This is a genomic window from Kordiimonas pumila (assembly GCF_015240255.1).
Taxonomy (GTDB): Bacteria; Pseudomonadota; Alphaproteobacteria; order Sphingomonadales; family Kordiimonadaceae; genus Kordiimonas; species Kordiimonas pumila.
The window spans coordinates 1-230,686 of record NZ_CP061205.1 but is presented as its reverse complement, the minus strand read 5'-3'; the positions used below and the strand labels follow the sequence as shown (position 1 = coordinate 230,686).

The following is a 230,686-nucleotide window of genomic DNA, read 5'->3' as shown; positions in this document are numbered from 1 at the left end:
ATATTTGTCTGATGTGGGGAGGGATAAAATACTGCAGCATATCCAGTCGTTGGGAAGCGAGCTTGCAGAGAGATTAATTCGGGAGGGAGCAGAGGTTATAACACCCTCTGCTCATCAGAAGCGGGCTGGAATTATTAGCGCATATTTCCCGGATCACTCCAGTAAAGTCATATACAAAGCCTTGTTAAGCAACAATGTGGCGGCCTCGTTGAGGTCTAGGTTTTTAAGGTTTTCGCCTCACATCTTCAATACAGAGAAAGATATTTTTACGGCAATTGACGTCATTAAGACTGTTTTGGGGCGTGCTTAGGAGAGGTGTTATGAAGCTTCGGGTGTTACATATCTGCTTTTTGCTTTGCTTTGCGGTGGAGGCTCATGCTTCTTCCGACATTGATAAAATGTCAGCAGAGGATCAAGCACATGTCGTATTCTCCGGATACGATGTTCTCATTGAGAATGTCCAGTTGATAGATGGAACCGGCGCAGTTCCGAAGCAAAATGTATCAGTGCTGGTCAGGGATGGCATCATAGAGAAAGTGCAGCCAAGTGCTGAATTATTAACTCCTCGTAATGTTAAAAAAATTGACGGTACGGGGAAGACGTTATTGCCGGGCTTCGTAATGGTGCATGAGCATATGTTTTACCCGGCCCCTAAAATGGGGGAACTTAATGCATACCCCTATTCATTTTCCAGGCTTTATTTGGCCGGTGGCTCAACGACAGTAAGGACGGCGGGCAGTATTGCGCCTTATGGCGATATTAACGTCGCGAAGGCCATCGCCGCGGGAAAACAGCCCGGACCTGATATCGATGTGACAGGCCCCTACCTGGAGGCGTCACCTGTGATTGCCATCAAACAGGCAGAACTTGAAGATGTTGAGAGTATCGAGAGGACTATTGATTACTGGTCCAGTGTGGGTGTTACATCCTTCAAGGTTTATAATAATTTATCTTATGAGCAATTGCAGGCAGCGATCAGAGCCGCCCATAATAGAGGGCTGAAAATAACAGGTCACCTTTGTTCAATTACATATGCTGATGCTGCAAGGCTGGGTATTGACAATATTGAGCATGGTTTTGCGGTGGCGCCAGATTTTGTTGCGAATAAACAGGCGGATACCTGTCCGGCTCCTCAAGAGGTTTTTGGCTCCCTGGCTGCTCTTGACCCTGATGGTGATGAGCTTGGTAAGCTGATAAAACTACTTATTGAAAACAACGTTGCGCTGACCTCTACGCTGCCGGTTTTTGAGGCGAGTACGCCAGGCCGTCCCAAAACGCCCGATCATGCTTTAGATCTTCTGACTCCTGAGCTGCGCCAATCATATGAACGCATCTGGGAAAGGATCCAGAAGAGCCCTTCAGCTTCTGATTCTTTGTCCAGGCTTATGCGGATGGAAAAGAGGTTTGTAGAAATGGGCGGAACATTGCTGGCGGGAACAGACCCGACAGGATATGGGGGGATAATACCCGGCTGGTCAGCAGTTAGGGAGGTTCAGTTATTGATTGAAGCTGGTTTTAGTATTTCAGAAGCAGTGAAAATTTCGACGCTAAATGGCGCTCGCTTTCTGGAGAGGGGGCATTTAATCGGGTCTGTTGAACCGGGCAAGAGGGCCGACTTCATCCTGATCGACGGCAATCCGGTAAATGATCCCCACCAATTGGAAAATATTGACTATGTCTTCAAGGAAGGCATCGGATTCAACGCGAAATCTATTCTTGAGGCGATGAAAGGCAAGATTGGCCTGTACTGACCTGTTTTGAATGTGAAGCAAAAATTTGAAATGAGCACCTTATGAACCGTCGAACTTTTATATCTGGGTTATCTATAGTATCCCTTATGGCTTCAATGCCACAAGTGATGTCTGCACAGGACTGTTCGGATCAAGGTCAGGAACTCACAAAGATTTTTGACGCTCTTTATGCAGATTTGACGCAATTGGATCCAGAGATGGCCAGTGTGCGAGGGGAAGATGCCAATGGGCTGCGGGGCAAATTAAAAGATCGGTCGTTAAAGGGGCGCGACATATTCCGGAAGGTGCTTTTGAAGCATATAGGCGCCTTGAGAAATATTAACCCTCTCCTGCTCTCCGATGATCAAAAGCTTCAGCAAAAGAGAGCCCTGGATTGGCTGACTCATCAGGAAAAAGCCAGAAGAGCATACGACTACGGCGATGAATATTTCTATGCATACCAGGTGACGCAATTTACCGGAGCTTACATCACTGTCCCGGCGCTACTTAATTCTGTTCAGCGTGTTACAAGCGATGGTGATGTTGATCATTATCTGGATCGGTTGCGTTATTTCGGGGATGCTGTCGAGGCTGAAATCGCCAACCAGATCTATTATCAGAAAATAGGAGTAACTGCGCCGCGGTTTATCGTGCAAAAAGTTGTGAGCGGGTTGTCATCTTCGAGTGATCCGGACGCGGCATTTTCTAATCTTGTCAAACCCCTTTTGCAAAAAGCGTCGATGGCGGGCGTGGATCCTCGTGAAGAAGAAGCAAAAAACATCGTTGTTCATAATGTGTTGCCTGCGCTTAGAAAGCAAAAAAAACTTTACGAGAAATTATTGCAGTCTGCGAGGGGGGGGGCTGGGGTCTGGGCATTGCCGGGCGGAGAAGGCTTTTACAGGGATGCTTTATACTACGCGACAACAAGTAACTCCAGTCCTGAAGAAATGCATCTTCTGGGACTTCGTAAGGTCGAGGAAATAAACCGGCGGCTGGATAGATTGCTCAAGGATCAGGGTATGAGTTATGGCACTTGTGCTCAACGCCTTGAAGCGCTTAAGCAGGAACCATCGCAATATTTTTCAGATGATGATCAGGGGCGCGAGGAGCTTTTAGGTTATTTGGAAAAAGATATCGAGCGCACTTCCAGTCAGCTATCAGGGGCATTTTCCAATCTGCCCCCTGTCAAGCTTGATGTCAAACGTATGCCGGCTTTTCTGGAGGGGAAAGGCCCGTCAGCTATGTACATGGCTGCGTCTGCGGATTTGTCACGGCGTGCCGCGATTGTTTTTGACCTGGGCGATATGGCCAAATGGCCAATTTTCAGTCTGAAAACACTATGCAGGCATGAGGGGATGCCAGGTCATCATTTGCAGGCTCTTATTCTCGGCCAGTCAACGTCTCTTCCAAAGGTTCTCTCATTATTTAATTCGCCCTCTTATAGCGAGGGATGGGCTTTATATGCTGAACAGTTGACGCAAGAACTCGGGCTTTATGACGATGATCCAATGTCTGAAATTGGCCTTTGGCAGTCTTTGTTGTTTCGCGCGGCCCGTATCGTTGTGGATACGGGCATTCATTTCAAACGATGGAGCAGGGCCAAGGCAATTGCATATATGCGGGATATAACAGCCTTACCGCTAACCATGATCGAAACCGAAGTGGATAGGTACACCGTGATACCGGGGCAGGCTTGCGCGTATATGATGGGTCAAATTGAATGGCACAGTATCAGAAATGCGCAACAGAAGAAATACGGCGACGCTTTTGAGCTTGCAAAGTTTCATAGTGTTCTAAGCAAAGGAGCCATGCCGATGTCTCTTCTCAGGCAATATATCGATGAAAACTTATAAAAATGAGAGGCTTTGTTTCAATGAGTGCAGTATCGAAAATACAGGAAAGAGAAAGACCAATGATGAGAACTCTAAATGTAATTCTTTTTGCAATATTTTCCCTTGTCAATGCACATGCCGCATTTTCTATCGAGGATGGCAAGCGTGAATACCAGGTCATTCGACAGGGAGATGTCATTGGTTCTATGGTGATTAGCCGCAGCGATAATAATTTATCTTCCCATTATCAATATTCAAATAATGGCCGCGGTCCAGATATTAAGTTTCATGCAAAAGTAGACTCTATGCTTTTCCCGACGACTTTCGAGATCGAAGGGTTGAGTTTATTGCAAACACCAGTCAGGGAGTCAGCGACTTATAAAGATGGTGTTCTGGAGTGGCGAAGCGGGATTGATAGCGGCGAGTCAGCAAAAAGAGCTTTTTATTTTCCCACGCATTCAACGCCGGCACATCTGGAAATGCTTGCCGGAGCTCTTCTTCGGGATGCTGATGCTGGCTTGCCTTTGCTGCCAAATGGTCATGCCTATATCAAAAAGGTGGCATCTGAGAGAGTAAATAATGGCAACGAGCACAAGCTTGTTGATTTGTACTTTCTTTATGGTCTCCAGTTTTCTCCGGTCGTGATGTGGCTCAACAAAGACCAGAGTTTGTTTGCCGTCGATGAGGTTATAGAGCGTGGATGGGAGGAGAACGGCTCTCGTTTGACGAGGGTTAGCGATGAATTGTTAGGCAAGCTCGATCAGGAAATTGCCAAAAAGGGAACAACGATTCCGGAAAGCCCGGTCTTATTGTTTAACGGGCGCCTTGTTGATGTAAGAAAAAAGCAGGTCCGTGCGAACATGAGTGTTTTAATAGACGGAAACCGCATTATTAAGGTTGGGGCAGACTTTGCTATTGAGGTTCCGGAAAAAGCACAGAAAATAAATCTGGGGGGGAGTACCATCCTTCCTGGCTTGTGGGATATGCATGTTCACATTCGGTCGAATACGGATGGCCTGTTAAACATTATCAACGGAATCACAAGTGTTCGTGATATGGGGGGTGATGTCGGGACAGCTCTCGCAAGACGTCATCAATTTTCTACTGGTGATCTGGTCGGCCCGCGGTTGTTTCTGGGGGGGCTCATTGATGGGGTGGCCCCAACAGCTACATCGGGTCTCAGCGTTTCCTCATACAGCGACCTTGACCGTACCATTACGATGTTGGCTGAAAATGGCTATGACCAAATTAAGTTGTACAGCTCTTTTCCAAGCGAACTTGTGCCGCCAGCCGTTGCTCTGGCCAGGAAGTATGGCTTATTAATTGGCGGTCATGTTCCTGTGAACATGAGACAAGATGATGTGGTAAAGCTCGGTTATGATAATATCAGCCACTTCAACTTCTTTATGTTGAATCAGTTTGGGGACAAGGTTCAGTCTAAAACGAATACTCTGGCCAGGATGCTGGTTCCTGCCGGACGCGGGCGTGACCTAGATCCATCATCTTCTGGCGTAAAGCGATCTATCGCGCTTTTAAAGAAGCATAATGTGGCATTGGATCCGACAATGGTTGTACTCGAGGCATTGTTTACGGCCAAGGAAGGAAGAGTGTCACCTGCCTGGCAGCAGTATTATAACAGGCTTCCATTCCGCATAGCTCTTGCTGCAAAGTCTGGCGGCCTAGCTCAAAATGATCTTGAACTGCAACAATATACAGAGTCCTTCGACCTTTCCTTGAAGTTGCTGGGGAAAGCCTACGAAGAAGGCGTCAAGGTTTTGCCTGGCACTGATGTGTTGCCCGGATTTGAATATGTTCGGGAACTTGAGCTGTATAAAGACGCGGGTATTCCAAACCTTGACGTGCTCAGATTAGCCACACTGGGCTCTGCGGAACATATGCAGGCAGATACATATGTAGGTGCCGTCGAGCCGGGTATGCTTGCAGATATCATCATTGTTGATGGCCGTCCGGATGAAGACATCAGTGCTTTGAGGAACATACGGATGGTTGTAAAGGACGGCAAGTTCTTTGACCTGACCGGGTTAAACGAGGCTGTGGGAGTCCTTCCAGCGGACAACGCAGTATATCTGCCGGTGCCCGCAACCGACAAGTACTAATGATACATGAGGTGCGGCCCTGTGGGGGGGGAGTGTGATCGTCATAGGCGGGCAGCTTTAGCTTTGCACGTTATTGCCACGCCGCCCAGATGATGCCGCGTAGTATGTTGAACAAGAGCATTTGTAAAATAACAGAGGTTATTGGCGGCCAAGGTAAGGCCTAGCGGCATGTTACCTTAGGCCTAATGAGCATTCCGGGGAGAGTCCGGAAAGTCAGTTGAATGGAGATAAAAGTGATTAAAAATACGGTATTGATCATCGCAATTTTTTTATCCTTCCTTAGTGGCGGTGTGCAAGCTTCGGAAACGCCTGGGGTTACAGTTATTCACGCGGGTATGGTTCTTGACACACCGGGAGAAAAGCCGACTAAGAAGCAAACAATTATTGTGCGTGACGGGGTGATAGAATCCGTTTGGGAAGGTTATGTCTCGCATACATCAATTGATGAAAATGCCAAATTTATTGACTTGTCGAATTCATTTGTCATGCCGGGCCTTATGGACATGCATGTTCATCTTTCCATGAATTTAACGCTCCCTAAATACCAAAGGGTATTGCCACCGGCAGAGAGTTTAATGGGGGCGATAAGGGGCGCCCGACATCTGCTGCTCTCTGGTTTTACCACTGTCAGAGGTGCCGGTGATCCTGCTGAAGTGATTTTCCCCTTACGGGACGCGATCAATCGTGGTGAGTTTCCAGGACCGCGCATATTCGCTTCGGGTCCAATTATTTCCCGGGAAGGGGGGCATGGTTACGGAGGGTGCGATGGCGTGGAATCATGCCGGAAAACTACGCGAAAACGAATTTCAGACGGTGCTGACTGGATAAAAATAGCAACAAGTGGAAGCGCCAGTGATGAAACCGGTAGTGCTGACTCTGCTTCGGACATGTTTTATGACGAAGTACGATCTGTGGTGGAGACGGGCCAAAAGCTGAAAACGGATGTACTGGTGCATGCGACCTCGACTGAGGGCATCAATATTGCACTTCAGGCCGGGGCACGATCCATAGATCATTCAAGTTACGCCGATAAGACTTCATTTGCTCTTTTTAGAAAGAAGGGTGCATATATGGTTCCGACGACATATGTCGTTGATTTCCTGGAGAATAACCCGACTATCCGAGAAGGGCTTGGCGATGAGCAGTATGAACGCCTGAGCAGCGTTATGAGGGATATTCGGAAGTTGCCCGGTCTGGCCTGGAAGGCGGGGGTAAAGCTTGCCATAGGCACAGATGCAGGACATGAGCTATCTGCCCGGCACTATAGAGAGTTTGTACTTTATGTCGAGTCAGGCGTCCCTGCCGGCGAAGCCATCAAAGCGGGTACCGTCAATGCCGCCGAATTGCTTCGCCAGGAGAATTCTCTCGGCTACCTTCGTCCTGGCTATATCGCTGACATCATAGCTATTGATGGGAATCCTCTCGAAGATATCACGCAATTGAAGCATGTCAGTTTTGTTATGAAAGACGGAAAAGTCTTCAAACTTAACGGTGAAGAAGTTCTGACGGAGGCGGGGTTTTGAAACTGGCTCACCCTGTAAAAGTCAGGTTTGTAGAGCTAACTGGATAAATAAGATCCATCTGGATTTGGTAACGAGTATACGCTAGACGGGAATACTGAAAAATGGAACGTCAAATGAGTATCGATGCGAAAACCTGGCTGGGACCCGGCCTTGTATTTGCGGCGACGAGTGTGGGCACATCACACTTGGTACAGTCTACACGTGCCGGCGCATTATACGGGTTTTCGATCATACTTATTGTAGTTCTGACTTGTGCGGTTAAGTACTTAACTTTCAAGTTCGCTTCAGACTACACATCTATCACCGGGAAAACTATTTTACATGCCTACAGAGCCCAGGGGCGGCACGTTGTATACTTGTTTTTATTGATAACAGTATGCTCCATGGTATTTGCCGTTCCTGCTCTGGCTCTGGTTTGTGCCGGACTTTTTCGTGTTGTCTTTGGTCTCTCCGTTCCGGACGTTGTTGTTGGTTTATTCCTGATAATGGTTTCTGCCGTGACGCTCGCAATTGGCCGTTATGGCGCCCTGGAAAAGGTTACGACAGTACTCGTTCTGGTTATGGCGTTAAGCACGGTAGTGGCGACTTTATTACTGCTTCCTGATATCCAATGGAATGAAGCAGGCGTATCATTATCTCAAGAATATGGGTTGAAGGATTTTGCTTTTATTGCTGCGTTGATTGGCTGGATGCCGGCCCCGCTGGATGTTTCTGTCTGGCATTCACAATGGGCGATTTCAAAACGTTGTGAGCACAATAACCAAACCGATTTTCGAAAGAGCAGGCTGGACTTTCAAATAGGATATTGGGGCACGACTTTACTTGCAGTTTGCTTTGTGATGATCGGCGCTTCACTTATGCATAAACAATCCATTATTATCGAGGATGGTGCTGTTGGTTTTGCCGCGCAATTGATTTCCCTGTTCGGTCTGGCGCTTGGCGATCATTTTAGCTCCGTAATTGGTCTGGCGGCAATAGCCGTGATGTTTTCCAGTCTGATCTCGGTGATGGATGCTTTTCCGAGAACTTTTATAAATATCTGCCATCACCTTGCAACACCTCTCCATGAGGACAAGGGTCACCAGTTTCTGGTAAGCGGCAGAGCATACCTGGCGGTATTGATTTTTGTGGTTGTGGAGGCCGGTGTGGTTTATCTAGTCGGCCCTCAGTCAATGACCGGGCTGGTTGATATTGCGGCGACAACGGCTTTTGTTACGGCTCCTGTTATTGCCTTTTTTAACTACAAAGCAATTACCGGCATTGTTTTGCCATTAAACGCCCGGCTTTCGTCCGTGACATGTGCTCTTGGGAAAATATGTATCTTTATCATGGCAATGTTTGCCGGAATTTACATGGTTTTCAGGTATTTATAGTCTGATCACGTTCCGGTCAGGGATTGAATTTATGACTGGCATCAGTTTGTGAAAAAGTTTTTCAATAACTTCATGTGAAATGTGCCAACTGACCCCAGAAGTGTTTTTTTTAACGCGGATTAGGAACATTAATCCACCGCATTCGGACTATACTGGACTCTGGTAAAATGTAGACATATTGGCATATCGCGATATGGGAGGTCATAATGAAACGGGAAAGAGCAAGCCATCTATATAAATCGATTACAGGCGGGATTTGTTATTTGATCTTTAATTTTCTCATCAACTCAAATGTTGCCGCTCATGAGCCGGCGCCCGTATTAACACATCACCAGATTTCCATTGGAAAACAAAAGCTGAAATATTCAGCTGAAGTGGGCAGATTACCTATCCGTGACGATGCAACCGGGGAAGCTCATGCCTACATGTTTTATACAGCCTACCGACTTAAAACAGACTCAGAGACCCCACGACCCCTGCTGTTCCTCTGGGGAGGGGGCCCAGGCGGTTGGTCTTTGAACATGAATTTTGAATTCGCAGGACCTGTTCGTAGCAAAACCATTTACGGTCCGGGCGGAGGGGAACTGGTGCCGAATGAAGACACTTTGCTCTCGGTGGCAGACTTGGTGTTTGTTGATCAAATCGGAACCGGGTACAGCCGTGCTACTAAAACTGAATATATAGAAGAGTTTCAGAGTACCATTAATGACACAAGATCGTTTGCGGAGTTTATAAGGTTATGGAGGGTTCGACATCGTCTGGAAGAGACCCGGATATTTATCGGAGGCATTAGCTGGGGGGCGCCGCGTGCCGCAACAGTCAGTTATTCCCTGCTTGAAAAGGGGCTTCCATTAGCTGGTGCGGTCTTGATTACAGGGGAAACAAGCTTGAACTCGAGGTCAAAATACATCTCGGATATTGAGTTTGAAGCCTTACGGGTCATCGGAATGTCAGAGGTGGCATTTTTTCACTCCAAAACGGACACCAAAGCAGATCACGGCCTTCGGGAAATCAAACGCGCTGCTCGTGAATGGGTGTATAAAATCTATATTCCGGCACTTGAAAATATTTCCAGTCTAACTTTGTCGGAAAAACAAAATATTGCCGCGCAACTGGCCGGTTTTACCGGTATATCCCAGGAAAAAATTAACTTGCAGACCCTTGTTATTCTGCCGAGCGAGTTCCGTAAATACTTGTTGGATGATGGTAAGGTTTTGTATGGCTCTGATACAAGGCGAACCGAGCGTTATAAAACCACATATGTCAATGCCGCATTAAACAGCATTAAAAGCGACTTGGGGTATATTTCAGACTTGAACTACCGTCAAATCGGCGAACGCTTGATAGGTTATTATACGGGTGAACAGCCTAAAAGCCCAATGCAGTTTCCCTGGGATTATGCAACGTCGCCGGTTCCAAAAGAGGAAGCAGACCGCTTAATTGCTAACGCTATTGCAAGAGGGGCTGGCCCTCCGACTATAGGAACGCCTCTGTCTGGGACTGAGGAGGCTATTGGCCTCAATCCGGACTTGAAAGTGTTGGTGGTTATTGCAAGATTTGACGGGGAGTCCACATGTGAATCCAATCTCGCTCTGCAAGATAAATTACCCGGCACTTTGTCGAAAGCCATGACCATCAAGTGCTATAATGCCGGTCACTCGCCGTGGCGTACTCCGAGTGTGCGGAAGGAAGTGTCAGATGATGTGAAGAAAATGCTTTTGGAGGCGACCGGCGTTATCAAAAAGTGAATATTATCAAGTGTCCATTTGCTGTTAAACATAATTGAAAAATAATGGGATGTTATAACTACAGTGAGCATGCTCACTGTAGTTGACGGGACGCCTAATCTTGATCTAAATTTATGTTGCTCTTGTCAATTGACGATATCCGTGGTTGCGGTAGGATTTGAACAAAAACCTCAAAAGGAGCACAAAGGGAGCAACAAAAACGCAAATAAGGCGTAAAGAAAGAGAAAATAAGCGTAAGAGGTGCTCTGACGCGATCAGAGCGTAGGTGATGGGGGAAGCCCGTTGCGTGACAAGTGCGACAATGGAGAGCCATGAGCTAGTGGGAGGCTTGTATGCCTTTCTAAGTATCAAATGTAGAGCTCTATTCTTACTTGTAATAGTTCAGACTTGATCTGACAGTTACCGACTTTGAGCTGGTCGTTGTCAGGTTGTTTAAACTTTCTTGGTATCTCCTTGTATTATAATGATGAATAAAGTCAGCGATTTTGGATTTAAGCTCACCGGGCAGGTAATAGTTCTCCAAAAGGATGCGGTTCTTGAGTGACTGATGCCATCTCTCAATCTTACCTTGTGTCTGCGGATGGAATGGCGCACCACGTGTATGTTCAATCCGATGTTCTTCCAACCATTCAGCAAAGCCTGTTGATACATAGGATGGACCATTATCTGATAGAAGGCGTGGCCGATGACTGATATCAGCTTTATCAAGCCCTGTTCTTTCAAGCGCCAGCGCAAGCGTGTCCTCGGCATCTTTGCTGGTCATTGTACTACATAGCTTCCATGCCACCACATAACGGCTATGGTGACGTCGTTATCACTTCCGTCCGCTTCGCGACCATCGAGGATGGTTGAAAGATAAAACCAGCCCCAGCCAATAACTTTGAGATACGTGAAATCCGTCTGCCACAGCTCATGCACCCGTGTTGTCTTGGTGTGGAACTGATCAGCGGCCTTCATCACCATAAAAGCTGGACTGGTTATCAAGCCCTCAGCCTTGAGAATGCGATAAACACTGGATTCAGAGATAAAGTCCTGTCGTTCTTCCGTATAACGAACAGCAACTTCACGGGGTGAGAGGTCAGGTTCATCAAGGGCTAGTTCCAGCACCTGATGGCGTGTTCTATCAGATATCCTATTCCAAACCGATCGTGGACAGGGCTTCTTATCCTCCAGCCCATCAAAACCATTGTCCAGATAGCGATCATACCAATTATACCATGTGGAATGGGGAATGCCGATATGCTCAAGCGTGCGTTTCAAGGGTAAGTGCGATCGTTCAACAGTGCGAATGATTTCCATCTTTTCTGAGGCCGTATATCTCATATATCGTCCTCCCCATCCGCGATGACACTTTTTTTAAGCAGTCGGTTCTCAAGCATCTGCTCTGCAAGCGCTTCCTTCAGTTTCTGGCTCTCCTTTCGTAACGTCTTCACTTCATGGCTATTAGCTTCCCGTTCTGTATCCCCGGCCAAACGCTTCTTACCGGTTTCCATAAAGTCTTTCGACCAGCGGTAATGGAATTGGGCCTGAAATTGACGTAAACGTCTGCTTCGCGAACATGCCCCCTGTCTGTCCTGATTTCTTGTATTCTGAATGGGAACTTTTGGATAATGTGATTAACGAAGTCGATCGCACTCTTTTGCGTGTGACGCGTATAGACCTTCAAGGCTCGAACACGCGTTGCATCATCAATGGCTGTATATTGGTACCGCTTGATCTTGCTGCCACCTCTCCCTTTGAATACCAGAAACTTAACATCCATCTGAATGTGGTGGCCCGACACCCGTTTCTGATATCGTTTGGTATGGACCTTCCTGTGCCCCACATTGTTCGGTAATCGATTGACACCGTGTCGCTTTAGCACACGAGATATGGTTGCATCCGAGACTTTTAGCTGATGATAGCGCGCCATATACCACATGATCCTCAAGGGACCGAGATGATACTTTTTGCGGAGATAAAGGATTTTCTCAACGATTTCATCGGGTGTCTTGTTGGGGTGAGAGTTCGCAATTGGCTTCCGGTTAATCAGCGCCTTTTCCCCTTGCTCCAGATACCGCTTTCTTCATCGATAGTATGTTGATTTTGGTATCCCAAAATAGCGATATGCCTTTGCGGCAATGCCTACATCTTGAGCCCGTTCTATGACACGGAGCTTGCGGCGTATTTCTTTTTCATCTGCATTCATGATCCATCCTCCATGCAAATCAATTTACACGAGGTGTCCCACGAGCTCCTACATTCCTACAGGATAAGCATTAAATAATAGGGTTTGTGACACATAAGTGTGCAGAAAATGGTCATAATACTAACAAAAAAGAACATTATTGTGCAAAAAGATCACCTACAATCTTGAAGGTAAGGCCTTTTAAATACTAAGTTTTTACAATTTTTTATCCAAATAAATAGTACTCACCCCCGCTCCTTTTCTATACTCCGAAGGCAGAGGCCACAGGTTCGAATCCTGTCGGGTGCGCCATTATCTTACTGAAAAATATAGACTTTTCAATAAGTATCTCTACGGAACTTTCCATTTTCTGAAAAAATAGCGCACTGGAAGCGCAAAAAGATGAAAACCTCATCTAGTTTACATCTCTAAAAAGATGTTTAAGGTTGTGCTTACATGAATATGGCATGGGGGTCTGTATGTTTCATGTTTGCGCTAGGCTATCTGTCGTTTTATTTAGTTTTCTAGTTTCCTCTCAAATTTGGGTAACGTCCACGAGCTATGCGCAGGAATACGGTGCTGCAAGAGATGTCGCGTATCCGTATTATGAGCGACCGAACCAGATTCCGGTACAGGCGTTCGCAATCGACCCAGCACTGTCAAATGCAAAATTGTCCCCCGATGGCACTCACATGATTGTTTTAGAGAGTAGCGGAGGACGTTCGTTTGTCGCTGTTAAAGCAATTGAACCGGAAGAGGATGAGCCTCACCCAAGGTTCTTGCATAGTGATGGTGATTTGGAAGCAGTGCACTGGCTCAGCAATGACCATATTCTGGTGCAGTCTCGCCGGTGGCGGTACGATAGGAAAAAAGGTGGTGTACCGAATCTTGTGCTTCGCGTTTTTCCGAGAAATAAGGCCCACACATCTTTTGTGAAAACCTTTGATGTCTATGAACCTGAAGCGATGGTTCGCGATGTTATCTTGCACACGCTACCGGAAGAAAAACACAAAATTCTTGTGGCACTGAGTGAGGATGGCAAATCTTATCCCGGTGTTTACAAGTTAGATATTAATGACGGCGCTCTGGAGTTGGTTGAGAAAGAACATGAGCATATCTCACGCTGGATGACTGATGCAGATGGTAATCTGCGGCTTGGTTTTGGGGCCCATAAAGAAAAAATAGTCATGATAGTAAAACCAACGGCTTTTTCTGACTGGGTTGATTATGGCGACAACGCCTCTTTTAAAGAGGGTAGCTTTCTCCCCATCATGTTTGAAGGTGACGGCGCGAACCTCATCGTTAGTTCAGCAATCGCGAATGGGCGCTTTGCTGTTTACCGGTTTGATCTCTCACTTGGTAAAATGACGGACAAGATTTTCGAGCACCCCACAGTTGATATTTGGGATCTTGAAGTATCTGCGGATAATAAAAAACTTCTAGCGGTTACTTATTGGGAAGATCGCCTGAAACGGCACTTTTTAGACGCGGAGTACGAGAAAACATTATCTGCCATAGAAGCAGCTCTTCCCAAGAGAAACAATCAGGTTTTAAGCCAAACATTAGATGGCCGATATTGGATGCTTAAGTCATCCAGTGATAAATACCCTGGCGTTGTATATTTATTTGATGCCCTTACCAAAGAGTTGGAAGCCATTGAGGAAATCAATGAGCACTTAAACCCTAAACTCCTCTCACCCGTTAGCATGCTAAGATATTATGCAAGGGATGGTCTCGAAATTCCTGCGCTTGTCACCAACCCGATTACGCAAGCTGACCATGAAGCTGCCCCCTTGATAGTTCTTCCGCATGGTGGTCCTCATACGCAAGATCAGTGGGGCTACCACAGGCTGGCGCAGTTTTTAGCAAGTCGGGGCTACCGTGTATTGCAACCAAACTATCGTGGCTCAACAGGTTTTTCATTTGAACACCAAATTCTTGGCGTGGGCGAGTGGGGGGATGGCACGCTGAATGACCTTATTGACGGTGTGGACCATATGGTTTCAGAAGGACTGGCGGACCCAAATAGTGTATGTATCATTGGAACAGATGATTTTAGTGGATACACAGCTCTTCTGGCGCCTTTAAAATATCCCAAAACTTTCACCTGCGGAGTTTCCTTTTCTCCGATTCCTAAACTTGATACTTACCTCAAGATATCACGCTTTCTGTATGGTCGTGGTGCTGAGCGGGTGATCAAAGGCGATAAAAGCAGGGGTGACGTTTATGATATTTCGCCTATGGAATATGCAAAAAAAGCCACTCGACCCATTATGATATTCTATGGCCTCCGCGATCCATTTATCTCTGGCAAGGAGATACTCGAGTTCGATAAGCGAATGAAAAAGTCAGGCGCTCCTTTTGAGCTGTTGAGCCATCCTAGAGAAGGACGGGGTATCCGTAGACAAGAAGTGCGCGCAGCAGTTTACCAAAAGCTAGAAGCGTTTCTTGCAACCCATATGGGAAAACCAGACCAGTCAGCATTTCGGCTTGATAGAAGGGCAGTTGAGGACGTTGAAACAAATGTTGCACTTGTAGAGAAGAGAGCATCGGTTTTAACGAAACATGAGGTGATGGAGCGTTGCCTACCGACACGGTTTGTGCCGCTTTATATACTTGATAAAAAAAGAGCACCAGAGAAAGCTGTATACTGTGAAGCCTTGCTGACGGAGTATAAAGGTGAACTCTCTAGCGAGCAGATAACGGATATTTCCTTAGTGCTGGCACGGCTATATTTTGTTGATAAACAGTCTGATCGGTTTATTGAATATTTACAGCAGGTGGCCAAACAAGTGGAAGCAAATAAGAATGGAAGTCGGTTTTCCATTCATAATAGAACAGTCAAGATGCTTCAGGTTATCAAGCTTATGCATGAAAATGACTTCGCGGGGGCTCTTGAAGCGGTCAAAGATATTAGCTCCAATGACCCAAATTATTTTTGGTCGAGGGCTGTAGAGCTATACATAGCGAATGAGCACAGAGATTTACCATCCTATATTGAGGCACGTAAACAGCACTTCAGATATGGTTACGCAAATCCGCGGCATTATGATGATTATTCGAAGCTCTTGATAGAAAAGGGTGAATATGAAGAAGCGCGTCGAGCGATTTTTAACTTTCTGTCTGACCATGAAGATAGAATGATCGCCGGTAAGTTGTTGGTTGATCTTGCCGCTGTAGAACTTCTGGAAGGCCGTTATGAGGAAGCTATGAGTTTGCTAGACGCTATTAAGAGCAACTCTGCGACCAAAGAAATTGACCTGCCTGCGCTCTATCCGACTATTTTCACATCTAAATTCACCGGTAAGTTAATAGGGATCGATACAGAGCAGTTAGATAGTCTGTATGCCCTCTATTACTTTGAAAAGGATCAAGTTCCAGAAGCTCTAAAGTATAAGGTTGTGATACAGAATGACTGCCTGAGAACTTACTGTGAAAAGCTAAACCTATATATCGCCAAGCATAATGAGGATGAGCAGGCTATCAGTGAATGGGAGTATCTACTTGGTAGGAACCGCGCCAATTACCCTACTCAGTATTCTAAGCGTGATTGGCTCGATGGGCTTGTGCTCTTGTTACCGACAATACCCCTCGACGCGTTTGAAATGTCTGTTCAGCTTGAACCTGTAAAAATTATCCCTCGCGATAATGATGTCTATAGCTTCTATTTTGATAATAGTGCAGCCTTTGATGATGACACATATTGGTCAAAGGCGATGGAAGCTGCCGCAAAATTGGCGAGTGAGAAACAGGCGCATTCATTTGTGGTGGTCGATTCCTACCATGCGGGCGTGTTGCAGCGGTATAACGAGACATATTCCTATTTGGGGAATAAAGACCGCCGAGTGGATATAAAGCTAAGTTTTATGCTCGTCGATGAGCTACCTCCCTTCAGGCAGCTGGTAATGCACTGATCAGCCAATCGTTTCTTGAAGAAGATCGAGAGATTTGCGCAGAAAGATCTCTCGGTGCTCCTGCTGTAAGAGAAAGTGTGATCCGCCTTTAAGCCAGATCAGTTCGTGTGGTTTCGTATACTTCTTCAAAGCAGTTGACATGAGAGCGCTATGGATCGGGGCAACGCGGATATCTGATGAACCATGTAGTATCAAAAGCGGCATCGATACTTCTTTGCCTTGTCTGCTAGGAGACTGGGCATAAAGGTCTTTACGTTTCTTGCTACCGACAGTTCGGTACATGAGGGTTTTGCGCTCTCCCTTGCTGGAAGCAACTGTGTTTATCCAGAACTCAAGGTCTGAAACGGGCGCAAAAGATACAGCACACTTGAAGGTGTCACTGTTCTTGAAGGCAGCGACAAGCGCGGCGTAGCCACCGTAGGAGCCACCAACAATGCAAAAGCGGTCTTTGTCAGCATAGCCTTCATCGACGAGCCAGTCGGCAGCATCAACAAGGTCATTTTGCATGGCAAGTCCCCATTCCCCGTATCCGCGAGCTTCGAACGTATCGCCGTATCCGCTTGACCCACGGTAGTTTGGCTGCAAGACGCCGTATCCACGATTGGCGAAAAAGTGTGCCCAGTTATCATAGAGCATCATGTCTCTGACCCATGGGCCGCCATGAGGCATGATAATGAAAGGCAGATTGTCTTTTTTGCCGGATGGCAAAGTTAAATAAGCCGGTATTTCCAGTCCGTCCCGGCTGAAAAACTTTACGGCAGTCATGCTGTTAGGGTCAGGCGTTATATCTGAGGTAGTTTTGGTTTCGATCAGGGAGAGTGCGTTAGAAGATTTATCATAGATATATAGCTGTGCAGGCTTAGTGGCGGATAGCGTTTGAACAAGCCAAATATTGCCTGTGTCATCAATGTCAGAGATGATGATGTCTGCACCGTTCAATAAACTTTGTAGATGTTCATAATCTGCTTGAAAGGCCTCATTTAAAAACTCAATAGTTGGCTTATGGTCCACATAAGTTGCGCCGAGGATGGTCTCACCGTCATTGGTGAGAAGAAGTGTGCCGGCGTCCAAAAAAGGATGTTCAAACATTTTTTTGTTGATGACCGTGCGGTCCATATCAAACCGGTAAATCACGCTTCTGCCTTTTCCAAGGGATGAACGCAAGTACAGGTTTTTTCCCTTATCATCAAAGCCAAGAACACCAAATCGGCCTTCTTTAAAGAGTGGGTGGTCGCTTAAGGTGTTCCATTTTCCTGTGTCAGCTTGTTTGACCTTAATTTCCATCCCGTCATCGCCCCAGCCGCTAGCAAGACGAAGGTTGCCACTTCGGTCAACGACCCAACTGGTGAATGGCTCTGTAGGGGCGGCCAGTTCTTGTGTTGCTCCAGTGTGAACGTTGATTTTATAAACGCCCGGGTATTCACCGCCGTCAGGCGCAAACGCCATGATGAAGTGCTCTGGATCATCCGGCAGGGCATGTAAAAAATCATCTGAGTTGTTCGCAAGAACCACAGATAGTGGATATTCCAAAATCAGGACCATCTTACCAGTCGTAATATCGCTTATATAAATTTGCCTGGTTAGGCCGCTCACGCGGCTTTTGGTCTTCTTTGTGGATGTGACGTTCAGAATTGGTGCCGTCTCTGGAATCCGGGTGATGCTTGTTATGATCTGTGTGTTATCCAGCCAGGCATGCCAGTTAAAGAGACCAGAGGGAAATTGGTAAGTTTGGATGGTGTCAGTCTCAGCCACGCCACGTTTATGGACGTTAAGCTGGAAGGAAGCACCGTCCATTTTCCAGATTGAGTAATGGCTCCCATCTGGTGATAAGCTGGCACCAAGATATTGGTCTGCCTGACTGAAATAGCGAATAGCTTCTTTATCAGTCAGCTCTGAAGCTCTGATAAAGCTACCAGAAAAGAGTGAAGCTGTAAGTGCAATCGCCAGAAAAGCGCGAAACGAATAAGCCACCAATGTTAACCCCCAAATTACACACATTTGAAGTTACTGGTTATTCGTGTGAGCGCAAGCCTGAACTGTGTGTAGCAGAGCAAAGATTTTGAGTAATTTTCGATCACTCTGGTTAATTCAGGATTTTAAGAGGGGTATCTACTATCGTTAATAAAAGTATTGATGCCTGAGCCCGAAAGTTAGGGTCTTTAGCCTTTTTAAGTATGGAAACTGCTCGTGGCCAACTGCCCATTTGCCCTATATTGCTGATTACATCTATCAATTGTTGGGGGTTTTGTGACATCAGTGCTTGTTCTGATAATTCTTCTAAAATCTCCATAGCGGCTGCCTTGTCACCACTCTGGTGTATGGTGGACGCTAGTTTTAGACGCAGCTTATGCTGCTCATTCTCTTGTGCTGATTTTAATTGATTTGTCAGTAATTCTATTTGCTCTGAATAGGGAGAAATCAGGAATTGTAGTTTCTGTAATTGTGTTCTCGCAAGTTGCTTCTTATGTCTTTTTATCTGTTCATTCAGCAATTTTACGACACTGACCGGAACTGTATATGAGTGATTATTTTGCACGATGTTTAATAGATTTAACCATGCCAAGTGTTGCTCATCAGTATTTATAGTAAGCTTGAGTAGTTCCGTGAAATTATCCCAATCTTGATCGTGTAAAGCCATAACACTGGCTCCACCTGCGATAGCGCTTTTATATTTATTACTAAAGCGTTGTTCAGCAAGGGCCTGGACACTACTAATGCCACCAGTACCAAAGGCACAAAACCCTAAAGCGCGTATTAAATGGTGTTCATGGAATTCATCTGGTTTGGAACCGTATTTTTCGGCTAGCTTTGCAGTTTTTGGAGCTGTTTCACACCATGCTTTCCCATCTGTGTCGCCACCATGCCCAAGCCACCCACCATAAAAGGCTTGGGCTCGCGCTCTTCGCAAAGGGTCCATTATCCATTTAAATAAATTAGGTGCTATTTCTTTGATGTTTGATGGGTTTTCGTAAGCATATTTTTCAAAGAAGATTGGCAGTTTACTTTTTGATCTGTTTTTTGGATCACTAAGGGCTACAATTTTGTAGGCTATATCGGTTGGTGCATGAAGTAGCGCATCCTTTGTATAAATGTTTGAGTTTACATTTACCCATTTAGACTTTTCGTAGCCCTCAATCATTTTAAAATACAGAGCATATTCACGCAGTCTTAGAGCCTCTCTAGCTACATATTCCAATTCATAACCACTGGGAGCTTGGTAGTTTGGCAATTCATCAAACCAAATCTTTTTAAGAAGGCTTACCGCTTGATCCTTTTCCCCTCTGTCGTAGAAAGCTGTTACTTGAGGCAACAAACTTCTATAGGAGCTTCTTTTGGTTTGTACTCCATCTTGGATGGGCCAAGGTAAAGTATGGATTAGTGATAAGGCCCCTTCAGCTTTTTCATCTTCGCCAAATCTACGATATGTCTCTGCTATCTCTTCCAACACACCAGAAGCTGCGTCCAGATATGTGGGAAGAAACACTTCCATGTTTCCATAAATAGTCTTGGCCACGTCATCAAAACATGGGCCAGGGGTACGGCGAGGAGGAAAAACTTTAAACCCAGCCGTCAATTGCTGGTGTTTTTTGGCCGCAGAAACATGGTCTAAAGTATCTTTGTTTTTTGGGTTCAATAAGAACTTAGTGACTTCGACTGCTTTCGTACATTGTTCGGCAGCCATGTAACTATAAAGCATCGATTTTGTCAGAGCGTCATTATCCTGCCAGTCAGGAATATCAGTGAGGGATTCCTCCAAAACAGCAGTGATCAAGTCAACAGGCTGACCTTGCACATGGTCTTTTTCATTGCAGCCAAATAAAAGGGCAAAACTTAAGCTGGTGAGCCATTTAAGGTGTTTTTTGAGTAACATAAATCCCTACTACTTCTTGCCTTCCATCTGTGCTCTAGAGAGCGCTTTATATATTGCTTCTAAGCCTTCAACTTTTTTGTACATCTCTTGTGCTTCACGCTCTAGGTCAAGGTATGCTTGGCTTCTGGCTTCAGGATCATAAGCGCTTGGGTTTGCTGCAATTAAGGCTTTCTTCTGTCTAGCAAATTCCATCAACTCATTAATGGCAGCATGGTATGCCAGCTTAGCCTCTTTTACCTCAGGACTCTCCGGGTAATGAGATCTACTAGGAGGGGTTATTTTCTCAACAGTGAATGTATTTACAGTATTACCATTAATGGTGGTGAATTTGTTTTTTCCTTCAGGCCAGATCTCATTTCTATATGCGATCAGTACATTTTTACGTTTACTACCAGCAGTTTTTCTATCAGCCATCAGGCGAGGCGGGGTCACTTTAATGTCTGATGGCAGGGTATAGCCTCTTCCGTCATTGAAGGGTAAGTCTGTGTCAATGCGGAAAGTCCCAAACGTGTTAGCCGCTTGGTATCCAATGTTTGAAAAGCCATAATGGAAATAGTGTCCACGATTTATGCAATCAATGACTTTATCCGGCGTAAGGCCACTGTTTTTAGTTTCTTTATGTAAGTTTGTTTCTACCCCTACAATAGTCGAGATGACAGTGTTTACCTTACGAGCGCGAATTAGCACACATTTCCCATCTAAACTTACAGGGCGTATTTCATCTTGCTGGTATTTAGATGGGAAAAAGGGCGCATATTTCTCCCTAAAAGGGGCAGTATCAAATTCGGAAATATCGCCTAACCCAATGATCATTAGGTCCGCCACTTCAGCTATTCCAGCTTCTAGTAAATTGCCGGAAAAAGTAACTGCACTGAGATAAGTATGATTAAAAGCAATAAGATCATTATTATGGTTCAATGTACCAGTATAATAGCTCTGAGTAATATTGTTGTTTCTTGATATGAGCCGATCTTGGCCTTTTTTGAACGCCCAGCGATCATATTCTCGCGTAGTTTCATTAGGCCCTTTAATGCGTGTATCACCAAGGGTTGTTCCTCTGTAGTCTCGACCTTCAGCTTGATCGTCAACAGCCTGTATTGCCGAAGGGGTTTCACTTTTGAACTCTGTTTGCGCAATCGCCTTTAGAAGCTCTAGCCTAGTGGCCCCAATATACTGTCCATTCGTTAAAAGTGTTGAGAAGGGGGGCTGGTATTCTTTTGCCATAGCAATGTGAGGGCTACCGAGAGCATTAACAGCAAACTGTTTCCGCCCATATTTAGCTACGTTCGAGTACCCGAAGTGATAATAGTGGCCACGGTTAATGCATGATCCTATTGAACTCTGCTTGCGTCCAGTTAAGTGGTTAAGGTTATCCCTGAGAGCTATAATGAGAGTACGAATGATCGTGTTATCGCTACGTGTTCGTATTACACGGCATGTATTATCAGATGTTGTAAAACTGTCTTGCTCTTGGCTTTCTCGGACCTCTGTAAAGCTTCTATATTTTTGTTTAAATTCAGGTGTCTCTGAATTTGCTATATCGAAAACTCCAACCACTAGAATGTCAGCGTCTGTTTGGGGAGCATCCATAATGATTTGTTGAGGAAATAATTCTTTGCCCAAGTCATCTACGATAGTTGTCAAAAAGCGTTCATTAGAGCTGATATTGCCAGCAAATGCTAAACGTTGCCGCCCGCCATACTGATCATAAGGGCTTCTTTGCGCCAGCCCTGAAAACGTTGCTTGATCTTGCGAAAAAAGGAACTTGTCTAGGTGTTTGACTTTATTCACTGTGCTTTGAGGTGCGCCTATCTCTTCTAATGCCTTATCAAGGGCTGGTGTCTCTTGCGCATGAAGTTGAAAGCAAAAAAGAAAACTAAACGTGATCGCATAAACAATATGTCGCATTGATCCTCCCCACTTGGATCGTTTGTAATTGTTTGGTGTACTTTACCAACCTACATATGATTAAATTTAAGAACCATAATCAATTCAGAACATGGGCTACTCTAATAAATATTTCAAAGTATAGAAAGGCTTATGCGTTTATATAGTTTGCGTATGCTGGAAAGACTTTTTAGAGTGTTTTGAATGTGTTAATATTGGGGGAGGCAAGCCGTTATGGCCGAGCCACAGTTAGAGCTTTTAAAGAAGAAGCGCTTTTTACCGTTATTTGTGACCCAGTTCTTGGGTGCTTTTAATGATAATCTTTTCAAAAACTCATTAATTCTTCTTTTCACCTATGTGGTCGCTGCCGAGATGCAGGTAGAGCCTGAACTGCTGGGCACAGTTGCTGCAGGCCTCTTTATTTTGCCTTTCTTTCTGTTTTCTGCACTTGCCGGGCAACTGGCGGATAAGATGGAAAAGTCGGGCCTCATACGTCGTATCAAGATGTTAGAGGTAGCCTTGATGGTGCTCGCAGCTATCGGCTTTCTGTTTTCAAATACCTATATGTTACTCGCGGTTTTGTTCCTTATGGGGGCCCAGTCCACATTCTTTGGACCACTGAAGTATGGGATATTGCCTGACCACTTGAAGGAAGAAGAACTCATTGGTGGTAACGCCCTCATTGAAATGGGCACATTCCTGTCCATTCTCATCGGAACCATCATGGGGTTGGTGGTTCAAGCCCCAGGGGGTAAGGAAATAGTCTCGGTACTTTTAATCCTTGTGGCTGTGGGCGGGTATGTGGCGGCTCGAAAAATTCCTGCAGCGTCTGCTGGTATGCCGGACTTGAAGATAAACTGGAACTTTATCAGTGAAACAGTTGCTATCGTTGGTCAGGTGAAAAAGCGAGAAGTTCTATATCATGCTATTCTCGGTATCAGTTGGTTCTGGTTTGTGGGTGCTACGTTCCTCACACTGTTCCCGGCGTATGCGCAGAAAACCATCGGGGCAGAAGAAGCTCTAGTTACTTTGTTTCTTGCACTTTTCTCGATTGGTATCGCGGTCGGGTCGCTTGTTTGTAACCGCCTCTTGAAAGGCATGGTGTCAGCTCGTTTTGTCCCCATTGCAGCCGTGGTGATGGCAATTTTCTGTATCGATATGTATTTTGCGAGCAATCGCCTTGCGCCAGAGGGTGGAGGCCTCCTTACCGTGGCTGAGTTTCTTGCGATGCCGGCAAGCTGGCGTATTCTAGTTGATATGCTGGGGGCGGCTATTGCAGGTGGTATTTATATTGTCCCGCTTTATGCTATTTTGCAGGCTCGCAGCCCCAAGCCAATCAGGGCACGGGTGATAGCTGCAAACAATATTCTCAACGCTTTATTTATGGTCGCGTCTGCTGTTATCACAGCAGTATTGACGGGCATTGGTTTTTCTATTCCAGCTATGTTTCTTGTTGTTGGCATATTCAGCACATTTGTAGCTGTTTATATCGTACAGCTATTACCGCAAGACCTTGTGCAGTCGATTGTGCGAACCCTTTTAAAAACCTTTTACCGTGTTGAGGTGAAAGGGTTGGAGAACTATCAAAAAGTTTCTAACAAGACGGTCATTATCGCGAACCATACCAGCTTTCTGGACGGGCTTTTGCTGGGAGCATTTATCCCGCATCAGCTTACTTTTGCAATCAATACCCACATTGCCCAAAAATGGTGGGTTCGCCCGGCTTTCATTCTCTTTGATCTGTTAACACTTGATCCCACAAACCCGATGGCGACCAAGTCACTGGTGAAAGAGGTCAAGAAGGGTCGCCGTATTGTTATCTTTCCTGAGGGACGGTTAACGGTTACAGGCGCGTTGATGAAAGTGTACGAAGGGCCGGGAACGATTGCGCATTTGGCGCACGCTCCTATACTCCCTATTCGTATTGAGGGTGCTCAGTTCACCCCTTTTTCAAGGCTTAAGGGTGTGCTGCGCTTGCGCTGGTTCCCTAAGATCACTCTCAATATTCAGCCACCAGTTCGGTTTGAGGCACCAGAGGGCTTGTCTGCTCGTGGCAGGCGGCAGTGGCTTGCTGAAGCCCTTTATAACCAGATGTCAAACCTGATGTTTACAACGAGCAACACGGACCGCACGCTCTTTGAAAGCTTGATCGACGCGCGCAGTGTACACGGCGGTAAGCAAGTTGTTCTTGAGGATATTGAACGTAATCCGGTCAATTACAAAAAGCTTATTCTTGGTTCTTTTGCGCTAGGGCGAAGATTAAAGAAGAACACTAAACCGCGTGAAATTGTTGGCCTCTTTTTGCCAAACAGTGTTGGTGCCGTTGTGACCTTTTTTGCATTGCAAGCCTATGGTCGTGTACCTGCCATGCTGAATTATTCAACGGGTGTCAAAAATATTAAGGCAGCTTGTACGGCGGCAGAAATTAAAACCATTCTAACGTCAAAGCGTTTCATTGAAGCGGGTGGAATGGAAGATATAGCTGCGGTGCTATCAGATAAATACAGGCTGGTGTATCTGGAAGACATTAAGGAAAAGGTGGGGCTTGGCGATAAGCTGTTTGCCCTAATTGCGCGTTTATCGCCTGAGTTTTGGCACCACCGTATGAGCCAAGGTACTAAACCAGACGAAGCTGGGGTGGTGTTATTTACGTCAGGCTCTGAAGGTATGCCGAAAGGCGTGGTCTTGAGCCATAAGAACATCCAGTCAAACCGTTTGCAGCTTTCCGCCATAGTTGACTTCACACCCTCTGACACGGTCTTTAACGCTTTGCCGATTTTTCATTCATTCGGTCTGACAGGTGGTTTGCTTTTGCCTGTTCTCTCTGGCTTGAAGGTATTTTTGTATCCGTCCCCGCTTCATTACCGAATAGTGCCAGAGCTGGTTTATGAAACAAATTCCACTATTATGTTCGGGACAGATACATTCCTCTCTGGTTACGCCCGCTTTGCCCATGCCTATGACTTCTATTCCATGCGCTATGTGTTCGCGGGGGCAGAAAAGCTAAAACCGGAAACCCGCCGCCTGTATGCAAATAAATTTGGTGTACGTATTTTCGAAGGGTACGGAGCCACTGAAACATCGCCCGTGCTCGCAGTGAACACACCAATGCATATAAAGCAGGATACTGTTGGGCGGCTGCTGCCGGGAATCCAGTACAAGCTTGAGCCGGTACCGGGCATTGAGGAGGGCGGCAAATTGGTTGTAACCGGCCCTAACATTATGATGGGTTATCTGCGAGTTGATAAGCCAGGTGTTTTAGAGAAGCCTGAGGGTGGCTGGTACGACACAGGTGATATTGTCGAGATTGACACAGAGGGCTTTGTTGCCATCAAAGGGCGTGCCAAGCGCTTTGCTAAAGTCGCCGGTGAAATGGTGTCCCTAACCGCTGTTGAGGGTGTTGTTTCTGACCTTTGGCCTGATGAAGCCCATGCTGTAGTGGCTGTATCTGATGTCAAGAAGGGTGAGCAGCTTGTGTTGCTAACCACGCGAAAGGGAGCAGAAGGCAGTGAAGTATCCGCCAAATTGCAAGCCGAGGGCATGTCAGGGCTTATGCTACCAAAATATATCAAGGTGGTGGACGAAATCCCTGTCCTCGGAACTGGCAAAACCGATTATGTAACAGCCCAGCTTCTTGCCGATGAATACGCGAGTTAGTACTAATGCTTGGTGTATATTGCGGTTACCACGTAAACGGCAGCGTCCTGTATTTATGTCCCGTTGAATACGCTAGCCGCCTATTAAAGCTTCGTCAGTCCAGAGTTGTGTACCGCCCATTGTTGGGGCTAGTATATTTGGTCGTTGACCTCGACCTGTACCCGTAACTGTCAGTAATGTTACTGCAATTAATGTTAGGAATATGAATGTAAGGTTATGCGAGGCTTGTTCATGAGTGCTTTAAACCTTTTAAGAAAGTCAAAATCATATAGTCGGCCATAGCTTTTGCGTCTTTGCTGCCCATGGCTTCCAAGCTTTTTTCCATACCCAAAACAGCAATGCCGTGCACGCCGCACCACAGTGTATGGGCTGCATACTCCGCTTTTTCTTGTGCGTCAGCTTGGCCTACAAAGAGAGGCATCAGGGCGCGCTCAACAACAGAGAAAGGCATCGCAACTTTTTCCAGATACCAGTTTGGCAGGGCCTTACCGTCCGCGCTGACACGCTCCAGAATAGACCCCCAAGTGTTCGGGTTCTCTGTCAGGAACTGGAAATAGGCACCACTTAAGGCAAGGAAGTCTTCTGTGACATCTTTTCCCTGCACAGTATCTTTAATAACGGCGTAAAGCGCATCAAGCGTGCGGGCTTTAACGTGCAAGCTCAAATCATCCAAATTATCAAACAGGTTATATATGGTGCCGACAGAATAACCGATTTCCTTTGATACGCGCCGTGCAGTAAGAGATGTAATCCCTTCTTTTTCAACGATTTTTTCTGCAGCATTCAGTGCCATTTCAAACAGTTCGTCGCGGCTATGGTCAGATCTGCGGCCCATTGGAAACTCCATAAAATTAAACAGTGTTCATTTTTATATTGAACAATGTTCACAAATGCAATAATAACAATTGAACATCGTTCATTTATTGATTCGCAGGAGGAAAAAATGGAACGAGAACAAGAGCCATGTGGCTCAACTAATGGCACACAAATGCCAGAACGAATGGAAGGGGACCTGTCATCCAAGTGGATGATGTGGATCGGCGGTATTGCTCTCGCCTTTGGCGGGGCCTTTATGGTTAAGTATTCTATTGATTCAGGCCTTTTACATCCGGTTATCCGGGTCTCGATAGGGGCTGTATTCGGACTTGTACTTTTAGCGTTCGGGGAATGGGTGCGCCGCAAACAACAGGTTGTGAGCTGGCTCAAGGACCGGCCTAATTATATTCCCGGTGCAGTTGCAGCGGGCGGACTGTTTACACTCTTTGCCTCGGTTTATAGTGCTTATGCCCTTTATGAGCTATTATCCTCAACCCTTACATTTGCGATATTGGCGCTAGTATCGCTTGGTGCATCGTGGCTTGCACGGATGCATGGCAGATATTTTGCCTATATTGGTCTGGTTGCGGGTATGGCAGTGCCCCTTATGGTGTCTGCTAATGTACCAAGTGCATGGGGACTGTTTCCATATTTGCTTGCTATCATCGCAGCTAGTCTCTGGGGTGCTCGTCAGCACCGCTGGACAGATATTACGGTTGCGTCGCTTGTCATCGCTAGTGGCTGGGTTGTGAGTTGGATTGCCACAAACTGGCATGCAGGCGACATTTTGCCGGTAGGGCTTTTTGTTTTGGCTCTCGGTGGTATCAACCAGTGGATGCTTCGTGGTGCAAGCTCAGAACGGACGACGGACAGTTCAGTGTTAGGACTGTTTCCAAGTCATCCGATCAGCATATTGTCAGATTGTATCATGGCTCTTTGTGCCATTCTGCTTGTTGGTATGGTGCGTCTGGAGCATTATAGTCTTGAAGCATTGTTGCTGGCGGGTTCTGGTCTTGTTGGCCTTTTATATGCCGCTGTTCCTGTTAGGACGCGCTCTGAAGAATGTGCCGAATATGATACAGGATTTGTGATCGGCCTCCTCGGTAGCCTGTTTTTGCTCGCAACGTGGCATTTGCCGTCACTCGCTAACCTCACAGATTTTATGGGGCAAACAGCATCGAATACCTTTGCGCATTTACCTATTAAAGCGCCCGGCTTTGAAGTGTTTCTCATTGTGTCAGTCGGGCTTGCTGGACTGGTTGGTATTGTTGCATACAGTCGCCTCGGGGTACTTTTCCGTAAAGGTTTGTGGGCTTCTATTGGGGCAGGGTATCCGATAATCATTTTGCTCATCGATTATTGGCGGATGGACGGCCACAGTAATAATGTGCCGTTTGCGGCTATCTCTTTTGTTATGGCAGTTCTCTTTGCTATTGCAGCAGAGCAGTGCAACCGAAAAGCAACATCTGAATGGAGAGTGCCGCTGGCCGTCTATGCGGCTGGTGCGGCTGGTGCCCTGTCACTCACGCTTGCTATTCTCCTTGAGGATGCTTGGTTAAGCTTTGCCCTTGCAACTGAAGTGTTAGCCTTGGGCTTTATTTGGAAGAAAACCGAGGTTAAGGGTCTGCGCACGTTGGCGATTGGCCTTGCTGCTATTGTTCTGGTACGTCTCTTCTTCAATTCGGCAATCTTTGGGTACGGCGATCCGGGTGCCATGCCTGTCATTAACTGGCTTTGGTATGGCTACGGCCTGACAGCTGTGATGTTTGCCTATGCGGCCAAACTGTTTGGTGATAATCAAAATGAGGACAGCCTGGTATCTGTTCTGAAAGCCGGAAGCGCTTTGCTGCTCATTGCCTTCACCACGCTTGAAATCAGGGTTCTGGTGTCAGACGGAAATCATCTGTTAGGCGATCCAACATCGCTGGAAGCAGCCCTTCAAACCATCAACTGGACAGCCGCAGGCGTTATTCTCTACTGGCAGGAGCAGAATGATAACACCGGTGTTCTCAGCATCGTTCGTAAGCTGATGACAGTGGTAAGCGTTATTGGGCTGATTGTTGCTGGTGGGTTGTTCAACAATATCTTCTTCCGTGAACTGAATGTTGGCGAATGGCCGATTGTTAACCTACAGCTGCTGCAGTTTTTTGTGCCTGCTGCTCTTTATGCTGCCAAAGTCTGGTTGGCCAACAAGGTAGGTGAGAAAGACAGTATGGTTCTTTACGGTCTTGTTAGCCTCCTTGCCAGCTTTGAATGGGTTACGCTGGAAGTGCGTCACATCTTCTACCCAAGTGGTGGCACAGGCCCCGCGAGCGATTGGGAGTGCTACGCCTATTCAGCTGCGTGGCTCTTATATGCTGTTACACTCATGATTGTTGGTATGCGCTTTGATGTTCGTAAACTCCGGATGGTTGGAGTTGGCTTGCTGGCTGTCGTTGTGGTGAAAGTCTTTGTGTTTGACATGAGCCACCTTGAAGGTATCGCGCGCGCGCTTTCTTTCATGGGGTTAGGTGTCGTACTTATCGCAACAGGCTATTTGTACCAATATTTTCGGCACATTCAACTGGGACGAATCATCGAAACTAATGAAGCTAAATCATCTGATAAACCGAAACAATAAGTCACTTCACATTTGGTTTAAATAAACACTGGCACCGCTGTTCTAGCAGCGGTGCTTAAAATTGAACGAAGACACAATTGCAACCATGCTGAAAAAGATGAAAAAGCAGGGCATTAAAATTGGTGTTGGTACAGACCTGATCGTTGACTGGATCAACTATATGCCACATGCCTATATCGACGAACTCAAAAGCCTTGTTGAAATTGGCTGTACAAACAGTGAGTCCCTTGTTGCCGCAACCAAAACCAGTGCAGAAATTCTGCGGATGGATGACCGGCTTGGCACCATTCAAACAGGTAAGCTCGCTGATATAATTGTGCTTGATGGCAACCCAGTAAAAAATCTAGATGACCTTGGCAAAGTTGATGCGGTGATCATTAATGGCCGCACTGTTATGCATGCAGGTCAGTTTGTTCTGCCTATACACGAACCTGTAGACCCACCCAAAAAACAAATCGGTGCAGCAAAAGTTCAGTCATATTAAATATGAAAAACTTCTCATCAATCGCAACTGTTCCCAAAGGGTTGTGATTGATGAACCTTTCGGGGGGCATGTGTTACACACCTCTGTGCCTCCCGAATTTTAGCCTTCATGAATAGCCTTTAGCGGTACCTGCCGATTACCTCTGTTCTGCGAAAGGCACTGGTGGAGTGTAATATGGAAGTGATACTAGCGAGTTGGCATCACTTTTTACCGTGTTTTTCACACAGGCTATGATCAGCTAGTACATGAATAATCTGGCAGTTAGCGACAGTGCCACCTTCACAGTGGCTAACAATGCGCTTTAATTCTGATTGTAGTGCTTGGAGTGAAGTGATTTTGCGCTCTACTTTTTTAAGGTGGTTGCGCGCGATATGGTCTACAGCATCACATGGTTGGTCTGGCTGATCTGCAAGGGCCAAAATGGCCTTGATATCATCGAGAGTGAAACCCATATCTCTGCTGTGACGGATAAAGTTCAACCGCTCAAGGTCATTGCGGTCATACATACGCCTGCCGTTTTCAGCGCGCTGGGCCAAAGGCATTAAGCCAATATCTTCATAATAGCGAACGGTTTGCACCTTGCAGTCAGTTTGCCTTGCAAGGTCGCCTATCATAAATTTTTCAAGCATGTTTTTTCCTCTTGCTCCTACAGTTACTATAGCATGTATGCCTGTATTCATGAATACAGATCAGAAAGGTATAACAATGTCTCATGGATGCTGCGGTGATGATGTGAAGTTTGATGGTGCCTCGCAGGCATACAAACGCGTGTTGCTGGTGGTGATTGCTGTTAATTTCGCCATGTTCTTGGTGGAAGTATCAGGAGGCCTTGCATCTGGCTCAATGGCGCTGCTTGCAGATTCGCTCGATTTTCTGGCAGACAGCGCCACCTATACAATTTCCCTTGTTGTTATTGGAATGTCGCTTGCTGTCAGGGCAAAGGCCGGTCTTTTTAAGGGCATTTCGTTGCTAGCTATTGCTGCATGGGTGCTGGGTAGCACTGTGTACCGTATGCTGGGTGACGCTGTCCCTGAACCCATAACGATGGGGACGATTGGCTTTGCAGCTTTTGCTGCCAATGTATTTTGTGCGCTTCTATTGATGCGCTTTAAGGACGGTGACGCGAACGTGCGCTCTGTTTGGCTGTGCAGCCGGAACGACGCGATTGGTAATGTGGCGGTCATATTGGCGGCATCTGGCATTTGGGTGACTGAGAGCATGTGGCCTGACCTGATTGTGGCGGGCGGTATGGCTGCTCTATTTTGCCAGTCTGCGATATTAATCATTCGGCAGGCCCGCACGGAGTTGCAGCAAGACCATGAAACGCATCAGCACTAATTTGCATGTGTTAGTAGGGTTACATTCGCATATGGGTGTGACACAAGGATTACTTGCTAAAATGGTGGTGGATAACACGCCCGATGATATGCGCGAAACGGCCTTTGGTTTCTTTAATTTTTCACAAGGGTTAGCGTTTTTGATAGCGAATATTATTGCTGGATATATGTGGGACCGGCATGGATCCGCCGTGACATTTTATATTGGTATATTCTTTAGCTTCATTGCGTGTGCGGCTGTTGTTGGTATGGCGTATCACACTAAAATGCAGCGCTCATAAAGTTTTCGCAGATTTATAAAAGGATTTTGGGTCTCTTGTGGCCCGCCACTATAAAAAATTAGATAATCAAGTGAACAGGTACATTCTGCAAGTATTTCATATGGTTATGGTATGAATCTTGTTAGTGGTAGAGAATATTATTAAGTACTATATAAATATATAATTAAGTTCCAGCTAAATTGTTTCGCCTCTTTGATTGTGTGAGTTTGAGGGAGGGAAAACAAGGAGGAACGCACCATGAGTATGCCATTAAAATCTAAAAAGGCGCGGCATGGCCTGATAATACACCATAAAAATTTACTCACACTCTCTACAGCTGGTTTTGTGCTTGGCGCTATGCTGCCACAGTTTGCACCGGCGCAGGCAGATGATGTCTCAGACATTGAGATTGAAGAAGTTGTGGTAACAGCAACCCGCAGGTCTGCATCAATTAACAAGATACCCATGAGCCTTGATGCTTATTCAGAATCTGAAATGGAAGCAAAGGGTATTAAGTCGATCGATGATGTGGCCAATTTTACGCCGGGGGTTTATTTTGCACCGGCAAATGATCTGGTAAGTGGCATTTCTATTCGCGGTGTTTCTTCAGGTGTAGGTGCTTCCACAACCGGTATCTACATTGATGAAACACCCATTCAGGTGCGCGCTGGTACAGGTGTCGTAACCCAGACAGCATACCCACAGATATTTGATCTGGAGCGGGTTGAAGTTCTGCGTGGCCCGCAAGGTACACTTTTTGGCACAGGTTCAATGGGCGGCACTATTCGCTTTATTACACCAGAGCCTGACTTAAACGAATATTCCGGTCAGGTAAAAAGCGAAATCAGCACAACTGAAGGCGGTGAGATGAGCTACGAGGCAGGTGCTGCGGTAGGTGGCCCGATTATCGAGGAAAAGCTTGGGTTCCGCGCAAGCATGCTTTACAGAAAATCTGGTGGTTACATAGATCGTGCACCGTTTACTGGTACAGATGTTACAGAAGAAGACATTAATGGTGAGGAAACACTTGTTTTCCGCGGCGCGTTGAAGCTTGCCGTTACCGACAACCTGACAATTACACCGTCTATCCTCTATCAAGATAGAAGCTCTGACGGTACAAATTATTTTTGGAGTGACCTCTCGGATACGGATTCTGCAAATTTTGTGACTGGCCACACGCAGGCTGAACCAACGGACGATAAATATGCGTTGAGCGCGCTTAAAATTGAATGGGATTTGGGCGGCGCAGAGCTGATCGCCAATACCTCTTATTTTGACCGGACTCTTGATCGTTCGTCAGACTATTCAAACTTTAACTGGGCAGCGCTCGTTGGTGACCCAACGCCGAGGGACCCGGTAAGTGATTACCGTGTGGCATCTTTAGCGGGCGTTGAGCAAAAAGACTTCACACAGGAACTGCGCCTGCAATCAACAAATGAAGACAGCAGGTTTCAGTGGGTTATTGGCGCTGTGTATCAGAGATCAAAGCTCTATACATACCAGGATGTTGTAGACCCTCTTTTGCCTGAACTTACAGAGCAAGTGTATGGCTGTTCAATCGAGGCGGCCGATTGTTTTGGTGACGGCCTGATCGACGGCGTTTACAGTGTTATCATCGACCAAACAGCGATCGACAAGCAGGCTGCAATATTTGGTGAGCTGGAATATGCGTTCCTTGATAACCTGAAGATGACAGTTGGTTTGCGGTATGCGCATACAAAGCTGGATTTCCAGCGTGAAGTGAGCGGTCCACTGCTTTGTAAAACCTGTAATGGGTTGCCTGAACCGCTTTATGGTTCCCCCCCGACAGAAAAGCCATTCACGCCCAAAATCTCCCTTGCGTGGGAGCCATCAGACGGCACTATGCTCTATGCTACTGCAGGTAAAGGTTACCGGGTTGGCGGCGTAAACTTCGCTTCACCAAATCCTGGTACACCGGGCTGCCCAGTTGGTATTGAGGCGCCAGACACATATAAGTCTGATAATCTTTGGAGCTATGAAGTTGGTGGTAACACCCGTCTTGCAGATGGCCGTGTGAAACTGAAAGGTAGTGCCTTCTACATTGATTGGAGCGATGTACAGCAGTATGTAACAAATACAGGCTGTATAACGTCTGCGTATAAAGACAATCTTGGCAGTGTGAAGATTAAAGGGTTTGATTTTGCGATTGCAGTACAGCCTATTGCAGATCTGCTTCTGGAGGCTTCCGGTAGCTATACTGACGCTCAATATGGTGAAACAGCGTACGGTGCACCAGAAGGTGGCACGGGTGCTGCAACTGTTATAGCAAACGATGGCAACTCCCTCGGTATTTCACCGTGGAATCTGCAGCTGTCTGGCCAGTATGATTTTGCCTTGGCTGGCAATAATGCTTATGTGAGGCTTGATTATACATATACATCACGCGATCAGGGCAATACTCCAGACCGGGATCCGATCACAACAAGCTATGATCCGGATAATATCGCTAATCCGGCTATCACTCTGCTAAGTGCTCGTCTGGGCGCCACTATTGGGGCATTCGATGTATCGGTTTATGGTACAAACCTGCTTCAGAACACGCCAGAGATGGGTCGTTTCCATGATGATGTGGGTAATCCGCTCTTTTACGCAACAACTGTTCGTCCGCGGACTATTGGTTTAAGTGCGGCCTATCACTTCTAGGCAGATAGCTTAGGTATTGTACCGCATAGGTAATCGATAAAAACAGCACGCGTGGCAGGTTCTGCCCGCGTGCAAGTGCATCTTTGGAAATTGATTTTGGTATGGCGCGCATCTGTGTGCACAAGTAATTGCTCACCAAGTTGAGGTTCGCAGTTTTAATCCCCGACATATAGCACTGAAGGCTATTTTGACTTTCATTGGTAAGATGATAATGAATTTGAACACGCAGCAACGCCCCCGCACCCTGTATGATAAACATATCGATGCACATACCGTGAGTACACTTGATGATAACGGTCATGTGCTCCTGTATATTGACCGTCAAGTGCTCAATGAATATACCAGTCCCCAAGCTTTTAGTGGCATAAGGGATGCAAAACGCCGTGTGCGGCGCCCAGAAACTGCACTGGCGGTGGTTGATCATGTAAACTCAACCGAGGTTCAGCGTAAAGCTGTGCAACCAGATGAAGGCGGTGCATTACAGGTCAGTTATTTTAAAGAAAACTGCGATGCGTTTGGCATAGAACTCTTTGATATTCTTGATGCCCGTCAGGGAATCGAGCATGTGGTTGCGCCTGAGCAGGGCTTCATCCTGCCAGGCATGGTGGTCGCGGCTGGTGATAGCCATACAACGACATACGGCGCTTTAGGCGCTTTTGGTTTCGGTATTGGAACCTCCCAAATTGAACATCTGCTTGTAACCCAAACCCTTGTTTATAAGCGGCTTAAAACCATGCGCGTTATACTGACAGGCGCTGTTGGGCTTGGTATTACCTCAAAAGATATCATCATGGCTGTTATTGAGCAGATTGGGGCTTCTGGGGCAACTGGCTATGCCATTGAGTTCACTGGGCCTGTTATTGATGCCCTAAGTGTGGAAGCCCGGATGACTATTTGCAATATGGCGGTGGAAGCAGGTGCGCGGGGTGCCTTTATGGCACCTGACGATAAAGTGTTTAAGTATCTTAAAGATAAACCACGTGCTCCGAAAGGTAAGTTGTGGGAGCAGGCCGTGGCGAAATGGCGACACCTTCGGTCTGATGATCGTGCAGTTTTTGACAAAGAAGTTATATTGGATATCGATCATATCCAGCCGATGGTGACATGGGGCACGAGCCCTGATCAGGCGGTTACAATTGGTAGCCGAATTCCTGACCCTGAAACAGAACCAGACCTTTCCAAACGTAAAGGCCTTGAACGAGCACTGGATTATATGGGGCTTGAGGCTGGAAAACCTATAGAAGATATTAGCATTACGCATGCTTTTATCGGGTCTTGCACAAATGCCCGCATTGAGGACCTGCGCGAAGTGGCCTGTGTGGTAAAGGGTCGCAAAATTGCCCCTGGTGTCAGGGGCATGATCGTGCCAGGGTCTTCTCTGGTCCGGGCGCAGGCAGACGCGGAAGGCTTGTCGAAAATTTTTATCGAAGCAGGCTTTGAATGGCGGCAGTCTGGTTGTTCTATGTGTCTTGCTATGAATGATGATATTCTTGCGCCGGGTGACCGCTGCGCATCAAGTACGAATAGAAACTTTGAGGGTCGTCAAGGGGCTGGCGTACGCACGCACCTTATGAGCCCGGCGATGGTTGCTGTGGCGGCCATAAAGGGGCACCTCTTTGATGTACGTAACTTGGGTAAGGAAGTGTAAATGGAAGCATTTCGTGTAATTTCGGGTATCGCTGCCCCTATGCTTGCAGCAAATATAGATACCGATGTGATCATGCCTAAACAGTTCCTGATGGGTATTGATAGGTCTGGTCTTGATCAGGGTGTTTTCTTTGATCAGCGCTTCCTTACGTCTGGCACACCCAACCCAGAATTTGTATTAAACCGCCCGGCATGGCAGGGCGCTAAATTTTTGGTTGTTGGTCCAAACTTTGGTTGTGGCTCAAGCCGTGAACACGCTGTTTGGGGGTTGAAGCAGTTGGGTATCAGGGCGCTGATTGGAACAAGTTTCGCGGGTATCTTTTATGATAACTGCCAACGTAATGGCTTGTTGCTTATTGAATTAGACAATGAACAAATACAGATAATAGAAGCTTTCTCGCAAAAAGGCTCTGGTGAAGAAATCAGCATTGACTTACCCAATCAAAAAATCCTGCTCCCAGAGCAGGTTAGCCTGAGTTTTAACATTGACCCAATACGCAAAAATGCCCTGCTTGAAGGCTTAGACGCCATTGGTAGCACATTGAAAATGGTAAGCTCTATTAATACATTTGAAGAGGGCTATTTAAGAGATAACCCATGGCTTGGTTAATGCCGCTATATTCCCTTTAAAAAAGGCATGGTCTGCGACAGTAATATATCTGGTACTTCTTCAGGGATGTAATGCCCTGATGGTAAGGTGCTGCCCCTTACATCGTCAGCAATTTTTTGCCATTCAGCTAAGGGGTTAAAGCACTGCGCGACAGTACCTTCTTTGCCCCATAAAACCATTAACGGGCAGTTCACTTTATGGCCTTTTTCAAGATCTTGTCGGTCATGCTCAAGGTCAATGCCTGCACTGGCTCTGTAGTCTTCGCAGATACCTGTTGCAGCACCCGGTAAACTGATACAGCGGAGGTATTCGCTAAAGACTGCATCTGTGAAGGGTGACATGCCTGCACTCCGTGTGCCCATCACACTGCGGAGATACCCTTCAGGGTTTGCTTCAATTAATGTTTCAGGGAGTGGTGCGGGGCGTATTAGGAAAAACCAGTGCCAGTAAGCTCGTGCAAATGCCTGATTTGTTTGCTCATACATGGCAAGCGTTGGAGCAATATCAAGCAGAACCATACGTTGGACAACCGCAGGATGGTCAAGCGCGAGCCTGTGTGCCACACGTGCGCCGCGGTCGTGTGCCAGTATTGAAAACTGTTCAAAACCCAGTTTACCCATAAGCTCTATCTGATCTTGAGCCATCGTGCGTTTTGAATAGGCTGTACTATCGCTCGTGATCGCAGGCTTTTCACTATCGCCGTATCCACGCAGGTCTGCGGCGACAACTGTGAAATGTTGAGCAAGCTCATCAGCAATTTTATGCCAGATCATATGTGTTTGCGGGTGACCATGTAAAAGCAAAAGCGCCGGGCCATTGCCGCCAATACGGTAATGAATATTAACATTATTAACGCGGCAGTTTTTGCTTTTGAAATGAGTAAACATAAGTTTTGCACCGAGTTTTGATAAATGCCAGAGCATGAGAGCTTGTTACCATTGGCTGCTATGCTATACTTTCCTTATTGTATAATAAATAACCCAAATGTGGCTCATTAAATTATGAAACGTGAACAATTGCCGCAACCGGAAGACCTGAGAGTTTTTCTGACCGTTTTGCGTAAACAGAGCTTTGTTGCGGCGGCGGCAGAACTTGGACAATCGCCTGCTTATGTAAGCAAGCGTATTAAAATACTTGAAGACACTCTCAAGGCCAAATTATTACATCGTTCTACCCGTCAGGTTACTTTGACCGAAGACGGCGAAAAAATCCAGCATTGGGCCTCTCAGGTTTTGGGTGATTTAAGCGATATGGCGGGGGAGCTCTCTCAAACACGAACGTCACCAAAAGGGCTACTGCGGGTTTGTAGCACATTTGGGTTTGGCCGTATTCATATTGCCCCGGCGCTTTCCTTGCTTTCAAGGCAGTATCCACAGATGGAGTTTCATCTTGAATTATTTGATAGGCCGGTAGACATTATTAGAGATGAATTTGATCTGGAAATCAGGGTAGGGGATGATTTGCCAGATCAGTATATCTCAACCAAGCTTCTTGATAACCGGCGTATTCTTTGTGCTGCACCTCGTTATTTGCAGCGGAAAGGAATACCAGAGTCTTTAGATGACTTGAGAAACCATGACTGCCTTGTCATCAAAGAGCGCAGCAACCCTTTTGGCATTTGGCATATGCAATGTGATGGCAAGCCACAGACGATTAGGGTGGATGGCCCCATGTCATCCAACTTTGGTGAAATTGTTGCTCAGTGGGCACTTGATGGGCATGGCATAATGTTACGGTCCACATGGGAAGTGCAAAAGCACCTAAAAGAGGGTGAGCTGGTTCAGGTGTTACCAAATTGCTTTCAAATGGCATCTATTTGGGGGGTTTACCCTATGCGAAGGTCACATTCAGCAAAGCTAAAAGTGTGCTTGGATTTTCTGGAACAACATTTCAGGGAAATTATGATTTAACGAGGTTTCAGCTTCTTCCTTTATTTACGAAATGTGCATAATATAATCACAAATGGGTCATTGCTACACATATGGGCCTCTGTAATACTTAGAGTAAGCTAAGCAATAGTACATCCTGATTATGGTTGATTAATGGATCGCCTCGCCTGATATGCAGGGGTTTTTGTACTAATGTGCGGCGTGCTTCTGGAGGGAGGAACCCATATGAAAATTACCAGCCTAAGTTCTACACGAGCGCAACTTTATGCTGCCCTGATCGCGTGCATTTTAGGTTTAACGCTATCAAATACGGCGGTAAAGGCAGATACAAGTTACGTGCAAGCTAAAACCGCACAAGGGATTGTAAAAGGGGAACACCTGAAAAGTGGCATTAATGCTTTTCGTGGTATCCGTTATGCGGCACCTCCTGTTGGCGCACTCAGATTCAAGGCACCAGAAGCACCAGAAGCTTGGGCAGGAACATATAATGCACTGGAGTTTCCACCAGCATGCCCACAAACTTTGACAGAAGATGATACGGAAATTAAGTATGACCCTATATCTGAAGACTGCTTGGGACTTAATATCTGGACACCGGGCGTAGACCATAAAAAGCGCCCTGTCATGGTTTGGATTCATGGTGGCGGCTTTGTTGTTGGGGCAACATCAAGCAATTGGTACAATGGACAGCATCTGGCTAATCGCGGTGATGTGGTTGTTGTTAGTATCAATTACCGCATGGGGGCATGGGGTTTTCTGGCTTTGGGGCTTCTGGGTGATGAGCGGTATGCAGAAAGTGCCAATGTAGCGCTGCTTGATCAGATTGCATCCCTCAAGTGGGTAAAAGACAATATCGAAAACTTTGGCGGTGACCCTAATAATGTAACGATTTTTGGTGAATCTGCTGGTGCTGCAAGTGTAGGTGATTTACTTGCAATGCCTCAGAGCGCAGACCTATTCCATAAGGCTATTCTGCAAAGTGGTGGGCCACTGCGTGATGCAGGCAGGACAGAACGCGCAATTAAGCTGACTAAGCGGTTCATGGAACTTGCTGGTGCGAAAACAGCGGATGATCTTCAGGCGCTTTCTATGGAAGATTTGCTGCATGTTCAGGAAAAGCTCTTTTCTGAAGGTGGGGACCTCGGTGTTTTTGGGCATATTGTTGATGGTGTTGTTCTCAAAGAAGCGCCTCACCGTACAATTGCGGCGGGCAAGGGGCACCGTGTGCCGGTGCTGATAGGTACAACGTTTGAAGAAATGCGGTATTTTGCCACTGCTGAAGACTTGGGTATTACCCGTAAGCCAAAAGAACTCCTCTTGAAGCAAATGACAGATATTGCTGGGGATAAGGCCCAGTATATTATTGATGCTTACCGCGCTGAATATCCAGAGTGGGGTGATACTGTTATTCAGATTGCATCTGATGTTGCTCTGCGTTTACCGGCAATTGATCTTGCGGCGGATATGTACAAAATGCAGCCTGTTTACATGTATCTTTTTACATACAGGTCTAATTCTACGCACAAAAGCTATGGTGGGTCCCATGCCATGGAAATCCCGTTTGTATTTGGCGTGATAAATGAACCTAATGTGCAGGTTTTCACGGGGGATGATCCGCGTCGTGCTGAAATTGCTAACAACACCATGGATATATGGGCCTCTTTTGCAAGAAATGGCGATCCAGATACACCTGCGACACCTGACTGGGCCACATATGACACAGAACAGAGGCAAACGATGGAAATTGGCCCGGAGATACGCCTTGTTTCAGATCCTATGTCTGCACAGCGCCGGGCATGGGGGGAAACCCGCGCCTCTGTTGAGCAGTCCTGGAGCTTGATGGGTAATGACTAAAATGTGAGTAACACCTGCAGGCGTAGGTGTTATCCTTTAGTGTGTGTACTGTGTATCATTTGTGCATACTACACCATTAAGCTTTTTGGTGCGCAGTAATGAGGAGGCGGTTATGTATCGTATATATGTGGTTTTTCTTATCTTTTCTGTGTTTATGACAGGCGGGAATGTATATGGTCAGGAACCTTTAACTGCAACAGAAGCTCAAATTACGGCATGGATTGATGCTCATAATGATGAAAGCATTAACCTGCTTGAAGCATCAGTTAATATTAACAGTGGTTCCCTAAATATCTCGGGCGTAAAAGCGGTCGCGGATCAGTTGGAAAAAGAGCTTTCTGCTATTGGCCTTGATACAGAGTGGATTCAACTTCCTGCTGATATGAAACGGGCAGGGCACCTGTTTGCTCGCACAAACGGCACCCGCGGTAAAAAGATAGTATTGATTGGTCATCTGGATACGGTTTTCGAGCCTGATGATGCTTTTCAACACTTTGAACGTAACGGCAACTGGGCCACAGGGCCGGGTATTACTGATATGAAGTCGGGTAATATTATCATCCTTCAGGCCTTGAAGGCCCTGCATGCTGTAGGTGCTTTGAAAGATACGCGGATTGTTGTTGCGTTTAGCGGTGATGAAGAATCCCCTGGCACCCCTGTATCTGTAACTCGAAAAGCGCTGATCGATGCAGGCAAGTGGGCAGATGTTGCTCTGGGTTTTGAGCATGCTATGCGTGATGAAAAAGGTGAATGGGCTACAGTATCACGGCGGGGCTATACGGGCTGGTGTCTGGAGGTTGATGGAAAACAGGGTCATTCATCGCAGATTTTTACTGAAGAAGCTGGTGCGGGTGCCATTTTTGAGACTGCTAGAATCCTGAATGATTTTTACGAAACTGTTCGCGGCGATGCGTATCTTACCTTTAATGCAGGTACCATTGCAGGGGGAACCGAGGTCACTGCTGGCTGTGATGTAGCTGCGGGTAATTTTTACGGCAAACCAAATGTTATTCCAGGGCGCGCCGTTGTGCGCGGTGAAATGCGTACCGTATCGGAAGAGCAGACTATACGTACAAAAGCAGCGATGCAGGCTATTGTGCAACAGCATCTGCCAGTCACAAACGCAACAATAACATTTGATGATGGCTATCCTGCAATGGCTCCAACGGAGAGAAATCTTCATCTTTATGAGAGGCTGTCAGAGATAAATCAGTCTTTGGGGCGCGGCCCAATGCATATTCTTGACCCCTTAAGGCGGGGTGCAGCTGACATCTCATTCGTAGCACCCTATGCAGACTCTTTGGCTGGTATGGGTGGGTACGGCGAAGGGGCACACTCTCCTAAGGAAAGCTTTGATCTATCCTCCCTGCCGGTCGCTACAAAGCGAGCTGCCTTAATGATTTACCAGTTAAGCCGGGCTAATTAAAATAACGAACACTGAGTTTTGCCGCATGTAGGCTGATTGTATCAGGAATAGGTGTTTCTTTGACAAGTATTATATTTAAAAGACAAATGGGTGTTCTGCTTAGTGGTTTGGTCATTTTCTTTATCCTGTTACTAATGCCGCAGCCGGAGGGGATGACAGCCTCGGGGCAAAGCCTTTTGGCGGTGGTGGTTCTAATGGCTATTTGGTGGATGGGCGGTGGTGCTTCCATTACAACAACCGCCTTGTTACCGCTTATTTTATTTCCTGCGCTTGGCATTATGTCCAGTAGCGAGGTGGCGCCCAACTATACAAATCATCTTGTGTTTCTATTTTTGGGTGGCTTTATGATTGCGCTCGCCATGGAGAAATGGAATTTCCATAAGCGCATTGCCATCTGGTGTATTTCTGTTATTGGCACTGACCCACAGCGGATTGTTCTGGGTTTTATGGTGGCTTCTGCCTTTCTTTCCATGTGGATTTCAAACACTGCCACAACAATGATGATGTTGCCGGTTGCGATGGCTGTAGTAAAACAAATAGCTAGTGAAGCCTCGCTGAAGGGTGAGCGCAGTAAAACCACTGAGCAGATAATTCAGCAAAGTTTTGGGCTGGTGATGATGTTGGGCCTCGCTTACTCTGCAAGTATTGGCGGTGTTGGCACCCTTATTGGTACGCCGGCAAATATTGTCTTTGTTGGGTTTTATAAAGGCCTATATCCTGACCGTGCTAATATTTCCTTCTTTGAGTGGATGGTTATGGCTGTTCCACTTGTCTGCGTTTTTCTACCTATAGTATGGCTTTATTTGTGTAAGTTTGTCTCACCTGTCCCCATGAAAAATATTCAGTTTGGCAGTTCAGGGTCGGACATCATCAAAGGCGAATTGGAAGCTTTGGGAAAAATGTCACGCCCGGAAAAAATAATCGGGTTTATCTTCCTTTCTACGGCACTGCTTTGGGTATTTAGAGAGCCTATTGATATTGGTTTTTGGGTGGTGCCCGGGTGGTCGGGCTTATTTCCTGAAGCAAAACTCATACATGATGCAACCGTTGCTATGGCGATGGGGCTTTTGTTGATGCTTATTCCAGTAAACTTTGGCAAAGGCACGGAGCTTGAAGGAAGCCGTGAGTTTTTTATCCTTGACTGGGAAACAGTTCAAAGCAGGGTGCCGTGGGGAATATTGTTATTGTTTGGGGGTGGGTTTGCTTTGGCGGCAGGGTTTGGCAAAACCGGGCTTGATCAGTGGATTGGTTTGCAATTAACAGGTGTGTCTGTTTTGCCCCTTATAGGTGCTATTTTTGTTGTTTGTATCGTTGTTACATTTATGACTGAGCTAACATCCAATACGGCCACCCTGGCAATGATACTTCCTATCATTGGTGCTGTAGCTGTGGCGGGTGGATATGAACCTCTTATGCTGATGATACCTGCCACCTTGTCAGCCTCGTTTGCTTTCATGCTGCCGGTTGCTACACCTCCGAATGCCATTGTATATGGCAGTGGCTGGGTGAGCATTGCTGGTATGTCGCGTGCGGGTTTCGCCCTAAATTTAATCGGCGCAGTGCTGATCACGTTACTAGTATTGCTGGTTGTAGAAAGGAACATGCTATAACAAGCTTTGCTTATGTAAGTTGTCATACGCATATGGGTAGCATTCACGAATAGTTGCAACGGGGGTATTGGGGTGGCACCGCATAGAAAAATATCTTTGGAGGATTTACGCTTTTTTGTAACAGTCGCATGCGCAGAAACGCTTGCTGCTGCTGCTAGATCCCAAGATGTTACCCCGTCAGCAGTGACACAGCGTTTGCGTCAGCTTGAAGGGCGACTGCATTTACGATTGATTGACCGCACGACACGGGGGCTTAGACTTACAGATGAGGGCCAGCTTTTACTAGACCGTGCCCGCAATGTCCTTGAAGATCTTGATGATATTACCGAAACTTTAAGTGCGCGCCGAGGTGTTGTTGGCGGGCATTTGCGTATCATCGCCCCGCTTGGTTTTGGGCGGCGGTATGTTGCTCCTCTGGCGGCGGTGTTTCGTCGGGAAAACCCGGATGTGAAATTAACCCTTGTCCTGACAGAACGCCCGGCACTTGCGATGGAAGATACATGGGACATTGCTATTCATATTGGGGAACTACGAGATTCCTCGCGCATTTTGCATGCCCTTGCTCCAAACGAGCGGTTTTTATGTGCTGCGCCTGCTTATTTGCAGCAGCACGGTGAACCTAGCTCACCCGATCAGTTAGTGGATCACCATTTTATTGCGCTGCGCCAGAATGATGAAGATGTTACCTTAATGCAGTTTGAAGATGCACGCGGTAACCCTTTCAATATTCGTATGACATCCATGATGTCCAGTAATGACGGTGAATCAAGCCGGCTTTGGGCGGAAGAAGGACACGGTATTATACTGCGTTCTGAATGGGATGTTGCTGAAGACCTGAAGGCTGGGCGTTTATTGCGGCTTTTGCCTGACTACCATTTACCTTCAGCCCACATTGTTGCTCTTCTAAGCACCAGAAGTGAAAAAACGGCGCGTGTCAGTGAGTTTCTTCGGCTCATGAAAATGGCTTTAACACCGGTTCCGTGGCGGTTGCCATAAAGGTAACCTAAAGCAGCATTTCTGACTTAAAATTGTTACTGCCTATCGTCTTGCTGATAAGCAGGCCGCACTAGTATATCGTTATTGTGAGCATTAGGTTACCCAACCAACTGGCCTGCTTTATATATTCCTTCGATAGATGTACCGTTTGCAAGAGACTCTAAGCCGTCAAGAGGATTGCTGTTTAGAATAAGGAAGTCAGCGAACGCACCTTCGGCAATAACTCCTATACGCCCGGACATATGAACCAGCTCGGCATTAACACTAGTCGCAGAATGGAGCACTTCAAAAGGCGTTTCAATCTGGCTGCGTAGTATTAATTCCTGCCGCTGGTACTGATGCAGTTCTCCCAGAAGGTCTGTCCCAAAGCCAAGTTTAACACCAGCTTGCCTGCAAAGGCGTATAGCTTCTAATCCCTTACCGGCTACATCACCTAGTTTTTCAAGTAATGTCGCAGGTGCACCCGCCTCAGCGCCAAACTGGCTCATAGCATCATAGGTAACAAGTGTGGGTACTACAAAAGCACCTTTAGAACTGACATATTCTGCAACTTCCTGAGTAATTAAGTTACCGTGCTCGATTGAGCGAATACCTGCACGCACTGATCGTTCAATTGCTTCGGGTGTATAGGCGTGGGCAACCACATACGCGCCGCGCCTTGTGGCTTCGTCAACAATCGCTTCTAGTTCCTCATCAGAATATTGCAGCGACCATACCGGGTCACTTGGAGAAGAAATACCGCCTGAAACAAACACTTTGATATGGCTAGCGCCGCGCCGCAGTTCTTCCCGGGCTGCTTTGCGAACATTATCAACACCGTCAACAACCTTTGACAGGCGGCTTGACTGTCCGCATGCACAAGGTTCCATAGAGGGTTGGCGTGTATCACCGTGGCCCCCTGTTTGGCTTAAGGCATGGCCCGCATATATAAGGCGTGGGCCTTCAAAAAGGCCTTCTTCCAAGCTTTTCCATAAACCATAATCGGCACCGCCCACATCTCGCACGGTCGTAAAGCCGCGTTTGAGTGCAGCCGTCAATAAGTTGCTGCCTTTTAATGCATGATATGTATCAGGCATTTGCTCCAGTTTGCTGAAGTCCAGATCAGAAGCATAGGCATGAAAGTGTGCGTCAATTAAACCCGGAATTATAAACTTACCAGTTAAGTCTATGCTTTGTGTATGGTCTCCGCTTATTTCATTTTCTGTTACCGTGCGAAATTTGCCGTCTTCTATCTCTATAGTAGAGGGTGTTGATATCCGGTTGTGCTCACCGTCAAAAATTTGAACATTTTTAAGATATAGCGTGTTGTTATTGCAGCTCATTTTTTACCCCGTATATTTCAAAGGCACGTTCTTTGGTGATATAGCCATTTTTAATATCTTCCAAGACCTTTGCGACCGGTCGGTCTTTTGGGGCACCGTACCCACCACCATTTGCCGTGGCAACTTTAACAACATCGTCTTTTTTCAAAGGTATGGCTGTACAACTGCTGTATTGCTGTTCACTACCATCTTTGCGGAGAATGGAAACATAATTTGTGCTGCCTTCCAAGCCGCCATTCAGTCCCCATGGCCCATTCTTTGACCGAACATACGCCATGGTTATCCACCAATCATCATGCAGAATGCGGTAATGAAGGTTTATCCCTTTACCGCCAATAAACTCACCTTCGCCGCCCGGTTCTTCATTCAGGGATAATTTGTCAATCATGATACCATTGCGCTGCTCTGCTATTTCAACGGGCACATTAAAAGTATCTCCGTGATACCCGGTGTAGAGCGCATTAAGGCCGTCTCTATCATAACAGGCACCCCAGCCACCAATTTGGGGTTCAACAATACTATGATTCTTACCAGTTTCAGGGTGTGGGCCGCCCATGAACGTACCGCAGATGGAGGCATAGTGTCCGGCGGGCAGAAATTCGGGTAAAATAGGTGCCAGAGCTTTCCACATCAGGTCAAACAACATGATGCTTGTTTCATAATAAACGCTCATTGCAGCTGGATATTGGGCTGCGAACATGCTGTCGTCGTCCACTAGCAGTTTAAGCGGCCTGAAGGTACCTGCATTTGCAACAGACTGCGATCCGGCAATGGACTTATAGATCATCTGCACACCGACAAAGGTCGCGTCAAAGGATGCATTGAACGCATCTTTACTCTGTGGCGGATTACCGCGAAGGTCTACTAAAAACTCGGTATCTGAAATGGAAATTGATACACAAATGGGGGTCCCGCCATCGGTAATATCAGCTGCTTTAAAAGTACCTTTTGGAAGAGCCTTCAAGGCCTTAAGGGACATTGCTTCGCCAGTCGCTATATAATCTGTTATTGCGAACATGACAGCGTTAAAGCCATATTTTTCAACCAGTGATAAGAGCCTGCGTTCGCCTGCGCGCATGGAAGCTATTCCAGCCCAAAAGTCCCCTATCGTGATATCTGGCATGCGACTGTTCATTGCTAAAATGTCTAGAACCGACTGGTTGGTTTTACCGCTTTCAATGACTTTAATACAAGGAAGTTGCAGACCCTCTTGATAAACATCCACGGCATCTGCACTAATGCTGCCAGGGAATGAGCCGCCAATATCAACCCAGTGTGCTTTATTGGCAAGCCACGCTATTAATTGCCCCTCTACAAATACAGGTAAGACCAACACTACATCATTCAGATGACTAACACCGCCGTGATGGGGGATATTGGTCATGAAAATATCGCCAGGAAACACATGTGTGGCGGGGTCAAATTTTTTGATGACAGAACGGACACCGGGTTCCAGCATGCCTATAAAGCCGGGTATGCCAGACCCTGAGCTGGCCAGATTTCCTGCCGCATCCATCATGGCAACACCAAAGTCCAAAACCTCATAAATGATTGAGCTCATAGCCGTTTTTCGCATTGTTGCGAACATTTCATCTGTAATTGCGGTCAGGGAACTTTGAATTATTTCAGTTGTTATTGGGTCCATAATACCGGCCTTTGCCGTTGTTTGGCGTGTCATCGCGGACTCCTCTTCACTGTAATATGAAGGTTGCCGTACTCATCAACCCGAACGTGCTGGTCACGAAGAATAACAACAGTACTGCCTGATTCTTCAACAATAGCTGGTCCTATAAATAGGGTATTGGGTGCCAACTTTTCTCGTTGATAAATAGCTGTTTCCATAATGCCGTCTTCATCGAAGTCAACTTTCCGTATCTCCTTTATGGCATCTTCAGGTGATCCAAAATCAGACGGGTCAAGTTTACCAAGAGCGGGCCGTTCTACTGTGGCAAAAGCAGTAACTTTGAAGCTAACCAGTTCAATACTATTATCGAGCACATATGTGTATTTACGCTCATAAGAGGCGTTAAATTCCCTGACTATAAGATCCAAGGTTTGCACATCTACAGGGCCGACAGGCACATCTATTTGGACCGTATGTTCTTGCCCTTCATAGCGCAGTTCAAGCAGTTGATCATAATATACATCGGCTTCTTCAATACCTTCAGCCATATAAGCTTCGAGAGCTTCGGCCCGTATTCTTTTAAATGTTGCGGATATTTTCTCTGCATTCGATGCAATAAGAGGCATGGGTAATGTTTGTGAATAGTCCCGGCGCAAATCAGACAACAGCATGCCCCATGCAGAAAAAACAGCAGCATGAGCTGGAATAACAACCTGTGGAATATTAAGCTCTCTTGCGAGAGACGCAGCATGCATGGCACCACCACCGCCAAACGCAACCATTGTAAAGTCACGCGGGTCATAGCCCCGGTTGATGGAAACAAGTTTCAGCGCATTGCACATATTGTTATTGGCAATTCTAATGACACCTCTTGCCGCATCAATCGCGGGGATGCCAAGCTTTTCACCAAGGACTTCAAAAGCGCTTTTAACAGCGGCAACGTCGGCTTTAATTTCACCACCAATAAAATAATTGGGGTTAATTCGGCCTAGCATAATATTGGCGTCAGTTGTGGTTGGTTCTGTACCGCCTTTCCCGTAGGCAACAGGGCCGGGCAATGCGCCAGCACTTTGGGGCCCCACATGCATTTTGTTAAATTCATCAACCCAACCAATGGAACCGCCGCCATTGCCAATTTCTACGATATCTACCACCGGTGTCATGATTGGATAGCCCGCAGAGCGCGCATCCTTTTCAATCATATACTGGTTTGTAAGGCTGACTTTACCATTATCAATGAGCGAGCATTTGGCCGTAGTACCGCCAATATCAAAGGCAATAATATTGTCTATCCCCAAAAGTTTACCGAGCGCGGCAGCCCCTAGAACACCGCTTGCCGGGCCTGATTCAACAATGGAAATAGGTGTTTCTTTTGCGGCTGTTACCGTGTCAATGCCGCCGTTAGATTGCATCACATAGAAAGACCCCTTAAAGCCACCTTCCTTAAGAGATGTTTCCATTTCAGTGAGGTATGCTGAGGCGACCGGCTTTACATAAGCGCATAAAGCCGTTGTGTTGGTGCGCTCATATTCCCGCCATTCCCGTGAAATTTGGTGTGATGCAACCAGTGTCATACCGGGTGAAATACGCTGAATCTCACGGCATATTATTTGCTCATGTTCTGGGTTTGCATATGAATGCAATAAACAAACGGCAATTGCCTGCACACCTTCTGCTGCAAAGCTTTTTAAAATGGGTGCCAGTTCCTCTGTATTTAACGGCGTAAGGACTTCGCCTTTGTGCGATAGCCTCTCTGTAATCTCGTGCCTTAAATGCCGCGGGATAAATACTTCAGGTTTCTGATATTTAAGATTGAAAAAATCAGGCCTGTTCCCTCGGCCTATTTCAAGAATATCCTTAAAACCCCGTGTAGTAATGAGCCCGGTTTTTACGCCTTTACGCTCGGTAAGGGCATTAATGACAACAGTAGAACCGTGCGCAAAGAAGGATAGCTCGTCTTTTCCAACACCGGCAAGTTTTAGGCTGTTCATCACACCTGTCTGAAACTGCCCCGGTGTTGTGTGGGCCTTGACAGCCTTAACGCCTGTTATGGCACCGGATTTTTCGTCAACTTCACAATAAACCAGATCTGTGAAGGTGCCTCCTATGTCACTTGCGGCTCTAATGTTTGACATCTCAGATTACCTTTAGATTACTCAGGACTTGCTCAAGAGAGTGCTTTATTATAGCGCGTGTGCGCCTCTTTTTCCGTGATGTAGGCATTTTTCAGGTCACGGGTTATATGTGCCGCATCTCTTTTGCTTGCATCACCGTACCCGCCCCCGCCACCTGTCTGTGTTAAAATTACCGTGCCAGCCTTAAGGGGCATGGCGTTGGTTTTTAGAACAGAAACAACGGTGTTATCTGGGTGCGTTATTGTAACCTCAGGTGCTTTCCCGGGCATGCCGCCGTCCAAGCCCCAAGCGGTTGTGTGGGAACGTTCAAACCACAATGACAGGCTGGTGTCGCTTGTTACATGATATTCGCGGTAGCTACCATTGCCGCCGCGGTACATGCCTGCTCCGCCGCTGTCGCTGCGAATACCGTATTTCATAATGCGAACAGGGTACCTATGCTCATAAACTTCGATAGGATAATCCTTGAAACTGCCGTTCACATTGTTGATCAGGCAGTCTTGACCGTCCCCTTCTGACCATGCACCCCAACCCCCGGTGCTGGCTTCAATAGAAACATACAATTCGTCATTTTTTTCAGGATTATAACCGCTTAGGATAATAACCATTGAATCGCCGTAGTGCGCTGCGGCTGCTGCTTTTGGCATTACAGGTGACATGGCTTTCACGAATAAATCGATCAGCAGGCCAAGCGATGAAAAGTACCATGAACAGGCCGCTGGTTCTTGTGCATTAAAAATAGACTTTTCGGGCGCAATAACTTTAAGGGAGGAAAAAGTACCACCATCAACCGGTCTTTCAGGATTAATCAACAGTTTAAAGGCAACACGTGCCGCTGAAATGGTTTGGGTTTCACCGCAGTTGACAGCACCGCGTGCTTGCTTGGCAGACCCGGTTAAATCTATGGTGACTTTGTCCCCTTTAACATCAACTTTCATTTTTACCGGGATGGGTTCATTTGACAGGCCATCATTATCAAGGGCACCTTCAGCTGTGTAGGTCCCGTCTGGTATAGCGCTAATAGTTTGGCGTTCCATTTCGGCGGATTGCCGGAAAATATCGTCCCGAGCAGCTAGAACAGTTTCTCTGGTGAAGCGATCCAAAAGGGTGTTAAACCGCATTTCCCCTGTTTTTCCTGCCGCGATTTGTGCGTGCAGGTCACCAAGAAGGGCGTCACCAAAACGGCTATTGAGTTTTAGGAAAGTGAGAATTTCCTGACAGGGTTCGCCGTTCTTGTAAACCTTGGTTGGGGCCCAGCGCATTCCCTCCTGATAAATTTCATGAGAATCTGCAGATTGACCGGCATCCTTTGCCCCCACATCAAGCCAGTGCGCCCGCGACGTAGCAAAGCCAACCCGTTTGCCTTTCCAAAAAATAGGCATAATAACGGTAACATCATTAAGGTGCGTGCCCGCGATATAAGAGTCATTTAAAAATATGACATCGCCTTCGCCGAAGTAATCCCAGCCGCGCATGTCAGCAACGATTTGCACACACAGGGAAAGGTTACCAAGAAATAGGGGTAAACCAAGGGATTGCCCCAGAACCTCACCCGTTTCATCAAGCAGTGCAACAGCGCAGTCTTTGCCCTCGTATATCACAGGCGTATAAGCGCTTCTGATCAAGGCCGCATTCATATCTTCGGCGATAGAATTAAAGGCGTTTCGGATAATTTCAGTTGTGATTGGATTAGTGTGTGGATTGCTCATGATATGGTTTCCGCCTGAATAATTATGTTGCCGCTTGGGTCAAGTTCAAAACCGTAGCCTGGTGGTATGATCGTTGTGGCGCTTGCCTCCTCGATCACAGCAGGGCTTGAATATGATTGGCCTTGGGACATGAAGTCACGTTTCAGGATGGGTGCCTGATATGTTGTGCCATTGAATATAATGTCTCTCTGGCCGACAACAGGGTCAGTGCCTGTATCGGTTGGAGCAGAGTAGGGCAAAGACTTTGGAAGGTGCCCAAGTGCGGCCACTCGAAGGGTAATGATCTCGACGGGGGATCCATGCAAGGCATGCCCGTAGCGCGTCTGGTAAAGACCGTGGAACGTTGTAATGGTCTCATCCAGATCAAGACTATCAGAGACAGGTACACTGATAGTATATTCCTGCCCTACATAGCGCAGGTCGATAGAAAAGCTAAATGTCATATCTTCCGCGAGGACATTTTCCTCGACTAAAATAGCAGTGCCTTTTGTGCGCATATCTTCAAACAAACCAGCAATGACAGATTTGTCGACATCGTCTGAAAGGGCGTAGTGTGTTATGCTTAGATCATGCCGGATATCACTTTGCAGCATACCCCAAGCAGAGAATGTACCCGGGAAGCGAGGTATTATAATACGCTCAATATCCAGCTCGCGGGCAAGCTCCACCGCATGCATTGGCCCTGCACCACCAAACGCTACAAGGGTAAATTCTCTAGGGTCGATACCGCGCCCAATAGTGATAGTGCGCATGGCATCAGCCATTTTTGCATTGCCGATAGCAATCATGCCTTCTGCCAGTTCTATGTCGGTTAAACCGATTTTACCTGCGAGTTCCGCAAAGGCTTTTGCTGTGTTCGGCAGGTCAAGTGACATTGCGCCGTTCAGAAGTGATTCTACGCCCAGCCTGCCCAAAAACAGGTTGGCGTCTGTAATAGTAGGCTGAGTGCCACCCCTGCCGTAGCATACAGGCCCCGGAACAGACCCGGCGCTTTGTGGGCCAACGCGCAGCCCGCCACTTTCTATCCATGCAAGGGAGCCTCCGCCAGCGCCTACGGTTTCAATATTTATAATGGACATTAAAAGGGGCAACCCTTGCAGGACTGTCTCGTTTGAAAGTTCTGGTTGTCCGTCAACAACAAGGCTGAGGTCAAAAGAGGTGCCGCCCATATCAACACAGAGTAAATTCTTTAAGCCTGTCGCTTTAGAAAGTTCAACACCGCCGATGCTACCGCCAACAGGACCAGATAAAAGCGTTGTGATAGGGTGGCGGCTTGCATGCAGGTCTGTCATGACTCCGCCGTTCGAGCTCATCACATGGACAGTTTCATCCATGCCAACTTTAACAAGTTCCCGCTTTAGCGTGGAAAGGTAAAGTTCTACTACTGGGGCAACATAGGCATCCATCACGGTGGAGGATGCACGCTCTACCTCCCGCCATTCGGGTGCAACCCGGTGCGATAAAGATATGGAAACACCTGGTAAAGCTGCGGCGAGAACTTCTCCCACCTGTTTTTCATGGTCAGGGTTTGTGTAGGCATGCAATAGGCAAACTGCGACGGCAGGAATATTTTCTGCTTTTACTTTTTCTATTATGGGCTTGAGGGAAGTTTCATCAAGAGGTGTAATGACGTCACCGTTCCAGTTTAAGCGCTCTACCACCTCATGTACGTCAGATCGTGGCACTAGTTGCTCTGGTTTGCGGTAATGTAATTTATAAAGTGTGTCACGGTGCCCACGAGCGATAGTGTATGTATCGCTAACACCAGATGTCATGAGAAGTAGGACACGAGCGCCTCGTCGCTCTAAAAAGGCATTCAGGCCAACCGTTGTGCCGTGCACAAAGAAATCAATATCTTTTGCATTACCAACAAGGTCCTCGACGCCGCTTAAAACGCCGCGTGCCGGGTTATCTGGTGTTGTAGGCACTTTACCAATTTTTATGTCGCCTGTGGTTTTGTCTTCAATAACAAAATCGGTAAAGGTTCCGCCGATATCTGCTGAGATACGATATTTTCCCATAATTAAAACTCACGTTCCATTTTGAATATCAATAGGTATCCTGATCAAAAGTCGCTCTTTTCGAGAAAAACCTGTCGGCACATGGCTATTGATTTTGGTTGCACTCATCCGTAACCAGACGCATACGTCTGGTCTAACACTCAGTTTAAAACGTTACTGTATCTGCAATAATCAGAAGCAGGCGTGCGGGGTGCAGGCTATGGGCTGCACCCCTATATTTGCCTTAGAAGTTATAGCGGAAATCCAATCGCCATATGTCTTGCTGGCCAGCATGGGCATATCCGCCCAATACCCACTCTGAATTGTAGACTTCGTCAAAAACATTGCTTCCAGAAGCTGTTATAGACCAAGTGCCATCATTATCTTCTACCCCTACGCGGACATTCATAAGATCGATAGTTGATCGCGCGGTTGTGTTTTCTGGATCCCAGTACTGACTGCCACGACGCTCATAGTCTGCACGTAAGAAAATACCAAGGTTTGAGGTAATTTCTTTGCGGTACTGCCCACCAACATTGATGGTATATGACGGCACATAAGGTGCTTTGTTCCCGATGGCAGCAGGGTTCACGCTATATTCCTTGATTTTGCTATCGGATACAGAGAGGCCGGCAAATACATCAAGGTTTGGGGTTGCTCTTGCGGTTAATTCAAGTTCGCCGCCTTTGATGTTTATATCTTCAATTGGCACCAATACTTGGGCACTAACTGCACCAATGAACACAAAGTAAGGGGCATTAGTAATATCGGTGTTGTAAATTGCACCGTTCAAAGAAAGGCGATTATCCAGCATTTGGGCTTTGAAGCCAATTTCAGAAGTTTCGGTGATTTCACGGTTTAACAGGTCACTTACACCAGCAACACCAGCGCCAGCCGCAAGGACACCAACGCCGTTCTGGTTAAATTGACCACTTCTAAAGCCTTGTCCCCACGAGGCATAAAACGATAGATCATCGGTTGCCAGATACCGGAGGCTTACTTTGGGCTGAAACTTGCTGAAGGTCGCTTTGTTTACAGCGCCCGGTGCACCGATAGGAGATACGAGCACACCGTCAGTATAGTTGCCCTGTGCGGCGGACACTGTTTGTTTTCGTTTGTCGCGATCATATCGTCCAGCAACAGAGAACTCTAGATTTTCCGCAATATCATAATCAAACGCAAAGAAGAAAGCATATGCTGTGTTGTCATTGTCATCTGCAATGAAGGAGCTAAGCGGGCTGATATCAGATGAAGTTGGTTCACTACGCAACCTTACATAGCCCTCTTCCAAGTCAAGCATTGTTGCAGAGGATACAAACCGATCAGTTAGCAGTAAATATGTACCGAACATCCACCTAAAGCGCTGATCATCTGGTGATGTAACCCGAAGTTCCTGACTAAAAGCTTCAATATCAAAGAACTGTGATTGAATGCCATCATAAAACGGAAAGTCACCAAATGTTATGCTGGAAGCCGCAGTATAGGGAAACTGATCACTTCCTGTGCTTTGTGTAATTTTGTCATAACTGGTAACAGATGAAATACTACCCCAGTCTGCTTCATAATTAAGGCGCAGGGAAAACTGGTCTAGGTCACGGTCGTCTACGCCTAGATTGTTAGCTGAAAAATCACGCTCTACCAAATCAGCATCTGCAATTGTAAAATCAAAACTCGGCAACCCGGTTACGGGGTCAGAAACAGCGGGTTGATAGGTATAGTTAAGGGCGCCTGCGTGAGTGCGGACAATGTTTACACGGGCATCTGCCGAGAAATTATCGGTTGGCTCCCAGCGCAGGTGACCGCGAACTGTTACATCTTCCAGGTAATCAACTTTTTCATCCAGAACATAGTTATTAAAGACACCGTCCCTATTAATATAACTGCCGGAGAGTCTATAAGACAATGTATCTGATATTGGCCCCGAGATAGATCCTTGAAGATTATATTCGTTGCCGCTTGCAAGGCCGCCCTTCACGTATCCTTCAAATTCTTTTGCTGGGCTTACAGTATTTATGATGATCGCGCCGCCTGTGGCGTTCCGGCCATACCGTGCACCTTGTGGGCCTCGTAAAACCTGAATATTTTCAACATCAAAAAGCATTTGGTCAAAAGACCTTGAATTAACTTGTAAGACACCGTCCACAACAACAGCGACGGGCGGTTCGCCGTTGCGTGTTTGGGAAAGGCCTCTAATCGTAATGAAGTTTGTGCCGGCATCCTGTGCATTGGAGATGGTAATACCGGGTGTTAGTCCGATAAAGTCATCAACCTGATTGATGCGCGCATCCTCAATGGTTTGTTTGGTGAGAACAGAAACCGATAGCGGCGCTGATTGCAGCGTTTCTGCACGGCCACGCGCCGTTACAATAATTTCATCCATGACAAAACCATTTTCGCTATCAGTTTGCTGGGCGGAAACATGCCCCGCGCCTGAGGCTAAAAAGGCTGCTATTGCCAGATGAGACGTTAGGTTTTTAAAGCTCATTACTCTCTCCCTGAGAAGTGATTTTTGTTTCACACTGGTATGATTTTCTATAATTTATTATGGCGGTCGCCTAGGGGCGGCGCAACGCAGCATTCGTGTAGGTTTCGGTGTTTTTTGGATGGCTTACTGTAGGAAAGACGCTACCCAAACGGGTAGGTCAGGGGGCTATCACTTCATATGGACGAACCGTATTTATTTGAATTCTGTTTGCAAGAAACTCAGTTTGTTCAGCACGAGAGAAGATTTTTTCAACTACATCATACCCTGAACTAACCCGCCCAAAGACAGCAAAGCCTTGTCCGTCGGGGTGCCTAGTGCCGCCGTGGTCTAGTGCTGGTTCATCTTGCATGACAATGAAAAAGCTACCGTATGTTTGGCCTACGTCATACCGTGCTGTTGAAAGGCTCCATTTTTTATGAAGCAAGCCTGTTTCTTGTGTCGATTCATGCCGAATGGGCGGTATAATTTCAGCGTCACTTTCCATGCGCCCCCCTTGAACAACATGAATGGCGACATCTGGATTATAACTGTTGTTATCAGGTGTTACTATTCTAAACACTGAGGTTCCGTCCAAGGCACCCATAGTTGCCAGTTTTTGAAAATATTTAGCTGTGACGGGCGCGTTCACGTGATCAAGCTCCAGTTCAAAAACGCCTAATGCCGTATCAACTATTAATATGGTGTTCTTGGATGACATCGCTTAGCCTTTTGTTTCTGTTCGCTGGTAAAGCTAGGGAAAATAAAAGCAAAAACAAGCTGCCTAAACGGGTAGGCCTTTGTGTCAAGAACGATGAGTGAAAGGCAAAGAGGATATTTTTACCACATTTTGCTTATGAAAAGCTTATAGCAACCCCATGCGCTTGGCTTCAAAAACCGCTTCACCGCGGCGGCTAACCGATAGCTTTGTATAGATGTTTTTAAGATGGAACTTCACGGTATTGTCGGTTAGGTCGAGCTGTATGGCTATAGCTTTATTCGACATTCCGTGTGCTAAGTGGGTTAGGACCTGCCGTTCACGAAGGCTTAAGATATTGAGTTGGTCAGCCCCATGATTTTCAAATTGCCCAGATAGAAACTTATCCACAAACACCAGACCTTTGCCGCCCTCAGGCAAATTGAGTGTATCACGCATTGAATAGAGAGCGCTTTTGAGGGGGGGGTTAAACTGAAACGGCCAGAAAAAATCATAATCTGCGCACAGTTCTACAAGTTGGGTTAGGGTTGTGCGGATTTTTTCTCGTTTATCTTGCCGGAGATAAAAATTACAAAGCTCCGTGATGAGCCTTACATGATGAAAATTGGCATTTATCAGGTCAGTTTTTTGCGCAATGGCCAATAGTTTTTCCTCGGTGACATCATCACTCTCCATTTGTAAGGATGATAATTTAATCACGCTCAGGACATGGCTTTGCCAATTTTTTGGCCACGGGTATTCTGTCGGCATTTCTTTGAGCTTATTGGCAATATACCGCGCATTGTGCATGTGGTTAACTTTGAACTCTACCTCGCATTTCAACACAAGACAGAATTGCTTCAACCGTGTTAGCTCTCTAATAGCGGCAACGCTTTCGTACCGTTCGATCATAGCATAAGCCGTTGCCCATTCAGAGTTTGCTGCCGCCAAATGATAGCCTGCATCAAGGCCTGTCATATAAATTTCAGCCCAGCCATCATGTTCTTCAAGGTCCGCTAAAGAGGTCATGAAAACTTTAAGGTCGTTCTTATCGGCGCGACCAGACCACACAGTAATGGCAAACTTTAATGTACTGACCAGATATTTCAGGCCACTATCTGCACCAAAATTATTCTCAGCCAGTTCGAGCGCCATTTTAGTTTGGACATCTGCATTCTCAAAGTCGCATTTAAATAAAGCGGCAACACATGCATGCACATAACAATAATTTAGCCCAAGAACAGACCCGCCTTGGCGCATTAGCATGAAGGCGCTTTCCAATATTGTTTCTATGTTTTTAAGACGTCCATTGGCAAAAAGGCTGTTTATCTCTGTACACTTCAGGGTGCCGAGAGAAAGGGAATCTATATCGTGTAATTCTGTTGTTGTTTGTTCCATCAAAGCAGCAAGTTCATTTTCATTGGGAATAATATCTTGGTAAATACCGAGCAATTGCCCAACAAGTAGATGATCCTGCAGCCATTCAGTGTCGGAACACGACCGATTTTGCCATGATGTGGCATCAAACAGAAACCGCGCTTGCTGTAGTTCACCGTCCTTGCTGTAAAGATAGGTTCTGGCGATGGCTACCCTAGGGAAGTTTTGCAATTCTGTTTCGGGAATGAAGCGTAAAAGCTTACGCATAAAACCAATGCCTTGGGTGAGGATGATTTTCCAGCCGCCAAGTCCGGTTATAATATCAGCACACCGGCCATACTCTTTAACACGAGCGGCATAACTGGTTGCTTCAATAGGTTGGCCATTTTGCAGGTGCCATTCGCTGGCCCGCAGGCACAGACCACTGATAACGGCTGGCGCACTTTTTCTAAGCGATTCGTATAAATATTCCCCAAAGAGATGGTGATACCTGTACCAGCTGCCTTCTTTGTCCATTGGTATGATAAAGGCCGTAAGGGCACTTAGTTTTTCCATTGTCATCCATGCATTGTCATTTTCTAAAACATGGTTAACAAGGCTTTCATTGAAGCGTTCAAGTGTCGATGTATAGAGAAGGAAGTTCTTTTCCTCATCGTCAAGCGCATCAACAACCTGTTCTGTGAGATACGAGGCAATAAAGTTATTGGAGTTACCGAGTTTTCCGGCAGAAAAATCTCGAAGATTACCACTACCAAGTTTCGCCAATTGCACGGCGACCGGCCATCCTTCCGTTTTATCATAAAGGGAACTGAAATCTGTTTCACTTAGATTTGAATCAATGGCTTCTATTGCTTCATCTTTTGTTAAGCGCAAATTATCTGTACCCAGTTCCACAGCTAAGCCAGAAGCAATGAGGGTGGCACAGTCAATGTCAGGAACCGTTCGACTGTTTATTAAAATGGAAAACGAACGCGGGGTTTCTTTAATAAGCTGCTTGATTAAAGCATCAATTTGGGGCGAGCATACACGGTGGTAATCATCGAGGATCAGTACGCAGCGCATATCGGCCATTTCAATTTCAGTAATCAGCCGCCTTATTACCACACGTTCTGATGTGTCGGAAAAGCCATTTTTGGCCCCGACAACCATTTCTTCCATATCAAGGCCGGCATTGGCAAGGGCCAGAGTGATGTAGGAGAGAAACTGCCTGCCTTCAAAGTCATTTTCATCTAGGGAAAACCAAGGGCAGGCAACACCTTCGGATACCAGTTTTTCACGCCACTGGCTAACAAGGCTGGATTTTCCGAACCCCGCAGGAGCGATGACCAAAATCAGCTTATTGGAAAGGGCATCTGTCAATTCTTCAATAAGGCGCGGCCTGTCAACAATCTTGATGTTAGGCCGCTCTGGCTCAATCTTTGATGGGATAAACCAGTTATCCAGATAGCTTACATCCTGCATTTTAAGCCTTTTCACTTATGTAGTGAAAACCTATAAGCAAAATTACTTTAAGAGCAATAGCTCAGTGTAAATTCTTACTTTATTGCTGTTTTAGCAATGATGGTGGCGTCTATGATGATTTTTCTGCATAGCGAGCGTGTACAACAAGCTAAGGCTAAAAGGTATCTTATTTAAGGTACTTTACGGTATTAATGTTCGGTGTGGAAAATACTGATAAAATGCGGCAGGTTGTTTTGCCTACATTGATATATGCATGCCCCATATCAGAATCAAAAAAGATCGAATCCCCCTGATTAAGATAGGCGGGAGTATAAATATCAGTATATAAAGCCAGCTCACCCTCAAGGACATAAACATACTCCTCACCAGGGTGACGGTGAAATTCCCCAAACTCTTCAAGGTTTGTTGCATGAACTTCGGCAACGATAGGTGTTATGCCCTTATTCAGCAGGTCATATGCTTGATACGAAAAATCACCGTTGGGGGAACGTACAAGTTTGCCCTCTCCGGCTCGTGTAATACTTCGCCGAGAACTTGGTTGTCCGGCAGTCTTTTTTTGTTTGGGTGCGCCAAAAATATCTGCAACATTAATTTCAAGAGCAAGGCCTATGCGTAAAAGTTTGTCGACCGTAAGCTCCATTTTATCATTTTCAATTTTAGAAAGCGTTGATACCGGCAGGCCTGATTTTTCGCTTAATTCAGCAAGTGTCCATCCACGTTCAATACGGAAACCCTTTAATGCAGTTCCTGCCTTTATTTCCATATCAATGTTCATCATGTTGCCTCCACACAGAAGGCTTCACCTTCTACATCCCAAACCACTTGCAAATCTGGAAAGATTTTGCGCCTTCTGAAAGTTTGTATTCTAGAGGAAGACTTGAGACAAGGTCAATCACTGAACCGCCCTTTGCCTGCATATTCAATTTTGCGGAAAGCTTTACTCACTTTTTGAAATTTCAGGCGCGACATCTCCTACATCTGCTGCAAGGGGTCTTATATCTTGTACCAAGTGCATCAGTAATTTACCGGGTTGTTCTAGCTGCATCATATGAGCTGAACTTTCAAACCAAAAGAGCTTCTTTTGGGGGGCTGTAAGTCCTTTAAACCACTGCGCCGCAATTTCAGAAGGTGTTGCATAATCATACCGTCCGGCAAATATAAAAATAGGGCACTCTATTTTTGTAATACCATCAAGACTTAGCTTGGATAATGCCGGTATTAACTGAATTAGGGAATACATAGTAGCCTGCGAAGATGAAGCCAGGTCATCGTCTGTATAGTCAGGTGATAGAAGCGGTACGTTTGCTTCATAGTCAAAGCTTGTGCGACCCCATGTCATGCCACCATAATAGCCCAGCCATTTACGCTGTGTAACAATATGCTCTAATGGCGTTGGCCCGTCGGGGCTTGGGTAGGGAGAAATTGCCGTTAGTTCTTCAATTGCCTGCAGGTTATGAGCTTCTTTTGCAGATCTTAAGGCAAATGCGTAACCCACTTGTTCATTCTGAGGGCCATTGATAGCCTGTCCCATACCAATATAGGCATGGAGCCATTCAGGGTGGTGCTCAGCTATTTTAAGGCCCATTACTGTGCCCCACGAATGCCCAAGAATGAAAATCTTTTCTTTATTGTAACGCTTGCGAAGAAGGGAAACCATTTCCTCACCGTCTGCGACCATTCGATCCATCGTAATCGTTGGGGTTACTATTTCGGGGTTATTTATCGTTGATGTTTTCCCTGCACCGCGCTGATCCCACTGAACTACGGTGAAATATTCTTCCCATGGCCCTTGGTATAACCAACTTGTTGGCATTTCAGGTGAGCCTGGCCCCCCATGGATAAAAAGTAGTACGGGATTACGCCGGTCACGCCCCCGCACTGAAATCCACTGCTGTATGCCACCCACCTCAACGGGAATCAGTTCTTCCACGGCATGTGGGGTCGGGATATGCCGGAATTTACCAATTATCTCTTGCACATACTGGCGCGTGTATGTTGCAGCCTGTTCATCAACACCTACACCGGCACATACTGTACTCCATCCTGCGGTTAGGACTATAGCAAGACCGCACCCTTTTAATATCTTAAGCATCTTTGTCTCCTAAACCTATAGTGCCCAAGGTTTTGGCCCAGCTATACCAGACCAAAACCTTTTGAGAGCGCTTTATAAAAACAGGTTAATGACCCTATCTTTAAAGTTTATAGTTCAGTGTCAGGCCCACTGTTCTTGGCCGAACAATATAAAGTTGCAATGGATCAATCGTTCCAGATGTTACGCCGTGTGAATTACCAATATTATTCACAAAGGCAGTAACACCAACACGCCCAAACTGAACACCAACGCGCGCATCAAATATATTATAACCGCCTTGAGGTGTGCCTGAGATCAAACCGCCCGGTGCTGAGGAAATGTAACGGTGTGCCAGCACAAGGGTTGGCTCAAGAGAACTTTCTGCCCAGTCATATGACAGAGTGTTAGCCACCTGCCATCTGGAAGCACCTGGTAATGTGGTGCCTTTGGGTACGATTGCCTCGCCGCCACCTGGGTTAAAGTCTTCATCTAACTTAGCGTTCAGGTATGTAGCGTTGCTTGAAAGCATTAATTCTTCGGTCACAACAAATGATGCACTTGCCTCAAGGCCGTAAATTCTGGCCTTACCAGCATTTGTTGCATAGTTGAGCTGCTCTGGTGTTCTAAGGCGCAGTTGTATATCACTCCAGTCGATATAAAAGGCTGTGGCATCAAGTTGTAGGCGTTTATCAAGGAAAGTTGACCGTGTTCCCAGTTCATAGTTGATGAGAGAATCGCTATCATAGCTTAAAGGAACCTCTGTGGCAGGAGTCGACTGTATAATATTTGGTCCCCCAAAACGGAAACCTTTTGATACCAGAAAATAAGACATAAAGTCATCATTCGGTGTCCATGTGAGAGAGGCTTTTGGGTTAAACCCAGTCGCTTTTTGTGTACCCTCAACATCTGACTCAAGTGCGCCAGCGACAAAAAGGGTATAAAAGCCATCCGAAACAGTACGGCTTTTAATCTGTTGGTGAAATAAACGTCCCCCAACAGTTACCTTCCATTGGTCATTAAAGTGAAAGGTGCCCTCCCCAAATAGTGCGCTCTCTTTTGCAAATCCAGTTAAATTTGCATTTAGAAAAAGCCCACCCGACGCAGAAAGGGCGCCAATACCTTCGCCAAAAAGAGGGCCGTAAATTGCTTCAACAATAGCTTCGCCATCTTCTGCAACGGCAATATTTTTAATATACTGGTGCGTATTGTCATGCATGACACCAACAACATAGTCAAAGCGTTCACCGCCGTTTGAAGCAAGGCGAATTTCATACGTTTCCCCTTTACTTTTGGCAGGTTGAGCAACCGTTACCAGCTCAGTTCCTGGAAAAAAGGCTCCAAAGGATGGCGTATAATCTGCGATAGTATCCTGTGTTTTTTGGTGCGAGGTTACGGTTGCCGTGAGGGTTGCAAACGAGAAATCATGGTCCATCCTAAGGTTATGGATGAGTGTACCAAAGTTACTAGTCTCTGGCAGCAATGTGTTCTTTTGCATAAAGTCTGCAATATCAGGGCTTTGGTAGCCATTATCGCGTGTATTCTGGGTTTGCTGAAGATAGAGATATGTAAACTTGGTGTCTTCGCTCGGCTGCCATAAAGCCTGCACTCTACCGCCGCGCACAAGTGTACGGTTTGCATTATCTACACCTGTGCCAATGTTATCAATAAAACCGGCATCTTTCCTATATACAAACACACCTCTAACAGCGAGCTTGTCTTCAACAAGCGGGACATTCAACATCACCTTACCCGTATAACCGGTAGCGCCGCCTTTTGTGTCTTGAATAGTGCTTTGCATGCGCATATCCCAGCCATCAAGGCTTGGTTCTGCCGCTTTATAGTTGACCGCACCGCCAAGAGAGGACGAGCCAAAAAGTGTGCCTTGTGGCCCCCTAAGTACTGCCACGTTCTCCACATCAAAGGTATCAATGTCCGGTGTTGCAATGGAATAAGAAGGGTCTGTCAGCGGCACTTCATTTATAAAATACCCTGTTGTTCCCTGCCCCTGGTCGATGCCTGTGGTGGTTGATACACCGCGGATAACAACGGTAGAGTTACCCGGCGTTGAAGCGTTGAAGACAACTCCCGGTGTGCGGGTCAGATAATCTGACATGCTTTCTGCGCCGATCTTCTCCATCTGAGAACCTGTGATCGCAGAAACAGAACCAGAAATATCTCTAACAGCTTCCGGCCGTTTGGTTGCCGTAATGATAATTTCCTCAATTTCCATCGACTCAGCACTCCCCGATGCCTTGCCCTGAGCAGCCATGCCGTATGACGGCATAGCCAGAATGGATGCAAGCGCAGAGCCTGCTAGCGCTATGTGTATAGCTTTATTTTGTGAAACGTACATATTGAACCTCCCTGATTTAATTATTTTCTCATTAAACCATATTTTTCATTTAAAGCAATATTTTTTGCTGATTTTGAAAAATTTATGAGGCCACAACGGGAGACATTATTAATTCTAATATTTAACTACGGTACATAACGTTCAAATCAGCCATACTCTGAATACTGATAATTAGATAACAAGAGAGCATCAAGCCATTGAGAAGGAAATGTAAATAGAAACATCAAAGTGCATCATGCATCTTTCTCATTTCTATTATTTGGCCTAATACTCTCTTTCCGTTTATCTCTTATTTACTTATTTAGCGCCTTTAAAAACAGTGCCCTCTTTCATCACAAAGGTAACTTTGCCGGGTTCGCCGACTTGCTCAATGTTGGATACAGGGTTTACAGGCATAGCAATAATGTCAGCGCTTGCACCAATGGCGATAACACCAAGGTCTTTTGCGCGCCCAAGTGCTGCTGCGGCATTTACGGTGGCTGCTTTTAGTACTTCTTGAGGCGGCATCCCGGCCCCTGCCAGCAATCCAAATTCTTCATGAACCTTGTCTGTGCTCATAATGCCAAGGTCGGAGCCAAAGATAATAGGGACGCCAGCCTTATAAGCTTTGGCAACACCGGCCTGACCATCTTCAAAACGATATTGAATCATTTTACCGGCGAGTAATGTTGGAGTGTAAGACGTGCCATGTTTTTTCATAAGTTTAATTGATGTGTCATCAACAGGGCCGTGCTCAATGGTATCGACACCCGCCTCAATAACCATATGCAAATAGTCAGGTGAACCGACCACATGCGCAGCCACCCTCCTGTTTAGTTGGTGGGCAGTATCAACAATTGCCTTTATTTCCTCCGGTGTTTCAACCATCGCCACATTAGGGTCTTCAGCGGGCAAACCTGCTTGACGAAGCTTGATCACATCAGCGCCGCGGCGAACCTCCAACCTAACAACCTTGGTGCACTCAACCACCCCAGTACAACTGGCCCGATTGCTGACAAAAGGTTCCACCTCGTGGCGCACATCCCAGTTGGATGGGTCCATGTCGCCGCCGTCAACCGCAACCTGTACTTCTGCCACATACATACGGGGGCCTTCGACGGCGCCTTCATTAATAGCATCCCGTAAATAATACGCGGTACCAGACTGGTCACCCAAAACACGGACAGTTGTAAAACCGTTCATTAAAAGTGATTTCACTCGTGGGATCATTTTCAGTACTTGCTGTGCGGGTGGGGCAATATAAGCATAGGCAATTTGTGGTGCAGTAGGTTCTGCTAAGTTAAGCACGCCAGTAATATGGGTGTGCATATCAATAAGCCCAGGCATTACCCAAGCATCTTTTAAATCAATCAGGGTATCGCCTTCTACAAAGCCATCCTTAATATCCTTAATCACACCATCTTCGATTATAATAGATTTATTAATAACCTCAGGTTTTCCCGGCTCAGCAATCAAATGACCAGCATGGATAACTGTCGTTTCTGCAGTCGCAGCCATTGTTAAGCCGATAGAACAGGTCATCGCTGCCATAAACGCTGGTAGGTATTTCATCGTGTATCCCCTCTATCGTTCCCAGAGTATTTTTGAGTGTTTCAAAGATCAATGCCATTCCCTTTCGTAAGGGTGGAATTATTATCATTATAACAATTAATAACCATATTAGTAATATAATTTTCTAATTTTGAAAATTTTTCTTTACTTACGCAAAACAGCTAAGCAAAGTACTTGTATTCTGGTCGCCGTAAAGGGTGCAGCAGAACGGCGCCTGACACATGAAGGGCTAACAAGATTTATAATGATACAGGATCAGGATGACTGAAATTACCCCCTCCCTTCTTGAATGGAAATTGCAAGACAAATATGACCGCAGTGAAGGAAAGCTGTTCCTGACAGGCGTGCAAGCCCTTGTTAAGCTTCCGCTTTTGCAGCATCAACTTGACCAGCAAGCAGGCCTTAACACAGCTGGCTTTATATCAGGATACAGGGGGTCCCCCCTTGGCAATTTTGATTCGGCTCTTTGGTCAGCAAAAAGCCATCTTAGTGATCATGGTATTATTTTCCAGCCCGGCCTGAATGAAGAAAGTGCTGCAACCTCAGTTCTGGGGTCGCAGCAGGCAAATATTCTTGATGTATCGCCCCGCTACGATGGTGTTTTTTCTATGTGGTACGGCAAAGGCCCTGGGGTGGACCGCGCAGGGGATGCCTTAAAGCACGGCAATATTTTTGGAACATCCTCACATGGGGGTGTGCTGGTTTTAGCAGGGGATGATCACGGCGGAAAATCATCTACGCTTGCCTTCCAGTCAGAGCAAGCTCTTAGTTCATTCCATATGCCTGTTCTTAATCCGACAGGTAGTGGCGACTATTTAAAGCTTGGTCTTTTTGGTTGGGCGATGTCGCGGGCAACCGGTTTGTGGACAGGCTTCAAGTGCCTGACCGAAACTGTTGAAAGTTCAGGTACTGTTGAGTTTTCATTTGCAGACGCCACCTTTAAAACCCCTGCGGATTTAATCGACCCACTATACAGGCAGCCGAGCGTACAGCTATTGCCTGTTCAGGAAGAACACGCTGTTCTGCAACACCGTGTGCCAGCAGCTCGGGCTTTTGGTCATGCGAATGCGATCAACATCCCCTTTTTTGAACCCAAGAAGAAAAAATTAGCCCTTATCACTGTTGGCAAAGCTTACGGCGATGTTATGCAAGCGTTTTCTGATTTGCGTATCACTAAAGAAGAGGCTGAAGATATCGGCATTGGCCTTTATATTGTGCGCATGTCATGGCCGCTTGATGATGATGGTATCAGGCAGTTTGCTACAGGATATGAGGAAGTGCTGGTTGTTGAAGAAAAGGCAGCCTTTGTTGAACCGCAGGTTACGCAGGCGCTTTTTAATTTGCCGGAACAAAACCGTCCACGCCTTACTGGCAAACGAGACCTTGAAAACAACCCTCTACTGCCAACAGGTGGTGAGCTATCTCCTACAGTTGTTCGTGGTGCCATTATAAGCCGCATGATGGCTCATAACCTTCTGGAGGCCCGGCATAAGGAGCAGCTTGACCGGCTTGAAAAGCTGGAACAGGGCCTTGCCAGAAACCCGGGTACAATTGTACCACGTACCCCTGCTTTTTGTTCTGGCTGTCCGCATAATCGGTCAACAAAAATACCAGACGGCAGCATAGCTCTTGCAGGTATTGGGTGCCACACTATGGCAGCCCGTATGCCAGATCGCCCAACAGCAAGGCCAACCCAAATGGGCGGCGAGGGTACAAACTGGATTGGCATGGCACCTTTTGTGGACCGCCCGCACGTATTTCAAAACCTTGGGGATGGTACGTATTTTCATTCCGGGTTGCTTGCTATCCGGGCTGCCGTTGCTGCAAAAGCCAATATCACATACAAGATACTGTTTAATGATGCCGTCGCCATGACCGGCGGGCAGCCTATTGACGGCGAACAAACTGTTGCAGGTATTGCCCGGCAACTTGCCGCAGAGGGTGTTGGTAAACTTGCTGTCATTACAGATAATATTAAACAGTATAAAGACCTTAGCAGTTTTCCAAAAAACCTTAATGTTTATGACCGGCGTGACCTGCTAAAGATCGAAAAAGACTTTCAAGAAATACCCGGCGTCACGGCCCTTATTTATGAACAAACATGTGCAGCTGAAAAACGTCGTCGTCGCAAACGCGGCAAATTGCCTGACCCTCAAAAACGTTATTTTATTAATACCGCTGTATGCGAAGGCTGTGGTGATTGCGGTAAGGCTTCAAACTGCGTTAGCCTTTACCCGGAGCCAACACCCCTTGGCACAAAACGGCGCATTGATCAAAGCAGCTGTAATAAAGATTATAGCTGTGTTGATGGCTTTTGCCCGTCTTTTGTTACAGTTCTGGGTGGTGATATAGAGAAAGCAGGCAGCAGAAAATCAGCAAACCTTGATGTAGGCCCCTCTATTCCCGCCCCTGCGGCAAATACTATTGAAGGGACCTATAACCTTCTTGTCACCGGGATTGGTGGCACAGGTGTTGTCACCATTGGTGCGATTATTGGCATGGCTGCGCACCTGATGGCTAAATCATGCTCCCTGCTTGACCTAACGGGCCTAAGCCAGAAGAACGGTGCCGTAATGAGCCACGTTCGCCTAGCAGAAACGAACAGCGCTTTAAACTCAACCCGTATTGGTATAGCCAGCGCCGATGCTGTCATCGGCTGCGACCTGCTGGTTGCGGCCTCAGATGACGCTGTAAAAACATACAAGCCTTCTACAAAAACCGTTTTAAACACGCATGCTGTTCCGGTTGCGGCCTTTCAGGTACTGCGCGACCTTGATATGGGCATGGCCAAAGCTTTGGCGCGAATTGAAAAGGCAACCACCCCTGATAGGGACACCACGTTTGATGCAACAGCCGTTGCTGAACAGCTTTTTGGCAATGCCATTCTGTCTAACATCATTTTATTTGGCGCCGCATTCCAGCAAGGCCTGGTGCCTCTTTCCCTTGAGGCAATTGAGGCTGCGATTGTGTTAAATAATGTGGCTGTTGAAACCAACAAAGCGGCTTTCTACACAGGCAGGCGGATTATTGCAGACCCGGCGTATTTAAAATCCCTGCACCTTGTTGAAACAACAGAGGTAGACAAGCCTAACCTTCAAACCACACGGCATACCTATGAAAAGCTGCTAACCGAATATCAGGACACGCACTATGCCCAGTCATACAGTAAATTTGTGGACACTGTGTGTGCGCGGGAGAGAGCTGTTCAACCAGATAGCATAGATCTGTCCCATACAGTTGCCCGTCAGCTTGGCAAATTGATGGCATATAAAGACGAGTATGAAGTTGCCCGGCTTTATAGTTCTGCCCATTTCAAGGCTGATTTGCAAAAGCAGTTTACAGGAAAAACCAAATTACGCTTCAATCTGGCGCCGCCACTTTTTGCAAAAAAAGATGCTGCTACCGGTTTACCTTTGAAAAAGGAATACGGTGGGTGGGTGTTGCCCCTTTTTAAACTGCTGGCCCCCTTAAAACTACTGCGCGGTACCGCCTTTGACGTGTTTGGCTATACCAGTGAAAGAAAGCAGGAACGGCAACTGATCCGTGACTATCAAGCCATGATCACGAACATACTGGTAAGCCTGACACCAGAGAACCTTGCAAGTGCTGTGGAGATTGCCAGCTTGCCGAATGATATTCGTGGCTTTGGCCATGTGAAGCTTGCCGCCATTAAAGAATACGAACAAAAACGCAAAGCGGCTCTTGATGCCTATTTGCTCCCCAATAAAGATCATTCACTTGAGTAAAAGAGAGTAATATGACGGATATTTTTGATGATATGGACACGGCAAACGCACACCGGTTGTTGGTGCTTCGAGACAAGCCGACAGGATTGAAAGCTATCATTGCCCTTGATAACCTTACATATGGTTTAGCGTGTGGCGGCATCAGGACAAAGCGCTATAAAAGCACAGAGGAAGCGATGCAGGACGTTCAGAAACTTGCATCCGCCATGACACTCAAGTGCTCAATTGCCGGTGTTCCATTCGGTGGTGGTAAGTCAGTTATACTTGACCATGACGGTATGGACCGCGCAGCCGCTTTCCGGAAGTTTGGTGAATTTGTAGAGGAATTGGGTGGTAGCTATATGTGTGCCGGTGACCTTGGCACTACGCAGCAAGACCTGATGCACGTTGCGGAAACTACGCAGTATGTAAACACGGCAGGTTCTGATCTTGGTGTTGCTACAGGTATCACTGTTGTTAATGGTATTCGTGCTTGTCTTGCTGCAAAAGGCAACAACCAGACACTTGCTGACATTACGGTTGCGGTTCAGGGTTGCGGCCTTATTGGTGCAGCTGTGGCACGCCTGCTTGCGGAAGCTGGGGCAAATGTCCTTGTTGCTGATATCAATGACGCGCAAGCAAGGCAGTTGGCCGATGAAATTGGGGCTACTGTTATTGATCCAGATACTATTCTGACAGCTGAGGCAGACATTATTTCACCGTGTGCCATTGGCGGCGTTATAACTCCGGACCTTATTCCCCAATTAAAAGCATGGGCAATTTGCGGTGGTGCGAACAATCAGCTTTTCAACTCTGGTGTCAGTGACCTGCTTGTGTCGTATAAAATACTCTATGTGCCTGATTTTCTTGCGTCTTCTGGTGGTGTTATTAAAGGTGTAACATCAGATATTATGGATACAGACCCAGAACTTTATCTCGCAAAAACATATGATACGGCATTGGAAATTCTCACACGCGCAGCCGCTGAAAACTGTTCGTCAATTCGCATCGGCACACAGATTGCACTCGATCGACTAAAAGACAAACAAGCCTTGCTGCAAGAATAAGGTTTTTTGCTCAACCACTCACAAGTGAGGCAATAATGAACAGCATATCCAAAACTGAACCAAGCCCTCAATGGTCCTCCCGATTCGGGTTTCTGCTCGCCACTATAGGCTTTTCAGTTGGTCTTGGTAACATTTGGCGATTTCCCTATCTTGCAGGGGAAAATGGGGGTGGTGCGTTTGTTCTGATATATATCGTTTGTGTGTTTGCCATTGGTATTCCCATTGTTATGGCTGAAATGGTTATCGGCAAGAGAGGGGGGAGCACACCAGCAAGATCCTTCAAGACGATTGCCATGAAAGATGGCTTAAACAGCCAATGGTCCCTTGTGGGCCATTTAGCTGTGATAACCGGTTTTCTTATAATAGCGGCTTACTGTGTGGTTGGTGGCTGGACGCTTCATTATATTTATCTTTCCGTGAGTGGTGAACTGGCCGACATAGAAAATACCGCATCAGCTACTATATTTCAGCAGCTCTTAGCCAAGCCCAGCTTGTTAATATTTTGGAATACTGTTTTTATTCTATTAAATGCAGGCGTCGTTATAAGGGGCGTTAACAGTGGAATTGAAAAAGCCGCTAAAATACTGATGCCTGCGCTTTTTATTCTGCTGGTTGGCCTTGCTGGCTACGGCCTTGTGGTTGGCGATATGGAGCAAAGCTTGGCGTTTTTGTTCAAACCTGACTTTAGCAAAGTAACCGGCTTTACGGTTATTAATGCTGTGGGTCAGGCTTTCTTCTCTGTCGGGGTGGGGATGGCGGCCTTACTAACATATTCGGCTTATTTGCCTAAGGGAATCAACATTGCAAAATCAGCCACCATTATCTGCATTTCAGACACAATCGTTGCGCTTCTTGCAGGCCTTGCCATTTTCCCATTTGTCTTTTTATTCGATTTTTCCCCGTCAGAGGGGCCCGGTCTTGTGTTTATCACGATGCCAACGGTTTTAGGTGGCTTTGGCGGTGGGCTTTTAACGCTTGCTTTTTTTACCCTTCTTGCCGTCGCTGCGCTGACATCTTCCATTGGGGGGTTTGAGGTCTTTGTTGCGATTGGACGGAACCAAGGAATTTCACGCCCCAAGTCGATAGGTATTTCTGCTGCTTTGTGCTGGGTGCTTGGTCTTACCACTATTATATCTTTCAACGTGGCGGCGGATTTTTATCCTTTGGCATTTATTCCGGGTTTTGAAACAGCAACCTTCTTTGATGCTTTCAATATTATAGCTTCTACAATCGGGTTGCCCATTGGCGCAGCCCTCATGGCTATTTTTGTTGGCTGGTTTATGTCGCGGCAGGCCTCTGCCAAAATACTTGGTTTTACCACAGAGCACAGGGTATTTCGTGTCTGGCGTTTTTTAGCCAAATGGCTCTTGCCGTTTGCTATTCTTGCTATTTTAGCAACGGGTTTACGGTCGTAAAACGATCTGACTGTTTATCATATTCTATTGTAATTCATTTGGCTCTCAAGTTTTTCTCAGAATGGCTTGGTAAAAATTGTTTATCGAAAACACCTCGTGTATGGCTATAGCTGTTAGAGTTTAATGGCGCCCTTTATATGCATGAGAGACCTTTATGAGCAGGCAAGGCATCCAATCAGTTGAAATTGGCTTAAGAATACTGGAAGCGGTTTCATCTGCGGGTAAGCCCGTGCCCTTAAAAGAGATAGCCTTGGCGGCAGGTTTACCTGCCAGTCAAACGCACAAATATCTGGCATCTCTGATCAGCGGTGGCATGGTGCGCCAAAATGATATGTCAGGACAATATGACCTTGGCCCTGCGGCTGTCAGAGTTGGGTTATCAGCTATTGCCCGCCAGGATGCTATTGAGATTGCTGCCGATTGCCTTAGGGGTGCAGTAAAGGATACGGGCCGTATGGGGCTTTTATCTGTTATGGGGCCGCACGGTGCGACAGTTATCAGAATTTTTATGGGTGATCCTGCGTTTGTTACCAATCTCACGCTTGGCACTGTCTTGCCGCTTACGCATTCGGCAACAGGCTATATTTTCTTGTCCTTTATGCAACCCAGTCAGATACAAGGCCTTCTTGACGATGAACTTGCCAAAGATAAAGCTAAAGAAAACTTTGACGGTAAGTCTGTGGTGGCCGAGGTTGTTAAAAATGGTTTTGCATGTGTTGATAATGTTCTTATTCCTGGGCTACGCGCCCATGCAGTACCCATTTTTAACTTGCAACGGGAAGTAACAGCTGTTGCCACTCTGGTGGCGTCAGAAAGCTTTTCCCGCAAGAATGATGAAACCAGCCTTGCGGTTTTAAGGAACTATTGCACCCAAGCGTCCGCGCGTCTCGGCGGTGCTGCCTAGACAGTATTTTAGGCCCTAAGGAGTGATCGTAGTTTAACTGCGGGGTTTTCGAGGCTTTCAAGTGTGGGTGATATGCATGCGTTCATCATACGGCGTAAGACAGAAATGTCAGCGCCAGCATTCAGGGCCACAGCGCCTATCAGTTCTGCCCCACGCAGATAGATAGCGAGCATAGACGTGTCTTTTTTTCTGAAAACTGTGTGATCTGCTTGCAGTGGCCAGCCTAGAACTTGCAGGTTTTGGTCATATTGGTCTGACCAGAACCAAGGTGTTTTATAGGCAGGTATTTCGGCGCCGCATATTGTAGCTGCTGCAATTTCTGCCGTTTTGTTGGCATTTTCCCAGCTTTCCAAGCGTTCATAGGTATTAAATTTTTCATTATATAGTGTAGCAATATCCCCGACAGCAAAAATGGAAGGGTCTGAGGTTTGCATAGTTTGCGTAACTATAATGCCATTATTCACCTGCAGGTTAGCAGCTTCAGCTAACTGGGTGTTGGGGGTGATGCCAATGCCGGAAACGATACAGTCTGTCTGGATAGATTTACCTGATTGTAGTTCAACCCGGTAGCTTTGCCCGCTTTGGGAAATCGCGATAACTGATTCTGCCATGTTAAACTGGATATTGTTTTCACGGTGCATTGCATGAATATAGGGTGCAAAATTTTCGGGCAGGTTACGGCCCATCACCCGTGTTCCAAGCTCGATAATTGATACGTCGATACCACACTTCCGGGCGCTTGCGGCCACCTCAAGGCCAATAACACCTGCGCCAAGAATGGTCATATGTTTACTAGATTGCATTTTTTTACGTAAGAGCTGGGCATCTTCAATCGTTCGCATGTTGTATATCGGGGCACTAGTTTTCAGGGGAAGGCTACGGCATGCCCCACCGGTCGCAAGGACAAGATAGTTGTAGGGTATGTTTGCGCCGCTAGAGAGCGTGATATGCTTTTTATCAGGCCTAATTGCCGTAACCTCGCATGAAGTCAAAAGAGTGATGTTGCGCTTGATCTCGTCACTGCCAACCCAAACAGGTTCCATATCATCGTTGACGAGAAAACTTTTTGATAGAGGGGGGCGTTCATAGGCTGAATGTGCCTCTTTTCCCAAAATAGTAATGTCGCTTTCATAGCCATATTCCCTCAGTTTTAGGGCGGTTTGCATGCCAGCTTGGCCGGCCCCCACGATAATTACAGTACCCATAATAAAATACTCTCATATATTTCTTATATTGACATTGATTTCTTAATAAGAAATATATGTATAGATCGCCGTTAAGTAAAGCTCTAAGCTAAAAAGTGGATGTGTTCATGGTTACAACAAGCGCAGTGCAGCGAAACTGGCCCTCAAAGGGTAGCTCTAAAATCCCTTTCTGGGTGTATTCTGATCCAGATATCTATGCTCAAGAGCTTGAGAAAATCTTTTATGGGCCCCACTGGTCTTATGTTGGCCTTGAGGCTGAGGTCCCAAACAAGGGTGATTTTAAAACCACGAACATTGGGGAACGCGCGGTCATTATTACCCGCGCCGATGACGGCGAAATTTATGTTGTTGAAAACAGATGCGCGCACCGGGGCGTAAAATTTTGCCGAAAAAAACTAGGGAATACGGCAGAACTTGTTTGCCCGTACCACCAGTGGAGCTATGCGCTGGATGGTAGCTTGCTGGGCGTGCCGCTGATGCGCGGTGTTCGGCGTAAGGGGGGTATGCCACAAGACTTTAATAAAGCTGACCACGGCCTTACTCGGCTACGCTCTGAGCGGGTAAACGGTGTTATCTGGGCGACCTTTTCTGATGAAACACCGGATTTTGAAACATATCTTGGTCCCAGAATGTTCAAACATTACAGCCGGGTATATTCAGGCAAGCCTTTGAAGGTGCTTGGGTATAACCGTCAGCGGATACCGGCTAACTGGAAGCTGATGCTTGAGAATATTAAAGATTCTTACCACCCGGGTCTTTTACATGTGTTTTTTGCAACATTCGGCCTTTTTCGGGCGGATCAGGATTCCGCAGTTGATGTGGACGACACCGGTATGCACGGTATTTTGATTTCCCGCAAAGGCGAACAGGTTAAAAACGAAGTGACGAGCCAGATCCGCACTTTTCAGGATAACCTTAACCTTCAGGACCCTAGAATCCTTGATTATAAGCATGAATGGGATGGTCCTGATACGGTGGGTATGATTACCGTGTTTCCTTCGGTCATTTTACAGCAGCAGGTAAACTCCCTTTCGATCCGTCAGATACTTCCACGGGGGCCGAACGAGTTTGACTTTATCTGGACCCATTTTGGGTATGCGGATGATGATGAAGATATGACCACACGCCGGTTACGGCAGGCTAACCTTTTTGGGCCAGCAGGCCTTGTATCAGCCGATGACGGTGAGATTATTGAGTTTGCTCAGGATTCTCTGAAGACCTACGGCGACAGCGAAGTGTTAGCGATACTGGGCGGGCATGACGTTAAGTGCGAAGACCATATTGTCACGGAAACAGCCATTCGCGGCATGTACCGTTACTACCGTGAAATAATGGGCCTATAAGGAGGCATGTGATGGATATGCAATCAACAGGCAGTCATACATATGAGACACTCCGGGCATTTTATACAGACTATATGATTGTTCTGGACGACTTTGATTTGGAAAAATGGCCGGATTTTTTCACGGATGATTGTTTTTACCGGGTGACGGCTAAAGAAAACTGGGACGCAGGGAATGCTTTTTCTGCCATGCGCTGCGAATCTAAAGGCATGCTCATTGATAGGGTGGTTGGCATACAGCAGACCATGATGTTCGCCCCGCGGTACCTGCGGCGGTTCCAAAGTGCCCTTAAAGTGGTGGATGGTGAGGGCGATACAGTAAGTGTTCGTTCCAATTTTCTGTGCATTCAAACGCTGGTCGATGAGCCATCAGAGGTAGCCTTTTGTGGTGTTGCTTTTGACAAGGTCAAAATGTTGGATAGTGGCCCCAAGTTAATCGAGCGTATCTGTGTTCTGGATACCGAAATGATCCTTAATTCCCTGATTTACCCTTTATGAGTGATGTGATGGTACAAGATTTAACATGGCATGAAATATGTGTTTTGGCTGACCTTGAAGACGAGGGCGTTTACGGCGTTGAACTCGGTGGGCTGCCAATAGCTGTTTATGATGTTGACGGTGAAATATTCGCAACCCACGACATTTGCACACACGGTCTTGCACGGCTTTCAGAGGGCTTCTTGGATGGGGACTTGATTGAATGCCCCCTTCACCAAGGCCTGTTTAATGTAAAAACGGGTGCTCCTGCTGGTGCGCCGTGCACCGAAGCAGTGCGGACCTTTCCTGTAAAGTGCGAAGGCGAAAAAATCTTTGTCGCCATCACGGAGGATGCAGCATGACAGACGCGCGCCTAACACCCGAACGGCAGGCTTTTTATGATACGATTAACCAGTCTCATATGACACCGCTCTGGTCAGTTCTTGGTAAGCTTGTGACCAAAACCCCGGGGTCTGACTGTATACCGCATATTTGGAACTATAGGGATACGCGGCCATTTCTGATGGAAGCAGGCAAGCTTATTACAGCGTCTGAGGCAGAGCGCAGGGTGCTTATTCTTGAAAATCCGGGCCTGCGCGGTCAGTCTCGCATTACCACGTCGCTTTATGCAGGTCTGCAGTTAATTTTACCGGGTGAAGTAGCCCCCGCGCACCGGCACACCCAGTCAGCCCTCCGATTTATTGTTGAGGGTTCAGGCGCGCACACAGCGGTGGGCGGCGAAAAAACAATCATGCAGGAAGGTGATTTTGTCATTACCCCAAGCTGGGAATGGCATGACCATGGAAATGATGGCGACAAGCCGATGGTTTGGCTGGACGGCCTTGATATCCCTGTTTTACAGTTTTTTGATGCGTCTTTTGCCGAGCAGCTTAGTGAAGATGAACAACCGCTTTCCCGGCCAGTTGGCGACGCGCCGGCACGGTACGGCGCTGGTATGCTGCCGGTTGATTTTGAAAGCAAGGGCCATAGCTCACCCATCTTCAATTACCCGTACGACAGAACGCGGCAAGCGCTTGAAAAAATGCGCAAGCTTGAAGAATGGGACCCGTGCCACGGTTTGAAAATGCGCTATGTAAACCCTGTTGATGGCGCCGCTGCCATGCCAACTATAGGCACATTCATGCAACTGCTGCCCAAGGGGTTTGAAACATCAGCTTACCGGTCCACGGATGCTACCGTATTTGTACCAGTTGAAGGGAAGGGCCGGACAAAGGTAGGGGCCCATGTATTTGAGTGGGGCCCTAGAGATGTATTTATCATCCCCAGTTGGCAAACTGTACGCCATGAAGCTGATGAAGATTCAGTGCTATTTAGTTTTTCCGATAGGCCAATTCAACAAAAACTAGGCTTCTGGCGAGAAGACAGAGGCAACGCATAATTAGTAACCTTATGTAAGGATAGGATTTTATAATGACTTTTTTATTTCCGCCACAAAGCCCTGCAACGGTTGCAGTCGATGGCACGGCAGACACGTTTCCTGTGCGGCGTATTTTTTGTGTTGGCCGTAACTATGAAGCACATGCCCGTGAAATGGGTAAGGACCCAACCCGTGAAGCACCCTTCTTTTTTACCAAACCAGCGGATGCTGTTGTAGATAACAATAGTCAGGTGCCATACCCGCCGGAGACAAGTAATTTCCACTATGAAATTGAGCTTGTCGTAGCAATCGGTAAAGACGGGTTTAATATTCCGGAAGAGGCTGTGCATGAGTATATTTATGGCTATTCTGTAGGTATTGACTTAACGCGCCGTGACCTTCAACTGGCGGCAAGAGACAAAGGCCGGCCGTGGGATTGGGGCAAGGCATTTGATATGTCTGCGCCCTGCGCGCCGCTTGTTCCATCATCCAAAATAGGACACCCATCTTCAGGCCGTATCTGGCTTGCTGTTAACGGGGATGTGAAACAGGATGCTGATATAGCGGACCTGATCTGGAATGTTCCTGAAATTGTTTCCATTCTGTCTCGCTCCATGAAGTTGAAACAGGGCGACCTTATTTACACGGGCACACCAGCGGGTGTTGGCCCTGTGGTGGCAGGCGATAAAATAACAGGCGGCGTGGACGGTATTGGTGAGATTGAAATAGACATTACACCAACAGAAATGGCTGAGTAATGCTGTCATGACAGGCATGGTTTTGCATAACTATTATCGCAGCTCTACTTCCTACCGGGTTAGGGCTGCGCTGAACCTTAAACAAGTGCCGTATGCGTATAAGTCGTACCATTTAAGGAAAGGGGAGCAGAAGTCTAAGGCTTTTCTGAAGCTGAACCCTGAAGGGCTTGTGCCAGCACTTGAACTGCCTGATGGGAAAATTCTCACGCAGTCTATGGCTATTATTGAGTGGCTTGATGAAGAATACCCGGAACCAAAACTGATGCCGGCTGATGCTTTGGGGCGAGCCCGTGTTCGCTCATTGGCGCAGGCAGTTGCATGCGATGTACATCCTATCAATAACCTACGGGTTTTGGGGGCATTAAAGGCTCGGTTTAATGCCAGTGATGATGATGTTGCGGACTGGTTTTCAACGTGGGTGCATGCGTGTTTTGAACCTTATGAAAAACGGTTATCAACTGAAGCGGAAACAGGGAATTTTTGCCACGGTGATACGCCAACGCTTGCTGATATTTGCCTTGTGGCGCAGGTCATTAATAATGCCCGGTTTTCAGTTTGTATGGATAGCTACCCAATCATTCAGGCCATATATGAACGGTGCATGGAAATTGATGCTTTTCAGCAGGCAAAACCGATGCTGCAGCCGGATGCAGAGTAAGTGGCACGCTGTTTTTATCTCTGCTAAAACTGTGTTGATTTAAAAGGGTTTTTCTTGTTGATATAGGCGCACTGTGCCTGGCACAGTGCCACTAATGTGCCTGTTATGTATTTCTTGTTTTGGTGTTCTGGGTCCGCAGCTAGTATTAAATGCACACGCAGCCATTTTTTACCTATCAAATATCAGGAGTGCAGGAGTTTACCAGTTTGTCAGTAGGTTGGATTGGGGCGATTGCAGGCCCTTAGCCCGAGTGAAATGCCTTTAAAGGTTTTCTCAAAAAAAGCGTTTTGCGAGGAATACGGGGATACCGTTATAGCTGATATAGGTTATTCGGTGAAAAATGCGTATATTGCAGGGGTTCATATTTCGGTCGAGAACCTTGAGCAGACAAAGGTTTTTTTGAAAAGCCAAAAGATAAAAACACAAACAAAAATAGATAAGGTCATTTTACCTGCTGATTTATGTCATGGGTTCTTCATTTGTTTCGAGCGTAATAAAGATATAGGGAAAGTATAATGCATATTGAAAAACAGACAGATACAGCGTGGATCTCTTTGCAGGAAACCCATAAGAAATTTACGCAGATACGGCACGATATACACCGGCACCCAGAGACGGCATTTGAAGAATTTAAAACGGCAGATCTTATCGCTGAACAACTTCAATCATGGGGTATTGAAGTGCACCGCGGGTTTGCGACAACTGGTGTTGTTGGCATTTTAAAAGCGGGTGACGGCGATGATGCCATCGGTCTGCGCGCAGATATGGATGCTTTGCATCTTGATGAAATGAACAGCTTTGACCACAAGTCAGTTCACCAGGGTCGAATGCATGGCTGTGGCCATGACGGCCATACGACAATGTTATTGGCTGCCGCTGAGTATTTAGCAAAAAGTAAAAACTTTTCCGGGACGGTGTATTTTATTTTTCAGCCCGCTGAAGAAAATGAAGGCGGCGGCAAGGTGATGGTGGAAGAGGGTCTGTTTGATAAATTCCCTGTGAAAGCTGTTTTTGGCATGCATAATATTCCGGGTATTCCTCTTGGGTCATTTGCGGTTAGGCCGGGCGCTATGATGGCGGGTTATGATCGGTTTGATATAACGATAAAGGCAAAAGGCGGCCATGCAGCCATGCCGGACAAGTTTATTGACCCCATTGTGATAGCAACAGACTTGGTAGGCGCTATTAATACAATTGTTTCAAGAAACATGAATCCGATGCACTCTGCTGTTGTGAGTGTGACGAGGATTGCGGCGGGAGAAACATACAATGTCATCCCAGAAACAGCGACACTTGCTGGTACAGTGAGGTATTTTAACATAGATGATCAAGCACTTATCCAGCAACGGCTTGAAACATTGGCTGTGAATATTGCAAAAGCTTACGGTGCTACAGCTAAGGTTGAATATCGGGTCGGCTACCCACCAACATTGAATAGTGTGGATGAAACTGCGATCTGTACAGATGTGCTTATTGATGTATTTGGCGCCGATAAAGTTGATAAAGAACCTGAGCCTTTAATGGCGGGGGAAGACTTTGCCTTTATGTTGCAAAAATCACCGGGGTGTTATGTTTGGGCGGGTAATGGTAGCGAAGGGCCACATTCCTGCATGGTGCATAATCCAAACTATGATTTTAACGACGAACTGATCCCTTTAGGTGCGTTATACTGGGTCAAGCTGGCGGAAAAGCTTTTACCAAGCGATTAACTGAAGCGGATACATTTTAGTGTATGGCTTCAGTTTGGAAACATGACGGCTATTTGCAATGCATCACACTGGCTGTAGGGAGGGAAGAGCTCGTTTGAGTACTCATCGTTTGCGCTTGATCTTTCTTTCATCATCAGTCGCCGACATGGCCTTTGCGCATATTAACTTACATGAGGTACCCTGCAAGCTTATACATTCCTTCAAGGCTCTAAAAAAGGCTTCCTAGAAAGGAAGCCTTTTGTCGTTAGTATGTGGTCTGGTTTCTGTTGCCGTATGTAATCGAAAATTATTCTTCTGTTGCGGCGAAGGAGAATAATAAGTCTACGTAGGCTTTTTCGATTTCAGTTAGACCTGCAGCTTTTACGCCGTCTTTTGGGTCAATAAGCATGATTTCATTTGGCGCATGTGCACCTGTGCCAAAGCCTAGGCCGGCGGGTACCATGGGCAGTTTCAGCCTTGACGTGAACTGATAAAAGGGTGCGCTACCTGCTATACGCGGATTAATAGAAGATGATGCCCCGTATTTATTGAATACTTTGATGAATGATTGGACCAGCGGCGTGTTTACTGATGTTTGTGAACCTGGGTAGCTTGCCATTTTACGTAGGGTAATATCGCCGTAGCCCTGTGCATCTAAATGCTCTCTAATCAGTTTAAAGCTTATATCTGGATCAAGCCCTAATGGTAGGCGCGAGTCCAGCTTTGCCGTTGCTTTGTGGGGCAGAATTGTTTTAACGCCCGGACCAGAATAACCACCCCAAATGCCATCAATGTTCAGTGTTGGAGTGTAAATCAGCTCCATTTGCACATCAACACCGGTTTGGTTGTCAATGAAATGATCCACATTGAAAGCGGTTTTCAGCTTGTCCGTTTCGTCTGTTTTGACCATGCTATTGATCAGTTCCATCTCTTCCTCTGTTGGGGGTGTGATGCCATCATAATAGCCGGGCACTAAAATAGTATTGCCGTCTTCGCTTACAAGACTTGAAAGCGCTTTATTGAGACGCCACACAGGCGAATCTACTGCGGCTTTCAGGGAACTATGTATTTCTGCTGTTTGCGGGCCACCCCACGTGCCGCCATGGGCTTCTGCTTCAAAATATAAAATGCCTTTTACCCCAAGCATGAAGGAGGCAGTGCCATCAGGTGACTGGGAATTATAGGGGAAGAAAACGCCGTCTGCGGTTTTCAGGCGGTCTTCATACTTATCAATAATCTGTGGGTAGTGGGGGGAGCCTAACTCTTCTTCCCCTTCAACTGTGATCATAAGATTAACGGGCAGTGTGCCCTGTGTGGCAAGTATGGATGATACGGCGTTTAAAAATGCACGTTCTGGGCCTTTTTGATTGGTAGCGCCTCTTGCCATTATGATAGTGCCAAGTTTTTCGTCTTCAATGAGGTTGGCTTCAAAAGGAGGGCTTTTCCAGTCTTCCGGGTTAACAGGTTGAACATCGTACATCATATAAACCATCAAGGTTTTTTCAGCACCAGCATCATAGTAGCCCCATACACCAGGGTGCCCGTCTGTTTTGACAAGTGCAGCTTCCTGAAACCCCATATTTTCAAAGTCTTGGCGGACCATCTCAGCCATTTCAGCAATGCCTGTGTTTGATGCACTTATGGAAGGTTGCCTTAACCACCTTTGTACTTCTTTGATGTGCGCCTCTTTGTTGGCGTCAATATGGGCGTAGATGTCAGAATGGTTTTCTTCATATGGTTTGATACTGGATGTATCATAGGCCCTTGTTGTCGTAACGGCGAACTTTGGCCGAGTGATTGTTGTTGCCTGTGATTCCTGCATGTTCTGCGTTGAGTTTTGTTCAGCACTACAGGCAGCGAGGAACATCCATATGCCTGATATTATCATGTTACGGTTTATTGAGTTCATGGTGTCCTAGCTTCCTGTTTATGTGCTTTAAGGGTTAATAGGCTACAGCTTGACCATTTGTGTATGGGTGTGATGCAGCTTTTATTTCGCCTGTTTTGGGGTCACGGGCTATACCTACCCACAAGCCTTGAATATAGCGTCGGTCTTCTGGCTTTATTTTTTCAATTGGTAGCCCTGTGGCCTCAAGTATGGTATCATCGAATTCTCCATCCATGACACGGACCATCCATTTGGGCGGTATTCCTTTTTCAGCGTCACCACCAACTGGACGCGGTAAGAAGAATGCTGGCGCATCAAGTGCTTCCTTGGGTGTCATGCCAAAATCCATTACATTCACAAGCGATTGGAACGTCTGTTGGTGCAAGCCTGTAGCCATAGACGAGAAAGCTAACACAGGTGCGCCGTTTTTGAAAAGTAAACCGGCTTCAGTTGGGTCAGGGAGGCGTTTTCCTTGGCCTGTTTGTGCAATAAGCTCTTTTTGGAACGCGCCAGGGTCACCAATGGATACACCATCAATAATAATAGCCGTTTTACCCCAGACAACGCTGTTGATTGAATGTACAATGGCGGTCATGTTTCCCCATTTATCTACCGCAACCACGGTGTCAGAATGAGAGGGTTTTTGTTCTGCATATTGAACCGGCATTACGCCAGCTTCCATGCGGCTCCAAATCTTTTGAGCAGTTTCAGGCTTGATTCGGCTTTCAAGGCTCATGTCAATACCGGGGTACATCTGTTCTAGTACCGGCTGTGGGATAGAGGAAAATAACATGTTAAATGTTAGGGCAGATGCACGGCGCAATGATTCTGGATTCTTTGACCAGTGGCCCAGCTGTGCAATATTTGCTGCTTCACTGAGGTGCAAGGCTTCAACCATATGAACACCGCCTTGGGCTGGGAGGCCGTTTGCATATACGGTGTAACCACTGTGAGGTGTTTTGATGGGATCGACCCACATAACCTCGTAATTTGCAAGGTCTTCCATGGTCATTTTGCCGCCATCTGCCTGCACTGCGGCTACCAGCTTTTCTCCCCATGGTCCCTTGTACATATAGTCACTGCCTTGTGTGGCAACTTTTTTCAGGGTTTTAGCGAGCGCTGGTTGTATAAAGTGATCACCGACCTCATAAAATTCGCCATTTTCTTTTGTAAAAACTGCTTTTGATTCAGGAAGTCTGCTCAGGTCTTCTTTCCGGGGCGTGAGGTACCCGGCCAAGCTGTTGTTAAAGGGAATGCCCTCTTCTGCAATCATAATGGCGGGGTCAAATAGCTTTTTAAAGGGCAGTTTGCCGTACCGTTTATGAGCTGCTTCTACGGCCTTCATGAAGCCGCCAACTAGTGCTGAGCGGCCACTTGCTTCACCAGCGAAAAGTCCAGCTTTACTGGCCATATTAATTCCACCCGGGATACTGAGAGGGTCTGTTTCATTCTGGACAGTATTCCAGCCCGCATTCATGGAGGTTACTTCGCCGGTGGCTGCGTCATAGTGCACCATGGTCATGATGCCAAAATAACTGATAACAGCACCACCCCCAAGAGCAATCTGGGTCATGGCAGTGGTTAAGGCCGCATCTACAGAGGTTCCCCCTTGTTTTAGTGCCTCTAACCCTGCTCTTTGTGCCAAACCGTGGTAACTGCCGGTAACGGCACCCATATACCCTTTTGCCTCTGGGTTCCCGGGGAATTTTGTTTCTTCAATTTGCATGAATTTTTCAAATTGCCCCTGTTCCCAGTTTGAGGGCTTTAAATTGACCTCGCTGCCGTAAGCGGGTGAAAAAGCAAATGAAAATGACAGAGCCAGAGATGTGCCCGCCGAGCAGATTTTTTTGAACGATTTCCTCATAATAATGATCCTATAATTATAATTTTGTAGACCATTATTATTATCGTGGACTGCTCACTTTAGCCGGGGCAGTTGTTACTGAAACATGGTGCAGCGTTACATTTATTAAACCAATTAGTGCACAAACAGCTGATGTGCGTTTTTGGGTGATGTTCCGTAATATTGCTTGAATGTTTTGGAGAAGCTACCGGGGTCACTGTAGCCAACTTCTAGGGCCGCCGCAGTGATAGAAAGCCCTTCGTGCCTAATGAGTTCATAGCCGTGGGTCATTCTTTTTCGAATACAGAACTGATAGACAGTTTCTCCGTAAACCTGTTTGAAGCCTTGGGCGAGTTTTCGTCTGTTGACCCCCACCATTCTTGCTAGAATCATAAGTGTAGGGGGGGCTGTAAAGTTTTGAGCGAGGAAGTCTTTCGCTTCTTGCAGGCAGTGTTTGTCCCGAAGGCTGAGCTTTATGCTTCGCTCATCATGCTCATTAAATAGTTCTCCGGTCTGGATAAAGTTTGCAAGTAACTCCAGACACTTGGCTTCTGCCAATAATTTATTGATGCTTGGATCTGAGGTGTCTGTAATGATGGATTTTAGCATCTTTTGCAGGGCAGGCATCATAGGATAGATCTGCATATGTATTTTCTTCGAATGCGGCTTCAGGTGTTCTGCAATTTTTTGAGCTTCGGCAGGGAAACTTGCCATTCTGTCTTTCAGGAATGAGTTTCTGAAAAAAACAGTAACAGCCTGAACATATTGCGGGCCGTCAAAAGATACTGTCTTTTTCGTACCTTCAGGCAGGGTGTAGAGAGCAATGCACGGGCCAGAACAGATTTGTTGTTCGCCGCTGTCACTAAATTGATCCAGTGTTTGACCAGACAAGCGAAACTGTAATGCAATCCAGCCACTACCGATGACCTCTATCGTGCAAGGGAAGTCGATTGCGCATTTGGTAACAATCATACCAAAAGAGTCGTTAAACTCATAAAGGCGGTATTCATAGGGGTTGCTGTTCAGGCTGCCATTCTCGCTTGGGTAATGGCCTTTAACAATATATGTGCCGTTCTTTTTGTTGTTTTTAACCCCTGAATCCAGAAAAGGATACTGCTTGTGATAGGCGTTAAAGTTGCGCTCATAGCTATCAATGACATCTGAAAACCGGCTGCCAACCTTTAGGCTGGTTTGGTCATTTTTTTGGTAATTATGATCTATTGTACATGCTTCATTCATCATGAAAGTGATGCTCCCACACAGTGCCCCCTGATGGTCTTTTACCCTATAACTATACATGCCTTGTTTGGGGATGCAATCAAAATATACATATATGTATAAAATGTTTTATTTTTTGATGCTTTTCTCACTAACCTGTAGTGGAGATAGGCTCAGGCCTTATATACTAAGATAATTCCACTCATTGCGCGCAGTATCAATGAATTCAGTTGTGAATTATTTGATGGACTACGGCGAATTAACGAAAAGATATAGTGATGGCTGCGCAGCTAAGTAACGATGTGACGGGTCTGCGTAACTTTCAACCATGCAGGGTTGGAACTGGCTATGTATGGTTGGTTATATTGGTTTGAACCAGAAAGGGCTAATGAGGTGGATATAAATCGTAGAACATTTGTTATGAATGCTGGGGCAGGATTAGCTTCTACAGCTTTAGCAAGTCATACTTTGCACGCAAGTGGCTTTGTTGCAACTGAGGCAACGATGGCAGGCACCAAGACAGAGCAGTCGTGGAAACCTCTGTCAGATGAAAAGCGGCGTCAATTGATCGATAAGGCGCATTTTGGCTTTAAGGAAAAGGTTTCGGGCACAAAAGGTGTTGCGGTTTCCACGCATCCTCTTGCGTCTCATGCAGCTATGCAGGTGCTGGAAGATGGTGGTAATGCAGCTGACGCTATTGTTGCAGCCAGCTTGATGCAGACAGTTGTTGAGCCGCACATGACCTGTCTTACTGGCGTGTTTTCAATGCTTTATTACGAGGCCAAGACCGGTAAAATATATTATCTTAATGGTAGTAATAATAGACCACTTAATCACCCAAAAGACTGGGGCATCTCTAGTCTGACTAAAGATCTGAAGACGGGAATGGGAGTTACAACGCCGGGATACTGGGCCGGTGTTGAGGCCGCCTTGGCGCGCTTTGGCGTACTGTCGAAAAAGCGTATTATGGCGCCAGCTATTCATTATGCCCGTAACGGCTTCGAAACGCACCCATTTTTATGGGGGGAGATTTTTGCAGAAGTAGCGCAAGTTGGGAAAACGCCGCAAGGCAGGGAAATATTCATGCCGAATGGTTTTGTCCCGCGTCCAGGTGAAAAATTATATCAAAAGCGTGCGGCTGACCTGCTGGAGCGGCTTGCTGAAGAAGGTTCTGATTATTATTATCGCGGTGCATTTGCGCAGAAGTTTTCCGAGACTGTGCAGAGGGCTGGTGGTTGTATTACGCCTGAAGACTTTGAAAAATATGAAGTCCGCTGGGATGAACCTGCTGTAAGTAGCTACCGTGGTTATACGACGGTTGGTTCACCACCACCTGACCACGGTGGAACCAATGTTCTTGAAGTCCTTAACCAGATGGAAAATATTGATTTTGGTGTTTGGGGTGCTCCTTGGGCATCGGGTGATACAGCCTTCAAGCTGTTACAGGTGATTGCGGATGTCAGTACTGATACTGTCGTTCGCAACTTCAAGGGTACCAGCCTGCCAATGGAAGAAAGGCTTTCAAAGGAAAGGGCGGCAAGAAGGTTTAAGGCTCTCGGTAATGAAGTGCCACAGTCACCTTGGAAAATCCTTTTTGAAAATGCTGCGCCTCCTCCTCCGGGTAGTAATCATCTTACTGTCATTGACGGCGCGGGAAATGCAGCCACTGTTTTGCATTCTATTATGTCGTGGCCGTGGAGCAATGGTCTGTTTGTAGACGGTGTAAGCATTTGTGCCGCCTCTGCGCATTATGCATCTGGCCTGCCCAAGCGGGGTGAGCGCATAAACGCGGGCATTGTGCCAACTATGGTTTTTAAAAACGGCAAGCCCGTAATTGTAGGCGGGTCTCCAAGCGTTTCTGTGGTGCCGTCTGTAGTGCAGAATATTATCAACCACATCGATTTTGGGCTGGATATTAAGGCATCTGTAGAAAAACCCCGATTGGGCGGTGGTTCAATTTCTAATCCGGGGGCCTATCTGATGGAAGCTGGTATGGGAGATAGTGTCATTAGTCGGGCAAGGGAGTTGGGCGTGCCTCTTGACGTTGTGAACCCTTATAATTGGCACCACGGGTCATTTGACGGTCTCTTTGTGGATGGTCACGGCGTGGTTAGTGGTTGTGGGGACCCGAGGAGGACTGCAATGGCGATGGCTTTGTAACTGAGTTTCGTTGTTTTAATAAAATAAATTGGGAGGAATAAATGAAGCCATATTTATATGGGGTGTCGGCGCTTGGCCTGATGATGGGGAATGTGCCCATCTTGGCACAGGCAAATGATAAAGAAGACGTAATAGTGATGGAAGAAGTTGTCGTTACTGCTCGGTTTAGAGAGCAGGGTGTACAGGGTATCAGTTCATCAATTAAGGCTTTTGGACAAAGTGACCTGCAACGCCTTGGTATTGTAGATACTAGTGACCTTGTGCGCTTTACACCGGGCCTGAATATGCAGGAGCGAGGGCCTAATAGAAATGAAATGAACATCCGCGGTGTTACCAATTTTTTAACAACGCAGGATAACCTGCCGTCGGCGCGCCCCGTGGGTATTTATGTAGATGATGTGCCTGTGAACACCCTTGGTGGCTCACAGGTGGAAATTCGGGCTTTTGATTTGCGACAGGTTGAAGTCCTGCGCGGCCCACAAGGGACCCTTTTTGGGGAAGGGGCAAGTGCGGGTGCTGTGCGTTATTTCACGCAGGACCCTGACCTCGAAAATGTTTCAGGCTCTGTTGAGGCTGAATTAACAAATGTTGCAAACGGTGGTGAAGATTTTGGTCTTCGTGCTGCCTTGAATATGCCCGTGGTACAAGAAAAGCTGGGCATTCGCATTGCAGGTGGGCGCTATGCTTCACCAGGGTATGTAGATGTTGTTGACGGTGATAAGGATATTAACGACTATTCTGCTTATTTTGTTCGCGGGACAGTGCTCTTTAAGCCTACTGATGCCCTTAAAGTAAGACTTACTGGCACATATGATACATCCAAGCTTGGTTCATTGGGTTTGATTACGGGTGACCCGTCAGAGTACCAAGTTAATTTACCGGTCGGTGACGACAAAATAAAAGATAATTATTTTTATCTATCTGGCAATATTGCTTATGATTTTGGCAGCTTTGTTCTGACCTCTATCACAAGTTACTTTGACCGTAGCCGTAACCGTCAAGTTTATGATCAGATTTATTCTCTGTCGAACTCGCTAACGACATATCCGTATTTTGGCGTGCTTGATGAAAGTTATGCAATTGACGGGATTAATTATAGCCAGTTTTCACAGGAAATTCGATTTGTATCGCAGTTTGACGGCCCGTTCCAGATCTCTGCTGGTGCCTTTTACCGCGACTTTGAGTTCACCTCAAAGGATGGTGATGTAATTTCGAACTCCTACTTACTTTTTGGCTTGCCAAGCAATAGCCTTTCAGAGTCACTTGAAATTTTGGGGTACGGTGATGGAGATGCAGATCCTTTTTCAAACGCAGGCAAGCAGTATTCTGTTTTTGCAGAGGTTGAATATAGCTTTAATGAGCAGTGGAAGATCATTGCCGGCCTAAGAAGCCATAATGAAACCATTGATGTGTTCACACCAGCTGCCACAACTGTTATTTTTGGAGCTCCATTTGGCCTTCCTGAAATATCTGAAGAGGTGAAAATAAGCACTCTTTTGCCCATGGCAGCGCTTGAATTCCATGTAAATAATAATTTATTGCTGTATGCTCGCTATGCTACAGGCGCCCGGAATGGTAACCTGAACTCACCCGCGACACTTGCTACAATGGAAGTGTTTGCACCTGGCTCAAGTCAGGGTTTTGAGGCATACAAGGATGATCGAACAGAAACTTATGAATTGGGTCTGAAGTCTACCCTTTTAGACCGTAAGGTTACATTCAATCTTGCGGGCTTCTACACAGATTATACCGACATGCAAAGTGCTATATCGGTAGCCCCTCTTGGATTTGGATTGTTTCTGAATGCGGGTAAAGCACGCAATATAGGGGTTGAAGCTGAAATAAACGCTCATGTGAACGAGCATTTAAGGGTGTATGGAGGTTTTAGCTATATTGAAGCGGAACTTGGCGAAGATCTTGAGACGAACCAGTTAACAGGAGCTGTGCTTCCAAAAGGTACCCAGCTTCCGAATACGCCGAAAACCAGCTTTAACTTTGGTGGTGAATATACGGACCGTATCTCGGATATGCTGGAGTGGTATGTAAACACTTCTTATGTTTATACCGGCGATTATGTTTCCACATTCAGTGCAACAGCCATTCCGATTGGGGATTTTGGTATTCTGAATGCAGGTTTTGGTGTTCGGGCGGAAGATTGGTCACTTGGATTTTATGTTTCTAATCTCACAAATGAGTCTGACTTTGTAAGCATAAATGCATTTGATAATGCATTTATGGCCCAAGGATACACATTGCCAGGGGGCGTTACGTTCAACGAACAGTTTGCCCAACCACCTCGGCGAATGAGATTGGTGTTCCGGTATAATTTCTAAACAGGGTGATATCTGCACCTACCTCCTTGTTTAGGGTAGGTGCAGATTGCCCGAATAGACTGCATGTAGACAGGCGATATAGAAATTTAGTCGCTTATAGCTTTTTATATTTTACGATTTTTTATAAAAAATATATATATAAATCAATGTATTAAGTATGGATTTGTAAGAAATAATTCTGAATTATTACCTTCTAAGTTACATGGCAATTAAAAGTAACGTTGGCACGAGATGATATAGAAATAAGCCGGTAATGTGATGCATCCTAAACTGTCAAACAACAGTCAAGGCCACTTATCTGAGTATTAAAAGATGTAACGGGAGGTTAAGTTGAGAAAAATAATAGTATCACCAGCGGTTTTGTGTGCATTGCTTTCATCGGTTGGCACAGCGGCACTTGTGCCGGGCACAGTGCTTGCTGCGGAAACAACACAAATAGAAGAAATTGTTATTTCAGCTCGGAAGCGGGAAGAAAGTTTGCAAGATGTGCCTCTGGCTGTCACGGCAGTGATGGGAGCAGATATAGAAAAGCAGGGCCTTGAAGATATCACGGACCTGTACGGCAGAGTTCCGGGGGTATATTTTTCGTATGGAGGTGGTGCAGCACCAACAAGTGACTTTAATTATATTTCCATGCGCGGTGTAGGCTTTAATGGCGGCTTAGAGCCTGCCGTGGGTGTTTTTATTGATGGCATGTATCAGCCTCAGGTTGGCTTTGATACAGCGTTTCTTGATCTAGAGCGGATTGAGGTACTGCGGGGCCCACAAGGTACCCTCTTTGGGCGAAACACTCAGGCAGGAGCTATCAATATGGTAACCCGCAAGCCTGATGAAGAGATGCGGGGACGTGTTTCTGCCGAGATTGCAGAGTTTGGCACATACCGGGTTTCAGCCAGCATGAGCGGCGCAATAGGTGAAAACCTATATGCGGGTGTTAGCGCTGAATACAGTCGTACGGATGGTTATATTTATAATCGTACCCTAGATATTGATGAGGACCCGTCAGAGCAAATAACTGCCCGTGGTTCGCTTCGCTGGGTTCCAAATGAAGATTTGGAAATTGTATTTACGGCTGATGCTTTGAAAAAAGATTTCAATGATATGGCAGTGGGTGTACCTTTGGGGGGCGTAAAATATGAAGCGTTGGCTGATGAACACGATGAAGACCATAAGGATAATGTGGGTCTTCAATTGAATATCGATTACAACTTAACCCCAGATATTACGCTTACGTCCATTACGGGGTACCGTAAGGCTAGTTCAGATATCACACTTGATTATGATGGGATACCAACAGACCAGAGTATTCTTGTGTTTCCGTCAGACCCATCAAGCCCGCTTTCAGCAGACCCTGTTGCGGCTCAGGGGCTTCGGCATCAGGTTATGCTTGATCAGGAGTTCATGAGTGAAGAGCTTCGGCTTTCGGGCGCAACTGACAAGTTGGATTGGCTTGTTGGCCTTTATTATTTTGAACAGAAAATGGACCAGGGACGGGAGTTTGATTTTGGACCGGGTGCCCGTTATGTACCACTTTATATCCGTGAGCGTTTTTTTGAAAACAGGGATGGCTGGGCGGCTTTTGCTCAAGGTAGTTATAGTCTGACCGATCGTTTTGAATTAACGGCAGGTGTGCGCTACTCTGAAGAATCTGTAAATGTTGGCGGTGACCGTGTTCTGGCACTTTATGGTACCACTTTCATTCCGCTCGATAAAACGGGTGACGCAGATTATGACAATGTGTCCTTCATGTTCTCGGCCGGGTATGACCTTACTGATACTGTGAATATGTATGCGACATTTGCCCAAGGTTGGAAAGCAGGTGGCTTGAACAGGTTCCCGTCTCGCGAAAATGCGGTACTTTCCTATGAGGATGAAAAATCTGAAAACTGGGAAATCGGCGTTAAATCGACCTTCTTTGATAATGCTGTTGTTATGAACCTTTCCGCTTTCTGGATTGAGATCACCGGGCAGCAGCTCTTAAATACAGTACCAGATCCGAACGGCCTTACACCGGTTACTGTTATCGATAATGCCGCAGATAGTAGCAGTCGAGGCTTTGAGTTGGAACTGTTTGCTTATCCTTCTGACCAATTACAGTTTAGTGGAAATGTGGCATATGCAGATACCGAATTTAAAGATTTCCTCAAGGTTGATGGTTCTGGAAATGCGGTTGATTTCTCTGGTAAACATTTTGAAAACACACCAAAACTGACAGCAGCAGCTAATGTTACATATACGCTGCCTATTTCAGCCGAGGCCGATATTGAACTGTTCGCATCATACCGGTATGTGGACGGCACAACGGTGGCTGATGGTTCTTTGGTGGCGGCGCTTGGTGCCCAGCTTGAAGTGCCAAGCTATGACCGCCTTGATATGAGGGTGAGCTACGTGAATGATACTGGCTGGAGGCTATCAGCATATGTTGATAACCTGTTCGACAGTTATGATTATACGTCGATTTCGAGAGACCTTGTTGCGGGCGGTGAATCCTATTTTATCAAACCGCTTGAACCACGCCAGTTTGGCCTTGTGGTTAGTAAAGAGTTTTAATTCGTTGATACCTGTCAGCCTTTCCCTAAGGGAAGGGCTGACATAGACATGGAGAAGGCCCATGAAAACGGGGCTGTGGGGTAAATAAGAGGGAGTTCAGGAATGATAAAAAGTGGATTTATAGGGGTAGGCCTCGTGCTTGCTGTCATGGGTACATGCGCACAGGCAGAGGATCAGTGGACAGTGCTGAAATGTGGCAGTGTTCTTGATGTTGAAAATAAAAAAACTCTTCAAAACCAACAGGTCTTGATCAAAAATGATACGATCACAAAAATAGGCACAGATGTGCAAGCGCCGGGTGGTGCAAAGGTTGTTGACCTGTCAAAGAGTGTTTGCTTGCCGGGTTTGATGGATATGCACGCGCACTTGGTGACTGATCTAACGTCGGCAACACTTGATCAGGCATCGCCTACACAGTCGTATGGTTATAATGCGTTGATGGCAATGCGCAATGCACAGACTCTTCTGAGCGTTGGTTTTACCACAATTCGTGTGCCGGGTGATATGGGGTATTACTACCCTGATATTGAAGTAAGAAACGCAATTAACCGCGGTGAATATCAAGGACCACGCATGCTGGTTGCGCCACACGCAATTTCAGCGCTTGGTGGGCACGGTGATTACAATTCTTATGCACCTGATCTGCCCCATAAAGTGTTAGGGCCGCTTATTGCTGATGGCCCGGAGGAAATTCGCAAGGCGGTACGCGAAGAGATCAAATACGGCGCTGACTGGATTAAAGTAATGGCAAGTGGCGGGGTTATGTCACAGCATGACGACCCTGAGGTTGCAGCATATAGCCCTGAAGAATTCAAGGCGTTTGCTGATGAAGCACACCGGTACAAAAAGAAAATCACTGCTCACGCGCACGGAGATGCAGCTATCAGGGCGGCTGTTGAGGCCGGTTTCGACTCAATCGAACATGCCACCATGATGGAAGAGGCAACAGCCAAGCTTATGGCCAAGCAAGGCACCTATTATATCCCTACACTGTATGTGCTGGACTGGATTTTGGATAGAGGCGCCACGGGTGGTATTTCCGCTAATAATTATGAAAAAGCCCAACTTGTTGGCACTATGCATAGTGATTCCGTGAAGATGGCATACAAGCATAATATCAAGATCCTCATTGGTTCAGATCCTATTTTCCCGATGAAAGAAGCAATCAAGGAATTTCAGGCACTGGCAAAGCGTATTCCTGACAATTGGTATGTTTTGCAGGCGGGGACCATCAATAGTGCAGAAATGCTTGGCCTCAAGGATAAAATTGGTAGCATCGTTGTGGGCAAAAAAGCTGATATTGTAGCAACGCCTGCTAGCCCTATTGATGATATTAGCAATATTGAAAAAGTTAGCTTCGTTATGAAGTCTGGTGATGTGGTGCGCAACGATAGTTAGCCAAAGGCCAGAGGCCTGCCGCTTTATTCCCCAGTGGCGGGCCTCGCTTTTTTAAATCTGGAGCCGAAAATGAAAATCAACAAGAACTTAGCTGTACTGGCAGCATTAACGACAGTGTGTATCACAAACTATTCTTACGGGGCAGATGTGCATCCGCTCGCGGCCTCTGGTATAGTCTTTGCCAGCGGCGCCACAAGCCCTGAAACAGCGCAGGCTGAAGCAGAACAAAAGCTGGCGACTTTAACAAACTCCTATATTGAGATTGCTGCATCACAGGAACCTTTCCTGATGCTAATGTCTGGCAAACCTGTTACAAAATTTCCGACCCTTACATATGCCGCAGCCCTAGAGCGAAGCCAAACTGCACAAGAAAACCTTGAAAAACTTAACGAAATTGATCGCTCTGCTCTGACCCATGAAGGGCAGATCACCGCCAAAATGTTTGAATGGCAAATGAAGAATGAGGTGAAAGAGGCTGATTATTACTGGCTTGGTTTTGTGGTGACCCCGTACCAGTCTGGCATGCTTTTCAGTTCAATATTTCCACCAGCATTTCAGAATAACCCTTTAAAGAATGCTGAAGAGCGCGCTCTTTATGTGTCGTTGATTGCGGATGCGGGCAGGGTTATAAAAGAGCAGCATGAAAAGCTTGCTGGGCAGGAAAAGCGCGATATTCTTTTGCCAAAGGCTGCGGTGCCGGGTGTACGGGCCGTGTATGAAAGCCTGCGCGGTAACATGGCGGCGATTGTTCATGTTGCTGATGCAAAACTTGAGGGCTTGTCTGCTGAAGAAAAGGCGGCTTTTAAAGCGCAGGTTACAGATGCTGTTGAGCAGCAAGTATATTCGGCAATTGATGCGATGCTAGCATATCTGGATGATGATTATGTGGCAAAGGCCCCTGAAGCTGTGGGTTTGGCACAGTATAAAGGTGGTAAGGAATACTATCAGTATTTGATTGAAAAAGAGACGACGCAGAAGCTTAGCCCAGAAAAAATACACCAGCTTGGCCTGGATTATATGCAGGAAATACAAGGCAAGATGGCGAAAATTCGCGAGCAGCTTGGCTTTAAAGGTACGCAAGCAGAATTTCATGAAAAATTACGGCACGACCCTAGATTTCTGTCTAAAACACCTGAGGCTCTTGAAGTTCGTTTTAAGGAATATATAGAGCGCCTCCGCCCCAAGGTTGCTGAGTATTTTTCCCTTACTCCTAAGGCACCTTACGGCGTGAAGCGTCTCGATCTCGCTGCAGAGGCCGGTATGACATATGGCTATTATGAAGCCCCAAATGCTAAAAAAGAGTATGGTTATTATAGGTACAATGGTTCTAATCTTGATAACCGGCCGTTGGTGTGGATTGCAGCGCTGACCTACCATGAGCTTGTGCCAGGCCATCACTTTCATATTGCCCTTCAGAGGGAAAACGAAAAGCTATCTGAGTATCGACAAAAGGGCGCTTTTTATACGGCTTTCAATGAAGGTTGGGCAAACTATGCAGCAAGCCTTTCTTTTGAGATGGGGCTGATGGACGATCTATATGATCAGTATGGGTGGCTACTTTTTGACAGCTTCATAACGAACCGATTGGTTGTTGATACGGGCATGAATTATTATGGCTGGTCTCTTGAAAAGGCACAGGCATATATGCGCGATAACACCTTTTCAAGTGAACAGGAAGCCGAGCTTGAAACACTGCGGTATTCAACAGATTTACCTGCGCAGGCATTGGCATACAAACTGGGGTATAATAAGTTCTGGGAAATCAGACATGATGCAGAAAAGCACATGGGTGATGCCTTCAATATTAAAGATTTCCACGCTGCCGTAATTGGTAGTGGTGCTATGCCATTACCAATACTTGCCGAGCATGTAAGCTGGTACTTAAATCAGTCTCGATAAGGGTCTGCAAATAGTGGAATGAATATCACGCAAGGCTAGAGATTCTATAAAGTACAGTATTGTATAATATAGAAAATCTCGCCCTATGTGATGATGTAAAGTGCAAGCAGCCTGATTTGGCTTGTAAAGGCTTGTGTAAGGGGATTGAGTTGTGGCTATAGCAAAATCGGGCGGACAAAAATGGTCGAGTAAACTGGCATTTTTACTGGCCACGATAGGGTTTTCAGTTGGCTTGGGAAATATATGGCGGTTCCCTTATGTTACGGGTGAAAGCGGCGGTGGTGCCTTTGTTCTTGTTTACCTTCTATGTGTTCTTCTTATTGGTTTGCCACTGGTTATGGCTGAAATGGCAATTGGGCGCCGCGGCCAGGGTACACCTTGGGAGAGTGTTGCACGTGTTGCAAAAGAAAGTGGACGGTCTGGTAAATGGGGTTTCGTAGGTGCCCTGACCATGTTTACAGCTTTTCTGATTACCAGTTATTATGCCGTGATTGGTGGCTGGACACTGGATTATACTTTTCGTGGCTTGGGTGGTGAATTTTTAGAGCTTGATGGACCAGCGGCAACCGCATTGTTTGAGGGGTTTCTTGCCGATTCTTGGCGAATGCTTATCGGGCATAGTCTTTTCCTAATTTTAGTTGGTTGGGTTGTATCAAAAGGCTTGACCGGTGGGATTGAGAAGGCCGTGAATATTTTGATGCCATTACTATTTTCTCTGGTGTTGTTTTTGGCAATTTATTCATTGTGGGTCGGGGATGCATCAAAAGGGCTTGGGTTTCTCTTTAACCCCGACTTCAGTAAAATTAGTTTTGCTACAGTTTTATCAGCTGTTGGTCAGGCCTTCTTCTCAGTCGGCGTGGCTATGGCGGCGATGATGATGTATGGCGCTTATTTAGACAAAGACGAGGACATAACATCTTCGGCTTTGGTGGTTTGTCTGGTTGATACAGGGGTGGCGCTTGTTGCTGGGGTTGCCATTTTCCCACTAGTCTTTGCCTTTGGCTTAGAACCTTCTGGTGGGGCAGGGCTGGTATTTCAGACCTTACCTGCAATTTTTGCAGAAATGACAGGCGGATGGTTTTTTGCGCCTTTATTTTTTCTAGCACTTGTATGCGCGGCGTTTACCTCCTGTATTGCTATTACAGAACCTTGGGTGGCGTGGTTTGAAGAGCATGGTTATCTCAGGCGTAAACAAGCAATTTGGCTTATTATTGGGTTATTGTGGCTTATAGGGGTTATTGTTGTTTTCTCGATGTCTGGTTCGTCGATGTTCATTATAAACGGTATGACCTTTTTTGAATTTGTTGATTATATTTCCAACAGTATATTCTTACCTATAGGGGGATTGTTGATTGCCTTGTTTGCCGGTTGGTGTGTAAAGCCAGCTCATATCGCAGAGGAACTCGGAAAACATACAGATTCTATGATTTTTAAGAGCTGGATATTTCTTGTTAAATTTATAATACCTATCATATTGATATTATTGATTATTTTCGGAATATCGGAATAGAGGGAAAGTCACTTTCTGTTCTTTGTTGATGCTATTTTTACCTTGAAAAATACATATATGTATAATATGGTATGTGAAATCGTAAAAAATGTAGTATATGTATGGTTAAGTTTTCTAAAAAATATTCTGCCCTTTCCCTCGCGGTAGAAGCGCTGCGCGGGCATGTTGGCTGGAAGCCTGCTTGGCGGAATGCTGAGCCTAAACGCCAGTATGATATGGTCCTTATAGGCGGTGGTGGCCACGGGCTTGCTACAGCTTATTATCTTGCAAAGGTCCATGGTTATAAAAATATTGCAGTGCTTGAAAAGGGCTGGATTGGTGGTGGTAATAGCGGTCGAAATACGACGATCGTACGCTCTAATTATTTTTTTCCGGAAAGTACGGCTTTTTATGATTTTTCTTTAAAGTTGTATGAGGGCCTATCTAGGGAACTCAATTATAACGTCATGTTTTCTCAGCGCGGCATGATGATGTTGGCGCATGATCGTCATGGTGTGGAGATGCTCCGGCGATCAGCAAATGCCATGCTGCTAAATGGTGCTGATGCCGAGTTTTTAAGTCCACATGAAGTGAGAGCGCGCGTTCCGGGGCTTAATCCTTCCCCCAGATTCCCTATCATGGCGGGGCTTAATCAGCCCCGTGGTGGTTCGGCTCGGCATGATGCTGTTGTCTGGGGATATGCTCGTGCGGCTGATGCCTTGGGTGTTGATATCATTCAGGGTTGTGAAGTAACAGGGTTTGGTATCGAAAATGGTCAGGTCAACGCTGTGGAGACATCTCGTGGCCGCATTGAAACAGGGAAAGTTGGTGTGGCCGTTGCTGGCCATTCAAGTATGATTGCTCAAATGGCTGGGTTTAATTTGCCCATAATATCCTATGCATTACAGGCTTATGTATCTGAGCCCTTAAAGCCGTGCCTTGATACAGTTCTTCTGTCACCAGCGACTGGGGTTTATGTTAGCCAATCAGATAAAGGTGGTTTGGTTATAGGGTCGTCGCTTGATCTGTACCCATCATATGCGCAGCGCGGTAATTTGCCTACTATGGAAGCGTCTGCCGCAGGTATCGTTGAATTATTTCCACAGTTTTCCAGAGTGAAGTTTCTACGCCAGTGGGCTGGCATTGTCGATGTAATGCACGATTCAACGCCGGTTGTTGGGAAAACCCCAGTGAAAGGGCTTTATTTCAACTGTGGCTGGGGTACGGGTGGCTTCAAGGCAATACCGGGCGGTGGATATTGTTTTGCACATACTATGGCTAATGATGAGCCTCATCCGCTTGTAGCCCCGTTCAGCTTAAAAAGGTTTGAGACTGGCCGCTTGATTGATGAAGCTGCTGGTGCAGGCATCGCTCATTAAAGAAGGGCTTGTAATGTTAAAGATAGATTGTCCGTGGTGTGGCCCTCGTGCCGAAGTTGAGTTTTGCTGTGGCGGCGAAAGTCACATTCAGCGCCCAGAGCCGTTTGATAAGGTGACCGACGCCGAATGGGCATCATACCTGTTCTACCGTCAAAATCCCAAAGGGCTGCACTTTGAGCGGTGGGTGCATAAGCACGGGTGCCGCCAATGGTTTAACGTTGCGCGCGATACAGTAACGCACGAAATAAAATCTGTTTACTTGATGGCTGACCCAAAACCAGACGTGCAAAAACTAACACCAACGGGCAAACAAAAAGAGACAAATAAATGAGTGGCTATCGTGTTTCTTTACCTGCAGGCAAGAAAATAAGCTTCCGTTTTGATGGCAAGCTACATACTGGCTATGAAGGGGATACGCTTGCTTCAGCTTTGCTTGCAAATGGTGTGAGTGTTGTTGCACGTAGTTTTAAATATCACCGCCCTCGCGGTATTTTAACGGCAGGGATCGATGAGCCCAATGCCTTGGTTCAGCTGGAAACTGGGGCGGAAACTGTTCCTAATGTTAAGGCAACTTCAATTAAGTTGTATGACGGCTTGCATGCCCGCTCTGTTAACGCATGGCCGTCTGCGAAATTTGACTTAATGTCTGTCACAGGCATGTTTCAGGCATTTTTGCCTGCAGGTTTTTATTATAAAACCTTCATATGGCCAGATTGGCACTTGTTCGAGCCAACTATTAGAAGGGCTGCTGGTATGGGCAAGAGCCCAGATAGTGTCGACCCTAATGCATACGAACACGTTTATGAAGCGGTTGATTTTCTGGTTGTTGGTGGTGGGTTGACAGGTCTGATTTCCGCCTATTTTGCGGGGCTTTCAGGTGCAAAGGTGGTTCTTGTAGATCTTGATAGCGAATGGGGCGGTATGCTTCTTTCAAATGAGACCAGCATTAACGGTAGCCCGGCATCCGTTTGGGTAAAAGATATCGTTGCTAAATTGGCAGCAATGGAAAATGTCAGGCTGTTAAATAATACTGTTGCTTTTGGGTTTTATGATCACGGGCTTATAGGGCTTCTTGAAACAGTTATTCGTGAAAGCACGCAGAAAAAAGCTGTGCGGCAACGCCTTTGGAAGATAAGGGCCAAGCAGGTTGTTCAGGCGACCGGTGCTCTAGAGCGGCCCCTTGTCTTTCCAGGGAACGACAGGCCAGGAATTATGCTTTCTTCTGCAGCGCAGGCATATTTGCAGCGATACGGTGTGGCATGTGGGCGAAATGCTGTTTTCTGCACATCAAATGATAGTGCTTACGAGGTCGCCCTTGCGTATGTAAAAGCGGGTATAAAAGTGAAAGCCATTGTAGACCTGCGGCCTGGTTCCAATGCACAGATTGTGCAGGATATAGTGCATTCAGGCGTTCCGGTTTATTTTTCTACAGCTGTGACAAACACGTATGGCAAAAATGGTATTCACTCACTTGAGTTGCATCAAATAGACAAAAGCGGGGCGGCACTGACGGGAACGGCTCAGCGCGTGGACTGTGATGTATTGCTAACATCTGGGGGGTGGTCGCCGTGTGTGCAGTTATTTTCTCAATCGGGTGGCTCACTCGCTTTTGATGAAGAGATACAAGGTTTTAAGCCTGTGCGTTCTGTACAGAAAGAGATATCTGTGGGTGCAGCTGCTGGACGGTACGATATTACAGAAAGTATCAAGAATGCTATAAGTGTAATAGCTGATGCTCTTAGGGTGGAAGGTTATGACCCTCAAGAGCCTCCACCGGTTACAATAGCTGGGGGCATTGAATTTGGAGCTCAGTGCCCTATTCGGCAGATCGATGTGTCTGGCCTGCGGGGTTCAAGACCGAAGGCATGGATAGATTTTCAGCATGATGTCACTGATAGTGATATCCGTTTGGCACTTAGGGAGAACTATCGCTCTGTAGAACATGTGAAGCGCTACACAACCCTTGGAATGGCGTCTGATCAGGGCAAGACATCAAATGTAAATGCCATTGGTGTTATGGAAAAAACAATGGGTGTTTCCATGGCTCAGGTAGGAACAACCAAGTTTCGTCCACCTTATGATCCTGTAGCTATTGGTGCCATGGCGGGCATGCGGATTGGGGAAAACCTGCATCCTCTTTCTCAAATGGCTGCGCATGAAAGCCATGTTAAGCAAGGTGCTGTTTTTGAAGACTATGGCAGATGGTTGCGTCCTGTATATTATGCACAGGGCAGTGAGAGTGAAGATGAGGCTATCGCAAGAGAAGTCATGGCAGTTAGAAATGGTGTTGGCATTTTTGAGGCATCACCACTTGGAAAAATTGAGGTTGTAGGCACAGATGCGGCCGAATTTTTGAATCGCATTTATGTTAACAATATGAAAACCCTGAAGCCGGGTAAGTGCCGGTATGGCCTTATGTTGAATGAGCAGGGAATTATTCATGATGATGGTATTTTAGCATGTCTTGGGGAAAATCATTATCTTGTGGGTACAACTAGCGGTCACGCTGAGGCTATACATGAAGCGCTGCAGGAGTGGCTGCAATGTGAGTGGCTGAATTTGGATGTCGTAACGGAGAATGTTACGACAAATTGGGCTGTCATAACGGTAGCAGGACCTAAAGCCCGTCAGGTTTTGTCGCGCCTTGAAAGTGACATCAGTTTTGCCCCGGATGATTTCCCTCATATGGCGCAAAAGCTTGGCGTACTTCAAGGTATGCCATGCCGCGTGCAACGGGTTAGTTTTTCAGGCGAAGTATCCTACGAAGTTTCTGTCCCTTGGGGATATGGCCATTATCTGTGGGAACTGCTTCTTGAGGGCGGTAAACCTGAGCAGATTACGCCCTTCGGTGTTGAGGCCTTGATGGTTATGCGGGTGGAAAAAGGGTTTCTGCATGTAGGGGCTGATACCGATGGCACAACACTGCCTATGGATGTGGGTTTTGGGAATATTATTGCAAAGAAAATTGATGACTTTGTTGGTCGACGTTCACTGATGACAGAGAATGCCCTTAGCAGTGATCGTCGGCAGTTTGTTGGTATTGAAGTGCTCGATGGTAAAGGACCTCTTGATATTGGGGGCCATGTTATTGGTTTGCATGCTTCTGCGCCTGGAAAAACTCAAGGATGGGTAACTTCTAGTGTTATGTCGCCCACACTTGGGCGACCTGTCGCTCTGGGGCTGGTGGAGTGTGCATCCATGCGTATTGGCGAGGAGGTTCAGGTATGGAGTTTAGGAAAATCACGCAAGGCACGCTTGGTTTCTCCATGTGTATACGACCCTAAAGGGGAACTGTTAAATGCATGAAGTTAGGAAAAGATCGCCTTTGGGAACTGAGCACTCTATAATGCCAGCGAAAGCATTTTCATGTGGTTCTACATCACTTCTGGAAATACCCGGTATAGGGTTTTGTAAAGTTTCTCTCGGGCGTGGCTGTAAGATTGAAAAGAAAGCTATCTCCAAATGTATGGGTCAAGCGGTGCCTGATCAACCCAACACTTACTCTGAGAAAAGTGGAGTGCGTGTTTGCTGGTTGTCAGACCGGGAATGGCTTATTATTGGTGAAGCAGAAAAGGTGAGTACGCTGGCTGATAAGCTGCAGCTTTTATTGGCAGGGGAAACAGCTTTGGTGCTTCAGGTTGATCATATGCTTAGCCTTATGCGTCTTAGTGGTTCTGATGCTATGGCAGTTATTCAAAAGCTTAGCCCTATCGGGCTTGTGGATGATTGGCATGGCCCTGCTGTGTGTGTACAGACCTTGTTGGGGGATGTTAAAGCGGGGCTTGTTGTTGGCGCTTTAGCTGAGGTTGATATTGTGGTTGATCAGTCGGTGGCTTTATATGCTTGGCGTATGCTTGAGAAAACTATGTCAGGGATGGATGGGTAATAGCCGGTGGTTCTAGTATTCTAGAGCCACTTTTGGTTTAGTTTGTCGTTCGCATCTTGATAGCGCTGACCGCATAGAATACGTAAGTAGATGGGGGCTTCAAGGCGCCGCTCATTTTTATCTTGCGTAACATGGTGGCCCATCGAATAATAGCCAATCTGGTGATAGTAAAAAACCTTGGCTCGGGTTTGCGCCTCGCCTTTTTCACAGCCTATAGTCATAAATACGTTGGCAAGATTGTTGAGGCGTTCTTGATCTATTTTGCTCAGGAATTTGTCGGCTTTTGTGTCAACCCGTGCCCATTCCCTGATGGCGAGATCAAAAGTAGGTGAAAAGCTTTCTTCCGAAATCAGCCAATCAAGCATAAGATTGAGATATGCGACAGCTTCTTCGGGGGTGCTGGGCAGGTTTGTATCGGGTATGAATTTATTGTTTGTTGCCCACAGGTTAAGTAGCTGATCTAGGAGATCTTCACGATTTTTGAAGTTGTGGTAAAATCCTCCACGGGTGACGCCTAGTGTTTTGGCAAGTCTATCGACCCTCACCCCTGCAATGCCTTCATTAATGAGGGCATTTTTTGCTGTTTCCAACCACTGCTTGGCTGGGATTTTTGTAGTGTTGACCATAAGTTAACTCCCAGAGTGATATTAAGCAAGACTGTGGTGTTGTCAATCAGCCTGATGTTCAGTGAGACGTAAAACCATATAATTTTCTACCAAGGTGCAGGGGGGTTGCCACACCGAACCTTGTGCGGCGCTATCATTTTATCTTCTAAGTGCATATTTCCACGCTTGACGTTGGGTGATTCAATATATACATATATGTATAATTAAGAGAGTAATTTTCAAGATTAAACGGAGCTATGTATCATGTATCGCCCGCAGATGTCAGAATTTGTTATTACACTGAAGTGCCCAGATAAGCCGGGAATATTGGCAAAAATAACTCCTTTTTTGTTAGAATGCGGCTGTGATATCCGTGAAGCTTCTGTCTTTGGTGATAAAGAAACAGATGTGTTTTTTATACGAATGCAAATTGCAGCAAAAGATGAAAGCCTGCCCGAAATAGAGTGTGGCTTAAAATCTATTTCTGAGCAGCTTTCCCTGACATGGGAGATTCATGCTGTTGCCAATAAAATGCGGGTCTTGATCGCCGTTTCCAAGTTTGATCATTGTCTCAATGACTTGTTCCATAAATGGAAAATTGGATATTTGCCCATTGATATTGTTGGTATTGTATCTAATCACCCCGATCTGAAGGGGCTGGCTGACTGGTACGGCGTGCCTTATCATTACCTGCCAATCACCAAGGAAACAAAAGCCGATCAGGAGGCAGAGTTTTGGCGCCTTATCTCTGAAAGTGGGGCAGAGCTCACTGTTCTTGCCCGCTATATGCAAATTCTTTCTGATGAATTCACAAAAAAAATCAGTGGCAAGTGTATTAATATTCACCATTCATTTTTGCCAAGCTTTAAGGGTGCTAAACCATATCACCAAGCCTTTACACGGGGGGTAAAATTGATAGGTGCAACTGCCCACTATGTAACAGAAGACCTGGATGAGGGCCCAATCATTGAACAGGATGTTAGGCGCATTACCCATGCGGCATCAGCGGAAGAGATGGTTGAATTGGGCCGTGAAGTGGAGGCCTCTGTTCTGGCGCGCGCGATAAAATGGCACGCGGAACACCGCTTGTTTCTAAATGGCAATAAAACGATTGTTTTCAATTAGGTATGAGTAGTGGGGATGACACGTGACTATAGTGCTTGATGGTAAAACCTTGGCGCAGAAGATTAGCGAACAGGTTACCAAGGATGTATCAAAATTAAAAGCAGAACATAATATAACCCCCTGTCTTGCTGTTGTTCTGGTAGGGGAGGACCCTGCCAGTAAAATATATGTTAGCCGCAAGAAAAGACAAGCTGTTGCTACCGGTATGTTAAGTAAAGAAATTACACTGCCGGAGACAACTAGTAAAAAGCAGCTTCTAAAGGAAATTAGCCTCCTGAACGCCGACCCAAATGTCCATGGTATATTGGTGCAGCTTCCTTTGCCAAAGCATATTGATACGGCTCAAATTATTGAAGCGATTGATCCTCGTAAAGATGTGGATGGATTTCATCCTGTAAATTCAGGTCGGCTTTTTTCAGGCGTTAACTCTGCTCTGGTGCCTTGCACCCCAAGGGGTTGTGTTACACTTGTAAAAAATCATAGAGGGCAAGATCTCACTGGGCTCTTGGCGATAGTGATCGGGTGTTCGAATATTGTTGGAAAACCTATGGCTCAGCTGCTGTTACAGGAAAAAGCCACGGTTATTATGGCGCATTCAAAAACGCAAGATTTGCCAACCCTGTGTCGGAAAGCAGATATCCTGGTTGTTGCAGTTGGTGTGCCGGGTCTTGTAAAAGCTGACTGGGTTAAGGAAGGTGCAACCGTTATTGATGTAGGGATTAACCGTATCAATAACCCTGAGGGCGGTTCCTGCATTGTTGGTGATGTGGATTATGTGGGGGTTTCGTCTGTAGCGGGCGCCATCACCCCTGTTCCAGGCGGTGTTGGGCCTATGACAATTGTATCCTTATTGCAAAATACATATGCGGCTGCCGTAAATCAAATTTATGGTTAGTGTCCAATTTGGTGCCATTTTTGAAATGCTACACGATGTTTCGGTAGTTTCGTTGTCAGCTACTAATAACTTCAAAAACCATAAACTTTTTGCATGACCCTGCCTTAATAGGTGAAGGCAGGGGAAATGAGAAAGCAAGAGCGCCTTCTTTGAGTTTAGAATGGTGCACCGAGATGTTTTTCAGTCAGAGTTACTTAAGATTTTCTTGAAAAAATCAGCAGCGCACTGTGCAAGCGGCTGTAGGGTATGTGCTACTTTTGGCAAAATTGTTAGTTCTGATTTCAAGCCATTTTCTTGCCAGTTTTTATGAAGCGCTTTTAACCGCTCAACACGGTTTTTGCCTGCATCATTCGCGCCTTTAATCCAATGTGGGCTCGAGGGGCAGTGGGTTATATGTTTTGTATCAATATCGCTTTCGCCTACAACCAATTGGGTTGCTACTTTTTGTAAGGTGGCGAGATCAATTGGCGCCCCAAATATGGAGGCAAAATCTTTAGTGCCAACCCACCAATCATGGGTGTCATCAATACGTGTTACAGACCCTGGCGATGCCACAGATAAGGCTAATAGCCTTTCCGGATGCAGATAAAAGAACCTGTGAGCAAAGTGTGCTCCGCCCGAAAATCCAAAAAGGGCAAAATTGGCTGAAGGCATATCATAGCGCTTTATGACCTCATCAACCATGCTCAATAAAATTTGGTCAAAGCGCAGGTTCTGGAAAATTATATATTTATAATTGTCAGTATCTGATGGGTCCCCGACCCCTGTGGGGAATAAAGGAGAAAGTACAATCAGTTTTTGTTCCTCTGCCACGGCAACAAATTGCTTGCGAATAGCATGATGTGCACGGTCACTACCATGTACAACAACGAGCAATCTAAACTCTGAGGCTGTTTCGGGACTCCAGCTTTTAGGCGTATAAGTGCAATAAGAAAACCGTTGATCTGCCTGGCAGGCAATTGTAGTTGAATCGTCCAGATAATATGACGATAGAGGCTGAACTGAACTCTTGGGTAACGTTGCCACAAACAGGGCTCCTTATTATTTTTCTTAAGTCTGGATGTAACGAACATCCTTCAATAATTATATAGTCGCCAATATATGATTATAAATCAAGAAAAATGATGAAATTTAGCATTTTATTTATAAAATTCTCCCACCTTTCCTTCTGATTTAAGCGCACTCAGGGTGATTTCTTAATTTTAAGTTATTGTTTTATAAAATAAAAAAATTAAAATAATACGATTTTATATAAAAATAAATAGTAGCTTGATTTATATATTAAATTGGCTACTATATTTGTGTGTTGTGATAACCAACCATAAGCACTTTGGTGCTATAACTGAATTACTCAGGGAGAATACGATGAAAGTTCAATTGAAAGGTATCTGGTATTTATCAGTGTCAGCTGGTGCCATGTTAATAGCAGGTGCAGTGAACGCCCAGTCTGCTGATACCCGTAAAAAAGACGGTATGTTCGAGGAGATTGTTGTAACAGGCTCCAGATTGCCATCGTCTATTGAATCCATGCCGGGTTCTGTAACGCTGATCGGTGAAGAGGAGCTGGGTAAGCAGCTTGCCGTTACATCTGATCTTGAGGCAATTTTAGGTCAGCTTGTGCCAGGTATGGGGACCAGCTCTGCATCGCCTGCAAATTTTACAACAAGCTTGCGGGGCCGGAAGCCCGTATTTTTCATTGACGGCGTGCCTATTACGCCGACGTTGAATGATGTGGGGCGTGAACTACGCCTGATTGATCCCTCTATTATTAAGCGTATTGAAGTTGTGAGGGGCTCCTCTGCGCTTTATGGTAATAGTGCTGGGGCTGGGTTTATCAATTACATTACCAAGTCTGGCACAAAGGATGATACGACATTCTCAACGGAAGTGGGAACCCAGTTTTCCCTAACCGATATTGGCAATGGATTCCGCCCATCTATTCGTCAGTCCATCAGTGGTGGCGGTGATAAAGTTGATTATATTGCTGCAGGTTACTATGAAAAAGTTGGTGGCTTCTTTGATGCTGACGGCGATAGGATTGCGCCTATTCCGAATGGTGCAAGCGGACTGGCTGACTCTGGTATTTATAGCTTTTATGGTAAGGTTGGGTTCGATTTTGCTGAAAATCAGCGTATTGAAGCCAGTATAAATAAGTATCGTCAAAAGCAGGATACGGATTATAAGCTTTTGGCCGGCAGTGTGGCTAATGGAGTGAAGGCTACTGCTACACCAAAAGATGCAACAGACACTGATGAAGCTGACCAGTACCATGATAATCTTGTGGGTACTTTAACATATTCCCATGCTGATATTGTTGGAACGAGCCTAACACTTCAGGGTTATTACCAGCGTTCTAAAAGTGTGTTTGACTATTCAGCAAACCGCTTTCCGCTTACAAGTAAACCCTCAGGGCAATCTGATACTGAATCAGAAAAGTACGGGTTCCGTTTAGATATGAGAACCCCGCTTGATTTCTTGTCTGAAGGTGCAGAACTGTTGTGGGGTGCTGACTACCTACATGATGATACAGTAACGGGCCTTGTTGATGGTCGTCAATTTGCGCCAACACAGGTTCTAAAGAGTCGGGCGGTTTTTGGTCAGTTATTTATGCCACTTTTCGATAAGCTAACGCTGACGGCTGGTGTGCGGTACGAAAAAGCTGATCTTGAAATCGAAGATTTCACCTCTTTGCTTACTCTGGCTGAAATTACAGGTGGTACACTGGGTTATTCTGCGACTCCTGTAAATGTGGGTTTATCATATGCCATTTCAGATTCAGTTAGTCTGTTTGGCGGCTACTCTCAAGGGTTTGAGGTGGCAAGTGTCGCCAGGGTACTGCGGTCATATCCTGTTGATGTAAATGTTGTTATTCTGAACCCTGAGCCAAACCTTATTGATAGTTATGAAGGTGGTGTCAGAACACATTATGGCGCGGTTTCTACAGAACTTTCTGTTTTCTATACAACATCAACAAATGCTCTGACATTAAACCCTGACCCGAATAACCCGTCTGGGAACGTACTTGAATCCCGTACGGCTGATAAGATTTATGGTATTGAATTTACGTTTGATGCTGATCTGTCTGACACATGGCGTGTTGGGGGTAGCTACACGTGGCTTGAAGGCAAGGAAGACCGTGATTTAGACGGTGAATACGAGAGATGGATTCAACATCGCCGTATCCCGCCTAGAAAAATAACGGCCTATGTTGAGCATGATTTTGCTGATAGCTGGCGTGTGCGGGCTCAAGGCCTTTATTCCGGTGTGCGTGACAAGTTTCCTGGCAGTACAGCTTTTTATGAAGGTGTTATAAACAGCTGGTTTGTAATGGATGTTAGCCTGACTGGTCAGGTTGGACCGGGTACACTTACTATTGGTGTAAACAATGCACTTAATACTGATTATTTCACGCACCTTTCTGAGGCTATGCAGCAAAATGATCGTTATTCTAAGGCACCAGGTGCGACAGGCACGATCAAGTACCGCATAGAATATTAAGAACTATCCCCCTTGTTTCCTCAAGGCATCCCCTTGCCTGCCTTTGTATGCAAAGGCAGGCTTCTTTTTCAAACTGAAAGGTGTGGTGTTTATGAAGACCTTGAAAGATATACATAAATGGCTGGGTTTGGCTTTTATGGTATTCTTGGTTGGTCAAACGATTTCTGGCATGCTTTTGCTATATCGTTCCCCAATAGAAAACTTTATTGCCGGGGAAGATTTGAAACTAAATCGCCAGTATTCTGGTGTTAGTTTAGATAAGATGCTGGCGGGCGTTGAGACTGTTATGCCTAACGCAGTTGTTTCCAGACTTCAGCTTCCGGCTGACACCGGCCACGCTGCAACTGTACGGCTTTATATGCCTGATACACAGGAATATATCTTCCTGTCTCTTGATCCGGAAACAGGCGCAGTGATGGCGCCTTTAAAGGCTTCAAAAGGGTTAATGTTTTGGGTGTTTCGTTTTCATGAAGATCTGCTGTTGGGGGATACGGGAGCATACATAAATGCAGCGCTGGGCATTATGCTGCTTTTTATGTCTGTTTCTGGTGTTTATTTCTGGTGGCTCCTTAGGAAGCGCCAGAAACTTGCAATAGATTTAAGCGCACCACCTATGCGTAAGTGGTATGATATTCACCGTGTTGTAGGGGTTATTCTGGCTCCAATTCTTGTTATACTTGCTGTTAGTGGTGCAGGCATGACCATTAGGGGCTTCTATCTGTCGGGTTCCGCTACTGAGCAGGCTATTGAGTCTCCTGAATATATGCCTTTGGATCCGATTTATAACGAGGCGTCCCGCGCACAGACTATAAAAGAAGTACGCTTTAACTGGAGTACAGGGCAGGCAGTTTTCATGATTAATGCTAGTGATCCTGCGTGGCCGGGGGCTGTCGACCGCATAATGGTGGACATGTTATCAGGACGGATCGAGAAAACTGTTTATTCTGTGTCTGTTCCCTCCGATCAGAAGTTTTTTGCCTGGTTTTATCCTCTTCATAGTTCTTTGGCTCTTGGAAGCGCGGGGCGCTTTGTCCTGCTGATTCTCGGGGCAGGGCTAATGATGTTAGTTTTTTCTGGGTTTATACTATGGCGCATCAGGGAAAATCGCAAAAATAAGACCATAATATAATGGGTTAATCCTAATTCTACAAAAGCCTTGCTTAAGAAGCATAAATTGGCTACTATTTTATCGGGTACAAAATTGCATAGGAGTTGAGGGAAATGAAATCTAAGTATGTGACGCGTTATTTGTCTGTAGGTGTTTGCTGTTTGTCTTTGTTGTCAGGTGTTGCGCCTGCTAGCTTTGCTGGCGATGAGGCTTATGAAGCTCGGGTAGAGGCTTCTAAAAAAGAAGACGGAATCTTGGTATATTCCAATGTTGCTGAATATAACTGGCGCTTCATTATTGAGGGCTTTAATGCAATGTATCCTTGGATTAAGATTGAAAGTATTGATCTCGGGCCTTCCACTGTTTTTGAGCGCTATTATTCCGAGGTTTCAGTAGGAAAAAATACTGCCGACATGATTGTGACAGGTGCCCCTGATGGGTGGGAACGGTTTGCCCATAAGGGTGAGTTATTGCCATATAGTTCTCCAGAAAAAGGCAGCCTTCCAGCCTGGAGCATGCCAGAGGATGGGCTTTATACAATTTCAGCAGATCCAATGGTAATTGTGTATAATAAATTGTTGCTGAAAGGTGATGCGCCTGAAAGCCTGGCTGACATTATAGAAATGGGTAAAGAAAACCCAGAAAAATTCCGCAATAAAGTAACTACCTATAATGCACTAAAGCACTCTTTTGCGTATGATATTCACTGGGCTACCGTGAAAAGTTTGGGTGCAAATGCTTGGAATACCATGGATGCTTTGGGCGATGTAACACAGTCTGAATCCGGCGGTGCGGTTATGGTCGAAAAAGTGACGAGCGGCGAGTATATAATGGGGTATTTTGTATCTGGAATTACCGTTTTTCCTCGTATGGACCAGTCTGGCCGCAACAAAATTATGGGTTGGAGCTTTGAAAAAGACGGTACGCCGGTATTTCATCGGGGTATGGGTGTAACCAAGGCTGCAAAAAGCCCGAACTCCTCGAAGTTGCTCCTAGACTATATTTTGTCGCATGAAGGCCAAATTGCTGTGGGTAAGGGCGGACTGACACCCTATAGGGCAGATATTAAGCATGGGGAAGTGCCTTATGTTTCGTATCAGGACATTGTGGATGCGATTGGCGAAGAAAACATTATCCATGTAACGTATGACCCAGAGGCTTATGAGCACCGTGATGAGTTTTTAGCGCGCTGGAAACAAGCGTATCGTATCAAAGATTAATTGTCTTAATTACTATTTACCAGCCCGTTAAGGGCTGGTTGGGAGACATAAAATGACAATGCCTGCTCTTGACGCGGGGGGCTCAAATGCTGCCTTAATTTCGCGTGCTAAAGCAATCCAGTATTCTGTAGCTGCTGTGACCGTTATTCTCGTGGCAATGCCTCTGATACCGATATTGTATCAATCTCTTTTAAGCAAGCCGATCTATGATGATGCAGCTGTATTTACGTTTGCCAATTTTACTAGGCTATTTTCCAACCCCAAGTTTTACGAAGCCCTATGGAACTCTGTGCTGTTGTCAACAGTTACGACTATCATTGCGGGTATAGTGGGCATCACTACAGCTGTCTTTATTGGCAGAACCAACCTGCCGTTTAAGCGTGTTTTTGGTGAAGTTGTTTTGTGGCCTATGTATATTTCGCATCTGGTGCTCGCATTTGGGTGGTTCATTATGTATGGGCCATCTGGATATGTAACCCTTCTTGTGAAAGGCCTGATTGGCACAGATCCTTGGAATCTTTATTCAATCGCAGGTATGGCACTGGTTGCGGGCGCGGCTCAGGCCCCAATGGTTCACCTTTTTTGCGCCTCTTCTGTTGCACGTGCTGATGCCTCGCTTGAAGACGCTGCACGAACAATTGGAGCAGGACCTTTCACGGTTCTTAGGCGGGTCACAATCCCTCTAATGCGACCCGCAATTATTTATTCAGCCATGTTAAACTTCATCGGTTGCCTTGAAATGCTATCTGTGCCGCTTATTCTTGGCTCACCTGTTGGAAAAGACTTTTTTACAACCTTTCTGTATCTTGAAGGATATAGTGGTTCTAGCCCCGATTATGGATTGATTGGTGCAGCGGCTTTTTTCCTGCTGGTTCTTATTAGCATTCTTATTTTTTTCCAAAACAAACTCCTAAAAAATGCGGGTCGGTTTGTAACAGTAAAAGGCAAGGCAACGCGTCCGAAGCTCTTCAATCTGGGCAAATACAAATATGTAGTGGCGGGTGTGCTGTGTGTTTATTTCTTCTTCACGCTGTTTGTCACAGTTGGGGGGCTTGGTCTTAGGTCGGTTACAACATTTCTAACACCACTGCTTTCGCCTTGGGAATTACTCACGACTGATAATTTTGCTCTCATATTTGAATATGACGCTTACAAACGTTCCATCAGCAATAGTTTGATCGTTGCTTCGGTAGGTGCTGCAATTGCAGTCCTATTTGTTGGGCTATTGACGGTTGTTATTCACCGTTCTGGTTTCAAGTTTAGAAAAGGTCTCGAGTTTGTGGCCCTTTATCCAAGGGCTGTTCCTGGTATTGTTGCAGGGATTGGTTTCTTTTGGGGTATGCTGTTGTTCCCGTTCCTCGATCCATTGCACGGGACAATCTGGATTTTGATACTTGCCTTTACCATGCGGACAATACCAACCGCTTTTGGGGCCATATCGCCTGCTTTGATGCAGCTTTCAAAAGATCTGGACCAAAGTGCACGCAGTATTGGTGCTGATTGGTGGACCACAGTAAGAAAAGTTGTGTTGCCTCTCTTAAAGCCAGCTCTGTTTGGTGCCTATGTTATGTTGTTCCTTTCCTTCCTCAAGGAATATGCGTCAGCTGCATTCCTGTTCTCTTCAGGCAGTGAAATCATCGGAACAACTATGTTGCAATTCTGGGTTAACGGTGACACGGGGCCGGTCTCGGCGCTCGCGGTTCTTCAAATAATAATTACAATTGGGTTTGTAACCTTTGCCCGCAAAATGTTGGGAGTGAAAGCTTATGGGTAAGCTCGTTATTGAAAATCTGTGTAAACATTTTGGCGATGTAAAAGCCGTTGATAATGTGAGCATCACAGTTCAGGATGGGGAGTTCCTTACCCTTCTTGGTCCATCAGGTTGTGGAAAATCAACGACACTTTTTGCAGTAGCAGGCCTCGATACGCCAACATCAGGCAAGATCAGTGTGGATGATGAGGTCTTTTACGATAGCGCAAGCAACGTGCTTGTAGAGCCTGAGAAAAGAAACTGCGGGTTGGTTTTTCAGTCTTATGCACTGTGGCCGCATATGTCAGTGGGTAAAAATTTGGCATTCCCGCTGGAAATTAGGAATGTCCCTTCGAACGAACGTAAGAAGCGCATCATGGAGGCCCTCGACCTCGTGGAAATGCAAGACTACGTAGACCGGTTTCCGCATGAACTTTCTGGTGGTCAGCAACAGCGTGTGGCTCTGGCTCGAACCCTTGTCTATGAACCCCGGCTTATGCTGCTCGATGAACCTCTTTCTAACCTTGATGCCAAACTGCGTATTAAGGCTCGGCACTGGTTGAAAGAGTTGCAAAACAGGCTTGGGTTTACAACAATCTATGTGACCCATGATCAGGTGGAGGCCTTGTCTCTCAGTGACCGGATTGCGGTTATGCAGGGTGGCAACCTTATCCAGATTGGAACACCAGAAGAGATATATAAAAACCCGGCAAGCCCCTTTGTAGCAGACTTCATTGGTGCCAGTAATTTTCTTGAGGGTGTTGTACAGGCGTGTGAGGGAACAAATGTATCTGTCACGCTTAATGGGGGGCAGGTTATTAAAACAATTGCCCGCAAGCCACTGAAAAAAGGGCAAAAAGTGCAAGTAGCACTCCGACCTGAGAATATCCATGTAGTGTCAGCTTCAGGAAAGCCTGAGCATGATAATCTCCTGAATGTTTCAATTAAAGACCGTGATTACCTTGGTGCTCGTTTCCAATATATGCTTGCCATTGACGCAGGTGAGATCCGTATGGAAACAGAAGCTAATCTGGATGTGGCGGAAATTCAGATTAGCTTTTCATCGGCACACTGTATTTCGTTCCCGGTAGAGATAGGTGTTTGATGTCTGCAACCCTAAATGTTGCCTGTGTGCAAAACTGTGCGACAGATAACCTGACTGCAAACTTGAAAGAAATTGATCTGCTGATCGCTGAGGCGGTTAGCAAGGGGGCAGAATTTATTGCCTTGCCAGAAGCGTGCGAGTTTTTAAGCGGTGATAAAGAGGCAATGAAAGCCCATGCTAAACCAGCCTCAGAGCATAGGGCTTTTCAGCATTTAGTCACTAAAGCTAAGCATCATGGTGTCTGGTTGCTTATTGGCTCTCTCACCATGAGAGATTGTAATAACAATATGGTGAACAGGTCGTCGGTCGTTGGGCCTGCCGGGCAGCTTGTTGCCACATACGATAAAATTCATATGTTTGATGCCAATGTGGATGGGGTGCGTGGCAGCAATGAGTCCGCTCTTTATAAGCCTGGAGAAAAGGCCTGCTTAGCAGCCTTGCCGTGGGGCTTTTTGGGTATGAGCATTTGCTACGATGTCCGGTTTCCATATTTGTATCGCTCGCTTGCTAAGGCAGGCGCTACTCTTCTCAGTGTGCCAGCGGCCTTCATGCAAGCTACAGGTGAAGCTGGGCACTGGAACACTTTACTGCGTGCCCGAGCTATTGAAACTGGGTGTTTTGTCATCGCTCCTGCCCAGTATGGTAATCCTTACGGTGCGCGTCAAAGCTATGGACACTCACTTATTATAGCTCCTTGGGGCGAGATTTTGGCCGAGGCCGTGACAGAGGCAGGCGTGATTACCGCAACACTGGATTTAGAGGCTGTAGCAGCTGCGCGGTCACGGATCATGAGCTTGAACCACGATAGGGATTTTGAAGCACCAGCTATAGGCCGGCCTGCTACTCCTCAGGCCAGCAGGTAGGATAAGATGCGAGTATATGTGTCGGGCATTCAGCATGAGACGAACACGTTTTTAGGGACTGAGACGTTATACGGTGCCTTTGAGGCAGCGGATGCGTGGCCGGGGTTGCTGCAGGGTACGGGTGTTATTACGGGAACGCGAGGTATTAATCTGCCGGTTGCAGGGTTCATTGCCGTTGCCGAGGCTGAAGGCTGGGACCTGGTACCGGGCGTGTGGTGTTCAGCAGGACCGTCAGGGCCGGTTGCAGCCGCCGCCTATGCGACGATCACAGAGGAAATCCTCTCCCGTCTCAAAGCTGCAGGGCCGGTGGATGCGGTGTATCTTGACCTGCACGGTGCTATGGTGGCAACCGGTACACCAGACGCAGATGGTGACCTGCTGCGCCGGGTGCGGGTGCTGGTTGGACCTAAAGTGCTTATCGTTGCCAGCCTTGATATGCATGCCAATGTTTCCCCCCAAATGGTAGAGGCTACAGATGCGCTTGTTGTGTATCGAACATACCCCCATGTAGATATGGCAGAGACAGGCGGGCGCGCTGGGCTGCGTCTCAAGCGCCTGCTTTTGTCAGGCAGGCAGGAAAGCAGCTTGAAGCAGCTTCCTTTCCTGTTACCCATGGGCACACAGTCCACCCTCGATAGCCCAATGGCAGAGATCATCCGCCAGATCGAGGAGATTGAGCGCTGGGGTGGTAGTGTTGAACTGGCAACCGGTTTTCCCCTTGCCGATGTTGCAGAGTGTGGGCCTAGCATTATCAGCTATGGCCCTTGTGCCGCTGCCAGCGGCAAACAGTTATATCAGGCTATGCTGCAGCTTGAAGGGCGCTTTCGGGAAAAGCTCCTGACACCGGACGCGGCAATAAGCGCTTGCAGGCAGCAGCTTGCAGCGAACCCCAAAGGGCCAGTGCTTCTGATCGATACACAGGATAACCCCGGCTGTGGTGGCACAGGCGATACTGTCGGCCTTCTCAAAGCCCTTATTGAAGCCGCGATACCGGGTACAGTCGTGGGTGTTGTCGCAGATGCTCAAACCTGCGCACAGGCTCATGCGGCTGGTGTAGGGTCTAGCCTTGATGTCAGTATCGGCGCACAGCACGGGTTTGGTGAAACACCCTTAAAGCTACAGGCGACGGTTACAGCCCTTGGGGATGGTTCTTTTACCGGTACCGGGCCTTTTTATCTGGGCTGCAGGTTTAGCCTTGGGCCCACGGCCTTGCTCACTTGTGGCACAGTTCAGATTGTGCTGTCCAGCACACGGCAGCAGGCAGCAGATCAGGCCATGTTCCGGCATCTGGGAGTAGAACCCGCTGACGCAAGGGTTCTCGCCCTTAAAAGCTCGGTCCATTACCGGGCCGACTTTGGCGCTCTCGCAAGTGCCATCATCACCGTGATCAGCCCGGGCGCTAATACCGCAGACCTTACAACAATAACTTACAAAAATATCAGCCCTAATACACGTATCGCTGGCCGTAATAAAATCAGTAAAGGTGCATCATGAAAAAAGCGATCTGGTTAACAACTACAAATGTTGCCATGGTTGAGATGGCAAGCACTATGGACATTGATCTCGCTGTTTTTGATCTTGAACATGGTATTATGGACCCAAGCGCGCTTGAAGCATTGGTTGGTTTAACAAAAGCACACGGTATTAGCCCTTTTCTTAAAACAGCTGCCCCTGAAGCCAGATTTGTGATGGAAAGTTTAGATAGAGGTGCTGACGGCATTGTTATTCCTCAAGTGCAGGATTTTGCTCATGCAAAAAGAGTTTCTGCTTATGCAAAATATCCTGTGCTTGGCAAAAGAGGTGCCTCTGGTGGTCGGGTTTTTAATTATGCACGTGCAGATGCAGATTTCTACCATAGTCAAAATACTGAGACAAAATGCTTGGTCATGATCGAAACGGCAGGGGCGCTTGCTGACGTAGAAGCGATTGCAGGATTGGCAACAGTGGATGGCCTGTTTGTTGGTCCAACTGACTTGGCGCTTTCATTGGGGCGTGGTGCATACATGCAATCAGATCAGGATTTTGCGGACATCGCAAAAATTGCACAGGCTGCGAAACAGGAAGGCAAGCTCTTTGTTTGGCCTGCATGGAGTGCAAAGGAGCAAGTATATGCGGTACAGCTTGGCGCAGATATTGTGGTTGTTGCTGACGAAATGGGGTCTTTGAAGATGGGCCTTGAAACAAGTTTAAGTGCTGCACGCCAGAGCCTTTCAGGGGAATATATATGAAATTGCATACGGTCACTGTTTGGCCATCAACACGCCCTCTTGAAAAACAGGAACAGCTTGCGTGGAAGATGGCTGCTCTTGGCGTAGATGTGCCAAAGCTAGATGCGGATGTTAGAGAAATGGTGATTAATCGGCTCATTGATAATACAGCGGTTGGCATTGCATCTCTTAATAGGCCGCCTGTCGTGGCTGCTCGAGCACAAGCTCTTGCTCACCCCCGCGCTAACGGTGCAGGCTTGCTGGGTTGTGGCTCTGATGTCCGTGTTGATGCTGAATGGGCTGCATGGGCAAACGGGGTGGCTGTTCGGGAACTTGATTATCACGATACATTTTTAGCAGCAGACTATGCACACCCGGCAGATTGTATTCCAGCCTTGCTGGCAGTAGCCCAACAATGCGGGCGGTCAGGTAGTGATTTGATGAAGGCCATTGCTGTCTCATATGAAGTTCATGTTGCGCTTGTAAAAGCCATATGTCTGCACAAACACAAGATTGATCATATTGCCCATTTAGGGCCTGCAATTGCAGTTGGGCTTGGTGCTTTATTGGAACTTGATCAGGAAACTATTTATCAGGCCGTGCAGCAGACACTTCATGTGTGCTGCACAACACGGCAATCTCGTAAGGGTATGATTTCAAGCTGGAAAGCATTTGCCCCCGCACATGCAGGCAAGCTAGCCATTGAAGCTGTTGATCGTGCCATGCGCGGCGAAAAGGCCCCAAGCCCCATCTATGAAGGGGAAGACAGCTTTATCGCTTATATGCTGGACGGGCCAGACGCTATCTACACTGTGTCTTTGCCGGAAAAAGGTCAGTCTCTTAGAGCGATTATGGAAACCTATACAAAAGCTTATTCGGCAGAGTATCAAAGTCAGGCGCTTCTTGATTTGGCATTTTCCATGCGGCAAAAAATCACCAATTTATCTGATGTTGAAGAGGTTGTTATCTATACCAGCCACCATACCCATAATGTGATTGGTACAGGCGCTGCTGATCCAGAAAAAATGGACCCTCTTGCTAGCCGGGAAACACTTGATCACTCCATCATGTATATTTTTGCTGTCGCTCTGGAAGATGGTACGTGGCACCATATTAAGTCCTACCCACCTGCACGGCATATTTCGCCAGAAACTATCCGTTTGTGGCATTGTGTACGTACAGAAGAAGATAGCCTATGGACTAGGCGCTATCATGCTGAAAACCCCGCTGATAAAGCTTTTGGGGGCAGGGTCATAATAAGGCTTAAAGACGGTGTTATTATTGAAGAAGAGTTGTCAGTAGCGGATGCCCATCCACATGGGAAGCATCCATTTGTGCGTGAAAATTATATCGCAAAATTCACACTGCTTACCGAAGGCCTAGTAACAGTAAAATCGCAACAAGACTTTCTCTGGTATGCCGCGCATCTTGAAGAACTGGACATTGCTAGTCTGTCATATTTGCTTCCCGCTGATGCTCAAGCACTTGAGCAGTCTGATCTTAAAGGAATTTTTTAATGTTGGGGGTTCATAAATCACCAGATGAAAAGCGACATCAGTTTCGCGCAAGCCTGTTTGACAGCAGCCTTTTGCAGTTGCCTGGCGCTATCTCCCCTTTGTGTGCAAAGCTCATCGAGCAAAAAGGTTTTCAGGGTTTTTATATTTCTGGTGCAGTTTTGTCGGCAGACCTTGGCTTGCCTGATATAGGCCTTACCACGGCGACTGAAGTAACAGATAGAGGCAGGCAGATTTCTCAGGCAACAAACCTGCCATCGCTTCTTGATGCAGATACAGGCTTTGGTGAGCCATCTAACGTTGGGCGCACAATCAATGCGCTCGAAGATGCAGGTATTTCTGCCTGTCATATTGAAGACCAGCTTATGCCCAAAAGATGTGGGCATCTTGACAATAAAAGTCTTGTTTCCATAAAGGATATGCAGCTTAAAATCAGGGCTGCGCATTTGAGCCGCCGTTATAATACCTTCACTCTGATAGCGCGGACTGACGCACGCGGAGTTGAGGGACTTGATGCGGCAATCGATCGGGCAAAAGCATATGTTGATGCCGGTGCAGAGGCAATTTTCCCGGATGCTTTAATTGACGAGCATGATTTTGAGGCTTTTAGAAAAGCCGTTGATGTACCGCTTATTGCCAATATGACAGAGTTTGGAAAGACAAAGTTACTATCAAAGGCCGCACTTGAAAGCCTTGGCTATAATGCTGTTCTTTATCCGGTTACCATGCTGCGACTTGCCATGAAAGCTATGGAAGCCGGGCTGGACGCTATTTTGGCAGAGGGTACGCAGGTAAGCCTGCTAGAAGAAATGCAACACAGAAGCGATTTATATACGCTTTTAAATTATCCGGCATACGGCACGTACGACAAAACTATTACAAACTTCAAGGTTGGCGGGGAAACATCCTTGGTACTTTCATAAAGTTACAGGAGGAGAAGTGAGATGGATATGGATGGTTTGAGGGCGCGTCTTGAGGGTGGCGCGGACGAGTATATTAAGGTTGGTGTTGTTGATATGGACGGCATTGTTCGCGGGAAGTATATGTCCGGGAGCAAGTTTTTATCGGCGCTTGAGGGGGGTTTTGCATTTTGCGACGTTGTTTTGGGCTGGGATTCGAACGACAAGCTGTATGACAATGTGAGCTATACGGGGTGGCACACGGGGTATCCTGATGCGGCGGTACGGGTTATAGAGGAGAGTGGCCGGTTATTGCCGTTTGAGAATGATCAGCCGTTTTTTCTGTGTGAGTTCACGGGTGCGGCGGAGGCCTTGTGCCCACGGGGTGTGCTGCGGCGTGTTCTGGCAGATGCGGCATCGCTTGGTTACAGCGTCAAGGCCGGGATTGAGTATGAGTTTTTTGTTTTTGAAGAAACCCCGGAGAGCGCGCGGGAGAAAGGCTTCCGAAACCTGAAGCATCTGGCCCCGGGCACCTTTGGCTATTCTGTTCTGAGAAGCTCTGAACATGCGCCGTTTTATCAGGCGATCCTGGATGCCTGTACCGGGCTTGATATCCCGCTTGAGGGCCTGCACGAAGAGACCGGACCGGGAGTGCTGGAAGCCGCTATTGCGGTTGATGATTGCTTGGCGGCGGCGGATAAAGCAGCCCTGTTCAGAACCTTTACCAAGGTTGTTGCCCGCCAGCACGGCAAGATGGCAACTTTCATGGCCAAATGTACACAGGAATGGCCGGGCCAGAGCGGTCATATGCACCTGTCGCTTTGGAAAGACGGTGCCTCGGCTTTTTATGATGAGAAGGGTGAGCACCGGATGAGCGAGGAGATGCGCTACTTTTTGGGCGGCCAGCAGGCGCTGATGCCGGAGGTGCTGGCAATGATCTCGCCGACGATTAATTCTTTCACCCGGTTGATACCGGGGGCATGGGCACCAACCGCTGCCACATGGGGTGTTGAGAACAGAACCTGCGCGCTGAGGGTTATCCCAGGCTCGAGCAAAAGCCAGCGGATAGAATACCGGATATCAGCGGCAGATGCGAACCCCTATCTGGCCCTGGCGGCGGCGATTGCCTCAGGCTTATGGGGTATCAGGAACAAGATAGAGCCGGGTACAGAGATCCGGGGCAATGCCTATGATGTCCAGATGCCGGATAGCTATAGCCTGCCAACCACCTTGTGGGATGCAGCACAGCGCTTAAGGGCAAGTACAGCAGCCCGCGAGGCATTTGGTGACGCATTTGTCGAACATTTTGCCGCGACCCGGGAATGGGAAGAACGCGAGTTCCGCAAACATGTGACCGACTGGGAACTGAAGCGCTATTTTGAAATCATCTAGCGCTTCCCCCTATACCCCGCCGCCTTTCTGAAGGGGAAACGGCGGGGAACACCCCTAAAGCCGAACACCGGCTAGAACCAAGAGAACAGATGTGATGGACAGTGTAAAAACAGTTTCCCCCCTTGATGGCCGTATTGTTATTGAACGGCCCTTCGCTGATATGAATGCGGCCCTTAGTGCTGTCGCTGCGGCACTAAGGGCACAGACCTTGTGGCACGCTGTGCCTGTTGCTGACCGGGTTGCGGTGCTGGAAGCGGCTATTGCCTCTATGGTGGAGCGCAAGGCCGTGCTCGCCGCTGAGATTACCCTGCATATGGGGCGGCCCATCAGCCAGAGTGCGGGCGAGATTGACGGCATGGCCTACCGGGCGCGCCATATGCTGGCGCTGGCGGCAGAAGCGCTGGCTGACCGCGAGGAAGCAGCCCCTGATGGCAGGCGCTATTTTATCCGCCGGCAACCGCACGGTACGGTGCTGGCGATCACACCGTGGAACTATCCGTATCTGACAGCGGTGAACAGTATTATCCCGGCACTGGCGGCAGGCAATGCGGTGATCCTGAAGCCATCACCACAAACCCCGACCATTGGTGAGCATTTTGCAGAAGCCTTTAAGGCGGCCGGGGTGCCGGAGGGGGTGTTCCAGTCTTTACACCTGAGTGCAGATACGACCCTGAAGCTTATTGAAACCGCCTCGATCCACTATGTTGGCTTTACCGGGTCTGTTGCCGGGGGTACCGCGGTTGAGAAAGCGGCGGCTGGCCGGTTCCTGCCTGTGGGGCTTGAGCTTGGCGGCAAGGACGCAGCCTATGTACGGGCGGACGCTGATATTGATAACGCGGTCGCAAACCTTGTGGACGGGGCCTTGTTCAACAGCGGCCAGTCCTGCTGCGGGATTGAGCGCATTTATGTGGCAGAGGCTGTGTATGACCAGTTTATCGCAGCCTATGCAGCGCTTGTGCAAACCTACAGGCTTGGCGATCCGCAAGACCCTGCAACAACGCTGGGGCCGGTGGTGAGTGTTCAGGCGGCAGAGCGGATACGGGCCGAGATTGGGGCAGCCTGCGCGGCGGGTGCTGAAGCATTGATCCCTGAAAACCTGTTCCCGGCAGCAAAAGCGGGCACTGCCTATGTGGCACCGCAGGTGCTAGTGAAGGTTGATCACACCATGGCCTTTATGCGCGAGGAGACCTTTGGGCCTTGTGTCGGGATTATGGCGGTACAGTCAGACGGGGAAGCCATTAGCCGTATCAACGACAGCCCGTACGGCTTGACCGCCAGCCTCTGGACGGAAGACACAGCCACAGGGCTAGCCCTTGCTGACCAGGTAAATACCGGGACGGTGTATCTTAACCGCTGTGATGCGCTTGAGCCAGCACTTGCCTGGACCGGGGTAAAACACTCTGGCCGGGGCTGTACGCTGTCGCGCTACGGCTATGATGCGCTGACCCGCGCCAAATCCTTCAACATTATTGACCGTTCATAAAGAGAGATCCCATGGTACCATCATCCCCCAGCCTTACGGCGAACTGGAACTACCCAACCCGCATGCATTTAGGTGCAGGGCGCATTCAGGAGATTGCGGCGATCTGCACAGAACACGGTATGAGCCGCCCCCTGGTGGTAACAGATACGGGTGCAGCCAGCCTGCCGTTCACGGCCCAGATTATGGAACTGCTGACAGAGGCTGGGCTGAAGGCTGGCCTATATAGCAATGTGCCCAGCAACCCGACCGATGCCTCTATCACCGAGGGCACAGACCTATACAGGGACGGTGACTATGACGGTGTGATCGCACTTGGCGGCGGGAGCGGGCTTGATGCCGGGAAAGCGATTGCGCTGTTGGCGGGGCAGGGCCGGCCGCTTGCTGACTTTGAGGATGTCGGCGATAACTGGCTACGGGCGGATGCCAACAGGATTGCACCGGTGATTGCGGTTCCCACCACTGCGGGGACCGGTTCAGAGGTAGGCAGGGCTTCGGTCATTACCTTCACCGCCACCCATGAGAAGAAGATCATCTTCCACCCGAAGATGATGCCTGTTGCGGTGATCAGTGATCCGGTGCTGACGGTGGGGCTTCCCGCTCACCTGACGGCAGCGACCGGGGTTGATGCCTTCACCCACTGTTTTGAGGCTTTCTGTGCGCCGTCCTATCACCCGATGGCAGATGGTATTGCGCTAGAGGGCATGCGCCTGATTAAAGACTGGTTGCCGGTCGCCTACAGAGAAGGCACCAATGTTACAGCGCGCACCCATATGCTGACAGCGGCCAGCATGGGGGCTACCGCCTTCCAGAAAGGGTTAGGGGCTGTACATGCGCTCAGCCATCCGGTTGGTGCCGTCTACAACGCCCATCACGGTCTGACCAATGCGATCTTCCTACCCTATGTGATGCAGGAGAACCGCCCCCTGATCGCTGCAAAGATGGAACGGCTCGCCGCCTATCTCGACCTCGGCCAAAATGGCTTCAATGAGGTGCTCGACTGGGTGCTCGCCTTCCGCGAAAGCCTTGGCATACCCCACGATGCTAAATCCCTCGGCATCAAGGATGCAGACATACCAGACCTCGCCCTCGCTGCAACACTCGACCCCTCAATGGCCGGTAACCCAAAACCCCTGAACATAGATACCGTACAAAAAATCTACTCATGTGCAATATTAGGTGATCTGTAAACCGTTTTATGCCTTGTCCGTTGGTGTTGAAAATTCACGCCAGCGGTTCAAGTGTCTGTATATTGTGTAACTTAGGCCGTCAGCATCGCGCTTGCTAAGCATTTCAACCATTTGTCTATGATCTTCGCTACTGGCACGCATACCCGCAACTGTTTCCCAGCTACCGCGTCTTCCCGGAATGCCGCGTTCCCTCAGTTCGAGAATTTGAGATATAAGTAGCTGGTTTCCACCAACCGCATAAAAGCGGTTATGAAACTCGAGATTAAGGCGAACAAGTTCTGCCCTGCCTTTTGTGTCTATAGCTTGATCAAATTCATCAACCAACAGGCTCAGCTCGGCTATGTCCTCATCTGTACATTTTTGTGCGGCAAGTTTTCCTGCCGCAGTTTCAAGAATAGTACGTACCTCATAAAGTTCCGCACGTTGCCTGTCAGACGGGTTAATAACCCGGTAGCCTTTGTTTGGGATGTGATCAATCAGGTGTTTGGCAGCAAGAGTTGATAGCGCCATACGAACCTCAAACCTGTTTGCTGCGTAGCGATCTTCAATATCTGCCTGCTTTAGCCATTCTCCTGGGCGAAAATATTCATTAAAAATGTCTGCCTGAAGGCGCTCAGACACACTCATCTCTATGCTTTCACTTGTTTTTTTTCTGGTCATAATATATAGTAGCCAATATTTAATACTAATTTGATCGACTATACTTACATAGCATCTAAAGGTTTATAATGCCAGTATCTAGTGTAGCCCGATCCTGATAACTGGTGAAGGACAAATCATGACATCATACACACATGCTGAGCGTCGACCAGACGAGGTTATTAAGGTGCGGTTGAATGAAGGTTACGAAGTTGTAGCTTATAGTTTTGGTTCTGGTGATAATATATTGTTTTGTGCCAATGGTGGACCGGGGTTGCCGTGTGACTATATTAGGGATAGCCATTCCGTTATGGCGGATAAAGGCTACAGGGTTATAGCATGGGACCAGTTAGGGTGTGGCGCTTCTGACCGGCCAGATGATACATCGCTTTGGACTTTAAAACGGTATGTAGGCGAAGCAGAGCAGGTACGAAAGAGCCTTGGTCTGGGTAAAATACATTTTTTAGGCCAATCATGGGGTACATGGATGGGGACAGAGTATGCCCTTACATATCCCGAAAATTTACGCTCGCTTATTTTAGCAAACGGTGCATGTGACATTCCCCATCTGGTAGATGAATTAAACAGGCTTCGTGGTTCATTAGGACCTGAAACGGTTGCCATGATGCAGCGCCACGAGGCAGAAGGCACTCTTGATCATCCTGCATATCAGGCGGCTATTACTTTACTTAACTATCGCCACGTATGCCGCCTTGATATTTGGCCAGACGCTGTCAATAGATCGCTTTCCGACTGGAATATGGCACCCTATGAAACCATGCAGGGCCCAAATGAATTTACCTATACTGGTAATATGAAGGATTGGAATCGTATCCCTGATATGCACAAAATTAAAGTACCTTCCCTAGTGTTGACAGGGCTTTATGATGAATTAACACCTGCGTGTTCGACGAAAATGCATAATGCACTTTCAAATTCACAAATACATGTGTTCCAGAACAGCTCGCATATGCCGTTCTTTGAAGAGCCAGATCTATATTTTAACAAGTTAGCGTCTTTTTTGGCAGACGTCTGAAAGGGGTGTGCTGATGGTAATAAGCAAGTCCATTTACTATAGTTTGTCGTCCGTTGTCAGGACATTTGTCTCAGCTTGAGCACTTTATGAAGTGAGTGTTAGGCTTCTTTTGTTGATTGATATTAAGCCGCCTGCTTTTGATGTTGCAAGCGCTCTGACGGTTCGCTTTGTTCTCGCGTCTACTTCGCTACGCTTCGTGAACAAGGGTTTGTTCCGCAACAACTTCCTTAAGCGCGCGGGCTCCCCGGCGATGTTCTTTGACTTCATCTACATTGGCCGCACGCGCCGTATCACCTGCCAGACGCTTATAAAGTCCTTCGACCATTTGTAATAGACGCTCTGGGCAATGCCTTCCCGGCGGCAAAGCTCTGCGAATGTCTTTAACCCCTTTGCTGGCCGAGACTTTAGGGGCTTCTGTTTTGCTTTCATTTCCGTTCCTTACGTCACTAAGATGAAACCAAAACACTCACTTAGTTACAACATCAATCTTGAGATATAGGCTCTGACGGGGAACAAAAACATTTTACCAGCAACTAGGCATCGGTGCGATTGTTTCCTGTCAGACCGCCTGCTTATAAAAGTGTGATCGAAGGGCGCACGGTTGAGCGGTCTAATTTGTCTATTTGCCACTCGCTGGAAAGTGTCGGTCTTTGCCAAGCGGCTGATGAGTTCAAACCCTCTCCTAGTTTAAACTCCGACTGGGTCCAAATTGTTTGACAACAGACACTTGTTAAACATCTTATGATGTAGGAAAAGAGTGCTTCAATGTGGTGGCTGATGGATGTACCGTTTTTATTGAGCAAAGTGCAGATGCGTCGAATTGAAGCGTATTTTCCGCGGAAGTTGAGACTTAAATGCTGCCCCTCTAGGGTTATCTAGCCCAGCTTGACAATAATTTTTACCCCGCATAGGTTTCACATTATGTGCAGGGTAGTCCAATGACATCAAAAACTATAAAGCCTGATACTCAACAAACAGAGGCCACTTTGTTGCTTGTTGATGATGATCATGACATCAGAACCTTGCTCGCCCAACAACTGGAATTACATAATTTCAGAGTGATTCAGGCTCAGAATGGCACTGAGCTGACGAACAACGTACATAATCATACAATTGATCTGATAATTCTCGACCTGAATCTTGGCGTAGAAGACGGACTCGATATTTGTAAAGGCCTACGGGAAACATCAAACATACCGGTTATAATGCTGACGGCACGCGGCAATGCAGATGATCGATTGCTTGGATTTGAAAACGGAGCCGATGACTATCTGCCAAAACCCTTTGATCCCCGTGAATTGCTGGCCCGTATTCGAAGTGTGCTCAGGCGTACACAAACTGGTCTGGCACCAACAGTTCTACGAACGTCATACATTCAGTTTGGTAGCTGGACATTAGATATGGAACTGCGCCGGATGATCGATGCCGAAGGCCGGGCTATCATCTTGTCAAATACCGAATTTCGCCTGCTTAGACTTTTTTTGGACAATGCTGGCGATATACTTAGGCGTGAACAATTGATCGCACTTGGAGCGAGCCATAATGAACAGGCACTGGACCGGGCTGTAGACTTGCAGGTCAGCCGTCTTCGTACAAAACTGAATGATCAAGGTCCTCCCTATTCCATGATTGAGACAGTGCGCCAAAAAGGCTACCGGCTGATTGTCCCTGTTTACCCCTCCGAGACACTCTAGATGTTGACGCCCTTGAAAAGTCCGTTTTTTAACTCGATGACAGGACGGATTTTTGTTTTCCTAATTGTCGGGGTCATTTTGGCAAACATGCTTGGACAGTGGGTTGCTGGCGCCAGCCGCTATAAGACCCTAGAAACCCTTCATCAGCAACGTGCGGCTTTAAGGGTTGTTGCATTTTACAAGGCTCTGGAGGATAGCACAAGTGCGGCCAGTGTAAAAGTGGCAGAAGCTATGATTCCCGGAATTCATGTAGTTGCTCTTGGGGATCAACTAACAAAGCCGCTTCCTGTCATGAAGGCCATGATTGAAGAAGGCATAATAGCAAAATCTGTTAGGACATATGATGCACCACTTGAAGTATGTTTCCCTACCCTGATCGACCACTTGCCCCGAAGCAATATATCCAAAAGTACGACCAGAACCGTCTATACACAAATTGAAGAGTGGCAAATGCGGCCACCGTCTTGTTGGGTTGCTGTCATTGAAAATGATAGAACTATCGCGCTGGCTGTTGAAACGCCGATGACCATTATTAATGAGCCCCCCCCAATTGATATACGTTACCTGCTCGTTCTGGCCGGGCTTGTGGGCATAATGGCATTTGGCATAGCCAAAATTGCCGCCGCCCCGCTTCGTCGCCTCAGAAAGGCAGCTTTCGAGCTTAGTGATGACATCAACCATTCCGCACTGGACGAACGTGGCCCGGTAGAAGTGCAAGATGCTGTAAAAGCCTTCAACATAATGCAGCAAAAACTGAAACGTCACATTCAGGATCGTACCCGCATGTTAGCCGCTATTTCACATGATTTACAAACCCCTATGACACGTCTGAGGCTGAGGCTTGAGCAGATTGAAAACCCGGTACTGAAGGCTCAGTTTCTTTCCGATTGGGAGGCTATGCGTAAATTGGTTGAGGAAGGGCTCGGGCTGGCGCGGGCCGCCAGTGACGGAGAAACAAAAATTCGTCTCGACCTTGATTCACTCATTGCAAGCGTTATCAGTGATGCGGAAGACGCTGGTATTGAAGCCAATTTTTCTGGCCCTTTAGGCCTTCAGGTCATGCTTGCGCCAGATAGCATGCGCCGCTGTCTTGGAAATTTGATCAATAATGCCTGGACCCATGCTGGTGGTGCTGAAGTATATGTGGAAAGGCGTGCAAACGCTTTGGCAATTTGCGTTATTGATAACGGCCCCGGTGTTCCAGAAAGCCAGCTAGAGCATATTATGGAACCTTTTGTGAGGCTAAAAGACTCGATCACGAAAACTCCGTCAGGTACCGGGCTTGGATTGTCTATTGCTCGCGAACTGGTTGAAAGAAGCGGGGGTCAGCTTACTTTGAAAAATAGAGAAGAAGGCGGGCTAGAAGCTGTTATATTGTTGCCCCTCTCCTCCATACTTATGCCGAAAACCTAATGTTGCTTTTTTCTCTCGCGGTAGAGGTCAAATAAAAGATATTCTCTGATTGCCTTTATATCTTCGCTGTCAAGGCTATCCGCGAACATCGGCATACCCGCATAGGACATACTCCCCCTTAAAACGATAGATTCAAGGGTATCATACAGTTCCGGCGGCATCGACCACAGGCTTGGAATATTAGCTGGTACTCCTTTAAAAGCATGGCAACGCGAGCAGTGGTCAGAAAATAGTTTTTGACCTCTGCTCGCCAACCTGAAATCAAAACTGGTTTGACTATGCGAAGTCCGACTGGTTGTTGCAGCGCGGCTGGGTGGCTTGGGTATCTGCTTGCCATCAAGCTTGAACACCAGAAGACGTTCCCTATTTTCAAATTGAAGAGGTGCAGAGCCGGAGGGAAATGTTTTTGCACCACCCCCAAAGCCTGCCAGCACAGCAATATATTGTTCGCCGTCTAATCGATAGGTGATAGGGGCGGCCATAATAGCAGACCCGGTGTCTAGTGCTGCAACCAAGGTACCATCTTCGGCATTATAAGCGCGTAAATACCCATCTGCGCCGCCCTGAAACACAAGCCCTCCAGCGGTTGCAAGCACGCCACCCGCCCACCAGGGCATAGGATCAGAGCTCCAGACTTCCTTTTGCAAAGCAACATCCCAGGCTTTCAACACTGAATGTGGCACTCCTTCCCCATAGTCACCAAGAAGAGGGGATGTCTCACTTGAGGGTTGTTTGACACGGGCCTTTACCCTGATTTCCCCAGCTTTATATCTGTCTTTTTCATAGCCTTGATATTCCAATGCCTCTTCCAACACAGGAAGGAACACCACCTGAGCATCGGGGTTATAAGCCATAGGCTGCCAGTTATGCCCCCCCATATGAGCTGGTCGAACCAGACCGGGTTTACCGCTATAAATTGCTTCTTCATTTAAAATGGGGCGCTTTGTGTCAGGGTCTATACCCTTGGACCAGGTTACCTTCGTATAGGGTTCGGCCGATATAAGGCGTCCATTCCGACGGTCGATCACATAAAAATAGCCGTTTTTTGGGGCCTGAATAAGGACAGGAACGTGACTATTACCTTCCGCCAGATGTGCTAGGGTAATTTGCTGGGTTGCTGTGTAATCCCAACTATCAGCAGGGGTAGTCTGATAGTGCCAGATATATGCGCCTGTTTTTGCATCCAGCGCCACAAGTGAGGATAAAAACAGATTATCGCCGCCGCCGGGGCTGCGTTCCCACGCGGGCCACGGAGAACCATTCCCAACCCCAATGTATACACGGCCCATTTCAGTATCATAGACAATACTGTCCCATACAGTACCACCGCCCGCATAAGACCAGTCGGTATTTATACTCCAGCTGTTTCGCATCATTTTGGATACGTCCGATATATCCGGCTCAACGCCTGGCACAGTGTAAAACCGCCATGCAAGGCTGCCATCAAGAATATGATAAGCCGACACATACCCGCGGACCCCAAACTCGCCGCCTGAATTTCCTATAAGAACTAAGTCACCCGCTATACGCGGTGCGCCTGTAATGGAATAATTGCGGGATCTGTCGGTAAAGGTGTCCGTGCGCCAAACTGGCGTGCCCGTTTGAGCATTTAGAGACACAAGGTATCCGTCAAACGTGGCTGCAATAATACGGTCATTCGTATAGGCAACCCCCCTACTTATCACATCGCAGCAGGCACTGCGGGCCGCCTGCCCGGCAACATCAGGGTCATACTGCCAGATAAGGGTTCCTGTCCTTGCATCCAATGCATACACTACACTCCAAGGCCCTGAAAAATAGAGTGTGCCAGCCACCATTAGTGGGGTTGCCTCATTGCCTCTGTGCGTACGGCCCCGCACAACAAAATTTTCAAAGGACCAAGCGAAGCCAAGGCGGCCAATATTGTCGAGATTAATGTCTGTGAGATTGGAGAAACGCGTTTCCTCTGGGTTCAGGCCATATGACGGCCAGTCTTCTGACCACGCGGGTTGCAGAAAAATACAGTATAAAGCAACAAGAGCGATGACCCAGCGCATGCACATTCTTTCTAGCTGTGAATCCAAGTTTAAACGCTATCATCCAGTCCAATCCTCCTCCAGATTTAAAGTGTGTCATGCCTGACATACAAAGAGGCGGTTTGTGTCATGCCTGACACACAATAATGATTGCTGCACAGGCCTCTCAGTCAATAATTTCAGGGATCAATGTTTCACTGGGTGTGGGCATCGGAAATCATCCGCTGTTCCGCCAAAGACATATCGGAAGAGTAAAATGACAAAAAAACTTCAAATGAATACTCACAAGCTGAAAAGGCGGCTGACTGCTGTCAGCTTCTTGGCCAGTTTACTCCTGATAATGCTGGCAGTTCCTTTGCAGGCGTCTCCTCCACCGGCTGTGGAAGATCCTTGTTCTGCCCTTCGTATTTTGGACCTGTCTGAACTTGATGGTGGTCAGGTACGGGCCAAGGTCATGAGCGGCAGCATGATTCACAATCAAGAGATGACGGATGCTGAAGCATGGCAAACCAAACGTCGATCTCGTGCCATGGCGGCTGTCCTGCCTGAAGATGTCAAAGCGATACCAGACCACTGCCTTGTAGCAGGATATATAAACCCGCAGATCAATTTTGAACTGCGCCTGCCAGCTATTGAAGACTGGAACGGCAAGTTCCTACTTGTGGCTTGTGACGGTTGGTGCGGAAAAATATCAACAGACGCCACTCTTGCTGGCCTTATGCATGGCTATGCAACCATGATGAACAATGGTGGTCATTGGGGGGAGCACCCTTTTGACGGCACATGGGCAGCAGACAACATACAGGCCCGCCGAGACTTTGCTTACCGCGCGAACCATGTAGCGCCTATTACCGCGAAAGCTATCATCGGCACTTATTATGGCGTTCAACCGACCCGTTCTTACATGACAGGTTGTTCGAAGGGAGGGCAGGCCGGTGCCATGACAGCGTCTCGCTACCCAACTGACTTTGATGGTGTGCTGATGCGCGGCCCGACAATAGATTATACCAGCGTGAATGTGCTGCGTTGTACCAGCCTTGAGAAAGCAGCCTTCACCCCAGACGGCAAACCGCGCATGAATGCGGCCAAAGTGCCAGCTCTGCAAAGAGCCGTCATGGACGCTTGTGACGAACTGGACGGCGTGAAAGATAACCTGATTTCGGACCCGCGCAAATGTGACTTTGATCCGGTGACTATTCAGTGTGGCAAAGGCAGCGTTGGTCCAGTTTGCCTGACAGAAGAAGAAGTGGATGTGGTGAAAAACATCTATGCCCCAATCTATAGTGAAACGGGTGAATTTCTGTACCCTGGCTCTGCTTACGGGTCTGAATCAGCATGGCCAGGATGGACCTTGCCTGTAACTGGCGAATCACCAATCCACGGTGATAAACTGACATACTCTCAGCAGTGTGGGGGTGATTATCTGCGCTTTATGGCTTTCCCTGAATCCAAAGAACCGGGCTGGCACTGGCGCACTGATTTTAACTGGGAACGCGACAAAGAGCTTCTAAAAGACATTGGTGATATGTGGGACGTAAACGACCCGGATTTCAGCGCGTTCCGAGATGCTGGTGGCAAGATGATTATTATCCATGGTTGGGCAGATAGTGCCATTCCAGCAGAAGCATCTATTGTCTGGTATGACAAAGTTTCAAATGCCATGGGTGGCCGCGATGCTGTTGCTGACTTTGCGCGCATGTTCCTGATGCCGGGTGCTGACCACTGCGATGGCGGTGTGGGGTTTGAAAGTTTTGATGCGCTCAAATTGCTGGATGATTGGGTAGAAAATGGCAAAGCCCCTGACGCCATGATTGCACAGCAGAAAGTGGACGGTGAAGTGGTTCGCGAACGACCCGTTTATCCTTACCCTCTTGAGGCCAAGTATAAAGGCGAAGGCAGTATTGACGTGCCACAGAACTTTGAATCCCATGATCCTCGCAAATGATTGTCCGATACTCTAATGAAAAAGGAGAGATAGACATGTCTAATGTCTTGAAACATAAAGTGACCCGGGCTGTCTGCGGGATCACGCTTCTACTTTCAGGTACATCTTCAAGCAACCTTTATGCAGATGATAATAGCACCTTGTGTGCCAATACCTTCGAAACCTTTCTGGTGCGGGAATTTTACCGTTTGCACCAGCCGGGTGCGCCGGCCCCCATCGCCAGCCGCGAACTGGCAATCGTGGAGGCCAAAGTATTAAGTGGCCTCACTGAGAAAGAAGCCCTTGGCACAAAAGCCACTCCGGCACGGCTTGATAAAATCCTCAAGTCATTAAAAGGCTGGGGTGCTGATAACAAGGTTGGCTTTGTCCTGACCATGGATGGTTACCATGCTTGGGTGTTTCCGACCGAAGTGCCGGTGAAATCAAGATCTTCCCGCAAAGGCTTTGTTGAAGTTTCAGCGGGTAATGGCAAAAGCGCGATCGGGCAAATCAACCCTGACAGGGTGAGCACAATTTATGTGCAGGACATTCCAGCTCGAGATGGTACCCGCATTCGCGGCCTTAACTTCTATGATTTGCAAGGCGATCTGATTTTTGGCCTTTATGGCACCGAAGCAGGAAAACCTGTGAACAATGACATTGTCGTTGGCTTTGAAAAAACCTGGGACCTTATTGAAGAGATGCCTCGCGCCTGCACCTTGACAACACTTGAGGGAGATGACTGATGCTAACGAGAAACGCACTCCTTACCTGCCTGACGTTCACTTTTTTAACGGTCAGCGCAAACGCAGATTTTACGCACCGGGAAGCGCCGTTGTGTGCAACACCAGAACAGTCCACAAAGGTGGCTGACTTTTATAAAAAATCGCCCGGTATTCCCACATCAGTGGCCGCACAGATGTTGGATATGCCTGAAGCACAGGTTGTGACAGCCCTGCCTGCAGAGCAGAATCACGGCGTACTGACAACTCCCGATATGGTGAAAGATGTTTTCACCACCATTGATGGCTGGGGCGCTCGCACAAAGCTGGACCTTGTTTACACTATGGATGGCAACCATTATTTTCAATTTCCCAGCTTCACACCCATGCGGCAGGAAGACATGTTTGATGGCTGGGTAGATGCCTATGCAGACGGTGGTAATGGTGTACACGGTCATTTGTGGTTGTCCCGCATCCGATCGGTTCATGCTGTGGATATGCCGGGGGAAAAAGGCAGCCGCACCCGTGCAATTTCTTTCTATCTGCCTGACGGGCATCTGGCCATGAGCATTTATGCCAGCATGCCCGGCGGTCAAAATGACAAAGCAGCCCTGAAAGGTTTTGCTGAGACCAGTGAGTTCCTGCGCGCACTGCCATCAGCGTGTCAGTAAGCTCATATTTAAGAAAGTCAAACCCATGATAAAAAAAGTAAACAGCCCGGTCTCGGCAGTGAGCGGCCTTCATAGACGCGCTTTTCTAGCAGGCATAGGAGCTATGGGTGCCGTCGCACCCCTTGCCGCGAGCATGGTGCCTTCAAACACCGTATCAGCATCCCATGCTCAGAATACTGGAAAGCCCGAATCAACCCTCATAAAAGGAGGCTTTCTCTATGCGGGGGATGCTTCCAATACAGTTATTCCTGAAAGCTGGGTCCTCATTAAAGGTAGGAAGATTATAGCCGTGGGCGATGCCTCCACAGCGCCACCCCCTGCGGAGAAAGTTATAAATGCCAAAGGCAAAATGGTGCTGCCCGGTTTTGTAAATCCACATTGGCACGAAGCTTTTGTGGAAGGACCGGACAGTTTCAAGCCCGACGATTCTGACCTTGTACCAACCGCCTTCTCGCAAGGAGCCAATATTGAAGAGCTGGGCAAATACTTTATTGAGCTGACGAGTGTGGAAGACCAGATACTGCCGGAAGAAGCACTCATCATTGCGCGCTACAGTTTATGGACACAACTGCGCGGCGGCACCACCCTTATCGGGGATACAGGATCTCTCAATTCTGGGCACATTATGGCACAAGCTGCCTTAGACCTTGGGATGCGCATTAATACCGGGCGTTGGGCTTCGGATATTATTATTCCAAATGATAACAATGACTTTATCCGTGCCTTGTCGTGGCAAGACCAAGCCGCAGACTGGGAGACACTGGCAGGTCAGTGGCATAACCATTCATCTGGCTTAGTTCGGATCATGCCGTCTGTACTGGTGTCCTTCACTAGCTCTGACGAACAACTTAAAGCTCTCAAGGCGTTTTCTGATAAATATGACGTACATTATTCTGCCCACTTGGGGGCGGTCAGTAATGAGGCATCAGCCAACAAGCGGGTCTTTGGTCGTTCGGCAATTGAACGGTTCTACGACCAAGGGCTTCTGACCAACAAAATGCTCTCTGTTCATACCAACCGGGTTACGGACGAAGAGTTTAAAATGCTGGTGGATGGCGATGTTAACATCTGCTACTCGCCAGCAAACTACGGCCTTCTCGGTGAACGAAGCATTAGTGAAACTCGTATGATGCCGAAGTTTCTGAAAGCGGGTCTTGCCGTTTCTTCCAGCACAGATGGCGGTGTTTCCTTTACAGGCGGTATGCCAGAAGCGATGCGCGCTATGCACTTGATGGTGAATGAATCCATGGGCGACAATACCGCCTGCCCACCAACGACCGCGCTTGCAACTGGCACACGGTACGGCGCTATGGGCCTTGGCTGGAGCGACAGCCTTGGATCCATCGAGCCGGGGAAAGAAGCCGACCTTGTGATGATTAACATCGACGAGTGGCGTTACCGGCTGGTGTCTCATCCTTTGAGCGTGTTTCTTGTGGCGGGAAGCGGTAATGACGTGGAAACCGTTATGGTCGCAGGCCGTGTGGTGATGCACGAAGGCAAAAGCACCATGGTGGACGAACAAAAACTATACACAGATTATGCCCGGGTTATAGACACAGCGCGCGAGCGCGTATTCGGCAAACAAACCGCCCCAATCCGCTAGAGAGATAAACGCAATTTTTAAAGGCCCAAGTACGGATGGGCTTTTAAAAGTTTCTGATGGTTGAAGAGTGCCTATAGCAATAATTTTACGGCCTTGTATGCAAATCTTTCCTTTATGGAGGGGAACTCGATCCATCATAAATGGGGATATCACCGTTGAGTTCCTAGAGAATCAATTCTCGCTGACCTGATATGTGAATGGAAATAGTGAATTTTGGCTAAAGAATGCGCGTAGACGCATCTCCAAATATAGCTGACTCCTGATATTTCAAAACAGGCAATATTTTTTTATTTTTTTATTTTTTGGCTAAATTCTGCGAAAAAACTTGAGTGCCATATTGATGTATATCTATTTTAGACGTAAAGGCGGTGCTGCGTTATGTCAAAGATTTACAAGGCGTTTCAGGCTAATGAAAAAGCGATCAAACGAGTGTTTGCACGCTATTTTCGTACTAGTGAAGATATTGAGGATTTGGCACAGGAAACATTTATCAAATGTTTCGCCGCTGAAGCGAGACATGACATAAATGATGCTCGATCTTTTCTGTTTAGAGCTGCCAAAAATCTTGCATATAGTGAGCGAAAAAAAATGTTCCGCTTGACCACTGATTATGTGGAAGATGCGGGTGGTGCTGACACGATAGTTGATGAGATGGAATTATCTCCGGAAAAGAGGCTGGATAGCCAGAGGAAGCTAGCGCTTCTGGTGGAGGCTGTTGCGAGCTTGCCAGATGAATATCGTGAAGCATTTCTTATGCGGAAAATGGAAAACCTGAAACTTTCACAAATAGCGACAAGGACAAATGTCACTGTCAGGACAGCGCAGAACCGTGTAGCTTCTGCGCTTGATATGTGTGATGCCCATTTACGCAGAAGAGGTTATTCGCCGGAAGAATTTGGCCGAATGCCAGAGTTGAAAGGGCTGCAAGGAGTGTCACCAATCGGGATCAAGAATGCAGACGGCAAGCCACCTCTTTATGTAGTGGACAACGAGGGAGTCAATAAAGATGACTGACAAGAGCAATATTGTCCCTCTGCCTGATTTGGGGTCAGAGGCATCTGGCTGGCTGGTGCTCATAGATGATGGTGAAATGACACCTGAAGACTGGACTGAGTTTAAAGCATGGTTTGCGAAAAGCGATAAGCATCAGGAGGCTTTCAGGCAGCGTGCATCGTTATGGTCAGATTTTGATGGGCTCAAGGCACTGAATGATTATGCACAGTCAAATGAGATTAAAAACCTTCTGGCAAAAGATGCAAAAAGTCATCACAAGACGCACCTTTACGCTAGAAGAGGTTTTTTGACAGGCATCGCCGCATCACTTGCACTTATTACAGGGTCTGGCGTTGCCTTTAAAGTATATAATGATCAGCGGAAAGTGCAGTTACAGTCATTCCAGACAGAGCTTGGCGGGCAACGTACGATAGACTTGAAAGATGGTTCTGTTATTACACTCAATACCAGCAGTGAAATAAAGGTGGAATACAGAGCAGGTAAACGCTGCGTTTATCTTTTGTGCGGGGAAGCGTATTTTGATGTAGCCCATGACCCCAGTAGGCCTTTCTTTGTGATTGTCGGGAAAAAAGCGGTTCGTGCACTTGGCACGTCTTTCAGCGTTCGCCTTTTGGAAAAGAAAGTGCATGTGACAGTATCTGAAGGCCGTGTAGCACTTTTGAAAGACATCACGTTTGTAGAGGACGGAGATGCCATGCCTATTGGTCAGCCGCTTGCAGAGGTTTCCTATGGGCAAAACGTATTATTTGAAAACGATATAGAACTGATGGAGAAATTGCCTCCACGGGTACTAGCAAAGAAGCTTGCATGGCGTGATGGTGTTCTTGCTTTTTCTGGTGAACCTTTATCAAAGGTTGTTGAAGAGGTGGAGCGTTACACAGGCATGAATATTGAATTTGAAAATGATATATATGCCTCTATGCCCATCAGCGGTTATGTGAAGATTGGTCAATACTCTGAAATGTTTGAAGCTTTGGAGATTATGGCAGACCTGAAAGCTGTTCATTTGTCTTCTAACCGCGTGAAGCTGGTTAAGCTAGAGAAAGGTGATATTGGCGAAAAGATTTAAGAAAAATAGACTTCTAGACACAAAAATAAAAAAATTGGGAGGAATGTTTCCTGTTTCGTGTTCCGAAGAGTCTGCATAAACAAGGCCGGTGTGTAAGTGTACGACATGTGCTAACCATTATGCCTTTTTATGTGGGTGTTTTGTATTTTAGAAAGTTTTTGGCCTTGAGCATTATGCTTTTGGCGGCGCTTTCATTCGGAATACAGGCAAGTGCGGCAGATACTCAGAAAAAGTATGATTTTCATATTGAGGCTGCAACACTGGGAGAAGCACTAGATGAACTAGTGCAAATTACCAAGGTTCAGCTCCTTTTCCCCCATAAACTGGCAAAAGAAACAGGTATAAAACCTGTGATTGGTTCGTTTTTCGTACAAGAGGCGCTCGATATTTTACTCGAGGGCACAGGATTTTCCAGCGGTCTGACTAAAGGTGGAATGGTTGTAGTTTCATCTAAAAAAGCTCAGGTGGGAAAGACTGTGAAACAGACAAAAGAAAAAAGATTGCTGGCAGGCATTTCATCATTCCTTTTTGGCAATGAACCGGTGTCAATAAAGAATTCGAACCAGGATAATGATGATCCAAGTGAAGGCCTTATTGAGGAACTGTTGGTAACAGCGACCCGACGAAAATCTACGGTTCTTGATGTCCCATACAACATTCAGGCCCTTTCAGCACAAAGCCTTGAAAATGCGGGCGCGCAAAATATGAAAGATTTCGTGCGCCTCATCCCTGGTCTTAGTTTTACCGATACGGGCGCGCGGGATGGCTTACGTGTATTTCTTAGGGGTTTGCGATCAGGTGACGATATCGGTCTCATTCCAACCACATCAACCTATCTTGATGATACCCTTGTTGACCGGCCCTCAAATTTCAGGCCGCTTGATTTGAAAATTGTTGATATTGAGCGCATCGAGGTTTTGCGTGGCCCACAAGGCACACTTTACGGCGGTGGTTCGGTTGGTGGTACGCTTCGGTATATTTCTAAAAAACCGGCCATGAATGAATGGAGTGGCCGTGTTGGCACCCTAGGTTCCTATACAGATAGTGGCAGTCTAAACTACAATATTTCAGGCATGGTGAATACGCCTATTGTGGATGATAAAGTTGCGATGCGTGTGAGCGCAGGTTATTTCAGCAATAGCGGCGTCGTTGATAATAGCAATCTTGATGAAGATAATATTGACTGGGAAGCAACATTTTCTGGCCGTATTTCTCTTAGAATTGCGCCAACAGAAAAGCTTGCAGTTGATGTGGCATATCACCGGGAAGATACGACGTACGGTGATGCCTCTCAGTATGATAATGCCTTGGGTGAGTATAATGTTGATTATGATTACCTTGGCAGAAAAAAGGATATTACAAACCTTACTAATTTGACCGTGAGCTATGATTTTGGCTTTGCCGAACTGGTTTCAAGCATATCATATATTGATGAAAAAATTGAGCATTCAGCAGATATCACCCGCACGATACGGGACAGGTACATAGCATCCCTTGTCGCTGATACAAGTATCCCGGTCCCTGACATCACAAGCTATAATGAGGTTTTTGCAGACAATGCCTCTTTATCAGAAGAAATTAGGCTTGTATCCAACACAAATGGCCGATTTGATTGGATCGTTGGCGCTTTTATCTATGATGCAAAATCTGCTGGCGGCTATGATGAATATGTCGAGCAACCCTTTGACTATCAGAATGACATTGAGGCACTTCTCGGCGTTAAAATCAATGACGATCGCCAGTGGCGCGGCCGCTACCAAACAACATATAACCAATGGGCTGTGTTTGGTGAATTTGGTCTGAATATCACGGATACATGGCACGCGTCAGTTGGTATTCGCCATTATGATTTTAAAAGAACGGGCCTTAACTCACAGATTGACCAATGGGCTGCGCGGGATGAATATGGTTTTGCCCGCCTGACCCCGATCGAGTCTGAAATATCTACAGGTGAACTTAATGAAAATGGTGAGGCTTTAAGGTTTAATACCTCCTATGAATTAAATGACAGTTCGTTGCTCTACTTTACAGTTGCGGAAGGGTACCGCCCAGGCGGGTTCAATGTTGCCAACAGTGCCACTGAACTTCCTGATGAATATAAACAATATGAATCTGATACGTTGATCAGTTATGAACTGGGCGGCAAGTTCAGCCTATTTGAAAACCATATCTACCTTAGCTCTTCAGTCTATTACATTGACTGGAGCAACATGCAAACGCAAATACAGTTACCAACACTATTTGGAAAACGAGGCAATGCAGGCAAGGCACATTCAAAAGGGCTTGAGCTTGAGTTAAATGCCAGGAACCTCTTTGCCAAAGGGCTGGATGCCGCGATAGGTTATGCTTATACAGATGCTAAACTGGATGAAACCATTGATGGCATTGGCTATGAGGCTGAATCTGTTCCGTTTGTTCCGAAACATTCTGTGTCTTTTTTGCTGGATTACCAGAAAACATTAAGGTCTGGCTGGGTAATGGGGGTGAATTTTCTCACAACCTACACCGGCCCTACCTACACTGGCTTTGGTCCGATTACACCTGGTTATGATGGTGCCTCAGATAATGACGAGTATTTTTTCCTTGGTGATTATTTCCTCGCAAATATGTCAGTGCGGCTTGAGAGAGGCAGTTGGGTTGTGCGCATGTCGGCGGACAACCTTCTTGGCTCAGAGGGAAATACATATCGCGAAATTTCTCGCTCACAGTCCTTATACCGCGATCCTTCAGTCTTCATCAATATTGTTCGGCCTCGAACAATAGGCATTGAATTGACACGTCACTTCTAAAGAGCCCTCATGCTGCAAGCCTGTAGAGGCCTTGCCGTATTCCCTTTCAAAAGATGTCGATCTGGAGGTTTATGTGAAAATATACATAGCTATTGGTGTGTTTGGACTACACGCTTTATGTGCGGGTAGTGGACTGGCTCATGAGAACAATCAGAATAATGTGGGGTTCTCATCTGTCGCAGAACGGAAAACCCTTCACTCACAATTAAAGGCCATATTTGGTGGCCTCCCTTCGGAATCTTGGCAACGCTGTGCACAGAAAAGCATCGTGTGGATGAAGAAAACGAGATTTCACAGACATATTAAATGGTTTTAACCAATGCCGAGTTGCGTGGGGTGGCACCCCATACTGCAAAGATTGAATGATAGGAACTATTATGTACAAAAAGCTGCTTATTCTTACTCTTGTTTCATGTTTTCTCGTGGGGAAAGCTAGTAATGAACTGGCAGCCGAAGAGACAACAGTTCAAGGGATTATGTTCAGCAAAACTGCTGCAAATACATATGAACTTTTATCTGATCAAAAGGTGTTTGTTCTGGGGTCTGTTTCTGGCTCTGATGAAAGCCTTGATCTCGTTGTGCAGCCTACTGGTCGAACATTTAAACTAGGGTCAGAGGGTGAGTATCAATTTGCGTTCATTGCCGAAAAAAGTATGCCCCATATACTACGTATCACCTCGGCAAATAGTGCGCAGGCCATTGGTATTATAACAATAGATTCTGTTATCCCGGTCTCTGTAGCCACCCCGCGCAACGAAGCAAACATTTCTCTAATTAAAAGCCCTCGCATGAAGCGCCTTGCCAAGGATATCGAAGATAATCCTGAAGCCCTTGCCGCCTTTTGGCAGGAGGTACAAGAAACAGGCACGCCGCTTATTGAAACGCTGGGCACTGACAAAGCTCTATATACCTTTTTGTGGCGCAGCGAAAATATCTCATCAGTGGAGCTTTCTTGGGCTGTTTGGAAAGAGGACAGAACTGAGAATTTACTAGCTTATCTGCCAGGTACAGACCTGTGGTTCAAAACGCTTGAGCTGCCAGTTGATGTTGCCGTGTCGTATAAAATGGCTCCCGGCGTATCGCATTTAATGAAAAGTGATCTCGCTAGCTATAGGCGGCTATTGAACGATTTTTTGCAGCGGGACCCTCTAAACCCGAAGTATTGGAAGGGGGAAAGCTTGTTTGATAGTTCGTCCCTGCTTTTAGGGCCAAAATCAAAGCCACTCAACTGGTCCATCAAGAAAGATAATGTACCAGAAGGGTCTATCGAACATCTCCAAGTCAAAAGTGGTATTATGCAGAATGAGCGAGAAATTGCATTATACAGACCTGCATACGCTAAGGGCCGCTCTGATATACCCCTACTGTTTGTCTTTGATGGCAAACGCTATCTGGAAGATGCGGCTACAGCAACAACACTCGACAACCTGATTGCAGAGGGCAAGATACCACCCGTTGCAGCCGTTTTTGTATATAACACTGTGCCAACAACACGCTCTGTTGAACTTCCCTGCAACCCTAACTTTGTAGACTTTCTAGCAGATGAGTTATTACCGGTTGCCCGCGCAAGCCTTCCAGAAGCTGCCGATAGTAAGGCCATTATCACGGCGGGTTCGAGCTTTGGTGGGCTGGCATCAACCTGTGCAAATTATTTCCGACCAGAAACCTTCAAGTATGTATTGAGCATGTCAGGTGCTTATTGGTGGAGCCCCGCAGAAGGGTCGCCTCTGTTCGATGAAGATAGCCCGGCTTGGGCACTAAGGGCAGTCGCCAAAAACGATTGTCTCGCGGACGCATATTATTTCGATGCTGGCGCACTTGAAACCGGTTACGGCCTTAGCAGTATTGCTGATGCAAGTGAGGCGCTCTCCGCGATCCTCAAGGCCAAAAACTGCACAACAACATATCGCACATTTTCTGGTGGGCACGACAGATACCATTGGCGCGAAACAATTGCTGAAGGGCTGATCTGGCTTTTGAGCGGTGAAGAAACATGGATAACGAAAAAATAAGGAAAGCGTTTGTGACACGAGTAACAACCATAGAAAAGGGCCGCGTTTTGGCTGGCTTTCTTGCCGCTACAATATGTTTTGTTCAAATATCTGCCGGTGCAGATGATGGCTATCAAGCACCTTATAAGCGCGACCCATATGCAAGTACCTATATACCGCGCCAAGCGCCAGATGTCGCCATTATTGGAGCCAAAGCTCTGACCGGAACGGGCGCCGAAATTGAAAACGCCACCATAGTTCTCACAGATGGTAAAATTACAGCTATAGGAGGGCCGGACACCCCCTTTTCTGCTAGTACGACAGTTATTGAAGCATCAGGTAAATGGGTAACACCTGGTATCATTGATGTGCATTCTCATCTTGGTATCGGGCCAATTGTGGAATCATACAAAGGTGATGTAAATGAGAAAACATCACCGATTACGGCTGAAGCTTGGGCTGAGCACGCTATTTGGCCGCAAGATCCAGGCTTTGCTCGTGCTCTTGCGGGTGGGGTTACAACTCTTCAGATATTGCCAGGTTCTGCCAACCTGATTGGGGGCCGGGGTGTTAGTCTCAAAAATGTACCTGCGGTCATTCGTTCTGACATGAAATTTCCTGGCGCACCGCAAAGTCTCAAGATGGCATGCGGGGAAAACCCTATCAGTGTTTATGGAGGTAAAAGCGGGCCGGGTACACGTATGGCCATGATGGCGGGTTACAGAAAAGCCTGGATCAAGGCAAGCGCTTATAAAGCGGAATGGGATGCTTACGAAATTGCTTTCAGAAAAGGGCAAGAAGCCAAGCTCCCCACACAGGACTTACAACTGGATACGTTGGCAGCTGTACTAGATGGCCGCATATTGGTGCACAACCATTGTTACCGTGCTGACGAAATGGCAGCAATGATCCAAATGTCTCATGAATTTGGCTATCAGATTACTGCCTTCCACCATGCTGTTGAAAGCTACAAGATTGCTGATTTGCTGACCAAAGAAGGTATTTGTTCGGCCATGTGGGCTGATTGGTGGGGCGCCAAAATGGAAGCCTATGACAGTATTGATGAAAATATTCCAATGGTGGCAAGTGCGGGTGCCTGTGCAATTGTTCATTCTGATTCCGCAGACAACATCCAGCGCCTGAATATTGATGCAGCAAGAGCGTGGGCTGATGGTCGTGCTGTGGGGCTGAATTTCACAAAAGCGCAGGCCTTCGAGTGGCTCACTCTAAACCCCGCAAAATCTTTGGGGATTGCTGATCAAACAGGATCACTTGAAGTCGGTAAGATGGCTGATGTGGTCATCTGGTCTGGCGACCCTTTCTCTATCTACACTGAGGCTGAAAAAGTTTTCATCGACGGCACGCTTTATTTCGACACTTCTGACCCAAGCGTTGCTTATCAATCAGACTATGAAACTGGGCTTGTCCAAAAAGGAGAGTATCAGTGAGACGTGTTCATTTATTTTTCGTATTCTTTGTGAGTGTTGTCATCGCGCCAGCTTCAGTGATGGCCGATACAATTTTGATCCAGCATGCCACTGTGCACACTCTTGGGCATGAAGGGACCTTGGTCGATGCCAGTATTGTTGTCAAAGACGGGTATATCGCTGCTGTCGGAAAGACAGTCTCAGTTCCTAAAAATGCGCGTGTTATTGATGCAAAAGGCCTGATCGTAACACCGGGTATTATGAATGCTAATACATATTTGGGGTTGAGTGAGATCAAGCAATCTTTGGACTCTAACGATCATAGCGGTAAGGATTCTAGTCTTGGGGCCACCTTCAATGTATCGTATGGGTTGAATTACAGGTCGGACGTTATTCTGGAAAACAGGCGACACGGCCTTACGCATGCACTAAGCAGCCCTACAGACTCTAATGACCTCTTCATTGGATCAGGTGTTTTTATTTCCCTGACAGGGGATAAAGGCAGTTTCATTCAACCCGGACCAATGGTTATCAACCTAGAGGCAGCTGGAAACAGGAATGCTGCATGGGGGCGGCTGAACCGTGTTTTTGCTGAACTGAAGCACTATGCCAAAACAGGTAAGATAGAAAAAACTTATTTACCTGCTTTTGAAATGGATGCCTTGCTCCCCGTAATCAAGGGCGAACAGTTTGTTCTACTGACGGTAAAAGGTGTGCCTGATATCAGACAGGCAATTGCCATGAAAAAAGCGTACGGCTTTAAAATGGCATTAGTGGAGGCCGATGAAGCCTGGCTTGTAGCTAAGGAATTGAAAGAAGCGGATATTGCTGTTCTGGTTGAGCCACGTGATACGCTTCCTCGTACCTTTGCTGATTTGCATTCAAGTGGCCGCAATGCAGCCATTCTCGTTGAAGCAGGTGTGCAAACTATTATTGCGCCGACAGGCACTGGTCGAAACCATCAAGCACATCATGTGCTTGAAGCTGCAGGTGTGGCTGTACGCTATGGCCTTCCATGGGAAGAAGCCCTCAAGGCAATTACCAAAGTTCCAGCGCAGCTCTTTGGCCTCAAAGAGTATGGGGCAATTGAACGGGGCAAGGTTGCGACCCTTGTAATTTGGGACGGCGATCCGTTGGAGGTTACGACAAATCCTACACATGTTTTTGTACTCGGCAAGGCACAGCCTCTCGTCTCTCATCGGACGGCTCTGCGCGACAAATATCTAAAACCATAACCCAAAAAAACAGGGAAAAGCTGCTGGCTGAATAAGCCAGAAAACTGCACGCCATAGCGGGGAGCAGTAAACAATTAAACCAGTAATAAGGCTCTTAAATATAAAGGGAGATGCTAAATGAGTAAGAAAAATATCCGGTCCATCAGGAGCGGTTTGTTCGTGGCCACTGCTGCAGTGCTTTCAAGTTATAACTATGCGGTTATGGCTGAAGAAGCAGAAGAGACAACACTTGAAACAATCAGCATTGTAGCGCACAAGCTGACAGAACTTGAAGTTGCCAATAATAGTGGGGCCCTTGGTAATCGCTCTGTTATGGACACACCTTTCTCTGTGGATGTGATTTCACTAGAGGATATGGAAATCCGTCAAGTTAATACACTTGACAGTCTGTTTAGCCGTGAGGCGTCTGTTTCTGTGGACGGCAGTGCCTATAGTACGTTTGGAGACACAATCCGTGTTCGTGGCTTGCCACTAGACTATACAAATAGTTTTAAAATCAACGGGATGTCGGTTAACAATTTTGGCGGCGAATTGCCATACGAGGCGTTCCAGCAGGTTACGCTTTTAAAAGGTGCTACAGGCTTCATGTACGGTATGGCCGCCCCTGGTGGTACTGTAAACTATGTTACTAAAAAGCCCGTTAATGATCTCCTGAGCGTAGATTTCGGTTTGCGTAGTGACAGTGTGCTGAGCGGCCACATAGATGCCGGTACTCGCTTTGGACGTGACGACGCATACGGCGTGAGGGTGAACCTCGTAAAAGAAAACGGTAATACCTATCTTGATAATGGTAAGATCGACCGTGAGACAGCAGCCCTTGCCTTTGATGCGCACCTTAGCGACTCTCTCTATTGGACAGTTGATCTGATGTACTCTGACCGCCTTACTGAAAATTCATGGACTGTCATGGATAATTATATGGATAGCAGTGAGCCTATCCCTGAAACTGTTTCCGGTACGCGCAGCATTGGTATTGATGGCACATTTGACAGGTATAAAACACTGTTAGCCATCACAAGCCTGAATTGGGATATCAATGAAAACTGGACGGCACGTCTGGAATATGACTATTCCAAAAATGAAACGCGCTGGGTGAAAACACTAGCTGAACTACAGAACAGTGACGGTGATGTTGCAGTAGCAATCTACGACCAGTATTTTGATATTAGCTTCTCACAGTTGCAAGGAGTGATTAACGGTGAGTTTGAAACTGGTTTCTTGAAGCATCAGATTGTTATGGGAGTTGCTTACCAAGAAGCCACTACATACCGTAATGATCCTAACCGCCGTGTGATCTGGGGGTATGGGATGGACAACCTTTATGACCCGGTTGCCGTACCTACATATACATCAACACTTGAGGAAACCCTGACAGAAGCATGGGTTGACAAGCAGTCGTCTGCTTTCATTAGTGATACACTCAAATTCGCTGAAAAGTGGGAATTTCTTGTTGGTATTAGGGCAAACAAAATCGAATATACGCCAAGTGAATACTGGTCATCATACTTTGATGTATATAAAGATACAGCAGTTAGCCCAACCGCGGCCCTTATGTTCAAGCCTGCAGACAGAACAACATTCTATGCAAGCTATGTGGAAGCTTTTGAAGGTTCAACATCTGTTGTTAGTGAAACATACGCAAACGCGAATGAGTTGTTGCCACCCCTTAAAAGTAAACAGTATGAGTTTGGTGTAAAGTCAGCTGGTAATGGCTGGACAGTGACGGGTGCCTTGTTCCGTATCGAACGCGGTGCTGAAATTGTGACAGCAGATAACTATCTGGTGCAGGACGGTATTACCATTTATCAGGGTGCAGAGCTTAGCAGTGCAGTGGAGATTACAAAGGATTTATCTCTATACGGTGATGTGATGCTTCTTGATACTGAATATAAGAAAACAAATACAGGTATTGAAGGTAACGATGTTGCCGGTACACCAAAAATGCAGGCAAGCTTGCAGGCAAATTATGTGGTTGAGGCAATTTCAGGCCTGACACTTAACTTTGGTGGGAAATACCACGGTAAAACTGTGCTTGATTCAGCAAATAACTGGGACTTGCCATCATACACAATTTTCTATGCTGGTGCGAGTTACAGCACACTTGTTGGTGGCAAGCAGGTTACCTTCATTGCCACTATGGATAATGTTTTTGACAAAAAATACTGGGCAGTTGGCGATTCATACGGGGCGCTTCGAATTGGTGAACCAATGAGTATGGCCTTTAAGACGAAAATCGCCTTTTAAGGCAATCTTTATAGCTATTCTAGGGCACGCTCAGGCCTTGGCTTGAGCGTGTTTTTTGGAGGGGATACAAATTAAAATAACATTGATCTTCACCCTATGAATGAGAGCTGTTTCTAAAATTAAGGGTTTTGTGTTCCCCGTCAGCGCCTATGGGCTTAAATAGCGGCTTTACTTACAGGAGGAGCAAAGAGTTCATCACTTATTACAATCCCACGATGTATCATGAGGCCCTAAATACTCTCTTAGTCTGAGACGCTAAAAGCCCATATTTATTTGGCGCTGCACATCTATAGTAGCTTTTCTTCTATTCAGGTGTGTCTACGTTGAGTGTACCCTCAAGGCTAACCGGATTGGCAATGGTCATCGCATTTGGGCTGTGAGCCACGGCCTGTAGATGTATTTCCTCAAGTAAATCTTTGGGTGCATCTGCCATAACTTTCAAAGTGTATCTGATTTTTGGGAAGCCCATTGGCCCTTCTCCGCCAAGCCCTAGAAATCCGCTTAGGTTTAGGTCGCCTTCCACATCAACTTCAAGGGAGTCAAGCTGAACGCCCTTTGCCGTCGCGCCCACGACAAAGGCCACCATAATGCAGGCTCCAAGGCCGGAGAGCATCAGCTCTTGTGGGTTTGGTCCATGATTAGCGCCCAAAAGTTGACGTGGCTCATCTACCTTCCATGAAAATGAACGGCTTACCTTGTGCGGGCCGACTTTCATCGGCTTGGTCTTTACTGCAGAACGGGTGGCGGTTTCCCATGTCAGATTTACACCATAAGAGATTTCAGCCTCTTCCGGAGCCTCCCGCACTTCGTTGGCAAACTCACTTAAACCACTTAATGACAGATTATTTCTCATTATATTTGTGTATCCCTGATATAGGTTAGGCAAAAGCCTGTTCAAAATCGGCAATAAGATCTTCGGGGTCTTCCACCCCGACAGACAGGCGCACCATGCCAGCACTTATCCCCATTTGTTCACGCTGGCGGCGGGTAAAGCCTGAATGAGATGTGTTGTAAGGTAGGCTAATAAGGCTTTCTACACCGCCAAGACTTGTCGCTTGAACAGCCAGATTAAGCCGCTCAAGAAGGTGCAGCGCAGCAGCATCTCCCCCCTTTACTTCAAATGTCACCATTCCTCCTCCTAAACGCATTTGCCTTTTGGCAAGGTCATGATCCGGATGGCTAGGTAAAAACGGGTAATATACTTGCGAGACCTGTGGGTGTGCCTCTAGATACTGGGCAATAATCATTCCGCCCTCGGAATGAGCGCGCATACGAAGGGCTAGTGTTTTAAGCCCACGCTCAAGCAAGAAACAACAATGGGGGTCCAGACATCCACCATAAGCTAGCATTCGTCCCCATACCTGATCTATCAGCTTGCGGTTGCCTACTGCTACTCCTGCCACCAGGTCACTATGCCCATTAAGATATTTAGTCGCCGAATGGACAACTATATCCACTCCAAGATCAAGTGGATTAACTAGAATAGGTGTGGCAAAAGTTGCATCAACCACTACCCGCAGGCCATGACGCCGAGCAATATTAACCAAGCCCGCTATATCTATGACTTTGAGCAAAGGGTTTGTCAGAACTTCAAAAAACAGGACCTGTGTTTCTGGTTTGATCGCTGCCTCAATGGCCGCCAGATCGCGCGGGTTCACATGGGTAACGGATAGACCCATATTGGGAAACTCGTTGCTGAAAAGCGCATAGGTTCCTCCGTAAATTTCATCGGAAGTCACCACATGACCGCCCGGGTCAAGAAGGCTCATCAAGCTGCTGGATATTGCAGCCATCCCGGAGCTGAAAACTAAGGCAGACTGGGCGTTTTCGAGGGCTGCAATCTTGTCTTGCACAGCCCACTGCGAGGGGTTTCCGTAACGTGTGTAAATAAAACGGTCACGGGCATACCCCTCCTCAAAGGAGCGGTATTGCTCTTCCCCTAGCAGGAAAGTAGATGCTTGATAAATTGGCGTGCCAACTGCCCCAGTAGGCCCGTCCTGAACGGTGCCAGCATGAATGGACCGGGTTGACAATCCCTGTCCCATATGAACAGCAGAAAGGGATGGTCCATTTTGCCGTGATCGCCTAAGATCGTTGACCCAGTCCACAGGCTTTTCTGTGGGACCTACGCTACGGGCATCACCGCGTATAGTCGATTTTTCAAGCATCTGTTTTCCTGCTCTAAAAATTGAATGAAGCACTGATACCGTATGTTTTCGGGGCGCCATACCCGTACACAGTGCCTGCTACCCCACCTGTGAAGGCAGATACCCGGTATTCAGTATTGCTGAGGTTTTTCCCCCACAAAGACACAGCCCATAGACCATCTTCTGATGCTATGCCTATTGCAGCATTTATCAGCAAATAATCATCTTCTTGCAGGGCAGGGGTTTCATAAATATCCAAGAATAAATTATCCTGCCAGTTAAAATCACCCTGAACAAACATATACATGTCGTTATTAAGGTCGAATTCATACCGGGCACGCCCATTTATATTCCATTTAGGAGATAATGCCGGGCGGCCTCCTTTTTGTACTTCCGCGATGAAAGGGTCAGTGATTTTAGAGTCCAAATACCCAACACCTAGCGCCAGATTAAGCCCTTCAACAGGCAGAGCTTGAACATCTATTTCAAACCCCTTTACTTCAGCATCTCCAATATTTTGAAGAGCAAAAAGAGCTGTAACGCCACCCGCTGCACCAGCGAGCGTTCCCTGTGCTTGCAGGTTTTGATAATCATAGAAGAAGAGGGCAGAATTGACCTGTAATCGCCCTTCAAGAAGGGTAACTTTCGATCCTGCCTCATAGGATATTACAGTTTCTTCATCGAAGGGAATAATGTTGGCAGGGCTAAAAACCAATGTTCCTTGAAAGCCCCCTGATTTGAACCCTTTGCTAATGCTTGCATAGACCATCGCATCATCGTTTATGTTATAATCCAGTGCAATTTTTCCAGATACGGCACTATAGTCCGCAGAATAATCAGCGGCTGGGAACATTAGACCACTGTCTATTGGTCCAGATTCTCCTGGCCCGGGCTCTGCAATCCATGGGGTTGTCACATCATTAAATTCTTTATCTTCTGCGGAATAGCGTAACCCTGCTGTCAACTTCCACTGGTCAGAAAAATCCCACTCAATCTGTCCGAAAATTGCTTTTGATGTGGAAATCTGTGTGTATCTGTTGCCAAGAACATCTAATGTGGCATAGGAGGATGGCAGGCCAAAAGCCGCAGGCGGAAAACCTGCTCCTGTTACAGGGTAATCCGTGGAGTCTATAATTTTATCCCGGCCGTAATATAGGCCAGCCACCCAGTTTGTGGGACCAGAACCATTTGATGCCAAACGAAGTTCCTGAGTGAATTGTTCAATATCACTGATTAGAATTTGATCAATTAATCCATCACCTTCCAGGCCATCTGTATCACCATATTCAAATCGGTCCAGTTTTTCAAAGCCGCTGACGGATGTTAGCATGACCTGACCCATATCCCAGTTTGCTATAAGGGACACACCGTACGAATCATTATCGCGGTAAGGAACACCGTTCGCTGTATCAATGGTACCGCCAGAGGCTGTATTTCCACCAACGCCCGGGACATTCACACTATTAAGGCTAGAATTGTCAACGCCACCATGTGCGTTCAACAGAAAATCTATATCTGCTGAAGGAAGCCATTTTAACAATACTCTCCATGACTGCCGATCAATGCCGCCGTGGGTGTTTCCTGTAACAAGGTTTTCTTGATACCCGTCGCTTTTAGTAACATTAAAAGCCACTCGAGCTAATAATGTATCACTAATCGGGCCACTTACGGCACCCTCGAGGACGTATCTTCCGTAATTTCCGTATTCAGTGTCGAGAGAGGCCTCAAATTCCTCTGTGGGCATTTTGCTGTTGAAGAGAACGGCACCACCTGTTGTATTACGGCCGTAAAGTGTCCCTTGTGGTCCTTTCAAGACTTCTACACGCTCTGTATCAAACATCTGGAACAACATCATTGCCGGAGATGCAATATATACTTGGTCTGCATATGACCCTACGGATGTGCCTTGATTGATCGCATAATCATTAACACCAACACCACGAATGGTGAAATTCGGGATATTGGTTGCCAAATTAGCCACTGAAAAGTTAGGCGTTTGGCTTGCAATGTCTGATGGTTGTGTAAAGCGTAGCTCTTTTAAAGTTTTGCCGTCAAAAGCCGTAATCGCAATACCTACATCGTTTATATTCTGTGTGCGCTTTTGGGCTGTTACTAGAATTTCCTCTAAAACAAACTCTTTTCGCTGCTCTGGGGTCGCTGCGGCGAATACCCCCGGTGTCATAGCCGTTATCAGGCTCAGGCCTGTTGTGAATGCCAGAATATTTCTATGTGATCTCTTAACCATTTCAAACTCCCTTCAACGTTATTTTCTGTTATAAAATATTGATCATTAATGGTTTAAGCTTTTGATTATTATATATTATTGCTTGTAATTATTCTGTATTCTAAACGCGTTGACCTTCAACCTGGAAAACGGATAGTTCAGAAAAAAAAGAAGTAGGGGCCAGAGAGACGGAGAGGAAAAGCCAACTACCAAAAATGGTAGTTGGTTATGCTAATGCCGCCTGTCGGTATAATGTGATGCGCGTGAATACATAAAAACACAGTGAGGATACAACAATAGAATCCAACGAAGGGAATGATGTGAATATAAGAACTTCTGCACTGGTCATAAATGCGAAAAGGCTCCCTAAACCCCAAGAGATGAGAGCCTGTATGTTGAGCTTTTTTTGTACAAAATCACTTTGATATTTTGAAGTGTTTCTCTTAAAGACCAGGTGGTCAATGATGTAAATACTTGCGATTGGTGGTATCATCACACCCAATAAAAGAAGAAAATCTGTTAATTTATTAGCGATACCGGAAATCGCCAGAACCAGCCCGACGCCGCCTCCCAAAATAGTCAGTTTCCATTTTTTTACCGACGAGAATGTAGCAGCTAAAGCCAAGGAGCCTGAATATAGGTTGCTGGCATTTGTTGTCCAAGTAGCAAAGACAAGAAGAAACAAGATCGGTGCGCCCGCCCCTAGGGCAAACAACAACTTAATAATATCTGTTTCTCCTACCATTAAGGAAGGAATGGCCGAAAGTGTCAGAACGACAGGCATACCAATGCCCATACTCACTAAAGCCGCAATGATACCGTCCGATTGGTTTCTAGCATAGCGACAGAAGTCGGGAAAAATGACAATGCCAACAATAAAGCTGCCCACGACCATTGAAACTCCCTCTCCAAACCCGATCGTTACTATATCAAAATCTGTACTTATGGGGGCGTTATCGGCACGCAGCCCGGCAACAGCCAGGTAACCAAGAAAAACCATAAGAACTGGAACTGCTGCTAGTGACAGTTTATCCAGTGCTTTAAAGCCGAAAATAGAGGTTAAAACCATTAAAACCACACCTATAAACGTCAATAAAACACCGGAAACTTTCAACTGTATAATCTCTCCAAGTGCCCCTGCGAGAGCACTTCCGAAAACAGCTGCCGTAATGGAAAACCATGCAAATATCGTGAAGGCAAGTAGCATGTTTATAATAACGGCACCCGATGTCCCAAAAGTCTGTTGGATAATCACATAAGTTGATAGTTTTTGGCGCGCCCCGACAATTCCGGTGAAACCGCCAAGAATAGCAAGCATTAATCCGCCGACAAAAAAAGCACCAAAGGCACTCAGCCCCGACATTTCATAGGCCAGTTTTGCCCCGGTTAACATCATAGGCAGCCCAATAGCCACACCAATGATAATAACAGCGATCCTCCACCCACTTACAGTCTGTGCGTCAGGCACTGTATGCAGTGCATTATCATTGAGTATATCTTCCATTTTGCTCATAAACATTCCCATCAAAAAAAGACGATAGTCTCAACAAAAATATACTGAAGAAATATTCAGCGAACTAAAGATTAGTGTAAGAGCTTTCAATAGCCGACAATTAACTTTTTACGGGGCGGAGTATATGTTTTTTTACTATGTGCCAGCCCCACCGTTGCTAAAGCATAGGCTGTCATCACAGTCAGCGGAATTGGATCAATAACAGGAACATCGATACCTTCAGATTTTAAGTGTGCTGTTATCTTATCCGCACATCCTAAAAAACCGGTGCATCCTAAAATAATACCATCTGCACCGTCTTCTTGAACGGCTTTTAAGGAGGCTGCTACTAGCATTTCCTGTGTTTTATCCAGCTGCTTTTCAATTTCCAGAACCGGCATATTGATTGACCTGATGGAAGCGAGTTTTTCAGAAACCCCATATAAACAAGCCAAATTCCGAAATATGGGAACAACACTATCCAAAACCGTTACAACAGAAAATTTCTGCCCTAACATTGCAGCAACATGCATACTGGTTTCCGCGGGCCCCAAAACTGGTATGGAAACGACCTCACGTACGGGTTTAATCCCCGGGTCCCCCATGCAGTCAATAATAATGGCATCGGCTCCATTTTGTTCTGCCTCGATCGCCTTTACAATCGTATCCGGTACAGACAATGCTTCATCATATTCTGATTCAATGGACGATGGCCCTTTGTCCAGTATGGAATGACGAAACTCTAGATTGCTCCCTGTAAGCGGGGCGACATCATCAAGGGAACGCACCCCTTTGGTAATGATCGGTGTAATGATATGAATGATTTTTGGCATTACTTCACTCCTCACGACTTTTCTCTGAATACATGAACAACGATAGTATTGCACTGATCACGGGCTCCTGACAAAAGCCCGTTGTTGGTAGATTCAGCATTAAATAGGTAGTTTGGGGCAGGGGAACGGTAGATTGGGGGCTACTAAAAATGATAGTATAAGAAGCTGGAAAAAATTGCAGTTATGATAAGCCGGTAAAGGCCCCCATTTTTTTTGCCTTGTTCAGGGCCTGTATCCTGTTGGTGGCATCGGTTTTTGCATAAATATTTTTTAAATGATACCTGACTGCATGAGGGGTTACGCTCAGGTTTCTGGCAATAACCTTATCCTGAAAGCCCCGGTCAAGGCCTCGAAGAATTTCTATCTCGCGGAGGCTGAAAAATTGTCCATTTTCATTTAGCTGACTGGACAATTTCAAGTGCGCTTTCACTTTTTTTGCCTGCGTATTCACATCACTGTCGTCACCTTCCTCCACCAGAACAGATAGGAGAGAGCCTATCTGATCAGCACACCGAAAAAAGGGTCTGATATATCCATTGTATTTAATCCGCTCCAACGCATCCCTTAGGTGCTGGAGGGCAGCTTCGTTGTTTTGGGCGGCTTTTTCCAGTGCGCTGGCATGAACCAGACAACGAACAGTCAGTCGGGTGAGATTTTTATGTTCCGAAAATTGTAGACATGACTTGATGATAGCGCGCCCCTCGTCATAATCCCCCGATACGGTCCGTAGTTGTATCAGGGTGCAGACATATGTCTCCACCTCGCGCCACGTATAACGCTCCATATCAAAAAGTTCCGATATATCTGTGGGTAAGGCAGCTTTTTCATATAGCCTCTTGGCTTGCTCGGTATTTTTTTCATATAGCATTACGGAAGTACGTATTGCGGTCAGATAGCTGGAAAGTTTAGCGAGTCCTTGTTCCTCTGCACGCTCGGTTGCTTCAAGCAGAAAAGCTTGTGCATCATTAGCGCCTTCTTCTTCAAGGGTCACGTCTGCCACCACACTATAGGCAGCCGAATATATATCAAACCAGGCTTCGCTATCATGCAGTCTTTGAATGATATTGTTCAATTTTCTTTTGAAGCGCTTGACCAGATTACGTTCAAGGTCAAGTTCAGCCGTCAGTATGTCACCGACCAGTTGAAGCCCTTGATCCCTAGGGAAGTGCCGCCTAGCTTCCTTTTGCGCCTTTGCGTAATGGTTTTCTGCATCAAGGGCTTCTCCTTGAACCATGGTAATCGAACCAAAATGAAAATCCATAAACAGCTTGCCATATAAGGAGGGGGCCTGATGGAAATGGTCAATAGCCTCCTTACCAAACTGCCAAGCCTGAGAAAATTCAGCTTTTTGCTGGTTTGCCAAACAAAGAAGCGTCTTGTAATGCCCCATTATGATTGCATCATCTTGGATACCTTCCTTTTCGCGAGGCAAAATTCTGGATAAAAGTTCGTCGCTTAACGGCATGCACCCGTATGCTGCAAGCATGGTACGGACAAAAATATGATCCTGATATAAAGTAGCATCATCTCCTCCTTTTCTGTCCTTGCTAAACCCAGCGGTTTGTTCCCCCAGTTGATTAAACAACGTCTGGGCATCTTTGAGGTGGCCCGCCTTCATCTGAACAATACAGCGTAGAAACCCAAGGCGTGGAAAGTCCTGCACAACTTGGTCATCCATAAGCTTGTCAGCGTGTACAATCCGTGTCATCCCTTCTCTCAACCAGATCATGATGCCGCCGGCCTGTTCGAGAATTTCACCAAAAAGAGTGTTATCACCTGCCTGTTTGGTATGACGTAAAGCCGTGAGCAATCTGCTTCGGCTGGCAAGTGCCTTTGCGGCCTTTCGTTGAAGTTCGAGAAACCGCTTAATATTTTCACGTTGGTTTGTATTGGCCAGAAACTCCCTGAACAAGGCATGGAGGCGGTAGGTTTCCTCTTGCGCGTCCAGAGGGACGATAACCCCCTCTAGGTGTGAAAGGCCATCCAGTATAAGAGCAGAATCGCTGGTACCTCTAATAGCATCAATCAGCGGTACTTCCAGCCACTCCAGAACAGATACATCAAGCAGGAATGCTTGTTCTGTTTCTGTCAGCCGGCTAAAAACTTGTTCGGAAAAATATTCGGAGGCAAGCCCTCTTTCCCCTGAAAAGTGGCGTATTTTGTCTATATAATTACTGGTATTGCCATTTTCTCCCTTGATTAGCCGTAGGGCAACAGGCCAACCTTCCGTACGGTCTAAAACAGTCTGCATATCCGCTTTAGACAAAGAGTGGCCAAAAAGCTCATCCACTTCTTCATAGGAAAAACGAAGATCCTCGGCGGTCAATCTGATAGCGGCGCCATCCAAAAGGAAATTACTCAGTAAAATGCCCGGATTACGCCGGAAGGCCATAGCAATATGAAGGCTTTCTGGTGCGTGACGGACAAGCGTATTGAGAACCTGTACGGCATCCTCTTCTATAAGGCGCTCAATATCGTCCAGCATAAGAATTACTTTCTTCCCAGACTTCTGTAATGCACTGATGATAATACTAAGGTTGTGCAGGCAATCGTCAGAAGTAGCTCCGCGGTCCTCAAGTAATCCGGTCGATTTCATGTCAATACCGGCTAGATGAAAAGCATAGGCAAGGTAAGTGGTCAGGGTACTGCCTGTATCCTCCGTCTCAAGGGTCAACCAGGCTACGTGTGTGCTTTTTTCAATGAGGCTGTTCCGCCACAGAGACAGCACCGTGCTTTTTCCAAACCCACCAGGGGCCTCCAGAATAGTAAAGGCTCGATCCTGATAGCTGGACAGTTGATCCAATATAGCCAGACGCTGTGCCAAAACAGTATGTCGTTTTGGTGGAACGGTCTTGGCTGTTACCAGCCAGGGGATCATATTTCCAATTGCCTTTTTTTCACTCATCCACTCAATATATCATGGAGGCTTAATTCGTCAAATGTCGCTGTACGCATAGAACAGCGACACTGAGTTCAGGGCATCACAATATCTTCAATTGGTGTATAGGGCCCATCAAGTCCAAACGCCTGAGGTCCGAATATATCAAGGGCCTCTGGTGTTCGCATGATAGGGGGTACGCTAGCCCCGATAATTTTTACTCGCTGGCCATATCGCAGAGCCTCCACAGGGACAGGCTCTGCTGTTTCCCTGTCAACAATGCAGATTAGGTCGGGCACCATCGTCACCATCTTGCCATTGATCTTGGCCGCTAGATTCTCATTCTGAAAAACGACTTCCATACTATCCCCCGACCCTGACAAGGGTTCAAGCCGACAAAATCCAACAGAAAACCCTTTTGTGGTCTCCCGTTTTATATCAGTGATCTTTCCATCATATAGTATTTTGCAATGCTTATAATATTTTGTGGACCGCAGGTAATTCACTAGGGCCTCCACGGGGCAGCCTTCCTTGCGCCCCTGACTGATTGCGCGGCCTATTTCTAATGCAATCGTCAATGTATGTTTTATTGCATATTTTTTTACCACATCGCCACTCACAGGATAGTTGGCGGTAATAACACTCAGCCCCATTTGTATCGCGACGGAACGCACCAAGTCTTCTGCTGTTTTGGCATCTTTTGCATCAATGATGGCAGAATTCAAATGTTCATCAACAACCGATAAAGGGGTAGGTTTTGAACCATATACATTAAAGGTGACCATTTGAATTTCAGGAAAAGCTCGGCCCATGCCATCTGCATTGACGAGAGGAATACCGGTACGCGCTGATGCAACAAGTGGCACCGTGGAATTGACTCCGCCAATTTCGATTGGGATCAGGGCGTCGGGTCTTCTCCCTAATCGCTCGGAAAGTTTATCTATCGCCAGATCAATGTCATCACCACATGCTGCCTTTTCGACCAATACTGTTGGAGCCCCCAACATTGCAATGGCAAAAACAAGGGCATCATCAGCCAAATCTTCCGGCTCAATGATTGTCGGAACGCCAAATTCGCGGATCGCATGTTGTGCCAGAAGCTTTCCGATATAAGGGTCCCCGCCGCCGCCGGTTCCCAAAAACGCCGCGCCACGTGCAAAATCTTCCAAGTCTGTCAGTTCCAGTTTCATTACTCTGCCCTCACAACATTATCCAAATTTAATTCACCAGCGACCTTGATGCGCAACCGGACGGCACCGCCCGGGATATAGGCCAATGGGACCTCCTCAATATCAATAACTTGTACTGTGTCAGGGGCTGCGCCAGCCTCTACCGCTACAGATATGGCTTCTGCCTTTGCCTCGGAAATGGCAGTGTCTCGGCCAACGGTATCATAAGAAAAAACACGATCAATCTCCCCGCCAACCTGAGCGATTGAGGCCCCGATGGCATTGGCTACGCCCGCATGTTCGGGAATGATGACTTTCAGGGTTCCTGGGATATCGCGGTTAATTAGAACAGCGCCGCCACCTACTAGGATTAAAGGCACAAGATCGGCGCTTGTTTTCATCCGGTCAATCCCGTCGGCAACGATATGATGTATCCGTTCGACAGCCTCGGCAATAAGCTCTTCAGGCAGGTGTGATATATGGGATTTCCGGCCGATATCAGCATAACCGGCCGCGACAGCAATATCTGTGGAAGTCAATATGTCTCCGCCGAAAACCATGGCATCTTCAGTGAGCCGGTAGCCCACAGATTTTGGCCCCACTTTCAGGTCGCCTTCTGTCGTAATGATGGATCCCCCACCAAGGCCCAACGCAAAAATATCAGGCATTCTGAAATTGGTTCGCACCCCGCCAATATCAACCGTTAGAGAAGATTCTCGTGGGAACCCTTTGGTCAGCATACCAATATCCGTTGTGGTGCCCCCAATATCAGCCACAAGGGCATCTTCAATGCCTGACAGGTAAGCTGCCCCGCGCATGCTATTGGTTGGCCCAGAAGCAAAGGTCAGTACAGGGTATTTTTCAACAAACTCAGCCTTCATGAGGGTCCCGTCATTTTGGCTGATATAAAAGGGTGCTAGAATACCGAGGTCCGCGAGAGCCTTACGAAACGACGCAACAATCTTGACCGACAGTGCGGCCAAACTGGCGTTCATAATGGCCGCATTCTCTCGCTCAATAAGGCCGATGCGGCCAATTCTGGAAGATAAGGTCACATTGCAATCTGGTATTTCTTTCAGGATAATTTCTTCGGCGCGATCTTCCATTTCGCCGTTGACCGGCGAAAAAAGCCCTGAAATAGCAATGGCTTTCAATCCGCGCGACTTAAAACGCTTCACGGCTTCCCTAAAGCCCTTTTCGTCAAATTCACTATTCAGGCGACCATCATACTGATAGCCCCCTCGGATCATTTCAAAATTGCTCCCGATTACTGACCGGATATCGTCAGGCCAATCCGTCATGGGGGGAATGCCACGAGTTGCCGGAAGGCTGATCCTTATCACGCCAACCTCAACCAAATTACGGCGTTCCACAAAAGCATTGGTGAACTGCGTTGTGCCAATCATTACACATTTAACTGCGTTGGCAGATTTGCCTGATTGATCAAGCACTGATGTGATCGCCTTGACGATGCCATCACTTACATTTTCTGTTGTGGGCGTTTTTTGAGCAGCAATCACATTGCGCCCATCCATCAGAACAGCATCTGTATTTGTTCCTCCTACATCAACGCCAATTCTCATATATTGCCCTCCGAAAATAATTTTTACGATGAGCAATATGACGAAAGAACTTTCCCCAAAGCAAAAGCTATGATTGGTAGGACACCATCAATATGAGGAGTTAAAAGGAATATATCTCTTCATTTATAATCTACTAAAATAAGTAGTTTATGAATGATCGAAGCATGCAACAGCCCACGTGATGTACCACCAGTAGGTTCTGCTCCTAAAGCAGCACAAGAGGGTGGTGCTACCAACCGGGTCCCTTTTCCCCTAAAAATATCTTAACCCTAGTCACTTCACACTGATCTAAACTGTTACTTTAACAGTATTTTTATAGGGTAACCCTCTGATTAGTACTTCGTTGGCTATATGTAAATTCAGGCCTACATAGCTATCAGTTGATATATGTCTATACTCTTGGTAATCTACTAAAGTGCCATGGCTAGTTAAGCATATAGGTTCCTTATTTTTCTCTTTTTCTAATATTATGCAGTCTCTGCCAAAGTAAACATCAGCAGGGGTGAGGTTATTGCGCTTTCGTGTTTATCCCTGAGGTATTCTGGGGATATAATCACTGTGAGATGTTGTCTCGCATCTCCAAGCAGTTGGAACATAAGCTATCTGTTTTTGTGTACGTAGCCAGAAAAAGAGGCATCATATCAAAGTTTGCTAACATTTTCTGGTGAGGTGGCATTACCAAATGTGCACCCTGATACGGTGCGAATGATTATTGGTATAACAGGTACGCCTAAATAGGGTGCTGGCATAGAATAAGGCCGCGGCGGAGCGATGTTTTTTAATCTCAAGTATCCAGGGTTCATTAAAACATTAGTGAGAATTTAGTTCCTCCTTCTTCTTGGTTTGACACTGTAATAGATCCACCATGTGCAATCATGATTTGGCGTGTCAGAGCCAGCCCTACACCACTACCCCCCTGTTTTGTAGTAAAGAACGGTATGAAGATATTTTTGACTATGTCGCCCGGTATTCCGGTACCGTTATCGGAAACTTCAATAACAGCTCGCCCTTTACTATTCAGTTTACCAGTTAAATGAATGGTTGGCCGAACACACCCTTCAAGGGCTTCTGCCGAGTTTTTGATCAGATTAATCAGAACCTGCACGATCATGTCAGCGTCTATATTGAGCGATAAATTTTTTGGGCTAACTGAGGTTGTCAATTGCAAACCATGTGATGACAGGTCAGGCGTGATCACACTTGTGGCCTGCTTGAACAGTTCCACTGTGGCAATAGGTTTCTTTTGCGGCTGAGGTAAGTGAGTCAGGTGTCGATAACTTGTGACAAATTGCGTTAGGCTTTTTGAGCGTGTGGCAATGGTGCTTACAGCCTCTTTCACATCTTGGCGCACAACTGGTGACGGATCGTCAATCAGGTCTGCTGCTGTTGCAGCCAGCGAGGTGATCGGTGTAATGGAATTCATAATTTCATGCGTTAACACGCGCACCAAATCCTGCCATGCTTCCAATTGTGTGGCATCCAGCTCGTTTTGGATATTTTGGATGCTGATAAGTTTTTCAATTTTACCATCTGCCAAAACCTCGGTTGCTGTAAGGATAAGGCGAAGCTTTTGATCATCTGTTATAAAGTTGGTAAGTTTCTTTTCGCCTGCGGATATATTCTTAACCTGATTTTGAAACGCGCTTCCAAACAAAGCAAGGTCATCAAGATAAATGGCGCGGCTACTATTAAAGAGGCGCCGGGCCGCTTTGTTCCATAATGTTAGTTTGTTGTCACTGTGGACCGATATCAGCGGCGTTGGCACATTTTCGAGTAAAGCTTTGAGCTTTAACAGTTCATTTTGCTGTGCCTGCCGAGCCGCATGAAAGCGCTTTAATATGTCGCTGAATACGCTGCCAAGCTCCGAGAACCCCGAACCCAGAGAAGAAAAATCAAACTTCTCATTATAATTAGCATATCTCGCAGCCTCAAAAAATCGACTGATCTCTATATTGGTGCGGAAAATGAAGCGCACCAGCTCATAGATAAGCGCGCATGTTAGCCCCAGAATGAGTACGATAGTGGCGTAATACCCAGGAAGTGAAATCAAGTGAATTAATAAGGCCATCAAAATCATGATGCCGCAGAGGCGCGCAATCAGCATCAGGCTAAAATTTTTTTCAAAGCCCATACTTTTCCATCCTTCGATATAAAGCAGCGCGGGTTAACCCCAATTCTTTTGCTGTGTGACTGACATTGTAGCCATGTTTTTTAAGGGCTATTTCAATAGAACGGCATTCCAGCCGCTTTAAGTTCAGGTCTGTATCATTCTCGCGCTCAAGTGCCGCAGGGACTGACTGAATTTGAAAGTCTGATAGTGCAAAGCTATCACTATCTTTCCCGGAAAGGATTACAGCGCGTTCAATAGCATGTCGTAAAGCTCGCACATTTCCTGGCCATGCGTGCTGCGTCAGAACATCTAAACAGGCAGCCGTAAGCCTCTTTGAGGGCATATTGTATTTGCGGCAGTAAAACTCGGCATAATGATACGCTATTTCAGCAATATCCTCCGGGTGATCCCTTAGTGGAGGCATTGTAATTTCCACAGTATTCAGCCGAAATAATAAATCTTGGCGGAAATAGTCTTCATTATATAGTTTTTCTGCAGACATATTTGTTGCCGCAATTATGCGGACATCAATTGGTACTGGCTTGTTCGAGCCAACAGGAGTGACTTCTCTTTGCTCAAGAGCGGTTAGCAATTTTGCCTGTAAGTGGAGTGGCAAGTTGCCAATTTCATCGAGAAATAGCGACCCTCCCTCGGCGGCTTGAAACTTTCCCATTCTGTCTTCTGTGGCATTGGTGAAGGCTCCCTTCTTATGGCCAAAAAGTTCTGCTTCAAACAGCGCCTCAGTCAGGGTGCCAAGATCCACTGACATGAAGATTTTATCTGCTCGTTTAGAAGCGTAATGCACAGCGCGTGCCGCTAACTCTTTACCGGTACCATTTTCGCCTAATATTAAAATATTCGCACTTGTTGGAGCTGTGCGTTCTATGAGGGATTGCACCTTTTTGATTGGTGCGCTTGTGCCAAGCAGAGCCTGGTTTGGGCCAGTTGCGGCAGCAGACAGGACCTTGCTCTTTTGCTGTAGTGTGTGAGTTTGTTTGCGGCTCAGTGAGAGCTCAACACCAGCTGAAACTGTAGCCAGCATTTTGGCATTTTGCCAAGGCTTTACTATAAAGTCAGTTGCCCCTCTCTTGATGACATCAATCGCCAGATCCATTGTCCCATGTGCCGTTATCATAACAACAACAGCGCTAGGGTCTATTTCCAATATGGCCTCAAGCCAGGTTAAGCCTTGCTTACCAGATGACTCTCCTGGACTGAAATTCATATCCAACAGAATTGCGTCAAAGGAGTGATGCGCCATCAGCTCAGGAATAGTCTCTGGGTTGGTCGTTGTTATAACGGAACTGAAGTGCCGCTTTAACAGTAATTTGCCTGCGACGAGAATGTCCTCATCGTCATCTGCTATCAATACGGTGCTGTTTTCAACCATCGCTTATTGGTGTGTCCTGAATCATCTTTATCCCATCACTGTTCATTATCGTACACTTAATGTTCAATTTTGAACACTGGTAATTAAGGAAATGCCTTTAAATTTTAAAAAATATTTTAAAAACAATACTTTATATTTTGGCATGTCACTTGCTGTTATTGGTCAAAACAATAATGAAATCGTGCTCTGGATGCATTAGAGACGGTGTTAGGACAGTAATGGATCAAAAGCAAACAAGGGGCAGAGCTCCAATCTCAGATATTAAATCATCTTCGACCCTAATTTCTGGAACGGGAATGGATAGGAAGGTTGAGAATAAACAGGGGCACTGGCGTAAAATCCTTATAGGCTCACTTGCGGCCTTAGCGGTGATATTGGTAGCTTTCTTCTTACTGGATAGTCAGGAAGGAAAAAGTTTAAGGATTCAAGAGAGCCGGGTTACTGTTTCAGAGGTGTTCAAAGGTAAGTTTGAAGACTTCATTCCTATTCGTAGCAGGGTTACGCCTCTAAAAACTGTCTTTCTTGATGCAATTGAAGGGGGGCGAGTAGAGCGAATTTTAGTGGAAGATGGCACGCTTCTGAAAAAAGGAGATCTCATAGTTGAGTTATCCAATACCACATTACAGCTAGAAGTGACTCGTAATGAAGCTGCTGTCATTGAGCAGCTTAATAATATGCGCACAATTGAATTGCAGCTTGAGCAAAACAGATTGTCACATAAACGAAATTTGGTCGAAATTGATTATCAGATAAAACGCCTAACGCGCCGAGTAGACCGAGAGCGAGAACTCATAAAAACGAACAATATATCTCAAGCGCAATTGGACCAGACAGAAGACGAACTAGCCTACTATATTAATCGTAGAAATGTTACTTTGGAAAGTCAGGCTACAGATGCCCGTATGCAAGATGCACAACTGGTATTTTTGCAAAAATCGAGTGAACGCCTAGAGCAAAACCTAGAATTTTCTAAGAAAAACCTTGAGGCCTTACAGGTACGTGCACCAGTTGATGGTAAGCTTTCTGGGTTCAATGCTGAAGTTGGTCAAAGCATTAGCCACGGTGGGCGTTTGGGGCAGGTTGATAGCCCGAATGCCTATAAGTTAACGGCGAATATTGACGAATTTTACTTAAACCGGGTGGACCTTGGCCAAACCGCTCAGTTTAGCCGAGACGGCAACGAGTACGAAATCAGGATAGTGAAGGTCTATCCGCAAGTAAAAAACGGTCAATTCGAAGCGGACTTTGTTTTCAATGGCGAGCAACCACATGCCATTAGGCGCGGCCAAACATTGCAGGCAAATCTGGTACTTGGTGATCCTGAAACCGCGATACTCATTCCAAATGGTGCTTTTTACCAAGATACAGGTGGGAAGTGGATTTTTGTTGTAACCCCCGACAAGCAAAAAGCTGTCAAAAGACCAGTGCGCCTTGGTAGACGAAATGCTCAACATATTGAAGTGCTCGAGGGACTTGAAGTTGGAGAACATGTTGTAACATCGCCCTATACGGGTTTTGTGGAGATGACGCACTTAAAATTGGGTGGAGTAGAGTAACAGGCTCACAACAGAAAACAGAATAACGACATGAGAGGAAAGGATCCACTATGCTAAAATTGAAGAATTTATCTAAGGTTTATAAGACCTCCACAGTTGAAACGGCGGCTCTTGATGGTATCGATATTGAAATTGGTCGGGGTGAGTTTGTTGCTATTATGGGGCCTTCTGGCTGTGGTAAGTCGACCCTTCTGAATATTATTGGTATGCTAGACACACCTACAGACGGCGAATATTTTTTTATGGATGAGAATGTAGCTGCCTACCCCGAGGCAAAACTCGCCAGCATTCGCAAGCATAATATTGGGTTTATCTTTCAATCCTTTAACCTGATTGATGAGTTAAGCGTCGAGGAAAATATCGAGCTGGCCTTGTTGTATCACGGCATTCCTGCAAGTGAACGGCATGACCGCGTGAGTAGTGTCATGGATAAAGTGGGTATTGCCCACCGTGCTAAACACATGCCAGGCCAACTCTCTGGCGGTCAGCAGCAGCGAGTGGCAGTGGCGCGCGCCGTTGTGGGTAATCAAGCTATGATTTTAGCGGACGAGCCAACAGGTAACCTCGACAGCGCCCACGGCCAGGAAGTAATGGAGATGCTGCAGGGGCTGAATGAAGAGGGTACTACAATTGTTATGGTGACCCACAGTCCTGCTCACGCTGATTATGCGCGCAGAACCATAAACCTCTTTGATGGCCATGTGGTTACTCAAAATATCCGTGCTGCCGTTTAACGCTATATAGTAATCAGCGAGAATAGATGATGTTTCAAAATTACATAAAAGTAGCATTAAGGAACTTGTTTCGTAACAAACTCTACAGCGCCATCAATACTATTGGGTTGGCAACAGGGTTTGCTGTTTGCATCTTGGTCATGCTCTATGTGCGTCACGAATTATCCTATGATAAAAATTGGGCGAATGCAGATACGATAGCGCGTGTTAACACGACTATTCTGTTGCCTGGGCGCTCACCGTATATTTCTGTTTCTGCATCCGTGCCTATGAAAGATGCAATCGAAACATACTTCCCTAATGAAGTTGTGCGCGCGACACGATTTATACCCATGCATCCTGTTGTTACGCATAATGGCGAGGCCTATGCGGAAGATATGCATTGGACAGACCCTGAAGCAGCTAAAATGTTTGATTTGACTGTGTTGTATGGCGACCTTGAGGCAGCCCTTCAAGATAAGGCCAGCTTGGCTGTCAGTGAGACATTTGCCGAGAAATATTTTGGCGCGAGCAATCCTGTTGGCAAGGTTTTGCATATTAAGCTGTTCGAAATTGATCGGGATTATCGTATCGGAGCTGTCTTTAAAGACTTGCCGGATACAACATCTTTATCGTTTAGAGCTTTGGCAAGGTTTGACTTAACGGACTTTCCACAAACGGGGGCTCTCTATGATACATGGGGGAATGTGGGCGAGCATCTTGTATATGTTCAGTTGAAAAGCCCGGCTTCAATAAACACAGTTAATCAGCAACTTCCTGATCTGATAAACACGCATGTAACAGGGCTAGACTCTCTTAAGTCTGGCCCAAATAGTAAGGTTTCAGATTTTTACCTACAAAGCTTGCAGCGTCTTGTTGATATTCACTTGCATCCGACAGGCATGGGGGAAATGAAACCCTCTGGTGATATTAAAACTGTACGCATATTGGTCATAATAGCCGGGCTTGTGTTGTTAATAGCTTGTATAAATTTTGTGAATCTTGTCACAGCTAAATCAACCCAAAGGGCACGTGAGGTAGCGCTTAGGAAAGTATTAGGGGCTAATCGAAAACAGCTCATAATTCAGTTCATAGGCGAGACCCTTATTTTAGCAACTATCGGCTTGTTGTTTGGGCTTATCTTTGTTGAGCTTGCCCTGCCTGCGTTCAATAGCTTCCAGAATATGAACCTTATATTCTCTTACGGAGATGGGTATACCATACTGGGCCTGTTGGGGTTGGTAATCCTTACTGGTTTTATCGCGGGTATTTACCCGGCGTTTGTCATATCTGGTTTTTTACCTGCACGAGTGTTAAGGGCAAACAAATCTTCAGAAGCTGGGGACTCCATGTCTCTTCGTAACGCTCTGGTGATATTGCAATTTACTATTTCTATAGCGCTTATAGTCGCGACAGCGGTGGTGTATGGGCAAACATGGTATGCTACAAACCGTGATCCAGGTTATAGTAAAGATAATATCATCGTCCTGAACAATATAGGCAATGACGCGCTTGCTAGTAGGCAGAAAGCCCTAAAGGATACAATCTTATCACTCCCATATGTGAAAGATGCGAGCTATACAGATTATAGCCCAATTGATATCCACGAGCGGCTAAATTCGTATCAACTTGAGGGGGCTAATGCCAGTCAGACTGCCCTAATCAGCACCCAGTCGGTCGACTATGATTTTCTAGATACTTACAAAATCCCCCTTGCCGCAGGGCGGTTTTATAGCCGCCAGTTCTCAACGGACGGTGTCCCGCCCATAGAGGTGGAAGGTGCGGTTGGTGCGGTTGTCATAAATTATGAAAGTGTAAAAAAGTTAGGTCTTGCAACGGCTCAGAATGCTATCGGCAAATATTTAATAGCGCCTATCGGCATGAACGAAGCCGGACTGGTGTTTGGAAAAATGGAAATTATAGGTGTTACGCCAGATATATACTTCCAGTCTCCAAAGAAGCCGATCAGAGCTGAGGTATATTTGTTAGCGCCAGAACGATACCATGTTCTCGCGGTTAAATATGATGGCAAACCTCAGGCAATAGCATCAAGCCTTGAGCGGGTCTGGAAGACTTTCACGAACTCTGTACCATTCCAGTATGAATTTGTGGATGACTCTATCGCAGCTGAATTTAAGGCAGAGCGGGATATATCAATCATGCTTGCGGTCTTTTCTCTTATAACAGTGATTGTCGCCTGCCTTGGGTTGTACGGTTTGGCGGCTTTCACTGCAGAGCGGCGGACCAAGGAAATCGGCATCCGTAAGGTATTAGGTGCAGGCGTGTTGGATATCGTACACTTGTTAGTTGTGCAATTTTCTAAACCTGTTGTCATAGCAAACCTTATAGCATGGCCTTTGGTTTCGTGGGCAATGCTGCGTTGGCTCGAAAATTTCCCATATAGAATTGATAGTTTGCTGTTGATCCCATTTTGTGTGGGAGCAGGTTTAATATCTCTGGTGATTGCATGGCTTACCGTCAGTGCGCATGCCGTCAAAGTTGCCCGTACCAACCCAATCAAAGCACTTCGGCATGAATAGCACTGTGGTACTTGAGAGGGGGGCCTCCCCCCCCTCTCTCTTTTTACGTTTTAAAAGTTATGAAAGCAGGGAGAGTTCTGTGAATAAAATGCTGAGAGCTTTAGCTATCGGAATATTTCTAGTTCTTGGTGTCCCCGTATTGGCTCAAAACAACACAGTCGAGGTGACAGATGCACATACAAAAGATATGCATCAAGGCACCGGGGAAACTTTACATGAGGTCCTAGAGGCAACTGACCTTAAAGACTGGGTGGATGGTTATATGTCTGCTGCCCTCAAGCAGGGAGATATTGCGGGTGCTGTGGTCAGCATCGTTCAGAATGGCCGTATCGTAATGACTGACGGCTATGGATATGCCGATATCGAAGCCAAAACACCGATGGACCCACGCCGAACATTAATGCGCGTAGGGTCAACATCCAAGTTGTTCACTTGGACCGCTGTTATGCAATTGGTTGAACAGGGCAAGTTGGACTTGAATGAAGACATAAATTCATATCTGGACTTTAAAATCCCTGATGCAGCAGGTGGGCCCATCACGATGAAAAGCTTGATGAACCATAGAGGTGGCTTTGAAGAAGGACTAAAAGAAGTTCTGTTATCAGACCCCAAAAAATTTATCTCAAACGAACAGTTCCTGAAGGCACATATCAGACCAAGGATATACCCAGTTGGAAAAGTGCCTTCTTACTCAAACTATGGCACCGCCCTTGCTGGATATATTGTGCAGCGCCTGTCTGGAGAGCACTTTGATGATTACATTGACCGTCACATTCTTGAGCCGTTAGCGATGAACAGTTCAACCTTTAGACAGCCTTTACCACAAAAATATAAGGGAAGGGCCGCGAAAGGATATATAGATTCCACCCAATCTCCCTGGCCTTTCGAACTATTGATACCATCCCCGGCAGGTAGCTTAAGCTCTACAGCTGAGGATATGGCTAACTTTATGATAGCGCACCTGCAGAAAGGGCAGTTTGAAGGTAAACAAATCCTAGAGTCATCAACAGCTGAGACGATGTATTCAAATACGGCGCCACACCAGCCCGGTTTTCCATCTATAGCGCATGGCTTTTTGACATATGAAGAAAATGGACGGCGTGTGATTGGGCATGGCGGTGATACCATCCTGTTTCATACTGAGATGAAGCTTGTGCCAGAAGAGAATGTTGGCCTTTTTGTAAGCTTCAACAGCCGAGGGAAGCAAGATGCATTCAATGGTATACGGGAGAGAATATTCAAAGATTTTATGGATAGGTATTTTCCTGATACAAGCGAGCCGAAGAAGCAGGTATCAATTGCGTCTGCACTATCAGATGCGAAAGCCTTGGCTGGCAAATATCGCAGTTCTCGTCGCATTCAGACAGCTTTTTTACATATTCTCTATATCTTAGATCAAACAACACTCATTGCCAATGATGATGGAACGGTACATTTTTCATCTCAACCATATAAGAAATATGCAAAGACCGCCCCTAATTTGTGGCAGGAGATAAACGGTGATGATGCCTTTTTCGTGTCTGTTGTTGATGGCGTCAAAACGCTATCAGACATGAAAAACCCCACGTCAGTGCTGCAAGAAGTGCCGTTGATATACAATTCCACACTCAATAACGTCATCTTCTTAGGGTCTATCGCAATCATGCTTCTCGCGCTCATCGCATGGCCAGTTGGGTGGTGGCTGAGAAGAATATACAATCAACTCTTATCACTAGCGGGAAAGCCTTTACTAACGCACAGGCTGACCCTCGGTTTCATGATAGTCAATCTTATATATCTTTTTGGGTGGTATCTGGCTGTAAAGCCCCTATTGGCAACTCAACTAGACATCTATACTCCTGAATTTGATGGTTATCTCAGACTGTTACAGGTTAGCGCGATCATTCCAATCTTAGGTTCTTGTATTGCTACTTACAATGCTCTGCTTGCTCTTAAGTCTGATCGTTACTGGGCGGGTAAGCTTGTCAGCATATTCTATGCACTAGCCATGATCGGTATTCTCTGGGTCGCCAGTCTTGGTGGGTTTGTAAGCTTTACGCTTGAGTACTAATAACAGAGCATAGAGCATTGAGATGCCTCTATATTTTTAAAGCACCTCGCTTACTATAAAATGGGAAGTAAGGTGCTTTAAAATATGTCTTCAGGAATTCTTTACACAGAAGAGTGCAAGCGTGATGCTGTTGCGCAGATCCCTGACTGTGGTTAAAGTTTACAGCGGATCGTAGTGGCATTATCACATGAAAATATAAGGCTTGGATATCAGCTATTCTTTGCAAATTTTCCAAGTAACCACATCAATAAGCCGGACATTAGAGAAAGACTGGCTATGATAAGCATTAGGCTGTGAAAACTTACACCGGCAGCAAGAAAGAATCCAGCAATGACAGGGCCAGCAACACCGCCTATTCGACCTGCAGCGAAGGCCCAGCCAACACCTGTTGATCGGATGGTCGCTGGGTAAAAACGTGCAATTATAGCGGTAACTGACATTTGCGCCCCGATGCTAAAGACACCGGCAAATAAACCAATCGCAAAGACAAGAAGTGATGATGTAGTGGCTAATTCGATTGTAGCAATAAAACACGCACCAATACCGTAAAACAAGGCTGTAGTGTTATACGGGGGCCGTTTATCAGCTATGCGGGCAAGGAAAATATTACCAAATACACTACCTATATTCATGATCCCAACTGTCATTACAGCTGTTTCTATGGGTAATCCTGTTGCGTTGATTAAGGTGGGTAGCCAGCTTACAATGCAGTAAACAGTTAAGAGGCTTAGGAAACACAAACCCCAGATGATAAGCGTGCCATAAGCACGACCTTCTGTAAAAAGCTGGGTTATTGATACTTTGCTATTACCATGGGGTGCCTCTGAAGCAGGCTTTGATATGGTATTATACCAAGGGCCAAGCTTCTCTTGAATATGTTTGAGTTTAAGCTCCTTGTTAGGCTTGCGTTTTAGGATATTAATAGATTCTGGTAGAAAGAAAACGATAGCAAATAGAAGTATCATAGGGGCAACTCCACCCACTATAAAAAGCATAGACCAGCCCCAAATAGGCATAATAACGGAGCCGATCATTGCCCCTACTATTGCCCCTATTGGAAAGCCGCTGAAAACAAAAGCAACAATTGTAGAACGTTTTTGGGGTGGGGCATATTCAGCAGATAAAGCAATAACACTGGGGATAGCACCACCTAGGCCAATGCCTGTCACAAAACGAATAAGAGCCATTGATTCTGGCATTGAAGTGTATGCGGTAATGATGGAGCCAACAACAATGACTGTTAAGGATCCGATTAAGAGTGGTTTTCTTCCTATATAGTCGCCTACTGGTCCTAAGCTGAAGCCACCGATAAGTCCACCAAAGAGGCCAGCCCCAAAGATCAGACCCAAAGCAGCGTGATCGCCCCCAAACTCCTTTTGTATGTAAGGCGCTGCAAACGATATTGCTTGGGTATCAAATCCATCAATTAGCATTGTCAGAAAACAAAGGCAGTACACAAGCAACTGAAGTGGTCCGTAGTCTTTGGCTGGTGTTGTTTGTAGTGTGGGCTTCGTTAGGGTCATGATGATCTCTATATATTATTGATATTAGCAGACTTTGAAGGGGAACCTGAGGTTTAAGTGCCTCAGGTTCCATTGAATAGACCTCGGCGTTTCAGAATGGGGGAAGTATTTTCCATTAGGCCTGCCGTTCACTATTCAAATAGTTTGCTAATAAGTATAAACTGGTTCAGCTACGACTGTGTTTTCTATGCTACCTAAACCGGCGATTTCCATGCGAACAACATCGCCGATCTTGAGGTACTTTGCTGGAGTGCACGCGGCTCCTACACCGCATGGTGTACCAGTTGCCAGAATATCACCAGGTTCAAGCGTGAAAGCTGTAGTCAATTCCTCGATCATTTGCCCAAGAGAATAGGCCCAATCACTTGTGTGCCCGTCTTGTCGCAGTTCACCATTAACCCATGTCCGTAAATTGAAGTCATGGTCGAGAGGAAAGCTGTTGGCTGAAGTCACCCAAGGGCCCGTCGGGCCATGCGTATCAAAGGATTTTCCTATCATTGCTGTAGGAGCCCGTAGTTGCCAATCACGAATACTGGCATCATTGCAAATCATATAACCGGCGATAACATCAGTGACATTTTCTGCTTTTACGTAGCGACATTTTTTACCAATAACCACAGCCAGCTCTACTTCGTAATCAAGTTGGTCTGATACCGGTGGCATATATATAGGCGCGTGCGGGCCAGTAATGCAGCTAACCTGCTTATTGAACCAGACTTGGTGTTGCGGAAGTTTGATGTCCGGAAATTTATTAAGAACTTCCTTAATATGGGATTTAAATGCAAAGCCAAGACCTAGAAATTTTTCAGGCTTGGGTATGGGAGCAAGAAGTGTAACGTCAGACATCTTTACGCTGGGCAGGGATGCTATTGAAGCCTTGATTGCTTCTATGATGCTCGGATCTGCTTGTAAAACAGACATAACACCAAGCCGATTGTCTGTTTGTAGGGAGGGCCAGTTATCTAGTTCGATAATGGTCTCTCCGTGAATGATTCCGATTTTTGTTTCATCATTGATACTGTAGCGCGCCACTTTCATTTTAAATACCCCGTATTTCCCACTTTCTGGTCTACAAATAGTAGTTTAAATATTTACTATAAAATAAATATAATTTACTAATACATAAATAAAATTGAAGGCGCAAGAGGTTTTGATTTCCTGTCTTTTGTGTAAGCCTCTCTCTGGGTTCGAAAAAAGCTTATGTTAAAATCAATAATATGTTTAATGATGATGAGTGTAATTGATGAACTTTTCCACGAAAGGATTGATGGCAAGTATGGCCGATGAAAGTGAAATTCCTAGACATTCGAAGCCAATTACAGCGTCTAGGCGTGGAAGGGGGCGGCCTAAAGGGGTGCTTAATGTAGACGATGCTTTTACGCGCCGTAATATTCTGAATGCTGCTTTAAAGACCTTTAGTGTATATGGGTTTGATGGCGCGTCCATTGCAAAAATTGCCAGGCTGCATAAGGTGACGCCACCTCTTATCCACTACTACTTTAAGGACAAAGAGGAAATTTGGCGTGCTGCTATTGATCATGGTATTGGGACGATGATCAGTGATTTTGAAGAAATTATTGCTCAACTTTCTGAAGCTGACTCGCTGGCTAGGCTTAAGTTTTTTATTCGGCGTTATATCACACTTGTAGCAGAGCGCCCTGAAGTATTTACTTTGATTTTGCGAGAAAGTGAGATGACAGGCCCGAGATTCACATGGTTATCCAAGAATTACCTTAGTCCTCTTTACGATTTATTCTTGGGTCTTGTTGATGCGGCGCAAAGAGAAGGTTTTATAAAAAAGGAGGCTCCTTCTTATCATGTTGCGCAGGTCATTATGGGGGCATGTTATCATTTTATCTCTAGTCGCAATCGTATGCTCTCTACATACGGCGTAGATACATATAGCAAAGAAGCGCGGGATTCCCACGCAAACCTAGTGATAGATACGTTGTTTTCCGGCCTTGAAATACGGGGTTGATGTACGTGCGATCAAGGTTGGATTTGCGGAATAAATTAGCTGCAAACATTTCTATGATGTTTACAGAATATGCATTTTGGGACCGGTTTAATGCTTGCGCAAAAGCCGGATTTCGGAATGTTGAACTTCAGTTTCATGGTGATTTTTCAGGCGTGGATGTAGCGGCCGTTCTTAAGGGTAGTGGCTGCACACTTGTGCTTTTTAATGCCAATGTGGTTATAGATTCAGTTGCTGGATTTGGCTTTGCGCTTGAGCCGGAAAAGCAATTTCTGTTTCAAAAGTCTATCGAAGATGCCGCAGCGTTTGCAGGCATGGTGGGCTGCAAAAAAATTCATGTTCTCAGCGGCGAATATGAGGGGGTAATAGATAAGAAAACCTATGAGGTTTGGGTGCACAATATGAAATGGGCCGCACAGTTTTTTAGGCCGCACGAAATTATGCTGATGATTGAACCGCTCAATGGTGTAGATCGCCCCCACTATGTTTTGAAAACCCTCAGGCAGGCCTATAAGTTGCTGCGGGATATTGACGAAGAAAATGTTGGTTTGCAGTTGGATTTGTATCATGCAGCAAAGGGAGGTGATTGGGATGCTGTTTTTGTTTCTTCCATCTTACCGTACATACAGCACATACAAATAGCGGGTGTTCCTGCTCGAAACGAGCCGGATAGGGGATCGCCAGATACGCTCTCTAAATTGGAATGGCTGTTTTCTGTAGGATATAATTCTTATATTGGCTGTGAATATATGCCGTACCAAAATACCATTGGCGGCTTGGGTTGGGCGGTGCCCTATGGGCTTAAAGCTAAAACATAGTCGTCCGTGGTGCTGGCACATTTTCCATTTATTTTATTGATTATTAAATAAATATTATATATTGTATACAAAATACGATATGGACTGCTCGTTGTTATCGGGCATTTGGAATAAGATAAAGGAGGCGGGTGTGTCTGAGCATTCTTTACGGAACGCGCAAGAGCAAATGCGTATTGCTAATGTGCTAACGGAATTTTGTCGGTTGATAGACGCAGAAGATTTTGACGCTGCCGTTCTTCTTTTTGAAGCGGAAGCTGCTATTACAACGCCAATGTTTAAAGCTGTAGGGCGGCAAGGCATCAAAGACAAATTACTCGCTGGTCGTGCTCACGAAAAGTTGGTGACGCGGCATTCATGGTCAAATCTTGCTGTAACATTCCTTGGTGATGCTGAGGCAAAGGTTGTGTCGCATGTGACAACATATTCGGGTGTGGCTCCTGCACCGCTTGAAAAAATGAACATTATGGTTGGTGTTGCGGAAGATATTATGCGTTTAACGGAAGGGGAATGGTTGTTTGCTGACCGTCGGTTGAACGTTTTGGCACGGGGCCAGATAGCGATGGCTGCGTGAGCAGTTTTTTTATTGAAATATAAAGTGGTTTTGTCATGAAAATTCTTACGATATGTGGATCTTTGCGCCGAGAATCTTATAATAAAATGCTAATTGAGACTCTGCCGCGTTATGCCCCTGATGGTTGGGAGTTTGAGGCTTCTGTGTCTATTGGGGATATGCCCCATTATAGCGAAGACTTGGATACTGAAACGCCTCCGGAAGCTGTAAGACTTTTTAGGGAGCAAATAGAAAGTGCAGACGCACTCTATTGGGCAATGCCTGAGTTTAATCATTCAATACCGGGGGTTTTGAAAAATGCTCTTGATTGGGCTACGCACCCTTTAAATAAGGCAAGCCTTGTCGGGCGTATTGTTGCTGTTAGTGTAGTGACGCAAGGTCGTGGCGGCTTTCGGGGTATGGCTGATTTGGCACGGATACTTCGTGATCTGGGAAATTTTGTTATACCGGCCCCTGAGTTATGTGTTCAATTCGCACATGAATGTTTTACACGTAATACTGAAGGCGAAGTTCATGTAGGCAACGCCATCACAGAAAAGCTCCTGAAAGTGCAGTTAAACAACATTAAGGAAGCGGTGGATAATAAGATGGGCCAAAATGCAGGTGTCTCTTGGTCGCGTTTTTTTGACTCCATGTCTGTTCTTTAAGGGTCTTTCTTAGAGGAGCTTTTATAAGGCAGGGAGAAGGCTATTGAATAGTGGGGGGTACGGCATTGCTTTTTTAGGAATGGGGCTAATGGGGCAACCCATGGCAGCACGTCTTTGTAAAGCGGGGTATAAGCTGACTGTCTGGAACAGGTCGGCTGAAAAAGCGCAACCTTTAAAGGATGTGGGCGCCGAGGTTGCCATAGAGCCTTACTTGGCCATTCAAGGTGCCGAGTATATTATGCTTTGTTTGACGAATGGCGACGCTGTGGAAGAGGTGATCTTTGGTAATGGTGGCCTCTATGGAAGCTTGTATGCTGGGCAGACTATTATCGACTTCTCGTCGATCAGTCCGCATACGACGAGAGCCATAGCGGGTCAACTGTTGACTGAAAGACATGTTAATTGGGTTGATGCGCCAGTGTCCGGGGGTGTGAAGGGTGCTGTATCAGGCACGCTTGTCATTATGGCGGGTGGGGAAGCAGAACACATTAATGCGGCTCGACCTGTGTTGTCTCATCTATCGCAAAAAGTAACATACATGGGCGCTGTCGGTGCTGGTCAGGCGGCTAAGCTGTGTAATCAGCTTATTGTTTCAACTAACATGCTTGCTATAGCAGAAGCCATGGCCCTTGGTCGGGCGCAAGGTGTGAATGTGGATAGCCTGCCTGATGCTTTTGCCGGTGGTTTTGCTGATTCTGTTCCTTTACAGATTTTTGGACCCCGGATGGCGTGTCAGCAACATGAACCAATTCTTGGCGCCATTGATATTATGCGAAAAGATGTCAACACCATCGAACAGGCGTTGAAGGATCAGGATATAGCCTTTCCTTTATTGGTAGCTGTAAAAGCGCTTTATGAGAAAGCGTCAGTTAACGGGCTGGGGCCCGCTGATCTATCGGCCCTTATGAAACTTTATATATAGTCACAAAAGACGTTGGATTTTCTGCATGACAAAAAGAGACACCAAGGGGCAACCTTTACCTTCCAATATAATTACTGAGGGTGTGGACCGCGCACCACACCGTGCGTTTTTAAGGGCAATGGGGCACGGTAATACGGAAATAGAACAGCCTTTTGCAGGTGTTATTTCTACTGGTGGGACAGTGACACCCTGTTCAATGTCTCTGGCGCCGCAAGTGGCTGCTGCGGTCAAGGGGCTGGTTGCCGGAGGTGTTACACCTTTTGAGTTTTCAACCATCACTGTTGCCGACAGCATGTCAATGAATCATAAAGGGATGCGTTATAGTTTGGTGTCTAGGGAGTTGATTGCAGACTCAATCGAGGCAGTTGCGTCAGCACATGCTTATGATGGCCTGATTGGTTTTGCGGCGTGTGATAAAACCTTGCCCGGCATCATGATGGGTATGTTGCGTGTAAACCGCCCTTCAATCTTTATGTACGGCGGAGCCGCCTTGCCGGGGCGGTGGCGTGGAAAAGATATTGGTATTGTTGATGTTTATGAAGGTGTAGGCAGTGTTTATGCTGGTGACATGACACAAGAAGACCTAAGCAGTTTGGAGCAAGTTGGTGTGCCAACTGTCGGGTCTTGTGCGGGTCAATTTACAGCAAATACGATGGCTATGGCAGCGGAAGCAATGGGTCTGGCGTTACCCAATACGGCCATGATACCTGCTGTTGCATCTGTTCGGCTGGAGCGTGCTAGAGATGCTGGTAAAAGACTTGCTCAACTTATTTATGAGGGTGGTCCCCTGCCAAGAGCGTTGGTTACACGAGAAAGCCTTGAAAATGCGGCAGCAGCAGTTGCCGCCACAGGGGGGTCGACCAATGCTGCACTACACTTGCCTGCAATTGCATATGAAGCCGGGGTTGAATTTACGCTTGATGACATCGCGAAAATATTTGACCGCACGCCTTTACTGGCAGACTTGAAGCCGGGTGGGCGTTATTGGGCGAAAGATTTGTATGAAGTTGGTGGCGTGCCATCTGTTTTAAAAGCTATGTTGGAGGCGGGTGCCCTCAATGAAAACTGCCCCACGGTTGATGGGCGTACAATTGGTGAGATTGCTGATGCTGCACAGGCGCCTGATGGAGAAGTGGTGCGCAGATCTGATAACCCTATTGCCCCGACGGGTGGGGTTATTGTTTTGAGCGGAACATTGGCGCCCGAAGGTGCACTTTTGAAGGTGGCTGGATTAAAGCATTTAAAGCATCAGGGGCCTGCGCGGGTATTTGAGAGTGAAGAAGACGCTGTAGAAGCTGTGCGCGCCCGGCAGTATCAGGCTGGTGACGTACTGATCATACGAAATGAGGGGCCAAAAGGCGGGCCGGGTATGCGTGAAATGCTAGGTGTGACAGCCTTGATATATGGGCAGGGAATGGGTGAAAAAGTTGCCCTTATCACAGATGGACGCTTTTCTGGCGCAACCCGTGGAATGTGTATTGGTCATGTTGGCCCGGAAGCTGTCGCAAAGGGAGCGATTGGTCTTTTGAAGGATGGGGATATCATTAATATTGATGCTGTTGCCCGTACCCTTGATGTTTTAGTACCTGCCGAGGAACTTGAGACAAGAAAGGCAGGGCAGACAACGCAAGAGGAAAGGTTATCCCCAACCTTAAAGAAGTATGCAAAACTTGTAGGTTCTGCCCGTCTAGGTGCTGTGACGCATTGATTAATTGCACTTTGTCGACAATTTGTATAAGGTCATATAAATCTTTCAAGCAACCTTTTGTGTGTGCATGGTTTTATGTCGACAACCCTTATTCCAAGATCCACTTTGCCGAGTGAAGTTTGTACAAGGCTACGTAATGAAATTATAGAAGCAGTTTGGAAGCCGGGTGTACGCTTGCAGGAAAGAATTCTCACAGAGCGATACGGTGTATCTCGCTCACCTCTTCGAGAAGCATTTCAGTCTTTGGCCTCAGAGGGGTTGATTGAGCTTACGGCTAATCGCGGTGCTGTTGTTACGACCCCTACTTTAGAGCTTGCTATTAGCTATTATAATATTCTTAGAGTGTTGGAAACGCTCGCTATAGAGTTGGCCTGCGATAATGCAAGCAATGCTGAAATTGCAGAAGTTGAAGCACTTAACGACCAAATGAAGCAATATGCTTATAAAGAGGATAGCCAAGCTTTTTTTCATGCCAATAATGAAGTGCACCGTAAAATTGTAGAGATCAGCGGGAATGTTCCTTTAGCAGACACCCATCTTGTTATTTCGCGTCAGATTATTCGTATTCAAAACCTGAATGGGCTCCTTGAGCACTCACTAAAAGAATCGATAGATGAGCATGATGAAACAATCGCTGGGCTTAAAAAGCGTGATAAGGAAAAAGCTTCTCAATCTTTCAGCAAGCATTTGAAAACAGTAGAAGATAATCTGCGTTCCAGGTTGACGGTCGAATAAAGCATATCCATCGATTCTGATGGGTTCTTGAAAGATAAAAAATAGTGAGCTTTCTGCATTTATTGGTGTGGCGTTTCTTCACGTAAGCTCCCAGAAAATATCTATCTCTCATAAAGAAAAAATCATTGTGGAAAGTCGGGTTGTGTAGCTTCGGTTTCGCATTTTTATGCTTTTCCCAAGTTTGTAATATTACATATTGTATTTTTGTATACAATATGTAATATGTAAATTGTTGTTGATTCTTGAGATAAGCCTTTCCTCAGAAACGTTATATTTGATGAGGAAATTCGAGGGAGCACCACAGGGGGAAGGGAATAATGGGAGAGAAAAATGCTATACAATAAAAGACGGTTCGCCGTTTTAGCGGCCACATCGTCATTGCTAGCTTTGTCGACAGCGCCAAATATTTCGGCACAAGAAGTATCGCCTGATGACAAGGTTTTTCAAATTGAAGAAATAATGGTTACTGCCACGCGCCGGTCTGAATCACTTTCTGATATTGCTATGTCAGTTTCTGCTTTTGATGGTAAATTTGTAGAAAAGCGTGGCCTAACTGAAGTGCAGGACTTGGCAGAGTTTACGCCCAGTCTTCAGATTTTTTCGGAACAGGTGAATACAGAAATCTACATGATACGTGGTATTGGCCGGGCGAATGAAGATATTTCATCTGACTCTGGTGTGGCTGTCTATATAAATGATGTCTATATCCCGCGCCAAGGTGCGGCAAACGCTGCTATGTATGATGTTGAGCGCGTCGAAGTATTGAGGGGTCCTCAAGGCACGCTGTATGGGAAAAATGCAGTTGGTGGTGTTATTAATATCATCACGCGCCAGCCATCTAATAACCCCCAAGCATCGGTACAACTTGATTTTGGCAACCAAGATTATCAGCAGGTGATGGCGTCTGCCAGTGGTCCGATTGCTGAGGATAAACTCTACTTTGGTGTTTCAGGCTTTAGTAAATCAAAAGATGGTTCTTATACAAACCTCGTTGATGGGCGAACTGGCAACAACGTTGTTTCCGAAGGGCTTCGCGCAACACTGAAAGCAACACCATCTGATACATTAACTCTATCAGCTGTGGTGGACTTTTCTGATGCAAACCAAGATGGGGTTTTGAAAAGTGTTATCGCTGATGAACCAGGTGCACAGTATATCTTTAAGGATTTTCTGGTTGTTGATGACTTCCCGACACAAGAAGACGATATACGGTCTACCAGAGTTGATACATTTGGTGAGCAAGGCGTCCGTCAATGGGGTGGTTCTTTCCGTATCGATTATGAACTGAGCTCTGGTAGCTTGACATCAATTACAGGGTACCGTTCTGAAGAAAGTTACAATATCGAAGATGCTGACCGGACTGCACAGCGTGCTTTAACGCAAGGCGGCGATCAAGATTCTAGTTCCTTTAGTCAGGAACTTCGGTTTGTGTCGGCTGATGATGGAGCCTTGTCGCTTGATGGAAAGTTTCATTTCACGGGTGGCCTGTATTTTTTCCGTGAAACGGGGCAGAGGAACCATCAAATTTATTTGAATGCAAGGATCCCGTCCAGTGCGGTGGGGGATTCAGATAATCCTGATGATGGTCTTATTGGGCCGGGGTCTCCTGATTGGCAAAATAGTACAGCGTATTTCTTGCAAGATATTACTACTAATAGCTTCGCTATATTTGGTGAGGCAACCTATGACCTTACAGATGCATTAAGCCTAACTCTTGGTGGGCGTTATACCATCGAGAAAAAAGAGTTTAGTGTTGATGTGTCATCTGAAGCGGAAATTGCTGGTGAAGACGACTTTTCACTTTTCCTTCCGGATGGAGCCTTTACTGCGGCTAATAGTAAACGGTGGTCAGAATTTACGCCAAAAGCAACACTGCAGTATGATTTTTCTGACGATACAAATGTTTATGCAACTTTCTCTCGTGGGTTTAAAAGTGGTGGCTTTAATGGACAAATCGATAACCCTGCAGGCTTAACACCATTTGATCCTGAAATTGCCGATAACTATGAAGTTGGTTTTAAGACAATGCTCCTGAGTAATAGGTTGCAGATAAATGCCAACGTTTTTCAGGTTGATTTTAATAACTTACAGGTCGCAGGCGTAACGGCAGAGGGCCTTGTTATTACAAGTAATGCTGCAAATGCGCGCATTCGTGGTATTGAAATGGACTTTTTGGCAAGGCCAATCGAAGGGTTGACTTTGCGAGGCGGGCTTTCTCTTCTTGAGGCAGAGTTTGTTGATTGGACAAAAGAAGAATTTGATCCAACTGTCATTGGTGGCCCTCCTTTTGTGATTGTAGATAAATCGGGAGACCGCCTTGACGATACACCAAAGTATTCTTTCTTTATGGGTGCTGATTATTCATGGGACTTGTCGGGTGGCTCTGTGACACTTGGTGCCGATTTTATTGCCAAGGGTAGCACGGTCACAAATGAAAACACATACCGTGGTAGTTCATATCAGGTGGTCAATGCACGTCTTGATTGGCAACCAAAAGAAGATTTGACATTCAGCTTTTGGGTAAAAAATCTGACGGATGAAGTCTATTATCGCGGTGGCGGCCCAGTTCCGGACCTCAATAAATTTATTACCCGTGTAGGGCTTGTTGCGGACCCAAGAACCTTTGGTTTCACCGTTAAAAAGACCTTTGGTGGTTAAAAAGGAAAAATTTCAATGGATGATGTGAAAAGATCACTGGATAGCAGTTATGCTGAAACTCTCAAGCCTTCAAAGCTGGCGCATGTTGTCATCAGAACACCATGCTATAATGAAAGCCGTGAATGGTGGGCCAAAGTATTAAATGCTCATCCAGCATATGAAAATGAGCAGCTCTGTTTCATGACGTATGACGACGAACATCACCGTATTGGAATAATTAATGTGCCTGACCTGGGGGGGCAGGCACCTTCTAATGCGGGCATGGAACATGTTTCCTTTGCCTACAATACCCTTGGAGATTTGTTGGCTACATATTTACGTTTAAAAGAAGCGGGTATTGTCCCTTTTTGGTGTATTAATCATGGGCCAACAATTTCCATGTATTTTAGGGACCCTGATCAGAATAAGGTGGAGCTTCAATATGATGTTTTCCCGACACCGGTTGAAGTAGACGCTTTTTTTGCATCAGGAAAATACGAAGAAAATTTCATGGGTATTATTTTTGATCCAGATGAAATGTGTGCCCGATATATGGCGGGGGTGTCGCTGGAGGAGTTAGTCCACAGGCCGCCATTGCCTGAGGGTATGGGGCCATGGGATATGCACCGCCCATAAAATATTATAAGATGGGTCGGGTTCCATTAAACGCAGCGTGCTCCGGTGGGAATTGTAAGAGGAAAGTTTGCAGCAGGGTTTGCTCGATTGGCGGTATTGGTTGCTCCATTTGCTGAGCGTCGACTTGCCAATACCAAGCTTTTCGGCAACCGCCTCTCTGGGTAAAGCGTTGGCCAACGCCAGCTTTACTGCTTTACATGCCAAATGAGATAGAGAAGTAATTTCTCATTATAAGCTCAGGCCTGCAATTAGAACAGGGGTCCCTATTTGGTCCCTTTTGTAGAGAATCGATCTCAATTTTTGTAAGTAATCGAATTTTAAAAGGAAATTGGTGGAGCCGAACGGGATCGAACCGTCGACCTCTACACTGCCAGTGTAGCGCTCTCCCAGCTGAGCTACGGCCCCTTAAGAATGGCGCGGACTATAAAATTCGTGCTTTGGGTGTGCAAGTAAAAAGTCGTGCCACGAGTAAAAATCGGGCGGCAAAACCGCCCGGCTTTATAAATTAAGACAATTTCTTACGAATCATCTGACGCTAAAGATGTGTCAACAATAGTTGAGACTTCATCATCGTCATCATCATCAAGGCTGACATCGCCGATAGATTCATCATCGATATCGAGATCATCATCATCGTCGTTGTCAGTGTCTGTTTCGTCTGCTTTTTCTTCCTTTTCATCAGATAAAACAATAGGTTGTTTGGTCTTCAGAATAGGTTCAGGCTTGAACTCTGTTTCGCATGCGATGCAAACAATTGGGTCAGCATTACCCAGATCATAAAATCTTTCACCGCATTTCGGGCAAGTGCGTTTTGTGCCCCATTCGGGTTTCGCCACGTCTCTCTCCTTGATATTTGACGCGCTTTACAGCTAAGAATTGGCGCATCAATTGCCATGATCACGCGCGCCTGTCAAAGATTTACTGAATAGATGGGTGCTTAATATGGAAAGTTCGTAATGCCAAGCCTTGTTTCTCTGCCTAAAAACCCTTTAATCGGCACTGTTAAGGTGCCTGGCGACAAATCTGTGTCGCATAGGTCATTGATGTTATCAGCCCTTGCTGTGGGGGAAAGCCGAATCACTGGCTTGCTCGAAGGGGAAGATGTTTTGGCAACAGCCCATGCTATGCGTGCGATGGGAGCAACCTTGAACCGGGTTGATGACGGCGAGTGGGTGGTAAACGGTGTTGGAGTTGGTGGCCTGATGAGCCCAGACGATATTATTGACATGGGGAACTCTGGCACATCTACCCGGCTTCTTATGGGACTGATCGCAAGCCATGCTATTACGGTTACAATGACGGGAGATGCAAGTCTCAGGTCGCGCCCTATGGGCCGGGTGATCGATCCGCTCTCTGAAGTGGGTGCTGTGTTCAAGGCAAGGGATGATAAGTTTTTACCCCTTACTGTGACAGGTACCGATATGCCCGTGCCCCTTGATTATACAACACCGATGGCCAGTGCACAGGTCAAATCGGCGGTATTGCTAGCGGGCCTTAACACGCCGGGCATAACGACGGTCAGGGAAAAAGTTGCAACCCGTGACCATACAGAGCGGATGTTAAAGTCCATGGGGGCCGACATTACTGTGCAGGATGAAGATGGTATACGGGTTATCCGCCTTGTTGGTCAGCCAGAGCTTTGCCCTGTTAATCTTGAAGTGCCGGGGGATATTTCGTCAGCGGCGTTCCTGTTGGTGGCGGCCTCCATTATTCCCGGGTCTGATGTTACCCTTGAAAATGTTGGGCTCAACCCGCTTCGTACAGGGATTATTGAAGCACTGAAAGCCATGGGAGCCAGTATCAGCATCCATAATGAACGTGAACTGGGGGGCGAGCCGGTGGCCGATGTGCAGGTGATAGCTGCGCCCTTGAAGGGTGTTGTAAACCTTGAGGTTGACCCTTCAACCATGATTGATGAGTTTCCTGTGTTGTTCTGTGCGGCGGCTGTGGCGAGCGGTGTTAGCCGGTTTACAGGACTTGAAGAATTAAGGGTAAAAGAATCAGACCGTCTTGCCGTTATGGCAGCGGGTCTGCGTGCGAACGGCATTAAGGTTACCGAGCTTGACGATGGTATAGATATTGAAGGTTGTGGTGGTTTTATACCGGGTGGCGGGACTGTACAAACGCACCTCGATCACCGGATTGCGATGAGTTTTGCAATTCTTGGCCAAATGGCCAATAAAGCTGTTATGGTGGATGATGCATCACCCATTCAAACCAGTTTTCCAGCTTTTGTAAGGTTGATGACTGGTTTGGGGGCTGGTTTGGATGTGCTGGAATAAAAATATATGTACTTAGGAAGGCGGGGGTTATGTTTACACGACGGCGAGTTATTGGAACGTTTATAGGTGTTTCTTTCAACCCTATGCTTTCTGCGCTTTCTATCGGGGAAACATCGCTACGCCAGCGGGTGTCAGATATCATTCAGGAGTATTCTGAACAGGGTATTCACCGCACCGGTACAGAAACTGACGGCGTGAGTGCTGATTGGCTGAAGGCAAGGATCAGTGAGCTTGGTGTAGAACCTGCTGAAACAGCATTTCCCTTTAAGCGTGTTGAGGTAAAGTCTGCTTTGGTTCGGATCGCAGGGCAGGATATGCAAGGGGTACCCCTCTATGACTGTGGCTATACAGATGAAAAAGGTATCACCGGCTCTATAGGGATGCTGGGGAGTGACGCTGATATTGGCGTGGTGATGATATCCCCTTTTGGGTCTGATGTGCTGCATGCGGCCAGAGTATCCGGCAAGCATAAAGCCATAGTGGCGGTGACAGATGAAAAATGGCCAACTGACGGTGTGGCCACTGTGAACGCAGAAGATTACAGCAACCCCTTTGGGCCGCCAGTTATACAAATTGCTTATCAACACTGGGGGCGGGTCAGGCAAGCAGTGGAAAAAGGTGACACTGGCACAGTGGTGGCACAGTGCAGGTATGTTGATGCAATTGCTAGAAATATAGGGGCTACTATCAAAGGTAAAATAGCTGGCTTGGACCCTCTGGTGATTATGACACCAAGAAGCGGGTGGTGGCAGTGTGCTTCTGAGCGTGGTGGTGGCATTGCATGCTGGCTTGAAATGATGCGGGCTATTAAAGAGGTGGGGCCAGACAGAGATGTAATTTTTACAGCAAATACTGGCCATGAACTGGCTCATTTAGGGCTGGATCATTATCTCTCTAGCCACCAAGACCTGATTAAAGGGGCTTTTATGTGGGTGCATCTTGGTGCGAATTTTGCGGCCAAGTATGATAGTAAGGTTATTGTTCAATATTCAGACGACCAGGCGGAAGCCGTATTGAAAAACAGGCTGAAGGCTAGCAACCTAACAGCCGATATAGAAGTTGATGGCACGAGGAGGCCATGGGGCGAGGCCAGAAATATTTATGATGGCAAGGGCCACTATATTTCGCTACTAGCCACCAATGGCTTGTTTCATCATCCACAGGATGTATGGCCTGATGCCGTGGATCTAGAAAAAACAGTTGGCTGGGTGTCTGCATTTTCGCATATTGGTGCCGAGCTTTGCCGTATATGACATTAAAAATTAAGGTGATTCGCAGTGATTATAGCAATTGATGGCCCGGCAGCGGCAGGAAAAGGTACTCTTGCACGCTTGATTGCTGCAGAATTTGATTATGCATACCTTGATACAGGAGCACTGTACCGTGCTGTCGGGCTTGCTATGTTGAAAGCAGGTATGAATCCGGCAGACAGTGATCAGGCGGCCGCTGCCTCAGAAAAGCTGGACCTTAGCCTTATTGATGACCCGGCTCTAAGGTCAGAGGCCGTAGGGAGCGCCGCATCCCAAGTTGCTTCTGTGCCGACTGTTAGAGATAACCTTTTGTATTTTCAAAGAAATTTTGCTGTAACACCGCCAAATAATAAAAAAGGCGCTGTGCTTGATGGCCGTGATATTGGCACGGTTGTGTGCCCAAATGCCGAAGTAAAGCTGTATGTAACAGCAAGCCCGGAAGAGCGCGCGCGGCGTCGCACCAGTGAAATTCAGATGCGCGGTGAAGTGGCGAATTATGCTACAATTCTGGCTGATGTGAAAGCCCGGGACGCACGAGATATGGCCCGAACCAGCGCTCCATTAAAGCCTGCTGCAGATGCCCTCTTGCTTGATACGACTGAATTAGATATAGACGCCGTGTTTTTAAGGGCGGTCCGTTTTATCAAAAGCAAGGCTTAGCCCCAATAACCTTATGATACTGCAATGTGCAGTCCTGTCGCGGTTTCGCCGGTAAAACTGGCGCGGCGTGATCAGGATCTTTTTGTTGGTGTTAGAGGCTCTCGGACTGAGAAAGTGCCAGGATGGTCCTGACCACTAAAACCCTGAGAGAAGACCGCCGGATACAACCGGCTGGCACGTATAAAAGTGATGACCTGAAAGGAAGACTTAATGTCTCAAATGGCAAGTATGCCTAACATTTCTGATTTTGAAGCGCTCCTCAATGAAACAATGCCTGCTGAAGGTGGTTTTGAGGGTTCTGTTGTTACGGGTACCGTTGTTTCTATCGAAAATGATTTTGCTATCGTTGATATCGGACTAAAAGCTGAAGGCCGCGTTCCTCTGAGAGAGTTTGCAGTGCCGGGCCAGCAAGCTGAAGTGAAAATCGGTGATTCTGTAGAAGTTTTTGTTGATCGTGTGGAAAATGCACTCGGCGAAGCTATTCTGTCACGCGACAAAGCGCGCCGTGAAGAATCATGGACTGATCTCGAAACAGCATTTGAAAAAGATTCTCGTGTTGACGGTGTTATCTTTGGTCGCGTTAAAGGCGGCTTCACTGTTGACCTTAACGGCGCGGTTGCGTTCCTGCCTGGTTCACAGGTTGATATTCGCCCAATCCGCGACGTTACACCGCTAATGAATATTTCTCAGCCATTCCAAATCCTGAAAATGGACCGTCGCCGTGGCAACATCGTTGTATCACGCCGCGCCATTCTCGAGGAAGACCGTCAAGGTCAGCGTGCTGAGCTTCTTGGTAAAATCAAAGAAGGTGATACTGTTACTGGTGTGGTTAAAAACATCACTGACTACGGTGCCTTCGTTGATCTTGGTGGTATTGACGGCCTCCTGCACGTGACAGATATGTCATGGCGCCGGGTTAATCACCCAAGTGAAGTTCTGACAATTGGTGAAAACATTGATGTTCAGGTTGTTCGTATCAACCCTGAAACTCAGCGTATTAGCCTTGGCATGAAACAGCTTGCTGATGATCCATGGGATGGTATCGAAGCTAAGTATGTTGTTGGTGCCAAATTCACTGGTACCGTTACAAACATCACTGACTACGGCGCTTTTGTAGAGCTTGAAGATGGTGTTGAAGGCCTCGTACATGTTTCTGAAATGAGCTGGGTTAAGAAAAACATCCACCCAGGTAAAATCGTTTCTACAAGCCAAGAAGTTGAAGTGATGGTTCTGGAAGTTGACCAGGCCAAACGTCGTATTTCTCTTGGTCTGAAACAGTGCGGCGACAACCCATGGGAAGCGTTTGCTGACAAGTTCCCAGTTGGTACCGAGATTGAAGGCGAAGTGAAAAATATCACTGAATTTGGTCTCTTTATCGGTCTTGAAGGCGATGTTGACGGCATGGTTCACCTCTCTGATCTCGATTGGGATCGTAGCGGCGAAGAAGCTATCCAAGACTTCAAGAAAGGCGACACTGTAAAAGCTGTTGTTCTTGATGTTGATATGAAAAAAGAACGTATCAGCCTTGGTATTAAGCAACTTGGCGGTGACCCATTCTCTGATGTTTCTGGTAAGAAACGCGGCGAGCAAGTTACCTGTGTTGTTAAAGCTGTAAACGAAAACGGTATCGAAGTTGAAGTGGGTGATACAGGTGTTACTGCCTTTATCCGCCGCAGTGACCTTTCCCGTGATCGTGGCGATCAGCGCCCAGAGCGTTTTGCTGAAGGCGACAAAGTTGACGCAATGGTAACAAGCGTTGACAAGTCTAGCCGTAAAGTAAATCTCTCAATTAAAGCACTTGAAGTTGCTGAAGAAAAGGCCGCTGTTGAGCAGTATGGTTCTGCTGATGCCGGTGCAAGCCTCGGTGATATCCTTGGTGCAGCGCTTGAGAAAGCCAAAGACGAAAAATAAAATCGCATAATTATGTGATTCGCAAAAGGCCACCTTCGGGTGGCCTTTTTAGTTTCTGAGGTAAATTTGGTAGTTTTTAAAAGCAAGAGTCAGAGAAAAATTAGCCAAAAACGTACAAAATAATGCGATTCTAGGCCTAAAAGCTTTTTTCTTTGAAAGGCTTATCTTGACGGACTGCATTTCAAATGGCAGGCTCCGCATAAAGTAACCTGCAAAAACCAGTCGTCGTTGTCGCATGAAGCGCGCTTTGGGGAGGATGCATATGATCAAGTCCGAGTTGATTACCAAAATTGCTGACGCTAACCCCCACCTGTATTACCGGGATGTTGAGCGTATTGTTTCAAAAATATTTGATGAAATTACAGATGCTCTATCACGCGGTGACCGTGTTGAGCTTCGCGGTTTTGGCGCTTTCTCTGTGAAAACAAGGCCAGCTCGCACTGGGCGTAACCCGCGTACAGGTGACAAGGTTGATGTTTCCGAAAAGCATGTTCCTTACTTTAAAACTGGTAAGGATCTGCGCGAACGCCTGAACAAATAATGGTGTGGCAATCGTTCCGGCAAATACATGTTTAATTCTTTTCTTTTGTTGATTCGTAGCCTTGTCTGGATAGGCGCTGGATTGCTTCTTGTACTGTTCGCCCTCAATAACAGATCCACTATAACAGTTTCTCTTGAGCCCATTTACCCAGCAATCGCCATGCCTATGTGGGGGCTTTTGTTTGTAGGCATTTTTATTGGGCTTTTGATCACGGCGGTGGTCACTGGTATTTTGCGCTTAAAAGCTTTTGTGAGACGCAGGCAAGCAGAACGAACAGCCGCAGACCTAAGCAAGCAGGTCGCCGCCATAGCAGAGGATGCACATCTTGTGAGAGCGGAACGTGCTCATAATGCAGCGCGTGAAACAGCAGCCCTTGCCAAAAATGGCGATTAAACGCTAAACCGGGTTAGCAATCGTATAATTCTTTAGAGATATAGCCCATGACTCATACCCACAACCCTGTTTACTGCGCTCTTGATACTACAGATACAGCGGAAGCTGTAAGATTGGCAAAAATGCTTATTGGCCATGTGGGCGGCCTTAAAGTGGGGCTAGAGTATTACTGCGCAAACGGGACTGATGGTTTTAAGCGTATCGCGGAAACCGGCATGCCTATTTTTCTGGACCTAAAATTCCACGACATTCCAAACACTGTGGCGGGTGCGATTAGGGCAGTTGCGCCGCTTGGGCCAAAAATTCTAACGATCCATACGCAGGGCGGGCCTGAAATGATGCGCCGCGCGGCAGATACCGCAGCTGAACAAGCTGAAAAACATGGTCTAACGAAGCCGTGGGTTGTGGGGGTCACTATATTGACAAGCCTTGATGATAGCGACCTTAAGGCTATTGGAGTTGCGGACAAGGTTGCAGATCAGGTTGCCCGTTTGGCAGCACTTGGGGCGTCGAGTGGCCTTGATGGTATGGTTTGCAGTCCGCTTGAAATTGCGCTGGCACGCCGCGCTACCCATAAAGACTTTAAATTGGTGGTGCCGGGAATTCGCCCTGCAGGCAGTGCTGTGGGTGATCAAAAACGGGTGATGACGCCGAAAGAAGCGTTAACGGCCGGTGCTGATGTACTAGTTATTGGTCGCCCGATCACGCAGGCTAAAGACCCACAAGAAGCAGCGAATCTGATCGCAGCATCTTTATTATAGATAGTATAGCCTGCTCTTTGGGCGCAGAAATAGCACCGGATAAGGCCTGTAAACAATGTGGTTTGCTAGCAACATGCTTTGAACGCTGAATCCACTTGCAAAACCGGTAAACTGGCGTTATACAGCGCCCTTCATCGAATGATCCGGCTGAAATAATGGGCTGCCGTGGTTGTTCAAAAGTGATCTTCTTAAAGTGTAGAGAGGACAGAAAATGCCCAAAATGAAGACAAAATCGAGCGTCAAGAAACGCTTCAAGCTCACCGCTACAGGTAAAGTGGTCGCTGCTCAGGCTGGTAAACAGCACGGCATGATCAAACGCACCAACAAGCAAATCCGCAACCAGCGTGGCACAACAATCCTCAAGGATTGTGATGCACAAATCGTCAAGAAGTTCATGCCTTACGGCTAGGCTTCAGGTCAGCGCATAGGTTTAGGAGATAAAAAATGGCTCGTGTTAAACGCGGTGTAGTATCGCACGCTCGTCACAAAAAGGTTCTTGAGGAAGCCAAAGGCTACCGGGGCCGCAGAAAAAATACAATTAAGGTTGCTCGTCAGGCTGTAGAAAAAGCCGGTCAGTATGCATACCGCGACCGTAAAGCCAAGAAGCGCACATTCCGCGCTCTCTGGATTCAGCGGATCAACGCAGGTACGCGTGCATACGGTATTCCATACGGCCAGTTCATGCACGGCCTCAAGCTTGCAGGTATCGAGCTTGACCGTAAAGTACTGAGCGATCTTGCAATTCATGAAGCAGCTGCTTTTGAAGCATTGGTAAATCAGGCTAAGGCCGCCCTTACCAAATAAAGCTGGTTCGTTTTTGCGAACATGGTTAAGAGAAGGGGGCCTGGCCAATTGGTTGGGTCCCCTTTCTATTGTTTGAACTGGTTTATGAATACGGCGACAGGAAAAATCATGCAGGAACAGATAGCGACCCTTAAGGCCGATATTACCGAGCAGATTAAGACAACAACAGACTTAGTGGCACTTGAAGATGTGCGGATTGCGGTGCTCGGCAAAAAGGGCAGTGTCTCACAGCTCATGAAGGGCCTTGGCGGTATGGCACCCGAGGAACGGCAGGTTATGGGGCCGCTGTTAAATGCGCTGAAAAATGAAGTTGCTGATGCTCTTGCCGATCAAAAGGATGTTCTGGAAGAAGCCGAGCTTAATGTGCGCTTGCAGCTAGAGCAGGTTGACGTTTCCCTGCCGGTTACAGAGCATCCGTCTGGTACTGTGCACCCGATCAGTCAGGTAATGGATGAAATAGCTGAAATTTTTGCTTCCATGGGCTTTGCAATTGCCGAAGGCCCTGACCTTGAGACAGATTTTAATAATTTTACCGCGCTTAATATTCCGGAAGAACACCCCGCGCGCCAGATGCACGACACATTCTATTTGCGCCCTGATGCAGAGGGTATTCGCAAGGTACTGCGTACACATACAAGCCCGGTTCAGGTGCGCACTATGTTGTCGCAAGAACCGCCTATCCGCATTATTGCGCCGGGTCGTACTTACCGAAGTGACAGTGATGCCACCCATACACCGATGTTCCATCAGGTCGAGGGGTTGGTGATTGATAAAGATACCCATCTTGGTCACCTGAAGGGCACGCTTGAGACATTTCTGAAAGCTTTTTTTGAAGTGAATAGCGTAACCCTGCGGCTGCGCCCCAGTTATTTTCCGTTCACAGAGCCGTCTATGGAAGTAGACGTGCAATGCAGTTTTGGGAATGGCACTGTGAAAATTGGGGACGGTAACGATTGGCTTGAGATATTGGGGTCAGGCATGGTTAACCCCAAAGTTCTGGAAAACTGTAATATCGACCCTGCTGTATATCAGGGTTTTGCCTTTGGGGCAGGGATCGATCGTTTGGCAATGCTGAAATACGGCATGAATGATTTACGCGCCTTTTTTGATGCAGACCTGCGCTGGCTTAAACATTATGGCTTTTCTGCCTTTGATATACCAACACTTGCCGGGGGAATGAGCCGATGAAATTTACACTTGGTTGGCTAAAAAGCTATTTGGAAACAGAGGCAGGCCTCGACGATATTCTGAAAAAACTGAATGAGATTGGCCTTGAGGTTGAGGGTGTTGAAAACCCGGCTGACAAGCTTGGTGCCTTTACAATTGCAGAAGTTATAGATGCTGTACCACACCCAGACGCCGATAAACTGCGGGTGTGCACGGTTAATACAGGTACTGAAACCATTACGGTTGTATGCGGTGCCCCGAATGCCCGTAAAGGCATGCGCGCGGTGCTTGGGCGCCCTGGCGATTACGTGCCGGGCCTTGATGTAACCCTTGGCCTTCGGAAGGTACGCGGTGTAGAATCAAACGGTATGATGTGTTCTATTGCTGAACTGGAACTCGGCGATGATCATGATGGTATTATTGATCTGCCGGCTGATGCCCCTGTTGGTGAAGTGTATGTAAAATGGGCTGGACTTGATGACCCGGTTATTGAAATTGCAATTACCCCCAACCGGCAAGACTGCTTGGGCGTATATGGTATTGCCCGTGATCTGGCAGCAGCAGGTGTTGGCACGCTAAAGCACCCATCAGATGCGAAAATTGAAGGCAGCTTTGATAGTGATATTAAAGTGGCGGTTGACTTGCCTGCAGACAGTGCTGATGCGTGCTCGCTGTTTTTGGGCCGCCGGTTTAAGGGGGTTAAAAATGGCCCCAGTCCTAAATGGCTGCAAGACAGGTTAAAGTCTATTGGCCTTCGCCCTATTTCAGCGCTTGTGGATATTACTAACTTTATTTCGTACGATTTGGCGCGTCCACTTCACGTTTATGATGCTGCAAAAGTAACAGGTGACCTTACAGCCCGGCTTGCGGCTGCGGGCGAAAGCTTTTTGGCGCTGGATGGTAAAACATATACGGCAGCTGGCGGCGAAACTGTAATAGCAGATAATACGGCGGTTCTTGGTTTTGGCGGTATTATGGGCGGCGAAGCAAGCGGCTGTAGCGAAGACACAACAGATGTTATTCTGGAAGTTGCTTTATTTGATCCTGTTCGCACAGCGTTCACGGGCCGTGATCAGGGCATTAACAGCGATGCGCGCTACCGGTTTGAACGCGGTGTAGACCCGCTATTTGCCGCGCAAGCTGTAGAAATTGCTTCAAAGCTTATTCTTGATCTATGCGGCGGTACAGTGAGCCATGTTATGCAGGCGGGCAGTACCCCTGTTTGGAACCGCACTGTACCGTTCAGGTCTGAGCGGGTTAGAACCCTTGGCGGGCTTGACTTGCCGGCGGCAAGTGCTGTTGCTATTCTTGAAAAGCTTGGTTTCAAGCTTGAAGGCAATGACCCTTACACAGTCCATGTACCAAGCTGGCGAGTGGATGTTGTTGGGGAGGCAGACATTGTTGAAGAAGTTCTGCGCATACATGGATATGATAATATCCCCTCTGTTCAGTTGCCTGATTTGGGCCACAAGGCAGGGGCTACGCTGAGTGTTCGGCAGAAAAATGCTCGCCTTGTAAAGCGCAGGCTAGCAGCAGTTGGATTGAACGAAGCAGTGACATGGTCTTTCATGCGCCGTGATCAGGCTACATTTTTTGGCGGCGGCGATAATAGCCTTGTTGTTGATAATCCAATTTCTAGCGAGCTAGACTGCATGCGCCCAAGTATGTTGCCAAACTTAATGATGGCAGCGCAGCGCAATAAAGATCGCGGCCTTCAAGGTGTTCGCTTGTTTGAAGTGGGGCCAGTTTACAAGGACGATACTGAAAAAGGCCAACTTTTGGTTGCCTCCGGGATTCGCACCCTTAAAATGACAGAACGGCACTGGTCTGCGGCTTCTGCGCCAGTTTCTGTTTTTGATGCCAAACGTGATGCACTTGCGGCGCTTGAGGCTGCTGGTGCACCTATTGAAAACTTGCAAGTGTTTGCAGAAGCACCTGATTATTACCATCCGGGTCGCTCTGGTACACTGCGCCTTGGGCCTAAAAATATTCTGGCCTCTTTTGGGGAACTACACCCCGGTATCCTTAAGAAAATGGATATCGACGGCCCGGTTGTTGGCTTTGAGGTATTTCTGGATGCAATACCACAAAAAAAGGATAAATCAGCCGCTAAAGGGGCTGTTAGCATGACAAACCTTCAATCAGTTGAACGCGATTTTGCCTTTTTGGTTAACCGGGATAAAAGCGCGTATGATCTGATAAGGGCGGTCAAAGGGGCAGATAAAGCGCATATCTCTGATGTGAATGTATTTGATGTCTATGAAGGCAAAGGTGTGCCGGACGGTCAGAAGTCTCTCGCTGTATCGGTACGTTTAACACCAGCAATTGATACCTTTTCTGACAAAGATATTGACATGATCAGTGATAAGGTTATAGCGGCGGCCACAAAAGCTGTGGGAGCAGTTCTGCGATCCTAATAATACTTTTTGATCAAAAAATAAGATCAACACTTGAAAAAAACACAGGATAAGTTTTGATAGACGTTACCTGTCTTTTTAGGCAATGTGGTGTGATAGTGTTTTTTTGCGTTGATAGGTGATTGGGATGTCCGCCAAAAAAGCTGACAAAAAAGGTACAAAGATGGGCCTGAGCCTGCGTTTGAAAGCGTGGTGGGAAGGATATGACCCAGATGAGATTGAAAAGCGTATCCGGCAACGCCAGCCAGACGATTACGATGAGCCTGCGCCCAAAAAGAAGGAAGCACAGAAGCCTGCTTCTATAGAGAATATCGATCCGTGGAATGAGCAAACCATTGATATTGCTCAGTATATATGGGGTAAGGGCTTTTGTGGTCCGGGCGGCCCTGAGTATGTTGTGTCTTTGTCGAAGCTTTTGGCGCTAAGCCCTGAAATGTCGATGCTGCAAATTGGTGCTGGCCTTGGCGGCCCTTGCCGCGTTTTGGTTGATCGCTTTGGGGTCTGGATGACAGGCTATGAAGAATCGCCCATGCTTGTTGAAAAGGGGCAAAAGCTTTCCAAAATGGCGGGCCTCGAGAAAAAAGCTATTCTTGAACATTATGACCCTGATGATTTTGAAGGCTTTGGTCGCAAGTTCGACCGCGCCATGTCAAAGGAAGCTTTGTTCACTATTCAGGACAAGGCGGGCATGATTGCCAAAATTGAAGATAAACTGAAACCGGGTGGTTTGTTCCTCATGACAGAATATGTCATTGGGTCTGATGCGGTTTTGGGTAAGGACAGGTATAAAGAATGGGTTGTCGGCGAAAAGGGCCACCCGTTTCCCTGTCTGTCCTCAGAGCTGGTTGATATGCTGAAAGCTTGCCGCATGCAGGTGCGGGTATCGGAAGATATCAGTATGCAATATATTGATATGATCAATCAGGCATGGTCTGGTGCAGATGAAGTGGCAGCAAAGCTTGCAAAGCAGGATGACGGTGCCGCGATGATCCAAACCTTGATGCGGGAAGCAGAGTTTTGGAACAGGCGCAAAAAAATGCTCGAATCTGGCGACATTAAGCTATGGCGTATTGTGGCCAATAAAAAGTCTGGCGGGCCGGGCATGATGTCTGATTGGTAAGCTAGAACCGTTAGCCACCTAATGTTTATAGGCTTATCTGGCCATCTGGCCTGAAAATTACGCTCTTTGACCGACCTGAACTTGAAACATTGTCGCTATCGCTGCATTATCGCTTTGAAATTGCCGAGGGAAGGTTTCTATAATGAGTGATAATCAGGTTTTTCCTGTAACTGCTGCAGCATCTGCAAATACACACTGCACGAAAGACAACTATAAGGCACTATATGAACAGTCTGTAAAAGACCCTGATGCTTTTTGGGGCAAGGAAGCAAAGCGCCTTGACTGGATCACGCCTTTCACCATCGTTAAAAACACAGATTTCACGGGTGATATTTCTGTGAAATGGTTTGAAGACGGCACGCTTAATGCCTGCGTAAACTGTGTTGATCGTCATTTACCTGAAAAAGAAAATGTTACCGCTTTGATCTGGGAAGGGGATAACCCGGATGATAGTGTTCATGTAACATATGGGGACCTGTACGAGCACGTATGCCGTTTTGCCAATGTCTTGAAACAGCAAGGCGTTCAAAAAGGTGATCGGGTCACAATTTATATGCCGATGATCCTTGAGGCTGTGTACGCCATGCTGGCCTGTGCGCGCATTGGTGCGGTGCATTCTGTAGTCTTTGGTGGCTTTTCACCTGATGCTGTTGCTGGGCGGGTTCTGAACTGCGAATCAGATTATATTATCACGGCCGATGAAGGTGTGCGCGGCGGTAAGCATGTGCCACTGAAAGCAAATGTGGATGAGGCATTAAAACAGTGCCCCAATGTTAAAAGCGTGCTGGTGATCCAGCATACGGGCGGCATCGTTGGCTGGGTCGAAGGCCGGGATGTTTGGTATCATGAAGCCGTAAAATCTGTAACGGCTGATTGCCCGGCAGAAGAAATGAACGCAGAAGACCCGCTTTTTATTCTGTATACTTCAGGTTCAACAGGCCAGCCAAAAGGCGTGTTGCACACGACAGGCGGGTATCTTGTTTGGGCTTCCATGACCCACGAGTATGCCTTTGACTATAAAGACGGTGAAATATATTGGTGCACGGCAGATGTTGGCTGGGTAACAGGGCACAGCTACATTGTTTATGGCCCGCTTGCAAACGGTGCAACAAGCCTCGTTTTTGAAGGTATCCCAACATACCCTGATGCCAGCCGCTTTTGGCAGGTATGTGAAAAGCATAAGGTTAATATATTTTATACCGCCCCAACAGCTATTAGGGCGCTCATGCGGCTTGGTGAAGAGCCGGTTAAAAAGTATGATCGATCTTCCATCAGGCTGCTTGGTTCCGTTGGTGAGCCGATTAACCCTGAAGCATGGCTATGGTATTATAATGTTGTGGGTGAGGCGCGCTGCCCAATTGTAGATACATGGTGGCAAACGGAAACTGGCGGCATCATGATTAGCCCCTTGCCGGGCGCGGTTGATCTGAAACCGGGTTCTGCGACACTCCCCTTTTTTGGTGTGCAGCCAGCTCTTGTAGATGCCGACGGCAAGTTTCTTGAGGGGGCTGCTTCTGGTAATCTGGTGATAACGGATAGTTGGCCGGGGCAGATGCGGACCGTTTACGGCGACCACGAGCGGTTTAAGCAAACCTATTTTAGCGCCTATAAGGGTCTGTATTTCACAGGGGATGGCTGCCGGCGTGATGCAGATGGATATTACTGGATCACTGGCCGTGTGGATGATGTTATCAATGTGTCTGGCCACCGGCTTGGTACGGCGGAGGTTGAATCAGCCCTTGTGGCCCATGCAGGTGTTTCAGAAGCGGCGGTTGTTGGTTTCCCGCATGATATTAAAGGACAGGGTATATATGCCTATGTCACACCGCCTGCGGGTGTTGAGGCAACGGAAGACCTGCGAAAAGAGCTGGTTACATGGGTCAGGAAAGAAATTGGCCCTATAGCGACACCAGATCATATTCAGTTTGCACCGGGGCTGCCGAAAACCCGGTCAGGCAAAATTATGCGCCGTATTCTCAGAAAAATTGCTGAAAATGAATATGGTAGCCTAGGGGATACATCAACATTGGCGGACCCTGCTGTTGTTGATGACTTGATAAAAAACCGTAGGAATAAGTAAGCGCCTATTCACTAAATTGTGACAACAGAATCGCTTATCTTGAATATAAGTTCTAGCTTTTATTGCGTATGCTGTGGCCGCCAATCTATGGATTGGCGGCCACAAGCCATGTTGCATTAATTCAGGGGAAAAAAATGATAAAGAACTTCATGATTGCAGGCGTACTTGCCGCTAGTTTTTTGGGGTATGCACAAGCATCAGAAACCGAGGATGTAATCTGGCATGCTGTGCATGAAAACAGCTTGAGAAGTGAAGAAGATACTGCGCGTGATGTGTACCGCCATCCGGAAGAGTTTTTACGTTTCTTGGGCATAAAAAGTAATATGGCTGTGGGAGAAGTAAACCCCGGTAGTTTTTGGTATAGTCGTATTTTGGCTGATGTGCTGCGCGAGAATGGTACATATGTTGGGTTGGAACACCACCCTGACCAGTATGCCCAGTCCCCGAAGTATGCGGTACACCTGCGTGAATTTCCTGCCATAGTGAAAAAGAACCCTGACATGTTCGGCGCTAATGCCATAGGTACGTGGATACCAGCGTCTGAGGGCCTGCCGGTTGAAGCTGGGTCGTTAGACATGATTATAGCGGTCAGGGCCTTTCATAATTGGAAACGCAGAGGTTTTTTTGATGTGGCCATGGACCAGACTTGGAGCATGCTCAAGGACGGCGGTGTGCTTGGTATTGTGCAACACCGCGCTGCTGAAGATGCGCCAGAAGATGCTGATACCCTTTACGGTAAGGGCCGCTGGAAACAGAGTGCCATGATCGCTGCTGTAGAGGCAAAAGGGTTCAAGCTTGTTGAAACTTCTGAAATAAATGCGAATCCAAAAGATGTGGGTGGTTATCCTGTTGGTGTATGGAATTTGCCGCCTAGCCTTTCTGGCGGTGAGACAGACAAAGAGAAATATATTGCTATTGGCGAATCTGACCGTATGACCCTCAAGTTTATAAAGGTCGCTCGCTAATAATCACCAATCGTGGCTTGCTATTGTGTCTTGTGCTGCTTGCCAGTTTCCTGCTTCACTATAGCCTGAGGCCTTACGGGGTTTCAGGCTGTGGTCACCATCTGGGCACCAGTAAATACTATAGTTTTTGGGTAAACCAAGCTGTGTAACCAGTGCCTTTCCACCAAAGGTGTCACGCTCGCCTTGTACGATAAGGGTAGGGGCGGCAATGTGGGGGAAGTGTTCTGTGCGCAGGCGTTCTGGTTTTCCGGGTGGGTGAAAAGGGTAGCCAAGCAGCAATAAACCGTTTGCAATCTGGGGTTCTTGAGCAAGCAGCATACTGGCAATCCGCCCGCCCATTGACTTACCGCCGATAATAAGGTGAGGGGCTCTAACTTCTGTAATAATTTCTTTGTAAAAACTAACCAGTTTGGGGGCTTTATCGGGTGGACGCCGTTTACCTTCACGTTTCATTTGGGCCATATAGGGGAAATCAAACAGGATGGTTTCGAAGCCGTGCTTCGCAAGGCCTATAGCAAACGCTGTCATAAAGGCAGAGTCAGAACCAGCCCCCGCTCCGTGGGCTAGCAAGATGGTCGCTTTTTCCGGGCTACCAAAACGTATAAGATTAAACGACATATAAAGGCTCTAGTATGCAGGACTATATTTTGTGTTTATATAGAACGGATACGATGATCTCGTAAAGCTGGTTCAGGCTTAAGCCATGAGGGAAACAACCTTGAAACGATTGTATTTATTGCGGCATGCAAAATCTGACTGGTCAAATATGGGGCTGGTAGATCATGACCGTATTTTGAACAGACGCGGGCAAAAGGCTGCGGCCCTGATTGGTCAGCGGTTTAAAGATTTTGGCCGCGAGCCTGACCTTGTTGTATGTTCAACAGCCCTTAGGGCAAGAGAAACACTTGACCGGCTTATGGCGGCTGGTAGCTATAACTGGAACGTGCAAAATGAAAAACGTTTGTACGGGGCCAGCCCTGATACAATTTTATCCATTGTTCACCAATACGGGGCTAGTTGCGACACCCTTATGCTGGTTGGGCACAATCCGGGCATGGCTGATGTCGCAAAAGCGCTCGCCGGGGATGCAAAACCAGGCTTGCTGGAACGCTTGATCAGCAAGGTTCCAACTGGGGCCATGATAACGCTGGAGTTTGATATACCGTCCTTTCAGGGTGTGCGTGCTAAAAGCGGTATGCTAACGCAGTTTCTGCGTCCAAAGCATGAACTGGCATAATATCGGATTTATCTGACAACAGCTTCTGTCAAACGAAAGTTATTATGTTAGGTGCTTTTCCATACGATCCATGAATGCTATGAAATAAGATGATCTGAACGGGGAGAAAGCCATAGTGCAGCGGATAGCACAGGTGATTGTTATGTGGGCTGTATTCATGCTTGCAGGGTGTGATCAGGCAGCCCATGTGCCGCTTGTGCCTCAGGCTATTGTTGGCACAAAGGCGGTTATACGTGCGCACGGCAAAGACCTCTCTTTAGAAGTAACCGATGTCGCAGAAAAAATTGTGACAACAGAGCTGTCTGACTGGAATGGAGAGCTTGTGGCACAGCGACATTTCTACCGGGGGCTATACCCTGTTGCGGGCACAGAAGGCACAAACCAGTGGGAGCTGGAATTTGACCATGCAAAACTAGAATCCTTGTTTCCCTTAAGTGTTGGCAAAGAAACCAGCTTTACAGGGAATATGCGTGATATATCGAGCGGAAAGACCTATGAGTTTTGGGTGAACCTGACAGTGGCAGGGGAAACCCCCTTTACCCTGCCAGACGGGACTTACACTTCATATGTAGTTGATATTGTTACAAAATACGCATGGAACGGTGAAATGCGCCGCAAAAATGAGGTCGTTTATTACGCACCCGAATTTTCTATGAATCTTAAGGGTGTGATGCAGGAAGCCACATCGCAGCGCTATTGGCGGGTTATATCGCTTGAGCGGCCAGGGCAGGCATCCTCAAGGCCAAATTCAGGGCGTCAGCGTAGTTCCGGTACCGTTATGATCTAACCATAGTGTAGTCTACAGGCTATATATCGCCCCGTTTCGTATCTCAACCGCTACTTGCCGCAGATAATGGCCCTTGCAGGGCCCCCCGGTACATTTGCCTGTCTCAGGGTCAAACAAGGCACCGTGCGTTCGGCATAGTAAGTGATTTTTTTCTATATTCATAAAGCGGTCGCCGAACATGTTTAACGGCGTGCCTGCATGGGGGCAGCGATTTTCATACACATAGATGGTATTTTGGTAGCGCTGGGCAAAAATATTCACTCTTAGCCGACCCTCTGTAAACACTATATCTTTGCCACCGTGCGCGGGCAGGCTATTAAGGGTTACTAAAAGGGTCCCTGCTTCAGGCCCCCCCGGCATGTCGGAAAGATACAAAAGGTCTGGTTTTTTCATGCCGGAAAGGCGGCCATTTTATAGAGTTTTTGCCATGCTTCCTTATCAATGGGCATAACCGAAAGCCGTGCTTGCTTGACAAGGGCTAGGTGCTGAAAGTCAGGGTCTGCTTTGATGCTGGCAAGCGACACAGGTGTGGCTGCGCTTGAAACGGCTTTCAGATCAACAAGGCAAAAGCGTTTTGTATCATCACTAGGGTCTGGGTAGGCGCTCTTTGATACTTTGCAAAGGCCAACAATGGCTGGATTTTTGCCGGAATGGTAAAAGAAAACAAGATCTCCCACTTTCATGGCGCGCATATTGTTTTGTGCCTGAAAGTTTCTGACCCCAGTCCATGGTTCTATGGTGGTTTCCTGCTGGTCTTGCCACGACCAGTCATGAGGTTCTGATTTTACCAGCCAGCCAGCCATTTACGCCGACCTAGCCCTGTTTTGACCACACGCCAACGGCGGGGTTCCAAGGCCGGATATCAACAGATTGAAAAAGCCCCGCTTGTGCATAAGGGTCGTTTTCTGCAAATAGTTTCACAGCCGCTTCGCTTGCAGCATCTATAACGACAATACTACCAATGGGTTTTGGGTCTTCGCCAGCCGTTAGGATAGGGCCTGCAACTTTTAGGCGGTCGCCGGCTGATTGAAGATAGTCAAGGTGTGCTGCACGTGTCTTTAATCTCAGGTCTAAGCTGTCAGGCTTGTCATAGGCTGTAATCGCAAAAATCATCTTTGCTTTCCTTTAGCTTTCATCCGTAAAGGGGCGCGCCAGCAATGCCTCTGTTACACTGCGAACATCCCGATTTTCTTTCAGAATATGATACACCGATTCTGTTATTGGCATATCCAGATTATTATCCTGCGCTATTTTATAGACAATTTCTACCGTATGAGCGCCTTCAGCAATAGAATTACGGCTTGCCATAATGCTTTCTAATGTCTGCCCTTCGCCTATGGCTTTACCAAGCGACATATTACGCGACTGGGTGCTGGAGCAGGTCAGGATCAAATCACCAAGGCCAGAGAGGCCCATAAGGGTTTCTGCTTGCGCCCCGAACAATTCTCCAAACCTTACGATCTCTGCCAGTCCGCGCGTGATAACAGCGGCGCGTGCATTTTCGCCAATACCAAGCCCCGCTACAATACCCGTTGCGATAGCAAGAACATTTTTCACGGCCCCGCCAATTTGCGCGCCAATGATATCTTCGTTATAATATAGCCTGAATGTTGGAGCGCCGAGTGCTTCAACGAGGGCCATGCCAACAGCTTTGTCGGTGCAGGCAAGGGTTAGGGCGCATGGTAATCCTTGTGCTACTTCCGCAGCAAAGGTAGGGCCAGATAAAACTGCTGGCGGATTATGCGGGGCAGTTTCTGTCACCACGTCGCTTAAAAGCTTACCAGACGAAATTTCAATCCCTTTTGAACAGATAACAAATGGCACACCGTGCCGTACATGTGCCGCGAGTGCCGCTGACATGGTGCGTAGGTGCTGGGCTGGGCTGACAATCAGAATGGCATCACAGTCGCCAAGGTCAGCCATGTCTGTTGTCGCCCTTAAGGCGGGTGGTAAAGCGACACCTTTTAAAAACAGGGTATTTTCATGAGACGCGTTTATAGAGGCGGCCACTTCTGCTTCCCGTGCCCATAGCACTGTATCGCAGCCCGCCCGTACAGCGGCTGTTGCCAAGGCAGTACCCCATGCGCCTGCACCCAAAACCCCTATTTTTTTCACAGTATTACTCCCTGAATATTAGCTTCAAAAGTGCCCTTATATAACGGCAGAGGCAAGAAGCTTATGCCTTTGCGCCTTTTTTGCCTTTACCTACCAGTGGTTTGGCGTCGTTGTCTAGGGGCCAGCGCGCCCTTGGGGCCATATCAATATCGTTAATATCAGGGCTGGCAACCAGTCTTTCAAGGCCTGCCCATGCGATCATGGCGCCGTTGTCGGTGCAGAGGGCAAGAGGCGGCGCATGGAATGTCAGGCCAGCTTCTTCCGCAACCGCTTGTAATCTGGCGCGCAGAACCTTGTTTGCAGCAACACCACCCGCGACAACAAAAGGCAGTGTACCAGGCCCTGCTTTTTTGCGAAATTTTTCAATAGCGTGCCCTAGCCGGTTTGCAAGGCAGACGGCCACGGTTTCCTGAAACGCAGCACAGAGATCGGCCCTGTCTTGCAACGTTAACAGGCCTTCCTTGTCAACGCAGGCTTCGGCAGTTCTGCGCACCGCTGTTTTCAGGCCAGAGAAAGAAAAATCACATCCCGGTTTATCCAGCAGAGGCTTGGGCAGTTGAAAGCGTTTAGCGTCGCCCTGAAGAGCGGCTTGCTCAACAGCGGGGCCCCCAGGGTACCCAAGCCCCAGAAGTTTGGCTGTTTTATCATAAGCTTCGCCGACAGCATCATCAATAGTGGTGCCGAGGCGGGTGTATTGACCAACGCCGTAAACCGCCAGCAATTGGCAGTGACCACCTGAAACCAGCAGCAACAGAAATGGAAACGCAATGTTATCAACCAGCCGTGCAGTAAGCGCATGGCCTTCAAGGTGATTAACGGCAATGAATGGTTTCTTTGTGGCTGACGCAATGGCTTTGGCCGTCATCACACCAACCATCAAGCCACCTACAAGGCCAGGGCCAGTAGTGGCGGCAATTGCATCAATATCTGAAATTTGCATACTGGCATCAGCCAGCACGGCTTTTATTAAATGATCAAGGCTTGAGATATGCTGACGCGCGGCGATCTCAGGGACCACACCGCCGTATTCACTGTGATCCTCAATTTGTGATAACACAGAATGTGCCAAAATATGTTTATCAGCGCTAACAATAGCGACAGCAGTTTCATCACAACTTGTTTCAATACCCAGCACAAAAGGCCGTTTTGGCTTTTCCTGTGAGGGCTTATTTTTGTCAGGCATAAAAATTTCCTGTCTTAGGGCTTTAGACATCAGCCATATGGCTTTATAAGCCTCTATGCAATGACATACCAGAACACTATCATGTGGCCATAACATCAGGAGCCGTTATCTTGCAACAATTGATAAAAATAGGAACAAGGGGTAGCCCGCTAGCGCTGGCACAGGCACATGACGTAAAGGCAAAGCTATTGGCGGCCCACCCAGACCTATTGCCGGATTCGGTTGAAATTGTTGTGATTAAAACCACTGGAGACAGAATATTGGACCGGCATTTAATGAATGCTGGTGGTAAGGGCCTTTTCACCAAGGAACTCGAGGAAGCATTGTTTGATGGCTCCATCGACTGTGCCGTTCATTCCAGTAAGGATATGCCGACCAGCCTGCCTGAAGGACTTGAACTTTCGGTATTTTTACCGCGAGAAGACCCGCGTGATGTGTTTATAAGCTCTAAATTTACCCAATTTTCTGACCTGCCCAAAGGGGCTGTTTTGGGCACTGCATCGCTTAGAAGGCGTGCACTTGCGCTAAGATTGCGGCCTGACCTGCAGGTGGTTATCTTTAGGGGTAATGTACAGTCACGGCTTAGAAAGCTGCAAGACGGTGAGGCAGACGCCACATTTCTAGCCATGGCTGGCTTGAACAGGCTTGGCATGCAATCCTCGGCGACTGAAAAGCTCTCGCTTGAAGAGTTTTTACCAGCGCCAGCGCAAGGTGCTGTGACCGTTGAAATCCGAACAGGTGATACAGAAATGGCTGGTCGCTTGCAGCCACTACACTGCGCTGATACGGCGCTGGCTGTTACAGCAGAGCGCGCTTTTTTGGCGGCTCTTGATGGTTCGTGCCGAACCCCGATAGCGGCTTATGCTAGCTTGCAAGGGGATGAATTATTTCTGCATGCGGCGTTATTGTCGCTTGATGGTAAAACTGTTTTTGAGCGTAGGTCTGCGTGCTCTGTATCATTGTCGCTTGCTGCAGAGATGGGCCATAAAGTTGGGCTGGACATCAAGACAGAAGCAGGCCAGACTTTTTTTGATATTCTTGCAACACAAGTGCAGGCGGAAATTGAATGAGCACATTTTTAATGACACGGCCTGCTGATGAGGCCCGCAAATCTGGCCAAAAGCTCGAAAGCCTAGGCCACAGAGTTGTGTATGCTCCCATGATTAAGATCGAACAGGTTTCTTTTGAACTACCTGACGAAAGCCGTAGCCTGATTATTACCAGTAAAAATGGTGCGCGGTACGGCCTCCCAAACATTAGCAATAAAGGCAGGCCTATTTTTGCAGTGGGCGACCAAACAGCCCTTGAGGCCCGAGCACTCGGTTTTACCAATGTGACAACAGGGCCTGGCACCGCGCGGCAGCTTATTCCGCTTTTGCTAGAATGCGGTATTTCGCAGAAGCGCGAATATACCCATCTGTGTGGTAATAATATTGCCTATGATATCGCTGATGTGCTGCGCCAAGAAGGGCTGGACGCTAACAACACAGTAACCTATCAGGCGGTCCCTAATCGTGTATTCTCGCCAAGTGTGCAGGAAGAAATGGAACACGGAACAATTGACGGCGTGCTCTTTTATTCACCGCGCACAGCCACCATATTTGAAGAGACAGTATCAGAGAGTGATTGTCATCACTGGCTCCCTAAACTGGATGCCTATTGCTTTTCAAACAGGGTGGCAGATGAACTTTTAGGGCCGTGGAAGACAATCAGCTCAGCGGTGTTGCCAACGGAAAAGGCCTTGTTCAGCTTGTTTGAATAATATCGTGCTGTGTGTTTTGTATATTAACAACTAAGACCGGATTGTTATGGCTATTGAGGATGCTGATATAATTGAGGGCGAAGTGCTGGAGGATACTGCGGCAAAACCAGCGGCAGAAAAGTCTGGGCACTCTAAAGAGCCTGCACGCAGGACGTCAAACCGGCTGGTATGGCTGCTGTGCGGTCTTTTGGCAGCATTCATTGCTGGGGCTATCAGCTTTCCCTATATGAGGGAAGCTTTGGTTCAAATTGGTCTCGCCCCTGCAAGCCCTATACAGAATATAAATCAGGCAGTACCTGATTATAGCGGTGCCTTGGAAGATATAAACAAGACACTTGCCCGGCATCAGGAAGTTTTGGCACAGCAGGCAGCACAGCTCGCTGACAGGGCTACTTCAGAACCAAGTGTTATGGCCGCGTCTGGTGAAACAGCAGCATTGCAAGCAGAGGTTAACGCTGTAAAACAGCAGTTGGCAGCACAGCAAACGCGCATGGCAGAGACGGTTGCTAGCATTGAGGCAGCCTCTACAGGCGATAGCCATTTGCAGGCGGGGCAGGTAGCTGCCTTGCAAACTGAAATAGCGGGCCTTAAGGCTGCGCTCGCTGAAAACCAGCGGCAACAAACGACGCTGATTACGGCTTATACGGAACGGCTTAAAGGGTTGGAGGGCGGTTCGATTGCTCTTTCACCACGCGGCAGGCTGTATTTGGCACTTGTTGACATGCGGGACAGGGCAACGGCGGGAGAGTATGTCGCGGATGATTTATCCCATATTATTCAGGATGAGCGTTTTTTGGGTCAGGAAGATGCACTGGCGCGCTTAGAGGCCTTGCGTGACTGGTATGTGGCAATGCCAGATAAAACCATGGATAAAGCTGCCTTAGAAGAACTGCTTACTGCAGCAGTGCGTGAGTATGTGAGCGCAAGGCAGAAGGAAAACGGCAGTTTTCTGCAAAACCTTTTCACGGTTAGGCGCACGGGAACCGCGGCAACAGGGGATGATGCGCTTTTAAATACTGCGGAAGAAAGTATGGCGGCAGGTAATATTAAAGCTGCACTTAGGGCTATCAGTGGTCTCGAAGCACAAAAAGGGCCTATGCTGCAAAACTGGATTCGTGCTGCCGAGCAGTATCTGGAAGTTGAAAAACGTTTCGATGATGTCATTGCCGATGCGCGGGGAGCAGCTCAGTGATTCGCCTGATTCTGTGGTTTGCGCTTGTATTGGTTATTGCAGCTACGACAGCTTTTATCGCTGATTTTCCCGGCAGCGTTGTGATGGATTTTCCAACCCGCCGTATTGAAACCAGCTTTGCGGCCCTTGTATTGTTCGCAGGTTTTCTGGTTCTGCTTGTTGGCTTTCTCGTGTGGTTTATTGGCTGGTTACGCCGTGAAATGCCAGTGGTAGGCAGTAACCGTGTTTTGCACCGTCAAAAGCGTGGGTTTAAACTTTTAAACCAGTCGCTTGTTGCTTTATCTGCGGGTGATCACAGGGTCGCAAAGCGGCTTGTGGAGCAGGCAGAGGTGCTTTTACCGCCGCAGCCCATGGTGCATTTAATAGCAGCGGAAGCATCACACAGGGCAGGTGAGCATGAGGCTGCAGCTAAAAGATACAAGGCGCTTGAGCAATCTGAGGATGGCCGCCTGATTGGACTGCGGGGTTTGCTGTCTGAGGCGCGGCGCACAGGCAAGGAAAACGAAGCACTGGTGCTTGCACGTCGGGCATTTGACGAAAACCGTAAAAGCCCTTGGGTGCTTAAAACGCTGTTTGCACTTGAAGTTTCTTCGGGTAACTGGGTTGAGGCTGAAGCCGCCCTTGCCAAGGTTTTGAAAGAAGGACTGTTTGATAAGCAAACGGCGGACCATCACCGCGGCGCGCTTGCTTATGCAGAAGGGACAGAGGCCCAACTCAGGGGGGACAGGGATGCAGCCCGCAAACATTTCAAACGGGCTTTGACGGTTAGAACTGGTTTTGTACCTGCAATAGCTGGCCTTGTCCGGCTTGAACTATCATCAGGTAATAAAAAGCAGGCATCAAAGCTTATTCACGATGCATGGAAGACAGCGCCTCACCCTGTTCTTGCCAAGCTCTTTAAGGAAATTGATGCGTCAGAATCAACGGCTGACTGGCTGAAGCGTGTAAGAGGGCTGGCTGCTGTAAGGCCTGACCACCCGGTATCACTTTTACTACTGGTTGATGCCTTGATGGATGCACGGGATTATAGCGCCGCAAAACCTGTACTTGAAAGATTACTAAAAGATGCGCCTTCACGGGCTGCATGGCAGTTTAGGCTTGCTCTTGCTCATGCGCTTGAGGAAGATCCAGACCCGGTTGAAGCTGCCCTAGAATATGCGCCAGAGGGTGCATCGTGGTACTGTGATGACTGCGGTACCAAGGCAGCATCATGGTCGCCGCTTTGCCCATCTTGTGATATGTTTGATACGCTGGAATGGCGGCAAGGGGCAGATATTAAAGCGCCGAAAAAAACATTTAACCCGGCAAGCACCATCACCCTTCTTTCCGTTGATAGCTAAGCGCGGTCAAGCATAGGGGGTTACCATCAAACATAGACGTAAAAAAACTGGAAAACCTCCCCTGATAACCCGCTTATCTCGGGGTGTTTATGATAGTGTAGGTCATATTTTTTCGTCGCTTGCGGTGCGGCCGCGCCTGCAAAGGGAGACGGTATTTTACCCTTTTTATAAAGGGTCTGATACCTTGCTGGATGGTACCTTATTGTCTATAGCAGAGGTTGATCTTAACGCCGGGCCCTATTCAGTGTGCGATAAAACAGGCTGTGCCCCCAGTGGTGACATGCAGGATTATTATAGCTTAGGGGCTTATTGGTGGCCAAACCCTGATACAAGCGACGGCCTGCCGTATGTAAGGCGTGACTGTGAGCGCAACCCAGTTACGGAACTTTACCGGGAAGCCTCTGAAGCCTGCGATAAAACATCCATGCAGCGTATGGTCGAATCCGTTATTTCCCTCACTTTATGTGGCATGAGACATGTGCGGCAGGATATGCTTGTCCATGCGTCTGACCTGATCCGGCACTGGTTTTTACGGCCAGAAACAGCCATGAATCCCCATATGAATTTTGCGCAGGTTAGGCCGGGCCATGATGATAATAACGGCGCGCCGCAGGGCATTATTGAAGCAAGGGACCTTGCACTCTTACCAGATTTTTTTGTTTATCTTGCCGCGAAAGGCTTTCTGGACGCAGCGGAGTTTGAGGGTCTTAAAGGCTGGTGCAGCCAATTCCTTGGTTGGCTTATGACACACCCTAACGCGCGGCGAGAGAGACAGGCACACAATAATCATGGTACCAATTATGACCTATTAGCCGGTGCTCTTGCGCTTTTTACGGGCGATAAAAAGTGCCTTGCTGCGGTGGCTGCGCGGGCAAAAAAGCGCTTGCCGCTGCAGATACTGCCTGATGGTACACAGCCACACGAACTAAAAAGGCCCCATAAATTTCATTACTGTGCCTATACCCTGCAATCTTGGCTTTTGCTGGCTGAACTGCTGGATGCGGTGGGCATCTCATTGTGGGACAATGGCTTGATCGAGAAAGCCTCGCTTAGTCTTTGGGGCATGCTAGAGGGGGATATAGAAGGGGCTAAAGCCGAGGGTTTTGTACCTGCACGCCTGCGTCCAATCATGGTGCACATAGAACAGAAAACAGGTGCCTTATGGGCAAAAGATACACTTCAAAGCGCTTTGCTAGCTAAACCACCGGTTTGCTTTCACCCCTACACAGGGATTCCTCCATTTTGGCAAGTAGTGCTGGATGCGTGACGCGGTTTAATACGGGGTTGACCAATATCAATTTATATTTGGGGTACTAGCCGTATAACAGATGATGGCTACATATATCCGCTGTTGGAAAATAGGGAAAACCTGAGTTTTCTTGAAATTTTCCTGTGATCAGCGTATGAGATGCGCCTTACGATGTACGTTGACGAAAGCATAATCATGACCGACTTTTTGGTGGCTGCCCTTTATAAATTTGTTCGCCAGCCAGACTTTAGCGATATACAGGATCCTATCCAGCATGTTTGTGATGAAAATGGCATAAAAGGCACGCTCCTGTTGGCGGAAGAAGGCATTAATGGCACGATCGCTGGGCCAGAAGCTGGTGTGCGGGCCGTACTTGCTTATCTGCGCGCTATGGACCGGTTTACAGACCTGAATCATAAGGAAAGCTGGGCTACTGAAATGCCGTTTCTGCGCATGAAGGTGCGGCTTAAAAATGAAATTGTAACAATGGGTGTGCCAGACACAGATCCAACGGCAATTGTTGGTACCTATGTGAAGCCAGAAGACTGGAACAACCTGATATCAGACCCTGATGTGGTGCTGGTTGATACACGTAATGACTATGAAGTGGAAATTGGTACCTTCAAAGGCGCGCTTGACCCTAAAACAACAACCTTCCGCGAGTTTCCTGAATGGGAAAAACGTAATTCGAATATGTTGCGATCAAAGAAAAAAGTGGCAATGTTTTGTACGGGCGGTATTCGGTGCGAAAAATCAACAGCCTATATGAAGTCGCTAGGGTACGATGAAGTGTACCATCTTGAAGGCGGTATTTTAAAGTATCTGGAAGACGTACCCGCTGAAGAAAGCTTGTGGGAAGGCGAATGTTTTGTTTTTGATAGCCGTGTCTCTGTGAAACACGGGCTTGCAGAAGGCCAGTATGACCAGTGTTTTGGATGCCGCTGGCCTATTACCGAAGAAGATAAACAATCTCCAAAATATGAAAAGGGTATTAGCTGTCCGCGCTGTTACGATAGCCTTTCTGAGGATAAAAAAGCGGCTGCTGCGGAGCGCCAAAAACAGATAGAGCTGGCACGTCTGCGCGGGGAAGACCATATTGGTATTGATATGGAAAAAGTGCGGGCTTCTGTGCAGGCGGTTAAGGCCGCAAAGCGCGAAGCAGACCGCGCCGTAACGGAAAAGAAAGCATAATAGCCAGACATGCGTGTACAATTCCTGATCGCTGGGGTTCAAAAGGCAGGCACTACCGCGCTTGATCGTTTTCTGCGCCAGCACGCATATCTTAGTTTGCCTTCTCGTAAAGAAGTGCATTTCTTTGATAATGAACAGATTAACTGGCAGCAGCCCGATTACCGCGAATATCACCGTTTTTTTAGTGAAAAGCCGGGCCAGATATCTGGGGAAGCAACACCCATATATACATATTGGCCACCCTCGCTTGCCCGTATTCATGCCTATAACCCTGATATGAAGCTTATCGTGTGCCTGCGTGATCCGGTTGCTCGCGCCTATTCGCACTGGGAAATGGAAGTTTCCCGCGGGTATGAAAACCTAAAGTTCAGGGCTGCGATTAGAAAAGGCCGAAGCCGTGTTACGGGAGATGAGAGGTCTCTTGCAGGGGCACACAGGGTTTATAGTTATGTTGAACGTGGTTTTTATAGTGCCCAAATAGAGCGGCTTCTTGAGCTTTTCCCACGGGAAAACCTACTTTTTCTTGAAAACAGCCACATAAAAAACAACTTGAAAGATGTGCTTAATACAATAACAGACTTCCTTCATGTGCCTGCTTACCAAACATACCCGGAAAATAAAATTATCCTGCCCACGCAAAAGCGGCAGAACCTTGGTTCGATTAGTGAGGAAGATAAAGCGTATCTGGCTGGTTTGTACCGGGATGATACAAAAAAAACAGCCCGGCTAACCGGGCTGGATATATCACACTGGGCGCGTGCATAACCGTTATACGTGGAAGCTTTCGCCGCAGCCACAGCGGCCTTTTTCATTCGGATTGCTGAACTTAAAACCGGTTGAAAACATACTGTCTTCCCAGTCCATTTCAGTGCCGAGTAAGAACAAAAGAGACTTCCTGTCTACATAAACCTTCACACCCTTGTCTTCTACCAGTTCAAGGTCATCTTGTGGTTCTTCAACATAGTCAACTGTATAGCCAAGGCCAGAGCAGCCATGCTTTTCTGTTCCAAGCTTGATGCCAAGGGCGGTTTCTTTTTTCGCCAGAAGCTCGCGGATGTGATCAGCGGCCTTGTCTGTAATGGCGATAACGGATTTCATATGTATCACTCCTTATCTTACAAGAGGCCCAATTCGAGCCGTGCTTCATCTGACATTTTGGCCATGTCCCATGCGGGTTCCCACACAAGGGACACTTCAACACTTGTTACACCTGCAACACTGTTTACTTTCAGTTCCACATCACCAGGCATTGATTCAGCAACCGGGCAGTGCGGCGTCGTGAGGGTCATGATGACTTTAACAGAATAATCATCAGCAATCTCTATGCCGTAAATAAGGCCGAGCTCATATATATTAACCGGAATTTCCGGATCATAAATTTCCTGCAGGGCAGCAACAATATTGGCTTCCAGCTCTTCTTTGCTCGCTGGTGGGCTGGTGGGTGTTGCCTGTGCTGTGGAAGTATCTTTTGATTCTGTTTCTTTTTGGTCCAAAAACTTGTTCAAAAAATAACCGCCTTCTTGCGGGCTGACCGTTGGCCGGTCCGCTTTTTTAGGCTTGTTCTGGTCTGGAATGTCACTGCTTGAAGCTGTAACATCCAATACGTCGCGTTTGTCTTTGTTCTCTATCATCCAAAGATGTCCATTACTTTTTTAAGGCCGTCGGCCAGACGGTCAATATCTGCTGTATCATTATAGACGCCAAAACTGGCGCGTGCTGTTCCAGGAATGCTAAACCGGTCCATCACTGGTTGGGCGCAGTGGTGCCCCGCCCGAATTGCAATACCCTGTCTGTCTAAAATGGTGCCAATATCATGCGGGTGTGCATGTTCCATCACGAAGCTCACAAGCGCCCCTTTTTCAGGTGCAGTACCAATGAGGCGCAGGCTGTTGATCGCCCCCAGTTTTTGGGTGGCATAAGCAAGCAGCATGGCTTCATGGGCGGCAATACGGTCATGGCCGAGGGCTGTGATAAAATCCAGCGCTGGTTTCATGGCAATACCGCCCGCTATATTCGGCGTGCCCGCTTCAAACTTGTGCGGCAGGTCATTATAGGTCGTTTTCTCGAAGGTGACCGTTTCGATCATATCGCCGCCACCCTGCCACGGGGGCATGGCATCGAGGAGCTTTTCTTTGCCGTAGAGCACACCAACACCGGTTGGGCCGTAAGCCTTGTGGGCAGAGAAAACGTAAAAATCTGCGTCCAGATCGCGCACATCAATTTTCAGGTGCGGCGCGGCCTGACAGCCATCAACAAGGGCAAGTGCGCCAGCGCTGTGCGCGAGGCGGATCATGTCTTTTGCGGGTAGCAGTGTGCCAATACTGTTCGAGATATGAGCAAAAGCTACAAGCTTAACTTTGTCTGTTAGCATGGCCTTGTAGGCATCCATATCAAGGGAGCCATCGTCGTGAATTGGCACGGCTTTTACCGCTGCGCCTTTTTCTTCTGCGATCATCTGCCACGGTACGATGTTTGAGTGGTGCTCAAGATAGGTTAGCAGTATTTCATCGCCAGCTTTCAGGTTTTGCCGGCCCCATGTTTGGGCGACAAGATTAATACCTTCTGTTGCACCGCGCACAAAAATACATTCTTTGGCTTTTTCAGCGCCAATGAACTGGCGCACTGTTTCGCGGGTTTGTTCGTAAGCTTCGGTAGCGTCTTGGCTGAATTTGTACACGCCCCGGTGAATATTGGCATAGTACCCCTCATAAAGGGCTGTTTCAGCCTCAATAACACTGCGTGGTTTTTGGGCGCTGGCGGCTGAATCAAGAAATGTTAAGGGTTTTCCGTATACTGTTTTTGACAGTATAGGGAATTCCCGCCGTATGGCCGGAACATCCAGAGGTGCAATTATCGTTGGTATTTCATTCATCTGATCAGTCATTCTGGTTCTATTTATCTGCCGCCGCTTTCAGGCTTGCTTTATCGGCCCTAGCCGACATCCAGCCTGTAATCCGTGCCATTAGGGCGGCTTCAATGTCGGCATTGCCCACAGTGGTTAAGGCATCAGTTGTAAAGGCCTCAACCAGCATTTGGCGTGCTGTTACCGGGTCAATCCCGCGCGATGTTAGATAGAAAATAGCTTTTTCATCCAGTTGGCCAACGGTTGCACCGTGGCTGCACTTGACATCATCGGCTAAAATTTCAAGCTCTGGTTTGGCATTTGCTTCTGCTGTTTTATCAAACACCAGTGCTTTAAAGCTTTGGTTTGCTTCTGTTTTTTGGGCATCTTTAGCAACGATTATTTTGCCTTGAAAAGACGTTTTGCCCTGACTGTCGGCAACAGTACGGAAAACCTGGTCGCTCGTTGCATTTGGCACTGTATGCTCGACTTGTGTCAGCATATCGTGGCTTTGGCCGGTGGCTGCAAGGGCAACGCCGTTGATAGCTGCATGAGCACCGTCAGCCAGAATGCGGGCGTGCACTTCAAAGCGCGAAGTTTTACCGCCAAGGGCAATACTGGTGCCCTGATAGTCGGCTTCCGCGCCGAGGTAAACAAACGCCTTGGCTGTGTGGATAGCGTTTTTGCCTTCTTCCTGAAGGTGAATGTGACGTAGCTTCGCACCTTCATTTACCCGTGCTTGCAGCAGGCTGTTGGTCCAGTAATGTGCGTCTGTGCCAATAAAATGTTCTACAATGGTTGCAGAAGCTTGCTCGCCGAGTTCCACTACATGGCGAACATGACCGGCAGATTTATCAGTACCTGTCATGATATGGATAATTTCTATGGGGTCGTCTATTTCCACCCCGGTAGGGATAGAAAATACCATCCCGTCGCGCAGAAGCGCAGTATTTAAAAGTGATACACTGTCTATGCCGCGCACAAGCTCGCCAGCACGGTCAGGGTTTGACATAAAATGGTTACTAAGGGACCGAATGGGCATAGCCTGCCAAAGGTCACCGAGGTCGCTTAGGGTTTCATCGTAACGACCATTGACAAAAACAAAGCGCGCTGCCACTTCGCTCAGCGCGTCGGGCAGGTCTGGTGTCTCTGGTGCAGGCTGTGCAAGAGCATAAAGGTCTTTGTTAAGGCTGCGAATATCACTATAGCGCCAGTTTTCAGTTTTCGCTGTGGGAAAGGCCTTGTCTGCAAACTCTTTCATAGCGCTTAGGCGCAGAGGGTCTGTGCCAGGAACAGTGCCGAGCAAGCTGTCTAGCTGTGTTTTGTAGCCTTCTATAATATGCTGATCCACAGTGTCTCTTTCTTCCTTGACTTAAATATATGTCTTTACAGTAAAGGCTGCGCAGTTACGCAACCTCTGCATAGCCTTTTTCTTCAAGTTCTGCGGCCAGTTCCTTGCCACCAGATTTTACGATCTTGCCGTCAAGCATGACATGGACAACATCGGGCTGAACGTAATTTAACAAGCGCTGATAGTGTGTAATTAAAACAACAGCGGTATCATCGCGGCGCTGTGCATTAATACCTTCGGCTACCGTTTTAAGGGCATCAATATCCAGCCCTGAGTCTGTCTCATCAAGAAGCGCGAGTTTGGGGTCGAGAATGGCCATTTGAACCATTTCATTGCGTTTTTTTTCGCCGCCAGAAAAGCCAACATTCACAAATCGTTTGAGCATGTCAGGGTTCATCTTGAGGGCGGCTGCTTTTTCGCGCACAAGCTTCATGAAGTCTGCGGCTGAAACATCTTCCTCGCCGCGGTATTTACGCACGCTGTTCAGCGCGGTCCGCAGGAAGTTCAGGTTTGAAACGCCGGGTATTTCTACTGGATACTGGAAGCCTAGAAACAGGCCTTCACCAACCCGTTCATGGGGTTCAAGCTCTAGCAGGTCTTTACCCATAAATTCGATTGTACCTTTGGTGACGGTATAATCACCGCGTCCGGCAATTGTACTGGCGAGTGTTGATTTTCCGGCACCGTTCAGGCCCATAATGGCATGTACTTCGCCTGCCTTTACCTCAAGGTTCAGGCCTTTCAGAATTTCTTTTTCGTCAATATTTACGTGTAGGTCTTTAATAGTAAGCATAATTTTTATGATCCGATCAACCAACGCTGCCTTCAAGGGAGATACCAAGAAGCTTCTGTGCTTCTACGGCAAATTCCATAGGTAGATGTTGCATAACTTCTTTACAGAAACCGTTCACAATCATGGCAACGGCTTCTTCTTCACCTAGCCCGCGGGCACGGCAATAAAACAATTGATCATCCGAAATTTTGGATGTTGTCGCTTCATGCTCGATTTGGGCAGAGGGGTTTTTCACTTCAATATAAGGGACAGTATGCGCCCCGCATTCAGATGACACGAGCAAGCTATCACACTGGGTATAATTTCTTACACCGTCAGCCCCCGGCAGCACTTTCACAAGGCCCCGGTAGGTGTTGTGTGATTTTCCGGCAGAGATCCCTTTTGATATAATGGTAGAACGTGTGTTTTTACCTTGGTGGATCATCTTTGTGCCAGTATCGGCCTGCTGGTAGTTATTGGTAACAGCGACAGAGTAAAATTCGCCGACAGAGCCATCGCCTGCCAAAACGCAGCTTGGGTATTTCCATGTAACCGCAGAGCCGGTTTCAACCTGTGTCCAGCTTACTTTAGAGTTTTTGCCTTTGCACAGCGCCCGTTTGGTCACAAAATTATAAATGCCGCCTTTACCGTTTTTATCACCGGGATACCAATTTTGAACGGTGGAATATTTAATTTCGGCATCATCCAGTGCAACAAGCTCTACCACTGCGGCATGAAGCTGGTTTTCGTCGCGCATGGGCGCGGTACAGCCCTCAAGGTACGAAACATACGATCCTTCGTCAGCCACAATCAGGGTGCGTTCAAACTGTCCTGTGTTTTCAGCGTTTATCCTGAAATAGGTGGACAGTTCCATTGGGCAACGCACACCTTTTGGTATGTAGACAAAGGTACCATCAGAAAAGACCGCACAGTTTAGCGCCGCAAAATAATTATCGCGCTGTGGCACAACTGTACCCAGGTATTTCTTCACAAGGTCGGGGTACTCGCGCACAGCTTCGGAAATAGACATGAAGATGACGCCAGCCTTGGTCAGCTCTTTCCGGAAAGTAGTGGCAACAGACACACTGTCAAAAACTGCGTCAACGGCCACACGCGGCGCGCCTTCAACACCCGCTAGAACAGCCTGCTCGCGCAGCGGAATGCCAAGCTTCTCGTACATAGACAGTAGCTCAGGGTCTACTTCATCAAGGCTTTTAGGTTTGTTTTGGCTCTTGGGGGCCGCATAATAATAAATATCGTTATAATCAATTTTAGGGTAGCTGACCCGCGCCCAGTCAGGCTCTTCCATTTTTAGCCATGCCCGGTAAGCTTTCAGTCGCCATTCCAGCATCCATTCTGGCTCTTCTTTTTTGGCGGAGATGAAGCGCACAACATCTTCTGACAAGCCTTTTGGTGCCATATCCATAGCAACATCGGTGAAAAAGCCGTACTTATATTTGCCGGACATTTCTTCAATTTGCTGTTTGGTTTCTGTTGTTGCGGCCATTTTAATGGCTCCTTTACTCATACATTACCGGGTGTGATCACTTAAGCGGGCTGCACGCCTTTTGGAATAGCAAGTTGCTGCATGACATGCCCACCAAAAGCGGGTTCCGCTATTTTTGTAAGGCTAACGTCGTGGAGAGCACCTTTAACGGCGCTGTTAATAACCTGCCATCGTGGCCTAAGAGAACATATTTCATCAAATCCACAGTCGCAGCTTGTTCCTTCACTGCACAGCGTTAAGGCAATGGGGCCGTCAATGGCTTCGATAATTTCTGCAACAGAAATATCATCTGCGCTTCGTGCCAGCGAAAACCCACCCTTTAGGCCACGGTGTGATTGGAGTAAGTGACTGCGGCTAAGGAGGTTCAGTATTTTTGAAACCGTCGGCAGGGGAATGCCGGTGCTGCCTGCTAAGTCCTGCGCATTAAGGCGCGTTACTGAATGTGACATTTCGCACATCAGGATCACACCGTAATCAGCAAGTTTTGTTAACCTCAACACTGTTCAATACCCTTTCGAAACGAGCAATTTCATAAACCTGACCAAATTAGTCATGTTTAATATGGTAACTGATACAAGAGAGTCAACCGCAATGCGGAGCCTTATGACGTATTTATTAGATAATTTATAGCATTTTATATTGGTTTAAGCCAGTTTCACCTATTAAGACGGGGTAACGAGTTGATTGAAAAGCATGTACCGATGGCTGATTTAGAAAATTTATACCACCAAGCTGCGTTTATACGCGCTTTTGAAGAGAGAATCGCTGCCGCCTCTGATGCCGGCCTTTGCCCGGGGCTGGTACACCTTTGCTGTGGGGCAGAATTGGTGGAAACCAGCATATGCCAGTTTCTGGATAGTGCAAAAGATCAGGTTACCGGATCACATCGTAGCCACGGCTTGGCGCTTGCGATGGGGGCGGACCCTATAGCCGTTGCGGCTGAAATACTGGGCCGTGCCAGAGGCCTTTCTGGTGGGCGGGGCGGTACCCAGCATTTAATTGCGCCAGAAAGTGGCTTTTTATGCAGTACCGGTATTGTCGGCGCGCAGGTGCCGATTGCTCTGGGGGCTGCGCTTAGCGCTAAAGTGCGGGGCACTGGCGGCATAGCTGTTAGTTTTTTTGGCGATGGGGCCGCCAATCAGGGAGCGGTTCTCGAAACACTAAATATGGCCGTTGCGCTAAAATTGCCCGTGCTTTTTGTGCTAGAAAATAATGGCATCGGGCAAACAACCAGTAGCGAGTATGCCTCGGGCGGGGCAGACTTGTGTGCCCGTGCGGCTAGCTTTGGGCTTCGGGCGGAAAAGATGGATGGGTATGACGGAGCCGCGTGTCTGAAGATTGCAAAAAAACTGGTTGCTTATGTGCGTGCTGGCCACCCGGCCTTTATTGAAGCCAGTGTGCCGCGCCTTACTGGTCATTATCACAGTGTGGGTCAAGAGGCAGGGGCCGCAGGGGGAGACCCTTTAGAGCTCCTTGGGCGTATGCTGGCAGCAGACAAGGTTACAGCGATCCACACAGAGGCAGTTCACAAAGCGAGCACTGTTATGACAGAAGCTTTAAAAAGCCCGGGGGCAGCAGCATGACAGAGATGACAATTCGTCAGGCCTTGAATGCGGCCCACCACCAGCTTATGGCTGAAGATGACAGGGTTATTGTAATTGGCGAGGATGTTGGGGTTGGGGTTTTTGGTGTTACCTCGGGCCTAGTAGAAGCGTTTGGTGAAAACCGCGTTCTTAACACCCCTATTTCAGAAACCGCGTTTCTCGGCATGGCGCTTGGTGCTTCGATGACAGGCCTGAAGCCCATTGTAGAAATTATGTTCTGCGATTTTATGGGCGTGTGTTTTGATCAGCTTATGAACCAGATATCCAAAATGCGTTTTTTATCTGGGGGCAGGGTTGAGATACCCCTTGTTATACGCACCACCATGGGCGCGGGAGATGGGTCTGGAGCTATGCACAGCCAGTCACTACATGGTCTTTTTGCCCAACTGCCAGGGCTTGTTGTTCTGTGCCCTTCAACCCCCGCTGATGCCGCAGGTATGCTGAAAACAGCGATCAAAGGCCCAGAGCCGGTTATTATGCTGGAGCATAAAGGGCTGTACGACATGACCGGCGCTGTTAGCGAAAATTTGGTGGAGGTACCCTTGGCGGAGGCAGTTTGCAGGCGGCAAGGCGACAGTATAACATTGGTTGCGGTATCGGCGATGGTGCATGAATGCCTGAAGGCAGCTAAGGCGCTTGAGGGCTACGGTATTCAGGCTGAAGTGATTGATGCACGTTCGGTTATGCCGGTTGATTATGGCACAGTGTGCCGTAGCGTGTGCAAGACGGGCCACCTTCTGGTGGTGGATGAAGGCGCTGCATTTGGGGGCTTTGCGGACAGTGTTATTGCGGGTGTGGTGGCACAGTGCTTTGCTGTGCTGAAAGCAGCGCCTGTGAAATTGGTGCCACTACATACACCTGTGCCTTATGCACAGAAGCTTGAACAGGCTTGGCTGCCGGGGCAGGCAGATATTGTAAAAGCGGCTTTAAAATTGATGGGCAATGGAAAATAACAGGGAAACCATGAATAAAATTAAAATATGGGATATAGGAACACGTCTTTTCCACTGGCTTCTTGTGGTGGCATTTGGCCTTTCCGCCTATTCTGCATTTCAGGATAAATACGGCGACTTTGCTACCATCCATACATGGTCGGGTTTTACGGTTTTGGTACTAGTTATTTGGCGTATTGTTTGGGGTTTTGTTGGCAGCGAGATGTCGCTTTTTAAAACTTTTCTGACGTCACCGCGTGCGGCAATTGCTTATATAAAATCTGCAAAGCCTTATGAGCATAAAGGCCATAACCCACTTGGGGGTTATTCGGTTATTGCTATGCTTTTACTGCTGCTTGTTCAGGCAGTTCTTGGGCTATTTGCAACAGACGATATGTTTTTTGATGGCCCGCTAACCGGGCTGGCAGGCTCTGATGCCGCCCTTATAACAGAGATACATGAAATTACTGGCTATAGCCTGTTTGTGCTGGTTGGGCTGCATATAGCTGCGGTGGCTTTTTATGCGGTAGCAAAGCGGGTTAACCTTGTATTGCCTATGATTACAGGCAATGCCCCCAGTGACGGAGTTAGCGAAAAGCCCCGTATGAGATCACCCTTACTGGCGGCAGTTTTGCTCATGTTAATAGGGGCAGTTTGCTATCAGGTTATTTGGGGTGTTTAGCATAAAAAAAGGCCCGCTAAGTGGGGCCTTTCGCTACATGCTTATGGTATCGAATTAATCCTGATATTTATCGTGGCAGGATTTGCAGTTGCTGGCAGCTTTTTTAAAGGCAGCCATTGTCGCTTCCTGATCACCAGATTTGGCGGCCTCGGCAAAAGCGGCTGTATCAGCTGTATATTTGTCAGCACGTTCTGCAAAATCTTCCCAGTTTTCCCAAACAGCATCTTTCGCGCTGGTATGGCCTTCCATGCCGCGGGTGTCTTTTTCGAAAGCGTCTTTGGTCATGGATGCGGAAAGCGCCATAATATCAGCAAGCTTTTCAAGGTGCCCATCGTGGCTCGCTTTGCCTTTTATAAGCTGCACAATATTGCTGATTGCATAGTTCGCATGTTCCATTAGGTCATGGCGGTACTGTGATTCTTCAAAACGCTCTTTGTCGCCGTGCCCAAAGGCTGTGCCTGAAAGCGAGCCAGCAACAAGTGCCGTTATGCCAGCAATACCAACAAGTTTCCGTAAATGCATGTTTTTCTCCAACCCGTAGGTGACAGTTTATTATTCCCGAATAACTATACTCTATTCAGGGGCACACAATATACAAGGTTATTGTGATAGCATTTTCGTGACCACAAAAATGTTTTGTGGTTTAAAGGATAGGCTGCCGTTGCAGTTGGCGGCGATCACGGCGCGGGGGCTGTGCCTGATAAGCTTCAGCGCAGTGGCCTGCACAGTAAGGCATGCCAGGCTCAGATGCTTTACCGCAAAACTGAAAATCAGCGTCACCAGGGTGCCCAGAAGGCCATTTGCACATACGGTCGGTTAGGTCCAGCAACGTGACAAATTTCTTGCCAGATTTTTTGGCAATTTTTTTCGGGGCTACCTTTTTCTTTTCGCCGTCTGTCTTAACAGGGGAGGGCCGAGACTTCAGGCCAAGTCGGTGTGCTTTACCAATAACAGCGTTGCGGGTGACACCTTCACCCAGCTCTTTGGCAATCTGACTTGCGCTCAGGCCATTGTCCCAAAGTTTTTTCAGCTGATCGATTCGGTCTTCCGTCCAGGCCATTTCTATCCCTTTATATAAGTGATGGCTAAAAATAAGTATCCCGCCAAGCGAGTTAATGTTGCTTATATCCCCCTCTTACCCCTCTTGCCAAGGCCCCATATGCAGTCATATGTATAGATAGAGTGTAAAAAAGGAGAAAATTCGTGCTGATTGACGCAAAAAACGCATATCCTGCCCAAGGTTCACGCACGATCGGGGCTGTAAACTGGCTTGGTGTGTGGACTCTTTTTTCCCGTGAGTCGCGCCGATTCTTGAAAGTTTGGTCGCAAACCCTTGCAGCCCCGGCTGTAACAACCATCCTTTTTATGATTATTTTCACACTCGCTTTGGGGGGTGATGGCCGGGTTATTGCCAACATTCCATATGCGCAGTTTCTGGCCCCGGGTCTTGTTGTTATGGCTATTTTGCAGAATGCGTTTGCCAATACCAGCTCTTCAATTTTGATAGCAAAGGTGCAGGGAAATATTGTTGATACCTTAATGCCACCGCTTTCTGCACTGGAACTGACAATCGGCTATGTTATGGGCGGTATTTGCCGGGGTATGCTTGTTGGTGTCTCTGTCGGTGTTGCTTTTTTCTTAATGCCGGGCGTTGAGATGCATATTTATCATTTTTGGCCTATTCTTTATTTTGCCTTTGCAGCCAGTGCCATGCTGTCGCTTATTGGTGTACTGACAGGCCTTTGGGCGGAAAAGTTTGATCATTCGGCTTCGGTTACCAATTTTGTTGTAGCACCTTTGAGTTTACTGTCGGGCACGTTCTATTCTATTGAGCGACTGCATGATGGCTGGCAGATTTTCTCAAAAGTGAACCCGTTTTTCTACATGATTGATGGGTTCAGGTACGGCTTTATAGACCGCGCAGACAGTGATATTTTAACAGGTGTTGTGTATACAATGGTTCTCAATATAGGACTTTTGCTGTGGGTATATCGTGCATTTAAAACAGGCTACAGGCTAAAAGCGTGAATTTGGCGGCTAATTCGTTAAAAATTGGCCGAATTTTGCTAAAAAATACCCTTTGTGTGCATTGACTTCCCTCAAGGTGAAAGGCATTCTGCCCGTCCTGACAGCCGGTATACATGAGTATGCCGGTTTGCTGTTTTTTTAGGTTCTAAAAAGCTAACTTTATACCCTGAGGGAGATAAACTGTGATTACATCACTTATGCCAACATATGCACGTATGCCAGTGGCATTTGAGCGCGGTGAGGGCATGTATCTGTATGATACAGACGGTAAAAAATACCTGGATTTTTATTCAGGCATTGGCGTTATGTGCCTTGGCCATTCTCACCCAGTGCTTGTTAAAGCACTTATAGATCAGGGTCAGAAGCTTTGGCACACGGCAAATACATACCGTATCCCTCTTGGAGATAAACTGGCGCAGCGTCTGGTGGATGCCAGCTTTGCAGATACTGTCTTTTTCACGAACTCTGGTGCAGAAGCCATTGAATGTGCGATCAAGATGGTGCGTAAGTATCACTATGATAAAGGCAATAAAGGCAAGTATCGTTTGATCACAATGGCGTCTGCTTTCCATGGCCGCACGCTTGCAGGGATCGCAGCATCTGGCCAGGAAAAGCTTACAAAAGGTTTTGAGCCATTACCTGATGGATTTGATGTTGTGCCTTTTGGTGACATTGAGGCAGTGAAGGCTGCAATAGGCCCGGAAACTGGCGGTATTATGGTAGAGCCAGTACAAGGGGAGGGCGGTATTCGTTCGCTTTCCGATGCGGCCATGCAGGAACTTCGCAAGATCTGTGATGATAACGGCATTCTGCTGGTATTTGATGAAATTCAGTGTGGTATGGGGCGCACGGGTAAACTTTTTGCCCATGAATGGTCAGGCGCGAAGCCAGACATTATGTCTGTTGCTAAGGGTATTGGCGGCGGCTTCCCGCTTGGTGCATGCCTCGCAACAGAAGACGCGGCTTCAGGTATGACCGTTGGCACACATGGCACAACATATGGGGGTAACCCTCTTGCCATGGCTATCGGTAATGCTGTGTTAGACGTAATGTTGGCCCCCGGTTTTCTTGACCGTGTGGTGGAAATGGGCGAAATGTTACATGGTCGCCTTGCCGCCTTGCAGCAGCGCTATAGCGGTTTGATTACAGAAGTACGCGGCAAGGGTCTTATGGCGGGCATTCAGGTTCCCTCTATCCCAACCCGTGATATTGTGGTTGATATGATTAGTCGCGGCATGTTGCCCGCTGTGGCTGGCGATAATGTGGTGCGTATGCTACCACCACTTATTATCGAGGAAAGTCATATTGATGAAGCAATGGAAAAATATGATGCTGCCTTTGCGGAATATGAAAAGAAAGCAGAGTAGGCATACTCACATTTTAAAGAGTTAGTGTTATGAGCGACGTGTCTGTAAATAGCCATTTTATTGATCTTAAAGATATTCCCGCAGATTTGCTGCGCCATATTTTGGATACAGCTAAAAAATGGAAACAGGCGCGTCGTGGTTTGGCAAAGGGTCAAGTAGACCCTGCTGCACCGCTTTCAGGCCATGCGCTTGCCATGATTTTTGAAAAGTCATCAACACGTACGCGCATTAGTTTCCAGATGGCGATGCAGCAACTTGGTGGTACAAGCATTGTTATGCAGGGCAATAACATGCAGCTTGGGCGCGGTGAAACGGTTGCCGATACTGCTAAGGTCATGAGCCGATATGTTGATGCCATCATGATCAGGGCAAAGTCGCACGATGCCCTTGTTGAATTGGCAACAGAAGGCACTGTGCCGGTTATCAATGCGCTTACGAACAAGTCGCACCCTTGTCAGCTTATGGCTGATCTACTTACAATTGAAGAACATTTAGGCAGCCTCGCTGGTCGGAAAATGGCATGGTACGGTGATGGTAACAATGTTGCTAATTCGCTTATTGAAGCTGCCGTAAAATTTGATTTCCCCTTGATGCTTGCTTGCCCAGATGGATACACGCCGTCAAAAAAAGTAATGAAGTGGGCAAAAGATAATAGCGGTGATATTACACTCACGACAGACCCAGAAGCCGCTTCTGTTGGTGCAGAGGTTGTGATTACTGATACATGGGTTTCAATGGGCGATAAAAATATTGATGCTCGTATGAAAGACTTGGAACCTTATCAGGTTAATGCGGGCATTATGTCGAAAGCCGCTAAAAATGCTATATTTCTGCACTGCCTTCCCGCGCACAGGGGCGAAGAGGTAACGGCAGATATTATTGATGGTCCTCAGTCAGTTATATTTGATGAGGCTGAAAACCGGCTTCATGTTCAAAAGGCGATCATTGCCTGGTGCCTGGGTAAAATATAATGGTGATGAATACCCCAGATGCGCCGATTGTTATCAGCGACCCTATTGATAGCCGCGATAATGAAGTGCGTCCATTTCAGATTGAAGGAGCGACCGATACGGCAGATGTTCGGGGGCGTGCGCTCCGGCTGGGTACAGTCGCAGAGCAAATTCTAAAAGCGCATAACTATCCTGATCCTGTTGCTATTATTCTTGGTGAAATGCTCGTTCTCACGGGCATGCTTGGCTCTATGATGAAGTTTGATGGTATTGTTACCCTGCAAACAAAATCGAGCGGCGCAGTCCCAATGATGGTAGCAGATTATATGCGCGGTGCAGATGGTATAGGCAAGCTGCGCGGCTATGCCGAAATTGATGAACAAAAACTTTCAACATATGGTAAAAACCCGAGCTTCAATGGCTTGATTGGCTCAAAATCGGGGTACTTGGCTCTCACTATTGACCAAGGCGATGATATGGAGCGTTATCAGGGTATTGTTGAATTAAACGGTGTTAGCCTTTCAGAGGTTGGGCGCAATTACTTTCTGAATAGTGAACAGACACCAACAGAGATTCGATTGTCTTGTGGTCGTGACCCGGTCACAAATCACTGGCGCGCAGGCGGTATTATGGTGCAGCATCTGGCGCGCGGTGAAACGGGGCGCGAGCGTATTTTAGACCGTGAAACGCAGGAACAATGGGACCGGGCTTCCATTCTGATGAGTAGCGTTAAAACCGAAGAGCTTCTTGACCCGCAGATGGATCTCGACCAACTTTTATTCCGTTTGTATCATGAAGACGGTGTGAGGGTTTTTGAGCCTGCCCATATGATGCATGAATGTCGCTGTTCACGTGAACGGCTGCAGGGTGTGTTGAAAAGCTTTAAGGACGAAGACCTGTCAGATATGCTCACAGATGAAGGCACAATCGATGTAAATTGCCAGTTCTGTAATAGCACCTATAAGTTCACCCCGAAAGAAGTCAAAAGCATATAGCAGGGCCTCTACCGTTCGGGTGGCAGGTTTCTTGTCTGTTGGCTTGACCAGAAACCGATATAAAAAAAGAGCGACCAATTTTAGGGCCGCTCTTTTTATCTGTAAAGGTGTTCTGGCAGGTTAAACGTCTAGGTTTGCAACATTCAGTGCGTTGTCCTGAATGAAGTTTCTGCGCTCTTCCACCACATCACCCATAAGTTTCGAGAATATTTCGTCGGCGGTATCTGCTTGGGATATTTTCACTCTTAGAAGGGAGCGTGCAGATGGATCGAGTGTCGTTTCCCAAAGTTGATCAGGATTCATTTCGCCAAGACCCTTATAGCGCTGGGTTGAAAGGCCTTTCCTGCCGAAAGCAAGGAGCATTGTCAGCATTTCTGTTGGGGTGCTGGCTTTGGTTGCTTCCTCTTTACGGGAAATTGTAACAGGCCCCGCAAACAAGCTTTGAATTTCTGACATGAGTTTATGCAGATTTCTTGCTTCCTGACTTTCCATCAGGTGTGCGTCCATCCTGTGCATATCAATAACACCGCGTACTTCCTGTGCAAAACTATAGCCGCCATCTTCGGTGATATCGCAAGTCCAGCCCGAACCATCTTCTGTTAGTGCAACAGTATTGAGGCGTTGTGCCACTTCTTGCCCTACAGCACGGCGCGCATCATCGTCATCACACAGTTTTACATCCATGCCGCCATACAGGGCGAGTGTTTCCACAAGTGTACGGTCATATCGCGGTGGAATGCTGTTAATCTGGTTTTGGATGCCACGTGCGCTTTCCGCTAAATGTTTTATGGCGTCGCCCGCATGTTGTGCACCAGTTGCATCAGTTATAACGACATCAGAACTACCGTTGCTGAGCAGATAGTCTGTCAGGGCTTTGTCGTCTTTGAGGTAGACCTCAGACTTGCCACGACCAACTTTATAGAGCGGTGGCTGGGCAATATAGAGATAGCCTCGTTCAATCAGCTCTGGCATTTGCCGGTAGAAGAATGTGAGCAGCAAGGTACGAATGTGGGCGCCGTCAACGTCGGCATCGGTCATAATAACGATTTTATGGTACCGAAGCTTTTCAATATTAAAGTCTTCGCGGCCAATACCAGTGCCAAGGGCTGTAATCAGCGTGCCAATTTCTTGGCTACCGAGCATGCGATCAAACCGGGCGCGTTCTACGTTCAAAATTTTACCGCGTAGTGGCAGAATGGCCTGATTTTTACGATTACGACCCTGCTTTGCAGAACCGCCCGCAGAATCACCTTCCACGATGAATATTTCAGCTTTTGCTGCATCGCGTTCTTGACAATCTGCAAGTTTGCCCGGCAGTGAAGCTATATCAAGCACCCCTTTACGGCGGGTAAGTTCGCGGGCCTTTCTAGCAGCTTCACGTGCAGAAGCGGCATCAATAATTTTTTGGATAACAGCGCGTGCTTCTGATGGATGTTCGCCGAGCCATTCCCCCAGTTTTTCATTCACTAGGCTTTCAATCGCTGGCCGAACTTCAGAGGACACCAGTTTGTCTTTGGTCTGGCTCGAAAATTTTGGGTCAGGTACTTTAACCGATAAAACTGCCGTCAGGCCTTCGCGAGAATCATCGCCAGAAAGGGCCACTTTTGATTTTTTGGCAAGTCCCGTGTCGTTTACATAGGCATTGATGGTGCGAGTAAGCGACGCCCTAAAGGCAGCAAGGTGTGTACCACCGTCGCGCTGTGGGATATTGTTTGTGAAACAGAGTACATTTTCATGGTAACTATCGTTCCACTGTAGCGAAATCTCTGTTGTTATGCCGTCTTTTTCACCGGTAATGGTAATAGGGGCACCAATTTGGCTGCTTTTATTACGGTCCAGATATTTTACAAATTCGGTAATACCGCCCTCATAGTATAGATCAACATCCTGAACATCAGCGTGTCGATTGTCTTTCAATCTGATGTGAACACCAGAGTTCAAAAAGGCTAGTTCGCGGTACCGGTGGATAAGCTTGTCAAAGTCGAATTCAACAAACTGGAATGTATCAAGGGATGGCAGGAATGTAACTTCAGTCCCTTTCCGCCCATTTGCATCCCCTACAACGACGAGGTCTTCTACAGGGACCCCTTTTTCAAAGCGCATAAAATGCTCTTTCCCGCGGCGCCAAATTCTGAGCTCGAGCCAATCAGAGAGGGCATTCACCACAGATACACCCACACCGTGCAGGCCGCCGGAAACCTTGTAGCTGTTTTGGTCAAACTTACCGCCAGCATGCAGTTGGGTCATGATAACCTGTGCGGCTGAAACCCCTTCTTCTTCGTGGATATCAACAGGGATACCACGGCCATTATCGGTAACTGTACAGCTACCATCAGGGTTTAAGGTCATTGTTACAAGGTCACAGTGACCGGCTAGGGCTTCGTCGATCGCATTATCAGAGACCTCGAATACCATGTGGTGAAGACCGGAACCATCTTCTGTGTCACCAATATACATGCCGGGCCGTTTTCTAACAGCATCAAGTCCTTTTAGAACCTTGATTGAATCTGCACCATATTCGTTTTCTGCAACAGAAGCTTCTTGTTCGTTCATATTCTCACTCATTCCATGATCCGTTCAGTCATTTGTCAGCCTGCTGGATCACGCCGTCTGACACATTAAAAAATTCTGCTTTACCAGACAGGCCATTAAAAAGGCCTATATCTGTTCCAGTTAACCAGCACTGGCTCCCCAGTTCAGCAAGTGTTTCAAAAAGCGCTTGTCGCCTTTCGGCGTCCAGATGCGCTGCAACTTCATCCATAAGCATTAGAGGAGCTTGCCCTCTGAGAGCTGTTTGTAACCGGGCATTGGCAAGAACAAGAGCTACTAACAGGGCTTTTTGTTCACCGGTTGAGCACAGATCAGCGGTTAGGCCTTTGGGGGCGTGGGTTACAACAAGGTCTGTTTTGTGTACACCGCCGCTTGTTCTGCCGCCCAAGTCTGTTCCTCGAGTTTTGGCAAGATGGTTTCTGAAGATAACTTCTACTTCAACAGCAGCAGCCCCTTCGGCTAACATACCCTCGATCCAGCCATCAATTGCCAGCTCTGCTTTTGGAAATGGTCCTTTCTTTTCAGTAGCCAGTTGCCCGGCCAATTGTCCTGCAAACTCCAGCCTAGCCACAGCAATCGCTGTACCGTGCTCTGCCATTCTTGCTTCCAGTGCACCAAGCCATACACTGTCAGCATTTCGTCCATCCTGTGCCAAAAGCTTGTTGCGCTCCCGCATAACACGCTCATATGCACCCACTTGCCGGCTATGGTCAGGGAATAGGCCCAGAACCATTCTATCCAGAAAGCGCCGCCTCGAGGATGGCCCCTCAATGAAAAGCCTGTCCATCTGCGGTGTTAACCAGCTTACAGACCAGCGTTCCCCGAAGGTATTGCTGTTCTGTATTGTTTTTCCATCCAGACGTACAACCCGCTTTGATGTTGTTGTATCGCCCGGTTCCATTACGCCAGTACCGGCTTTCACGGTTTCAGTACCAACTAGCAGGTCTGCAGCTACAGCCCATGTTCCTGCCCCATTTTTACGGGCAACATCTGAAAGCGCAGCGCGTCTCAGACCTCGACCCGGTGCCAGATAGCTGATAGCTTCCAGCAAATTTGTTTTTCCGGCCCCATTTGGGCCTGTTAGCACAACAAGCGTATGATCACAGGATAGAGGAAGGGTTACTCGGTCATAACACCGGAAGTCGGTCAATGTGAGCTTCGATACAAAAGTTTGGGCAGAGGGCTTTATGTTGATCATCTCATAAACCCTTGCCCTGTTTGTAACCGCTGGCTTTGGTGCCGGCTTTAAAACCCCTTTTCATTCTGTGCTGAACGGTGCCCCTTTTTATGTTTAGACGCGCATTGGCATCAAAACATAAAGGGCAGCTTCGTCCATAACATCTTTTACAACGGTTGGTGCTGATGGGTCAGCAAGCATAATCTGTACACTTTCGCCTTCCACCTGCGCTAAAATATCCATCAAGTACCGGCTGTTGAAGCCAATCTCTAGCGCGTCAGCAGTGTAAGCAACGGCCAGCTCTTCTGTTGCAGTGCCGCTATCCGGGCTGTTTACAGACAGAGTGAGTGTGCCATCACTAAGCGAAAGCTTCACAGACCGGGTTTTGTCAGAGCTAATTGTGGAAACACGGTCAACAGATTCGGACAGGATCTTACAGTCCATTTCCAGCATTTTGTCGTTGCCTTGCGGAATAACCCGGCTGTAGTCAGGGAATGTACCGTCAATGAGCTTGGATGTGATAATGGCGCCTGCAAAACTGAACCGTATTTTGGTATCAGACAGAGCAATATTGACATCACCGTCTACTTCATCAATCAGTTTCCGGATTTCTGCTACCGTTTTGCGCGGCACAATAATGCCTGGCATGCCGACGGCGCCTTCAGGCACATCTTGCTCTACTTGTGCCAGCCTATGACCATCAGTTGCAACTGCCCGCAACACGTTGCCATTTTCTGAACTGGCAACGTGTAAATAAATACCATTCAGATAATAGCGTGTTTCTTCGGTAGAAATTGCAAAGCGAGCCTTATCAATCAGGCGCTTCAATTCCTCAGCTGCCAGTGTGAACCTGTGAGGCAGGTCCCCCTGATTCATAACAGGGAAATCTTCCTTGTCGAGACAAGCAAGGGTAAACCGTGATCTTCCGGCTTTGACAACGAGGCGGTCATTGTCTTCCAGTGACAATTCCACTTCTGATCCATCCGGTAGTTTACGGGCAATATCAAACAGGGTGTGCGCAGGCACAGTTGTGGAGCCGGGCACAGAAATGGTTGCCGCTGTTTTTTCAATGATTGCAATATCAAGATCGGTTGCTGTCATGGCAACTGTGTCGCCTTCAGCCTCGATCATGACGTTAGACAGGATAGGAATTGTATTCCTGCGCTCAACAACTGATTGCACGTGTCCCAGTGTTTTGAGAAGGCTGTTCCGTTCGATCGTAACTTTCATGGATAATTTCTTCTTGTCTGACTGCGTTACCTAATGGTTTGAGTGCCGCTGACACAAGCTTTTCAGGTGTATGAATTCCTCCCCAATACATCCTGAAATGCGGGTAAATTCCCCCTTTGGTCAGTGCGCGATTTCATTAGTTGTGACAATAGCCAGTTCAAGCCAAAACCAAAAGGAAAAAAGCCAGAAAAACTGTTTTTTTTCTGGCTTTTAAGCTTAGTGTTTCTGCCGAGTCGCATATAAAACTTTTAACACCTTCTAATATTGCTGTCTTTTACGCTTCAAGAAGGCGTGAAAGACGGGTGATATCTTCGTCTAGGGCGCTATCATCCCGGCGCAAATCTTCCACTTTTCTCACGGCGTGCATCACGGTTGTATGGTCACGGCCACCAAACCTGCGGCCAATTTCCGGTAAACTGCGTGATGTTAGCTGTTTTGCAAGATACATGGCAACTTGACGCGGGCGGGCAATATTGCGCGCTCTACGCTGCGAGAGCATCTCTGAAAGCCGAAGATTAAAATAATCGGCAACAGCGCGTTGTATTTCATCAATTGTAAGCTTGCGGTCATTAGCGCGGATCAGATCTTGCAGTACATCCCGTGTCATATCCATTGTAATAGGCCGACCAACAAGCGTGGCATAGGCGACTACACGGTTTAGGGCACCTTCCAGTTCACGCACGTTCGATGTTATCCTGCGTGCCAAAAACTCCAGCACTTCAGCGGGCACGATAACATTTGCCGTTTGTTCCGCTTTTGACTGCAAGATGCCAAGGCGCAGTTCGTAGTCTGTGGGATGTATATCTGCCACAAGGCCCCAGCCCAAGCGGGATATAATACGTTCCTGTATGCCTTCCAGATCGGTTGGCGACCTATCAGCTGTGATAATAACCTGACACCTGTTGTCAACAAGGGCATTGAATGTGTGGAAGAACTCTTCCTGCGTGCTTTCCTTGTTTGCAATGAACTGCACATCATCCACCATTAAAAGGTCAAGAGTGCGAAACTTTTGCTTGAAGGCATGGGTATCTTTAAATCGAAGCGCTGCAATAAATTCAAACATGAATTTTTCTGCCGATATATAAGCAACCCGTTTACGCGGAAAGTTTTTCCGCATTTCCCACGCTATGGCATGCATAAGGTGGGTTTTACCAAGCCCAACGCCGCCGTGCAGGAACAAAGGGTTGAATGTAACTTCGCTGGATTCGGCAATTCGTTTTGCTGCGGCATAGGCAAGCTCGTTCGATTTACCGACAACAAACGTATCAAACGTATATTTAGGGTCGAGAGCACCGCCTTCATCAGGAGGGCTGCTGACAGCCACCCGTGCAGGCACGTCATATTCTTCTGATTCTTTTTCGGGCCGTTTGATCTCGCGGCGAACAGACAAGCGTATGGCAAGATTTTTAACTTTTGGATCTTCTGATGTAAAAAAGTCCTGAATACGTACAGCATAATGCCGCTGAATCCAGTCGCGGACAAATTTCGTCGGTGCCGATAATTCAACGGTTCCTGAATCAATGCCGTTGTAGGCCAGTTGACGCATCCATGTCTGGTAGGCATCATCACCAAATTCGCGTTTGAAACGGTCGCATACTTTTGTCCAGGAAGTAACAGATGCATCAGAGCTGATGTTCGCGGCCAC

175 protein-coding genes, 1 tRNA gene and 3 pseudogenes (1 of these 179 cut by a window edge) are annotated in these 230,686 nt (G+C 47.0%); 115 read left to right on the top strand and 64 right to left on the bottom strand.

Features of this window, described 5'->3' with window-relative positions:
• The 7 genes from ICL80_RS00900 to ICL80_RS00870 form a co-directional block, all read left to right on the top strand.
• Positions 1-310, top strand: the 3' end of a protein-coding gene (locus ICL80_RS00900) for an aminotransferase class V-fold PLP-dependent enzyme (RefSeq protein WP_194214267.1). 893 nt of this gene lie to the left of the window's left edge; 310 of the gene's 1,203 nt are visible here — the last part of the coding sequence; its start codon lies off the left edge, out of view; the stop codon is at positions 308-310.
• A 10-nt stretch (positions 311-320) separates the two neighbouring features.
• Positions 321-1,751 (top strand): amidohydrolase family protein, encoded by a 1,431-nt coding sequence (locus tag ICL80_RS00895; RefSeq protein WP_194214266.1) that lies wholly within the window; start codon positions 321-323, stop codon positions 1,749-1,751.
• A 41-nt stretch (positions 1,752-1,792) separates the two neighbouring features.
• Positions 1,793-3,583, top strand: a complete 1,791-nt coding sequence (locus ICL80_RS00890; RefSeq protein ID WP_194214265.1) for a DUF885 domain-containing protein — start codon at positions 1,793-1,795, stop codon at positions 3,581-3,583.
• A gap of 20 nt (positions 3,584-3,603) precedes the next feature.
• Positions 3,604-5,679, top strand: coding sequence for an amidohydrolase family protein (locus ICL80_RS00885; RefSeq protein WP_194214264.1), 2,076 nt, complete (start codon positions 3,604-3,606; stop codon positions 5,677-5,679).
• Positions 5,680-5,912: 233 nt separating this feature from the next.
• Positions 5,913-7,202, top strand: a complete 1,290-nt coding sequence (locus tag ICL80_RS00880) for an amidohydrolase family protein (RefSeq protein ID WP_194214263.1) — start codon at positions 5,913-5,915, stop codon at positions 7,200-7,202.
• Between the two features lie 101 nt (positions 7,203-7,303).
• A complete protein-coding gene (locus ICL80_RS00875) occupies positions 7,304-8,575 on the top strand; it encodes an Nramp family divalent metal transporter (RefSeq protein WP_194214262.1) in 1,272 nt (423 codons plus the stop codon).
• A 206-nt stretch (positions 8,576-8,781) separates the two neighbouring features.
• Positions 8,782-10,323: a S10 family serine carboxypeptidase-like protein gene (locus tag ICL80_RS00870; protein WP_194214261.1), complete on the top strand. Its 1,542-nt coding sequence runs from the start codon at positions 8,782-8,784 to the stop codon at positions 10,321-10,323.
• 421 nt (positions 10,324-10,744) lie between these two features.
• Here ICL80_RS00870 and ICL80_RS18075 read toward each other — a convergent pair.
• The 3 genes and pseudogenes from ICL80_RS18075 to ICL80_RS18175 form a co-directional block, all read right to left on the bottom strand.
• Positions 10,745-11,849, bottom strand: a pseudogene (locus tag ICL80_RS18075) (IS3 family transposase); the annotation flags it as partial.
• Between the two features lie 20 nt (positions 11,850-11,869).
• Positions 11,870-12,337, bottom strand: a pseudogene (locus ICL80_RS18250) (IS481 family transposase); the annotation flags it as partial.
• Between the two features lie 51 nt (positions 12,338-12,388).
• The gene (locus tag ICL80_RS18175; RefSeq protein WP_265588800.1) at positions 12,389-12,511 is read right to left on the bottom strand and encodes a hypothetical protein; all 123 of its coding nucleotides are present in this window, start codon (positions 12,509-12,511) and stop codon (positions 12,389-12,391) included.
• A 458-nt stretch (positions 12,512-12,969) separates the two neighbouring features.
• Between ICL80_RS18175 and ICL80_RS00845 the strand changes: the two genes are divergently transcribed.
• The gene (locus tag ICL80_RS00845; protein ID WP_194214257.1) at positions 12,970-16,404 is read left to right on the top strand and encodes a prolyl oligopeptidase family serine peptidase; all 3,435 of its coding nucleotides are present in this window, start codon (positions 12,970-12,972) and stop codon (positions 16,402-16,404) included.
• Here ICL80_RS00845 and ICL80_RS00840 read toward each other — a convergent pair whose 3' ends face one another.
• The 3 genes from ICL80_RS00840 to ICL80_RS00830 all read right to left on the bottom strand — a co-directional run bounded on the left by ICL80_RS00840 (position 16,405) and on the right by ICL80_RS00830 (position 22,183).
• Positions 16,405-18,375, bottom strand: a complete 1,971-nt coding sequence (locus ICL80_RS00840) for an alpha/beta hydrolase family protein (RefSeq protein ID WP_194214256.1) — start codon at positions 18,373-18,375, stop codon at positions 16,405-16,407.
• A gap of 112 nt (positions 18,376-18,487) precedes the next feature.
• The gene (locus ICL80_RS00835; RefSeq protein WP_194214255.1) at positions 18,488-20,275 is read right to left on the bottom strand and encodes a hypothetical protein; all 1,788 of its coding nucleotides are present in this window, start codon (positions 20,273-20,275) and stop codon (positions 18,488-18,490) included.
• 9 nt (positions 20,276-20,284) lie between these two features.
• Positions 20,285-22,183, bottom strand: coding sequence for a hypothetical protein (locus ICL80_RS00830; protein WP_194214254.1), 1,899 nt, complete (start codon positions 22,181-22,183; stop codon positions 20,285-20,287).
• Between the two features lie 213 nt (positions 22,184-22,396).
• On the opposite strand from ICL80_RS00830, the gene ICL80_RS00825 reads away from it, so the two are divergent.
• Positions 22,397-25,819: an acyl-[ACP]--phospholipid O-acyltransferase gene (locus ICL80_RS00825; protein WP_194214253.1), complete on the top strand. Its 3,423-nt coding sequence runs from the start codon at positions 22,397-22,399 to the stop codon at positions 25,817-25,819.
• Positions 25,820-26,048: 229 nt separating this feature from the next.
• On the opposite strand, the gene ICL80_RS00820 is transcribed toward ICL80_RS00825, so the two are convergent.
• Positions 26,049-26,654, bottom strand: a complete 606-nt coding sequence (locus ICL80_RS00820; RefSeq protein WP_194214252.1) for a TetR/AcrR family transcriptional regulator — start codon at positions 26,652-26,654, stop codon at positions 26,049-26,051.
• A 108-nt stretch (positions 26,655-26,762) separates the two neighbouring features.
• Between ICL80_RS00820 and ICL80_RS00815 the strand changes: the two genes are divergently transcribed.
• Complete coding sequence (locus ICL80_RS00815; RefSeq protein WP_194214251.1) at positions 26,763-29,255, top strand: DUF2339 domain-containing protein; 2,493 nt, start codon at positions 26,763-26,765, stop codon at positions 29,253-29,255.
• Between the two features lie 61 nt (positions 29,256-29,316).
• Positions 29,317-29,739, top strand: coding sequence for an amidohydrolase family protein (locus tag ICL80_RS00810; protein ID WP_194214250.1), 423 nt, complete (start codon positions 29,317-29,319; stop codon positions 29,737-29,739).
• A 200-nt stretch (positions 29,740-29,939) separates the two neighbouring features.
• Here the strand turns inward: ICL80_RS00810 and ICL80_RS00805 are convergent, their stop codons facing one another.
• Positions 29,940-30,368 (bottom strand): MerR family transcriptional regulator, encoded by a 429-nt coding sequence (locus ICL80_RS00805; RefSeq protein WP_194214249.1) that lies wholly within the window; start codon positions 30,366-30,368, stop codon positions 29,940-29,942.
• Positions 30,369-30,444: 76 nt separating this feature from the next.
• On the opposite strand from ICL80_RS00805, the gene ICL80_RS00800 reads away from it, so the two are divergent.
• The 5 genes from ICL80_RS00800 to leuD all read left to right on the top strand — a co-directional run bounded on the left by ICL80_RS00800 (position 30,445) and on the right by leuD (position 36,257).
• The gene (locus tag ICL80_RS00800; RefSeq protein ID WP_194214248.1) at positions 30,445-31,077 is read left to right on the top strand and encodes a cation transporter; all 633 of its coding nucleotides are present in this window, start codon (positions 30,445-30,447) and stop codon (positions 31,075-31,077) included.
• 31 nt (positions 31,078-31,108) lie between these two features.
• The gene (locus ICL80_RS00795) at positions 31,109-31,357 is read left to right on the top strand and encodes an MFS transporter (protein ID WP_194214247.1); all 249 of its coding nucleotides are present in this window, start codon (positions 31,109-31,111) and stop codon (positions 31,355-31,357) included.
• Between the two features lie 237 nt (positions 31,358-31,594).
• A complete protein-coding gene (locus tag ICL80_RS00790) occupies positions 31,595-34,000 on the top strand; it encodes a TonB-dependent receptor (RefSeq protein WP_194214246.1) in 2,406 nt (801 codons plus the stop codon).
• A 211-nt stretch (positions 34,001-34,211) separates the two neighbouring features.
• Positions 34,212-35,648, top strand: a complete 1,437-nt coding sequence (gene leuC / locus ICL80_RS00785; protein ID WP_194214245.1) for a 3-isopropylmalate dehydratase large subunit — start codon at positions 34,212-34,214, stop codon at positions 35,646-35,648.
• Complete coding sequence (gene leuD / locus ICL80_RS00780) at positions 35,649-36,257, top strand: 3-isopropylmalate dehydratase small subunit (RefSeq protein ID WP_194214244.1); 609 nt, start codon at positions 35,649-35,651, stop codon at positions 36,255-36,257.
• A gap of 5 nt (positions 36,258-36,262) precedes the next feature.
• On the opposite strand, the gene ICL80_RS00775 is transcribed toward leuD, so the two are convergent.
• Positions 36,263-37,144, bottom strand: a complete 882-nt coding sequence (locus ICL80_RS00775; RefSeq protein WP_194214243.1) for an alpha/beta fold hydrolase — start codon at positions 37,142-37,144, stop codon at positions 36,263-36,265.
• Positions 37,145-37,258: 114 nt separating this feature from the next.
• On the opposite strand from ICL80_RS00775, the gene ICL80_RS00770 reads away from it, so the two are divergent.
• The 5 genes from ICL80_RS00770 (at position 37,259) to ICL80_RS00750 (ending at position 44,032) form a co-directional block, all read left to right on the top strand.
• Positions 37,259-38,167, top strand: coding sequence for a LysR substrate-binding domain-containing protein (locus ICL80_RS00770; protein WP_194214242.1), 909 nt, complete (start codon positions 37,259-37,261; stop codon positions 38,165-38,167).
• Between the two features lie 204 nt (positions 38,168-38,371).
• On the top strand, positions 38,372-40,000 hold the full coding sequence (locus ICL80_RS00765; RefSeq protein WP_194214241.1) for a carboxylesterase/lipase family protein: 1,629 nt from the start codon (positions 38,372-38,374) through the stop codon (positions 39,998-40,000).
• A gap of 112 nt (positions 40,001-40,112) precedes the next feature.
• Positions 40,113-41,426 carry a M20/M25/M40 family metallo-hydrolase gene (locus tag ICL80_RS00760; RefSeq protein ID WP_228073710.1) on the top strand — a complete coding sequence of 438 codons (1,314 nt, stop codon included), beginning with the start codon at positions 40,113-40,115 and terminating at the stop codon, positions 41,424-41,426.
• A gap of 59 nt (positions 41,427-41,485) precedes the next feature.
• Entirely contained in the window at positions 41,486-43,036 is a 1,551-nt protein-coding gene (locus tag ICL80_RS00755; RefSeq protein WP_194214240.1) for an SLC13 family permease, read from the top strand.
• 72 nt (positions 43,037-43,108) lie between these two features.
• Positions 43,109-44,032: a LysR substrate-binding domain-containing protein gene (locus ICL80_RS00750; protein ID WP_228073708.1), complete on the top strand. Its 924-nt coding sequence runs from the start codon at positions 43,109-43,111 to the stop codon at positions 44,030-44,032.
• 98 nt (positions 44,033-44,130) lie between these two features.
• Here ICL80_RS00750 and ICL80_RS00745 read toward each other — a convergent pair whose 3' ends face one another.
• From ICL80_RS00745 to ICL80_RS00690, 12 genes are all read right to left on the bottom strand, one after another.
• Entirely contained in the window at positions 44,131-45,354 is a 1,224-nt protein-coding gene (locus ICL80_RS00745; protein WP_194214239.1) for a metal-dependent hydrolase family protein, read from the bottom strand.
• On the bottom strand, positions 45,341-47,032 hold the full coding sequence (locus tag ICL80_RS00740; RefSeq protein WP_228073707.1) for a hydantoinase B/oxoprolinase family protein: 1,692 nt from the start codon (positions 47,030-47,032) through the stop codon (positions 45,341-45,343). Before ICL80_RS00740 ends, ICL80_RS00745 begins: the two co-directional genes overlap by 14 nt.
• On the bottom strand, positions 47,029-49,113 hold the full coding sequence (locus tag ICL80_RS00735; protein WP_194214238.1) for a hydantoinase/oxoprolinase family protein: 2,085 nt from the start codon (positions 49,111-49,113) through the stop codon (positions 47,029-47,031). Before ICL80_RS00735 ends, ICL80_RS00740 begins: the two co-directional genes overlap by 4 nt.
• 32 nt (positions 49,114-49,145) lie before the next feature.
• Positions 49,146-50,822, bottom strand: a complete 1,677-nt coding sequence (locus tag ICL80_RS00730; RefSeq protein WP_194214237.1) for a hydantoinase B/oxoprolinase family protein — start codon at positions 50,820-50,822, stop codon at positions 49,146-49,148.
• Positions 50,819-52,843, bottom strand: coding sequence for a hydantoinase/oxoprolinase family protein (locus tag ICL80_RS00725; protein ID WP_194214236.1), 2,025 nt, complete (start codon positions 52,841-52,843; stop codon positions 50,819-50,821). Before ICL80_RS00725 ends, ICL80_RS00730 begins: the two co-directional genes overlap by 4 nt.
• A gap of 223 nt (positions 52,844-53,066) precedes the next feature.
• Positions 53,067-55,307 (bottom strand): TonB-dependent receptor, encoded by a 2,241-nt coding sequence (locus tag ICL80_RS00720; protein WP_194214235.1) that lies wholly within the window; start codon positions 55,305-55,307, stop codon positions 53,067-53,069.
• A gap of 157 nt (positions 55,308-55,464) precedes the next feature.
• On the bottom strand, positions 55,465-56,004 hold the full coding sequence (locus ICL80_RS00715; protein ID WP_194214234.1) for a peptidylprolyl isomerase: 540 nt from the start codon (positions 56,002-56,004) through the stop codon (positions 55,465-55,467).
• A 144-nt stretch (positions 56,005-56,148) separates the two neighbouring features.
• Complete coding sequence (locus ICL80_RS18060) at positions 56,149-58,818, bottom strand: helix-turn-helix transcriptional regulator (protein WP_228073705.1); 2,670 nt, start codon at positions 58,816-58,818, stop codon at positions 56,149-56,151.
• A 166-nt stretch (positions 58,819-58,984) separates the two neighbouring features.
• Positions 58,985-59,596 (bottom strand): helix-turn-helix domain-containing protein, encoded by a 612-nt coding sequence (locus tag ICL80_RS00705; protein ID WP_194214233.1) that lies wholly within the window; start codon positions 59,594-59,596, stop codon positions 58,985-58,987.
• Positions 59,597-59,755: 159 nt separating this feature from the next.
• Positions 59,756-60,910 (bottom strand): alpha/beta fold hydrolase, encoded by a 1,155-nt coding sequence (locus ICL80_RS00700; RefSeq protein ID WP_194214232.1) that lies wholly within the window; start codon positions 60,908-60,910, stop codon positions 59,756-59,758.
• A gap of 100 nt (positions 60,911-61,010) precedes the next feature.
• Positions 61,011-63,242 carry a TonB-dependent receptor gene (locus tag ICL80_RS00695; RefSeq protein WP_194214231.1) on the bottom strand — a complete coding sequence of 744 codons (2,232 nt, stop codon included), beginning with the start codon at positions 63,240-63,242 and terminating at the stop codon, positions 61,011-61,013.
• A 297-nt stretch (positions 63,243-63,539) separates the two neighbouring features.
• Positions 63,540-64,793 carry an amidohydrolase family protein gene (locus ICL80_RS00690; RefSeq protein ID WP_194214230.1) on the bottom strand — a complete coding sequence of 418 codons (1,254 nt, stop codon included), beginning with the start codon at positions 64,791-64,793 and terminating at the stop codon, positions 63,540-63,542.
• A gap of 260 nt (positions 64,794-65,053) precedes the next feature.
• Between ICL80_RS00690 and ICL80_RS00685 the strand changes: the two genes are divergently transcribed.
• The 4 genes from ICL80_RS00685 to ICL80_RS00670 all read left to right on the top strand — a co-directional run bounded on the left by ICL80_RS00685 (position 65,054) and on the right by ICL80_RS00670 (position 71,904).
• Positions 65,054-68,539, top strand: a complete 3,486-nt coding sequence (locus tag ICL80_RS00685) for an indolepyruvate ferredoxin oxidoreductase family protein (protein ID WP_194214229.1) — start codon at positions 65,054-65,056, stop codon at positions 68,537-68,539.
• A gap of 11 nt (positions 68,540-68,550) precedes the next feature.
• On the top strand, positions 68,551-69,585 hold the full coding sequence (locus ICL80_RS00680; RefSeq protein WP_194214228.1) for a Glu/Leu/Phe/Val dehydrogenase dimerization domain-containing protein: 1,035 nt from the start codon (positions 68,551-68,553) through the stop codon (positions 69,583-69,585).
• Positions 69,586-69,620: 35 nt separating this feature from the next.
• On the top strand, positions 69,621-71,000 hold the full coding sequence (locus ICL80_RS00675; RefSeq protein WP_194214227.1) for a sodium-dependent transporter: 1,380 nt from the start codon (positions 69,621-69,623) through the stop codon (positions 70,998-71,000).
• 154 nt (positions 71,001-71,154) lie between these two features.
• Positions 71,155-71,904, top strand: coding sequence for an IclR family transcriptional regulator (locus ICL80_RS00670; RefSeq protein ID WP_194214226.1), 750 nt, complete (start codon positions 71,155-71,157; stop codon positions 71,902-71,904).
• A gap of 8 nt (positions 71,905-71,912) precedes the next feature.
• Here ICL80_RS00670 and ICL80_RS00665 read toward each other — a convergent pair whose 3' ends face one another.
• Positions 71,913-73,109, bottom strand: a complete 1,197-nt coding sequence (locus ICL80_RS00665) for an NAD(P)/FAD-dependent oxidoreductase (protein ID WP_194214225.1) — start codon at positions 73,107-73,109, stop codon at positions 71,913-71,915.
• 107 nt (positions 73,110-73,216) lie between these two features.
• On the opposite strand from ICL80_RS00665, the gene ICL80_RS00660 reads away from it, so the two are divergent.
• From ICL80_RS00660 to ICL80_RS00625, 8 genes are all read left to right on the top strand, one after another.
• Positions 73,217-74,452: an aromatic ring-hydroxylating dioxygenase subunit alpha gene (locus tag ICL80_RS00660; RefSeq protein WP_194214224.1), complete on the top strand. Its 1,236-nt coding sequence runs from the start codon at positions 73,217-73,219 to the stop codon at positions 74,450-74,452.
• An 11-nt stretch (positions 74,453-74,463) separates the two neighbouring features.
• On the top strand, positions 74,464-74,949 hold the full coding sequence (locus tag ICL80_RS00655) for an aromatic-ring-hydroxylating dioxygenase subunit beta (RefSeq protein WP_194214223.1): 486 nt from the start codon (positions 74,464-74,466) through the stop codon (positions 74,947-74,949).
• Positions 74,950-74,957: 8 nt separating this feature from the next.
• Positions 74,958-75,290, top strand: coding sequence for a non-heme iron oxygenase ferredoxin subunit (locus ICL80_RS00650; RefSeq protein ID WP_194214222.1), 333 nt, complete (start codon positions 74,958-74,960; stop codon positions 75,288-75,290).
• Complete coding sequence (gene gtdA, locus ICL80_RS00645; protein ID WP_194214221.1) at positions 75,287-76,327, top strand: gentisate 1,2-dioxygenase; 1,041 nt, start codon at positions 75,287-75,289, stop codon at positions 76,325-76,327. Before ICL80_RS00650 ends, gtdA begins: the two co-directional genes overlap by 4 nt.
• A gap of 32 nt (positions 76,328-76,359) precedes the next feature.
• Positions 76,360-77,064, top strand: coding sequence for a fumarylacetoacetate hydrolase family protein (locus ICL80_RS00640; protein ID WP_194214220.1), 705 nt, complete (start codon positions 76,360-76,362; stop codon positions 77,062-77,064).
• A gap of 7 nt (positions 77,065-77,071) precedes the next feature.
• Positions 77,072-77,722, top strand: coding sequence for a maleylacetoacetate isomerase (gene maiA / locus ICL80_RS00635; protein ID WP_194214219.1), 651 nt, complete (start codon positions 77,072-77,074; stop codon positions 77,720-77,722).
• A gap of 222 nt (positions 77,723-77,944) precedes the next feature.
• Entirely contained in the window at positions 77,945-78,238 is a 294-nt protein-coding gene (locus tag ICL80_RS00630; RefSeq protein WP_194214218.1) for a hypothetical protein, read from the top strand.
• A complete protein-coding gene (locus ICL80_RS00625; protein ID WP_194212891.1) occupies positions 78,238-79,431 on the top strand; it encodes a M20 aminoacylase family protein in 1,194 nt (397 codons plus the stop codon). The genes ICL80_RS00630 and ICL80_RS00625 overlap by 1 nt, the downstream gene beginning before the upstream one ends.
• 286 nt (positions 79,432-79,717) lie before the next feature.
• Here ICL80_RS00625 and ICL80_RS00620 read toward each other — a convergent pair whose 3' ends face one another.
• The 3 genes from ICL80_RS00620 to ICL80_RS00610 all read right to left on the bottom strand — a co-directional run bounded on the left by ICL80_RS00620 (position 79,718) and on the right by ICL80_RS00610 (position 84,383).
• Entirely contained in the window at positions 79,718-81,319 is a 1,602-nt protein-coding gene (locus tag ICL80_RS00620; RefSeq protein ID WP_228073703.1) for a M20/M25/M40 family metallo-hydrolase, read from the bottom strand.
• A 34-nt stretch (positions 81,320-81,353) separates the two neighbouring features.
• Complete coding sequence (locus tag ICL80_RS00615) at positions 81,354-83,162, bottom strand: gamma-glutamyltransferase (RefSeq protein WP_194214217.1); 1,809 nt, start codon at positions 83,160-83,162, stop codon at positions 81,354-81,356.
• A 114-nt stretch (positions 83,163-83,276) separates the two neighbouring features.
• On the bottom strand, positions 83,277-84,383 hold the full coding sequence (locus tag ICL80_RS00610; protein WP_194214216.1) for a helix-turn-helix transcriptional regulator: 1,107 nt from the start codon (positions 84,381-84,383) through the stop codon (positions 83,277-83,279).
• A 324-nt stretch (positions 84,384-84,707) separates the two neighbouring features.
• Here ICL80_RS00610 and ICL80_RS00605 point away from each other — a divergent pair, with 324 nt between their 5' ends.
• The 10 genes from ICL80_RS00605 to ICL80_RS00560 all read left to right on the top strand — a co-directional run bounded on the left by ICL80_RS00605 (position 84,708) and on the right by ICL80_RS00560 (position 101,453).
• Positions 84,708-86,519, top strand: coding sequence for a gamma-glutamyltransferase (locus tag ICL80_RS00605; RefSeq protein ID WP_194214215.1), 1,812 nt, complete (start codon positions 84,708-84,710; stop codon positions 86,517-86,519).
• Positions 86,520-86,560: 41 nt separating this feature from the next.
• Complete coding sequence (locus ICL80_RS00600; RefSeq protein ID WP_194214214.1) at positions 86,561-88,852, top strand: TonB-dependent receptor; 2,292 nt, start codon at positions 86,561-86,563, stop codon at positions 88,850-88,852.
• A 330-nt stretch (positions 88,853-89,182) separates the two neighbouring features.
• Positions 89,183-91,402, top strand: coding sequence for a TonB-dependent receptor (locus ICL80_RS00595; RefSeq protein ID WP_194214213.1), 2,220 nt, complete (start codon positions 89,183-89,185; stop codon positions 91,400-91,402).
• Between the two features lie 102 nt (positions 91,403-91,504).
• On the top strand, positions 91,505-92,800 hold the full coding sequence (locus tag ICL80_RS00590) for a metal-dependent hydrolase family protein (protein WP_194214212.1): 1,296 nt from the start codon (positions 91,505-91,507) through the stop codon (positions 92,798-92,800).
• Positions 92,801-92,869: 69 nt separating this feature from the next.
• A complete protein-coding gene (locus tag ICL80_RS00585; protein WP_194214211.1) occupies positions 92,870-94,699 on the top strand; it encodes a DUF885 domain-containing protein in 1,830 nt (609 codons plus the stop codon).
• Between the two features lie 151 nt (positions 94,700-94,850).
• Positions 94,851-96,209 carry a sodium-dependent transporter gene (locus tag ICL80_RS00580; RefSeq protein ID WP_194214210.1) on the top strand — a complete coding sequence of 453 codons (1,359 nt, stop codon included), beginning with the start codon at positions 94,851-94,853 and terminating at the stop codon, positions 96,207-96,209.
• Positions 96,210-96,310: 101 nt separating this feature from the next.
• Positions 96,311-97,567 carry a sarcosine oxidase subunit beta family protein gene (locus tag ICL80_RS00575; RefSeq protein ID WP_194214209.1) on the top strand — a complete coding sequence of 419 codons (1,257 nt, stop codon included), beginning with the start codon at positions 96,311-96,313 and terminating at the stop codon, positions 97,565-97,567.
• A 13-nt stretch (positions 97,568-97,580) separates the two neighbouring features.
• Entirely contained in the window at positions 97,581-97,898 is a 318-nt protein-coding gene (locus ICL80_RS00570; RefSeq protein ID WP_194214208.1) for a sarcosine oxidase subunit delta, read from the top strand.
• A complete protein-coding gene (locus ICL80_RS00565) occupies positions 97,895-100,873 on the top strand; it encodes a sarcosine oxidase subunit alpha family protein (protein WP_194214207.1) in 2,979 nt (992 codons plus the stop codon). Before ICL80_RS00570 ends, ICL80_RS00565 begins: the two co-directional genes overlap by 4 nt.
• 40 nt (positions 100,874-100,913) lie before the next feature.
• Positions 100,914-101,453: an aminomethyltransferase family protein gene (locus ICL80_RS00560; protein WP_194214206.1), complete on the top strand. Its 540-nt coding sequence runs from the start codon at positions 100,914-100,916 to the stop codon at positions 101,451-101,453.
• Between the two features lie 20 nt (positions 101,454-101,473).
• Here ICL80_RS00560 and ICL80_RS00555 read toward each other — a convergent pair whose 3' ends face one another.
• Positions 101,474-102,079 carry a TetR/AcrR family transcriptional regulator gene (locus tag ICL80_RS00555; protein WP_194214205.1) on the bottom strand — a complete coding sequence of 202 codons (606 nt, stop codon included), beginning with the start codon at positions 102,077-102,079 and terminating at the stop codon, positions 101,474-101,476.
• Between the two features lie 243 nt (positions 102,080-102,322).
• Here ICL80_RS00555 and purU point away from each other — a divergent pair, with 243 nt between their 5' ends.
• Together purU and ICL80_RS00545 are read left to right on the top strand one after the other, a co-directional pair.
• Positions 102,323-103,183: a formyltetrahydrofolate deformylase gene (gene purU / locus ICL80_RS00550; protein ID WP_228073701.1), complete on the top strand. Its 861-nt coding sequence runs from the start codon at positions 102,323-102,325 to the stop codon at positions 103,181-103,183.
• Positions 103,184-103,205: 22 nt separating this feature from the next.
• A complete protein-coding gene (locus tag ICL80_RS00545; RefSeq protein WP_228073699.1) occupies positions 103,206-104,078 on the top strand; it encodes a bifunctional 5,10-methylenetetrahydrofolate dehydrogenase/5,10-methenyltetrahydrofolate cyclohydrolase in 873 nt (290 codons plus the stop codon).
• Between the two features lie 180 nt (positions 104,079-104,258).
• Here ICL80_RS00545 and ICL80_RS00540 read toward each other — a convergent pair whose 3' ends face one another.
• Complete coding sequence (locus ICL80_RS00540; RefSeq protein ID WP_194214204.1) at positions 104,259-105,104, bottom strand: alpha/beta hydrolase; 846 nt, start codon at positions 105,102-105,104, stop codon at positions 104,259-104,261.
• A gap of 339 nt (positions 105,105-105,443) precedes the next feature.
• Between ICL80_RS00540 and ICL80_RS00535 the strand changes: the two genes are divergently transcribed.
• The 13 genes from ICL80_RS00535 to ICL80_RS00475 all read left to right on the top strand — a co-directional run bounded on the left by ICL80_RS00535 (position 105,444) and on the right by ICL80_RS00475 (position 122,304).
• The gene (locus ICL80_RS00535) at positions 105,444-107,576 is read left to right on the top strand and encodes a TonB-dependent receptor (protein WP_194214203.1); all 2,133 of its coding nucleotides are present in this window, start codon (positions 105,444-105,446) and stop codon (positions 107,574-107,576) included.
• A gap of 91 nt (positions 107,577-107,667) precedes the next feature.
• Positions 107,668-108,705 (top strand): PepSY-associated TM helix domain-containing protein, encoded by a 1,038-nt coding sequence (locus ICL80_RS00530; RefSeq protein WP_194214202.1) that lies wholly within the window; start codon positions 107,668-107,670, stop codon positions 108,703-108,705.
• Positions 108,706-108,797: 92 nt separating this feature from the next.
• Positions 108,798-109,904 (top strand): ABC transporter substrate-binding protein, encoded by a 1,107-nt coding sequence (locus ICL80_RS00525; protein ID WP_194214201.1) that lies wholly within the window; start codon positions 108,798-108,800, stop codon positions 109,902-109,904.
• Positions 109,905-109,956: 52 nt separating this feature from the next.
• Entirely contained in the window at positions 109,957-111,678 is a 1,722-nt protein-coding gene (locus tag ICL80_RS00520; RefSeq protein WP_228073697.1) for an ABC transporter permease, read from the top strand.
• Positions 111,671-112,759 carry an ABC transporter ATP-binding protein gene (locus ICL80_RS00515; RefSeq protein WP_194214200.1) on the top strand — a complete coding sequence of 363 codons (1,089 nt, stop codon included), beginning with the start codon at positions 111,671-111,673 and terminating at the stop codon, positions 112,757-112,759. Before ICL80_RS00520 ends, ICL80_RS00515 begins: the two co-directional genes overlap by 8 nt.
• The gene (locus ICL80_RS00510; RefSeq protein WP_194214199.1) at positions 112,759-113,622 is read left to right on the top strand and encodes a carbon-nitrogen hydrolase family protein; all 864 of its coding nucleotides are present in this window, start codon (positions 112,759-112,761) and stop codon (positions 113,620-113,622) included. The genes ICL80_RS00515 and ICL80_RS00510 overlap by 1 nt, the downstream gene beginning before the upstream one ends.
• A gap of 6 nt (positions 113,623-113,628) precedes the next feature.
• Entirely contained in the window at positions 113,629-115,116 is a 1,488-nt protein-coding gene (locus ICL80_RS00505) for a M81 family metallopeptidase (protein WP_194214198.1), read from the top strand.
• On the top strand, positions 115,113-115,850 hold the full coding sequence (locus ICL80_RS00500; protein ID WP_194214197.1) for an HpcH/HpaI aldolase family protein: 738 nt from the start codon (positions 115,113-115,115) through the stop codon (positions 115,848-115,850). The genes ICL80_RS00505 and ICL80_RS00500 overlap by 4 nt, the downstream gene beginning before the upstream one ends.
• Positions 115,847-117,346: an MmgE/PrpD family protein gene (locus ICL80_RS00495; protein WP_194214196.1), complete on the top strand. Its 1,500-nt coding sequence runs from the start codon at positions 115,847-115,849 to the stop codon at positions 117,344-117,346. Before ICL80_RS00500 ends, ICL80_RS00495 begins: the two co-directional genes overlap by 4 nt.
• Entirely contained in the window at positions 117,346-118,266 is a 921-nt protein-coding gene (gene prpB, locus ICL80_RS00490) for a methylisocitrate lyase (RefSeq protein WP_194214195.1), read from the top strand. Before ICL80_RS00495 ends, prpB begins: the two co-directional genes overlap by 1 nt.
• Positions 118,267-118,287: 21 nt before the next feature.
• Positions 118,288-119,634: a glutamine synthetase family protein gene (locus ICL80_RS00485; RefSeq protein WP_194214194.1), complete on the top strand. Its 1,347-nt coding sequence runs from the start codon at positions 118,288-118,290 to the stop codon at positions 119,632-119,634.
• Between the two features lie 94 nt (positions 119,635-119,728).
• Positions 119,729-121,117: an aldehyde dehydrogenase family protein gene (locus tag ICL80_RS00480; protein ID WP_228073891.1), complete on the top strand. Its 1,389-nt coding sequence runs from the start codon at positions 119,729-119,731 to the stop codon at positions 121,115-121,117.
• A gap of 11 nt (positions 121,118-121,128) precedes the next feature.
• Complete coding sequence (locus tag ICL80_RS00475) at positions 121,129-122,304, top strand: iron-containing alcohol dehydrogenase (protein WP_194214192.1); 1,176 nt, start codon at positions 121,129-121,131, stop codon at positions 122,302-122,304.
• Between the two features lie 6 nt (positions 122,305-122,310).
• Here ICL80_RS00475 and ICL80_RS00470 read toward each other — a convergent pair whose 3' ends face one another.
• The gene (locus ICL80_RS00470) at positions 122,311-122,964 is read right to left on the bottom strand and encodes a GntR family transcriptional regulator (protein WP_194214191.1); all 654 of its coding nucleotides are present in this window, start codon (positions 122,962-122,964) and stop codon (positions 122,311-122,313) included.
• Positions 122,965-123,082: 118 nt separating this feature from the next.
• Here ICL80_RS00470 and ICL80_RS00465 point away from each other — a divergent pair, with 118 nt between their 5' ends.
• On the top strand, positions 123,083-123,979 hold the full coding sequence (locus tag ICL80_RS00465; protein WP_194214190.1) for a proline iminopeptidase-family hydrolase: 897 nt from the start codon (positions 123,083-123,085) through the stop codon (positions 123,977-123,979).
• A 202-nt stretch (positions 123,980-124,181) separates the two neighbouring features.
• Here the strand turns inward: ICL80_RS00465 and ICL80_RS00460 are convergent.
• Positions 124,182-124,357: pseudogene (locus ICL80_RS00460) on the bottom strand (transposase); the annotation flags it as partial.
• Positions 124,358-124,917: 560 nt separating this feature from the next.
• Between ICL80_RS00460 and ICL80_RS00455 the strand changes: the two are divergent.
• Together ICL80_RS00455 and ICL80_RS00450 are read left to right on the top strand one after the other, a co-directional pair.
• A complete protein-coding gene (locus tag ICL80_RS00455) occupies positions 124,918-125,673 on the top strand; it encodes a response regulator transcription factor (protein ID WP_194214189.1) in 756 nt (251 codons plus the stop codon).
• An 87-nt stretch (positions 125,674-125,760) separates the two neighbouring features.
• On the top strand, positions 125,761-127,086 hold the full coding sequence (locus ICL80_RS00450; protein WP_228073890.1) for an ATP-binding protein: 1,326 nt from the start codon (positions 125,761-125,763) through the stop codon (positions 127,084-127,086).
• Here ICL80_RS00450 and ICL80_RS00445 read toward each other — a convergent pair.
• Positions 127,083-129,122 (bottom strand): PQQ-dependent dehydrogenase, methanol/ethanol family, encoded by a 2,040-nt coding sequence (locus ICL80_RS00445; protein ID WP_194214187.1) that lies wholly within the window; start codon positions 129,120-129,122, stop codon positions 127,083-127,085. The genes ICL80_RS00450 and ICL80_RS00445 overlap by 4 nt on opposite strands.
• A gap of 235 nt (positions 129,123-129,357) precedes the next feature.
• Between ICL80_RS00445 and ICL80_RS00440 the strand changes: the two genes are divergently transcribed.
• From ICL80_RS00440 to ICL80_RS00390, 11 genes are all read left to right on the top strand, one after another.
• Complete coding sequence (locus ICL80_RS00440; protein ID WP_194214186.1) at positions 129,358-131,046, top strand: tannase/feruloyl esterase family alpha/beta hydrolase; 1,689 nt, start codon at positions 129,358-129,360, stop codon at positions 131,044-131,046.
• 35 nt (positions 131,047-131,081) lie between these two features.
• Positions 131,082-131,771, top strand: a complete 690-nt coding sequence (locus tag ICL80_RS00435) for a hypothetical protein (protein WP_194214185.1) — start codon at positions 131,082-131,084, stop codon at positions 131,769-131,771.
• The gene (locus tag ICL80_RS00430) at positions 131,771-132,418 is read left to right on the top strand and encodes a ChuX/HutX family heme-like substrate-binding protein (protein ID WP_194214184.1); all 648 of its coding nucleotides are present in this window, start codon (positions 131,771-131,773) and stop codon (positions 132,416-132,418) included. Before ICL80_RS00435 ends, ICL80_RS00430 begins: the two co-directional genes overlap by 1 nt.
• A gap of 25 nt (positions 132,419-132,443) precedes the next feature.
• Entirely contained in the window at positions 132,444-134,021 is a 1,578-nt protein-coding gene (locus ICL80_RS00425; RefSeq protein WP_194214183.1) for an amidohydrolase family protein, read from the top strand.
• A 378-nt stretch (positions 134,022-134,399) separates the two neighbouring features.
• Positions 134,400-135,035: an RNA polymerase sigma factor gene (locus ICL80_RS00420; protein ID WP_194214182.1), complete on the top strand. Its 636-nt coding sequence runs from the start codon at positions 134,400-134,402 to the stop codon at positions 135,033-135,035.
• On the top strand, positions 135,028-136,104 hold the full coding sequence (locus ICL80_RS00415; RefSeq protein ID WP_194214181.1) for a FecR family protein: 1,077 nt from the start codon (positions 135,028-135,030) through the stop codon (positions 136,102-136,104). The genes ICL80_RS00420 and ICL80_RS00415 overlap by 8 nt, the downstream gene beginning before the upstream one ends.
• A gap of 107 nt (positions 136,105-136,211) precedes the next feature.
• The gene (locus ICL80_RS00410; protein WP_194214180.1) at positions 136,212-138,893 is read left to right on the top strand and encodes a TonB-dependent receptor; all 2,682 of its coding nucleotides are present in this window, start codon (positions 136,212-136,214) and stop codon (positions 138,891-138,893) included.
• 377 nt (positions 138,894-139,270) lie between these two features.
• Complete coding sequence (locus tag ICL80_RS00405; protein WP_194214179.1) at positions 139,271-140,905, top strand: alpha/beta hydrolase-fold protein; 1,635 nt, start codon at positions 139,271-139,273, stop codon at positions 140,903-140,905.
• Between the two features lie 11 nt (positions 140,906-140,916).
• On the top strand, positions 140,917-142,332 hold the full coding sequence (locus ICL80_RS00400) for an amidohydrolase (protein WP_228073695.1): 1,416 nt from the start codon (positions 140,917-140,919) through the stop codon (positions 142,330-142,332).
• Entirely contained in the window at positions 142,329-143,546 is a 1,218-nt protein-coding gene (locus ICL80_RS00395) for an amidohydrolase family protein (RefSeq protein WP_194214177.1), read from the top strand. Before ICL80_RS00400 ends, ICL80_RS00395 begins: the two co-directional genes overlap by 4 nt.
• A 117-nt stretch (positions 143,547-143,663) precedes the next feature.
• Positions 143,664-145,790, top strand: coding sequence for a TonB-dependent siderophore receptor (locus tag ICL80_RS00390; protein WP_194214176.1), 2,127 nt, complete (start codon positions 143,664-143,666; stop codon positions 145,788-145,790).
• A 304-nt stretch (positions 145,791-146,094) separates the two neighbouring features.
• Here the strand turns inward: ICL80_RS00390 and ICL80_RS00385 are convergent, their stop codons facing one another.
• From ICL80_RS00385 to ICL80_RS00340, 10 genes are all read right to left on the bottom strand, one after another.
• Positions 146,095-146,643, bottom strand: a complete 549-nt coding sequence (locus ICL80_RS00385; protein WP_194214175.1) for an OsmC family protein — start codon at positions 146,641-146,643, stop codon at positions 146,095-146,097.
• 25 nt (positions 146,644-146,668) lie between these two features.
• A complete protein-coding gene (locus tag ICL80_RS00380; RefSeq protein ID WP_194214174.1) occupies positions 146,669-147,958 on the bottom strand; it encodes a trans-sulfuration enzyme family protein in 1,290 nt (429 codons plus the stop codon).
• Positions 147,959-147,971: 13 nt separating this feature from the next.
• Complete coding sequence (locus tag ICL80_RS00375; RefSeq protein ID WP_194214173.1) at positions 147,972-150,182, bottom strand: TonB-dependent receptor; 2,211 nt, start codon at positions 150,180-150,182, stop codon at positions 147,972-147,974.
• A gap of 205 nt (positions 150,183-150,387) precedes the next feature.
• Positions 150,388-151,674: a cytosine permease gene (locus ICL80_RS00370; RefSeq protein WP_194214172.1), complete on the bottom strand. Its 1,287-nt coding sequence runs from the start codon at positions 151,672-151,674 to the stop codon at positions 150,388-150,390.
• An 86-nt stretch (positions 151,675-151,760) separates the two neighbouring features.
• Positions 151,761-152,486: an aspartate/glutamate racemase family protein gene (locus tag ICL80_RS00365; protein WP_194214171.1), complete on the bottom strand. Its 726-nt coding sequence runs from the start codon at positions 152,484-152,486 to the stop codon at positions 151,761-151,763.
• Between the two features lie 181 nt (positions 152,487-152,667).
• Positions 152,668-155,391 (bottom strand): LuxR C-terminal-related transcriptional regulator, encoded by a 2,724-nt coding sequence (locus ICL80_RS00360; RefSeq protein ID WP_194214170.1) that lies wholly within the window; start codon positions 155,389-155,391, stop codon positions 152,668-152,670.
• A 68-nt stretch (positions 155,392-155,459) separates the two neighbouring features.
• Positions 155,460-156,554: a DUF917 domain-containing protein gene (locus ICL80_RS00355; RefSeq protein WP_194214169.1), complete on the bottom strand. Its 1,095-nt coding sequence runs from the start codon at positions 156,552-156,554 to the stop codon at positions 155,460-155,462.
• On the bottom strand, positions 156,554-158,116 hold the full coding sequence (locus ICL80_RS00350; RefSeq protein WP_194214168.1) for a hydantoinase/oxoprolinase N-terminal domain-containing protein: 1,563 nt from the start codon (positions 158,114-158,116) through the stop codon (positions 156,554-156,556). Before ICL80_RS00350 ends, ICL80_RS00355 begins: the two co-directional genes overlap by 1 nt.
• A gap of 802 nt (positions 158,117-158,918) precedes the next feature.
• Complete coding sequence (locus ICL80_RS00345; RefSeq protein WP_194214167.1) at positions 158,919-160,247, bottom strand: sensor histidine kinase; 1,329 nt, start codon at positions 160,245-160,247, stop codon at positions 158,919-158,921.
• Entirely contained in the window at positions 160,237-161,616 is a 1,380-nt protein-coding gene (locus ICL80_RS00340) for a sigma-54-dependent transcriptional regulator (protein ID WP_194214166.1), read from the bottom strand. The genes ICL80_RS00345 and ICL80_RS00340 overlap by 11 nt, the downstream gene beginning before the upstream one ends.
• Before the next feature lie 218 nt (positions 161,617-161,834).
• Between ICL80_RS00340 and ICL80_RS00335 the strand changes: the two genes are divergently transcribed.
• The 4 genes from ICL80_RS00335 (at position 161,835) to ICL80_RS00320 (ending at position 168,475) form a co-directional block, all read left to right on the top strand.
• Complete coding sequence (locus ICL80_RS00335) at positions 161,835-163,172, top strand: efflux RND transporter periplasmic adaptor subunit (RefSeq protein WP_228073693.1); 1,338 nt, start codon at positions 161,835-161,837, stop codon at positions 163,170-163,172.
• A 50-nt stretch (positions 163,173-163,222) separates the two neighbouring features.
• Positions 163,223-163,906 carry an ABC transporter ATP-binding protein gene (locus ICL80_RS00330; RefSeq protein ID WP_194214164.1) on the top strand — a complete coding sequence of 228 codons (684 nt, stop codon included), beginning with the start codon at positions 163,223-163,225 and terminating at the stop codon, positions 163,904-163,906.
• Positions 163,907-163,932: 26 nt separating this feature from the next.
• On the top strand, positions 163,933-166,425 hold the full coding sequence (locus ICL80_RS00325) for an ABC transporter permease (protein WP_228073692.1): 2,493 nt from the start codon (positions 163,933-163,935) through the stop codon (positions 166,423-166,425).
• An 88-nt stretch (positions 166,426-166,513) separates the two neighbouring features.
• On the top strand, positions 166,514-168,475 hold the full coding sequence (locus ICL80_RS00320; RefSeq protein ID WP_228073889.1) for a serine hydrolase domain-containing protein: 1,962 nt from the start codon (positions 166,514-166,516) through the stop codon (positions 168,473-168,475).
• Between the two features lie 209 nt (positions 168,476-168,684).
• Here the strand turns inward: ICL80_RS00320 and ICL80_RS00315 are convergent, their stop codons facing one another.
• Positions 168,685-169,998, bottom strand: a complete 1,314-nt coding sequence (locus tag ICL80_RS00315) for an MFS transporter (protein ID WP_194214161.1) — start codon at positions 169,996-169,998, stop codon at positions 168,685-168,687.
• A 147-nt stretch (positions 169,999-170,145) separates the two neighbouring features.
• Positions 170,146-171,036 carry a fumarylacetoacetate hydrolase family protein gene (locus tag ICL80_RS00310; protein WP_194214160.1) on the bottom strand — a complete coding sequence of 297 codons (891 nt, stop codon included), beginning with the start codon at positions 171,034-171,036 and terminating at the stop codon, positions 170,146-170,148.
• A gap of 238 nt (positions 171,037-171,274) precedes the next feature.
• On the opposite strand from ICL80_RS00310, the gene ICL80_RS00305 reads away from it, so the two are divergent.
• From ICL80_RS00305 to ICL80_RS00265, 9 genes are all read left to right on the top strand, one after another.
• Complete coding sequence (locus ICL80_RS00305) at positions 171,275-171,976, top strand: TetR/AcrR family transcriptional regulator (RefSeq protein WP_194214159.1); 702 nt, start codon at positions 171,275-171,277, stop codon at positions 171,974-171,976.
• Positions 171,977-172,029: 53 nt separating this feature from the next.
• Positions 172,030-172,791, top strand: a complete 762-nt coding sequence (locus ICL80_RS00300) for a TIM barrel protein (RefSeq protein WP_194214158.1) — start codon at positions 172,030-172,032, stop codon at positions 172,789-172,791.
• Positions 172,792-172,921: 130 nt separating this feature from the next.
• The gene (locus ICL80_RS00295; protein WP_194214157.1) at positions 172,922-173,362 is read left to right on the top strand and encodes a nuclear transport factor 2 family protein; all 441 of its coding nucleotides are present in this window, start codon (positions 172,922-172,924) and stop codon (positions 173,360-173,362) included.
• A 35-nt stretch (positions 173,363-173,397) separates the two neighbouring features.
• Positions 173,398-174,009 carry an NADPH-dependent FMN reductase gene (locus tag ICL80_RS00290; RefSeq protein WP_194214156.1) on the top strand — a complete coding sequence of 204 codons (612 nt, stop codon included), beginning with the start codon at positions 173,398-173,400 and terminating at the stop codon, positions 174,007-174,009.
• 43 nt (positions 174,010-174,052) lie between these two features.
• A complete protein-coding gene (locus ICL80_RS00285; protein WP_265588796.1) occupies positions 174,053-174,931 on the top strand; it encodes an NAD(P)-dependent oxidoreductase in 879 nt (292 codons plus the stop codon).
• A 25-nt stretch (positions 174,932-174,956) separates the two neighbouring features.
• Positions 174,957-176,639 (top strand): dihydroxy-acid dehydratase, encoded by a 1,683-nt coding sequence (ilvD, locus tag ICL80_RS00280; protein WP_194214154.1) that lies wholly within the window; start codon positions 174,957-174,959, stop codon positions 176,637-176,639.
• A 75-nt stretch (positions 176,640-176,714) separates the two neighbouring features.
• Entirely contained in the window at positions 176,715-177,374 is a 660-nt protein-coding gene (locus ICL80_RS00275) for a GntR family transcriptional regulator (protein ID WP_194214153.1), read from the top strand.
• Positions 177,375-177,704: 330 nt separating this feature from the next.
• Positions 177,705-180,032: a TonB-dependent receptor gene (locus tag ICL80_RS00270; protein WP_194214152.1), complete on the top strand. Its 2,328-nt coding sequence runs from the start codon at positions 177,705-177,707 to the stop codon at positions 180,030-180,032.
• A 15-nt stretch (positions 180,033-180,047) separates the two neighbouring features.
• A complete protein-coding gene (locus tag ICL80_RS00265; protein ID WP_194214151.1) occupies positions 180,048-180,647 on the top strand; it encodes a VOC family protein in 600 nt (199 codons plus the stop codon).
• On the opposite strand, the gene ICL80_RS18245 is transcribed toward ICL80_RS00265, so the two are convergent.
• The 3 genes from ICL80_RS18245 to ICL80_RS00250 form a co-directional block, all read right to left on the bottom strand.
• Positions 180,588-180,851, bottom strand: a complete 264-nt coding sequence (locus ICL80_RS18245; RefSeq protein ID WP_380082819.1) for a helix-turn-helix domain-containing protein — start codon at positions 180,849-180,851, stop codon at positions 180,588-180,590. The two genes, ICL80_RS00265 and ICL80_RS18245, sit on opposite strands and share 60 nt — an antisense overlap.
• A gap of 125 nt (positions 180,852-180,976) precedes the next feature.
• Positions 180,977-181,052: transfer RNA gene (locus ICL80_RS00255), tRNA-Ala, on the bottom strand.
• A gap of 113 nt (positions 181,053-181,165) precedes the next feature.
• Positions 181,166-181,483, bottom strand: coding sequence for a TIGR02300 family protein (locus tag ICL80_RS00250; protein ID WP_194214149.1), 318 nt, complete (start codon positions 181,481-181,483; stop codon positions 181,166-181,168).
• A gap of 120 nt (positions 181,484-181,603) precedes the next feature.
• On the opposite strand from ICL80_RS00250, the gene aroA reads away from it, so the two are divergent.
• The 14 genes from aroA to ICL80_RS00180 all read left to right on the top strand — a co-directional run bounded on the left by aroA (position 181,604) and on the right by ICL80_RS00180 (position 196,998).
• Positions 181,604-182,929 carry a 3-phosphoshikimate 1-carboxyvinyltransferase gene (gene aroA, locus ICL80_RS00245; RefSeq protein ID WP_194214148.1) on the top strand — a complete coding sequence of 442 codons (1,326 nt, stop codon included), beginning with the start codon at positions 181,604-181,606 and terminating at the stop codon, positions 182,927-182,929.
• A gap of 29 nt (positions 182,930-182,958) precedes the next feature.
• Positions 182,959-184,182 (top strand): hypothetical protein, encoded by a 1,224-nt coding sequence (locus ICL80_RS00240; RefSeq protein WP_194214147.1) that lies wholly within the window; start codon positions 182,959-182,961, stop codon positions 184,180-184,182.
• Between the two features lie 24 nt (positions 184,183-184,206).
• The gene (gene cmk, locus ICL80_RS00235; RefSeq protein WP_194214146.1) at positions 184,207-184,839 is read left to right on the top strand and encodes a (d)CMP kinase; all 633 of its coding nucleotides are present in this window, start codon (positions 184,207-184,209) and stop codon (positions 184,837-184,839) included.
• A 210-nt stretch (positions 184,840-185,049) separates the two neighbouring features.
• Complete coding sequence (rpsA, locus tag ICL80_RS00230) at positions 185,050-186,750, top strand: 30S ribosomal protein S1 (RefSeq protein WP_194214145.1); 1,701 nt, start codon at positions 185,050-185,052, stop codon at positions 186,748-186,750.
• 262 nt (positions 186,751-187,012) lie between these two features.
• On the top strand, positions 187,013-187,291 hold the full coding sequence (locus ICL80_RS00225) for an integration host factor subunit beta (protein ID WP_194214144.1): 279 nt from the start codon (positions 187,013-187,015) through the stop codon (positions 187,289-187,291).
• Positions 187,292-187,318: 27 nt separating this feature from the next.
• Positions 187,319-187,684 carry a hypothetical protein gene (locus tag ICL80_RS00220; protein WP_194214143.1) on the top strand — a complete coding sequence of 122 codons (366 nt, stop codon included), beginning with the start codon at positions 187,319-187,321 and terminating at the stop codon, positions 187,682-187,684.
• Positions 187,685-187,731: 47 nt separating this feature from the next.
• Complete coding sequence (pyrF, locus tag ICL80_RS00215; RefSeq protein WP_194214142.1) at positions 187,732-188,445, top strand: orotidine-5'-phosphate decarboxylase; 714 nt, start codon at positions 187,732-187,734, stop codon at positions 188,443-188,445.
• 211 nt (positions 188,446-188,656) lie between these two features.
• On the top strand, positions 188,657-188,854 hold the full coding sequence (gene rpmI / locus ICL80_RS00210) for a 50S ribosomal protein L35 (protein WP_194214141.1): 198 nt from the start codon (positions 188,657-188,659) through the stop codon (positions 188,852-188,854).
• 35 nt (positions 188,855-188,889) lie between these two features.
• Positions 188,890-189,249 (top strand): 50S ribosomal protein L20, encoded by a 360-nt coding sequence (gene rplT, locus ICL80_RS00205; protein WP_194214140.1) that lies wholly within the window; start codon positions 188,890-188,892, stop codon positions 189,247-189,249.
• Between the two features lie 108 nt (positions 189,250-189,357).
• On the top strand, positions 189,358-190,437 hold the full coding sequence (pheS, locus tag ICL80_RS00200) for a phenylalanine--tRNA ligase subunit alpha (protein WP_194214139.1): 1,080 nt from the start codon (positions 189,358-189,360) through the stop codon (positions 190,435-190,437).
• A complete protein-coding gene (gene pheT, locus ICL80_RS00195; RefSeq protein WP_194214138.1) occupies positions 190,434-192,833 on the top strand; it encodes a phenylalanine--tRNA ligase subunit beta in 2,400 nt (799 codons plus the stop codon). The genes pheS and pheT overlap by 4 nt, the downstream gene beginning before the upstream one ends.
• 127 nt (positions 192,834-192,960) lie before the next feature.
• Entirely contained in the window at positions 192,961-193,953 is a 993-nt protein-coding gene (locus tag ICL80_RS00190) for an SAM-dependent methyltransferase (protein WP_194214137.1), read from the top strand.
• A 142-nt stretch (positions 193,954-194,095) separates the two neighbouring features.
• On the top strand, positions 194,096-196,033 hold the full coding sequence (gene acs / locus ICL80_RS00185) for an acetate--CoA ligase (protein WP_194214136.1): 1,938 nt from the start codon (positions 194,096-194,098) through the stop codon (positions 196,031-196,033).
• Positions 196,034-196,167: 134 nt separating this feature from the next.
• Positions 196,168-196,998, top strand: a complete 831-nt coding sequence (locus ICL80_RS00180; RefSeq protein WP_194214135.1) for a class I SAM-dependent methyltransferase — start codon at positions 196,168-196,170, stop codon at positions 196,996-196,998.
• A gap of 3 nt (positions 196,999-197,001) precedes the next feature.
• Here ICL80_RS00180 and ICL80_RS00175 read toward each other — a convergent pair whose 3' ends face one another.
• Complete coding sequence (locus ICL80_RS00175; protein WP_194214134.1) at positions 197,002-197,616, bottom strand: alpha/beta fold hydrolase; 615 nt, start codon at positions 197,614-197,616, stop codon at positions 197,002-197,004.
• A gap of 100 nt (positions 197,617-197,716) precedes the next feature.
• On the opposite strand from ICL80_RS00175, the gene ICL80_RS00170 reads away from it, so the two are divergent.
• Both ICL80_RS00170 and ICL80_RS00165 read left to right on the top strand, forming a co-directional pair.
• The gene (locus tag ICL80_RS00170; protein WP_194214133.1) at positions 197,717-198,235 is read left to right on the top strand and encodes a SixA phosphatase family protein; all 519 of its coding nucleotides are present in this window, start codon (positions 197,717-197,719) and stop codon (positions 198,233-198,235) included.
• 115 nt (positions 198,236-198,350) lie between these two features.
• A complete protein-coding gene (locus tag ICL80_RS00165) occupies positions 198,351-199,022 on the top strand; it encodes a hypothetical protein (RefSeq protein ID WP_194214132.1) in 672 nt (223 codons plus the stop codon).
• A gap of 12 nt (positions 199,023-199,034) precedes the next feature.
• Here ICL80_RS00165 and ICL80_RS00160 read toward each other — a convergent pair whose 3' ends face one another.
• The 5 genes from ICL80_RS00160 to tsaD form a co-directional block, all read right to left on the bottom strand.
• On the bottom strand, positions 199,035-199,415 hold the full coding sequence (locus ICL80_RS00160; protein ID WP_194214131.1) for a Rieske (2Fe-2S) protein: 381 nt from the start codon (positions 199,413-199,415) through the stop codon (positions 199,035-199,037).
• Positions 199,412-199,825, bottom strand: coding sequence for an EVE domain-containing protein (locus ICL80_RS00155; protein ID WP_194214130.1), 414 nt, complete (start codon positions 199,823-199,825; stop codon positions 199,412-199,414). Before ICL80_RS00155 ends, ICL80_RS00160 begins: the two co-directional genes overlap by 4 nt.
• 10 nt (positions 199,826-199,835) lie before the next feature.
• Positions 199,836-200,135 (bottom strand): YciI family protein, encoded by a 300-nt coding sequence (locus ICL80_RS00150; protein WP_194214129.1) that lies wholly within the window; start codon positions 200,133-200,135, stop codon positions 199,836-199,838.
• 12 nt (positions 200,136-200,147) lie between these two features.
• Complete coding sequence (locus ICL80_RS00145; RefSeq protein ID WP_194214128.1) at positions 200,148-201,137, bottom strand: NAD(P)H-dependent glycerol-3-phosphate dehydrogenase; 990 nt, start codon at positions 201,135-201,137, stop codon at positions 200,148-200,150.
• A gap of 61 nt (positions 201,138-201,198) precedes the next feature.
• A complete protein-coding gene (tsaD, locus tag ICL80_RS00140; RefSeq protein ID WP_194214127.1) occupies positions 201,199-202,320 on the bottom strand; it encodes a tRNA (adenosine(37)-N6)-threonylcarbamoyltransferase complex transferase subunit TsaD in 1,122 nt (373 codons plus the stop codon).
• Between the two features lie 107 nt (positions 202,321-202,427).
• On the opposite strand from tsaD, the gene hemC reads away from it, so the two are divergent.
• The 7 genes from hemC to ICL80_RS00105 all read left to right on the top strand — a co-directional run bounded on the left by hemC (position 202,428) and on the right by ICL80_RS00105 (position 209,819).
• Positions 202,428-203,390: a hydroxymethylbilane synthase gene (gene hemC / locus ICL80_RS00135; protein ID WP_449274504.1), complete on the top strand. Its 963-nt coding sequence runs from the start codon at positions 202,428-202,430 to the stop codon at positions 203,388-203,390.
• Positions 203,387-204,082 carry a uroporphyrinogen-III synthase gene (locus ICL80_RS00130; protein ID WP_194214125.1) on the top strand — a complete coding sequence of 232 codons (696 nt, stop codon included), beginning with the start codon at positions 203,387-203,389 and terminating at the stop codon, positions 204,080-204,082. The genes hemC and ICL80_RS00130 overlap by 4 nt, the downstream gene beginning before the upstream one ends.
• A 46-nt stretch (positions 204,083-204,128) precedes the next feature.
• The gene (locus ICL80_RS00125) at positions 204,129-205,274 is read left to right on the top strand and encodes a hypothetical protein (protein WP_194214124.1); all 1,146 of its coding nucleotides are present in this window, start codon (positions 204,129-204,131) and stop codon (positions 205,272-205,274) included.
• Complete coding sequence (locus tag ICL80_RS00120; RefSeq protein ID WP_194214123.1) at positions 205,271-206,614, top strand: heme biosynthesis protein HemY; 1,344 nt, start codon at positions 205,271-205,273, stop codon at positions 206,612-206,614. Before ICL80_RS00125 ends, ICL80_RS00120 begins: the two co-directional genes overlap by 4 nt.
• 184 nt (positions 206,615-206,798) lie before the next feature.
• Positions 206,799-207,881, top strand: a complete 1,083-nt coding sequence (locus ICL80_RS00115; protein WP_194214122.1) for an alginate lyase family protein — start codon at positions 206,799-206,801, stop codon at positions 207,879-207,881.
• Between the two features lie 177 nt (positions 207,882-208,058).
• Positions 208,059-209,054 (top strand): oxygen-dependent tRNA uridine(34) hydroxylase TrhO, encoded by a 996-nt coding sequence (gene trhO / locus ICL80_RS00110; protein ID WP_194214121.1) that lies wholly within the window; start codon positions 208,059-208,061, stop codon positions 209,052-209,054.
• A gap of 9 nt (positions 209,055-209,063) precedes the next feature.
• A complete protein-coding gene (locus ICL80_RS00105) occupies positions 209,064-209,819 on the top strand; it encodes a sulfotransferase domain-containing protein (RefSeq protein WP_194214120.1) in 756 nt (251 codons plus the stop codon).
• Between the two features lie 3 nt (positions 209,820-209,822).
• On the opposite strand, the gene ICL80_RS00100 is transcribed toward ICL80_RS00105, so the two are convergent.
• Genes ICL80_RS00100 through ICL80_RS00070 form a run of 7 tightly spaced genes read right to left on the bottom strand, consistent with a single transcriptional unit; the run spans position 209,823 to position 216,026 of the window.
• Positions 209,823-210,152, bottom strand: a complete 330-nt coding sequence (locus tag ICL80_RS00100) for a HesB/IscA family protein (RefSeq protein WP_194214119.1) — start codon at positions 210,150-210,152, stop codon at positions 209,823-209,825.
• 17 nt (positions 210,153-210,169) lie between these two features.
• Positions 210,170-210,685, bottom strand: a complete 516-nt coding sequence (locus tag ICL80_RS00095; RefSeq protein ID WP_194214118.1) for an SUF system Fe-S cluster assembly protein — start codon at positions 210,683-210,685, stop codon at positions 210,170-210,172.
• Positions 210,682-211,938: a cysteine desulfurase gene (locus ICL80_RS00090; RefSeq protein WP_228073690.1), complete on the bottom strand. Its 1,257-nt coding sequence runs from the start codon at positions 211,936-211,938 to the stop codon at positions 210,682-210,684. The genes ICL80_RS00095 and ICL80_RS00090 overlap by 4 nt, the downstream gene beginning before the upstream one ends.
• Positions 211,939-211,945: 7 nt before the next feature.
• Positions 211,946-213,247 carry a Fe-S cluster assembly protein SufD gene (gene sufD / locus ICL80_RS00085; RefSeq protein ID WP_194214117.1) on the bottom strand — a complete coding sequence of 434 codons (1,302 nt, stop codon included), beginning with the start codon at positions 213,245-213,247 and terminating at the stop codon, positions 211,946-211,948.
• Positions 213,248-213,302: 55 nt separating this feature from the next.
• On the bottom strand, positions 213,303-214,040 hold the full coding sequence (gene sufC / locus ICL80_RS00080; RefSeq protein WP_194214116.1) for a Fe-S cluster assembly ATPase SufC: 738 nt from the start codon (positions 214,038-214,040) through the stop codon (positions 213,303-213,305).
• Positions 214,041-214,056: 16 nt separating this feature from the next.
• On the bottom strand, positions 214,057-215,526 hold the full coding sequence (gene sufB / locus ICL80_RS00075) for a Fe-S cluster assembly protein SufB (protein ID WP_194214115.1): 1,470 nt from the start codon (positions 215,524-215,526) through the stop codon (positions 214,057-214,059).
• A 41-nt stretch (positions 215,527-215,567) separates the two neighbouring features.
• Entirely contained in the window at positions 215,568-216,026 is a 459-nt protein-coding gene (locus ICL80_RS00070) for an SUF system Fe-S cluster assembly regulator (protein WP_228073682.1), read from the bottom strand.
• Positions 216,027-216,227: 201 nt separating this feature from the next.
• Here ICL80_RS00070 and ICL80_RS00065 point away from each other — a divergent pair, with 201 nt between their 5' ends.
• From ICL80_RS00065 to ICL80_RS00055, 3 genes are read left to right on the top strand one after another with little or no spacing between them, the layout of a single operon-like run.
• The gene (locus tag ICL80_RS00065) at positions 216,228-217,109 is read left to right on the top strand and encodes a thiamine pyrophosphate-dependent dehydrogenase E1 component subunit alpha (RefSeq protein ID WP_194214114.1); all 882 of its coding nucleotides are present in this window, start codon (positions 216,228-216,230) and stop codon (positions 217,107-217,109) included.
• A complete protein-coding gene (locus ICL80_RS00060; RefSeq protein ID WP_194214113.1) occupies positions 217,106-218,083 on the top strand; it encodes an alpha-ketoacid dehydrogenase subunit beta in 978 nt (325 codons plus the stop codon). Before ICL80_RS00065 ends, ICL80_RS00060 begins: the two co-directional genes overlap by 4 nt.
• A 10-nt stretch (positions 218,084-218,093) precedes the next feature.
• Positions 218,094-218,744, top strand: a complete 651-nt coding sequence (locus tag ICL80_RS00055) for a cytochrome b/b6 domain-containing protein (protein ID WP_194214112.1) — start codon at positions 218,094-218,096, stop codon at positions 218,742-218,744.
• A gap of 54 nt (positions 218,745-218,798) precedes the next feature.
• Here ICL80_RS00055 and ICL80_RS00050 read toward each other — a convergent pair whose 3' ends face one another.
• Together ICL80_RS00050 and ICL80_RS00045 are read right to left on the bottom strand one after the other, a co-directional pair.
• A complete protein-coding gene (locus ICL80_RS00050; protein WP_194214111.1) occupies positions 218,799-219,266 on the bottom strand; it encodes a c-type cytochrome in 468 nt (155 codons plus the stop codon).
• Between the two features lie 121 nt (positions 219,267-219,387).
• Complete coding sequence (locus ICL80_RS00045) at positions 219,388-219,804, bottom strand: GcrA family cell cycle regulator (protein WP_194214110.1); 417 nt, start codon at positions 219,802-219,804, stop codon at positions 219,388-219,390.
• A gap of 143 nt (positions 219,805-219,947) precedes the next feature.
• On the opposite strand from ICL80_RS00045, the gene ICL80_RS00040 reads away from it, so the two are divergent.
• The 4 genes from ICL80_RS00040 to ICL80_RS00025 all read left to right on the top strand — a co-directional run bounded on the left by ICL80_RS00040 (position 219,948) and on the right by ICL80_RS00025 (position 224,084).
• Positions 219,948-220,772, top strand: coding sequence for an ABC transporter permease (locus ICL80_RS00040; protein ID WP_228073681.1), 825 nt, complete (start codon positions 219,948-219,950; stop codon positions 220,770-220,772).
• Positions 220,773-220,954: 182 nt separating this feature from the next.
• On the top strand, positions 220,955-222,139 hold the full coding sequence (locus ICL80_RS00035; RefSeq protein ID WP_194214109.1) for an aspartate aminotransferase family protein: 1,185 nt from the start codon (positions 220,955-220,957) through the stop codon (positions 222,137-222,139).
• 29 nt (positions 222,140-222,168) lie between these two features.
• On the top strand, positions 222,169-223,110 hold the full coding sequence (argF, locus tag ICL80_RS00030; RefSeq protein WP_194214108.1) for an ornithine carbamoyltransferase: 942 nt from the start codon (positions 222,169-222,171) through the stop codon (positions 223,108-223,110).
• Positions 223,110-224,084: an Hsp33 family molecular chaperone HslO gene (locus ICL80_RS00025; protein ID WP_194214107.1), complete on the top strand. Its 975-nt coding sequence runs from the start codon at positions 223,110-223,112 to the stop codon at positions 224,082-224,084. The genes argF and ICL80_RS00025 overlap by 1 nt, the downstream gene beginning before the upstream one ends.
• 120 nt (positions 224,085-224,204) lie before the next feature.
• Here the strand turns inward: ICL80_RS00025 and gyrB are convergent, their stop codons facing one another.
• From gyrB to dnaA, 4 genes are all read right to left on the bottom strand, one after another.
• Positions 224,205-226,637 carry a DNA topoisomerase (ATP-hydrolyzing) subunit B gene (gene gyrB, locus ICL80_RS00020; protein ID WP_194215700.1) on the bottom strand — a complete coding sequence of 811 codons (2,433 nt, stop codon included), beginning with the start codon at positions 226,635-226,637 and terminating at the stop codon, positions 224,205-224,207.
• Between the two features lie 28 nt (positions 226,638-226,665).
• Positions 226,666-227,832, bottom strand: coding sequence for a DNA replication/repair protein RecF (gene recF, locus ICL80_RS00015; protein ID WP_194214106.1), 1,167 nt, complete (start codon positions 227,830-227,832; stop codon positions 226,666-226,668).
• A gap of 93 nt (positions 227,833-227,925) precedes the next feature.
• Positions 227,926-229,041 (bottom strand): DNA polymerase III subunit beta, encoded by a 1,116-nt coding sequence (gene dnaN / locus ICL80_RS00010; protein WP_194214105.1) that lies wholly within the window; start codon positions 229,039-229,041, stop codon positions 227,926-227,928.
• Between the two features lie 274 nt (positions 229,042-229,315).
• Entirely contained in the window at positions 229,316-230,686 is a 1,371-nt protein-coding gene (gene dnaA, locus ICL80_RS00005; protein WP_228073679.1) for a chromosomal replication initiator protein DnaA, read from the bottom strand.

Bases quoted from the DNA above. Each gene is read 5' to 3' on its own strand.
- ICL80_RS00895 (WP_194214266.1), top strand. From the start codon at position 321: ATGAAGCTTCGGGTGTTACATATCTGCTTTTTGCTTTGCTTTGCGGTG.
- ICL80_RS00890 (WP_194214265.1), top strand. From the start codon at position 1,793: ATGAACCGTCGAACTTTTATATCTGGGTTATCTATAGTATCCCTTATG.
- ICL80_RS00885 (WP_194214264.1), top strand. From the start codon at position 3,604: ATGAGTGCAGTATCGAAAATACAGGAAAGAGAAAGACCAATGATGAGA.
- ICL80_RS00875 (WP_194214262.1), top strand. From the start codon at position 7,304: ATGGAACGTCAAATGAGTATCGATGCGAAAACCTGGCTGGGACCCGGC.
- ICL80_RS00870 (WP_194214261.1), top strand. From the start codon at position 8,782: ATGAAACGGGAAAGAGCAAGCCATCTATATAAATCGATTACAGGCGGG.
- ICL80_RS18175 (WP_265588800.1), bottom strand. From the start codon at position 12,511: ATGAATGCAGATGAAAAAGAAATACGCCGCAAGCTCCGTGTCATAGAA.
- ICL80_RS00845 (WP_194214257.1), top strand. From the start codon at position 12,970: ATGTTTCATGTTTGCGCTAGGCTATCTGTCGTTTTATTTAGTTTTCTA.
- ICL80_RS00835 (WP_194214255.1), bottom strand. From the start codon at position 20,275: ATGTTACTCAAAAAACACCTTAAATGGCTCACCAGCTTAAGTTTTGCC.
- ICL80_RS00830 (WP_194214254.1), bottom strand. From the start codon at position 22,183: ATGCGACATATTGTTTATGCGATCACGTTTAGTTTTCTTTTTTGCTTT.
- ICL80_RS00825 (WP_194214253.1), top strand. From the start codon at position 22,397: ATGGCCGAGCCACAGTTAGAGCTTTTAAAGAAGAAGCGCTTTTTACCG.
- ICL80_RS00820 (WP_194214252.1), bottom strand. From the start codon at position 26,654: ATGGGCCGCAGATCTGACCATAGCCGCGACGAACTGTTTGAAATGGCA.
- ICL80_RS00815 (WP_194214251.1), top strand. From the start codon at position 26,763: ATGGAACGAGAACAAGAGCCATGTGGCTCAACTAATGGCACACAAATG.
- ICL80_RS00805 (WP_194214249.1), bottom strand. From the start codon at position 30,368: ATGCTTGAAAAATTTATGATAGGCGACCTTGCAAGGCAAACTGACTGC.
- ICL80_RS00800 (WP_194214248.1), top strand. From the start codon at position 30,445: ATGTCTCATGGATGCTGCGGTGATGATGTGAAGTTTGATGGTGCCTCG.
- ICL80_RS00795 (WP_194214247.1), top strand. From the start codon at position 31,109: ATGGGTGTGACACAAGGATTACTTGCTAAAATGGTGGTGGATAACACG.
- ICL80_RS00790 (WP_194214246.1), top strand. From the start codon at position 31,595: ATGAGTATGCCATTAAAATCTAAAAAGGCGCGGCATGGCCTGATAATA.
- leuC (WP_194214245.1), top strand. From the start codon at position 34,212: ATGAATTTGAACACGCAGCAACGCCCCCGCACCCTGTATGATAAACAT.
- leuD (WP_194214244.1), top strand. From the start codon at position 35,649: ATGGAAGCATTTCGTGTAATTTCGGGTATCGCTGCCCCTATGCTTGCA.
- ICL80_RS00775 (WP_194214243.1), bottom strand. From the start codon at position 37,144: ATGTTTACTCATTTCAAAAGCAAAAACTGCCGCGTTAATAATGTTAAT.
- ICL80_RS00770 (WP_194214242.1), top strand. From the start codon at position 37,259: ATGAAACGTGAACAATTGCCGCAACCGGAAGACCTGAGAGTTTTTCTG.
- ICL80_RS00765 (WP_194214241.1), top strand. From the start codon at position 38,372: ATGAAAATTACCAGCCTAAGTTCTACACGAGCGCAACTTTATGCTGCC.
- ICL80_RS00760 (WP_228073710.1), top strand. From the start codon at position 40,113: ATGTATCGTATATATGTGGTTTTTCTTATCTTTTCTGTGTTTATGACA.
- ICL80_RS00745 (WP_194214239.1), bottom strand. From the start codon at position 45,354: ATGAGCTGCAATAACAACACGCTATATCTTAAAAATGTTCAAATTTTT.
- ICL80_RS00740 (WP_228073707.1), bottom strand. From the start codon at position 47,032: ATGACACGCCAAACAACGGCAAAGGCCGGTATTATGGACCCAATAACA.
- ICL80_RS00735 (WP_194214238.1), bottom strand. From the start codon at position 49,113: ATGTCAAACATTAGAGCCGCAAGTGACATAGGAGGCACCTTCACAGAT.
- ICL80_RS00730 (WP_194214237.1), bottom strand. From the start codon at position 50,822: ATGAGCAATCCACACACTAATCCAATCACAACTGAAATTATCCGAAAC.
- ICL80_RS00725 (WP_194214236.1), bottom strand. From the start codon at position 52,843: ATGGGAAAATATCGTATCTCAGCAGATATCGGCGGAACCTTTACCGAT.
- ICL80_RS00720 (WP_194214235.1), bottom strand. From the start codon at position 55,307: ATGAGCTTTAAAAACCTAACGTCTCATCTGGCAATAGCAGCCTTTTTA.
- ICL80_RS00715 (WP_194214234.1), bottom strand. From the start codon at position 56,004: ATGTCATCCAAGAACACCATATTAATAGTTGATACGGCATTAGGCGTT.
- ICL80_RS18060 (WP_228073705.1), bottom strand. From the start codon at position 58,818: ATGCAGGATGTAAGCTATCTGGATAACTGGTTTATCCCATCAAAGATT.
- ICL80_RS00705 (WP_194214233.1), bottom strand. From the start codon at position 59,596: ATGATGAACATTGATATGGAAATAAAGGCAGGAACTGCATTAAAGGGT.
- ICL80_RS00700 (WP_194214232.1), bottom strand. From the start codon at position 60,910: ATGCTTAAGATATTAAAAGGGTGCGGTCTTGCTATAGTCCTAACCGCA.
- ICL80_RS00695 (WP_194214231.1), bottom strand. From the start codon at position 63,242: ATGTACGTTTCACAAAATAAAGCTATACACATAGCGCTAGCAGGCTCT.
- ICL80_RS00690 (WP_194214230.1), bottom strand. From the start codon at position 64,793: ATGAAATACCTACCAGCGTTTATGGCAGCGATGACCTGTTCTATCGGC.
- ICL80_RS00685 (WP_194214229.1), top strand. From the start codon at position 65,054: ATGACTGAAATTACCCCCTCCCTTCTTGAATGGAAATTGCAAGACAAA.
- ICL80_RS00680 (WP_194214228.1), top strand. From the start codon at position 68,551: ATGACGGATATTTTTGATGATATGGACACGGCAAACGCACACCGGTTG.
- ICL80_RS00675 (WP_194214227.1), top strand. From the start codon at position 69,621: ATGAACAGCATATCCAAAACTGAACCAAGCCCTCAATGGTCCTCCCGA.
- ICL80_RS00670 (WP_194214226.1), top strand. From the start codon at position 71,155: ATGAGCAGGCAAGGCATCCAATCAGTTGAAATTGGCTTAAGAATACTG.
- ICL80_RS00665 (WP_194214225.1), bottom strand. From the start codon at position 73,109: ATGGGTACTGTAATTATCGTGGGGGCCGGCCAAGCTGGCATGCAAACC.
- ICL80_RS00660 (WP_194214224.1), top strand. From the start codon at position 73,217: ATGGTTACAACAAGCGCAGTGCAGCGAAACTGGCCCTCAAAGGGTAGC.
- ICL80_RS00655 (WP_194214223.1), top strand. From the start codon at position 74,464: ATGGATATGCAATCAACAGGCAGTCATACATATGAGACACTCCGGGCA.
- ICL80_RS00650 (WP_194214222.1), top strand. From the start codon at position 74,958: ATGGTACAAGATTTAACATGGCATGAAATATGTGTTTTGGCTGACCTT.
- gtdA (WP_194214221.1), top strand. From the start codon at position 75,287: ATGACAGACGCGCGCCTAACACCCGAACGGCAGGCTTTTTATGATACG.
- ICL80_RS00640 (WP_194214220.1), top strand. From the start codon at position 76,360: ATGACTTTTTTATTTCCGCCACAAAGCCCTGCAACGGTTGCAGTCGAT.
- maiA (WP_194214219.1), top strand. From the start codon at position 77,072: ATGACAGGCATGGTTTTGCATAACTATTATCGCAGCTCTACTTCCTAC.
- ICL80_RS00625 (WP_194212891.1), top strand. From the start codon at position 78,238: ATGCATATTGAAAAACAGACAGATACAGCGTGGATCTCTTTGCAGGAA.
- ICL80_RS00620 (WP_228073703.1), bottom strand. From the start codon at position 81,319: ATGAACTCAATAAACCGTAACATGATAATATCAGGCATATGGATGTTC.
- ICL80_RS00615 (WP_194214217.1), bottom strand. From the start codon at position 83,162: ATGAGGAAATCGTTCAAAAAAATCTGCTCGGCGGGCACATCTCTGGCT.
- ICL80_RS00610 (WP_194214216.1), bottom strand. From the start codon at position 84,383: ATGATGAATGAAGCATGTACAATAGATCATAATTACCAAAAAAATGAC.
- ICL80_RS00605 (WP_194214215.1), top strand. From the start codon at position 84,708: ATGTATGGTTGGTTATATTGGTTTGAACCAGAAAGGGCTAATGAGGTG.
- ICL80_RS00600 (WP_194214214.1), top strand. From the start codon at position 86,561: ATGAAGCCATATTTATATGGGGTGTCGGCGCTTGGCCTGATGATGGGG.
- ICL80_RS00590 (WP_194214212.1), top strand. From the start codon at position 91,505: ATGATAAAAAGTGGATTTATAGGGGTAGGCCTCGTGCTTGCTGTCATG.
- ICL80_RS00585 (WP_194214211.1), top strand. From the start codon at position 92,870: ATGAAAATCAACAAGAACTTAGCTGTACTGGCAGCATTAACGACAGTG.
- ICL80_RS00575 (WP_194214209.1), top strand. From the start codon at position 96,311: ATGGTTAAGTTTTCTAAAAAATATTCTGCCCTTTCCCTCGCGGTAGAA.
- ICL80_RS00570 (WP_194214208.1), top strand. From the start codon at position 97,581: ATGTTAAAGATAGATTGTCCGTGGTGTGGCCCTCGTGCCGAAGTTGAG.
- ICL80_RS00565 (WP_194214207.1), top strand. From the start codon at position 97,895: ATGAGTGGCTATCGTGTTTCTTTACCTGCAGGCAAGAAAATAAGCTTC.
- ICL80_RS00560 (WP_194214206.1), top strand. From the start codon at position 100,914: ATGCCAGCGAAAGCATTTTCATGTGGTTCTACATCACTTCTGGAAATA.
- ICL80_RS00555 (WP_194214205.1), bottom strand. From the start codon at position 102,079: ATGGTCAACACTACAAAAATCCCAGCCAAGCAGTGGTTGGAAACAGCA.
- purU (WP_228073701.1), top strand. From the start codon at position 102,323: ATGTATCGCCCGCAGATGTCAGAATTTGTTATTACACTGAAGTGCCCA.
- ICL80_RS00535 (WP_194214203.1), top strand. From the start codon at position 105,444: ATGAAAGTTCAATTGAAAGGTATCTGGTATTTATCAGTGTCAGCTGGT.
- ICL80_RS00530 (WP_194214202.1), top strand. From the start codon at position 107,668: ATGAAGACCTTGAAAGATATACATAAATGGCTGGGTTTGGCTTTTATG.
- ICL80_RS00525 (WP_194214201.1), top strand. From the start codon at position 108,798: ATGAAATCTAAGTATGTGACGCGTTATTTGTCTGTAGGTGTTTGCTGT.
- ICL80_RS00520 (WP_228073697.1), top strand. From the start codon at position 109,957: ATGACAATGCCTGCTCTTGACGCGGGGGGCTCAAATGCTGCCTTAATT.
- ICL80_RS00515 (WP_194214200.1), top strand. From the start codon at position 111,671: ATGGGTAAGCTCGTTATTGAAAATCTGTGTAAACATTTTGGCGATGTA.
- ICL80_RS00510 (WP_194214199.1), top strand. From the start codon at position 112,759: ATGTCTGCAACCCTAAATGTTGCCTGTGTGCAAAACTGTGCGACAGAT.
- ICL80_RS00505 (WP_194214198.1), top strand. From the start codon at position 113,629: ATGCGAGTATATGTGTCGGGCATTCAGCATGAGACGAACACGTTTTTA.
- ICL80_RS00500 (WP_194214197.1), top strand. From the start codon at position 115,113: ATGAAAAAAGCGATCTGGTTAACAACTACAAATGTTGCCATGGTTGAG.
- ICL80_RS00495 (WP_194214196.1), top strand. From the start codon at position 115,847: ATGAAATTGCATACGGTCACTGTTTGGCCATCAACACGCCCTCTTGAA.
- prpB (WP_194214195.1), top strand. From the start codon at position 117,346: ATGTTGGGGGTTCATAAATCACCAGATGAAAAGCGACATCAGTTTCGC.
- ICL80_RS00485 (WP_194214194.1), top strand. From the start codon at position 118,288: ATGGATATGGATGGTTTGAGGGCGCGTCTTGAGGGTGGCGCGGACGAG.
- ICL80_RS00480 (WP_228073891.1), top strand. From the start codon at position 119,729: ATGGACAGTGTAAAAACAGTTTCCCCCCTTGATGGCCGTATTGTTATT.
- ICL80_RS00475 (WP_194214192.1), top strand. From the start codon at position 121,129: ATGGTACCATCATCCCCCAGCCTTACGGCGAACTGGAACTACCCAACC.
- ICL80_RS00470 (WP_194214191.1), bottom strand. From the start codon at position 122,964: ATGACCAGAAAAAAAACAAGTGAAAGCATAGAGATGAGTGTGTCTGAG.
- ICL80_RS00465 (WP_194214190.1), top strand. From the start codon at position 123,083: ATGACATCATACACACATGCTGAGCGTCGACCAGACGAGGTTATTAAG.
- ICL80_RS00455 (WP_194214189.1), top strand. From the start codon at position 124,918: ATGACATCAAAAACTATAAAGCCTGATACTCAACAAACAGAGGCCACT.
- ICL80_RS00450 (WP_228073890.1), top strand. From the start codon at position 125,761: ATGCTTGGACAGTGGGTTGCTGGCGCCAGCCGCTATAAGACCCTAGAA.
- ICL80_RS00445 (WP_194214187.1), bottom strand. From the start codon at position 129,122: ATGCGCTGGGTCATCGCTCTTGTTGCTTTATACTGTATTTTTCTGCAA.
- ICL80_RS00440 (WP_194214186.1), top strand. From the start codon at position 129,358: ATGACAAAAAAACTTCAAATGAATACTCACAAGCTGAAAAGGCGGCTG.
- ICL80_RS00435 (WP_194214185.1), top strand. From the start codon at position 131,082: ATGTCTAATGTCTTGAAACATAAAGTGACCCGGGCTGTCTGCGGGATC.
- ICL80_RS00430 (WP_194214184.1), top strand. From the start codon at position 131,771: ATGCTAACGAGAAACGCACTCCTTACCTGCCTGACGTTCACTTTTTTA.
- ICL80_RS00425 (WP_194214183.1), top strand. From the start codon at position 132,444: ATGATAAAAAAAGTAAACAGCCCGGTCTCGGCAGTGAGCGGCCTTCAT.
- ICL80_RS00420 (WP_194214182.1), top strand. From the start codon at position 134,400: ATGTCAAAGATTTACAAGGCGTTTCAGGCTAATGAAAAAGCGATCAAA.
- ICL80_RS00415 (WP_194214181.1), top strand. From the start codon at position 135,028: ATGACTGACAAGAGCAATATTGTCCCTCTGCCTGATTTGGGGTCAGAG.
- ICL80_RS00405 (WP_194214179.1), top strand. From the start codon at position 139,271: ATGTACAAAAAGCTGCTTATTCTTACTCTTGTTTCATGTTTTCTCGTG.
- ICL80_RS00390 (WP_194214176.1), top strand. From the start codon at position 143,664: ATGAGTAAGAAAAATATCCGGTCCATCAGGAGCGGTTTGTTCGTGGCC.
- ICL80_RS00385 (WP_194214175.1), bottom strand. From the start codon at position 146,643: ATGAGAAATAATCTGTCATTAAGTGGTTTAAGTGAGTTTGCCAACGAA.
- ICL80_RS00380 (WP_194214174.1), bottom strand. From the start codon at position 147,958: ATGCTTGAAAAATCGACTATACGCGGTGATGCCCGTAGCGTAGGTCCC.
- ICL80_RS00375 (WP_194214173.1), bottom strand. From the start codon at position 150,182: ATGGTTAAGAGATCACATAGAAATATTCTGGCATTCACAACAGGCCTG.
- ICL80_RS00370 (WP_194214172.1), bottom strand. From the start codon at position 151,674: ATGAGCAAAATGGAAGATATACTCAATGATAATGCACTGCATACAGTG.
- ICL80_RS00365 (WP_194214171.1), bottom strand. From the start codon at position 152,486: ATGCCAAAAATCATTCATATCATTACACCGATCATTACCAAAGGGGTG.
- ICL80_RS00360 (WP_194214170.1), bottom strand. From the start codon at position 155,391: ATGAGTGAAAAAAAGGCAATTGGAAATATGATCCCCTGGCTGGTAACA.
- ICL80_RS00355 (WP_194214169.1), bottom strand. From the start codon at position 156,554: ATGAAACTGGAACTGACAGACTTGGAAGATTTTGCACGTGGCGCGGCG.
- ICL80_RS00350 (WP_194214168.1), bottom strand. From the start codon at position 158,116: ATGAGAATTGGCGTTGATGTAGGAGGAACAAATACAGATGCTGTTCTG.
- ICL80_RS00345 (WP_194214167.1), bottom strand. From the start codon at position 160,247: ATGGGCTTTGAAAAAAATTTTAGCCTGATGCTGATTGCGCGCCTCTGC.
- ICL80_RS00340 (WP_194214166.1), bottom strand. From the start codon at position 161,616: ATGGTTGAAAACAGCACCGTATTGATAGCAGATGACGATGAGGACATT.
- ICL80_RS00335 (WP_228073693.1), top strand. From the start codon at position 161,835: ATGGATCAAAAGCAAACAAGGGGCAGAGCTCCAATCTCAGATATTAAA.
- ICL80_RS00330 (WP_194214164.1), top strand. From the start codon at position 163,223: ATGCTAAAATTGAAGAATTTATCTAAGGTTTATAAGACCTCCACAGTT.
- ICL80_RS00325 (WP_228073692.1), top strand. From the start codon at position 163,933: ATGATGTTTCAAAATTACATAAAAGTAGCATTAAGGAACTTGTTTCGT.
- ICL80_RS00320 (WP_228073889.1), top strand. From the start codon at position 166,514: ATGCTGAGAGCTTTAGCTATCGGAATATTTCTAGTTCTTGGTGTCCCC.
- ICL80_RS00315 (WP_194214161.1), bottom strand. From the start codon at position 169,998: ATGACCCTAACGAAGCCCACACTACAAACAACACCAGCCAAAGACTAC.
- ICL80_RS00310 (WP_194214160.1), bottom strand. From the start codon at position 171,036: ATGAAAGTGGCGCGCTACAGTATCAATGATGAAACAAAAATCGGAATC.
- ICL80_RS00305 (WP_194214159.1), top strand. From the start codon at position 171,275: ATGGCCGATGAAAGTGAAATTCCTAGACATTCGAAGCCAATTACAGCG.
- ICL80_RS00300 (WP_194214158.1), top strand. From the start codon at position 172,030: ATGATGTTTACAGAATATGCATTTTGGGACCGGTTTAATGCTTGCGCA.
- ICL80_RS00290 (WP_194214156.1), top strand. From the start codon at position 173,398: ATGAAAATTCTTACGATATGTGGATCTTTGCGCCGAGAATCTTATAAT.
- ilvD (WP_194214154.1), top strand. From the start codon at position 174,957: ATGACAAAAAGAGACACCAAGGGGCAACCTTTACCTTCCAATATAATT.
- ICL80_RS00275 (WP_194214153.1), top strand. From the start codon at position 176,715: ATGTCGACAACCCTTATTCCAAGATCCACTTTGCCGAGTGAAGTTTGT.
- ICL80_RS00270 (WP_194214152.1), top strand. From the start codon at position 177,705: ATGCTATACAATAAAAGACGGTTCGCCGTTTTAGCGGCCACATCGTCA.
- ICL80_RS00265 (WP_194214151.1), top strand. From the start codon at position 180,048: ATGGATGATGTGAAAAGATCACTGGATAGCAGTTATGCTGAAACTCTC.
- aroA (WP_194214148.1), top strand. From the start codon at position 181,604: ATGCCAAGCCTTGTTTCTCTGCCTAAAAACCCTTTAATCGGCACTGTT.
- ICL80_RS00240 (WP_194214147.1), top strand. From the start codon at position 182,959: ATGTTTACACGACGGCGAGTTATTGGAACGTTTATAGGTGTTTCTTTC.
- rpsA (WP_194214145.1), top strand. From the start codon at position 185,050: ATGTCTCAAATGGCAAGTATGCCTAACATTTCTGATTTTGAAGCGCTC.
- ICL80_RS00225 (WP_194214144.1), top strand. From the start codon at position 187,013: ATGATCAAGTCCGAGTTGATTACCAAAATTGCTGACGCTAACCCCCAC.
- ICL80_RS00220 (WP_194214143.1), top strand. From the start codon at position 187,319: ATGTTTAATTCTTTTCTTTTGTTGATTCGTAGCCTTGTCTGGATAGGC.
- pyrF (WP_194214142.1), top strand. From the start codon at position 187,732: ATGACTCATACCCACAACCCTGTTTACTGCGCTCTTGATACTACAGAT.
- rpmI (WP_194214141.1), top strand. From the start codon at position 188,657: ATGCCCAAAATGAAGACAAAATCGAGCGTCAAGAAACGCTTCAAGCTC.
- rplT (WP_194214140.1), top strand. From the start codon at position 188,890: ATGGCTCGTGTTAAACGCGGTGTAGTATCGCACGCTCGTCACAAAAAG.
- pheS (WP_194214139.1), top strand. From the start codon at position 189,358: ATGCAGGAACAGATAGCGACCCTTAAGGCCGATATTACCGAGCAGATT.
- pheT (WP_194214138.1), top strand. From the start codon at position 190,434: ATGAAATTTACACTTGGTTGGCTAAAAAGCTATTTGGAAACAGAGGCA.
- ICL80_RS00190 (WP_194214137.1), top strand. From the start codon at position 192,961: ATGTCCGCCAAAAAAGCTGACAAAAAAGGTACAAAGATGGGCCTGAGC.
- acs (WP_194214136.1), top strand. From the start codon at position 194,096: ATGAGTGATAATCAGGTTTTTCCTGTAACTGCTGCAGCATCTGCAAAT.
- ICL80_RS00180 (WP_194214135.1), top strand. From the start codon at position 196,168: ATGATAAAGAACTTCATGATTGCAGGCGTACTTGCCGCTAGTTTTTTG.
- ICL80_RS00175 (WP_194214134.1), bottom strand. From the start codon at position 197,616: ATGTCGTTTAATCTTATACGTTTTGGTAGCCCGGAAAAAGCGACCATC.
- ICL80_RS00160 (WP_194214131.1), bottom strand. From the start codon at position 199,415: ATGAAAAAACCAGACCTTTTGTATCTTTCCGACATGCCGGGGGGGCCT.
- ICL80_RS00155 (WP_194214130.1), bottom strand. From the start codon at position 199,825: ATGGCTGGCTGGCTGGTAAAATCAGAACCTCATGACTGGTCGTGGCAA.
- ICL80_RS00150 (WP_194214129.1), bottom strand. From the start codon at position 200,135: ATGATTTTTGCGATTACAGCCTATGACAAGCCTGACAGCTTAGACCTG.
- tsaD (WP_194214127.1), bottom strand. From the start codon at position 202,320: ATGCCTGACAAAAATAAGCCCTCACAGGAAAAGCCAAAACGGCCTTTT.
- ICL80_RS00130 (WP_194214125.1), top strand. From the start codon at position 203,387: ATGAGCACATTTTTAATGACACGGCCTGCTGATGAGGCCCGCAAATCT.
- ICL80_RS00125 (WP_194214124.1), top strand. From the start codon at position 204,129: ATGGCTATTGAGGATGCTGATATAATTGAGGGCGAAGTGCTGGAGGAT.
- trhO (WP_194214121.1), top strand. From the start codon at position 208,059: ATGACCGACTTTTTGGTGGCTGCCCTTTATAAATTTGTTCGCCAGCCA.
- ICL80_RS00105 (WP_194214120.1), top strand. From the start codon at position 209,064: ATGCGTGTACAATTCCTGATCGCTGGGGTTCAAAAGGCAGGCACTACC.
- ICL80_RS00100 (WP_194214119.1), bottom strand. From the start codon at position 210,152: ATGAAATCCGTTATCGCCATTACAGACAAGGCCGCTGATCACATCCGC.
- ICL80_RS00095 (WP_194214118.1), bottom strand. From the start codon at position 210,685: ATGATAGAGAACAAAGACAAACGCGACGTATTGGATGTTACAGCTTCA.
- ICL80_RS00090 (WP_228073690.1), bottom strand. From the start codon at position 211,938: ATGACTGATCAGATGAATGAAATACCAACGATAATTGCACCTCTGGAT.
- sufC (WP_194214116.1), bottom strand. From the start codon at position 214,040: ATGCTTACTATTAAAGACCTACACGTAAATATTGACGAAAAAGAAATT.
- sufB (WP_194214115.1), bottom strand. From the start codon at position 215,526: ATGGCCGCAACAACAGAAACCAAACAGCAAATTGAAGAAATGTCCGGC.
- ICL80_RS00065 (WP_194214114.1), top strand. From the start codon at position 216,228: ATGGCTGATTTAGAAAATTTATACCACCAAGCTGCGTTTATACGCGCT.
- ICL80_RS00060 (WP_194214113.1), top strand. From the start codon at position 217,106: ATGACAGAGATGACAATTCGTCAGGCCTTGAATGCGGCCCACCACCAG.
- ICL80_RS00055 (WP_194214112.1), top strand. From the start codon at position 218,094: ATGAATAAAATTAAAATATGGGATATAGGAACACGTCTTTTCCACTGG.
- ICL80_RS00050 (WP_194214111.1), bottom strand. From the start codon at position 219,266: ATGCATTTACGGAAACTTGTTGGTATTGCTGGCATAACGGCACTTGTT.
- ICL80_RS00045 (WP_194214110.1), bottom strand. From the start codon at position 219,804: ATGGCCTGGACGGAAGACCGAATCGATCAGCTGAAAAAACTTTGGGAC.
- argF (WP_194214108.1), top strand. From the start codon at position 222,169: ATGAGCGACGTGTCTGTAAATAGCCATTTTATTGATCTTAAAGATATT.
- ICL80_RS00025 (WP_194214107.1), top strand. From the start codon at position 223,110: ATGGTGATGAATACCCCAGATGCGCCGATTGTTATCAGCGACCCTATT.
- gyrB (WP_194215700.1), bottom strand. From the start codon at position 226,637: ATGAACGAACAAGAAGCTTCTGTTGCAGAAAACGAATATGGTGCAGAT.
- recF (WP_194214106.1), bottom strand. From the start codon at position 227,832: ATGATCAACATAAAGCCCTCTGCCCAAACTTTTGTATCGAAGCTCACA.
- dnaN (WP_194214105.1), bottom strand. From the start codon at position 229,041: ATGAAAGTTACGATCGAACGGAACAGCCTTCTCAAAACACTGGGACAC.